Consider the following 217,106-nt stretch of genomic DNA (forward strand, 5'->3'; position numbering starts at 1 on the left):
TGGTGGATGGCCTGAAGTCAATTCCGGCCAGACCCTGCGTCTCGGCGTCAACGATCCGGCCGTGCAGCAGTTGCGCCAACGCCTGATGATCTCCGGCGACCTTTCGCGTCAGGCTGGTGTCTCTCCGGCATTCGACAGCTATGTCGATGGTGCGGTGAAGCGTTTCCAGTCCCGCCACGGTCTGCCGGCTGACGGCGTTCTCGGCGAATTTTCCGTCAAGGCGCTGAACGTTCCTGCCCAGACCCGCCTGATGCAGCTCGAAACCAATCTGGTTCGCCTGCAGGCGATGTCGGGTGATCTCGGCCCGCGCTACATGATGGTCAACATTCCCGGCGCTTATGTCGAAGCCGTCGAGAACGACCGCGTGGCGCTGCGCAACACCGCCGTCGTCGGCCGTATCGACCGCCCGACCCATGTCATCAATTCCAAGGTCTATGAGGTCATCCTCAATCCGTACTGGACCGCGCCGCGCTCGATCATCGTCAAGGATATCGTGCCGTTGATGCGTAAGGACCCGACCTACCTGACGCGCAACCAGATCCGTCTGTTCGATGGCCGCGGTCAGGAAGTTTCGCCGGAAACGGTCGACTGGCACGCGGAAAAGGCACCGAACCTGATGTTCCGTCAGGATCCGGGCAAGATCAACGCCATGGCGTCCACCAAGATCAACTTCCACAACCCGAACAACGAATACATGCACGACACGCCCCAGCAGGGCCTGTTCAACAAGCTCATTCGTTTCGAATCCTCGGGCTGCATGCGTATCCAGAACGTGCGCGACCTGAATGCCTGGCTGTTGCGCGACACTCCCGGCTGGTCGCGGCAGGAAATGGAACGCGTCATCGCTACCCGCCAGAACACCCCGATCAAGCTGGCGCAGGAAGTGCCGGTCTATATCGTCTATATCACCGCATGGTCCGCCAAGGATCGCGTCGTGCAGTTCCGCGACGATATCTACCAGCAGGACGGCAGCCAGGAACTGGCTCTGCAGACCACGACCGGTGTCGAACAGCGCCAGGGCGCACTCACCGAAAGCGACATGCTGCCGCAATAATCGGTCTCCGAGACTTTTCGGATATCATGCGCCCTTCCGCTTTCGCGGGAGGGCGTTTTGCTTTTTGCGTTACGCGTCGGCCTGGATATGGCTACCCTGCGCGTCTTCAGGCCTGCAAATGTCGTTCACCGTATTGCCCTGACCCCGTCAGCCCGCTAAGACGCCAGACATCGCTTGCCCACCCATTCGAGGAGCTTCGCATATGTCGACGACTGACGTTTTCTTCTCCCGCCCGCTGGCCGAAACCGACCCGGAAATCTTTGGCGCGATCGGCAAGGAGCTTGGTCGTCAGCGTCATGAGATCGAGCTGATCGCTTCGGAAAACATCGTCTCGCGCGCCGTGCTCGAAGCCCAGGGCTCGATCATGACCAACAAATACGCAGAAGGTTATCCGGGCAAGCGCTATTACGGCGGCTGCCAGTTCGTCGATATCGCCGAAGAACTCGCCATCGAGCGCGCCAAGAAGCTGTTCGGCGTCAATTTCGCCAACGTCCAGCCCAATTCCGGCAGCCAGATGAACCAGGCCGTGTTCCTGGCGCTCCTGCAGCCGGGCGACACGTTCATGGGCCTCGATCTCAACTCGGGCGGTCACCTGACCCACGGTTCCCCGGTCAACATGTCCGGCAAGTGGTTCAACGTCGTTTCCTACGGCGTTCGCGAAGGCGACAACCTGCTCGACATGGATGAAGTCGCCCGCAAGGCCGAAGAAACCAAGCCAAAACTGATCATCGCCGGCGGCACCGCCTATTCCCGTATCTGGGACTGGAAGCGTTTCCGCGAGATCGCCGATTCCGTCGGCGCCTACCTGATGGTTGACATGGCGCACATTGCGGGTCTCGTTGCCGGTGGCCAGCATCCGTCGCCGTTCCCGCATTGCCACGTTGCCACCACCACGACCCACAAGTCGCTGCGCGGCCCGCGCGGTGGCGTGATCCTGACGAACGACGAGGATCTGGCGAAGAAGTTCAATTCGGCCGTATTCCCCGGTCTGCAGGGCGGCCCGCTCATGCACATCATCGCCGCCAAGGCCGTTGCCTTTGGTGAGGCGCTGCAGCCTGATTTCAAGGATTACGCAGCCCAGATCGTCAAGAACGCCAAGACGCTTTCGGAAACGCTGGTTGCCGGCGGCCTCGATATCGTTTCGGGCGGCACGGACAACCACCTGATGCTGGTCGACCTGCGCAAGAAGAACGCCACCGGCAAGCGCGCCGAGGCAGCTCTCGGCCGTGGTTACATCACCTGCAACAAGAACGGCATCCCGTTCGATCCTGAAAAGCCCTTCGTCACTTCGGGTGTCCGTCTCGGCACGCCGGCCGGCACGACGCGCGGTTTCAAGGAAGCCGAATTCAAGGAAATCGGCAATCTCATCGTCGAGCTTCTGGATGGCCTGAAGGCCGCCAATTCCGACGAGGGCAATGCCGCTGTCGAAGCATCGGTACGCGAAAAGGTCATGAAGCTGACCGATCGCTTCCCCATGTACCCCTACATGTAATCTTGAGGACTGATCGCGAATGCGCTGCCCCTATTGCGGATCCGAAGACACGCAGGTGAAGGATAGCCGCCCGGCGGAGGATGCAACATCCATCCGCCGGCGTCGCATCTGCCCGGATTGCGGCGGACGTTTCACCACGTTCGAACGCGTGCAGCTGCGTGAGCTGATGGTCGTCAAGAAAACCGGCCGCAAGGCTCCCTTCGACCGCAACAAACTGGTGCGGTCGTTCCAGATTGCGCTTCGCAAGCGCCCCGTCGATCCCGATCGCATCGAACGCGCGGTTTCCGGCATCGTCCGGCGTCTGGAAAGCTCCGGTGAGGCGGAAATTTCGTCCGAAGAAATCGGCCTGCAGGTTCTCGAAGCGTTGAAAAGCCTGGATGACGTCGCTTTCGTGCGTTACGCCTCGGTCTATCGCGATTTCTCCCATGCGGAGGACTTCGAAAAAGTCATCGCCGAGATCAACGCAAAGATCGGCCGCGACAGCATCGTGGAACCCTGATCCGTGGCGCCGGGCATGAGCACACCCGAAGATGACCGCCGCTTCATGGCGGAGGCCATCCGGGTGTCGCGAACGCATACCGGCCTGACCGACACCAATCCCTCCGTTGGCTGCGTCATCGTCAAGGATGGGCAGATCGTCGGCTCGGCCGTCACCGCTATCGGCGGGCGGCCGCATGCCGAAACGCAGGCTATCGCGATTGCCGGTGACATGGCTCGTGGTGCAACCGCTTACGTTACGCTTGAGCCCTGCGCGCATTGGGGCCGCACACCCCCTTGCGCAAACGCACTGGTCGATGCCGGTGTGGCCCGCGTCGTTGTCGCTGTCTTCGATCCCGATCCACGTGTGGCGGGGCAGGGGCTGAAAATCCTGTCCGATGCCGGTATCACCGTCGAAACAGGTCTGATGGAGGAAGAGGGCAGGCGCGCGCTTGCGGGCTATCTCATGCGCCAGACGCGTGGCCGACCATTCGTGACACTGAAACTTGCTGTTTCAGCGGATGGCATGCTCGGCCGCCGTGGCGAGGAGGTGGCCATCACCGGCGCGCAGGTTCGCACCGAGGTTCATCACCTGCGCGCGCAAAGCGATGCAATTCTGGTCGGTATCGGCACGGTCCTGTCGGATGATCCCGAACTGACGGTGCGCATTCCGGGGCTTGAACATCGTTCACCGCTGCGCATCGTGCTGGATCGAGATGCACGCTTTCCTCAAACCTCGCGGCTTGCGCGGACGGCCGACAATGTGCCGGTGATCGTCGCAGCTATCGGCGCCGGGGTTGCGGAGACCGACAGTGTGCCTACCGGTGATGCGCCCTGTCGCTGCGGTCAGCATGATCACGCTGAGGAAGCGCGGCAGACCGCAATCACTCACATCAATTCCCCAACGCTTGAAGCGCTCCTCAAAAGACTTGCCACGCGCGGCATCTCCACCCTGCTGGTGGAAGGCGGCGCCACGGTCGCAAGCGCTTTCCTCGCGCAGGATCTCGTTGATCGCATCATTCTTTACGTAAGCGACAAGGTCGTCGGTGAGGGTGGCCTTGAATCGCCGCTGACGCCATCCGATATCCCGCCCAGCTTTACTCTTCTCGGCAGCGCCCCAGTCGGGCCTGATCGCGTTTATGAATACGAAAGGTCCGCCTGATGTTCACTGGTATTGTTACCGATGTCGGCACGGTTTCCGCTGTCACCCCGTTGGACGAAGGTGTGAAACTGCGCATCGATACCGCCTATGATCCGAATACGATCGACATGGGCGCCTCCATTTCCCACGCGGGTGTCTGTCTCACCGTCACCGGTTTGCCGGGTGACGGCTCCAATGAGCGCTGGTTCGAGGTCGAGGCATGGGAAGAGGCGCTGCGCCTAACCACTGTGTCCAGCTGGGTGGAGGGCAGCCGAGTTAATCTCGAACGCGCCCTGAAGATTGGCGATGAGCTCGGCGGACATATCGTGTCCGGCCATGTCGATGGCACGGCGGAAATCCTGTCGGTGGAGCCGGAGGGCGAAGCCGTTCGCATCCGTCTGCGCGCGCCCGAACATCTCGCCCGTTTCGTTGCCCCCAAGGGCTCGGTCGCGCTAGATGGCACATCGCTCACCGTCAATGCTGTCGATGGCGCCGATTTCGATATCCTGCTGATCCGTCACACGCTCGGTGTTACCAGCTGGGGGGAGCGCAAGGTCGGTGACCGCGTCAATTTCGAGGTGGATACCATGGCCCGTTACGCGGCCCGGCTGGCCGAATTCCCGCAGCCGCAGGCGCAATCGTAAGGGCGCTGTCCCGCTCTCCGGGAACCAATCGTGTCACCCGTCGTTACGGGTGACTTCGTGTCGGAGGAGCAAAGCATGAAGCTGGTGCTGATTTCCACATCCATAGGCGTGGTGCTGCTGGCGATGGCCGTCACCTATGTCCTGCCATCCATGCATGGCGCGGCCAAATCACGCGAATACGCGCAGTCGAATTTCAATTTCCATGTAGAAAACTGAGTATCGTTCCGGTTGCTGCGTCTGTTGCAACCGTTAAGCGGCAAGGCTTGCGCCGTTGTTTCCACAGATGATTGCATTGTTGCGACAATATCTCGGAAATGACTATTAAGTGACTCTATGTGTTGATAAAAATACTGCTGAAAAAATAGCATTTAATCAAATTTAAACCACGGCAAGTCTAGGTATATTGTCGGCAGTAAGGGGTGTCTTTGTCGCGATGTTTGCGATGTCGGCTGCCATGCAAGAAATTTTCATCAACAGATCTTCCTGAATTCGATCGCCTGCCGGCGCTCGGGCGCGGTCGTCTGTGCGCCATTCGGAACCCGCCATGTTGCAATATCTCGATAATGCAAAAATCCGCACCAAGATCGTCGTTCTCGTCGCCCTTATGGGCATCATTTCCTTTGCCGGTCTTGTTTATGTCAGCGCCCAGTTCAAGGATGCCGACAAGCGGTATACCGATTTTATCGGCCATGAGAGCCTGGCGGCAACTCTGAATGCCCGTGCTACAGGCGGCCTCCTGCAAATGGGGCTTCAGCTTGGGCTGACGCTGGTCAACGATCCTGCCTCTCCGGAATTTTCTGCCGCCGTGAAGAAATATCAGGGCGATCTGGTGCTGATGAAAGAGCGTGTCGCCAAGACTGCGGAACTTGTACCGTCGCGCGGTCCTGCCACCGCTGCCATGCTGAAAGCAGTCGATGAATTCGACCTGATCGGCAAGCGCGTCATCGAATTGGCGCAGACCGGTCAGACCATACAGGCACGTACTGCCATGCGCGAAGCCGGTGCCAAGGTCATGGCCACGCTGCCGCTGTTTGCCACTGGCAATGATGAACTGATGAAGGCCGCTGACGAAGGCGCCGCAAAGCTGACTGCGGAAAACGGTTTCACCATCATGGCTGGCCCGATCGTGCTGGGTATCGCCATCGTCGTCATGGCATTTCTGGCACTTTATATCGCCACCGTCAGCATCGTCGGCCCGATCAACCGCCTGAACGCTCGTATGGTGTCGTTGGCGGACGGTGATACCGAAGCCGAAATCCCCGGTCTGGTTCGCAAGGACGCCGTCGGACAGATGGCCAAGGCCGTTTCGATTTTCCGTGACCAGGCCCTTGAAAGCACCCGCCTGTCCCGCGAGGCCGATGCCGGCCGCAGCCAGTCGGAACAGGAAGCCCGCACCCGTGACGCCGCCAAGGCCAGAGACGCTGCCGACATCAAGACTGCGGTCGATGCGTTGGCACTCGGCCTGCAGCGCCTGTCGGATGGAGATGTCGCCTACCGCATCGCTCAACCTTTCGTCGATCATCTCGACCAGTTGCGCGGCAATTTCAACGCCTCGCTGGAAAAGCTGCAGGCAACACTGAAAACGGTCGGCGGCAATGCCACGGCCATCTCCTCGGGTGCCGACGAAATCCGTTCGGCCGCTGACGATCTGGCCAAGCGCACCGAAAAGCAGGCCGCTTCGCTGGAAGAAACCGCCGCTGCCCTCGATGAGATGACAACCACCGTTCGCGACAGTGCCAAGCGCGCCGAAGAAGCTGGCGTCTTGGTCGAAAAGGCCCGCACGGAAGCCGAGCGTTCCGGCGACGTCGTCCGCAAGGCCGTCTCCGCCATGGAAGAGATCGAGAGTTCGTCCGGCGAAATTTCCAATATCATCGGTGTCATCGATGACATCGCTTTCCAGACCAATCTTCTCGCCCTGAACGCGGGCGTCGAGGCAGCGCGTGCAGGTGAGGCCGGAAAGGGTTTTGCTGTCGTTGCCCAGGAAGTCCGTGAACTCGCACAGCGTTCCGCCAACGCCGCCCGCGAAATCAAGGTCCTGATCGGCAAGTCGGGCAACCATGTCCGCACCGGTGTCGATCTTGTCGGCGAAACCGGCGAGGCGCTGCAGGCCATCGAGCACGAGGTCAAGGAAATCTCCACGCTGGTGCGTGCCATCATCGAAGCCTCGCGTGAACAGGCCAACGGCATTCAGGAGATCAACACCTCCATCAATGCCATGGACCAGAGCACCCAGCAGAACGCGGCTATGGTTGAAGAATCAAATGCTGCCAGTCACGGCCTTGCAAGCGAAGCCGCCGCGCTCACGCATTTGCTTGGCCAGTTCAACCTCGGCAATGGCGGGTCGCACGGCAGTGCCTCGGGTCATGCCTTCGGTGCCGGTTCCAATGCTGGCGCCCGGTCGAGTGCTGCGCCGCAGGCCGTAACGCATTCCTCGCGTCCCGTGGCGTCTCCGGCTCGACAGATGGTCAACAATCTGGTCCGTCGCGTCTCCGGCGGCGGTGCGGCCGCCGCCGTTGCTCCCTCCGGCGACGCCTGGGAAGAATTTTGACAAGGACTTTTAGAAAGCACTTTTAAGAAGCACTTTTCGAGAATGCAGGAAGGGCCGGACGAGCGATTGTCCGGCCCTTCCTGTGGTTTGATAATCGGCATCGCCATCGGCTGGTTGTCACTAGAGAAAAACGCGTGCAGGCGCGACCTGCGCCTGGTTCACCATAAGGGAACGGTCACCTATCTCTTAATCGGGATCAAAAGGCTGCGAGGGTGAACCCTGCTTTCTCCCTTCTATCCGGAATTTCTGGCCCGCAAGCCGTGTGCGCCCCGCATCGTCGCGGCGCTGCCGTGTCGTGTGCAGGGTCGCCAGTGCCATCATGCCGCTGATGATGACGGTCGCCATTACCGTGCTGGAGTTTTATGGCCTGTATCCAACCATCCCTGCCATTGGTGCGCACATAAAAAGGCCCCGACAATCGGGGCCTTTCATTCGCTCCGGCATCTGCCGCCAGAAGCGGTCGCGTTCAGCGCGCGCCGTTGATGATGTTGCAAAGGCCTTCATTGACGATCTTCTTGTCGGTCAGCTGGCCGGCCTGAATGTCGAAAATGGCATCCACGCGCACATTGGCGCCCTGCTGGCGGGCAACCACGCGCAGGGTCTGGATACGGCCCGAACCGGTGGTTTCCTGGAAGGCATTGATGGAGGACAGCCCCTTGTCGATCCTGACGCCGTCAAAACCCTCGGCAGACACGGCCTGTGCCAGCTTCTGCAGCATGGCCGGCGCCTTCGCCTTCGGGAATACTTCAAAAGTGCGATAGCTCATGGCTGACAGCATCGGCACGCCGCTGACCTTGAAATTTGCATTGCACGGTGCTGCGTTGGCTGCACCGGCAATCAAACCCGCCGCTGCCAGCGAAAGGCAAAATAGTCTCATTTCCCAACCCCTTGATCAAATCATGATACAACGGAGCGGGAAACTAGGAGACCGTGTCGGTTTCGCAAGCTGAATTGTTTGCGCTTCGATAAATAGGGGAAGAATACCCTGTCGGCCGCCATCGTTTCCCGGCGCCGTCGCTCGGGTTCACGTCAGGCTTCTTCGGTCTCTTCCGTGCGCAGAACACGGATGATTTTGGCGCAATCTGCATTTTCCGGCGAAAGCAGCGTGACCGGATCGACCATGCCGACCCCGACGCCGATGGCATTGGCGGCTGCCCAGCCCCAGTTCTGTTCCGCCATTTCCAGAAGCCGAGGTCCTTCGCTGGTCACGCAGTTTCTGGCCGCATCCATCAGTTCTGCCGAGGGCAGACGGTCGTTCAGTTCCGCCTGCAGCGGGGTCACGACGAAGATGGCGAAGAGATAGCTGAAGAAATCGGACAATCGGGTCTCCTGAATGTTTTCAGCTATCTGGGTATCCGATTATCGCTGCGCAAGTGTGACGAGCCCGCTGTTGTGCGGGATATCGTGTGGGCTCTTGTTTACATCGTCGGGCGGCCGCCTAGAAAGGTCGGTTCACTCGACAGGCTTAAAACCGCTTTCATCAAGATCAGGATGGACGCCGGTGAAAAACCACTCGGACAAATCATCCAGTCGTGCATAGGCGCGTTCGTAATATTCCGGTTCGTAAACGCGCGGAAAATCACCATGCCGCGTCCAATCTGGAACGAATCTTTGTAGATACCAGAAGCCTTCCGCGATCCACCGCTGCGTTCCTTCTTCAGCGGCTTGTGCATGGCAGGCGTCATGCATTGCGTGGCACAATCGAGAAAACGCGGACTGGTCCCAGATCAAATCGTTGCGCAAGGCGAGGAGAAACGAACCTTCCGCTGCGGCAAACTCACCTCTCAGCTTTTCAAGGTATTCGGTCACTCGACGGCCCCTTCTGTCTGTTGCCGCGCCTCTGGTTGACGTCAGTCGCAGCATAAGCTTTTGGAAAGCCGAATGGAGGTCGGCCGCGAGATCGTTTCGCAGCTTTCTTCCACGACCTTCCGCCCCATCAAATCCGCTTGCAGGCTTTTCGCAACCGGAGTATCAGCCGCGATCATCATACAGCGTCGAAACGGCTGACAGACCGCGAAACGTATCTGTCCGAAACCCCGTCTCGCAACCGGCGTCCTGGAGCGCCTTTCCATCATGAATACTAAAGCGGCTTATGCCGTCGGCGGCAACGCTATTTTGGCCGGCATCAGCCTGATGCTCGTCGGCATTCTCATGTTCGCCCTCAACGATGCCATGGGCAAATGGCTGGTGGCCAGCTTCTCCGTTGGACAGGTCTTGCTGATCCGCTCGTTTGGAGCCTTCATCGTGCTCGGCCCCATGCTCGCCAAACGTCCCGCCAAGGCGCTCATCACGGTGGAAAAACCGCATCTCCAGCTTGCCCGCGTCATCATGGCGACGGCCGATACCGGCCTGTTCTATGCGGCGGTCATCTATCTGCCGCTCGCTGACGTCATGACCTTCTACATGGCCGGCCCGATCTACGTCGCTGCCATATCGCATTTCCTGTTGGGCGAGCGTATCGGCTGGCGTCGCTGGCTTGCCGTCGCCATCGGCTTTGTCGGCGTTCTCGTCGCACTGCGCCCTTCCGAAGCCATGTTGTCATGGCCGTCCATCTTCGGCCTTATCGGCAGTCTGTCCTTTGCGTTGTCCATGGTGCTCGGCCGCGTGCTGCGTACCACGTCCGATACCACGCTCGTCACCTGGCAGACGCTCGGTTGCCTCGCGACCGGTGCCGTTCTCAGCATCGGCGCGTGGAACACGTTCGATCTGCAACAGCTGCTGGCCATGCTCCTGCTCGGTGTCGTCTCCTGCTCGGCGCATCTGATGATCACCCGTTCGCTGAAACTGGCGCCCGCCTCGGTTCTGGCGCCGCTGCAATATACGCTGCTGTTATGGGCCATCGTGTTCGGCTGGATGTTCTTCGCGGATTTCCCCGATAACCAGACTCTGATCGGCGCTGCCATCATCGTGATGTCCGGCCTGTTCATCTTCCATCGCGCCAAGGTGAAGGATCAGGAACCGGTCGTGCCGAACAATTCCAGCCACGGCTAGAAGCGGCAATCCTCCATGGCCGGCCGCAATTTCCTGTGGTTTTTGCGGCCGCCATCTTCCGAATGTCATCGCGGCGGATCAAAACAGCCGCATGGCAAAACTGTATTTCCACTACGCGACGATGAATGCCGGCAAGTCGACCATGCTCTTGCAGGCCTCCTACAATTACCGGGAACGCGGCATGCGTACGGTGATCTTTATTGCCGCGCTGGATGACCGCGCCGGCAAAGGCAAGGTGGCGTCGCGTATCGGTCTCTCCTCGGATGCCATTCCCTTCAGCTCTGCCGATGATCTGCTGGCGCAGATCGAAGCGATGCACGTCGAAGAACCGATCACCTGCGTGTTCATTGATGAGGCGCAGTTCCTTTCTGCTGAACAGGTCTGGCAGCTGGCGCGGGTCTCGGACCGTATCGGCATTCCGGTCATGGCCTATGGCCTGCGCACCGATTTTCAGGGAAAGCTGTTTCCCGGTTCGCATGAACTTCTGGCCATCGCCGACGAGTTGCGCGAGGTGCGCACCATCTGCCATTGCGGCCGCAAGGCGACCATGGTGGTGCGTGTCGGTGCCGATGGCGCGGTGATGCGCGAAGGCGCGCAGGTGGAAGTCGGCGGCAATGATCGTTACGTCTCGCTCTGCCGCCGCCACTGGGAAGACAAGATGAGCGGCGCGTGAGCAGGATTACCGATATCTGGTTCGCATTCGATCCGGATAGGGATCTGCAAGATCTCGCAGAAAGCCTCTCTGTAGAGAATGTCGAACACGACAGCGAGAATGTCTTCGAATGGGTGATAGGCACATTCGACGGTCTGACGATAGACATTTTACGCGTACATGATGGCAATCTTTCTGACGCTTCAGGTTCTACTGTCTCGATCTTCATCATCGATCATCAACGCACCGGTAAGCCCGAATTCCCTGTTCTTTCGGTGAAGCGCCTGTTGTCGCGTCTGCGCGAGCTCGGCGTCTCGCCAATCAACCTGGGTGAAACGGCTATTGGCAGAAATAACGAACTGGTCATTCTCAGCCGGTGCGTCGAACCGGGGTGATATTGCAGCCGCCTGTGAATATGGCCGCACAGCAGCAGAATGACGGCCGTCAAGGGCGCGGCGAGAACCAGGAATTCCAGAAAAATCATGGGCTGTCATGGCTTCGATCGTGAAGCACAAGATGTAGGCGTCTCTGCGATCATGACAACGACGATCACCTTCCCCGCCGCAAGAATGGGTAAAAATCCGCGACGGATTGTTATAAAATGCCCTGGCATTGCCATTTGCGAAAGCCATCTTTGTCCGCAATGAAGTCAGACAATTCCGGAAAACCAAGTGAAAAAGCTTCTGCTCGCCGTCTTGTTGTTGCTCCCGGCATCCTTTGCCTCGGCCGATGACCTTTACGACAAGTGCATGGATGGGGCGGTTACCAATCCTGACTTTGCCAAATGTGGTGGCGAATGGGTGGCGCGTGCCGATGTGAAGCTGAATGAGGCTTGGAAGACATTGAATGCTCGGTTTGGCGATCGCGACGAAGCGAAACAATATTTACTGACAGAGCAGCGCCTTTGGAATGCCTACAAGGAAGGCTCCTGCCTGTTTTACAATGCCGATTTTGGCAGGGAAGGGCAGATTATCCATTATTCGGCTTGTCGGGCCGGGGTTATCGAGCGGCGGGTGGAGGAACTGGAAAGTCTTGGCGCCGACCTGAACTGATCTCCCTTTTTCCGTGTCCAGTGGACCTTTTGCCATAGTGTCGCCCATGATCTCCACTCTCCGAATTACCGCTCTGATCGGGCTTGTCATCTTCGGCTTCTCCTTCGCTCTCACCTTTCTGTCGCCGATCCATTATGAAAAAGCCGCCCGTGGTTTTCTCGAATGGAAGATCGAGGAACAGGTGCGCACCCGGTTGGATGTGATGCCGGACGAAATGCGTAATGGGCGCATCGCCCGTTTCGCAAGATCGATGGCCGAGCGTCACGACACGGAAATCGCGGGCTTGCGCGAACAGTTGCGTGCCGGCCTGAAGGATAAGGTTGCCACCATTGTCGGGCGCATGCAGGATGTTTCCTGCGAGTGTCGCCAGGTCATGACGCGAGCGCTCAACATCGTGACGAGGTTGCAGATTTCATCGCTGGAAAGGGCGGAACCGCAATTGCGCCGGATGATCGAGGGACAGTACGGTGAAATCGTCGCCGATCTCCTGCGTGAGCTGCGCATTTTCACGGCTACGAATCTTGGTGCCTTTGCTTTGCTGCTTGGCATTTCCTTCGCCAGGCCCGCCCATGCGAAGCCACTGCTTGTCCCGGCGACTCTTCTGGTCGGCGCGACGGTTGTCGCCAGCGCCTTTTATATCTTCGGCCAAAACTGGTTCTTCGCGCTTCTTTATAACGACTATGTCGGCTTTGGTTATACCGCCTGGCTGGTAATCATCTATGCGTTCCTGCTGGATATCGCGTTGTTTCAAGCGCGTATCACCTCTTTTGTGCTGGATGCGATGACGCAGGTTATGGGCAAGGTTTTCTCGACAATTCCTTGCTGATCACGAGACGGTTTCAGCTGCCAACCATGTCAGTTGCGGATCGCTTTGTTCCGCGGCCTCGGGCCTGATCCGGGGACGATGGGGCAAGCCCGCAAAACGCCGGTATTCTTTAAATTCTCAAGATCACCAAGGCACGGCTCTGCCTTCATCTCACTCGACTGTGGAAATGAACCCGTTCGCGGCAATACGCCGCATAATTGCCAACCGGATCGCGGGCAGACCGGCTTGTCGTGGCGAAAAAGAGATCGCATGATTGATCGGTTAAAGATTCATTTCAGCCGCGGGCAACGGTTTCTTTGCGCGATGTGGCTGGTCGGCCGGGAGCCGCGCTTGCGGCGTCAATAAAATGGCGGCAACGTCGAACCGGCAAGGAAACGGGGAAGGGAAGACAGGGACAATGAAGATTGGAGCGTTGAAGGAACGCGCGGAGAACGAGGCGCGTGTCGCGATGACGCCGGACTCTGCGCTGGCATTGCAGAAACTCGGTTACGATTGTTTGATCGAAGCGGGTGCGGGCAAGGCCGCCGGTTTTTCGGACGATGCTTATCGCACCGCCGGCGTGACAGTTGCCGAGAGTGCTGCAGCGTTGTCGTCGCAGGCTGACGTGATCGCAAAAGTTCGTCCGCCGGAAAGTGCCGAGCTTGCCGAGCTTGGCCCGGGCAAGACGCTGATCTCGTTCTTCTATCCTGCACAGAATTCGGCGCTTCTGGAAGAAGCCAAGGCCCGCGGCGTCAACGTCATCGCCATGGACATGGTGCCGCGCATTTCGCGTGCCCAGAAAATGGACGCGCTGTCGTCGATGGCCAACATCGCCGGTTACCGCGCCGTCATCGAGGCCGGCAACAATTTTGGCCGCTTCTTCACCGGTCAGGTCACCGCCGCCGGCAAGGTGCCGCCCGCAAAGGTTCTGGTTATCGGCGCAGGGGTCGCCGGTCTTGCGGCCATTGGCACCGCCACCTCGCTCGGCGCCATCACTTATGCCTTCGACGTTCGCCCGGAAGTGGCCGAACAGATCGAATCCATGGGTGCGGAATTCGTCTTCCTCGATTTCAAGGAAAACCAGCAGGATGGCGCCGCGACCGGCGGTTATGCCGCGCCTTCTTCGCCGGAATTCCGGGAAAAGCAGCTGGAAAAGTTCCGCGAACTTGCGCCGCAGATCGACATCGTCATCACCACAGCGCTGATCCCCGGCCGCGATGCGCCGAAATTGTGGACTGCCGACATGGTGGCGATGATGAAGCCGGGTTCGGTCATCATCGACCTTGCCGCCGAACGCGGCGGCAATTGTGATCTCACCGTCGCCGACCAGAAGATCGTGTCGGAAAACGGCGTCACCGTCATCGGTTACACCGATTTCCCCAGCCGCATGGCCGCCCAGTCGTCGACGCTCTATTCGACCAATATCCGCCACATGATGACGGATCTGACGCCGGCCAAGGATGGTGTCGTTGTTCACAACATGGAAGACGACGTCATCCGTGGCGCAACGGTCACCAAGGAAGGCGAGATCACCTTCCCGCCGCCACCGCCCAAGATCAAGGCGATCGCTGCGCAAAAACCGAAGGAAAAGGTCAAGGAACTGACCGCTGAGGAGAAGCGCGCCAAGGAAAGTGCCGCCTTCAAGGCGCAGGCCAAGAACCAGGCCATTCTGCTGGCTGCCGGCACCGCTCTGCTTCTGCTTGTCGGTGCTTATGCGCCCGCCAGCTTCATGAGCCATTTCGTGGTTTTTGTGCTCGCCTGCTTCATCGGTTTCCAGGTCATCTGGAACGTGTCGCATTCGCTGCACACGCCTTTGATGGCTGTCACCAACGCCATCTCCGGCATCGTCATCCTCGGCGCCCTGTTGCAGGTCGGCTCCGGCAACTGGCTCGTGGTCATTCTGGCCGCGCTCTCGGTTCTGGTCGCCACCATCAATATCGTCGGCGGGTTCCTCGTCACACGGCGCATGCTCGCCATGTTCCAGAAGTCGTGATCGGGTAGGGGTATAAACATATGACGATCGGTATCGTTTCCGCCGCCTATATTTCCGCGGCTGTTCTCTTCATTCTTTCGCTCGGCGGTCTTTCGGGTCAGGAAAGCGCTAAGCGCGCCGTCTGGTACGGCATTGTCGGCATGGCGCTCGCCGTGGTCGCCACCATCCTCGGCCCGCAGGTTCCCGGCGGTTTCGGCAACTGGCTGATCATTCTTCTGATGATCGCCGGTGGCTCGATCATGGGTTACACCGTCGCTGCCCGCGTGCAGATGACGGAAATGCCGCAGCTTGTCGCAGCACTTCACTCCTTCGTCGGCCTTGCCGCCGTATTCATCGGCTACAATGCCCATATCGAAGCATGGCGTGTCGGCGGCATGGATGAAGCCACCCGCGCAACGCTCGAAGGCTTTTCCGCCATTCTGGCCCATAAAACCCCGGTCGAACTCGCCATCATGAATGTCGAAGTTTTTCTCGGCGTCTTCATCGGTGCGGTCACCTTCACCGGGTCCGTCGTTGCTTTCGGCAAGCTGGCCGGCAAGGTTGACGGCAAGGCGAAAAAGCTTCCGGGCGGCCATATCCTCAATGCCAGTGCTGCCATCCTGTCGCTCATCCTGCTGGTCATGTACGCCAATGGTTCGGGCGTCTGGATCTTGATCCTGATGACGCTGCTGGCCTTCTTCATCGGCTATCACCTGATCATGGGCATCGGCGGCGCCGATATGCCGGTCGTGGTGTCGATGCTGAACAGCTATTCCGGCTGGGCGGCCGCTGCCATCGGCTTCACGCTCGGCAACGATCTGCTGATCGTCACCGGTGCGCTGGTCGGCTCCTCCGGTGCGATCCTGTCCTACATCATGTGCAAGGCGATGAACCGCTCCTTCGTCTCGGTCATCTTGGGCGGCTTCGGTGGCACGACGGGACCTGCCATGGAAATCGAAGGCGAACAGATCGCCATTGATGCCGAAGGCGTTGCCAATGCGCTGAACGACGCCGACAGCGTTGTCATCGTTCCGGGTTACGGCATGGCTGTCGCGCAGGCACAGCAGGCCGTGTCCGAACTCACCCGCAAACTGCGCGCGGCCGGTAAGGAAGTGCGTTTCGCCATCCATCCGGTCGCCGGCCGTCTGCCGGGCCATATGAACGTGCTGCTCGCCGAAGCCAAGGTTCCCTACGACATCGTTCTCGAAATGGACGAGATCAACGACGATTTCCCGAACACGGATGTCGTCATCGTCATCGGCTCCAACGACATCGTCAATCCGGCAGCCGAAGAAGATCCGAATTCGCCAATCGCCGGCATGCCTGTTCTGCAAGTGTGGAAGGCCAAGCAGGTGTTCGTGTCGAAGCGCGGTCAGGGCACCGGTTATTCCGGCATCGAGAACCCGCTCTTCTACAAGGAGAACACGCGGATGTTCTATGGCGACGCCAAGAAGTCGGTCTCCGAACTTCTGCCGATGATCAAGTAATCGCGAAATAATCGAGCAAAAACAGAGGGCCGGAGCAGCTATGCTCCGGCCCTTTTTGCTTCGGTGATGATCGCCGCCTCAGGCAGCCGCTTCGGAATAAAACCGCCGCAGCTGCGGATCGACACGGTGATGCCGCTCGGACGATTCAGAAGACGCGTATTCGACAATCACACGCCGTCCGGCCCGCGTCTCGCGCTGCACCCATTCGCTGATCGTCTCGGCGCAGGTATGGTCGAGATAATGCAGGTCCGGCGCGGTCAGCCGCACCGGCTGGCTCGCCGGCAGCTTTTCGAGCAGGTTCAGGAGCGCCGGAATGCTTTTGGCGGTCGCCGCACCCGTGAGGTTGAGATAGATCTCGTCCTCAGTTTCCGCCGTTTCGATATGCAGGCGACGGCGCAGGTAAGGCACGATTTCCGCAATCGACAGCGCCAGACCGACACCAACACCGATCAGCAAATCTTGCGTTACGACCAGCGATACGGTGGCAAACCAGATGCCGACCGGCACCCAACCGTGTTGGTCGAACAGGTGGCGCACATGGTGCAGGCTGACGAGACGCCAGCCGGTCACCAGCAGAACGGCCGCCAGAGCCGTCAACGGCACCACGCCGAGAAGCTGCGGCAGCAATGCCACCAGAGCCAGAACCCATGCGCCATGCATGACCGCCGAAAGACGGGTTTTTGCGCCGGCCTGAATATTGGCCGAGGAACGCACGATCACACCGGTGATCGGCAGCGCGCCGAGCATGCCGCAGATACCGTTGCCGATCCCTTGCGCAAACAGCTCCTTGTTGTACTTGGTGCGCTCGCCATCATGCATGCGGTCGACAGCTGCGGCCGACAGCAGCGTTTCGGCACTGGCGATAATGGCGATCACCAGCACGGTGACGAATATGCCAGGCTCCGTCAGTCGCATGAAATCGCTGGCGCCGGGAATGGAAATGCCATCCAGCAGCGAAGCCGGAAGATTGACACGGGCGATCGGCAAGGCGAAGCCAACGGCCAGCAGTGTCCCGAAGGCAACGCCGATCAGCGCGCCCGGTACGAGCTTCAGCTTGGCTGGACGAAACTTTTCCCAGCCGATCATGGCCAGCAGCGAGGCAACGCCCACCATCAGGGCAAGCGTCTGCGTGGTGATGCCGTCATGCCAAAGCTTTTCGACACTGCCTTCGATGGCGACGACATTCTGGATGCCGCCCGCTGCCGGTTTGGAATCCATCAGGACGTGGATCTGGCCGAGAATGATGAGAATGCCGATACCCGCCAGCATGCCGTGAACGACAGCCGGAGAAATGGCGCGGAACCACGAGCCGATCCGCAGGAAGCCGGCAAGGATCTGGATCGCACCGGCCGCCACCAGAACCGGACCCAGCGCTGCCACGCCATACTGCTCGACAAAACCGAAAACGATGACGGCAAGACCCGCCGCGGGTCCGGAAACCTGCAGCGGCGAGCCAGCAATGGCGCCGACTACAAGGCCGCCGACAATGCCGGAGATCAGGCCCATGGCCACCGGCACGCCGGAGGCCACAGCAATGCCGAGGCAGAGCGGAATGGCGACAAGGAAGACCACTACCGAGGATGCGAAATCAGCCGCGAATGTAGAAGAAGATCGTCCCCCAGAAGAGGCCGGTACGTGCTGGATGAGGTTGTCACTCGCCATCTGTCTTACTCCGCGGCAATTTGCGCAGTAGCCGGGATCACATGCGGCACACCGCGGCCCTTCACGGCAACCGGCAGGTTCTGATGATCACCGATTTCGGTAAACCGTGCGGCGGCACCGTCGTAAACCAAAACATCACCGGTCTCGATGTCGAAGAACCAGCCGTGCAGTGTCACCTCGCTTTTGGCGAGTTTTGCCGCAACGGAAGGATGGGTGCGCAGATGGTCGAGCTGGACCACGACGTTTTCCATGGCGACAGCACGGATCTTTTCCTTTTCATTCATGTTCGGCGGATAGGCCTCACAGACGATGGAATGCGCCGCATGGCTATGTTTCAGCCATGCGGCCACATTCGGCATCTTGCCGAGCAGGTCGGGGTGGCAGAGCCCCTTCATGGCGCCACAGTCCGAGTGGCCACAAATGATGATGTCGCGTACGCCCAAGGCGACGACTGCATATTCGATGGCCGAGGAAACGCCGCCGTTCATGGTCTGGAACGGCGGGACGATATTGCCGGCATTGCGGCAGACGAAAAGTTCGCCGGGGCCGGACTGCGTGATCGTTTCCGGCATGACGCGGCTGTCGGCGCAGGAAATCATCAGCGCCTGCGGCGATTGTCCCTCGTGCGCAAGCCTGCGGTATAGCGCCGAGTGATCCGGGAAAACGGCGCCGCGAAAACTGGAGATGCCCTTCAGAAGGTCGCCCATGGTCGTATCCTCTTTGGCCGGCGAGCACGTCAGGAGGCCTGCACTCGATCCGGTAGTTTGAATGAAGCGATCATTTCGCACTGCAAAATTAGCAACGTGAAAATGACAACTGACTGACATGAAGGAAGTCGGAATGTGAGGAGTAATCGCTATAAATCGATTTTACGGTAAAAATACCTTGTTCTGACGCTCGCAAAAAACTGTTGTTTGTCAATTGACTAGCGGCGAGTCGTGGACAAACCGCTAAAAAGGCGTCAAAAATCTGTGATGATCAAAGTATTTTTGGCTTTTGCGCAAGTTATACGTTGCGACGCACAAATACACGCCTTTAGGTGGCGCGTTTGTGACTGGTGATCAACATGCGCGAACCGTCTCAAGGCTGATTTAATCTGATAAGAAGACGCCAGAAATCAAAATGAGGCGCGATAGGTGCGCAAATAAACTCGCCCTTGCTTAGGCGGCCAAAGCAAGGGCGAGTTTGTCGTTCGATACTGTGAGGCGTGTGATTACGCCGAAGGTGCATCCGACTGCAGCAACTGCCAGGATTCGTAGGCAGAAATCACCGTTTCCATCTGCGCCGTGTGGCCGGCGATGAAATCGTCGCCGTAGATCGTTTCATCCGGATATTCAGTGATCAGCGTCAAAGGCACCGTATGACGGTCGTCGATCGACGAAAGGCAGGGGAAACCGTTGATGATACGGAAACCTGTTTCGCCGGCATGGCTCTCGTAGAGCGCGATCTGGCGATTATTGTATTCGAGAATGCCCGGAATGGCGCCGAGATGACGGGTGACGTGGTCGAGCATGGCTTCCGCCTGCTGCGTCCAGCCGGCGTGGTGGCGCATGACGAGAAAAAAGCCTTTTGGCAGTGTCCACATGGCAAAGTTGCGTGGCACGTAACCGGAAAGCGGGCGCGTCCATTCATGCGACGGATAGCCGTGAAGGTTCACATGCAGCTTTGCGCCGCTGAGTTCCTGTGCCGTGAAGCGGATAGCCTTTTCGTTCAGGTGCTCGCCCGAATTTTCGCGGGTGCGGTATTCAAGGTCGTCACCCAGCGCGGTGTAACGTGCGGCATGGTGCATGTGGCGCGGGTTGTCGACACGCAGGCGCTGGTGAAGTGCATAGCCATCCGGGTTTTCCAGCGGCGAGATGGTGAAATGCGCATTGGCGCGCTGCTTCAGGGCACGGGCGGCGCGGATAGCGCCGACGATGCCGGTCGTCTCATTGGGATGCTGACCGCCGCTGATCATCACGGCCGCTTCAGAGCCCTTGATGTATCGGGCCGACAGTACGCGCCCTGAGCGGGATTTGGTGTTAAATTCCTCGCCTCCGATTTCGGCCAGTAGCTTGGCCATCTGGCTGGCTGCCGGCGGTTCTTTTGCGGTGTCGATTGCCTGTTCCTTGCCGTCGAGGAAACCGGTCGTCAGCGGCCGGGTTTCGACACGAATGCCGATTTCGCCGGCGCTTTTCACGATCTCGGGCACGATCTGGCCGGGCTTCAGGCCACGGTCGCCGAGCGGACGGCCGGACTTCTTCTGGAAAAACTCGAGCAACGAGAAGTAGAAATCCTCGTGCAGCGCTTCGCAAAGGCTCACCACCTCGTCGCCGACCGGCAGGTCCATGTCTTCGGCCGGATGCGAGACGCGGATGTTCAGCTCTTCGAAATAGGGTTCGGTCGAGCCCCAGTCATGACCGGCAATTGCATCGATGGCGCTGTGGAACAGTTTTTCGTAATCGGTTTCCAGACGCTCGCCCGTCGCATCGCCTTCGGCACGGTACCAGCCGGTTGGCGAGACATTGGTTTCGCCGACGACATCCTGATGCACGCGGTTCGGCACGAGAATTTTCAGCGTTTCGCTCTGACCGTTGCGGGTGAGCGTTACGTCATAAAGGAACTCGCCGTCTTCACGGGCAACGAATTCGATCCTGGCGTCACCGACAAGCGCTGCCAGCGGGTAGGCTTCCAGTCGAAACCGGTTGGCAGGCGCATTGGTATGCACCGGGTACCGCACCTCGATATCCGTCACGCCGGCTAGGTCGATCTCTTCGAGAAAGGTGAAGAGAAGCGGCTTGTAGGCGCTGCGGATGCGGGCAGTGACGCCCTTGTCCTTCAGCGCTTGCTCAGTGGCACGGCGGCTTTTTGTATCGTCAAAAGTCCAGGCTTCGAATGACAGGCCGGGCTTGGCTCCCATGACCAGAGTTTCAAGAGTACGCTCAATGGAAGTCTCGAAGATCGTGGTCATGGGTGTCATGCCTTGCTGTGTATCGAAGTGTTTATCTGGAGGTGCGGCCGGTCGGGTCGAGGCTGTCGCGCAGCCAGTCGCCAAGCAGGTTGAGGCCGAGCACGGTGAGCAGGATGGCGAGGCCCGGGAAGACGCTGACCCACCATGCCGTCTGCAGATAGGTACGGCCATCGGCCAGCATGCCGCCCCAGCTCGGAATGGTCGGATCGACGCCGAGGCCGAGGAAGGTCAGGCTGCTTTCAAGCAAGATGTTGTTGGCGACGTTGAGCGTCATCAGCACGATCACCGGGCCGACTAGGTTCGGCAGCAGGTGCTGGAAGATGATGCGCCAGTCCTTCACACCGATGGCGCGGGCCGAAAGGATGAATTCGCGCTCGCGCAGCGTCAGCACCGAACCGCGCACCAGACGGGCATATTGCACCCATTGCGACACGATCAGCAGGATGATCGTGTTGGTCAGGCTGCCGCCGACGATGGCGATGAAGGTGATGGCGAGCAGGATGAACGGCATAGCAAGTTGCAGGTCGGCGAAACGCATGACCAGCATGTCCCAAAAACCGCGGTAATAGCCGGCGATCAGGCCCATCAGCACGCCAAAAATCACGGCGCCGATGACGGAGGTGAAGCCGACCAGAAGCGAAATCTTGCCACCGGCGACAACGCGGGCCAGCACGTCACGACCGAGCGGATCGGTGCCGAACGGGAAGGCGGGATTGGTGAACGGCTTTACCAGACGCGACAGCAGGTTGATCTTTTCGGCACCGCCGGGAAACAGCAGATCGGAAAAGAGAACGGCGAGGCAGATGATGACGGTCAGCGAAATGCCGAGAATGAATTCGAGGCTCGCGAAGCGCGACAGGCGGGAGGTTTTGGTAGCCATGGTCGGTTACTCCGTGCGGATGCGCGGATCGACGAGGCCATAGGCGATGTCGACCAGAAGGTTGATGCCGACGATCATCAGCGAAAGAACGGTGATGACAGCCTGAAGCACGGGAAAATCGCGTGCGCCGACGGCATCGAAGGCAAGTGTGCCCATGCCCGGCCAATTGAAGACACGTTCGATGACGACGATGCCGCCGAGCAGGCCGCCGAACTGCAGGCCAAAATAGGTGATCAGCGGAATGGCGCAGTTACGCAGCGCGTGCTTGTAGAGAACCTTGCTTTCGGAAAGGCCCTTGGCGCGCGCCACCATGATGTATTGCGACTGCAGGGTCTCCAGCATCGAGGTGCGCACGAGGCGAACGTTGGTCGCCGTCAGGATGACGCCCATGGTGATGGCCGGCATTACATAACTTGCCCAGCCGGACATGCCGCTTGGTGGCAACCAGCCGAGCGTGATGGCAAACAGCAGCACCAGCATGGTCGCCAGCCAGAAATTCGGGAAGGACAGGCCGATCAGCGAAAAAATGCGGATCGCCTGATCGGCGGCCTTGCCGCGCGAGGTGGCTGCCTTGATGCCGAGCGGAATGGACAGCACGATCGACACGAACATCGAGATGAAGGCCAAAAGCAGCGTGGCCGGAAGGGCATGACCGATCAGCAGCGAGACAGACGTGCCACCGGAAAAGCTGCGTCCGAAATCAAGCGTGACCAGGCCCTTGAGGAAGTTGAAATATTGCACGAAGAACGGCTGGTCGGTGCCTAAAGCGGCACGAATGCGCGCAAGGTCGTCCTCCGTCATGCTGCCGCCGCCCTGAAACATCGTCACGGCCGGATCACCGGTGAGGCGAATGGCAAACGAGACGACGAGTGTGATGGCGATAACGACGAAAATCGCCTGTAGCAATCGCTTAATGAGGAATCCGGCCAAGTTCTCGTTCCTAAAAGAGAAGTCCAGCCTCGCCCGCGGGGATGCGGGCGAGGTATTGTTTCCTGTGAAGTGACGTCGATTAGTCGACGGTGACTTCGTTCAGCTTCATGCGGTTGTCAGGCGGTGCAATGAAGCCCTTGACCCGCTTGTTGATGCCGAAGATGGCGTTGGTGTTGTAGAGCGGCACTTCCAGCGCGCGTTCGGCGGCGTAGGCGCCGACTTCCTTGAGGATCTTTTCGCGCTCGGCACGGTCAGTCAGCGGGCGCTGCGATTCCAGCAGCTTGTCCAGCTTTTCGTCCTTGTCGTAGGGGTTCCACTTTTCGCCAGAGTGGTACATCGAATACGCCGTGTTGTCGTAATCGAAGGTCCAGCCGCCCCATTTCTGCTGGAACATCGCGCCGGTCTTGCCCTGCGGGATTATGTCGTTCAGCAGAACGTTGGTTTCGTAAGGCTTGATCGTGGCGGTGATGCCGACCATCGACAGATAGCTGGAAATTACCTGCGCGACTTCGTTCATCGTCGCGTCATTGCCGCGGATGTCGATCTGCAGCGTGGCACCAGCCTTTACGCCGGCTTCCGCCAGCAGCTTCTTGGCGCCTTCCGCATCGTAGGGGATCGCCTTCAGGTCAGGATCGAAACCGAAGGAAAGGGCGCTCTGGAAGCTGGTGATCTCGGATGCCTGGCCGGCAAGGATCGACTGCACGATCGTGGCGCGATCGATCGCCATGATGATCGCCTTGCGAACCTTCGGATCGGCAGTGATGCCGTCGCGGGTGTTGAAGCGCAGGGCATCCACGGTCGGGCCGGGGACGGACAGGATTTCGAGCTTGCTGTCACCCTGGATGACCGGCAGCATGCCGATCGGGATGGTCGGCGGGATGACAAGATCGACGCGGCCTGCCTGCAGTTCGGCAACGGCGGTCGCCGGCTCGGCAATGAAGCGGTATTCCAGTTCAGACAGTTTTGGCGCGCCGCCAAAATAGTTCGGGTTGGCTTCCAGCTTGATATTGACCTTCGGCTGGTAGGATACGAACTTGAATGCGCCCGTGCCGACCGGGTTGAGGTTGAAATTGTCCTCACCCTTTTCCTGAATGTACTTTGGCGGAACGATCATGCCGCCGTAACCTGCAAGCTTGGTCAGAAGAACCGGATCCGGCGCCTTCAGCTTGAGGTCGACCGTATAGTCGTCGATGACATCGATGCTGTCGATGGCGATGTAGTTAGAACGCTGCGGGCCCTTGGCACCCTGTTCGCCGAGAAGGCGCTCGAAGGTGAACTTGACTGCTGCGGCGTTAAAATCTTCGCCATTGTGGAATTTGACGCCCTGGCGCAGCTTGAAGCGAATGCGCTTGCCTTCGTCCAGTTCTTCCCAGCTTTCGGCAAGGCCCGGTACCAGCTTGAGGTCCGGACCGCGATAGGTCAGGCCGTCAAAGATGTTGGTGGCAACGGCTGCCCACTGAACGAGAAAGGTGTCGATCGGGTCCCAGCTGCCCGGATCCTGCGGCGACGAGATGGTCATCTTGCCGGCGGCAAGCGCCGGGGCTGCTGCAAAGGCCACGCTCGAAAGCGCAATGGCCATGAAGCCCGCTTTCATTCCCAGTTTGAACATTGTCATTCCCTGTTCCTCTTCAGATGCTTGCGATTGTTTCGCGGTTTATGACGCAGGTGTCTCAGGCGCTCTTCGCAACGAAGTGGCCCGGATTGATTTCCTCATGGACGAGGATAGGTGGCTCGTCGCCGACGCGACGGACGGGGTTCGGAATTTCGCCCTCGATCAGCGCCGTGTTGCGTGGTGCTGTCGGATCAGCGACCGGTACAGCGGACAGAAGACGGCGCGTGTAATCATGGCTTGGCGTTTCGAAGACTTGGGCGCGCGAGCCCATTTCCATGATCTGCCCGAGATAAAGTACGGCGACGCGGTGGCTCATCTTCTCGACCACTGCCATATCGTGGCTGATGAACAGATAGGCGAGACCACGTTCGGCCTGCAGGTCCATGAACAGATTGATGATCTGCGCCTGGATCGACACGTCGAGTGCCGACAGCGCCTCGTCGGCAATGATAAGCTTCGGGTCGGAAGCAAGTGCGCGCGCAATGCAGACGCGCTGACGCTGGCCACCGGAGAACTCGTGCGGGTAACGTGACGCAACATCCGAAGAAAGACCGACACGCTCCAGCAGTTCATCGACGCGGCGCTGGACGGCCTTGCGGTCGTTGATCAGCGAGTGGGTGTTGATCGGCTCGGCGATGGAAAACCCGACCGTTTTGCGCGGATCGAGCGAGGCAAACGGGTCCTGAAAGATATACTGCACTTCCTGGCGCATGCGAAAACGCTCGGCGGCAGACATGGATGAATAGCTGCGGCCGTTGAAGGCGATTTCGCCACCCATGGAGGATTGCAGTTGCTGGATCGTGCGGCCGATGGTGGATTTGCCCGAACCGCTCTCGCCCACCAGCGCCAGCGTTTCGCCGGGGTGAATGTCAAAGCTGACGTTCTGGACGGCGCTAAGCCGATGTGTGGTCGTGCCGAAAAGCGTTTTCTTGATATCGAAGCGGACCAGCAGGTCCTTGACCGACAGAAGCGGTTTTTCGTCGTATTTCGCGGTATCCTGCACGCGCTCCTCGCCGACCACAGTCGGTTCGCCATCCTGAAGAACGGTCAGCGGCATGCGCTTCGGAAACTCTTCGCCGGTCATGCTGCCAAGTTTCGGCACAGCCGAGAGCAGGGTGCGGGTATAGGGATGCTGCGGGTTGGCAAAAATTTCGCCCACCGGACCTTCCTCGACCTTTTTGCCCTTCCACATGACGACGACATGGTCGGCCATTTCGGCAACCACGCCCATGTCATGCGTGATGAACACCATGCCCATGCCGAGCGTCTTCTGCAGGTCGCGCATGATGTTGAGGATCTGCGCCTGAATGGTCACGTCGAGCGCCGTGGTCGGCTCGTCTGCGATCAGCAGTTTCGGGCGGCAGGCAAGTGCCATGGCGATCATCACGCGCTGGCGCATGCCACCGGAAAGCTGGTGCGGAAAGCGGTGCAGAAGCTCCGCTGAATCCGGCAGACGCACCATGTCGAGCAACCGACCGGCTTCCGTCATTGCTGCGGACTTGCCGAGCTTTTCGTGCAGCATCAGAACTTCGCAGATCTGGTCGCCGATGGTGAAGACCGGGTTGAGCGAGGTCATCGGCTCCTGGAAGATCATGGCGATCTCCTTGCCGCGGATCGACCGCATCTCTTTTTGGGATGTCTTCAGCAGGTCCTTGTCGTTGAACATGATGCGGCCGGTCGCGTATTTCGCGCCCATCATGTCGGCAAGCCGCATGGTGGACAGCGAGGTGACCGACTTGCCGGAACCGGATTCGCCGACGACGGCCACCGTCTTGCCGGCCTCTACCGTGAAGGACAGGTCATCGACCACACGGCTCGAACCGAATTCGACGCTCAGATTTTCGACCGACAGAAGCGGCTTGATGGTTTCGCTCATGTGCGTGTCTCCGGCTTGGCCTGTTCGGTCGTTGAGTCTTTGCCGCTATCGATGCGGGCGATGACGGCGCCTGCCGTCAGTGAGGAACCGGCTTCCGCAAGGATGGTGATGGTGCCGGAAACCGGTGCTGTAACCGCCGTTTCCATCTTCATCACATCCATCATTGCCAGAACTTCACCTTTTTCTACAATAGCGCCATCGGAAACATTCCAGTGAACGAGAAGACCGGGCACGGGTGCTGTCACCGCACCGGCATCCTTCTCTTCGCTCTTCGCGTCGCTGTTCGAGGCTGCTGAAAGCGGCCCCAGCAAACGCAGGAATGCATCGGGAATGCCGATTTCCACACGCTTGCCGTCGATTTCGATCTGGCCGCGCAGAAGGTCGGCGGTAGCTGTAGGAGCGGGACGGCTGGCGGCGTCTAGCGTCTCGGCAAAATCGGTTTCGATCCAGCGCGTGTGAACGCGGAAATCCGTGGCGAAATCATCATGCGCGACGACGGCACGATGGAAGGGCAGGACGGACGGCACGCCCTCGATCACAAACTCATCCAGTGCACGGCGGGCGCGGGCAATCGCCTGTTCGCGGGTGGCGCCCCAGACGATCAGCTTGGCCGACAAAGAGTCGAACATCGGCGGAATGGTGGAGCCGGTGACGACGCCGGAATCCAGACGTACACCGGGGCCAGATGGCGCGGTAAACGCAGAAATCTGGCCGGCGGACGGCAGGAAGCCTCGGCCGGGATCTTCCATGTTGATGCGGAACTCGATCGCATGGCCGCGCGGTTCCGGCATCTCCGTCACGCTGATGGGCAGGCCTTCAGCGATACGGAACTGTTCGATGACGAGGTCGAGTCCCGTGGTCTCTTCCGTCACCGGGTGTTCCACCTGCAAGCGGGTGTTGACCTCGAGGAAGGAGATCACGCCATCGGCGCTGAGCAGAAACTCCACCGTCCCGGCGCCGGTGTAACCGGCTTCAGCGCAGATATCGCGAGCGGCAGAATGAATCTTTTCGCGCTGTTCATCGGAGAGAAAAGGCGCAGGTGCTTCCTCGACAAGTTTCTGGTTGCGACGCTGCAAAGAGCAATCACGGGTCCCCACCACCAGAACATTGCCGAGACGGTCCGCCAGCACCTGCGCCTCGATATGCCGCGGGCGGTCGAGAAACTGCTCGACATAACATTCGCCGCGACCAAAGGCGGCCACCGCTTCACGCGTGGCCGATGAAAACAGTTCTTCGACTTCGCCGAGTTCGCGCGCGATCTTCAGGCCGCGTCCGCCGCCGCCATGCGCCGCCTTGATAGCGATCGGCAGGCCGAATTTTTTGGCGAAAGCCAGCGCCTCGGCGGGCGAGGAAATCGCGCCATCGGAACCGGCAACCAGAGGTGCGCCAACCTTCTGGGCAATTGCGCGCGCCTTCAGCTTGTCGCCGAGCGCTTCGATAACCTGCGGATCGGGACCGATCCAGATGAGGCCGGCATCGATGACGGCCTGCGCAAATTCACTGCGTTCCGACAGAAAACCGTAGCCGGGATGCACGGCATCGGCACCGGAACGCTTGGCAATGGCAATCAGCTTGTCGATATCGAGATAGCTGTCCTTGGCCGTCACGCCGTGCAGCGCATAGGCTTCGTCGGCCAGCGTGACGAACAGCGCGTCGGCATCGGCATCGGCGTAAACGGCGACCGAGGTCGGGCCGTAATCCTTGCAGGCCCGGATGATCCGCACCGCGATCTCGCCGCGGTTTGCTATCAGAACCTTTTTCATGGGCATTTTCCTGGAATGAAACGGGGCGCGAAGCTGGTGATCGCGTTGAAACGGATTTTTGCGCCGACCGGTATCTGGCCGGCGAGATCAAGATGATGACCGGCGACATTGGCGATGACCGGATAACCGCCGGTCAGCGGATGGTCGGCGAGGAACAGCACGGGCTGGCCACTGGCCGGAACCTGCAGCGCACCGCGAACGGTGGCCTCGCTTGGCAATTCCCCGTGGTTGGAACGTTCCAGCGCATCACCCGACAGGCGGATGCCGACGCGGTTGGATTGCGGTGTGACCGACCATTCCTGGGCGAAAAAGCTTTCGACGGCGGCCTCGGTGAACCAGTCGGTGCGCGGCCCCATGACCACGTCGAGCACGACGGTTTCGGTGGCAGCCGGCATGGCAAAGGCGGGTTCTTCCCATGAAACCAGTGCATTAGCCGGTGCGGGCAGAATGGCAACGACATCGCCGGCAACAAGTGCTGCGGGGCCGATCTGCGCAAGCGTATCCGTCGCAACGCTTCCGAGGACCGGCGCGATATCGAAACAGCCACGCAGTGCCAGATAAGAGCGCATGCCGGCTGCTGCCGCGTCGAGAGACACCACATCGCCGTCATCGAGTGCGATCGCGCTGTGATGCGCAGCGGAAATTTTCGTGCCGTTGGCGCCGGTAATGGTAATCGGAGTTGTGGCGCCCGTCACTGCCATCACACCTTGTCCGCGCATGCGAAAGCTGAGGCCGCCAAGAGAGATCTCGAGTCCTGGGATGTTGACCGGATTACCGACAAGACGGTTGGCGGCCTTGAAACTTGCGCGGTCGGCAGCGCCGGAAACACTGATACCCTGGCTGGCCTGTCCGGCGCGACCCAAATCCTGAAAGACGACCGGGAGGCCGACGGAGATGATCTCGATTGCCGAAGCGGCATCTTCTACGCTGGCTATCAAAGGCTTTTCAGCGACCTTGCCAGACGGCAGAATCTCATACGCCGCATCCTTCGCCATATCGCGGAATTTGATGCGGCTGCCCGGCTGCAGCAGCGAAGCGGGCGTGCGGTCGATATCGAACATGGCGAGCGGCGTCGTGCCGATCAGCTGCCAGCCACCGGGGCTGGTTTTCGGATAGATGCCGCTGAATTCGCCGGCAAGCCCCACGGCACCGGCCGGAACTTTTGTGCGCGGTGATTTGCGGCGCGGCACGGTGAGGCGCGGATCGCCGCCCGAGAGATAGGCAAAGCCCGGCGCAAAACCCGTAAAGGCGGCGACATAATCGCTTTCGCCATGTAGGTGGATCACGTCATCGATGCTCATGCCGAGAATGCCGGCAACCTCGGCCAGATCCTCGCCATCGTAACGAACCGGAATTTCCACCAGTGCGCCGGATGCCGCCTTGCGTTCGCCACCGGCAAAAGCCGAGACGGCTGCGACAAGCGCCTCATCGGAAATCGTGTATGGATCGAAGGAGACGAGCAGCGTGCGCGCCGCCGGGATGATTTCGGTGATGCCCTCGACCGGGTTGTTTTCCAGCGCCTCGAACAAAGCCAGCGCCTCGCCGAGATCGGCGAGTTCCACGAGAATGCAGTCACCGCGCACCGGCAGGATACGCATCGACGTGTCTCGGGAGGAGGTGAGGGCGACGGACTGCATGATGGTTCAGGCCGTCGCGGTAAAGGAGCGGATGGTCAGGCCGGACTGCTCGAATTTTTCACGCAGACGCTTGGCCATGGCGACGGCCCCTTCGCTGTCGCCATGCACGCAGATCGACTGCGCATCGACCTTGGTGAGCGTGCCGTCGATTGCCTCGATCACGCCTTCCTTGACCATGCGCACCATGCGTTCGGCAATCAGCTCGGGATCGTGCAGGACGGAACCCTTTTCGCGACGGGAAACGAGATTGCCTTCCGGTGTATAGGCGCGGTCGGCAAAAGCCTCGGTGACGACGGTGAGGCTGGCGGCTCGGGCCTGTTCGACAAGTTGCGAGCCGGCAAGCGCCATCAGTACCAGCGACGGGTCGATGGCGAGAATAGCGTCGATGACATCCTTGCCCTGGCGCTTGTCGATGGCAATCGTGTTGTAGAGCGCGCCATGCGGCTTCACATAGGTGACGCGGGTGCCGGCGGCCTTTGCAAGACCCTGCAGAGCGCCGATCTGGTAGATCACGTCGCCGATCAGTTCTTCGCTTGTCGGGTCCATGTTGCGGCGGCCGAAACCGGCAAGGTCGCGATAACCGACATGGGCGCCGATGGCGACGCCGCGCTCGGCTGCGGCCTTCAATGTCTTGAGAATGCCGGCAGGATCACCCGCATGAAAACCGCAGGCCACATTGGCGCTGCTGACGATATCGAGCATGGCGGAATCATCGCCCATCTTCCACGCACCAAAACTTTCGCCTAGGTCGCTGTTGATGTCGATGTTCATCATGAACGCTCTTCCCTCGCCTTATTCTGAACAAAAGCTAACAAAGGAGAACAATGCTGTCCATAGTGTTGAACAATTTTTATGTATTGCCCTACAAAGCGTCAAATGCTCATAAAGTGAGCGTGATTAATTTTTTGCACGGTTTTATTCGTGTGGCAGCACACCTTCCGCGTCATTCCTCTTGTGAAGGCGGTCTTGGCGTTCTACCGGGATGATGGAATCTGGTTCGCAGACAAAGGGGAACGGCTTGGCTGCACGCAAACCACAGGTAGAGGGCGCGAAAGCCTCCGCCTCGACCGATGGCCGGATGCAGGCCGGCTCGCGTGCGACCGAACAGGTGCAGACGCTGGCCGAAACCGTCGCGGCGCGTATCCGTGAACAGGTGATTTCAGGGCGGCTGACACCCGGCAGCCATCTCTCCGAACAGACGCTGAGCGAAGAATTGCAGGTTTCGCGCAATACGCTGCGCGAAGTGTTTCGCATGCTCACCAAGGAAGGTCTGCTGCGTTACGAAGCCAATCGCGGCGTGTTCGTTTCCACGCCGAGCATGACGACGATCATCGACATCTATCGGGTGCGGCGTTTTATCGAATGTCCGGCACTCGCCCATGCGCATCCGCGTCATCCCGGCGTGACCCGCATGCGCGATGCCGTGGAAGAGGCGCGCCGTTGCCGTGAAGCCAAGGATTGGCTTGGCGTCGGCAGTGCCGATATCGCTTTTCACGCCGCCATCGTCGAATTGTCCGACAGTCCGCGCATGGCCAGCTTTTACGCGCAGATTGCTCTGGAGCTGCGCCTCGTTTTCGGCCTGCTGAAAGACCCCGAATTTCTGCATGGTCCCTTCATCGACGAAAATCTCGAAATCGTGACGGCGCTTGAGGCCGGCAACGCAACGGGTGCCGCCGAAATGCTGGAAGCCTATCTTCTGAGAGCGGAACGTTTCATTCTTGGCGCCTATGCGCGGGTAACGTCCGAGACCTGAATATCCTTTGTCCGGCTGACGTGCTCTTGCCAATGCGCTAATGGCAGAAGACATCATGTCGACAAGGAGATTCCCTCATGGCCGATTCCGACCCAGAACAGACGTTGGAGCGCAAGCGAGGTTCCGGCGTAAAACTGGTCTACGACCTTTTGCGCGATGAAATCCTCGATCTCAAACTGGCGCCGGGAAGCGCCATCGACGAGGTTGCGCTCGCCGCACGTTTCGGCATGTCGCGCACGCCGATCCGCGAGGCGCTTGTGCGGCTGGTCAGTGAGGGGTTGATCGAGACCCTGCCCAATCGCTCGACCATGGTGTCGAATATCGATTTCCTCGGCATGCACGCCTATTTCGACGCGCTGGTGCTGATGTATCGTGTCACCACCCGGCTGGCGGCCCAACATCACCGGCCGGAAGATCTCGAAAACATCCGTGCTCATCAGGCCGAGTTCAGCGATGCCGTCCGCTCGCAGGATGCACTGGCGATGATCGCCACAAATGCCGCCTTTCATTCGGCAATCGCTGCGGCCGGTCGCAACGCCTATTATGCCGGTTTTTTCGATCGTCTTCTCGGCGAAGGGCGGCGCATGTTGCGGCTTTATTATCAATCCTATGAGGACCGGTTGCCGAACCGTTTTGTCGATGAACACGAGGAAATCATCGCTGCCATTGCGGCGCGGGATGTCGACGCTGCCGACAGGCTTGGCAAGGCGCATGGCGAGCAGATCGTCGAGCAGATCGGCCGGCTTCTGACGCGCCACGAACGGCAGGATATCGAACTCTAAAAATATTGTATTTTTCTTGTCGACAAGAAAATCAGAAAGAGTATTCTCCGTTTTCAGAAGCGCGGGAGGCTTTCTGCCCGCCTGAAAAGATCGAGGAGTTCTGGAATGGCCGCAAACATTTTTTCCGGCGTCGTGCCGGCGCTGATGACCCCCTGCAAGGCGGACCGCACGCCGGATTTCGATGCGCTGGTTTCCAAAGCCAAGCAGCTGATCGAAGCCGGCATGTCGGCGGTCGTTTATTGCGGATCGATGGGTGATTGGCCGCTGCTGACAGATGCGCAGCGCATGGAAGGTGTCGAGCGTCTGGTAAAGGCCGGCATTCCGGTCATCGTCGGCACCGGCGCCATCAATTCCGCGTCTGCCGTGGCACTTGCTGCGCATGCCCAGAAGGTGGGCGCGCAAGGTCTGATGGTCATTCCGCGCGTTCTGTCGCGTGGCTCGGTCATTTCGGCCCAGAAGGCGCATTTCAAGGCGATCCTGTCGGCGGCTCCGGACCTTCCGGCCGTTATCTACAACAGCCCCTATTACGGTTTCGCCACGCGCGCCGACCTGTTTTTTGCTCTGCGCGCCGAACATCCGAACCTTGTTGGTTTCAAGGAATTCGGCGGCCCGAACGATATGCGTTATGCCGCGGAAAACATCACCAGCCGTGATGACAATGTCACGCTGATGATCGGTGTCGATACCGCTGTCTACCACGGTTATGTCAATTGCGGCGCGACCGGCGCAATCACCGGCATCGGCAATGTGCTGCCGAAGGAAGTGCTGCATCTGTGCAATCTCGCCATCGCAGCCGCCAAGGGCGATGCGGATGCCCGCGTCCGCGCCAAGGAACTGGAAGAGGCACTCGGTGTGCTCTCCTCCTTCGATGAAGGTCCGGATCTGGTTCTCTATTTCAAGCACATGATGGTGCTGAAGGGTGATGCAGAATACGCGCTCAACTTCATCGAGACCGACGTCCTTTCCGACAGCCAGCGCGGTTATGTCGAGACGCAGCTTGCGCTCTTCGACAACTGGTATGCCGACTGGAGCAAGCTGCCGGGTGCAGTTCAGAGTGCCAAGGCATCCTGATTTTGATATGAAAAGCCCTCCGTGCGGAGGGCTTTTCTTTTGGGGACGGGGATCAAGAGCGAGCCACAAAGGCCGCCGGAAAGTTTTGGGAACATGAGCAGGTCGGATGTTGTCGTCATCGGCGCAGGCGTGGTCGGACTGTCGATTGCCATCGCCGCGAAGATGCGGGGTTTGGAAGTTACCGTCATCGATCGCGAAGGCCCGGCCGCCGGCGCTTCCGCCGGCAATGCGGGTGCCTTTGCCTTTACCGATATCCTGCCGCTCGCCTCTCCAGGCATTCTGAAAAAGGCACCAAAGTGGCTGCTTGATCCGCTCGGGCCGCTCAGCATTCCGCCGGCTTATGCCCTGCAGATCGCGCCGTGGATGCTAAAATTCTGGCGCGCCTGCCAGCCATCGCGTGTGGCCCATTCCACCAGCGCCCAGACATCGCTGATGGATCTTTCAAAGGCCGAGCTGGAAGTCTTTCTGTCGGCAACCGGCACGCTGCCGATGTTGCGCAAGGACGGCAATCTGCAGGTTTATGAAAGCGATGCCGAGTTTCAGGCATCGCTGCCGGGTTGGGACGCGCGCAAAAAACACGGCATCGAGTTCCGCCATGTGGATGCCGCCGAAATGGCAAGCCTTCAGCCGGGGCTGGCGCCGCGTTTCATTCGCGGCACGTTCACGCCGGGCTGGTATTCGATTGCCGATCCAAAGCTCTACACGCTGGCGCTTGCCGAGCATTTTTCCGCGCTCGGTGGCTCAATCGAGATAACCGAGGTCAAGGCACTGCGGCCAGTCAGCGATGGCGTCGACATCCTGACAACGGATGGCGGCAAGAGGAGTGCCGCAAAAGTCGTCCTGTCCGCCGGTGCCTTTTCACACCGTATCGCGAAGACGCTGGGTGAAAACATTCCGCTGGAAACGGAGCGTGGTTACAACACCACCTTGCCCGCCGATGCCTTCGATCTGCGCATGCAGGTCACATTCGGCGGCCATGGTTTTGTCGTCACGCGTCTGACCAGTGGCATCCGTGTTGGCGGCGCCGTTGAGCTCGGAGGACTGGACCTGCCGCCGAATTTCAAGCGCTCGGAAGCCATGCTGAAAAAGGCGCAAACCTTTCTGCCTGGCCTCAAGGCCGATGGCGGCACCCAGTGGATGGGCTTTCGCCCGTCACTGCCGGACAGCCTGCCGGCGATCGGCCGTGCGAAGGCCACGCCCAATGTGGTTTATGCTTTTGGCCACGGCCATCTCGGGCTGACCCAGTCAGCGGGTACGGCGCGGATCGTGGCCGATATGCTGACGGGACAGAAAACGGTGATCGATGTCGCCGCCTTCTCGCCACAACGCTTCGGCTGAGTTTCTGGGTGGCGGCAGTCGCTCAGGAAAGAAAACGGAATCCGTGCCTGGCGGTTACCCCTCACCAAGCGCGTCCAGCGCTCGGCTTCGCCTCACGCGGACTTGCTATCCTCTCCCGCAAGGGGAGAGGGAGGGCGTCGAGGGTTCAGCACCGTTATCTCTCCCCTTGAGGGAGAGAAAGCGATTTCAACATCTTAGCCAAAGGCTAAGTGTTAGAAATCGCAAGTGAGGGGCTTGTTTTTCTGGGCCGCACACTCTTCTTCTTCGTCATGCCGGCACAAGGCCGGATGACGAAATACAAGGCGAACCAAAGGTTTTAGCCAAACGGCTTTTCAATCGAATGGGCCGGTTCAGTGAAGAACACCGGGCCGGTATCCGACATGTAGATGATGTCTTCCAGACGCACGCCGCATTCGCCGTAAACGCAGAGCATCGGTTCGTCGGAAAACACCATGCCGGGTTCGAGTTTGGTGGTGTTGCCACGCACGATATATGGGTCTTCGTGCAGATCCATGCCCAGACCGTGACCGGTGCGGTGCGGCAGGCCGGGGACTTGGTAATCCGGGCCGTAACCGGCTTCGGTCAGCACTTTGCGCGCGGCGGCATCGACGTCTTCGCAGGGGGTGCCGATTTGTGCTGCCTCGAAACCGGCGCGGTGGGCCTTTTTCTCCAGTGCCCACAATTCGCGCTGCCGTTCGGTCGGCGTGCCAAAAATGTAGGTGCGGGTGATATCCGAATTGTAGCGATGGATATGGCCTCCGAGGTCGATCAGCACCATGTCGTCTTTTTTCAGCGTCTGGGCGTAAGGCACGCCGTGCGGATAGGCGGTCGCCTCGCCGAACTGGGCGGCGGCGAATACGTGGCGCATGCCGAGTTTGGCATGGGCGGCCTGGATGAAATCGGTGATTTCCGTGGTTGAGATGCCCTCGTAAAGACCTTCCCACACCGCCTTGTGGACGCGCAGGCTGGCGGTCATGGCGGTCTGGATGATGGCGATCTCGGTGGCCGACTTGATCTGGCGGCAGGCAGCGATCAGGTTTTTGGCGCCGATGGTTTTCAGGCGTGCGCCGATATGGGCCGCGATCGGGGTGAAGAAGGTGAAGGGTGTTGCCGGATCGAAGGCCAGTGTATCGCCCTCGGCTTCAAGGCCGCAGATCAGGTCGGCGACGAGAAGGGCCGGGTCTTCGTGTTCTTCCCAGCAGGCAATCGTGCCTTCGATGCGGATCAGCGTGACGGTCTTCGGTTCCTCGAAGGCCGGGCTGATATAGATCGGCGTACCGGAAGAGGGGATGATGGCGCCGTGCAGGCGTTCGCTGGCACCGAGCGTGATACCGGTGAAATAGGTGAGGCTGGTCGAGGTATCGAGATAGACAGCCTTCACATTGGCCTCAAGCATCAGGCCCTGCAGTTTTGCGATGCGCGCGGCGAGTTCCGGCGTGGAAATGGGGGCAACGGCTGCTGCGATGTTTTCGAATTCGGACAGCGATTGTTCGAAGGATTTGTAGACGGGGGCGCTCATGCGGGGCTCTGCCTGATCATGGGATTTCACTATGGCGCGAACGGTTTTGTGTGCATTCGCGATTGTGTTTCACCTAACACGATCGAGCCGTTGCGTCGCAAGTTTTGTGCTAGGATGATCGCCGATTTCCGCTGCTTGACGATGGCCGTGAGTCTCAATGTTTCGTCCTCCTCGGGCCTAACCCGAGGCTCCGAAGCTCGGCGCTCAGTGGGTGCGGCATGGATCCTCGGCTCAAGGCCGAGGATGACGACGGAGAGGTAGGGGGCATGGTGACCACGGAGAGGCGCGCGGCTTTGGCCTGCAACCGAAACGCCCGCGATATCGCGGGCGTCTGGTAGGGTCGAGACAAGTTCTCTTATTTGGCCAGCCGTTTTGGTCGCCGGTAGATCAGCCAGTAGATGCCGCCCACCAGCAGCGATCCGCCCACCCAGTTGCCGAGCGTGACGACGAAAAGGTTCATGGCTATTCCACTGAGCGGGATCGGTGCGGTATGACCGGCGACAATCGCCTGAAAGCTCTCCGCCCCGCCATAGTGGATCAGCAGGCCGATGGTGAAATAATACATGTTGGCGACGCAGTGTTCGAACCCGGCGGCAACGAAGGCCGTCACCGGAAACACGATCGCCAGAATGCGGTCGGTGGCGCTGCGGCCCGCGAGTGTCAGCCAGACGGCGAGGCAGACGAGAATGTTACAAAGAATGCCGAGAGAAAAGGCTTCCAGCGGCGGCAGTGCGGATTTCGCCTCGGCATAATGCAATGCTGCGATGCCGATTGCGCCGCCGCCGAACTTGTAATGGCCGGACAGGAAGACGAGCACGGCCACACCGGCGGCGCCGATGAAATTGCCGATCCAGACAAGGATCCAGACTTTTATCATCTTGATGGTGCTGATGCGTTTACTGGCCCAGGCCATCACCATCAGCATATCGCCGGTGAAAAGCTGGGCGCCGCCGATCAGCACCAGAACCAGACCGAGCGAAAAGCTGAAACCGGCGAGCAGACGGGTAACGCCATAGGGCAGAATGCCATCGGCGCCCGATGCGACCGTGGTCGCGAACATCGCGCCGAGGCCGATGAAGGCACCGGCGAGGATCGCCAGTGCCAGAAGCGTGATGGTGTCGCTTTTGCTTTTCTTGACACCCATTTCCTCGGCCTCGACCGCAATTTCATGCGGTGCGAGGATAAGGCCTGCATCAAGCCCGCGAATGGCGGATTTGGTTTCCTTCAGGCTTTCGTCCTGATGATCGAGCGCGCTCATGCGTTGACTGCACTCTTTAGCGGTTTCTCATCGATCATTTTCGGGGCATCCGCCTGGATGGCGGTCAGCGCGATCGTGAAGACGATGTCATCGACAAGAGCGCCGCGCGACAGATCGTTGACCGGCTTGCGCAGGCCCTGCAACATCGGGCCGACCGAGACGACATCGGCGGAGCGCTGCACGGCCTTATAGGTCGTGTTGCCGGTGTTGAGATCCGGGAAGACAAAAACATTGGCGCGGCCCGCGACCGGGCTTTCCGGTGCCTTGGAGCGGCCGACGCTTTCGACGCTTGCCGCATCATACTGGATCGGGCCGTCGATCAGCAGATCGGGGTTCTTGGCGCGGGCGATCTGGGTTGCTTCACGCACCTTGTCGACATCGCCGCCGGTACCGGAAGCGCCGGTCGAATAGGAGATCATCGCGACGCGCGGATCGATGCCGAAGGCGCGGGCGGTGTCGGACGATTGCAGCGCGATTTCGGCTAGTTGTTCGGCTGTGGGGTTCGGATTGATGGCGCAGTCGCCGTAAACGAGAACCTGGTCGGGCATCAGCATGAAGAAGACGGACGAGACGATGCTCTGGCCCGGTTCGGTCTTGATCAGCTGCAAGGCAGGGCGAACGGTGCTTGCCGTGGTGTGGACGGCGCCGGAAACGAGGCCGTCGACTTCACCGATCGCCAGCATCATCGTGCCGAGCACGACCGTATCTTCCAGCTGCGCCATCGCCTGCGGAGGTGTCATGCCTTTCGACTTGCGCAACTCGACCATGGCATCGACGTAATTTGCGCGAACGCTCTGCGGATCGACGATTTCGAGATCGGCGGGCAGATCGAGTTTCTGGGCACGGGCCATGGCGTGGATGGTTTCCGGATTGCCGAGCAGCACGCAGCGTGCGATGCGCTTGCGGTGGCAGATGACGGCGGCCTGCAATGTGCGCGGCTCTTCACCTTCCGGCAGCACGATGCGCTTGTTGGCGCGGCGGGAGAACTCAATCAATTGGTTGCGGAAACGTGGCGGCGACAGGCGTGCCTCATGCGGCTTGCCGATCTTCTGGCGCAGCGAACGGGTGTCGATATGTTCGGCGATGAACTCGATCACCTGTTCCATATGGCCACCATCGTCGCGGCTGACATGGTAGCTCAGATGCGACAGGCGCGAGGCGGTGGCATAGGTATCGTCCTGCGTCGACAGGATCGGCAGGGTGTTGTGGCCGGCGGAGGTGATCAGATCGGCGATCGACGGGGCAAGCTGGGCGCCGCAGGTCAACAGAATGCCGGCGATCGGGATGCCGCGTTCATGCGCAAGGGCGGTGGCAAGCGCGACGTCGCTGCGATCGCCGGGCATGACGACGAGTGTCATCGGTAGCAGGCGGTCGATCATGTTTTCGACGGAACGTGCGACAACGACGATTTCGCGGACACGCACGGCATCGAGATCGCCGCCCTGTTCCACCTGAAGGTCGAGCGAGGAAACGAGATCGGAAAGGCGCGGCGCATTGAGGCTGGGGCGGTAGGGGATGGCGCCGATGATTTCGCTGTCACCCATTTCCGCCGCCGTCAGCGCGTCGGTCAGGGCCTGGCGATTGGCCTTTTCCGGCAGTTTGTTGACCAGAAGGCCGGCAAACTGGCGGTTTGCCTCGCGCATGTACTGGCGGCGTGCGAGTGCCACGGCATCGGTCAGTCGCTTGCCGTCATTGTCGGTGCCGTTGATGACGGGCACCACTTCGGCGCCGAGGCTGCGGGCGATCTCGACATTCAGCCGCTGTGCAATCTGCAGATCGGCAAACGGAATGAGGCCTTCAACGACAACCACGTCATGATCGGCGCGCACGGCCTCGGTCATGGTGGCGACCTCTTCCAGCAGCAGATCGAGCTCTCCCTTGCGCAGCAGATCTTCCGCATAGGTGAAGGCAATCGGATCGGGGGCCTCGGTCAGGCACAAGGTGCGGGCAAAATGGCTGGAGGTTTCCGTCGCTCTCATGGAGGAACCCGGATGTTCGCCCGCCGTCGGTTGCGCGATCGGCTTGACGAAGCCGACCTTCAGGCCGTCACGCTGGAGTGCGCGAACAAAACCGAGTGCGACCGAGGTGAGGCCGACGTCTTGCGCCAGTGGCGCCAGGAAAATGACACGTGCCGTCATGAATTTTGGCCTTTCAATATGTCTCTTCGTTCCGGCATGGCCGGGAAATTGTTGGGCTGCAGACGCCCTCGCATCATAAGTTGCGGGCGCTGCGACTGTGTGAAACGCGGGGTTCAGCCAGCCTTGCGGATGTCCTGGCCAATGTAGGGGCGGGCCTCGTTGGCGATGGCCCATTCCTCATTTGTGGCGATCACGGCGGCTGCCGGGCCGGCGGCCGTAGCGCTGATGACGCCGCAACGGCCGCCGAACATGCCGCCATTGGCGTTTTCGTCCAGCTTGATGCCGAGGGCTGCCAGCCGCGCGATGGTTTTGGCACGGACGAAAGAGGAGTTTTCGCCGATGCCGCCGGTGAAGACCACCGCATCGAGACGCGGCAGCGAGGTGGCAAGACCGCCGATATACCGGGCGAGGCGATGAACCATGACTTCCATGGCAAGGATCGCGCCTTCATGACCTTCGGCGGCTGCACTTTCGAGCGTGCGGCAATCGTTGGACAGGCCGGAGAGGCCGAGAAGTCCACTCTTGCGGTTCAAAAGCGTGTCGAGATCGTCGATCGACTGCTTGTCCTGACGGGCGATATGGAAAATCGCGCCGGGATCGATATCACCGGAGCGGGTGCCCATGACGAGGCCTTCAAGCGGTGTCAGGCCCATCGAGGTGTCGACGCTTTCGCCGTTGAGAACGGCCGTGGCGGACGAGCCGTTGCCGAGATGGGCGATGACGAGGCCGTGGTCCTTCGGGTCAAGACCGAGCAGGTCGACCGCTTCCTTCGCAACAAAACCGTGGCTGGTGCCGTGAAAGCCGTAACGGCGAACGCCAGCGTCACGGTATTCCTGCGGGATCGCGTATGTGTGGGCCGATTGCGGAATAGTCATGTGGAAGGATGTGTCGAACACGGCGACATGCGGCACCCAGCCCAGCACTTCCATGGCAACCTTGACGCCGAGCACATTGGCCGGATTGTGCAGCGGCGCGAGGTAAGACAGCGCATCGATTTCGGCGAGAACCTCGGCATCGAGGCGGGTGGCTTTCACGAACCGGTCGCCGCCATGGACGATCCGGTGGCCGACGGCGCCGATGGCATCGAGCAGGCCACGTTCCTGCAGGTCCGCCATCAACCGACGCAGTGCCGTATCATGGCTGCCGCCGTCGAGCGCAATGGTTACCTTGGCATCGTTCTCCTTGAGGATCAGCCGGCTTTCCGGCTGGCCGAGATTTTCCGCCAGGCCCGACAGAATGGCGGCCCGATCAGTGCCGGCAAACAGGCTGAACTTCAGCGACGAACTGCCGCAATTGATAACCAGTACATGCGTACGAGCTTCGGCCATGCAAAATTTCCTTGTCAAATAATCTCTTGGTCTGTGGAAACGACGAGGCGGCCTCGATGGATGTGAGATGTTGGCCGCCGGGCTTTTTTCAAGCGTCTGTCAGGCTGCAGCGACGGTGAGCGCCGCACCGAAGGCGGCGTCGGCCATCTGTTGGTCGATCAGAAAGCCATCCAGTTCGACAAAACCCACACTGTCTTCGACATCCAGCGCGGCGATGGCATGCATCGCATCGAACGCGGGCTGCTCCGCTGCATTCAAGGGAGGGGAGGCCGACAACGCGGTCATGGGCATGGCCCATCGCCAGTCCAGAAAAGCTTCGGGAACTGTTTCACTTGCGGCGCTGTCTTCGAAAACGTCGCAGTCGTCTGTCGGTTGGCAATATGCGGCGCCCGGAAGGCAGGGGTCGGTCAAAAAAGGCCGGTCGGAAGAAGGGATGCCCATCTGTCTGTCTCTTTCAAAGGCACGTGGTCAAGGCTCCTCCCCACCACAGCTTGACGCCGAAACGTCCTGCCGTGTGCTTCGTTCGTGACGTTAGCGTCGTGGCCGGCACGGGCATTGATCACGATCAACGGCTCCCTCCCGCCGTCAGGCCGAATGGTATCACGTTCCCCGTAATCAACAAATTAATATGAGTATAAAAATCATGTTTATTCGTTCGCGCATGATCGGCACACCGCATTGCTGATGCCGCAGAACGGTCTTGTCGGTCTGCCGGTACGGCTGTTGCAAAGCCGGTATGAAACTATTCCGTTTTTGTTGTGCCCGTCGGGGTTTCGCTCAAGTAGGGTTGCACCGAAATCGAGACTGGAACCCACCCGATGAGCAGCGAAAATCGCGTGCGCCTGCGTGCGCTCGGCATTTCTGTCGGCCATTATGACACCGGTGCGCTGAACGCGATCACCGATGTCGCAGGCGTTGCTGTAGGCCATGTGACCTGCGTCGAGGGTGAGCGGACACGCACCGGCGCTACGGCTATTTTGCCGCATGGGGGCAACGTCTTTCAGGACAAGGTTCCGGCAGCGCTTGCCGTTTTCAATGGCTTTGGAAAGTTTGCCGGCTCGACGCAGATCGTTGAACTCGGTGAAATCGAGACACCGGTTCTGCTGACCAACACGCTGGGCGTTGGTCGTGCCATCGAGGCGATCAACCGCCATACGCTGGCGCAGACCGGTAACGAGCGCGTTGTTTCGCTCAACGCCGTTGTTGGGGAAACCAACGATTCTCGTCTGAACGATATCCGCGCCGGGCGGCCTACCGTAGATGAAATGTCGCAGGCATTGGCTGCCGCCAAGACCGGCGCGGTCGAAGAAGGCGCAGTTGGCGCCGGTACCGGGACTGTGGCGTTTGGCCTCAAGGGCGGGATCGGCACGAGTTCTCGTGTCGTGTCGGTTGCCGGTGTGCCCTATTCGGTCGGTGTATTGGTGCAGTCGAACTATGGCGGTAAGCTCACTGTAGCCGGCAAGCCCTACGAAGCGGAAGGCGCGCATGACAAGGATGGCTCGATCGTGATGATCGTCGCGACCGATGCGCCGCTATGCTCGCGCAATCTGAAACGCCTTGCCGAGCGCTGTTTTGGCGGTTTGGCGCGCACGGGTGCCGCACTCAGCAATGGTTCGGGCGATTACGCGCTGGCCTTTTCCACGGCCGAGGACGTGCGTCGCACGACGGAGCGCCGCAAGGCGGTCGCTGCCTATCCGGTTCTTTCCAACGATGTCGTTTCGCCGCTGTTCGAAGCTGTGATCGAAGCCAGCGAAGAGGCCATCATCAACTCGATGACGATGGCGACGACCACGCACGGTTATAACGCCGGCACCGACAAACCCTCGACCATCAATGCCATTTCGCTCGACGCCTTGAAGCGCCGCTGATTCTTTAAGACTGGAGTTCTTTATGCCTGCCGCAACGCCCCGCATCGTTTATCTGAACGGTGCCTTCCTGCCCGAAAACGAAGCGCATATCTCGATCTTCGATCGCGGGTTCCTGTTCGGCGACGGTATCTATGAAGTGACGGCGGTGCTGGATGGCAAGCTGATCGACAGCCCGCTGCACATGACGCGCCTGGAGCGCAGCGTGCGCGAAATCGGTGGCCATCTGCCGATCTCGACCGACGAAATCGTTGCCATAGAAAAGCGTCTCGTCGAGGAAAACAAACTCACCGAAGGCGTGATCTACCTGCAATATACGCGCGGTGCCGAGGATCGTAATTTCCTCTATTCGGAGAACCTTGAGCCGACGCTGCTTCTGTTCACGCAGGAAAAGACGCTGGAACATGTCGCGGCCGTCGAAAAAGGCCTCAAGGTCAAGGTTGTGCCGGACCAGCGCTGGGAACGCCGCGACATCAAGACCGTGTGTCTGCTGCCGCAGGTTCTGGCCAAGCGCATCGCCAAGGCCGAAGGTTGCGACGAAGCGTGGATGGTGGAAGACGGTTTCGTTACCGAAGGCGCATCGTCGACGGCTTATATCATTACCCATGACGACAAGATCGTCACCCGTGGCAATGGCACGGCCATCCTGCCGGGCTGCACGCGTCTCGCCGTTCTGGATCTCGCCCGCGAACAGGGACTGACCATCGAGGAGCGCCCGTTCACGGTGGAAGAAGCGATGGCAGCGCGCGAAGCCTGCCTGACCAGCGCCTCCAACTTCATCGTGCCGATCACCTTTATCGACGGCAAGCCGGTCGGTGATGGCAAGCCGGGTGGGATGTTTACGCGCCTGCGCACGCTTTACATGGACAATGCCCGCCGCACCGCGGTCTGATTTTAACAGTTACCGGATCGCTCCTTAAAACAATCCCCGTTTGGAGCGGGACGGAACTAGCCGGCGGCCACCAAAACGTCCCAGATTTTTCTGACGATGGGCCGCCGGTTTTCTCTTGAACGATAGAGGCGGATTTCGACCTCGATATCCCATTCACGATCGGCGGCGCGCACCAGTCGGCCATCTCCAAGTTCGGCCTTAACGAGGCTTTCCGGGATCCACGACAGCCCCCAGCCCGATGACACCATGGCTTTCAGCCCGACCGAATGGCTGCCGACATGGACCCGGTTGTCTGCGGGCAGGCGCGTCGCCAGCGTGCCGGCCATCAGCTGGCCGAAAAACGACGTTTTTTGATAGCTGACATGCGCGAAACCCGGCTCAACCCTGTGTTTCGGCTGGCCATTTTCATCCGGCGCACTGACGGGAACGATCGTTTCAGCCCCCAGCCTGTGGTATTCGAACTGCGGATCGAGCAGCATTGGCACATGCAGGTTCTGGTAGGTCAGCAGAAAATCGGAATCGCCGTCGATCAGCGAGTTGAGGTTTTCCTCCATGCTGCCGGAATCCGGTCGCATGTGGGAAACGAGCGGGCCAAGCTTTTCGCGCAGATCGGTCAGCCAGTCCGGGAAAAAGGTGAAGGATAGCGTGTGTAGCGCCGTCAGCGTCACGGTGCGGGCGTCATTGCCCTCTTCATGCTGGAGATTGCGGCGTGCCTGATAAAGACCTTGCAGTGTCTGTTCGGCAATCGGCACGAAACGTTTGCCGGCCTCCGTCAGCCGTGACGGGTAGGTGGCGCGGTCGATCAGGCTGGTGCCGACCCAGGCTTCCAGCTGCCGGATACGGCGGCTGAAGGCGGATTGGGTAACGTTGCGCTCGTCCGCCGCCTTGGAAAAATTCAGCGTCTGGGCCAGCGCCAGAAAATCCTCAAGCCATTTGACTTCCACCGAACACTCCAAAACAAAACCGGCTGCGGTTTGTCATTGGTCCGGTTGGCGGCAAAATGCAATCACGCGTCTCTGCTATATTCGATCATTCTTGCGCGAGACAGCACCAGTTCGAGACGGTTTTCGGCCAGAACATGCAGGCAGACACGCTTGGTCCACGGGCCATCCTTGAGAGTGAAGAGGAAGCGGCCGCCACCCAGTGCGCTCAACGGCATGCGGTGACGAACCGGCCCCACGCCCATGACAACGGCATCGCCATCGATCTCGAAATACGCCCCCTCATCGGAGAACCAGCGACCGGCAAGCGCGCTCGAAACGCCGGTGTTTACGGCCGGCAGGAATTTGCGTGCCGGATGACCGACCTGGCCAATAATTGCATCACCTTCCATCTTCAGGCGCATTGGCGACGAGGCGGAGAAGGAGGAGACGTAGCCGTCCTCGTCTTCGTAAGCCGTGTCATCGGCATCGAGCCAGGTGACCGTCGAACCCTTGACTTCGATCCAGAAGGGACCGGTTTCGGTGACGTAAAGGCCATCCGTCAGGGCCGGGGAGGCGACGGGAAGTGCGAGGTCGAGCAGGGCGGCCATGGCCTCCTGCACGATCTTGTTGCCATTGGTGTCTTCGCGGTTGGAAACGATGACGAAACCGCTTTGGCTTGCTTGATCGACGAGGAAATAGGTTTTGTAGCCCGGATGCGAGCCGCCATGGCCGGTGAAGGTGCGCCCGCCGAGGACAGTGCGGCGCAGACCGAGGCCGTAACCGCTTTCGGAGCCATCGGCCAGAGCGCGGGGAGCGGCGAGACCGTCGAGGATGCCTTCGAACGAGCCTTGACCGACGGTGAGGGCGCGCGCCCAGTTGGCTAGGCTGGTGGCGCTGCCGGTCATGCTGCCGGATGCGGAAATGTGCAGGCCAGCGGCGGACAACTGCCATTTTTCGCCGTCGTGCCAGTAACCGGGCACGAGACCGGCAACGGCATCGTTCCAGACATCAGGAGCGTCGAGGGTGGCATCGGCCTTCGCGCCGGCTTCGCGGATGAAATCGCGGAAGAACAGGCCTTTGCGCTCAAGTGCCGTTTCGACGAGGCGGTAGCCGGTGTTGGAATAGGAGACTTCAGTGCCTGCCTCGTAATTCAGACGGGTCTGGCGAGCCAGAAACTCCATCAGCGGGCCGGCCTTGGTTTCGGTGTAGACCGACAGGCCGAGCAGCGACAGGCATTCGCGGGTATCCGGCAGGCCTCCGCTCATGTCGAGTGCGCGACCGATGGTGACGCTTGCCATCGGCTCCTGCAATTCCGGCAGATGCTGGCCGAGCGCGTCGTCGAGCGAGATTGCTTCCGGATGGGATATCACCATGGCGCAGAAGGCGTGTTTGGTGACGGAGGCGTAACGCACGACCGTATCGGCGGAAAAGGGTGCCATGGTCGCGAGGCTCTCGACGCCGCCCGCTTCGGCGAAACGGATCCCATCGGCATCGAAGCCGATCACTGCGCCACCGGGTTGGTCAGTGCCCCATCCGGTCGTGAATTTCTTCACGGCGTTGCGTGCGGCTTCCCAATTGGCTGTGATCGACATTTCGCTTCTCCAAAAAATGCTCTTGAAACCGGACAGGGTCCGCCAACCGCACATGCAAAGACCCGAAACCGGTTCAGGGTTTCGGGTCTTTGCATGTGTGTCAGGCCGGTTCTTCGAGCTCCACGCTCAGGCTGCGCAATTCGCGCGTATGAGCGTGATTGACATTGCCGAGCCTCAAATCCTCGGCGGTCACCTGTTCGACCATGTGGCCATCGATCATCACGCCGACTTCGGTGCACAGATGCGCAATGACGCTGAGATTGTGGCTGACCATCACATAGGTGAGGTTTCGCTCCGCACGCAGATCAGCCAGGAGGTTCAGGATTTCCGCCTGAACCGAAACATCGAGCGCCGAGGTCGGTTCGTCGAGCAGCAGCACTTCGGGTTCTGCGATCAGCGCGCGGGCAATGGCCACGCGCTGGCGCTGGCCGCCGGACAGCTGGTGCGGATAGCGGAAGCGCGCCGTCTGCGGCAGGGCAACGGCGGACAGAACCTTGGCGATGCGGCCGTCGATATCATCCATGCCGTGTACGAGCGGCAGTTCCGACAGGATGCGGTCGATCGTCTGGCGCGGATGCAGCGAACCGTACGGGTCCTGAAACACCATCTGCACCTTGCGGAAGAAGGCCGGCGGGCGAAACAGCGGGGCGCCTTGCCCGGAAAAGGCAATCCGGCCCGACCAGTCATTGTTGAGGCCGGCCATGGCGCGAAGCACTGTGGACTTGCCCGAGCCGCTTTCGCCGACGATGCCAAAACTGGCGCCGTTCGCAACGTTGAAGGACACGCCCTTGACGACTTCCTTGTCACCGAAGGAGATGCGCAGATTGTCGATCTCGATGGTCATTTCAGCCACTCCGGATCACGGGTCAAGACAGGCAGGCGCTCCTTGGGATGGATCAGCGAGGGCATGCAGTTCAAAAGGCCGCGCGTATAAGGATGTTGCGCGGACAGAAGCTCGGATGCTTTCAGCTCTTCCATGACACGGCCGGAATACATGACGGCGACGCGGTCGCAGAAATGCGAGACCAGCGGCAGGTCGTGGCTGATGAGCAGAAGGCCCATGCCGCGTTCCGACACCAGTTCCTCGATCAGCCGCAGGATTTCCGCCTGCACCGTGGCATCGAGCGCCGAGGTCGGTTCGTCGGCGATCAGCAGTTCCGGATCCGGCGCCAGCATCATGGCGATCATGACGCGCTGGCCCATGCCGCCCGAGACCTCGTGCGGATAGGAGGCAGCTACCTTCTTCGGATCGCGGATTTTCACCATTTCCAGAAGGTTGACGGCGGCTTCCAGAGCCGCACGCTTGCTGCCGCCCTTGTGGGCGCGCCAGGATTCGGCCACCTGGCTACCGATCGTCTTTACCGGGTTAAGCGAATACTTTGGGTCCTGCAGGATGAAGCCGGCCCGCTTGCCGCGGATCGTGCGCATCTGCTTTTCCGACGCCGACAAGATGTCGATGCCATCGAATTCGAGTTTATCGGCTTCGATGCGGGTCTGCTTGGGCAGAAGCTTCATCAGGGCGCGGGCGGTGAGGCTCTTGCCCGATCCGCTTTCGCCGACAATGCCGAGCTTTTCGGTGCCGAGCGTCAGCGACACGCCCTTGACGGCGGGCGCAAAGCCGGTGCGGCTTTCAAAGCCGATATGCAGGTTGTTGATTTCGACTAGCATATCAGGCCGCCTTCGGATCGAGGACGTCGCGCAGGGCGTCGCCGAGGAAGTTGAAGGCGAGCGACACCATGAAGATCGCGATGCCGGGGATGGCGGCAACCCACCACTGTTCGAAGATGAAGCGCTTTGCCGTGGCGATCATCGCGCCCCATTCCGGCGACGGGGGCTGTGCGCCCATGCCGAGGAAGCCGAGCGAGGCGGCGGTGATGATGATCGACGACATGTCGAGCGTGACACGCACGATCAGTGTCGGCACGCAGAGCGGCATGATGTGGCGGAAGATGATGCGCCACGAGGAACCACCGGTCAGGCGATAGGCTGCGATGAAATCGCTGCCGCGAACGGTTAGCGTTTCGGCGCGGGCCATGCGGGCGTATGGCGGCCAGGCGGTGAGCGCGATCGCAAGCACGGCACTTTCGACACCCGGCTGCAACGCGGCCACGAAGGCGAGTGCGAGAACCAGACGCGGGAAGGCGAGAAAGATGTCGGTGAGGCGCATCAGCACCGTATCGACGACGCCGCCGAAATACCCGGCAATGCAACCGATGGCGAGACCGACCGGTGCGACCAGCACGACGACGGCAATGACCATGCCGAGCGTGACGCGGCCACCGTAAAGCAGGCGCGAAAAGATATCGCGGCCGAGCTCGTCGGTGCCGAACCAGTTGGCAGCACTTGGCGCGGCCAGTCGGTTGCCGAGTTCCTGCGCTGCGGGATCATGGGTCGCCAGCAGCGGTGCGAAGATGGCGATGGCGATGAAGATGGCGATGATGGTGAGGCCGATCATGCCGAGCGGATTGCCGCGCAGGTTCAGCCAGATACGGTACCAGTTGCCCCAGGCGGCCTGGCGGCGCGAGGACGGATTTTCGTCCAGCGCCCAGTTTCGGAAGGTGGCGATCATTATTGTACCCGTGGATCGAGGACGCGGTAGAGAATGTCCGCGATCAGGTTGAGGCCGACATAGATCAGGCCGATCAGCAATGTGGTGCCGACGACCGGGTTCATGTCCGCATTCATAAGCGAGACGGTCAGATACTGGCCGATGCCCGGCCACGAGAAGACCGTCTCGGTGACGACGGCGCCTTCGAGAAGACCGGCATAGGTGAGTGCCACGACCGTGACGAGCTGCACGGCAACTGTCGGGAAAGCATGGCCCCAGATGACGGTTGTCAGCGACAGACCTTTTGCACGCGCGGTGATGACGTATTCGCCCTTCAGCGCGTCGATCATGAAGGCGCGCGTCATGCGGGCGATATAGGCCATCGAGAAATAGGCAAGGATGATGACCGGCTGGGCCATATGGGCCAGCGCATCGAAGAAGGCATCGAAATCGCCGGCAATCAGCGTATCGATGGTCAAAATGCCGGTGACCGTGTCGATCATGCCGTCAAAGATGATGTCCTGACGGCCGGGGCCCGGCGCGATATCGAGCCAGGAATAGAAGATCAGAAGCGAGATCAGCGACAGCATGAAGACCGGCACGGAATGTCCGGCAAGGCAGACGACGCGGATGGCCTGATCGGTGAACGAGCCCTGACGGACGGCTGCCCAGACGCCGAGCGGAACGCCGATCAGAAGGGCCAGCAGCAGGGCCGCGGTGGCAAGCTCGAACGTCGCCGGGAAAAAGCGGACGATATCCTGCGCAACCGGGTTCTTGGTCAGAACCGACATGCCGAAATCGCCGTGGAAAAGCTGGTTCAGGTAATGAAGGAACTGCACCGGAATGGGCTGATCAAGGCCCATTTCGGCGCGAGCGCGAAGAATGACATCCTCCGGTGCATTGTCGCCGACGGCGGCAATGACCGGATCGACCGGCATGACCCGGCCGATGAGGAATGTCAGGACAGTCAAACCGAACAGCGTCAGGAGGACGCTGCTCAGTGTTGCTGCAAGGCTTTTGAAACGCTTGTTCACGACTTGGAAGTCTCGAGGTAGGTGTTGCCTTCAGACAGAACGCCGAGCTGGACGCCGCTGACGTTCTTGCGGCAGGCAGCGGTCTTGGTGTTCTGGAACATGATGGCGAACGGGCTGTTGTGCATGAATTCGCGCTGCAGGGCTTCGTAAAGCTCCAGGCGCTTGGCCGGGTCCTTTTCGTCGCGGGCAGCTTCAGCCTTTGCCGTCAGGTCGTCGTTCTTGAAGCTCGAGCGCCATGCGAACGGCTTCTTCTTGGCGTCGTCCGAATTGTCCTTGTTGATGCAGAACACTTCGGCGTTGGAGTTCGGATCGAAATAGTCCGTGCCCCATGCGGACAGCGCCATTTCGTGGCCGCGGGCGCGCATCTTGGTGAGAACCTGACGGTTTTCCGCCGACTGCAGTTTTACACGGATACCGATTTCGCCGAGGTTTGCCTGGATCGCCTGGGCGAGGTCCGGGTAAGGCTGTGCGGAGTAATGGTCGAGCGTCACGTCGAAACCATCTGCGAGGCCGGCTTCGGCCATCAGCGCCTTGGCCTTCTCGACGTCCTTCTTGAACGGCGTGTCGGTGACCGTGCCCGGGAAACCGGCCGGTTCCATGCTCTGGTGAACGGCGTGCGTCAGCGGCACGATGTTCTTCTGCATGCCTTCGTAATCAAGCGCCCACTTGACCGCTTCCCAGACCTGCGGCTTGGCAAGGTTGGCATTGTTCTGGTTGAGCGAGATCAGCATCAGCGAAGCGATCTGCTTGCGAACCAGAACGACGTTCTCGTCGGACTGAAGGGCCTTCAGCTGTTCCGAAGTCAGATCGCGGGCGATATCGACGTCGCCCTTCTGCAGCATCAGCATCTGCGAAGACGGATCGACCACGTGGCGCACGATGACGCGCTTCAGGTTGCCCTTGTAAGGACCATTTTCGTTGAGCGTCAGCGCGATGCTTTCCGAAGCCTTCCAGGCCTGCAGCTTGAACGGGCCGGAACCGGCGCTGTTCTTCTGCAGCCAGGCGTTGCCGAGGTCGCCATTGGCTTCGTTTTCGAGGACGGTCTTCTTTTCGACGATGGCGCCGATGTTCGCCGACAGGCAGAACAGCAGGAAGGAGATGGCGGTCGGGGTTTCGGTCGTCAGCGTGACGGTCTTTTCGTCCTTGGCGACGATGCGGGCTTCGACGTTTTCAGCGGTGAAGCCGAACTGGTTGATGATGAAGGCCGGGCTCTTGTTCATCTTGATGGCGCGCTGCAGCGAGAACGCAACGTCCTCGGCGGTGACGGCGGCGCCGGAAGCGAACTTCTGGTCGGAAAGCTTGAAGGTGAAGACCTTGTTGTCGGCATCGGCTTCCCAGGAAGCGGCGATGACCGGGGTCACTTCATTGGGGTTGTCGCTATTGGCACGCACCAGCTTCTGGTACATGTTGCTGATCATCTCGCCGCCGACGGCCTCAAAACCCTCATGCGGGTCAAGGCTGGTCATGTTGTCGAGCTGCTGTGCAACGACCAGAATGTCCTTCGGCGTGGCCGCAAAGGCGGTTTCGGCCAATTCTAGATAGGAAAGGAACGGAACGGCTGCGCCGCCGATCAGAAAGTTGCGTCTTGATACCATTGCTTTATTCCCCTTGATGCGCCGCCCCTGGGATTTAAGGGGTGGCAAGTTTTTGCCGCAATTCGACGGCGGTCTTAACAGTGCGTTTACAGACCGACCAATTCCATTTTTCGAATGGGTTATGCGTGGATTGCATTTGCGGCTTGTGCGCCGCCTACTTAACGATAACCCAAACTTCAAGCCCCTGGCAGGACACTTCAGAAAATGTTCAACAATTTGCTCCCGATCTTCGATGGCCATAACGACGTGCTGCTGCGTCTGAGACGCGACGGCGGTGCTGACCCGGTCAAGCGTTTCCTTGAAGGCGAGGATGTCGGGCATATCGATCTGCCGCGCGCCAAGGCAGGCGGTCTGGCAGGCGGTCTCTGCGCTATCTATGTGCCGTCGCCGAGCATGACGAAGGATGCCAACGGCGATTACCCGACGCCAACGCAGCCCGATGCGATCAACGAAACGCTGGCGATGGCGCGGCTTCTGTTCGAAATCGAGGCGCGTTCTGAAGGTGGGGTGACGGTGTGCCGCACGGCCGATGACATCCGTCGCTCGATTGAAACCGGCAGTTTTGCCGCCGTTTTCCACATCGAGGGCGCGGAAGCTGTCGCCGCTGACCTCGATGCGCTTCATGTCCTGCATCAGGCGGGTCTGCGCACACTCGGTCCGGTCTGGTCCCGACCGAACGTTTTTGCCTACGGTGTGCCGTTCCGTTACCCGTCAACGCCGGATATCGGTCCGGGTCTCACCGAAGCCGGCGGTGATCTGATCCGCGCCTGCAACGAGCTAAAGATCATGGTCGACCTGTCGCACATGAACGAAGCCGGTTTCTGGGAAATCGCAAAACTTTCGAAGGCGCCGCTGGTCGCCTCGCATTCCAACGTGCATGCGCTGTGCAACCACAGCCGCAACCTGACCGACCGCCAGCTCGACGCCATTCGTGATACGGATGGGCTTGTCGGCATCAATTTCGGCGTGCTGTTTTTGCGTGACGACGGCGTCAAGGATGCCAACACAAGCCTCGACCTTCTGGTGCGCCATGTCGCCTATATTGCCGAACGCATCGGCATTGATCGTGTCGCACTTGGTTCCGATTTCGACGGCACGACCATTCCGGCGGAAATGAAGGATGCGGCCGGCCTGCCGAAGCTGGTGGAAGCGCTGCGCAAGCACGGCTTCAATGACGCGGAACTGAAGAAGATCGGCCACGAGAACTGGATTTCCGTTCTCGATCGCACTTGGGCGTGAGAAAGTTCAGTCGGCATCCGGCTTGAATGAAAGCTCGAACCGGTCCGCGAGAAAGCGTGTGCGCACGCTCTGGACCGGATTGCCTTCCATATCGATATCGACGGCATTGCTGATCAGCACGATGGCGTCGCTGGCGCATTGCAAAAGCTCGACATCGTTGGGTGATACGCGCTCGGCGGTGATGCGGGTCTCGCGCCGGCGATAGTCGCTGACGCCGGATTTTTGCAGTGCCTGGGTGATCGATCCGGTTTCCGCGTAAGCCGAAATGATGTCTGGAAAACGCTGTACCGAAAACAGTGAGGTGGAGCGCGACATCGGCATGCCGTCCACCACGGCCAGCCGCTCCAGCCGGTGCAGCGGCGCACCGACCGCCACATCCAGCAATGCCGCCTGCCGCGCATCGGCGGCCACACGTTCGGCGCCGATCAGCCGGCCTGACGGCTCGATCGACTGTTTCATCATGTTTTCGCGAAAACGCACCCGCTCGCCGATCGGATAGATGACGCGCGGCGGCTGTGCGTTCACAAACGTGCCGCGTCCGCGTTCTGCGCGCAAAAGGCCTTCGGTCGACAGAGCAGCAATCGCGCGGCGCACGGTATGGCGGTTGACGCCGTGGCGTTCGGCAAGCTCGACCTCGGGCGGAAGCTGTTTCGCGATGACGCCGGACGCGATGTCGGCGCGAATGGCGTCGGCGACGCGGCGCCAGCGGGAAATGCCGTCATCGAGGGCGTGCATGGGGAACTCCGAGAAAAATGCGAAATGTCATCAAGCTGTCACTGGTCAGGTTCTATAACCTCGATTAGATTAGTTGTCTACACAAATAGACAAATAGGTGCGACATGACAGCAGAAACAGCGAATGCGCGGAGAAAGCGGGCTCTGGATGCGATGGCGTCCATGCCAGCCAGCATGCTCCACGAACTTTACAATGAGAATACAGCGGGCGCGCCTGACGCCATTGCGGTGCGCGGCCCCGAAATCGGCGCCATCATGCTGCGCGGCCGTATCGGCGGAGGCGGTGCGCCGTTCAATCTCGGTGAGGCGAGTGTGACCCGCGCGACCGTGCGGCTGGACAGCGGCGAACTCGGTCATTCGATCGTGCTCGGTCGTGATGCCGGCAAGGCCCGCATGATCGCCCATCTCGATGCGCTGCGACAGCTGCCGGATTGGGTCGCCCGCGTCGAAAAATCGATTGTCGAGCCGGCTCTGGAGCATGCCCGCGAAGAGGCAAAACTTCAGGCCGAGGAAACGGAAGCGACACGCGTCGACTTCTTCACCATGGTGCGAGGAGAAGACTGATGAGCACTCCGAATGAGACCCGGGTTGAGCCTGCGTCCTCCGGCCATGTTTTCGAGGGCGGCTTTGCCGATCCTGTGATGGATTCTCAAGCCGTCTTCCGCCGCGTGATGAATGCGCTGGCTGAGCCAGGCACCATTGCCGATCTCGCCGGTTTCGTCTCTCCGCCGACACCCTTGTCGCAGGCGACGGCCGCAATCCTGCTAACGCTGGCGGATTACGATACGCCGGTCTGGTTTGCGAAGCCGGAAAACAATGACGACGCCATCGGCTGGATGTCGTTTCACACCGGCGCACCGCGCACGGCGGACGTTTTTCGTGCCAGTTTTGCCGTGCTGGAGAAAATGAGCCCCGTCGAGGCCTGGTCTTCCTTCCTGATCGGCACCAGCGATTACCCCGACCGTTCAACCACCCTGCTTCTGCCGGTCGAAAGCCTTGTCGGCGGTGAGCCTCTGAAGCTCACCGGTCCAGGCATCGAAACCCAAACGGTGATCGCTCCGGTCGGCCTGCCGGAGGGTTTTGTGGCCGTGATGGCGGAAAACCGCGCAGCCTATCCGCTTGGGCTGGATGTCTTGCTGGTCTGTGGCGGTGAAGCGATCGGCCTGCCGCGCACCACTCGTATCGAGGAGGCTTGAGCCATGTATGTTGCCGTCAAGGGCGGGGAAGCCGCCATCGCCAATGCCCACCGTCTTCTCGCCGATCGTCGTCGCGGTGACCGAAATGTTCCGGCGCTGACGCTTGCGCAGATCACCGGCCAGCTGGCGCTCGCTGTCGATCGTGTCATGGCCGAAGGCTCGCTTTACGATCCCGATCTCGCCGCCATGGCCGTGCGCCAGTCGCGTGGCGATATGATCGAGGCGATCTTTCTCTTGCGCGCCTACCGCACCACGCTGGCACGTTTCGGCAATTCGCGGCCGATCGATACAGCAAAAATGCGCATCGAACGCCGTGTTTCGGCCACCTACAAGGATATTCCGGGCGGCCAGCTTTTGGGCCCGACCTTCGATTACACCCACCGCCTGATCGATCCGGCGATGGCCGGTGACGAGCCGGTCGATGAACCGCTGTGCCGTGCCCGCGAGGATGAACGCCGTGCGCCTCGGGTCACCGATATTCTCAACGATGAAGGCCTGATCGAGCGCGATATCTTGTCCGACGATGAACCGGGCGACCTGACACGCGATCCGACCGCTTTTCCGGCGGATCGTGATGTTCGTTTGCAGGCGCTGGCGCGTGGCGACGAGGGTTTTCTGCTGTCGCTCGGTTATTCGACACAGCGCGGTTATGGCCGCACGCATCCGTTCGTCGGTGAAATCCGTATCGGTCTGGTCGATGTCGAGATCGATGTGCCGGAACTCGGTTTTGCCGTTTCGCTTGGGAGCGTCCGCGTCACCGAATGCCAGATGGTGTCGCAGTTCACCGGCGGCGGGCAAGAAGGGGCGAAGTTTACGCGCGGTTACGGCCTTGTTTTCGGCCAGTCCGAACGCAAGGCGATGGCGATGAGCCTTGTCGACCGCGCCCTGCGTGCCGATGAATTCGATGAACAACGGCTGGCCCCGGCGCAGGACGAGGAATTCGTGCTCGCTCATTGCGACAACGTGCAGGCCACCGGTTTCGTCGAGCATCTGAAACTGCCGCATTACGTCGATTTCCAGGCCGAACTCGATCTGTTGCGCACGCTGAACGCGGCCAAGGCCAAAAACGATGAGATGAGGGAGGCCGCAGAATGACCCTTCCAGAATACAATTTCGCCTATCTGGACGAACAGACCAAGCGGATGATCCGCCGCGCTATCCTCAAGGGTATCGCCATTCCCGGTTATCAGGTGCCTTTCGCCTCTCGCGAAATGCCGATGCCTTATGGCTGGGGTACTGGCGGCGTGCAGGTGACGGCGGCGATCCTTGGTCCCGACGATGTGTTGAAGGTCATCGACCAGGGCGCCGACGACACAACCAATGCCGTCTCCATCCGCGCCTTTTTTGCCAAGACGGCCAATGTGGCGACGACGACGAAAACAGCGGATGCGACCGTCATCCAGACGCGTCACCGCATTCCCGAAGCGCCGCTTTCTGCCGGTCAGGTCATCGTCTATCAGGTGCCGATCCCCGAGCCCTTGCGTTTCCTCGAACCGCGCGAAACCGAAACCCGCGTCATGCACGGGTTGGAGGAATACGGCCTCATCCACGTAAAACTCTACGAGGATATCGCCCAGCACGGCCATATCGCCACGACCTATGCCTATCCGGTCAAGGTCGAGGATCGTTATGTCATGGACCCGTCGCCGATCCCGAAATTCGACAACCCGAAAATGAATGGTTCGCCGGCCTTGCAGCTGTTCGGTGCCGGTCGAGAAAAGCGCATCTATGCGCTGCCGCCCTTCACCAACGTCGTCAGCCTCGATTTCGAGGATCATCCGTTCGAAGTGCAGAAATTCAAACAGCCCTGCGCGCTCTGCAACGCCACCGGCGTCTATCTCGACGAAGTGGTGACCGATGATCGCGGCGGCCGCATGTATGTCTGCTCCGATACCGACCATTGCGAAACGCGCCGCGAGGAAGGCCATCATGGGCCGGGCCTGCCAATCTCCGGGGCGCAAACCGTCAAGGAGGACGCGGCATGACCTCTCCCATCCTTTCCGTGTCCAACCTTGAGCGACGTTACGGCGATTTCATCGGCTGCACCGACATTTCCTTCGATGTCTGGCCGGGCGAAGTGGTCGCCATCGTCGGTGAATCCGGCTCCGGCAAGACGACGCTGCTCAACTGCATCTCCGGTCGTCTGGATCGTTCCAGCGGCAGCATCCGTTACAACATGCGCGATGGCCGTTTCCCTGATCTGGCCGATCTGTCGGAAGCCGAACGTCGTTTCCTGATGCGCACCGACTGGGGTTTCGTGCACCAGAACCCGGCCGATGGTCTTCGCATGCGGGTGTCTGCCGGTGCCAATGTCGGCGAACGGCTGATGGCAATCGGCGACCGTCATTATGGCGAGATCCGCAACACTGCCACCGAATGGCTCGGCCGCGTGGAAATCGCCGGTGATCGTATCGATGACAAGCCGGTCGCCTTTTCCGGCGGCATGCGCCAGCGCCTGCAGATCGCCCGAAATCTCGTCACCCGTCCGCGCCTGATCTTCATGGACGAGCCGACCGGTGGTCTCGATGTGTCGGTTCAGGCGCGCGTGCTCGATCTGTTGCGCGGTCTGGTCAGCGATCTCGGGCTTGCGGTGGTGATCGTCACCCACGATCTGGCGGTTGCCCGTCTGCTGTCGCAGCGGATGATCGTCATGAAGACCGGCCGTATCGTCGAAACCGGTCTGACGGACCGCGTGCTCGATGATCCGCATCATCCTTATACCCAGCTTCTCGTCGCCTCGATCCTGGAGTCGTGATCATGAGTGTTTCATCCAACGAGACAGGCAACGCGCTGCTTTCCGTGCGACAGGTGGCAAAATCCTTCACCATGCATCTGCGTGATGGCGTCATCCTGCCTGTCGTCAACGATGTGAATTTCGAACTGTTTGCCGGGGAATGTGTCGTGCTCGGCGGCCCGTCCGGTGTCGGCAAATCGTCCATCCTGCGCATGGTCTATGGCAATTACGCCATCGACGGCGGCGAGATACTGATCCGTCGGAACCCAACCAGTGAACCGCGCGATCTCGGCGCAGGCGATCCGCGTCTCGTGCTCGATCTGCGGCGCGATTGCATCGGTTACGTCAGCCAGTTTTTGCGCGCAGTCCCGCGTGTGTCGGCGCTTGATATCGTTGCCGAACCGCTGGTCTCGCGTGGTGTCGATCGTACCGTTGCTGCGGAAAAGGCTGCCGACCTGCTACGCCGCCTGCATCTGCCGGAAGCGCTGTTCGACCTGCCGCCCGCCACTTTTTCCGGTGGTGAAAAGCAGCGCGTCAACATCGCCCGTGGTTTCATCACCGATCACCCGATCCTGCTGCTCGACGAGCCGACGGCGTCGCTCGATGCCGCCAATCGCGAAGTCGTTATCTCGATGATCCGCGAAAAGCTGGATGCCGGTACCGCCATCCTCGGCATCTTTCACGATCAACCGGTGCGCGATGCGGTGGCGACCCGCACTATCGATGTGTCCGCCTTTTCGGCACGGAGGGCCGCGTGATGCAGAAAAACCTTTCCGCCACCGTACCTTTCGTCGATCCGACGGCTGTCGTCACCGACAGCCAGCTTGGCCGTTACACCGAAGTCGCGGAACGCTCGCGCGTTACCGAAACAGTGCTCGGCGATTATTCCTATGTGCGTGAAGATTGCATGGTCTGGTGCGTGGACATCGGCAAGTTCGTCAATATCGCCGCTGCCGTGCGTCTCAATGCCACCAATCATCCGACCGAACGCGCGACGCTGCATCACTTCACTTATCGCGCCGGCGATTATTTCGACGGTGCCGACAACGAGGCTGACTTCTTCGCTGCCCGCCGCGCCAAGCGGGTGGTCATCGGCCACGACGTCTGGATCGGCCATGGCTCCACCGTGTTGCCCGGCGTAAAAGTCGGCAATGGCGCCGTCATCGGGGCAGGGGCCGTCGTCAGCCGTGATGTGGCGCCTTACACCATCGTCGGCGGTGTGCCGGCCAAGCTGATCCGCGAGCGTTTTGCTGCAGGAATAGGCGAGCGTATGGACGCGCTTGCATGGTGGGACTGGTCCCATGACCAGTTGTTTCAAGCATTGCAGGATTTCCGCGACCTGTCCGCAGAAGACTTTCTGGGGAAATACGCTGGCTGACACAGAAGTTTCATTCAAGTGTCGCTGAAACATCATCGAAACATCGTCAGAGTTTCTTGAAACCCGTTACTTCCAGGGGAAGAAGAATGTCCGCGATTACCGTTTCCAACCTGTCGAAAACGTTCGGCAAAAACCGCGCCCTCGACAAGGTGAGCCTCACCGTCGAGCGTGGCGAGATGGTTGCCCTGATCGGTGCCTCCGGCTCCGGCAAGTCGACTTTGATCCGTCATATTGCCGGCCTTGAAACGGCCGACAACAAGGGTGGTCGTATCGATGTGCTGGGTGACCTCTGTCAGGACGGCGGTCGCCTCAATCCACGCCTGAAGCGCGGTCGCATCTCGGTGATCTTTCAGCAGTTCAATCTGGTCGGTCGCCTGTCGGTGATGACCAATGTGCTGATCGGCCATCTCGGCCGCACACCGCGCTGGCGCGGCACGCTCGGCGTCTTCAACCGCGATGAAAAGCTGAAAGCCCATGCGGCTCTGGATCGTGTCGGCATTCCGCAGGTGTTTGCGCAGCGCTCCTCGACGCTCTCGGGCGGCCAGCAGCAGCGCGCCGCTATTGCCCGCACGCTGGTGCAGGAAGCGGAAATCCTGATCGCCGACGAGCCCATCTCGGCGCTTGACCCGTCGTCGGCGCGCCGCGTCATGGACGTGTTGTCGAGCATCAATTCCGAGGACGGCATCACCGTCGTCGTCTCCCTGCATCAGGTGGAATATGCGCGCCGCTATTGCCCGCGCACCATCGCCATGCGCGACGGCGCGGTCGTTTATGACGGTCCGTCGACAGCGCTTTCCAACGAATTCCTGGCCGAGCTTTATGGCGCGGCATCGGAAGAACTGGTCCTGCCGGATGCACCGGCCGGTCAAGCTGCTCCTGCCGCTGCTGCCGCGGAGCGAGAACGTCCTCGGGCCGAGCTGGAGCTCGCCTGATCACTCTTTGAAAACTCGGAGAACCACGATGAACGCTCTACTGAAAAGCATGGCGGCGATGTCCGTCGTCTTCACCATGAGTTCGGCAGCCTTTGCGGCCGACACGATCAATTTTGGCATCATTTCGACCGAATCTCAGCAGAACCTGAAAACCAGCTGGCAGCCGCTGCTCGACGCCATGAAGGAAAAGACCGGCCTCGACGTCAAGCCGTTCTTCGCTTCGGACTATGCCGGCATCATCGAAGGCATGCGCTTCAACAAGGTGCAGATGGCCTGGTACGGCAACAAGTCGGCCATGGAAGCCGTGGACCGCGCCGACGGCGAAGTGTTCGTACAGAGCGTCGCCGCCACAGGTGAGCCGGGCTACTGGTCGGTCGTCATCGTTCCCAAGGACAGCCCGATCCAGAACATCGATCAGGTCCTGAAGTGCGACCAGTCGATGAACTTTGGTCTCGGCGACCCGAACTCGACCTCCGGTTTCCTCGTTCCGATGACCTTCGTGTTCTCCAAGAACAATATCGACCCGAAGAAGTGCTTCAAGAACGTCACCAACGCCAACCACGAAACCAATGCCATGGCTGTTGCCAACAAGCAGGTTGATGCTGCTGCCAACAACACCGAGAGCATGGCGCTGATCAAGCAGAACAACCCGAAGGCTTTCGACAACATCCGCGAAATCTGGCGTTCGCCGCTGATCCCGGCTGACCCGATCGTATGGCGCAAGGATCTGTCGGAAGAAAACAAGACCAAGATCCGCGACTTCTTCCTGACCTACGGCACAGACAAGTCGAAGGGCAATGTCGAGGAAGAAAAGAAGATCCTCGCCGGCCTGAAATGGGCACCGTTCCGCGCCTCCAGCGATGCGCAGCTGCTGCCGATCCGCGTCATGGAACTGACCAAGTCGATCAGCCAGACGCAGGGCGACGCCAAGCTGGACGCGAGCGCCAAGGAAGCCAAGATCAAGGACCTGACGGCGCAGAAGACCAAGTTCGAAGCCGAACTCGCCAAGGTCAGCACCAACTGATCTGCCGGTTGATGTGAACGATCATGGGGCAGGCCTTCGGGCCTGCCTCTCTTCCCGCACGGACCCCCTACAAGAGTGACGCGACGATGACCACCAATACCGCCACGGCCAAGCCGCTTCCCAAACAACCAGGCAGTTCGCGCAACGGTCTGATGCTGCTGGCGGTGGTCGCAGCGCTCGCCTATAGCTGGGGCCCGGCCGAGATGGGCCGCTTCACCTATCTCTTTACCGATGCCGGCAATATGGCCGAATATGCCAGCGGCTTTCTCAAACCGGATTTCAGTGAATGGCGGTTTTATCTCGAAGAAATGGTCGTCACCGTGCAGATCGCGCTGTGGGGCACATTTCTCGCCGTCGTCTTTTCCATTCCGCTCGGCATCCTGTCGGCGCATAACATGGCGCCATGGTGGGTGAACCAGCCCGTCCGGCGCCTGATGGACATGTTCCGCGCCATCCATGAGGTGGTATTCGCCGTTCTCTTCGTCGTGGCCGTCGGGCTCGGTCCGTTCGCAGGTGTGATGGCGCTCTTCATCCACACGACCGGTACGCTGTCGAAACTGTTTTCGGAGGCCGTCGAAGCCATCGATCCGCGTCCGGTCGAGGCCATCCGCACCACCGGTGCCTCGCGCGTGCAACAGGTTCTGTTCGGCGTCATCCCGCAGGTTCTGCCGCTGTGGATCTCGCTGTCGCTCTACCGCCTGGAATCCAACATCCGCTCCGCCACAGTGCTCGGCGTCATCGGTGCCGGCGGTATCGGCCAGGTCCTGTTCGAAAGCATTCGCGGTTTCTATTACCCGCAGGCCTCGGCCATGCTCATCATCGTCATCATCACCGTCAGCCTGATGGACCTTCTGTCCCAGCAGCTGCGCAAGCTGGTGATCTGACTTTTCCGCATTCTTTTCCTTGAGCGTTTCGAAAACGCTCCGTAAGCTGTGAATCACATCATGACCAACGAAACCATCTTCACCAATTGTGCCATCGTTCTAGCCGACGAAATCGTCACCGGCAGCGTTTTGGTGCGCGACGGCAAGATTGCCGACATTTCCAGCGGCCATTCGAGCAATGGCATTGACCTGAATGGCGATTATCTTCTGCCCGGCTGTGTCGAACTGCATACCGACCATCTGGAAACGCATTTCCAGCCGCGCCCGAAAGTACGCTGGAACATGGACGCGGCGCTGCAGGCGCATGATGGTCAGGTGGCAAGCTCCGGCATCACCACCGTTTTCGATGCCCTTCGCGTCGGCATCGACGACGATACCGATCTCGGTCCCGCCGACATGGCGGCCATGGCGGTAAAAATTTCGCAGGCCAATGCTGCCGGTCGTCTACGCGCGGAACACTTTATTCACCTGCGCTGCGAAGTGTCGGTTGCCGATGTGGATGAGCAATTTGCGATGATGGAAGGCAATGACCGTGTGCGCCTTGCCTCGCTGATGGACCATGCTCCCGGCCAGCGTCAGTTCGTCAGCCTGGATGCCTACCGCATCTATTATCAGGGCAAGAAGAAGCTCTCGAACGCCGAGTTCGACATTTTCTGCAAACGCCGCATTGCCGAATCCGAGGCCAATTCAGACCGTAACCGCAAGCGTATCGCCGAGCTTTGCCACGCAGCCGGTATCGCCATTGCATCCCATGACGATGCGACCGCTGCTCACGTCGCTGAGGGTGTTGAGCTTGGCATCGCGCTTGCCGAATTCCCTACCACGATCGAGGCGGCTGTCCTGTCACGCGAAGCCGGTCTGCAGGTGCTGATGGGGGCGCCAAATGTGGTGCGCGGCGGGTCGCATTCCGGCAATGTCTCGGCGCTCGATCTGCTCGAAAAGGGTGCGCTCGACATTCTCTCGTCCGATTACATTCCTTTTTCGATGATGCAGGCGGCCTTCGTTCTGACGGATCGCGGTCTTGCCGATCTGCCGCAAGCCGTGCGTCTGATCTCGGACAATCCGGCCCGCGCGGCAGGTCTCGATGATCGTGGCCGCATCGAAGTCGGTCGCCGTGCGGATCTGGTGCGGGTGCGTGCAGAACGCGACATGCCGCCCGTGGTCGCAGGTGTCTGGCGGGAGGGCAATCGTGTCTGCTGATCGACCAGGATTGTTCATCGCCGTTGTCGGCCCGAGCGGGGCCGGTAAGGACACATTGATGCGGGCGGTTGCCGCCCGCTTGCAGGATCGGCCGGATATCCGTTTCGCCCAACGCGTCATCACCCGCGATGCCGATCCCGATAATGAGGACCATGAAGTTCTGTCGCGCGCCGAATTCGCGGATGCGCGCCAGGATGGCGAATTCTGCCTCGACTGGGAGGCGCACGGTCTTTGTTATTCGCTGCGCCGTGAGGCGGCGGCGCATGTAGAAGGCGGCGGTGTTCTGATCGCCAACCTTTCGCGCGGCGTGCTATCCGAAGCGGCAACGCAGTTTTCGCGTATGGATGTGCTGGAGATTACCGCGCGGCCTGACATCCGTGTCGAGCGTTTGCTGGCACGCGGGCGCGAAACGGTAGAGGATATTCGCAGCCGTATCGCCCGTGAAATGCCGATTTCGGTGGCGAACCTGCCAGGCCGTATCGTGACCATCGACAATTCTGGTCGGCTGGATGATGCGGTGGATGTGCTTGAAGCCTATCTAGCCGGCGCGCGTTCGTCATCCTGACCGAAGGATAATTCCCTTAATTGTGATGCCACTGGTCTTCACCGGCGAGATGCGCTGTGGCAGTTTCCCCGCTGCAGGGGAGAGTGTGACGGATGAATGGAAATATCGCAGTGCGGCTGGAGAATGTCAGTCGCGCTTTTGGGAAGACGGCTGCCGTCAACGGCATTTCGCTCGACATCGCCAAAGGCGAGATCGTTTCGCTGGTCGGTCATTCCGGTTGCGGCAAGTCCACTCTGCTGCGCATCATCTCCGGCGTTGAGCCAGTCGATTCCGGGCGTGTGTTTCTCGATGGATGCGAGGTTGACGGACAGCATTTCGTTGAGCCGGAAGCGCGTGGGGTCGGGTTCGTGTTTCAGGATTATGCGCTATTTCCGCACCTGAGCGTCCGCGACAACATCCTTTTCGGGCTGAAACACAGGCTAAAGGTGGAGGCTGTCACCGCAGCCGAAAATATCATTCGCCGAATCGGTATAGAGCATCTCGCCGATCGCTTTCCGCATACACTGTCGGGCGGCGAACAGCAGCGTGTGGCGCTCGCCCGTGCATTGGCGCCCGAGCCTGCGGTCATCCTGATGGACGAACCCTTTTCCAATCTCGATCAGGGACTGCGCGACAAGGTGCGCACCGATACGCTATCTCTACTGCGATCCCTGTCCGCCACCGCCATCATGGTCACTCATGATCCGCAGGAGGCGCTATCGGTTGGCGACCGGGTGGTGCTGATGCGATCCGGTGAAATCGTGCAGGCGGGCAATCCCTACGACCTGCATGACCGGCCGGAAAACGCCTATGCTGCCGAGTTTTTCTGCGCGTTCAACAAGGTTTCCGGCCAATGGCATGACGGAAAATTCAAGACCGTTCTCGGCAGCTTTGCCGTTGCGTCGGGAGCGAAGGAGACCGGCGCGGAAACACTCTACATCCGTCCGCGTGATATCATTGTATCACTCGAGAGTGGCGACCTGCCTGCCCGTATCGGCGAGCGCGTCTTTTATGGCGACACAGAGCAGCTTGTGCTGTTCGTCGATGGACTGGAAACACCGCTGAAAGCAACCGTGTCGGAAAGGCTGCCCGATGGCACCGAAAAGATCAGAATTTCAGTCCGGCCGGAACGGCTTTCCGTATTCTGATGACAGATCAATGGTTGTAAATGCATCTAAAAAATCGATAACGTGTGCGTGATTGCTACCTATAATTGGCAAAATAAACTTGACCAATCCGATCATGAAATGGTGCAAACCCTCCGTGTTTCTCTAACGGGGGAGTTATCATGAAACCAAACGCCATTCTGGCCTCCACGCTTCTCGCCGCATCCATGCTCGTCGCTCCGTCGCTTGCATCGGCAGCAGAAATCAACGTCTATACCACTCGCGAACCGGCCCTGATCGCGCCGCTTCTCGAAGCCTACACCAAATCCACCGGCACCAAGGTCAACACCGTCTTCATGAAGGACGGCCTGGCTGAACGTGTTTCTTCGGAAGGCGCAAGCTCGCCGGCCGATATCCTGATGGCCGTCGATGCCGGCAATCTGGTCGATCTCGCCGAGAAGGGCGTGACGCAGCCGGTCGAATCGGCTGTGCTGAGTTCCGCTATCCCGGCTGAACTGCGCGACGGCAAGGGCCATTGGTTCGGCCTGTCCTATCGCGCCCGCGTTCTTTATGCCGCAAAGGATCTCGACCTCGCCTCGTTCAATTACGAGGATCTCGCCGATCCGAAGTGGAAGGGCAAGGTCTGCATCCGTTCGGGCCAGCATCCTTACAACACCGCGCTGTTTGCCGATTACATCGCCCATTACGGTGCCGAAGAAACCGAAAAATGGCTGGCTGGCGTGAAGGATAACCTTGCACGCAAGGCTGCCGGCGGCGACCGCGATGCGGCCAAGGATATTCTCGGCGGCATTTGCGATATCGGTATCGCCAATTCCTATTATGTCGGCCTGATGAAGTCGGGCAAGGGTGGCGAAGAACAGGTCAAGTGGGCCGAGGCCATCAAAGTCATCCTGCCGACCTTCAAGGACGGCGGCACACAGGTGAATATCAGCGGCGCAGCCGTTGCGAAAAATTCGCCTAACAAGGCCGAAGCTGTGAAATTCCTGGAATATCTCGTCTCCGACGAAGCCCAGAAGATCTATGCCGAAGCCAATTACGAATATCCGGTCAAGGCCGGCGCTGCGGTCGACCCGATCATTGCCTCTTTCGGCACGCTGAAGGTCGACAACAAGCCGCTGTCTGAAATCGTCAGCCATCGCAAGCAGGCGAGCGAGCTGGTCGACAAGGTCGGTTTCGACAACTAAGGCATATGCGGGGCGCCTCGAAAGGGGCGCCATCGTTTCTTTCGGGAAGGCTCTTTGCCTTCGCTTTTCGTCATCCTCGGGTTTGTGCTGAGGAACTGCCAGGATCCACTTGTCTCGGGTTCAGCAGATCTTCACGACAACCCGAGGATGACGTCGTTGAACTCGACGTCGTGTGATTGGCCGTCTCAAGTGAACATTGTGATGCACTCCAGCCAACCGGTCGCCACTCCGTTGAACGGCAGGCGCGGCCGTCGGTCCGGCCAAAACTGGCTTATGCTGGCTGTCTTCGCGGCGCTGATCGTGACGCTGCCGGTTCTGGGGTTGTTGCTGGAAGCATTGAAAGGTTCGTCCGGTATATGGGCGCATCTTTTCTCGACCGTCCTGCCTGTGGCCATGGCAGATACGGTCATCCTCCTTGCCGGTGTCGGCATCGGCACCGCCGTCATTGGTACGACGACCGCCTGGCTGGTCACTGCCTATGATTTTCCGGGAAGGCGCATGCTCGAATGGGCTCTGCTGCTGCCGCTTGCCGTGCCCACCTATATCATTGCTTATGCCTATCTCGACATTCTGCACCCGATCGGTTCGGTGCAGGGCGCAATCCGCTGGGTGCTGGGCTACGAGAGCCCGCGCCAGTTCCGTCTGCCGGATATCCGCTCGATGACCGGCTGTATCCTGCTGCTGGGTTTCGTGCTTTACCCTTACGTCTACATCCCGACGCGGGCGATGTTTTTGACCCAGTCCGGCAATCTCGTCGATGCCGCCCGCACGCTCGGTGTTTCCCGTCGCGCCGTGTTTTGGCGGGTCGCGTTGCCTTTGGCGCGTCCGGCTGTCGCCATTGGCGTGGCGTTGGCGTTGATGGAAACGTTGAACGATGTCGGTGCCGCCGAGTTTCTGGGCGTGCGCACCATGACAGTGTCGATCTACACGACATGGATTACTCGCACCGACCTGCCCGGCGCTTCGCAGATCGCATTAGCCTTACTCCTGATCGTCGTTGCTCTTGTCGGCATCGAGCGCTGGGCGCGCCGTAAACAGCGATATGCGACTGACGCACGCCGTAGCCGGGGCCTTGCGCCGCAGAGGGTCAGCACGGCCAAAGGGCTTGTTTTCCTTGTCCTGGGATTCCTTCCTATTCTTCTGGGTTTTGTCGCGCCGGCCATTTATCTCGTCACGGAAGCGTGGAAGCGATACCGTTTTGCCGGCATCTCGCCGCGCATTCTCGATGAGGCCGTGAACACGATCGCCATCGCGACGGTCGCGACTGTTGTCACCATTCTTCTCGGCCTTGTCGTTGCTTATGCGGCTCGTATACGGCCCGGCAAAACGTCCGGAGCACTGGTGCGCTTGTCGGGCATGGGCTATGCCGCGCCTGGCACCGTGGTGGCCATCGGTGTCCTGATCGTGCTCGCGGGTCTCGATCGCTTGATTGACCGCACTGCGCTCGACTGGTTCGGTGTTTCCACCGGGTTGCTGTTCATGGGCTCTGGTGCTGCGGTTGTTTATGCGTTGACGGTGCGTTTCCTCGCGATTTCGGCCGGGGGCATCGAGGCGGGGTTGTCCCGCATACCAATGTCGCTCGACCACGCGTCGCGCACGCTGGGGCAATCGGTAACCGGCACGTTACGCCATGTGCATCTGCCACTGTCGAAAACGGCGATTTCGGCAGCGGCGCTTCTGGTCTTCGTGGATTGTGTCAAGGAATTGCCGGCGACGCTTTTGCTGCGTCCGCTCAATATCGAGACCTTCGCCACCCATCTTTATGGCGAGGCCGCACGCGGCACCTATGAGGAAGCGGCCATCGCGGCCCTTGCCATTGTCGCCATTGCCATCCTGCCGGTCGTCCTGTTGTCGCGTGTCGGCAGCAACAGGTCGGTCGCCGGCTGATCGGTCAGTTTTCCATCCAACGGCGCCCCGATGCCATCAGGTGGGCATGCATGGCAGCCTGCGCGGCGAGCGGATTTTTTACTTCCAGTGCCGCAAGAATGGCCTCATGTTCACTCAAGGCAAATTTCCATGTTTCCGGGGTTTCGAAACGGCCGCGCATATGGTCCGACATCGGACTGTGCCGTTCGTCGAACAGGCTGGCAACGATTTCCGAAAGAACAGAATTGCCGGCACTTTCGGCGATCACCAGATGAAACTGGCGATCCTGCTCCAGTGGCTTGCGTCCTTCTGCTATCTCCGCGCGCATCGCCGTCAGAATATCCTGTAGCACATTAAGGGTCGCCTCGGGCATCGCGGCTGTGGCCTGCACGATCACGGCGCTTTCAATGACGGCGCGAGCCTGCATCAGTTCCGTCGGGCTTTCGCCCAGCGATCGGCCGGTAATGGACGGTTTGCTCGCGTTGAGCACATAGACCCCGGATCCCATGCGAATTTCGATCGTGCCGTCGATTTCCAGAGCGATGAGTGCCTCACGCAGGGATGGGCGAGAAACGCCCAGTTGCTGCGCCAATTCACGCTCGGCAGGAAGGCGTGAGCCGGAGTGGTACTGGCCATTGACGATGAGTTGCCGCACCTGATCTGCGATCTGTTGGTAGAGACGGCGTGCATCGGTCATCGTGGTCAGGCCAATCAATCAAATTTGCATTCTGAAATTGAGTAGATGGCCAAAATTGAGAAAATGCAAGCCGATGGGGAATAATTGGCTTGACCAATATTAAATCAGCGGCCTAGTTTGCCCGTCGAAAGCTCGGGAGGCTTTTGCGCGGGGAGGAATTCGCGATGGGAGGAATGCCGGCAACGGCAGGCGGGATCGATGTGCGGCCGGTTGTGCTGAAGCTCGATAATGTCTCGAAGGAATTTCCGGGCGTAAAGGCGCTGTCCGGCGTCAGCTTCGATTTGCGCGCCGGCGAAGTGCATGCGGTCTGCGGCGAAAACGGCGCCGGCAAATCAACGCTGATGAAGATCATCAGCGGCGTCTACCAGCCGAACGGCGGCACCGTCACCTACAAGGGTGAACCGGTGCAGTTTGCAACGACGCTACAGTCGGAAGCGGCCGGTATTGCCATCATCCATCAGGAACTCAATCTCGTTCCGCACCTGACGGTCGCGGAAAACATCTATCTTGCCCGCGAACCACGCCGCGGCTGGCTGGTCGATCGCCGCCGGCTGATCGCCGATGCAAAGCGTTGCCTCGATCGCCTCGGCGTCGATATCGATCCGAATGTGCAGGTGCGCACGCTGTCCGTCGCGCAGTGCCAGATGGTCGAGATCGCCAAGGCGCTGTCGCTGAATGCGACGGTGCTGATCATGGACGAACCGACCTCGTCGCTGACCGAGCAGGAAGCGCAGCTTCTGTTCAAGGTCATTCGAGACCTGAAGGCCGAGGGCACCGGCATCATCTATATTTCCCACCGCCTCGACGAGATGGCGGAGATTGTCGACCGGGTGACCGTGTTGCGTGATGGCCGTTATATCTCCACCGACGACTTTGCCGACCTCACCATTGATGACATCGTGGCGCGCATGGTTGGGCGTTCGCTGGAAGACAAGTTCCCCGAGCCGACGCGCGTGCCGGGTGAGGATGTCATCTTTTCCGTCTCTGGCCTGACGCGGACCGGCGTGTTTTCCGATGTGAGCTTTGACATCCGCCGCGGCGAGATTCTGGGTTTTGCCGGCCTGATGGGGGCAGGACGTACGGAAGTGGCGCGCGCGATTTTCGGCGCCGATCCGCTTGATGCCGGCACTATCACCCTCGACGGCGACGCGCTAAAAATCACCGATCCCCGCAGCGCCATCGAAGCCGGCATTGCCTATCTGTCGGAAGACCGAAAGGCACAGGGGCTGGCGGTGAAAATGCCGGTGGATGCCAATCTGGTGATGGCGCGCATGCAGGCGGTCAGCAATTCTGTCGGCGTCATCGATCGCAAGCAACATCGCGATGCGAGCCAGCGTTACGTCGATCTTTTGAACATCCGCACGCCCAGCCTCAGCCAGCCGGTTCGGCTTCTGTCGGGCGGCAACCAGCAGAAGATCATCATCGGCAAATGGCTGTTTCGCGAGCCGCGCATCATGTTTTTCGATGAACCGACACGCGGCATCGATGTCGGCGCGAAATTCGCGATCTATCAGATCATGGATGAGCTTGCGGCAAATGGCATCGGCATCGTGCTGATCAGTTCGGAACTGCCGGAAGTGCTGGGCATGTCCGACCGCGTTGCGGTGTTCCATGGCGGCCGCATCATGGCGACGCTGAACACGCGCGACACCAATCAGGAAGAAATCATGCATTACGCATCCGGCAGCGGCCGGCATGCGGGACAGGGATAATATCATGGCCGACATTACGGATGAGAAATCGCAGCCGCCCGCCCAGCCGCCACAGCAGGGCCGCCGCCTCAGCGACCGCCAGAAGGACATCATCCAGAAGTTTGCGGCGCTCGGCAGCCTAGTGGTTCTGGCCGTGATCTTTTCCGCCACCAGCAGCGCCTTCATGACGGTCGGCAATGGCATGACCATCGCCCTGCAGGTGACCTCGATTGCACTTCTCGGCATCGGCGCGACCTATGTCATCATCACCGGCGGTATCGATCTGTCGGTTGGATCGGTGCTGGCCCTGGCGGGTGTCGTTGCGGCGCTGGTGGTGAAGGAGCTTCAGATGCCGATCTGGATCGGCATGCTGTGCGGCATCCTCACCGGGTCCGCCTGCGGTTTGATCAATGGCCTGATCGTCACGCAGCTGAAACTGCCGCCCTTCATCGCCACTCTTGGCATGATGCTGATTGCCCGTGGTGTCGCCTTGCAGATCACCGGCGCACGCGCGGTTTCCGGCCTTGGTGAGAGCTTTGGCGAGCTTGGTAACGGCTCGCTGTTTCGCATCGAAAGCATCGATGACATGGGTTTTCCGGTCGTCAGCTTTCCCGGCATCCCCTATCCGGTCGTGCTGATGATCGTCATCGGCGTGATCGCCGCCTTTGTGCTGAACCGCACGGTGCTCGGTCGCTACATCTATGCAATCGGCTCGAATGCCGATGCGGCGCGTCTTTCCGGCGTCAACGTGTCCCGCGTCACCGCCTTTACCTATGTGGTGTCCGGCACGCTTGCGGGCCTCACCGGTTGCGTGCTGATGTCGCGCCTCGTCACCGCCCAGCCGAACGAAGGCGTGGCGTATGAACTCGACGCCATTGCCAGCGCCGTCATCGGCGGCACGTCGCTGATCGGCGGTGTCGGTACGATTTCCGGCACGATCATCGGTGCCTTCGTGATCGGCATCCTGCGCAACGGCCTCAATATGAACGGCGTTTCCGCCTTCACCCAGCAGATCATCATCGGCCTCGTCATTCTGGTCACCGTCTGGATCGACCAGTTGCGCAACCGCCGTTGAAGAAGACGGAGCGGTTTGCCGCTCTCGGAAATGCCGCACGGGAAGGAGGGAGCCTTCCCCCGCAACGGCCCCGGCAGGGTCGAGACACAAGAGGAGGATGAACCATGCGTAAACTGACTATTGCCCTGATGGCCTCGGCCATCGCCCTTGCCGGTGCCACCGGCGCATCGGCTGCCGAAATCGCCGTCATCGTGAAGACCGTCAATTCCACCTTCTGGCAGAATGTCCAGAAGGGCGCAGATGCGGCGATTGCCACCGCAAAGGGCAAACACACTATGACCTTCCAGGGCCCGGCGGCTGAATCCGCCATCGCCGACGAGGTCAATATGGTGGAAAACGCCGTCAACCGTAAGGTCGGCGCGATCCTGCTTGCCCCGTCCGATCCGGATGCGCTGGTGCCTGCCGTCAAGAAGGCTTGGGAAGCCCGCATTCCGGTCGTGATCATCGACAGCCAGCTGGCTGATGGTGCGGACAAATATTACCAGTCCTTCCTTGCCACCGATAACCGCAAGGCCGGTGAACTGGCGGCACAGGCGATGATCGACAAGGTCGGCACGACCGGTAAGATCGCCGTCATGTCTTACGTGGCCGGTGCCGGTTCGGAAATCGGTCGCGTCGGCGGCTTTACCGATTACATCAAGAAGAACTCCAAGCTCGAAATCGTCGGGCCGTATTATTCGCAGTCGCAGATGGCGACCGCGCTCAACCAGACCACCGACGTGCTGGCCGCCAACAGCGACCTCAAGGGTATTTTTGGCGCCAATGAGCCGACCGCGATCGGCATGGGCCGTGCCATCAAACAGGCTGGCAAGGCGGGCAAGCTCGTCGCCATCGGCTTCGACGGCAATCAGGATCTTCAGGAATTCGTCAAGGACGGCACGCTGCATGCGACCGTCGTGCAGGGCTCCTTCCAGATGGGCGACAAGGGTGTCGAAGCCCTGCTGAAACTGCTCGACAAGCAGAAGGTTGAAAAGACCATCGATACCGGCGTCGTTGTCGTCACCAAGGACAATATCGACAAGCCGGAAGCCAAGAACGTTCTTTACTGAGCCAAGCTTTTGACGCGCGGGCTTTTTGTCCGCGCGTCTTATTCCACCGTGATCGGGCATAGCGAGCAGGATTTGAGAGTATGAAGGTTTCCGACAGGCGCAAACTGCGCAACCGCGATGTCTCGTTTACGCTGATGGGACTGGGCTGCGCCCAGATGGGCAATCTTTACCGTTTGACCAGCTACGCGGAATCGCTCTCCGCTTTCGATGCCGCCTGGGAAGCCGGTATGCGTTATTTCGATACGGCACCGTTTTACGGCTACACCCGCTCGGAGCGTAGGCTCGGCACGATGGTGACCGATCATCCGCGAGAAGATTATCTGCTCAGCACCAAGGTCGGCCGCATCATGGTGCCGGATGAAACGGTGGGGCCGGAGGAGGATGCCTATGTGGCGCCGCTGCCGTTCCGCCCGACCTATGATTACAGCTATGATGCCATCATGCGTTCGTTCGAGACGAGCCGTCAGCGGCTTGGCGTGTTCGCACCGGATATTCTTTATGTCCACGATATCGGCCGCGCCACCCATGGCGACCGCCACCAGCATTATTGGGATCAACTGACCAAGGGCGGTGGTTTCAAGGCGCTTGGCGAGTTGCGCTCGAGCGGTCTCGTCAAGGCTGTCGGTCTCGGCGTCAACGAGTGGCAGGCCGTCTCCGAAGCCATGGATGAATTCGATGTCGACGTCTCCATGCTCGCCGGTCGCTACACGCTGCTGGAACATGAGAGCCTCGATTTGCTCAACCGTTGCCAGCGCGAAGGTGTTGGCATCGTTGTCGCCGGTGCCTTCAATTCCGGTCTGCTGGCGGGCAACAAGAAGTTCAATTATGCCGAGGCTCCCGCCGACATTCTCGCCCGTGTGAACGAGATCGAAGCCGCCTGCGAAGCCGAAGGTGTTTCCATGCAGGCGGCGGCGCTGGCATTCCCCACGTTGCATCCGGCCGTCGTCACCGTTGTTTCCGGCGCCCGCAATGGCGAGCAGATGAAGGCCAATGTCGGCTGGTTCGAGCAGGATATTCCGGCATCCTTCTGGATGCGTCTCAAAGAAAAGGGCGTGATTTCCGCCGAAGCACCGATTGCGGGAGCGTGATGCCATGATCATCGATGCACACCAGCATTTCTGGCTGCTGAAGGATCGCGGTGGCGGCTGGCCGCCGCCGGATCTGGAAGCGATCTACCGCGATTTTTTGCCCGCCGATCTCGTGCCGGAAATCAAGAAGGTGGGCGTGACCGGTACGGTTCTGGTGCAATCGCTGCCGAGTGTGGAAGACACGCGTTTCATGCTCGGGCTGGCGGAAGAGAATGATTTTATTCTCGGCGTTGTTGGCTGGGCGGATATGAAAGCGGCCGATGCGCCCGCCGTGATTGCCGAGCTTGCGAAGGCGAAAAAGCTCAAGGGCCTGCGGCCGATGCTGCAGGATATTTCTGACGATAACTGGATCGATGATGCGAAGCTCGAACCGGCGGTGGAAGCGATGATCGCGCATCAGCTGGTATTCGATGCGCTGGTTCTGGAGCCGCATCTGTCGGCACTGCATGCGTTCGCCCGTCGTCATCCGAGCCTGCCTGTTGTCATCGATCACGGTGCCAAGCCGCGCATCGCCAGCGGGCATTTTATCGATTGGCGTCATGCGATGCTGCGGCTGGCGGAACTGGACAATGTGGCCTGCAAACTCTCCGGCCTGCTGACAGAAGCCGGCGATCAGGATCCGCGTGCGCTGCGCCCGTATATCGAGACCATTCTCGAATTGTTCGGATCGGAGCGGGTGATCTGGGGCAGCGACTGGCCGGTTCTTCTTCTGGCTGGCTGTTATGGCAGTTGGCTGACGCAATGTCGCGAGATCGTGCCCGCTGCCGATCACGATGCCGTCTTCGGCGGCAATGCCCGCCGTTTCTACCGCCTTTAAGGAATATCTGAATGCAAAGAATGGGAATGGTTATCGGCGTGCAGCCGGGCAAGGTGGAGACGTACAAGGAATTGCACGCCGCCGTCTGGCCAGAAATTCTGGCGCTGATTTCGAGCTGCAACATCAGGAACTACACGATTTTTCTGAAAGAGCCGGAAAACCTGCTGTTCGGTTACTGGGAGTATCACGGCACGGATTTTGAGGCCGACATGGCCAAAATGGCAGCGAGTGAAAAGAACCAGGAATGGTGGTCGTTCTGCATTCCCTGTCAGAAACCGTTCGAAACCCGCAAGGAGGGCGAATGGTGGGCCATGATGGAAAACGTTTTTCACCTCGATTGATAAGGATGACGAAATGACTGGAAACATTCACGGCAAGACTGTTGTCGTCACCGCCGCGGGGCAGGGCATCGGCCGCGCCAGCGCGCTGGCTTTTGCCGCTGCGGGCGCAAAAGTCTGGGCGACGGATATCAACGACGCCGCGCTTTCGACGCTCGATGGTGAAGCCAATGTTCAGACCGCGCATCTCGACGTGCTCAACGCTGCCGCGGTGACGGCGTTCTTCGAAAAGATCGGCGCCGTCGATGTTCTGTTCAATTGCGCCGGTTTCGTCCATGCCGGTTCGGTTCTGGACATGCCGGACAGCGATCTCGATTTTGCCTTCGATCTCAATGTCCGCGCCATGGTGCGCACCATCAAGGCGGTGCTGCCCGGCATGCTGGAGCGCGGCGATGGCACTATCATCAACATGGCGTCGATCGCTTCCAGCACCAAGGGCGTGCCGAACCGCGCCGCCTATGGCATCACCAAGGCGGCCGTGATCGGGCTCACCAAATCCGTCGCTGCCGATTACGTGGCGCAGGGCATTCGCTGCAACGCCATTTGCCCCGGCACGGTGGAAAGCCCGTCGCTGGAAAGCCGCATGCGCGCACAGGGCAATTACGAGGAAGCCCGCGCCGCCTTTATCGCCCGCCAGCCGATGGGCCGCCTCGGCACCCCGGAAGAGATTGCCGACCTCGCCGTCTATCTGGCCGGCGCTACCTACACGACCGGTCAGGCCGTCGGTATCGACGGCGGCTGGGGTATCTGATCTTCTGGCACCTGCCGACTTTGAATATGCACTGAAAGGACACTGACATGAAGTTTCTCCGTTACGGCGCACCCGGCGCCGAAAAGCCCGCCATTCTCGATGCCGATGGCAAGATCCGCGATCTTTCCGCCCATGTTTCCGATCTTTCGGGTGCAGCGCTTGCACCCGATGCGCTGGCCAAGCTCGGCGCCATCGATGCAAAAAGCCTGCCTCTGGTGGAAGGTGATCCGCGTCTCGGCCCCTGCGTTGCCGGCACGGGAAAATTCATCTGCATCGGCCTCAACTATTCCGACCATGCCGCCGAAACCGGTGCCACCGTGCCGCCGGAGCCGATCATCTTCATGAAGGCCTCGTCCGCCATCGTCGGCCCCAACGACAACGTTCTGATCCCGCGCGGTTCGGAAAAGACCGACTGGGAAGTCGAACTCGCCGTCGTCATCGGCAAGACCGCAAAATATGTGACCGAAGCCGAGGCTCTGGATTACGTCGCCGGTTATTGCGTCACCAATGACGTGTCCGAGCGGGCCTTCCAGACAGAGCGTTCCGGCCAGTGGACCAAGGGCAAATCCTGCGACACGTTCGGGCCGATGGGCCCGTGGCTGGTCACCAAGGATGAGGTGCCGGATCCGCAAAACCTTGCCATGTGGCTGAAGGTGAACGGCGAGCAGCAGCAAGACGGTTCGTCAAAGACGATGGTGTATGGCGTCGCGTTCCTGGTGTCCTACCTGTCGCAGTTCATGTCGCTGCATCCGGGCGATGTCATCTCCACCGGCACGCCTCCCGGCGTCGGCATGGGCCTGAAGCCGCCGCGTTACCTGAAGGACGGTGACGTCGTCGAACTCGGCATCGAAGGTCTCGGTACCCAGAAACAGACCTTTGTCGCCGACCGCTAAGCCAGCACCAAACCTATCATTCTGACAGACGAGGCCGCCTCATGACCCGCATCACCAATCTTCGCGTTTTCGACCTGCGTTTCCCGACTTCCCAAAGTCTGGACGGATCGGACGCCATGAACCCGGATCCGGATTATTCGGCGGCCTATGTCATTCTCGAAACCGATCGCGAGGGCATTTCGGGCCATGGCCTGACCTTCACCATCGGTCGCGGCAACGACATCTGCTGCATGGCAATCGAAGCCATGCGGCACCTCGTTGTCGGCAAGGATCTTTCCGAAATGCGCGCCGCCCCCGGCAAATTCTGGCGGCACCTGACGGGTGACAGCCAGCTGCGCTGGATCGGCCCGGACAAGGGCGCGATGCATCTCGCCACCGGCGCCGTCGTCAACGCGCTTTGGGATGCTCTCGCCAAGGAAGCGGGCATGCCGGTGTGGAAATTCGTCTCCACCATGTCGCCGGAGGAAATCGCCGACATCGTCGATTACCGTTACCTCACCGATGCGCTGACCCGCGACGAGGCGATCGACATCCTGCGCAAGGCCGAGGCCGGCAAGGCGGAACGGATCGCGACGCTGGAGAAGGAGGGGTACGCCTGCTACACGACCTCGGCCGGCTGGCTGGGTTACCCGGATGACAAGCTGCGCCGTCTTGCGCAGGAAGCGGTCGATGCCGGTTTCAACCATGTGAAGATGAAGGTGGGCCGCGACCTCGAAGACGATATCCGCCGGCTGACCATTTGCCGAGAGGTCATCGGTCCTGACCGTTACATGATGATCGATGCCAATCAGGTCTGGGATGTCGATCAGGCCATCGACTGGGTCAACGCACTGGCGTTTGCCAAACCCTTCTTCATCGAGGAACCGACCAGCCCGGATGACGTGGCCGGCCACAAGAAGATCCGCGAGGCGATTGCGCCGGTGAAGGTGGCGACCGGCGAAATGTGCCAGAACCGCATCATGTTCAAGCAGTTCATCGCCGAAGGCGCGATCGATATCGTGCAGATCGATGCTTGCCGCATGGGTGGGCTGAACGAGGTTTTGGCTGTGCTTTTGATCGCCGCCAAATTCGGCAAGGCGGTGTGGCCGCATGCCGGTGGCGTGGGCCTTTGCGAATATGTGCAGCACCTGTCGATGATCGATTACATTGCCGTCTCCGGCACCAAGGAGGGCAGGGTGATCGAATATGTCGACCACCTGCACGAACATTTCGTCGATCCCTGCGTCATCAAGGATGCGGCCTACATGCCGCCATCGAAGGCTGGTTTCTCGATCGAGATGAAACCGCAATCGATTGCCGATTATACATTTGGCCAACCGAAGGCTGCCTGAGGGGATTTGACAATGACGGACAACATTCTGGCTCTGACACTATCCCCCGAAACCATTCTGCCGGGCGATGCCGACAAGGCGGTCCTGATCGGCCGTGTCTGGTCAAACGCCGCCGATGGCCCGCTGCCTGTTATTTATCGAGACGGCCAGTTGCACGATATATCTGCAATTGCGTCGACCTCCAGCGCGCTTCTGGAAATCGACGGCATCGCTTCTCGACTGGCGACCGAAAGCGGCCCGGCCATCGGCGCGCTCGAAAACTTTCTCGACGGCAGTCTTGGCGCTCTTCTGGCGCCGGTCGATCTGCAGGCTGTCAAAGCGGCGGGCGTTACCTTTGCCGGTTCGATGCTGGAACGGGTGATCGAAGAGTTTACACGCGGCAATCCGGCAGAAGCCGCCAATGTTCGCGAGCGTCTCGCGCCGGTTCTGGGTGAAAAACTCACCGGTCTGGTGCCGGGATCAGAAAAGGCTGCCGAGGTGAAGGCGCTGCTCACCGAGATGACGCTGTGGTCGCAATATCTCGAAGTCGGCATCGGCCCGGATGCGGAAATCTTTACCAAGGCGCAGCCGATGTCATCGGTCGGTTCAGGCGCTCTCGCCGGTCTTCACCCGAAATCGGAATGGAATAACCCGGAACCGGAGGTGGTGCTGGCGATCCGCTCCGATGGCCAGATCGTCGGCGCCACACTCGGCAATGACGTCAATCTGCGTGATATCGAAGGTCGTTCGGCTCTGCTGCTTGGCAAGGCCAAGGACAACAACGCCTCCTGCTCGATCGGCCCGTTCATTCGGCTGTTCGATGAGACCTTCACGCTCGATACCGTGCGCAATCTCGAGGTGTCCCTGAAAGTCACCGGCGAGGATGGTTTTGTCATGGATGGTGTCAGCCGCATGAATGCCATCAGCCGTGATCCCGCCGATCTGGCCGGTCAGTTGCTCAATCCCAATCACCAATATCCCGATGGCGCGGTACTGTTCCTCGGCACGATGTTTGCTCCGGTCAAGGATCGCCGTGGTCCCGGTCAGGGCTTTACCCACGAAGTCGGAGACCGGGTGGAAATTAGCGCGCCGGAACTGGGGCGTCTGGTCAACCGCATGGCCCGTTGCGCCGATTGCGCGCCCTGGACGTTTGGCGTTGGTGCGTTGATGCGCAATCTGGCGGGTAGGGGGCTTCTGTAGGCGGCAATTGCGAATTTGGACCGCAGGATCTAAATTAATCCTTTAGTCCATTTCCATGGAGGCGGTTTTGCCGATCAACGCCAACAAAAGCGAAGCAGATGCATTGACCCGCGAGTTTGCAAAAATGGCGGATGTAAGTATCTCCGAGGCCATCGTGATCGCGATGAGAGAGGCGATCGAACGGCGTCGCAAGGCAGAAACGCCGATTGAAACTGCTACGCGACTGCGTGAAAAATTCGGTATCCAGCTTTCCGAGCAGGCTATGAAGCCTTTGCCGAAGTCCGCTTTCGATAGCATGTGGGATGAAAGCTGATGTATGTCGATGCCTGCGCGATTATCGCCCTGGCATCAAATGAGCCGGAGGCCCAACGCATTTCGGAAGCATTGATCGCGGCGAAGGCGCCGATCACTTCGGCCGCCGCTGTGTTGGAAGCTGCCTTGGGATTGGCGCGACCTGACAAATTCAACCAGCCCGTTTCCCAAATAGAACCGTTCTTGATGGCTTTTCTCAAGGAGCAGGGCATTGACCTGTGTGATCTACCGCCAGCGAGAACGGCATCGAGCCTTGTGCTGATGGCCGCAGATAAATTCGGACGCGGACCGAACAGGCTTAATCTTGGTGATTGTCTATCAGGTGCCGATACTCGCTACGCATGACGAATTTCGGCAGACAGACCTAGAAACAGTACCTTGACGTCTGGCGGAGGGCCGCCGTCAAGCGACGGCCCGTCGGCAATCACATCACCGCGCCGATCTGCCACGGCACGAATTCGTGGCGTCCATAGCCTAGCAGTTCCGATTTGGACTTCTTGCCCGAAGCGACGTCGAGGATGACGTTAAAAATCTCGCGGCCCTTGTCTTCGAGGCTGACACCATCGATGACATCGCCGCAGTTGATGTCCATGTCCTCGGTCATGCGGGCGTAAAGCTCGTTATTGGTGGCGAGCTTGATCGACGGTACCGGTTTGCCGCCATAGGCGGAGCCACGGCCGGTGGTGAAACAGAGGATGTTGGCGCCGCCGGCGACCTGTCCGGTTGCCGCAACCGGGTCATAACCGGGTGTGTCCATGTAGACAAAACCCTTGCGATCTATGCGCTCGGCGTAACGATAGACGCCTCTGAGCGTGGAGTTGCCGCCCTTGGCGACGGCGCCCAGCGATTTTTCCAGAATGGTGGTGAGACCGCCGGCCTTGTTGCCGGGGGAGGGGTTGTTGTTCATCTCGCCGCCATTGCGGGTCGTGTATTCGTCCCACCATGCGATCAGGTCGACGATTTTCTGGCCGACCTCGACGCTTTCGGCGCGGCGTGTCAGGAGATGCTCGGCGCCGTAGATTTCAGGCGTTTCGGAGAGGATCGCAGTGCCTCCCTGGCGCACCAGCATGTCGGCGGCGACGCCGAGTGCCGGGTTGGCGGTGAGGCCGGAATACCCGTCAGAGCCACCGCATTGCAGCGCCAGCGAGAGTTCTGAGGCGGAAATCGGTTCGCGGCGGGAGCGTGCGACGAAGGGCAGCATTTCCTTGATCTTTGCCACGCCGGCCTCGACCGCCTTGCGGGTGCCGCCGGTTTCCTGAATGGTCAGCGATTGAAAGTGTTCGCCCTCGGCAATCTGATAGGTCTCTTTCATCCGGGGGATCTGAAAGACCTCGCAGCCGAGGCCGACCAGCAGTGTCGCGGCAAAATTGGGATGGCTGGCATAGCCCCACTGGGTACGCGACAGCACGTCAAAGGCCTCGCCCTTGCCGGCCATGCCGCAGCCCTGGCTGTGCGGCAGTGCCACGATGCCGTCGATATCCGGGTAGTCGTCGAGAATGCCGGAACGGTTGATCTCTTCGGCGATGTAATCCACCGCCGTGGCGGAACAGTTTACCGACGACAGGATGCCGATAAAATTACGGGTGCCGGAGCGGCCGTCGGCGCGGCGAAAGCCTTCGAAAAAGGCTGGCGTTTCGCCCGGCAGCAAAATTTCCTTCGGGCGGGCTTCGGCAGCGAATGCGTAATCGCGCTCAAAATCCTCGCCCATGGTGACGTTCTTTTCGTGCACCCATTCGCCGGGAATGATGTCGGTCGAGGCAAAGCCGATGATCTGGCCGAATTTGCGGATCGGTTCGCCCTTGGTGATCGGCCGTGTCGCCACCTTGTGGCTGCGCGGTACGCGGGCCACTGCCACCACATCGCCTTCGATCGGCGTGCCGGTCGGCAGATCGGCGGTCGCGACCACCACATTGTCCTGCGGGTTGAGGCGCAGCGTCTTTTTTACAGTCATGTCAAACCTCCAGGATCGCCTTGATCACGCCGGCTTCCGGCTTTGACCATTCAGCGAAAAGCGAGACGCCGTCTTCAAGGCGACCACGATGGGTATTCAGCGCGCGCGTCGGCACCTTGCCGGCCTCGATCTGCCGAACCACTTCGGCAAAATCGTCAGGCTGGGCATTGCGGCTGGCAATGAGCGTCGCCTCGCGCTTGTGGAATTCCGGGTCGGAAAAGGTGATGTCCTGCCGCACGACGGACAGAAACACGTAACGGGCGCCGTGGGCGAGGAAACCAAAACCGCGCTGCATCGGCACCGCATTGCCGGTGGCGTCGATGACGACGTCATACCATTCGCCGGAAGTCTGGCGTTCAGCCTCTGATTCCGCGTTCTCGTCAGCAAAGATCGTGGCGTCCGCGCCAAGCTGGTCGACGGCGAATTTCAGGCGGTCCTCGCGCGTGTCCATCACCGTCACATGCGCGCCGCGCGCCTTGGCAAAAATGATCGCCGACATGCCGATCGGGCCGGAGCCGGTGACAAGCACACGATCTTCCGAGGTGATCATGCCGCGTTTGACGCCGTGGGCGCCGATTGCCAGAAACTCGATCATCGCCGCATCAGCGAGCGGAATTTTGCCGGTCGGGACAACGTTCTGCTCGGGCACGCAGAGATATTCGGCCATGCCGCCATCCTTGTGCACACCCAGAACCTGAATGTTGCAGCAGGCATTGGACAGGCCCTTGCGGCAGGCCTTGCAGGTGTCGCAGGAGAGATAGGGCACGATATAGACCGGATCGCCTGCCTTCAGTCTGCTATCTGCCGGTGCCTCTTCGACCGTCCCCGACAGTTCATGTCCCATGACGCGGGGATATTCGAGAAAGGGATGTTTGCCGGCAAAGATATGAAAATCCGTGCCGCAAATGCCGATATGGCGGATGCGGACCTTCACCTCTTTCTCCCCGCGCACCGGTTCAGGGCGCGAGACGATGGAGAGGCGGCCGGGTTCATCGCAGACCAGAGCTTTCATGCGGTTTTCCTGTCGGAGGCTTGGATGATGGCTTCAAGAGTTGGTGCGGGCGTGCCAGCCCAATCGAGAAAAGCTTTGATGCGGCGCTCGATCTTCAGGGCGTGATTGCCGGCAATGTCGGCGATACGGTGTTCTAGGTAGGGGTTGAGGAAACGGCCCATCGTCGTTTCGACATAGGCCTTGGCGTCGTCACCCATGCCGTGCGCCGCAAAGCCGGGAACGACTTCATCGCGATAGACGGCATCCAGCCGCTGACGGATGGCCGGGTCGGTCAGAATTTCCTTCACCGTCTCGCCCTTCGGTCGGCCTTCCTTCAGCCAGATATCGGCGAGAGTGGTGTGGCCGAGATTGAGGATGTGCAGTTTCAGGCGCTCGAACGGTTCGAGCTTGTCTGTCAGCACGATCGCCGGATGTGTGCAGGGCATGGTGAGGCCGGGCGTACGTTCGACTGCCCACAGCGCATAGGGTTCCGCGACCGCGCCGACCGGCTCGATCGGTTCGGAAACGATGCGGTCCACCAGCGTGTTGGCGAAAATCACCTTTTCTTCCAGCCATGCCAGGAATGCGGCGTCCGCTCCGCTCTTCTGTGCAAGGTCGCGGATGATGCCCTTCAGCACCGGTCCATTGCCGTTGATGAGTTCGCAAGGGAGGATCGTGAGCGGCTTGGCTGTTCTCTGGAAACGGGCCAGCAGGAGCTGTGCGAGCTTGCCGGGGAAGGACGGGCGCGGCGACAGGACGTCCAACTCGGCGCCCTCCAATTCGGACGAGATGTCGTACCCGGAATCGCCGGTATTGGAGAGCACGTATTCGGCCTGCTCGCAGAACAGGTTAACGACTTCTGCCCAGTTTCCCGCAACCGAAAGGCCGCGCTCGACACTTTTCACCGCAACGGTGCGCTCGACGGGACTGCCATCTTCCAGTCCGCGAATGATGACCGGGAAACCGGCCGGATCGGCGAAGGCTGCCAGCCGCCCTGCGCGTTCAGCCGAGCCCGATGTCTGCACGATAACGACGGGCAGAACATTCTGCCCTTGCTGCTTTGCCTCATGCAGGAAAAAATCCGCATGTGCCTGGAGAAAACGGCTGGTGCCGAACTGTAAAATGATGCCCGTCATGGACGCTCCGCCCTGATCTGATACCTGTTTGAAATAATGGCCGGTCGAGGCGTGGCAGGCCGACAGAAGCGCAATTGGCGTCGCATGCTTCCTCTCCCGTAACATGCAGTAAAACTGTTCTTTTGGGATAAAAGACAATCGCCTTGCAGGCAATTTGTTTTTTATATAAAAAGAGCATTCATAAAAAACAGCTTCTGCCAAGTGTCATTTCAGCAGCCGTCATTTCAAGGCGCTCTTCCAATCATGAAAACCAACGCTCTTTTCAAGCGCAGCTACAATCAGGCTCTCGATATGCTGGCCGGAGCAGGAGAGGGCGTGCCTTTGCCATCAGAGCCGGCCATGGCTGCGACACTCGGTGTCAGCCGCACCACCGTTCGCGCCGTGCTGACGGCGCTGGCCATGCGCGAGATCATCACCATCGACGGTCGCGCCAAGACCCAACTGCGCCTGCCGAAGCGCAACGACTATCTTGCTGATGCCGATCTGGAGCCGCTGGCCGATATGGTGGAGCGAAAATTCATGGCGTGGCTGGTGGGGCCGGATTGCAGCCCCGGCCATGTGATCAACGGGCTGGATCTCGCCCGCCAGTTTGGGGTCTCGACCTCGGCCATTCGCGATTGCCTCAACAAGTTTAGCCATTTTGGCTTGCTGGAACGGCAAAGCAATGGCCGCTGGCGCACGCTCGGCCTGACCGTCGAATTCGTCGCGGAGCTTTTCGACATGCGTGAACTGATCGAGTTTCGCGCCGTCGATCGTTTTGTGGCGCTTTCGAAAGACGACCCGCTGTGGAGCGAACTGTCATTGATCGAGAAAGAGCATCACGCATTTCTTGACGATTTCGATCGCCGCAACCGTGATTTTTCCGATCTCGACCACCGGTTTCACAAGCTCGTTGATAGCGCCGTCCCGAATCGGTTTCTTGGCAATATCCAGGGCGTGATGTCGGTGATTTTTCACTATCACTACCAATGGAACAAAAAGGACGAGGTTGATCGCAATCACCGTGCGCTCTGCGAGCATCTGGCCTATATCGACGGGCTGAAAAGCGGTGATCCTTCCAGGGCGCGAGAGGCCTGCCGGTTGCATCTCCACACGGCACGATCGACCATGCTGACATCCATCAATGTCATTTGAGGGAACATTTTGTGAAATATTTCAACTTGACAGGTAATGATATTACATAACATACACTATTCGCATTGACGGCAGGCCCCTTTGGCAGCTAAGTCAGCGTCGACGGTTTCCAACGCCAAAAGCAATGGAATTAATAGGGAACACGGTGCGGACCTCAACAGGACCAATGCCGTGGCTGCCCCCGCAACTGTAAGCGGATCACCGTCCATCCTCGAGATACCCGATGGGTGTCTGGCCACTGTGTCGTGATCGGCATGGGAAGGCAGGTGGACGACATGTTCGTGAGCCAGGAGACCTGCCGTCGGGACAGAACTATCGTTACGGGCGGGGATGCCCGGAAGAGGATCACGTTATGACGCTTCCATGCGCTGATGCGCACTCCATGGTCTTTATCCCTTTTTCGTCGATGTCGGCTGTCCGGGGCCAAGCGTTCTGACGCGCGCTGTCGCCCTCCATCGATCACACATTTCCAGGAGAGACCATGTTTCATTTTTCACGCCTGTCGGTTTGCGCAGGTCTGTTGGCATCTGCCGTCGCCGCCATTCCATTTTCGACCTCGGCACAGGCTGCCGAAACTCAGTATCCGTTGACGATCAAGAATTGCGGCCTTGAGCTGACCTTCAAGCAGGCGCCGTCGCGCACCGTGTCCGTCGGCCAGAGCGTGACTGAAGTGCTTTATCTGCTTGGGCTTTCGGACAAGGTGGTCGGCACGGCACTTTGGGTCAGCCCCGTGCTGAAAGGGTTTGAGGAAACCAATGCCAAGGTCGAGCGTCTGGCCGATAACGATCCGAGCTTCGAAGCGGTCATCGGTAAGAAGCCGGATCTCGTGACGACACAGTTCCAGTGGCAGATCGGCCCGGAAGGCGTGGTTGGAACGCCTGCCCAGTTCGCCGAGCTTGGTGTGCCGGTCTACACGTCGCCGGCAGATTGTGTCGGCAAGGACAATTCCGGCGGCGGCGATGGCGTGCGCACCGGTGTCTTTTCGATGGAGTTGATCTACGAGGAAATCCGCGATCTGGCCAAAATCTACAACGTACAGGATCGCGGTGAGGAGGTCGTTGCCGACCTGAAGACGCGTGAAGACGCAGCCCGCAAGAAGATTGCCTCTGCGGAAGGCAAGCTCTCCGCCGTGTTCTGGTTCTCCAGCGCGGAAATGGATATCGATCCTTATGTCGCGGGTCGTCACGGCGCGCCGGGTTACATCATGTCGGCACTGGGCATCAAGAATGTCATCGAAAGCGATGAGGAATGGCCGACGGTTGGCTGGGAAACCATTGCCAAGGCCAATCCGACCATGATCGTCACCGGCAAGATGGATCGCCGCCGCTTCCAGGCCGATGATGTTGCCGTCAAGCACAAATTCCTCAAGGATGACCCGGTTGCCAGCCTGATGTCGGCTGTCAAGGAAGGCCATGTCTTCGATATGGATGCGCAGGCGATGAACCCGACCATCCGCACGATTGAAGGACTGGAAGTTCTGGCGGATGCGATTGCTTCCGCTGGCCTTGCCAAATAAGCAACGACAGCAGTGGCACGCGTTTCATCAAAATTGGGAGTGACAGGCGCCGTGATTGCGGCGCTTGTTCTCCTCCTGTGTGCATTGATTGCCGGCGCGGCGATCGGCGAAACCTCCATTCCTTTTGTCGTGGTTGTGAAGACGATCGCCAACCGGATGTTCGGTGCGGGCTATCCGCTGGAAGCACTCGATGAAGGCATCGTCTGGAGTTACCGCCTCAGCCGTGCCGTCATTGCGGCCTGCTGCGGGGCGTCTCTTGCGCTAGCGGGTGCGGTCCTGCAGTCACTGCTGCGCAATCCTCTAGCTGATCCCTATATCCTCGGCATTTCGGCCGGGGCTTCCACCGGTGCCGTGGCAGTGGCACTTCTTGGTTTCGGCGCAGGTCTCCTGACCATGCCGATGGGTGCGCTGGTGGGAGCGCTCGCCGCCTTCGTACTCGTCAGTCTTCTGGCCATGCGCGCTGGCAGCGGCAGCAATGCCATCATTCTGGCCGGTGTTGCCGGCTCGCAGATGTTCAATGCCATCACCTCCTTCATCGTCACCAAATCGGCGACGGCGGAACAGGCGCGCGGTATCATGTTCTGGCTGCTCGGAAATCTCTCCGGCGTGCGCTGGCCGGATGTCGGTCTGGCGCTACCGGTCACGATCATCGGTCTTCTCATATGTCTCTGGCATGTGCGTGCGCTCGATGCCTTTGCCTTCGGTAATCAGGCAGCTGCCTCGCTCGGCATTCGCGTGCGCCGTGTACAAATTATCCTGATCTGCACGGCGGCGGCCATGACGGCGGCCATGGTGTCACTGGTCGGTTCCATCGGATTCATCGGTCTTGTCATTCCACATGCCGCGCGGCTGATCGTCGGTGTGCGGCATGGTCGGTTGCTGCCGGTTACAGCTCTTGTCGGCGCCGTCTTCATGATTCTTGCCGATATTCTGTCGCGGACCATCATTACAGGTCAGGTTCTGCCGATCGGCGTCATCACCGCGCTTGTCGGTGCGCCGGCCTTTGCCTTCATTCTTGGGCAGAAGAGGGCGCGGCCGTGAAACTGTCTGCGCAAAATCTTTGCTGGTCGGCCGGCAATCTCGAAATCGTGCGTGACGTGTCCCTGGATGTCTCGCCTGGCGAGTTTTTCGGTATCATCGGTCCCAACGGCTCGGGCAAAAGCACGCTTCTGTCCATGCTGGCCGGTATTCGCAAGCCGCTTTCCGGACAGGTGTTTTTGGGTGACCAGCCCATACGCTCCATCGGCAGCCGCGATGTTGCGCGAAAGCTGGCTTTCGTCGAGCAGCAGGCGGAAACGGCTGAGCGCATCACCGCGCGTCAGGCCGTTGAACTGGGGCGAACGCCCTATCTCGGACCGTTGTCAGGATGGTCGGCCGAGGACGACGGGATTGTCGATGCCGCTCTCGACAATGTCGATATGGCCGACAAGGCCGAGCGTCAGTGGCACCATCTTTCCGGTGGCGAACGGCAGCGTCTGCATATCGGTCGTGCACTGGCGCAGCAACCGAGAGTGCTTCTGCTGGATGAACCGACCAATCACCTCGATATAGGTCACCAGATCGATCTTCTCGATCTGGTGCGCAGGCAAGGTCTGACCGTGGTGGCAGCACTTCATGATCTGAACCACGCTGCCATGTTTTGCGACCGCATCGCCGTCATGGATGAGGGCAAGCTTACCGCCATCGGTTCGCCATCGCAGGTGCTGACATCGGCGACGATAAGCGCTGTCTTCGGCGTCGACGCAATTGTGTCTGCCGATGAAGACGGCATCTGTCATGTGCGCTTCCGCTCAGGTGAGCGCAAACGTGAATCCCGAAGAAAGGACGATTTGAGATGATCAAAGCTCTTGCCCCTATTGCGGCGCTCATGGCGGCACTGGCTTTCGCCGGCAGCGCACTGGCCGAGACGTTCGAGGTCAAGATGCTGAACCGGGGCGAAAAAGGTCCGATGGTGTTTGAACCGGATTATCTGGAAATCCAGCCGGGCGACAAGGTCGTGTTCGTTCCCAGCCACAAAAGCCATAATGCGGCGACGATCGACGAAATGATCCCGGAAGGTGTCGAAGGCTTCAAAAGCAGGATCAACGATCAGTTCGAAACCACGTTCGACAAGGCCGGTTTTTATGGCATCAAATGCTCACCGCATATCGGCATGGGCATGATCATGCTTATCAAGGTTGGCGAAGCGACGGTGCCGGACAGCTACAAGGCAGTCAATTTGCCTGCCCGGGCGAAGTCACGCATGGATGCGCTGATCGCGCAGGCGCAGTAACCTTCCGCGCTGAGAATTCTGTCGCGGACCTCCGCGATATAACCTGCACAGTCTGTAAACGAAAAGAAAGGCGGCGCTTTTTCGAGCGCCGCCTTTGCAATTTTGAACCCGATGGCTGCAGCGAACTGCAGCCATCGTCACGCAAGCGTCAAGCTGCCTGATAGGCGGCGATGATGGCTTCCACCTGCTTGTCGTTCATGGCCGTAAGCTGCTTATCGGTCAGTTCGCCAAGACGGTCCTTGCCAAGGCTTGCGATATCTTCGGTCGATAGGCCGGCAAGTGCCTTGACGTTGATCGCTGCGATGTCTTCGGCCGAGAACTGCTTGATGAAGTCAGTTGCCAGTCCCGCAATCTGGGCGGCGGTCATGACGCCGACCTGGCTGGTCGTCAGTTCCGCAACCTGGGTAAGCGACATGTTGCTGATCTGGTCGGCAGTCAGACCGACCACAGCCTTGTTGCTCAGCTTGGCGATGTCACCAGTGTCGAACTCCTTGATCTGGTCCGTGCTCAGAGCGCCAACTTGGCTGGCGGTCAGTGCGCCGAGCTGGGTGTCGCCCAGTGCCTTGATCCCGGCCGTGCTCAGGTTTTTGATCTGGCTGGTGCTCAGTGAAGCGACCTGGGTATCCGACAGCTTTTCGACCTGGGCAGCGACCAGGCCGCCGATAACCGTGTCGGAAAGGCCCGTAATCGCCTTGGCGTTGATTGCGCCAAGCTGGTCTGCCGACAGGTCCGAGGCGGCCTGGAAGCCGGCAAGCTGCTTGGCTGTCAGGGTGCCCATCTGCGTGGCGCTGATGGTTGCCGTCTTGGTCGTGCCCAGATCTTTGATCTGATCGGCAGTCAGGCCGGTGAAGCCTTTCGCGCTGAGCTTGTCCAGCTTGACCTCTGCGAGCTGTTCATTCGACAGGCCGGTGACCTGCGAAGCCGAAAGAGCGGCAAACTGCTCGTCTCCGAACTCTTTGATCTGGGCAGGGCTCAGCACGTCGATCTGAGCATTGCTGAGACCGCTGATCTGTGCGGCCGTCAGGGCTTCCTTGATATCGCCCGCTGCGATGTCTTCCAGGATGGCGGTCGACAGGCCGGAGATCGCCTTGGTGCTGATAGCGGCAGTCTGTTCCTTGGTCAGGCCGCCTTCGCCGAGCCCTGCCACCTGCTTGGCGGTAAGGTTCTTGACCTGATCGGTCGTCAGCGTTTTCGTCTGGGTTGCCGTCAGGTCGTTCTGGATCTGATCGGCGGTCAGGCCGGAGATCGCCTTGACGGAGATCTTGGTGAGGTCGATCTTCGCGAACTGCTCTTCGCTCAACGCGGAGACCTGCGTTGCCGTGAGAGAGCCGATCTGCTCGGCCATGTCCTCGATCTGGTCAGGCGTCAGCTTGGCGATCTGGGCATTGCTGAAACCGGCGACCTGCGGTGCCTTCAGGGCCTTGATCTGCGCCTCACCAAAACCTTCCAGCGCTGCATCGGTCAGGCTGCCGATCGCCTTGGCGTTGATGGCACCTACCTGATCATCGCTGAGGCCGGTGATCTGGGTTTTTGTCAGAGCGGCGACCTGCTTGTTGGTCATGGCTGCGAAATGGGCCGGCTGCAGCTTGTCGATCTGCGCGTCGGAAAGGGCGCCAACCGCGTCCGCAGACAGACCGGCAAATGCCTTGGTGTTGATCGCACCGATCTCGTCGTCCGAGAACAGCGCGATATCGGCAGCGTCGAGAGCGCCGAGCTGTGTTGCGGTCATGGCTGCGACCTGTTCCTGCGAGATTGCAGTAACCTGTGTCGTGCCGAGGCCGCCGATCTGGCCTGCGGTCAGTCCGGCCACGCCCTTGGCGCTGATCTTGCTGACGTCGATTTCAGCCAGCTGTTCGTTGCTGAGTGCTGCCACCTGGGTGGAGGTCAGGGCTGCGATCTGATCGGCGGAGAATTCCTTGATCTGTGCCGGTTCGAACGCCTTGATCTGCTTTGCGCTGAGAGCCGCGACCTGTGTCGTCGAGAAGGCATCCTTGAGGTCTGCTGCGGCGATCTTCTTGATGAATTCGTCGGACAGGCCGGAGACCGACTTGACGTTGATGGCGGCGATCTGGGTCTTGGTCAGGCTTTCCGGTGCGAAGCCTGCGACCTGTTTTGCGGTCAGCGAACCCATGTGGGTGGTGGTCAGGTCTGCGAGCTGGTCAGTAGACAGCTTTTCGATCTGGCCCGCTGTCAGTCCGGTGACGCCCTTGGCGCTGAGCTTTTCGATGTTGAGGTTGGTAATGTTGTCGGTGCTGACGGCGGCAACCTGCGTTGCGGTCAGGGCTGCGAACTGGTCATCGCTGAAACCGGCCAGCTGTTCGCCGGAGAATGCCTGGATCTGCTTGGTGGAAAGTGCGGCAACCTGGGCGCCGGAGAAGACGTCCTTGACGGTGGCAGCGGTGATGCCGCTGATGACGCCTTCGGCCAGACCGGAGATCGACTTGGCGCTGATGGCCTTGATCTGGTCGTTGGTGAGGTCGCCGGCTCCGAAGGCTGCGATCTGCTTGGCGTTCATCGCCGGGATCTGGGTCGCGGTGTCGAACGTCTTGGTCTTGGTGTCGGAAAGACCCTCGATCTGGCCTGCGGTCAGTCCGGCCACGCCCTTGGCGCTGATCTTAGTCAGGTCGATCTTGTCGAGCTGTTCGCTTGTGAGAACGGAAACCTGCGACGAGGTCAGGGCTGCAACCTGGCCATCACCGGTCAGCTTTTCGAACTGCGCTGGCGTCAGAGCCTTGATCTGGTTGAGGCTGAATGCAGAGATCTGCGCAGGCTTGAGCGCGGCCAGGTCGGTATCGCCGAGTGCGGCAACAGCATCGGTCGCCATGCCGGAGATTGCCTTGGCACTGATGGCTCCGATTTCGGCATCGCTGAAGCGGCCGATGTCGTCAGCGGTGAGACCGCTGATCTGTGCCGCACTGAGCGAGGCAATCTGGGTTTCGTCGAGTGCTGTAACCTGAGCGTCCGTCAGGGCGCTCATCTGCGTGGAAGACAGTGCCGCGATCTGCGCGGTCGAAAACAGCGCGATCTTGCTGTCGGCGATGGCGGCGATCTGTTCTGCCTTGAGGCCGACCATGGACTTGGCGGAAATCGCCTTCAGCTGGTCGTCGGTCAAAACGTCAACGTGATCGGCGTTGATTGCGCCAAGCTGCGCGGAGCTCAGGACTTTGACCTGGTCTGCCGAGAGGGCCTTCACATCGTCTTCGTTAAGGGTTGCGATCGTTGCCGTGGACAGCTTCTGGATCTGAGCTGTCGAAAAAGAAGAGATAATCGATGTCATTTTGCGGGCCTATGATTGTTTCTTTGCAGTTGAACTATCCCAGACAAGAAACATCGAACCATCCGACAGTGACACGAAGCAAATCTCGTACGAAAAATCGTAAAACTTTGCGGCGGGTCTCGAACAAGCCTTATGTTTCTGAAGTTTCTGGTGAATGGAAGTAGACCGAAACATGGCTCGCCCGAGCCGCAGCGCTGGAAGGACATCATGTTCAAGTGCCGAAAGCACCTGCTCCAGTCGCGTGTACTCAAAAACCGGACCGCAAAGAGCGACTTGGTCTTCTACCCAGACGTAACTTGATTGATGAGATTCGTCTGGCTGCAGCCAAGATAAATTTGCCGAATTAATTTTGGATTAAAGTAAAGCATGAGTTGTAGTTACGTGATGCGGGAAAAATCTGCTCGAAAGCCAGCAAAATCAATGGCGTTGCAAATGATGCCAAAAAAAGTTTTTCTTTGACGGTTCAAGACGGCTTGCTTTCCAAGCATTGATGGCGGTTGTCGTGGAAATCGATTCGTCATTAACGAATTTCATGGCGTTCTATAAAGTAAAAGCCGGAAAAATAATTTTTCGAAGTCAAAGGATGTCGATATCTACAGCGATGCTTTCGAAGTATATGTTTTTGCTAATAAGCCTCACGGTGTCCCATAAGCGGAGTTCATCTCCGTAATGGTGTATGATTCAATCGCGGTGCTAAGAGGTTTCCATACACCGTCAGGAATTGAGCGGCGAGGAATGGGCGGTCTTCGCGCCTCTGCTTCCGAGCAAGAGCCCGGTGTTGAGCTAGTTGACGAACGCCGAGTGATCAGCAGCATCCTTTGGCGGCTTCGAACTGGTTCATCGTGGCGGGATGTGCCCGAACGATATGGGCCACGCACCACGCTCTACAATAGGTTTACCCCTGGCGCAAACTAGGTGTCTGGCATCGACGTTCTAGCGCTGTTTGAGAGCGTTACGATGGAGACAGCGGCATGATCGACAAGGGCATATGATACCGACGCTATTCGCGGCTTCGCCGAGCAACGCAAATGCTGGGCGCGAAAGCCAACCGCAAACTGGCCTTCAGCTTCAGCCGATGGGTCTATCGTCATCGTAATCTCTGGAGCGGTTCTTCGATAGCATCGAGTAGATGCGCGGCTTGGACACACGATATGATCGCCGCGCGCTCAGCATTGAGGAGGCGAAGCGCGTGTCGTCGCAAAGCACCACGGCGGCGTTTCAGCGCTCTGGCGCAAGTTTCTCGATTACTTCGGAGCTGAACTGGTATGGAACTCGGTGTCATCCGATTGGAGGCGTCCGGGGAGCGCCTCCATTGCCAACATTCGCGAGCTTTCAAAACTGAACTGAGCATGCCAAAGCGATCAGAAGGGTGTCTTTTTACCAATCTTTATCGCTCGCGCAGCGCTTCGCCCGCTTTGTTGAATGGCTTGATGAGATAGTCGAGCACGGTCTTTTCGCCCGTATCGATATCGACGGTGGCAATCATGCCGGGCGCGATCGGGTTGCGCTGGCCGGCCTTGCCGATCAGGGCGTCGCTGTCGGTCTGGACGAAGACGCGGTAATAATACACTTCCGGATCCACCTCATCCTGGATCGTGTCCGGCGAAATGGCGATAACCTTGCCTTCAAGAGCCCCGTAAATCGAATAGTCGTAGGCGGTTATCTTGACGGTCGCCCTCTGATCCGGATGGATGAAAGCAATGTCGCGCGGCGAGATCCTTGCTTCCACCAGCAACTGGTCGCCCAATGGGATGATGTCCATGAGCTTGCCATTGGGTGGCACGACGCCACCGATCGTCGACACCTCGATATTCTTGACAATGCCGCGGACCGGCGATCGGACGGTCAACCTTGAAAGGCTGTCCCGACGACCGGCAACGACCGAACGCAACGAATTGACTTCGGCATTGGCCTTCGACAATTCTTCACGGGCCTGCACAATATATTGTGCACTCGTCTCCACCTTTTTGAGTTCAAGTTGCGCAAGTTGCTGCTCCAGCCTCAGGATCTCGACAGTGCTGGCCGCGCCTATTCCCGACAGTTCCTGATTGACGGCAAGTTCTTTTTTTGCAAGGGCGACGGATTTGTCGATCCAGCTGAGCGTTTCCTGCAAGTTGCGTTGACGCGCCTCGTATAATTGTGTTTCGCTGGCGATGAGGGCGGGCTCGTCCTGCAACTCATCGGGAAAAGACAGGGGCTGATCGTTTACCTCCGCGATCAGCCGTGCAGCGCTTGCGAGTGCTGCGCGGTATTTCGCCGACGCTTCTCCGACGCCGGACTGTGTTATGGCCGGGTCGAACTGGGCAATCATCTGCCCGGCTTCAACAATCTGGTTTTCGCGCACTTCGAGTTTTGACACAATGCCGCCTTCGAGAGACTGCACGACCTGTTCCTTGCTGATTGGAACGACCCTGCCGGTGCCCGTCGAAACCTCGTCGAGAACAGCATAGTTCGCCCATATTAAGCCGGTCGAGAGCAGCAGGGTCAGCACCAGTACGACGCGTTTGGCGCGCGTCAGCTTGACACTGTCATCACCACCATGCTGCCAGCTTTCAAGCTCTGGCTGTTGAAAAAACGCCGCCATCAGATATCCGCCTCCACACTGCGCATCTGGTTCTTGCCCCGGGCTCGAGGCTTGGCCGATGCGGCTTTTGCCCGTTTTTCCGGCCTGCCCTCCGGCTCTTTGGTGGCGGGGGATGCCGCGCCCTTCTCGATTGCCGGTGGCGGAGCAGCCGCAGGTGTACCGCGAAGCCTTGTGAGAACATCGGATTTCGGCGCATCCAGAACAATCCGACCGTTCTCAAGCATCACGGCGCGCTCGACAACGTCAAGCATCCGCATGCGATGGGTGGCGACGATAACGGTCTTGCCTTTGCTCCAGGTCTTGAACCGCGTGATGAAATCACGTTCCGCGGCCTCGTCGAGCGAGGCGGTCGGTTCATCGAGCAGGATGATGTTCGGATCCCTGATGATCAGCCGTGACAACAACAAGGCCTGCTGCTGTCCGCCGGACAGGCCGCGACCGCCTTCATCGATGATGTGGTCGAGGCCATCGGGAAGTTGCCGGATGAACTGGTCGGCACCACTGACTGCGAGCGCATTGAGCAATGCAGTCTGCGGCGCATCGGGAGCGCCGAGCATGGCGTTTTCCCGTATCGTTCCATGAAACAGCCGCGCGTTCTGAGACATGATGCCGATATCACGCCTCAAATCATGCGGATCGATGTGAGACATCATAAGATTGTCGACAAGCGCTTCACCCGAACTCGGCTCGATCATGCCGGATAAAGCCATGAGAAGTGTCGATTTGCCGGCACCGTTTTTGCCGAGCAATCCGACGGTCTGGCCGGCAGCCACGGAAAAACTGCCCAGCGTCAGCGCCGGTTTTCCTTCCGGCAGGCCGTAATGGAATGTTGCGGACCTGAACTGGTAATGGCCAGCCAGGCCAGTGACGCTTATCCGCCGTTCGGCCTGCGGATGATCGGTGGGAAGTTCCATGATGGAATTCAGACCTTGCATCCCGATTTTCGCGTGCTGATAGCGGCTGAGAACGCCGGTAACCTGTCCCATTGGCCCCATCATTCGAGAGCCCAGGATTGAGCAGGCTACCAGCGCACCTGTCGTCATGTCGCCTGCCATCACCATGGGCGCGCCGCAAAAGACGATCACCGCGAACACTGCCGTCTGGATGGCATGCGACCAGCTTGAAAGCGTGCCGGTCAGCGCGCGTAGTCGCATGTTGGCCTCGGCGGTGGCGGAATTATAGCTGTTCCATCGTTGACGGAATATTTTCTCCGCCTGCAGCGCCTTGATATCCTCGCCTCCCTGGACGGATTCGACCAGCATTGCGTTTCGAAGCGAGGATTCGCGCATAGCCAGATTGGCCATGCTTTTCAGTTTTGGCTGTGCCAGCAGGCCGGGCAAAACCATCAGGAAAAGCGCGATGGCAGGTATGATGGCCAGTGCGCCGCCAATATACCAGAACACTACCAGAAAGATCAGAAAGAAGGGAATATCGGCGACCGCCGCGACGGTCGTGGATGTGAACAGTTCGCGCACCTGCTCAAGTTCGCGCAGCTGCGATATGAAGGTCCCGGTCGCTTTCGGTCGGGCCTGGCTTTTCACCTCGAGCGCATGTCCGAACACGCGATCGGATACCTTGATGTCGGCGCGCTTGCCCAGCACATCGATGATCCCCGTGCGGACCTGCCTCATGATGAAATCGAAGACAATGGCGAGAATAACGCCACTGAACAGAACGGTGAGCGTTGAATAGGACTGGGCAGGCACGGCACGATCATAGACCTGCATCGAGAATATGACACCCGCGAGAGACAAGCTGTTGGCGACGAGAGTGGCAAGCAGGACATACCAATAGGGTCTGATGTCAGGCAATACGGCAGTGCGAAACCAACTCTTCTGGTTGCGGGCGGTGAAGGGATCGACGCGGGCATCCTTGCCGTCACGGGCATCGCGGGCAATCAGGAGATAGGCAATGCTGTCCTTGAGATCAGCGATCGGGATTGTCGTCCATTGGCCATTGTCGCCGCCATATATCAAGGTGGTCCGGTGGCCATTCACCGCCGTCACCAAGGCGACAGCACCATCCCGGAACTGGATAAGCATCGGCAATCGCCGGGTGTTGATGCCCGTTGCGGTCGGCTCGACCGCCCGGATTTCGATGCCGAACCGGCGAGCGAGCCGTTCTATGCGCTGGATGGGGGCAACGTTTTCCTCGGTGATCGCGTAATAGCTTGCCGCGAATTTCGAGTGAGGAATACCCAGCCTCTGGGCAAGATGTCCGAGGACTTCAACCCACGCATCCGCCGGGACCTCGGCTCCCCCGATTTTGGCAGTGATCACCGACTGAACCATATCGTTTTCCTCCTCGATGGACGGATCAGGACAGAAAATCCTGATCCGTTTCAGTGTGTCGGTTCATTTGTCAGACAACGGGCAACTGGTTCAGTTCGTCATGATTATGGATCGGTTCGAACGGATCAAGCGGTGGTGGGGTCTCGCTTGTTTCGGCAAATGTGACGGGTGCCGGTTCCGCACCCGTGGATTGTGCTGGGTCGGTGTCGAGCGGTCCGTCCACAGGCTCGCCGCCCTGCTGCGTCAATGCCGCCAGGTCTATCTCTTGCCCGCCATCATCGATCGTCAGATCATCCGCGTTGATATCCGCCGACGCGATTTGCTGATCTCCGCCAGTGCCCAGGTCGACATTCAGTTCGACATTCAGGTCGATATTCGACGGATCGCCGTCATGGACGGTCAGGTCATCCCCAGTGTTGATGTCTGCCGACAGGATCTGCTGATCTTCACCGAGGTTGAGGCCGAGGCCGAGGTCCAGATCCACACCGGTATGTGCCGGATCGCCGTGGTCGGCGGTCGGGTCGGCCAATAGCGACAGCGCAATGAGGTCGTCGCCGGCAAACCCCTGATCCTCCGCCAGGGCGAAGGTTGCCTGCGGACCGCCGGGGTAACCCAGCGTGACCGTCAAGGTGGCAGTGTCGGTCGAACCATCCGGGGAGGCGATCGTGTATGTGAACACGTCCTGAGCGCCGTTGCTACCCGTAAATACCCGGTCGGGAACATAGGTATAGCTGCCGTTCCGGTTGATGGTCAGGGTGCCGTAATCGCCATCGATCACCGTGCTCGTCGCCAAAATCGGCGTCTGATCGACACTGGCGACAACGGTCCCGGCAACGGTGATGTCGCCGGTCAGAACATTACCGGTCAAGGACCCGCTCACATCACGATAGTCAGTGATCGTGTTCGATGTCGTCTGGACAGTGATGTTGGCCAGGGCCGACAGGTTCAGCACGGCGCCGGAATTTCCGAGCACGACGTAATAGGTGCCACCGCCCTGAAACTGAGGAAGTGCCACCGACGGGCCCGACCAGCTGGAAAGAAGGCCGAGAAGACCAGGGCTGTAGTCGAGCCAATTGGGCAGTTGATACACAAGCTGGGCCTGAGTCGATCCCGTGTCGGCCCGGTAGACATAAAGATCGTAGTCGTTGTCGCCGATCAGCGACAGCGAAAGAAGTGCATTGCCGCCGCCGCTCAGGCTGACCTGCTGCGTGGTGTTTTGCGCGACATTGAACTGCAAGGCGGTCTGGCCCGCCAACAGCGAGACATCGACAGCTCCTGCCAGAACACCCAGGCTCAGGACGGAGGTCGCCTGGCCTGTCTGTTGTGGCTGGGCAGCCGTGACCGGCGTCACGGTGAGGTTCAATGTGGCCGCGTCATTGATAGCGTCGAGGTTGAATATGCGCACGGGACCGAGGTTGCGTGTGGCGGTGTTGCCGGCTGCGTCCGTTTGCCGGACCTGGACGTTGAATGTGCCAACCCCCAGTTCGAAACCGGCGCCACTCCCATTGGTCCAGCTCAACCCGCCATTCGTGCTGTATTGCCAGGTCGCACCAGGCTCGATGCCGCTGACCAGGATAGTACCATCTGTGCTGATGCCATCGCCGATCGTGCCCGTATCGTTTTCGAAGGCAACGACCGGGACCATCGGCACGATGGTATCGACGACGGCGGTTACGGTTGTCGGAGTTGCGGTATTTCCGGCGATATCTGTGATTGCTGCTGTGACGGAGAGGGTTAATCCGCTTGCCGGTGTTGGCACGGTGGTTGCGACGACACCGGCTGCGATCTGTGCGGCGGTGAGGACGATGGCGGTGCCGTTGACGGTCAGCGTGTCGCCGGCGGCAGCACCTGTGCCGGCAAGGCTGACGGAGACTGGTACGGTGCCGCCGGCCCCTTCGGCGGCGTTGATGAAGCCATCGCCGTTGCCGAGGGTGACGGTGACCTGTCCGGGTGCGGTGAGGTCGACGACGGCTGTGGTGGTGGCGGTGGGCGAGGCGTTGCCGGCGGCATCGGTGAGCGATGCCGTGACGGTCAGGGTTGCACCATTGCCGAGGGCGGGAACGGTTGTCGTCGCAACACCGGCTGTGATCTGTGCCTGAGTGAGGGTGATGACGGTACCATTGACGGTCAGCGTGTCGCCGGCCACGGCATTGGTTCCGGCAAGGCTGACCGAGACGGGCACGGTGTTGCCGACAACTTCACTCGGTCCGAGCACGCCATCGCCATTGCCGAGCGTTACCACCGGCAGGCCGGGGGCGCTGATGTCGACGATCGCCGAAGCGTTAGCGATCGGTGAGCTGTTGCCGGCAATGTCGGCGAGAGATGCGGTGACCGACAGTGCCTGGCCGTTGACCGGTGCCGACAATGCCGTCGTCACCACGCCGGCTGTGATCTGTGCCTGAGTGAGGACGATGTCGGTGCCGTTGACGGTCAGCGTGTCGCCGGCGACAGCACCGGTGCCGACAAGGCTGAGCGAAACGGTGACCTGGCCGTTGGTTATCTCGCCGGCCACGATATAGGCATTGCCATCGCCGATGCTGATGGCGGGGGCGGTTGGGGCGATAAAGTCTGCCACGGCTGTGGCTGTGACGACCGGCGAGCTTATATTGGCGCTGTCGGTCAGTGATGCGGTCACCGTCAAGGTTGCGCCATTGAGCGGAGCCGGCACCGTCGTCACCACCACGCCGGCGTCTATCTGTGCCTGGGTGAGGGTGCTCGTCGCACCGTTGATGGTCAACGTATCACCGGCAACGGCGCCGGTTCCGGCAAGCGAGATCGAGACAGGAACGGTGTTTCCGGTTGCTTCGGCCGCATTGATGAAGCCGTCGCCATCGCCGAGCGTGATTGTCGGAGCGCCGAGAAGGTCGGTATCGACCACCGCCGAGACCGTTGTCGGAGCCGAGATGTTGCCCGCCAGGTCGGTCAGTGTTGCCGTGACGATGAGGGTTTGCCCGTCGGCAGGTGTCGGCAACGTCGTTGTCACCACGCCGGCCGTGATCTGGGCGGCAGTGAGCACGATGGCCGTGCCGTTGATGGTCAGCGTGTCGCCGGCTACGGCGCCGGTGCCGGTGATGCTGACCGAGATGGGCACGGCACCGCCGACCAGTTCGCCGACGACGATCGTGTTATTGCCGTCACCAATGGTGACGCCCGGCGCGGTCGGAGCGGTGGTATCGACCGGCACGGTGACCGTGATCGGGGTCGAGATATTGCCGGCGACATCGGTGAGCGTCACGGTCACGTCGAGGGGGGCGCCGCCTGCCGGCAGCGGTACCGTGACCGTCGCCGTACCCGCTGCAACCTGCGCGGCTGTCAGGATTGTCGGGGTGCCGTTGACGATGAGCGTATCGCCGGCCAGCGCACCGGTTCCGGCGAGGTTGACGGTGACCGGGACGGTGTTGCCGGTGATCTCGCCGGGACCGATCGGGCCGATGCCGTCGCCGACCGTAACCGTCGGCACACCGGGTGCTGTGGCATCGACGAGCGCGTTGACTGTTGCCGGCGGCGAGGTATTGCCGGCGGCGTCGGTCAGGGTTGTGGTCACCGTCAGGGTGGCGCCGTCGGCCGGGGCCGGAACGGTGGTGGTGGCAATGCCTGCGGTGATCTGTGCTGCGGTCAGCACGATCGGCGTGCCGTTGACAGTCAGCGTATCGCCAGCCACGGCGCCGGTACCGGTCAGTCTGACCGAAACGTTGACCGTTCCGCCTGCGACTTCGCTAGCATTCAGTGGGCCGACGCCATCACCGAGGGTGACGGTCGGCAGGCCGGGCGCGGTGGTGTCGACGACCGCGGTTGCGGTTGCAACAGGCGAGGTATTGCCGGCCGGATCCGTCAGGCTTGCGGTCACCGTCAGAGTGAGGCCGTTGGCGGGTGCCGGAACGGTGGTGGTGGCAACGCCGGCTGTGATCTGGGCAGCGGTGAGGACGATGGCAGTGCCGTTGACGGTCAGCGTGTCGCCGGCAGCAGCGCCGGTGCCGGCCAGGCTGACAGAGACATTGACCGTGCCACCGGCCACTTCGACGGTATTGAGAAGCCCGTCACCATTGCCAAGGCTCAAACCCGGAAGACCGGGAACGATGGTATCGACGACTGCGGTTGCTGTTACGGTCGGCGAGCTGATGCCACCGCTATTGGCCAGCGAAACCGTCACGGTCAACGTTGCGCCGTCAGGTGGCGTTGGAACGGTTGTCGCGACGGTACCCGCGGCGATCTGTGCTGCGGTGAGCACGATGGCGGTGCCGTTGACGGTCAGCGTGTCACCGGCGACAGCACCCGTGCCGGTCAGTCTGACGGAGACCGCTACGGTCCCGCCGCCACCTTCGGCGGCATTGATGAAGCCATCGCCATCCCCGAGCGTGATGACAGGAGCGCCAAGAAGGTCGGTATCAACGAGCGCGCTCAGAGTAGCCGTTGGCGAGGAGTTGCCGGCCGCGTCCGTTAGCGTTGCGGTGACCGTCAATGTTGCACCGTCTGCAGGAACCGGGACGGCGGCCTGGACAACGCCTGCCGCGATCTGTGCAGCCGTCAGCACGACGGCCGTACCATTGACCGTCAGGGTGTCGCCGGCCACGGCGCCCGTACCGGCGAGGCTGACCGAGACGGGAACCGAACCGCCATTAAGTTCGCCGGCAGTGATGGTGCCGTCTCCGTCGCCCACCACGATACCGGGTAGGCCAGGCGCGGTTGTATCCACCAGTGCGGAAGCATTCGAAATCGGTGATGCGTTGCCTGCGGCATCGGTAATCGATGCCGTGACAGTCAATGTTCCGCCATCTGCTGGCGCGGGCAGGGTGGTTGTGGCCACGCCCGCGGCAATCTGGGCGGCGGTCAGCACGATCGGCGTACCGTTGACCGTCAGCGTATCGCCTGCAACAGCACCGGTTCCTGCAAGATTGATGGAGACGGCAACGCCTCCTACGACGTCAGCAGCGCCGAGCAAGCCGTCGCCATTGCCGATCGTGATGGTTGCGGCACCCGGCGCGCTCGTGTCCACCGACGATGTCACGGTGGTGACCGGCGATGCGTTTCCAGCCGCATCGGTCAGCGAGGCGGTGACAGTGAGCGTGCCGCCATCGACCGGTGCGGGAAGGGATATATCTACCGATCCTGCGGCGATCTGGGCGTCGGTTAGGGTGATCGTTGTTCCGTTGACGGTGAGCGTGTCGCCGGCCAGTGCACCCGTGCCGGTAAGGTTGACAGTGACGGTAACAAGGCCGTCGCGGACTTCCTGCGCGTTGATGACATTATCGCCATTGCCTATGACAAGTGTCGGTGCACCTGGTGCTTCAGTGTCCGCATCTGCATCCGCATCTGCATCCGCATCTGCATCCGCATCTGCATCCGCATCTGCATCCGCATCCGCATCTGCATCCGCATCTGCATCCGCATCCGCATCTGCATCTGCATCTGCATCTGCATCCGCATCCGCGTCGGAGTCCGCATCGGCATCGGAATCATCATCATCGCTGCCACCGCCACCGCCACCGCCGGCTCCCAGCGCCAGCGCTCCTCCAGCCAGTGCCAAAGGCAGGGCAATGCCAAGACCGGACAGGCCACCACCAGCGGCGCCGCCAACAAGCTGGTCGACTGCGGCGCCTTCTTCGAACTGAAAGTCGGCGAGCGCATCGGTATAATCACCGGTCCAGAGTTTTCCGTTCGAATCTTCGAGGACGAGATCGCTGCGATTCTCGCCGCCGCCGGTATAAAAGCCCTGAATACGAATCTGGCTGCCGTTTTCGAGACTGATCACAAGGTCGCTGCCCGTGCGTCGCATCGAGGCAATGTCGTCGGGAGACAATTCCAAGGTTACTGTGCTGGGGCGGGAAACAACGATGTTCGAATCTGCAACTCGCGTGGTTTGGCCGGTTGCCTTGTCAGAAATAATCGCCACCATCGTTCTCTGCTCCCTTAAATAACGACTTTATGTTTTGGACTTCCAGTTCGTCATGGGGAGCGGGGGAAAGGCAGCAGAATTTCCGCGAGCGGCAGATGTCTGTTCCAATCCCTTTTCACCATCAATTATGAAATCCCGTTTTTGAGCATGTGCTTCAAAGCGAGAAAGGATCAAGGATGAGAATATTATTATATGCTAAAAAGCATGCCATTGGTTAACAGCTGGTTGCAAGGGCAAAATGTTGCTCGTCGATTTTCAGAAAAAGGCCAGTCAAAACGGCTCTGGCGATAGTGTCGACGGACGCATGGACGACCAGCTGGGTGACAAGCGCCTCTTCGTTGGGCTCCATCTTGGCCGCAGCGTTGCGGCGTTGGCCCACGGCTACAACGATTTCTGGCCCCACTTATCGCTCGCTATCAGGCCCCTGCGACTGTGCCTGGATCGTCGTTTCCGCGGCTGTTGCCAGCCCGGATTTTCGTGCGAAAATTTCTATCGAGAGCAGTCCCGCTATGGGGATCAGAGCAGTTTGCCGATCGTCATTGCTCAGGTGTATCGACTGAATATATTGGCCATATGGAAGGTCGCAGGGACGTTGACCCTGCGCACCATTGCGTTGCCAGGCGTAAGTCTGAGCGTATTCAGACTGAGATTCTGCTCAACGATGCGAAGCTCAAATGCCGCCAAGGGCCGCCAAGATATTCCCAAAGGTCAAGATCGGTTATGTCAATCAGTTGAGGCCGGAAGCTGTCGCTCAGATGTTGGTACAGCAGATCGGCTTTCGCTTTAGAAACTTTGTTCTGGATCGTTATGTGCGGTTGCCATTTTTGTATGTCCTGAGGCCCCAGCCATGAACTGAATTTTGTCTTCAATGCTGCGCGAATGTCCTGCAGTTCGGGACTGGCGATCGAAAAGGCAACGCCGGCACCGAGATGGCGGACACCGCTGACCTCAGCTCTGATCCTTGGGCTGCCCGCGGCGATTTCGGCGAGATCATCGACAATCCTTTGGGTATTTTCACCTGGCAATCGGTGAAACATCGTCAGGTGCGCGCGGATAAAATTTCGATCAGACGGGAAGTGCTTCGTCCGCAGATCGTCGAACATGGCAAGGTCCACATCTGCTATCCGGGCGGTGAGAATGAGAGGCCGGCGTGTCTTCATCGAAAATCCCGGTTCGTGCATGTATCTGGATACTGCCTTGCCCTGTCGATCACGCTCTATAGCTTCGTGCCTGTCAACATCGTCCAAATGCTGCGGAGCCACCTGATGGCCAGCGGCCCGACCAGCGTGCTCGCGAAGCTGCAACCGATGTCGCTGGTGTCTTTGCTCGCTACCCTCATGCTTCTGTCGCCTTCCGGGGCGGACAGATCATTGCCTTGCTGGCCGCGCCAATCCAGATCACGAGCTTCTCCAACAGATATCTTTTCACACGGCGAACCAGACTGTGCAAATCTTACGCCTGTCCGCACCATCTGGAAATTTCGCACTCGCTGATCCAGGTGTTTGGTCCCGCCATTTCGAAGCGTCTGCTCATCCGGCATATGTCGAGTTGCCATGCGCCCGGACAATCGTCAAATTACACGCTGCTAACGGTCAGTCCTCGATGGATGTATCAGAGGACGGGCCGGCATAGGGGAGGCGAAGCCGTATGGGATCAGATCATCATCCTGACGAAAATCATTGGAAACACAATGGGGTGCGCATCATCAAGGGCGATCAACTGGATGATAACACCGCGCAAACGCCCGGTATGTATCGGCAGGCAGCGATAAACCATGCGCGCGTCGGCGCTCAGAAAATCTGGGCGGGAACCGTCGCGATAGAGCCGAACGCCAAAACCGGCGTTCATCACCATGGCGCGCTGGAAAGTGTGATCTTCGTCGTGCGAGGCAAGGCGCGGATGCGTTGGGGCGACCGACTTGAATATGTGGCGGAAGCAGGACCAGGCGACTTCATTTTCGTGCCGCCCTTTGTGCCGCATCAGGAAATCAATGCGGATCCGGACAATGTGCTGGAATGCGTTCTAGTACGATCCGACAACGAGGCGGTTGTCGTCAACATCACCGATGTCGATCCCGTCGAACAACCGGAATCGGTTTATTGGGTTGACCCCATTCACAAACATCCGGGTGGAGCCGGCTGAGTTCAGCTACTTGAGCGACGACAATCCGGTGGCGTGTCGGCCAGAAAATTCCGGCCGACACAGGCTATATCTTACCACTCTGCAACACTGCCATCTTCGTGGCGCCAGATTGGGTTGCGCCAGCGATGGCCTTCCTTGGCGCGCTCGATGACATATTGCTCGTCCACCTCGACACCAAGGCCGGGGCCTTGCGGGATCGAGACAAAGCCATCGGCGTAATGGAACACCTCCTTGTTGGAGATATAATCGAGAATGTCGTTGCCCTTGTTGTAATGGATGCCGAGGCTTTGTTCCTGAATGAAGGCGTTGTGGCTGACTGCATCGACCTGTAGGCAGGCGGCAAGCGCGATAGGGCCGAGCGGGCAATGCGGCGCCAGCGCCACATCATAAGCTTCGGCCATGGCCGCGATCTTGCGGCATTCGGTAATGCCGCCGGCATGCGAAAGGTCTGGCTGGATGATGTCGACATAGCCATCCGACAGGACCTGCTTGAAATCCCAGCGGGAGAAGAGGCGTTCGCCCAATGCAATCGGCGTCGAGCAATGATTGGCGATTTCCTTCAGTGCCTCGCGGTTTTCAGAGAGCACCGGCTCCTCGATGAACATCAGCTTGTAGGGTTCGAGTTCCTTGGCGAGCACCTTGGCCATCGGCCTGTGAACGCGACCATGGAAATCGACACCGATGCCGATATGCGGGCCGACCGCCTCGCGGATGATGGCGATGGTTTCCACCGCCTTCTCGACCTTTTCATAGGTGTCAACGATCTGCATTTCCTCGCAGCCGTTGAGTTTGATCGCCTTGAAACCACGGGCGACCACATCCTTGGCATTGTTCGCAACGTCCGACGGGCGGTCGCCACCGATCCATGAATAGACTTTTATCCGGTCGCGCACCTGGCCGCCGAGCAGCGAATGGATCGGCTGGCCAAGCGCCTTGCCCTTGATGTCCCACAGCGCCTGATCGATGCCGGCGATTGCCGACATGTGAACCGCGCCGCCGCGATAAAAACCGCCGCGATACATGACCTGCCAGTGGTCCTCGATCAGGAACGGGTCCTTGCCGATCAGATAGTCTTCCAGTTCGTGCACGGCGGCCTGAACCGTAAGCGCCCGGCCTTCGACGACCGGTTCACCCCAGCCGAAAATGCCTTCATCGGTTTCGATTTTCAGGAAAAGCCAGCGCGGCGGAACGATGTAGGTGGTGAGCTTGGTGATTTTCATGCGTCTATACCCGTTGCCCGGCGAGAGCCGGGATTGCTGCACGCGTCAGCGGGTATGTTCTGCAATGCGGACACGCAGAACCCTTCGCGCCAATCGCATGGGATCGGCACGCAACCTGCAACGCGACAGGATTTCGATATCTTTATTTGCGGCGACATCCTCCGATGCCACCCGAAGCGAAGCTAAATAAATCATACTTATTGTCAAACGATCTTTTGCCGCATCGGCGTGTCGCGGCATTTGTGGCCATAAAAAATCCGCGCCCCTTGCAGGGCGCAGATGCTGATCTCAACCACAGTAGTAATATCAGAGCTTGTAGGCCGTCTTGGCGAGATTATACGCAAGTTCCCAGGCCAGTTCGTGGGCATCGTCGATTTCCAGACGATGCTCTGCCACAAGCCGTGCCAGGAAACCGCAATCGATGCGGCGGGCGACGTCATGACGGGCAGGGATCGACAGGAAGGCGCGGGTATCGTCGTTGAAGCCGACCGTGTTGTAGAAACCGGCAGTTTCCGTCACCTGCTCGCGATAACGGCGGATGCCTTCCGGGCTGTCGTGGAACCACCATGCCGGGCCAAGGCGCAGAGCCGGATAGTGGCCGGCAAGCGGCGCCAGTTCGCGCGAATAACTGGTTTCATCCAGCGTGAACAGGATGACGGTGAGGCGCGGATCATTGCCGAAACGATCAAGCAGCGGCTTGAGGTTGTTGACATAGTCGGTCGCCTTGGGGATGTCGGCACCCTTGTCCTTGCCGTAACGCGCAAAGATCTGCTGGTTGTGATCGCGGAATGCGCCGGGATGGATCTGCATGACCAAGCCATCGACAACGCTCATCTTGGCCATTTCCGTCAGCATCTGGCCACGGAATGTCTCGGCATCGGCCGGAGAAACCGCACCGCTGATGACGCGCTGGTAAAGTGCCGCCGCATCTTCATCGGACAGGTTTTCCGTGCGGGCAGTGGCGTGGCCATGATCCGTCGAGGTGGCACCGGCAACATCCTTGAAATACTGTCGGCGGTTTTTGAGTGCTGCAAGATATCCGGCAAAACTCGAGACATCGCTGCCGGCTATACGGCCGAGTTCCGCGACGTTTTTCGAAAAATTGGGAAATTCCGGATCGACCACGGCATCCGGGCGGAAGGCTGAGACGACACGGCCCTTCCAGCCGCTTTCCGACAGTTTTCGGTGATGGCGCAGATCATCCAGCGCGCTTTCGGTGGTGGCGATCACCTCGATGTTGAAGCGTTCGTAAAGGGCGCGCGGCAGAAATTCGGGGCGTTGCAGAGCCTCGGAAATATGGTCGTAATAACGGTCGGCGCTTTCCGCTGTCAGGCGTTCCTTGATGCCAAAAACTTCAGTGAAGGCATGCGCCAGCCAGAGCCAGGACGGCGTTCCTCGGAACAGGTGAAAGTTCTCGGCAAAAATACGCCAGATCTTGCGCTTGTCAGTCTCGACCTCGGTGCCGTCAATGGTCGGAATGCCAAGACTTTCGAGCCGGATGCCCTGGCTGTAGAGCATGCGGTGAACATAATGGTCCGGAACGATGAAGAGGCTGGACGGATCACCGAATGGCGCATTGTCGGCGAACCAGGACGGCTCGGTATGGCCATGCGGGCTGATGATCGGCAGATCGGCGACCTTGGCGTAAAGGCTGCGGGCGATCTCCTTTGTCGCAGGCGCATCGGGAAAAAGCCGATCCGGATGAAGTGAAAACTGTTTGGTCATTCGATACCCTTTCTAGACATGCCCGCCTCCCATGGCTGTGCATACCGTGATGCTGTCCTCGGTGAGCGACCTGTCATTGCGTGACAGGAAATCATTCACCGGCAAGGCTCAGTTGACATCATGCTCCGTGCGAGCCTTCGAGGCGCGGAGCACGAGTTTTCCGAAACGATCCCGTTGGCTGGATCGCCGCGCTAGTTAGAGGCCAAGTGGCGCGTCGGCGCAACCCGATCATGCATGGCTGCGACAGCTTGCGCATAGGCCATCATGAAGGGCCCGACACCTTTCGCATCGTCTGCCACAACGTCCTCGACCAGGTAGTAGGCGGGCGAGCCGTCACGATACCGGCCGTTGAAGGGGCCGAGACCCGCAACCTGGCAAATGCCGGTGAGACGTGTTTCTCCGGCTTCTGTCACAAGCCGGGTGCCGACCAGCGCGTCGACAGCCTTTTGACCGGCCGCGGCAAGTGCCTGCGTCGCAGACGGGGCAAGATGCAGGCCTTCGGGGTGCAGCAGTGCATAAGCGAACATGGCCGAGGCAGACGTTTCTTCGTAATTCCCTTCAAGGTCCGGAGCATCCAGCACCTGTGTCCAGAGACCGGAGGCTTGCTGCCGCTGCGCAATCGCCTGCAGTGCTAGGCCGGTCTGGTTTCGAAGTGCCGCAGTGGCATGGTCGTCGGCCACGACTGCGAGAATATCGACCAGCGCCATCGCCTGCCAGCCCATGGCGCGTGCCCAGACCGCCGGGGATTTGCCGGTGACGGGATCAGCCCATTTTTCTACACGGCTGTCATCGTAGCCGTGCACATGCATGCCGCCGCCGATGGCGGTCAGGGCAAGGGCGGTTGCCAGTTGCTGTAGCGCATCGCTGATCCGCGACGTTTCTCCGGTCGCCAGCGCATATTCCACCTGGAAGGGCAGGCCCATGTAGAGGCCATCCAGCCAGACCTGCGAGTGGTAGCGCTTTTTGTGCCAGTAGTTGCCGGCGGGAATGCGCGGATGGGCGTCCAGCTGGTCGATCAGGCGTTTTGCGGCAGTCATGTAACGCGGGTCTCCGGTCTCCCGGCCGAGAAACAGCAAGGCACGGCCGGGCAGGATATTGTCAATGTTGAACTCGTCGGGTGTGTAACCGACAAGGCTGCCATCCACGCCGACCTGTGGCGTGATCAGGCGCAGGAGATGGTCAAGCCAGCGCTGTTCGCCGGTTGCTTTGTAGAGCAGTTCCAGGCCGCGATAGATGCAGCCGTCTTCATAACACCAGGAGCCGTTCTTGTAGGCTTCATAGCGGCTGCAATATTGGTCAAAATAGTCGATGGGTTTCATGAGGCGGCCAATAGGTTCGGGAGGGAAATCGGGTCGGGTGAGAGAAGTTTTTGGTCGTCGCAATCGACCTCAGCGTGTTCGCAGAGAATGCCTTGGTGACGCATGTCGCGAACACCATCCGCCATGATCGGCGGTGCGGTGGTCGCGTTCGGATCGTTGGAGTGAATGCGAAGGCGGCGGATGCGGATGTTGCGGATCGGCATTTCCGGCAGTCCCAGAAAAACACCGGCCGCCAGCGCCAGATCGTACACATCGACATCTTCGACGAGGATGCCGTCGATCTGCGGCGTGCCTTCCGCGACGGGCGCCGGTTGGCGGGATTGCACCCAATCGGCGTGGCCGTCGGCATCGCAGAAATAATGGGCATTGGCGGATAGCGGCACCAGCACGCCATCCATCATGACCCGGCGCATGGTGATATTGGTGATGGCACCGCCGCGACCGCGTCGCGTTTTCAGACGCAGGCCGCGATCCGTGCCGATCATGTCGCAATCCTCAACCGTCACGTCATGCACGCCGCCGGACATTTCCGAGCCGATGACGACGCCGCCATGGCCGCGTTCCATCAGGCAATGGCGAATTTGGACATTGCGGGTTTCGGCCAGATGATCGGCCTCGCCGCCTGATCCACGCTTGCCGGCCTTGATGGCGATGCAATCGTCACCGACCGAAAAACGCACGCCCTCTACCAGCACATCGGTGCAACCCTCGGGGTCGAAACCATCTGTGTTCGGGCTGTCATGCGGCGCCTGAATGTGCAGCCCCACCGCCTTCAGCCTGTCACACCCCTGCGGATGTACGGTCCATGACGGCGCATTGCGGATGGTGAAGCCCAGAAGCGTGACATCCTTGCAGCCAGCGAGGTGCAGGCCGCGCGGACGCCGCGCGCCATCCCGGGTCTCCTTAGGCCATGTCCACCAGTCGCCGGCGTTGCCGGAGCCATCGAGAATACCCATGCCTTCGATCGTCAGGTTTTGTGCGCCGATGGCATGTACGGGCGCGGCAAAGCAGGCTTCCGGCAAGCCTTCCCAGCTGCCGAGCATGTTTCCGGCATCATCACGGGCTGGCAGGATCGGCCAACCGTCGCGCAGGCTTGGCGCGCGCAGCACGGCGCCTTCGGCCAGATGCAGTGTCATGTCGCTTCGAAGTGCCAGCGGCAGCGTTGTCCAAAGGCCCGGACCAAGATAGAGGGTGCCGCCGCTTGGAACGTACGCCAAAGCGGCTTTGAACTTGTCTGCATTGTCTTTGGCCTTCGCCAAATCGTTCAGGTCAGCACCGGCAACAAGCCCAAAATATGTGGCATTGACCATGCCGGCGCAGGTGCGCGTGTGAAAATGAAAGTCGGAAAACCCTTCGATGGTCAGCCGATAACGCGTGTCGGTGTCCAGCCCGTCGATCAGCGTCACGACCTTTTCGGTCGTTCCCTGCTGCGCGCTCTCGTTTTCGCCGGCCTTGAACAGCCGCCAGGCAAGAGGTTGTGGCAACGTGTAGCGTGCGCCGGGCACAGGCAGTCTTATCGCCGCGATCCGGGCGGAGATCGCAACTGCAATGGCTTCATTCATGTTGGCTCTCTCGGGTCAGTGGCCACCCGGCAAAATGCCGGGTGGCTTGCGTCATTGACGATCAGTCGAACTTCTTGAGTGCGTCGTTGACGCCCTCGATGATCTGTTCGGCCGCTTCCATTTCGTCGATCTGCTCGTAGGCATATTCTTCAAGCGTATCGATGATGATGCCACGAATGACGGGGTTTTCGTTGAAGGGCGAAATCGTCGGGCCGCTGGCCTTCATGACGATGTCGTTGGCAGCGCGGACTTCCGGTTCGCCGGTATTGGCCAGACGCGCCATGGCCGCCTTTGAAGCCGGAATGCCGCGCGAGGTGCCGAGAATGTCGATGCCCTCGGGCTCGTTCAGCAGGCAGTTGGTGATCTGCGCCGCCGCTTCCGGGTTTTTCGAATTCTTGGAAATGGAGAATACCATGGACGGTTTGCGGAACACGCCTTCGGTGACGCCATTGGCCATGGTCAGCATCGGCACCGGCTTCAGCACCTGGCCTTCCTTCAGCGGGTCGGCATATTTCGAATAGGTGGAATCCCATTCGTAGGAACCGGCGATCTTGCCTTCGGCCCAGGCGGGCTTTTCGAACAGGTTGACGTTGCCGTCGGCCGCTTCCTGTTTCTGCGAGCGGATCGCGCCGGTTTCCACCAGCTTGCCGAGGAAACCGATGCCGGTGGCCAGCTCCTCAGGCGTCCAGGCGACACGGTTGGTCTTCGGATCGACCATGTCCTTGCCTGTTGCCTGCGTGATGACCAGCACCATCAAAAGATGCGCGGTCTCCTTGACGGCGTTGAGCGTGTAATAATCCGGCCCCAGCTTCTCCTTGACCGTCTTGGTCATCTGGAAGAACTCGTCCCAGGTCTTCGGAACGGCGACACCGGCCTTTTCGAGCGTTGTCGTGTTGAAGAAGAACACGCGGCCGCTGGTGGAAACCGACAAGCCCTGCAGCACGCCATTGGTCGAGCCTGAATTCAAATCCGCTTCCGTCCAGTTCGACAGGTCAATACCCTTCAATGTCCGTAGATCGGCAAAACCGGTGCCGTCCTTCGAGAACAATGGCAGCCATGGCCAGTTCACCTGAACGATATCGGCCTCCGTCTTGCCGGCCATTTGAGTGGTCAGCTTTTCGAGATAACCGTCAAAGCCGGTGAATTCGCCTTTGATCGTGTGGCCGTATTTCGCGCCACATGCGGCGATCGCCTTCTGTGTCGCCACATGCCGGCTTTCACCGCCCCACCATGACATGCGCAATTCCGCAGCACCTGCCGATGGTGTCATGGCAATGAGACCGAGTGCCGTGCCGGCCATGATGACCGATGTTTTCAGTATGCCCTTCATAAGTGCCTCCTCTTTGAAATTAAGCCGCGATGCTGCTGCCTCCATGCAGCGAAACGTTGCGGCCGTCTGATTTATCGAAAATGTGAATTGTCTTCGGGTCCGGGCGCAGGCGCACGACATCCGATTCCGCCCGTGCCTCGAATTCCGCCGCGCCGACGACGCTGATCAGGCGATGCCCCTCGCAGTCGGTGTGCATGTAGACTTCGTGGCCCATGAATTCCGCATTGACCAGTTTGGCCCGCAGTGCCGGACCTTCGGACACCAGCGAAAACTGCTGGGGACGAATGCCGAGCACCGCCTGATTGGGCTGGTTCGAAAGACGGCCGTGCAGCTCGCCGCCAAGCGCCAGGCGCTGGCCGCCCATGACGAATTCGCCACCTTCCATGGCACCGTCGATAAGGTTCATCTCCGGTGTGCCGATAAAGCCGGCGACGAACAGGTTTGCCGGTGCGTTGTAGAGTTCCTTCGGGGTGGCGACCTGCATGATATGGCCGGCCTGCATGACGCAGATGCGGTCTCCCATCGTCATCGCTTCCGTCTGGTCGTGCGTGACATAAACAACGGTCGGCGAACTGCCGTCGGCCTTCAACTGGCGATGCAGGTCAGTGATGCGAACGCGCATCGAAGCACGCAGCTTGGCATCGAGGTTCGACAGCGGTTCATCGAACAGGAAGACGCCGGGGTTCTTGATCAGCGCGCGGCCGAGCGCGACACGTTGTGCCTGCCCGCCCGAAAGCTGTTTTGGCAGGCGATCGAGCAGCGGTTCGATTTCAAGAATGGCCGCGACGTTATCGACCGCCGCCGCGATTTCCGCCTTGGGGCGACCGGCGATGCGCAGGCCGAAGGAAAGATTACCGCGCACCTTCATGTGCGGATAGAGCGCATAGTTCTGGAACACCATGGCGATCTGCCGTTTGCTCGGCGACAGGTCGTTGACGCGCTGGCCTCCGATGATGATGTCGCCGGCGGTGATCTCCTCGAGGCCGGCGATCATGCGCAGCGTCGTCGATTTGGCGCAGCCGGATGGGCCGACCAGAACCATGAACTCGCCGTCATGGACGTCGAGGTTGAGGCCGTGAACGACCTTGTTGGTATTGTTGTAGGTTTTTTCGAGGTTTTTCAGTTGTACCTGTGCCATGTCAGCCCTTCCTGCCTCCCGCAGAAATCCCTTCGATGAAATACCGCTGCGCCGCAAAGAACACGACAAGCGCAGGCGTGATGGTGAGCACCGACATCGCCAGGATGCGGTTCCATTCGAAGGCTTCGGTTGTATCGATTGAGAGTTTGAGCGCGAGGCTCACCGGATATTTGTCGACGGACGAGATGTAGATCAGCGGTCCGAGAAAATCGTTCATCGTCCACATGAACTGGAACAGGCAGACCGAGACCAGCGCCGGGCCAAGCATGGGAACGACGATGAAAACCAGCGTCTGCAAGCTGTTGGCCCCATCGACACGGGCCGCTTCCTCCATATCCGTTGGCAGCGAGCGCAAAAACTGCACCAACATGAAGACGAAGAACGCATCACCGGCGAGTGCCGAGGGCACCCAGAGCGGCAGAAAACTGTCCAGCCAGCCGAGATCCCGGAAGAGAATATATTGCGGGATGCGGGTGACGACATTGGGCAGAAGCAGGACGGCGATGACCGATCCGAACAGGATCTTTTTGAACGGAAAATCGAAGCGCGCGAAGGCATAGGCCACCATCGTGCAGGAGATCGCCGTGCCGATGACCTTTGGCAGGATGATCAGGAACGAGTTCCAGAAGAAACGGCCGAATGTATAGGGCGTCGAAGTTTGCCAGCCCTGGACATAACCTTCCACAGTCGGGCTTTGCGGCAGGAATCCGGCGCCGGAAAAGATCTCCGAATTGGTCTTGAAGCTGGCGCCAACCAGCCAGATCAGCGGGTAGAGCATCAGGAAGCCGACGCCGAACAGAAGCGCGTAACGGACGACCGATGAGATCAGGTCCATGCGGGCCCGCTTTGCGGCTGCTGCCTCGTCGGTGATGCGGATTGATGTGGTGGGCAAATGGATATCTGTCATGGCTCAGCTCCTCTTGTCGCCGGCGTAATAGACCCACTTTTTCGAGGACCAGAAGGCGACGAGCGTGAGGACCATGATGATGGCGAAGAGCACCCAGGCGATTGCCGAGGCATAGCCCATGTTGAACTTCTTGAAGGCCTCCTCGTAGATGTAAAGGGGCAGCAGATAGGTGGATTTCAACGGGCCGCCCTGGGTGATGATGTAGGGTCCGTTGAACTCCTGAAATGCCTGAACCATCTGCATGACGAGGTTGAAGAAGATGACCGGCGTCAGAAGCGGCAGTGTGACGAAGAAGAAGGTCGTGACCTTGCCGGCACCATCGATGGAAGCTGCTTCGTAAAGCGACTTGTCGATCGACTGCAGGGCGGCAAGGAAGATGACCATGGCCGAGCCGAACTGCCAGCAGCGCAACAGCGTGATGGTGAATAGCGCGTTGGTCGGATCGCCGAACCAGTCCACCGGGCCGAAACCCAGCGTGGCGATCGCCATGTTGACGAGGCCTTCGGTCGAAAACAGGTAACGCCACAGGACGGCGATGGCGATCGATCCGCCCAGGATTGACGGCACATAGAAGGCCGTGCGGAAAAAGTTGATGAACTTCAGTTTGTAATTGAGGATTGCCGCGATGAAGAGCGCAAACGCCAGCTTCAGCGGCACGGTGCTGAACACGTAAATGAGCGTGACGCTCAGCGATTTTTCAAATGTGCGGTCGCGGGTGAAAAGTTTTTGGTAATTGGAAAGCCCGGTCCATCGCGGGCTGCTCATCAGGTCGTAGCTCGTGAAGCTGAGATAGAGCGACGACAGAAACGGTATGGCCGTGAAGATCACGAGGCCGATCAGGTACGGCGCCAGATAGGCGTATCCCAGAAAACGCTGCGACCTCATGTCATGCCTCCGGTCGGCCAAAAGCGGCCTTTCAAGGCAAATTCATTTTTGTGCAAATCCAATTCCTCCTCCAGCCGGAAAGTGCAAGGCTGTTATGCGTCAGGCACTTAGCTATCAATCTAAACAAAGATCAATTTGCTCGTTTGAGCTGTAATACACGTGACATAATGGGATTTTCGCACCAGAATGAATAAACAAAGGCGGGGAAAAAGATGGACGAAATCGAAGGTGGAATTCTCTCCAGTATTGCGCCATCCGCACTGGCGCTGAACCTGACGCGGGCAACGATCAAGATGGAGCATTCACGCACCTGGAGGATCGACAAAACCAATCCGGTGGAAGATCTGGTGATCTGCCTGGAAGGCAGCGGGCAATATGTGATCGAGGGAGAACGCCGGGTCATGCAGCCGGGTGACGCGATGCTGGTGCGGCGTGGCCAGCGGTTTCGCGGATGGAATCAGGGGCAGGTGAATTACACCGGCATCGCCCAGCATTTCACGCTCGACATTTACGGCAAGCACGACCTGATCGCCCAGATGCAGTTGCAGCCAGTGGTGCGCCTGAAGAAATGGGCGCTTCTGGAGCCACTGGTGCGACAATATCGCCAGACGGCACCGCCGTCATCGATCACGCTCAGCCAGCATCATCTCTTCATGTGCCTGCTGATCGCTTATATCGAGGACGCATTTATCGGCTGGCACGACAGCGCCACCTATCAGGCGGAGGGAGCGGACGCGCTCGATCTGGCGGTGATGAAGGCTGTGGCGATGATATCCGCCAACCCGCTCGATCAGGATATCGCCGAACGGGCGGTAGAAGCCTCGCCATTCAACGACGACTATTTTTTGCGCGAGTTCAAGAAGCGGGTTGGGCAGACGCCGCGCAAATACCAGGAGCTCAAGCGCATGGAGCGTGCGATGCATCTTCTGGAAGCTGGAATGCCCGTCGCTGCGGCTGCCGCGGAAGTCGGTTATGCCGACCCCTATTATTTCTCACGGATGTTTCGCAGAACCACCGGGCTCAGTCCTCGCGACCACGTCAAACGCGTTCAGCGGAACCGCAATGGCGGCTTGCTTCGTTTCGACGAGGCGGAGCAGGAGCGTCTGATGAATGTGAAGCTCTGACGGTCGCGGCCCTCGGTCGCCGATGGCTTTCGTTATCGGTGGCGTGGTTTTGCACCCAGCCGTGCCAGAACCTGAGGCGGGATGTCGTAATCCTTGATGACTTCATCATCATTGCGCAGGCCGCAGGTTTCCCGATGTACGAACAATCCCCATACCGCTTCCGATGCGTCATCCAGCAGCCGTTCACGCTCTATGGTATCAAGCGGCTTGCTTTGCGCATTCTTGAGCGCGGCAATCGCCTTTTCGACGGCTGTTCCATGGCGCCCGAGCGCGTAAGCACGCTCGGCCATCAGTTCGTATTCGAGCGTGGCCATGCCACTCATCACCGGGCCGGATTGTCCGAAATTTCCGGGTGGGCGAACCGTCATGTCGATCTCCTTTGCTGGCACACCTGTTTTGGGCTGAACCGTTCACCCAATATGGCTGTTGGTGAACCTGGCTTCGACGGGCGATATTGACGCATGCGTTTTCGGGGTACGGGTCCATCGCTGTCGTCTTCATTCCCTCAGTGTGCGACGAACAATCGCAGGATGTATTTTTCTGGATGTTCGCGGTTGTTTGTCGGTGCTTTGAGTGCAGTGGTTCTGATCAGTGTGATTGTGATGCGTCTGGCTTTCAGTTTTTGAAAGTGTAGATGATGTATTAAGCAATCAGTTATTTAAAATTATTGAATTAAATCGTCTATCTGTATTGCATTCATGAATGGATGAATTGTTTCTGTCCGATTTTTTCATGTGAGTTATGCAGTAATATTTTTAAATCGATTTATTTTGATCTATGTCAGTGACAAATTACAACATTGACTCGTATTTTTATGTTGCTTAGCCTCAACCCGGGCCGATGAGGATCGACACCTCCAAGGGTGGTTGGAACGGCCCTCTAGGAGGATAATTCATGAACGTTGCACCAACGCATATTTCCGCCGCCTCGCTCGATGATCGTGAGATTTCCCTGATCGATCGCTACTGGCGTGCCGCCAATTACCTTTCCGTCGGCCAGATCTATCTTCTGGCCAACGCTCTGTTGAAAGAGCCATTAAAACCCGAAGACGTGAAACCGCGTCTCCTTGGCCATTGGGGCACAACGCCCGGTCTGAATTTCATCTACGCCCACCTCAATCGCATCATCAAGGCGCGCGACGCCAACATCATCTATATCTGCGGCCCCGGACACGGTGGCCCGGGCATGGTCGCCAATACCTATCTCGAAGGTTCCTATTCGGAGATCTATCCGGAAATAGGCGAGGACGAGACCGGCATGCTAAAGCTGTTCCGGCAGTTTTCGTTCCCCGGCGGGGTCCCGAGCCATGTTGCGCCGGAAACGCCCGGTTCCATCCATGAAGGTGGTGAACTGGGTTACGCGCTGGTGCATGCCTTTGGCGCCGCTTTCGACAATCCGGATCTCGTCGTTGCCTGCGTTGTCGGCGATGGAGAGGCCGAAACCGGGCCGCTTGCCACCGCATGGCATTCCAACAAGTTCCTTAATCCGCATACGGATGGTGTCGTTCTGCCCATCCTGCATTTGAACGGCTACAAGATCGCCAATCCGACAGTGCTTGCCCGCCTTTCCGACGAGGAGCTGGAAAACCTGTTCAAAGGGTATGGCTACGAGCCTTTCTTTGTCGAAGGATCCGATCCGCAGCTCATGCATGCGCTGATGGCGAGTGTACTGAACACGGTGTTTGATCGTATTGCCGCAATCAAGGAACACGCCAGGGTCGATGCATCGCAGCGACCGCGCTGGCCAATGATCATATTGCGCAGCCCCAAGGGCTGGACGGGTCCGAAGGTCGTCGACGGCAAGGTGGTCGAAGGTCATTGGCGGGCGCATCAGGTGCCGGTTGCGGCTTGCCGGGAAGACGGCGAGCATCGGCGCATTCTGGAAGACTGGATGCGCAGCTACGACCCCGAAGACCTGTTCGAGGACGGCAAGCTGAAAGCCGAACTGAAGGCACTTGCACCGCGCGGCGAGCGTCGCATGGGCGCCAATCCGCATGCCAATGGCGGTCTGTTGCGTCGCGAGTTGAAAACGCCGGACTTTCGCGATTATGCGGTTGCTGTGCCGTCACCGGGCAGTGTCGAAACCGGTTCGACCAAAATCCTCGGCGACTATCTGCGCGACGTCATTCGCTACAATGCCGAGGAAAGGAACTTTCGCATTTTTGGACCGGATGAAACCGCATCCAATCGTCTCGGCAGCGTTTTCGAAGCGACCGACAAGGTCTGGATGGCCGATACGGTCGAGACCGACGATCATCTGGCGCCCGAAGGCCGGGTGATGGAAGTGCTGAGCGAGCACATGTGCCAGGGCTGGCTGGAGGGTTATCTGCTCACCGGCCGCCACGGCTTCTTCTCCTGCTACGAAGCCTTCATCCACATCATCGACTCGATGTTCAACCAGCATGCCAAGTGGATCAAGGTTTCCAGCCATCTGCCGTGGCGCAAGCCGATCTCGTCGCTGAACTATCTTCTGACATCCCATGTCTGGCGGCAGGACCACAACGGCTTTTCGCATCAGGATCCGGGATTTATCGATCTTGTCGCCAACAAGAGCTCCGATATAGTCCGCGTCTATCTGCCGCCGGATGCCAACACCCTGCTGGTCATCGGTGATCATTGCCTGAAAACCTGGGACCGGGTGAACGTCATCGTCGCCGGAAAGCAGCCGGAGCCGCAATGGCTGACGATCGAGGAAGCCGAAGTTCATTGCAAGGCGGGCATCGGCATCTGGGAATGGGCCGGTACGGAAGAAGGGCTGGACCCGGATATCGTTTTGGCCTGCGCCGGTGACGTGCCGACGATGGAGACATTGGCCGCTGTCGATTATCTCCGCCAGATTCTGCCGCATCTGCGCATCCGCGTCGTCAATGTCGTCAACCTGATGGCGCTGCAATCGCCGCAGCATCATCCGCACGGCATTTCCGACGAGATGTTCGACGACATCTTCACCAGAGACCGCCCGGTGGTCTTCGCTTATCACGGCTATCCGTATCTCATCCACCGGCTGGTCTATAAGCGCACCAATCACCGCAATTTCCATGTCCGTGGTTTTGTGGAGGAGGGCACGACGACGACACCGTTCGACATGGCCGTCATGAACGAACTCGACCGCTTCCATTTGGCGATCGAGGCAATCGAACGTCTGCCGGCATTGAAGGACAAGGCGGCGGGCCTGATCGCCACGCTCAGGCAAAAGCTGGCGGCGCACAAGGCCTATGTCCACGAATACGGCGATGACATGCCGGAAATCCGTGACTGGAAATGGCCCTACGCCAAGCCTGAGGTGCCTGCTGCGGAGTAAGACATTCGCTCCGCCGCTCGATCATTCGGGCGGCGGAGTTTTTTGCGCTCAGGCTGCGCGCCCGGCAGCCCTGCCGGAAAAGATGCAGCCGCCAAGAAACGTGCCTTCCAGCGCTCGATAGCCATGATAACCGCCGCCGCCGAAGCCGGCGGCCTCGCCGCAGGCATAGAGCCCGATCAACGGCTTGCCATCCCTGCCGAACACCTGCCCGTCGAGATCTGTTTCCAGTCCGCCCAATGTCTTCCGTGTCAGGATGTGCAGGCGCACGGCAATCAGCGGCCCAGCCTTTGGATCGAGGATTTTGTGCGGTTTTGCCGTGCGCATTAATTTATCGCCGATATAGGCACGCGCCTGCCGCATGGCGACGATCTGCAGGTCCTTGGCGAATTTGTTCTGCAATTCACGGTCACGCGCCTCGATCTGGGTTCGCAGGTGATCGAACGAGATCGGGCATTCGCCGATCCGGTTCATGCCCTCTACCAGCGTTTCCAGCGTATCGGCCACAACAAAGTCCTCGCCATGCTGTTTGAACACTTCCAGAGGCGGCGTTGCCGACCGGCCCAGCCGGCTTTTCAGCAGCAGCGGAATGTCCTTGCCTGTCAGGTCCGGGTTCTGTTCCGACCCGGACAGCGCAAATTCCTTCTTGATGATCTGTTGTGTGGTGACGAACCAGGAATGGGAATAACCGCGCTTGCACAGTTCCTTCAGTGTTCCGAGTGAATCAAAACCGGGAAGGGCGGGCAGCGGAAGCCGGTTGCCGGCGGCGTCGAACCACAGGGAGGAAGGGCCGGGCAGAATGCGGATGCCATGGTTTGGCCAGATCGGATCCCAATTCTTCACGCCCTCGGTGTAATGCCACATGCGATCGGCATTGATGATGTTTGCGCCGGCCACAGCCGCATGTTCGAGCATCAACCCATCGACATGTTGCGGCACACCGCAAATCATCGTTTTTGGCGGTTCACCCAGCCGGTCCCTTGGCCAACTCTGGCGCACAAGCGCCTCGTTGCCGCCAATGCCGCCGCTGGCGACGATCACCGAAGCGGCGGCAATTTCAAAGCTCTGCAATACCTCCCGGTTTGACGGCTTTCCGCGCTCGGCATCGCTGTGCGCCAGCACTTCGCCATTCACACCTATGACGGACCCGGCGGTTACCTGCAGGCTGGTCACGCGATGCCTATGGCGGATATCGACTAGGCCATCGGCTTGCGCGGCCAGAACCCGTTCGACGAACGGTGCCAATGTACCGGGACCGGTGCCCCAAGTGATATGAAAGCGCGGAACCGAATTGCCGTGGTCGCCGGCCAATCCGCCGCCGCGTTCCGCCCAACCCACGACTGGGAACCAGCGCATGCCGAGCCCATGCAGCCACGGCCGCATCTCGCCGGCCGCAAATTGCAGATAGGCTTCGGCCCAGCGTGTCGGCCAGAAATCTTCCGCGCGGTCGAAACCGGCTGACCCGAGCCAGTCCTGTCGCGCCAGATCAAGACTGTCGCGAATGCCGAGCCGTCTCTGTTCCGGCGTATCCACCATGAAAAGACCACCGAGCGACCAGAAGGCCTGTCCACCAAAACTGCTCTCCGGCTCCTGATCGAGAAGAATGACCTTGCGGCCACGCCGGACCAGCTCACATACCGCAACCAGTCCCGCAAGGCCGGCGCCGACAACCACCACGTCCGTCTGCACGTCAACCAATTCGAGCTCCTCCCAGCAGATCAATCGGCAAAACCATTTATTGTCGCTCGCAGGGCGTTGCGCAACTCTGGGTTTTTGAGAGGTTTTGGCGAATGTCCGATTTGCAACGGGCTGCCGGGCGGGTTAGATCAGGCATTCGATCCGTGGCGCCTGAGTCCTGCTCAGGCCGCCAGCCGGTCCCTGTTGGAGCGGCACCGCCGTTGACGTTTCCGAAACGAGAGTTCCATGCAACGCCCTTTTTCCGATCCCACGCAAGCGCTTGAAACCGTCTGGGGTTACAAGTCCTTTCGCGGGCAGCAGGAAGATGTCATCCGCACCGTGTTGCAGGGGCGTGACGCACTTGTGCTTTTCCCGACAGGCAAGGGAAAATCGCTCTGCTTCCAGATCCCGGCGCTCTGCCTCGACGGCCTGACCATCGTCGTTTCGCCACTGGTGGCGTTGATGCATGATCAGGTGGAAGACCTGAAGGCGCTGGGTGTGGCCGCAGCCTGCCTCTCATCCGCCCAGAGCGACGAGCAGAATTCGGAAGTGCGGCGGCGATTGCATGCAGGCGATCTGAAACTGCTTTATGTGACGCCGGAGCGCATCGTGCTGCCGTCCTTCCAGAACATGCTTGGCCGCACCAAAGTATCGCTGATCTGCGTGGACGAATGTCACTGCGTCAGCACCTGGGGCAATAATTTCCGCAAGGATTATCTGGCGCTCGGCACCTTGAAGACGCTTTTCCCGGGCGTACCGCGCATTGCCCTGACGGCGACCGCCGATCCGCATACTCGGGAGGATATCATCCGGCTGCTTGACCTTGGTGATGCCGAGGTCTTCGTGGACAGTTTCGACCGCCCCAACATCTACTATGAAATTGTCGAGCGCTCGAACGGCCGCCAGCAACTGCTGGAGTTTCTCGGCAAGTTTGAGGGCGAAAGCGGCATCGTCTACTGCCTCTCCCGCAACAAGGTGGAAGAGACTTGCAACTGGCTGAACGAGCAGGGTTTTCGGGCACGCTACTACCATGCCCGTATGGAGCCGGGGCTGAAGGCAGAGGTGCAGGAGGCGTTTCGCATGGAGGAGGGGCTCTGCCTTGTCGCCACTGTCGCCTTCGGCATGGGCATCAACAAGCCGAATGTTCGCTATGTCGCGCATCTCGACCTGCCGTCTTCGGTTGAAGGTTATTATCAGGAGACCGGTCGAGCCGGCCGCGACGGTCTGCCATCCTCAACTTTCATGACCTACAGCATGCAGGACATCGTCCAGCGTCACCGGATGATCGAGGAAAATGTCGAATCCTCCGACGAAACCAAAAGAATAGAGCGCGGCAAGCTGAATGCATTGCTGGCGATTTGCGAAACCGTCGGCTGCCGTCGCACGGCCATTCTTTCGCATTTCGGTGAACGTTACGCCCAACCCTGCGGCAATTGCGATACGTGCCGGAACCCTGTGGAACAGTGGGACGGTACGGATGCGGCGATCAAGGCTCTGGCCGCCGTCTACCGGACGGGCGAGCGATTTGGGACCGGACACCTGATCGATGTTCTGGTCGGCAAGGTGACCGAGAAGACCGAGAAATTCGGGCACACGGAGTTTCCGGTTTTCGGGGTAGGGCGTGAACATTCCGTGCAGACATGGCAGTCGGTGTTCCGGCAATTGCTGGCCTTTGACCATATCGGCATCGACCACGGCAATTTCGGTGCGGTGATCCTGCGCGAAAGCGCTGCGGATGTTTTCAAAAAGCGTTGCCAAGTTGTTTTTCGCAAAGACAAGACGCGTGCCGACAGGCGTTCCTCAAAAGCTTCGAATACTGCGGCCAACAGCCGTGCGGGCCTTTCTGACGCGGATGCGGTGCTGTTCGAACGTCTTCGCAAGTTGCGGCTGGAGATTTCCAAGGATGCCGGAATTGCGCCTTACATGGTGTTTCCGGACACCACGCTGGTCGCCTTCGTACGTGAACGTCCGTCAAACGAACGAGAGATGCTGAATATTGCCGGTGTCGGCGAGACAAAATTCAAACGTTACGGCGATCATTTTCTCGAAGCGATCGCGGACTAGGCAGGCTGTTTGCGGCAGAAACATGCCTGTGATGCCGCCGTCACATATCCTCTCCGAGTAGCCGTATGACGCTTTGTTTCATATGGAAGTTCATGGCTTCACGGGCCGCAGCCGGATTGCCCTCCCTTATCGCTGCAATGATGCGGTCATGCTCGCCTACCACACGCGGCACGACCATGTCCTGAGGCAGGTCCTGCAGCTTTCGGGTGAATTCCACCGTCAGCTTGATCTGGTTGTGCATGGTGCCGAGCGCGAAGGTAAAGTAGGGATTCTGCGCTGCCTCGGCCACAGCCATGTGGAAGGCAAAATCGGCTTCGAACACGTGGTCGCCGGGCAGAAGCTCATCCATTTTTCTTTGTGCCAGCTCAATTTTTGAAATGCTGTTTGCGTCGCGAATACGGGCGGCATCTTCGGCGGCGGCGCATTCAACGATTTGCCGAAAGCGCATACATCTTTTCATGTCGAAAACGGTGTTGATCGCCAGGCTTTGTACGCCCGAGCCGAACTGCATGGCATCCGTGTGAGGTTGAACGAAATTTGCCGAGCCCCGCTTGGAAATTATGCGGCCCGCATCTCGCAGAGCGATCAGCGCCGTTCGCAACACGGGTCGCGAGACGCCGAAATGACGCGCCAGTTCGGCCTCGGGAGGCAGGCGGCCACCATTGTGCCACTGCGGATGCGACAACATGGCCTCAAGCTGCTGAAGTGTATGCGACGACAGGTTCGTCATCGTAGTTGTCTGTCGAGTCGGCTCGTTCATATCAACACTCTACCCGGCGCCCATGTGGTTTCCAAGTCCGGTCGATATACTAATATTTACTTATATTGACAAATTTGTCCGCATGAGTGAGTGTTTTAAACGTCGCGTCAGACACACTTTCGAACTCCCGTTGAAAATGGCAGGCTGCAAATGGATCATCACATCAATCCCGCTCCGGTCGATCGTCACCTTGTCCGTCACACGCCGCGTATTGTGTCGGTTCGCGCGGTTCCCGTTGCCGGCGAGGATAGTATGCTCATGAATCTGAGCGGCGCCCATGGGCCGTTTTTCACCCGGAACCTGGCCATCATAGAAGACGATTCCGGCCATACCGGCATTGGTGAAGTGCCAGGTGGTGAAGCGATCCGGACAACTATCGATGAACCGGTGCCGACGAATGGCTGCGGCTACGAGATGAGGAAGCGCTTACGCCGGATGCGATCGTACGTTTGGCAGAAGCAGCGCAGCAGCGTTACGGCTTCCGGGATTTCAAATTGAAAGGTGGTGTTCTTCCCGGGGAACAGGAAATCGAGGCCGTTACCGCGATCGCGAGACGGTTTCCTGAGGCGCGCGTTACCCTCGATCCGAATGGCGCATGGTCACTGGAGGAGGCGATCAGCCTGTGCAAAGGCCGGGGCGATGTGCTTGCTTACGCGGAAGATCCTTGCGGCGCGGAGCAGGGGTATTCCGGGCGCGAGATTTTGGCGGAGTTTCGCAAAGCGACAGGCCTGCCTACCGCAACCAATATGGTGGCGACCGATTGGCGGCAGCTGTCCCATGCGATCCAGTTGCAGTCGGTCGATATTCCGCTTGCGGACCCGCATTTTTGGACCATGCAGGGTTCTGTTCGTGTCGCTCAGCTCTGCAAAACATTCGGCATGACCTGGGGATCGCATTCCAACAATCATTTTGACGTATCTTTGGCCATGTTCACACATGTGGGAGCTGCAGCACCGGGACGTGTAACCGCATTGGACACGCATTGGATCTGGCAGGATGGTCAACGACTGACGCGCGATCCACTTGTGATCGAGGACGGTCATGTGGCGGTTCCGCAGCGGCCGGGTCTCGGTGTCGAGCTGGATATGGAGCGAGTGGAACAGGCACACCAACTTTATCTGAAGCATGGACTGGGCGCGCGTAATGATGCTGCGGCCATGCAGTATCTTGTCAAAGACTGGCATTTTGACAACAAAAGGCCTTGTCTTGTCCGCTGAGGGAATTGCGCAGATTTTTGATGCCGGCAAGAGCGTCGAGGCGGTGTTTCAGTCCCGGACGATCTTGCCGTGGTCGGTTTCGGAGATCCTGAATTTTCCGCCTACCTCTGTCCGGGGCTGACGACGGTTCGGATTGACCGGCGCGCCATCGGCCGCTTGGCGGCAGAAGCCATACTTGCGCGCATAGATGGCAGGGAGATCGCGACGATCGTGGATGTCGGGTTCCAACTGATAGAGCGGGAAAGCACTTGAACAGGTATCTGGCGGTGGCTCGCAATGTCATCCGCTGTGGTGCCACTACGTTACCTGTTTCGCGTTCTGATAGGTGGTCAATTTACGACGTGTCCAATAGTTTCGGGCCGTTCGAGTCAGATAAATAGGAATGTCTTTGAAGCTTGCAGTTTCCCTCGTGGCCGCCGTTGTCGCCACCAGCGCCATCGCAGCAGCTCCTGCCCATGCCATCGACAGCAACATCGCCCGGCAGTTGAATAAGCTCGATCCGCAGGAACGGCGTGAACAGCGATGCGATATCGAAGCCATGTCGCAGATTGCCAAAGCCGATGGAGGCTTCCAGCCGGATAAGGTTATTGCCTATAGTCGCGCCGATATCGTCGAGCAGGGCAACGACATTCGCGCGCCCGGCGCGGTCTTCCGCAGCGCCGGTGACTGGTACAAGCTCAAATTCAAATGCAGAACCGGTTCAGAAGGCCTCGACATCGTTTCGTTTGACTACAAGATCGGTGACAAGATCCCACGCAGTGAATGGGATCGTCTGTACCTCTATGACTGATCGCGCGCTCAGTCGGGAAGGCGGGGAACGGTCTTGCGTTCCGGGAAAAGTTCGGAAATTATCGTTACCAGTATAAGGGAGAGCGGCAAGGCAAGCATTGCTCCGACTGCTCCCCACATCCATGTCCAGAACAGGATGGCCACGAAGACAACGAAGGGATTGATTTCCCACTGGCGACCCATGACGGCGGGGAAAACCAGATTTTCCACCACGAGATGAATTGCAAAAAATACCGCTGCCGGCGCTAACGCTAGGACCAGCGAATCGTGGGTTATGATGCCTGCCACGGCCACTGCAAACGTCATCAGTGTAATGCCGAGAAACGGCACGAAACTGGATACGAAGGCAAATACGCCCCAAAGCACGGGCGCCGCCAGTCCGCCGGCATAGGCAATCAACGTCATGGAAACACCGAGCCCGGCATAGATCATCGTTGCAGTGGCAAAATAATAACCCAGCACCTCTTCGATCGAATTGATGACACGGATCGCAACGAGCCTCTGCCGACGACGAGGGAACGCCAGGATGATGGTTCGGCGCAGGCGCAGGCGGCCGAGCAGGAACAGCAGGAGGGCGGCGAAGAAGATCAATCCCTGAACAATGGCTGGTGTCAGGTTAGAGGTAACGATGCCCAGAATATTACCGCTATTATCGATCAGCGACTGCATCGACATCGGGCCGGACTCGAAACTGGCAGGGCTGATCTTGAGCCAGTGCTGACTTTCCAGAAACGGCATCAGCCGGTCGACCGTTCGTTCGACGAAATTTGGTCCTTCATTGACCAGTGTTGCGATCGGCTCGGCAAGCGCATTTGCCAGCAGGAACAGCACCGCAGCAACCGACGAGGAGAGGATCAGTGCGATGCCGAAACGCGGCACGCCGGCCCGCCCTAGCCGTTCCGCGGCAAGGCCCAGGATCATGCCAACCACCACGGCAAGCGTCAACGGAATCAGGATGAGCGACATGTGATTGACGATGGCAAAGCCGATGATCATAAATATCCCGATGATGGCCCAGGAGGTAGCCACGTCGAGTGCCTCACGCCCAAGGGGCGCAGTCGGATCCGTCCCATCTTCCGGCAGGTTGTCGGCGCGCAGGATTGCAGGTTCTGATTTCAGCTTTTTGTATTTGTTGTTGCGTATGTTGAGCGCGACCATGTTCCACCGTTTCCCTTGACGCCCGTCAACGCGGAAACGGCCCTCCGGTTCCTTGAATGTGAGGAACAGACAGGTAGTCTAGGCTGTCAATTTCAGGCCGATGCCCCACGGATCCTTGAACGCAATTCCGCTTGCCGTTCTCGTGGTGGAAATTTCTTGTCTCTCCAGCGCGGTAACAGCCTGATCCAATGCCGCCTTGTCGTTGAAATGCAGTGAATAATCGGCGAGGCCGGTCATGGCGTCACCGCGAATGCCGGCCCCCCGGCTGTTCCAGATGTTGGCAGCGATATGATGGTGGTAGCCACCGGTGGCAAAGAAGCTTGCTCCGGGATAACGCGCCATGACCTTCAGGCCAAGAACGTCACGATAGAAGGCGTCCGCCTGCGGCACGTCGCCGACCTGAAGGTGTATATGTCCGATCGCCGTTCCGTCCTGCATGCCTTCCCAGGAACCCTTGGCCGCACTGTCGTAGAGCGATTGAAGGTCGAGCCCTTCCGTCGCCATCTGAACCGTCCCATCCGGAAACATCGTCCATTCGTCGGGTTGACGATCACGATAAATCTCGATGCCATTCCCTTCCGGATCAGACAGATAGATGGCTTCACTGACAAGATGGTCAGATGCGCCGTCGAGCCGCACTCCGGCATGAGCGGCATGTGCGAGCCAGGCCGCAAGGGCGGCGCGATCAGGCACCAGAAAGGCGGTGTGGAATAGGCCGGCCGCCGTACGCGGTGCGCGTGTCACATCGCCACGGGTTGTGATCGTCACAAGCGGGACATCGTTGACGCCCAGAATCTCGCCACTTGCCGAGTGCTCGAGCGACTTGAGGCCGATGATGCTGCGATAGAAGGCGGATACCGTTTCCAGATCGGCCACCACGAGATGGGCCTGATTGACATGGGCCGGTCGGGTCAACGCAAAGGGCGAAGCTGCATTGCTCATGGTAGATCCTCTCTCTGTGGCGTTCTGCCACGTCGTCTGCATGGCTTATGTTTGTTTTCCGGCATTCACGATAGGTAAGTTATTGGCGATTAAACGTTCGCTGATTGTTGACAATCGCCGCGGACATTTAGCTTTCGAAGCCAGCCCGGCGTTTCGGGGAAGGCCATGTACGAGAAGATTATCGTCGCCATCGACACCGTTCAAATGGACAAGGGCGAGCGCATCCTGCGCCGAGCGATGCGTATGGTTGCCCCGGGCGGCGCGCTCATTCTGGTTAATGCGGTCGAGGACGTACCGGCCTATATTGCAGTTTCCGAACCGATCGATCTGGCTGTTGCTGCACGAAAGGCGGCCGATGAAACACTGACGGCTCTGTGCGAGCGCCTTGGTGTCAACGCGCATGTCGAGATCCGACAGGGTGCGGCTGCGCGTGAAATCCTCGCATCTGCAGAGCAGAACCAAGCCGATCTGATCCTGATTGCTTCGCACGTTCCGGATGTTTCCAACTATTTCATCGGTGCGACGGCCGACCGTATCGTGCGACACGCGCGCTGTTCCGTGTTGATAGACCGCTGAAGGTGCCGCTTGTCTTTCAGTGCGCAACGCAATGTGATGCCTAAGGCTGGCTGATGCCATTGCCCTGCGGCGCGGGCTTGTTCATTCTTATGTGCAAATACTCGGAGCGACCATGATCAGGCATTTGGAGAAGGCTGAAACCGGACAGATCGGCGGCGCGTTTGCGAGACCGATGAGCGATCTTTTCGACTTTGGCCGTGCGCACGACTTCGCTGAAATTGTCGCCGACGGTATCGTTCACGGTGTCGGTCTGGTTTTCGCGCTGATCGGCGTAACCGCGCTGATCTTTTACGCTACGCTCTGGTCGAGTTATGGTGAGCTTGCAGCCGCATGGATTTACGGACTTGGCCTTGTGTTGTGCATCGCCGTTTCGTTCACCTACAATATCTGGCCGACATCACGGACCAAATGGATATTAAGGCGTTTCGATCATTCGGCGATCTTTGTGCTGATCGCAGCCACCTACACACCTTTCCTCGAGCGCGGCGCGCATGAGCCGATGATTGCCGTCATGCTGGGCGCCATCTGGCTTGTGGCGATCGGCGGCATTGTATTGAAATGTCTGTTTCCCGGCCGTTATGACCGATTGGCGATATTGCTTTATCTCGCCATGGGCTGGAGCGGCGTCATGGTCGCCGGGCCGATCTCGGAGTACCTGCCGTCGGTCACCGTCTGGCTGATCGTGGTGGGCGGGCTGATCTATTCTCTCGGGGTGATCTTTCACGTCTGGGAACGGCTGCGTTTTCAGCGCGCCATCTGGCATGCCTTCGTCATTGCCGCGGCCGCCGTGCATTATTCCGCGGTGATGACCTGTTTCAGCCTTTCCGGCGCGTGACAACCCAAGCGTATCTCGCTGGACAGACGCGCACCACCTCTCTTACATGGCGGCATACTCTTTTGACGGATGCCAGCCATGCCCAATGCCCAGTCCGCGACCACCGTTCGCGACGCCACCGAAGCCGATCTTGCCGACATCATGGATATCTATAACGACGCCGTATTAAACACGACGGCGATCTGGAACGACAATGTGGTTGATCTCGCCAATCGGCAAGACTGGTTTGCCGCCCGCATGGCGCGGGGTTTCCCCATTCTCGTCGCCGAGGTCGATGGCAGGCTTTCAGGTTACGCGTCCTATGGAGACTGGCGCGCCTTCGAAGGGTTTCGCCACACGGTTGAGCATTCCGTCTATGTTCACAAGAATGCACGTGGGCACGGTCTCGGCGGGCTTTTGATGCAAGCGCTGATCGAACGGGCAGAGGCAGGCCCTATCCATGTCATGGTCGCCTGTATCGAAGCGAAGAACGAAGCATCCATCCGGCTTCATGAAAAGCTCGGCTTCCGCACCACCGGCACATTTCTTGAGGTCGGCACCAAGTTCGGCCGTTGGCTGGATCTCACCTGCATGGAACTGCGTGTAGGCGAGAACGGTTGACCCCTCGTCTCTAGAGCTTTCAGGCCGCCAAAGGAGCATTTGATGAAGATCACTCATAGCGAAGCACGCGCTTCGGTCACGCCGTCCTCCGATTATTTCACGGGTCACGTTCGGCAAGATCCCTTGAACGCCGCTGAGGTGCCGGGGCGGAGCCGGATCATCAGTGTCACCTTCGAGCCGGGCGCGCGGACCGCCTGGCACACGCATCCGCTCGGGCAGACGCTCGTCATCACCTCGGGCGCCGGTCTGGTGCAGACATGGGACGGGCCGATCCGACGTGTGCGTTCCGGCGATGTTGTGTGGTTTCCGGCAGGCGAAAAGCATTGGCATGGCGCGGGGCCGGATACCGCAATGACGCATATTGCCATTCAGGAAGAGTTGGATGGTCGTACTGCCGACTGGATGGAAAAGGTCTCACACGAGCAATATGGCGGCGAAATCAAAAACGATTGATACCGTCAGGTCCCGATACCCAAGCAAAAAGGCCGGCATCGCTGCCGGCCTTTGTTGTTTCGGGTGTCGAATGAAGGTTATTCGGCCGCCTGCAGTTTTGGCGCGGCATTGCGGTAAGGCTCGCACAGCTCTTCCATCATCTTCACTTCTTCGGCTGTCAGATCGGTCAGCGGTGCGCGAACCGGGCCCACATCAAAGCCCATCAGGCGCACGCCGGCCTTGATGGCGGAAACCGCATAACCCTTCTGGCGGTTGCGGATCTCCATGAACGGATAGAAGAAGTCGATCAGGATCTTGTTGGTGGTGGCGGTGTCGCCGGCGCGCAGCGCCCTGTAGAAATCCTGGGCAAGGCCGGGCACGAAGTTGAAGACGGCCGAAGAATAGGTCGTCACGCCGGCGCCGAGATAGGCATCGGCAAACAGTTCGGCTGTCGGCATGCCGCCGAGATAGGTCAGGCGATCGCCCATCTTGGCGGTGATCTTGCGCACAAGGCCGATATCGCCGGAGCCATCCTTGAAGCCGACAAGGTTCGGGCAGGCGTCGCAGAGGCGCGCCAGCGTTTCCGCCGTCAGAATGGAATTGTCGCGGTTATAGACCATGACGCCGATGCCGACGGACTGGCAAACCGTCTTGATGTGCTGGTAAAGACCTTCTTGGCTGGCATCCATCAGGTAATGCGGCAGCAGGAGAATGCCGTCTGCACCAGCCTTTTCGGCGGCCTTGGCGATGGAAACGGCGATGCGCGTGCCGTAACCGCAGCCCGCAACGATCGGCGTCGAGCCGGCGGATGCCTTGGCAGCCTCGATGATTTCCGGGATTTCCGAAGGCTCAAGATTGAAGAATTCACCGGTGCCGCCGGCCGCAAACAGAACGGTGGCGTCAAAACCGGCCAACCAGCCTACGTGTTTTTCATAGGCTGCGCGGTTGAACAGGCCGTCCTGTCCGAACGGCGTGACAGGGAAGGAGAGAAGGCCGGCGCCGAGCGCCTTCTTCAGTTCTTGCGGATCCATCGACATTGCGCACCTCTATTGCTTGCGATTGCGCAGAAGCTAACAAGAGATATTATGACTGTCAATTGAGATAATATATTTCCGGTGGTCATAGACGGCGGATCAGCGACCTGTAACGCTGCTGGCTGCCTTTGAGGTGGGTGCGCATCGCATCCCGCGCCGCCGAATCATCGCCGCCGGCAATGGCGCGGGCAATGGCGGCATGTTCTTTCTGGATCTGTGCCATGTAGTCTGCGGGCGAGGGTGAGGTGTCGCTGTCGCTCAGCAGTGAGCGCGGAATCATCTGCTTGCCGATTGCCTCCAGCAATTCCCGAAAACGCGGATTGTTGGTGGAATCGGCAATGGCAAAGTGGAAGGCGCGATCGCTTTCGACCGTCGGATTTCCTGCCGTTATCTGCTTCTCGATGGCTTCGAGACATTCGAAGATGGTTTCCTGCTGCGCCGGGGACGAGCGCAGCGCAGCCAGTCCGGCGGATTCGATCTCGATCGCGGCGCGAACCTCAAGCATTTCAATGATGGAGGACACGCGGCCGGCATCGACATTGCGCAGTCCGTTCTGCAGCAGCCCTTCCTGCGCGGGAAGGACGAAAACGCCCACGCCATGGCGCACTTCGACGAGGCCGTCAGCGCGCAGGGAGGCAATTGCTTCGCGGATGACCGTTCGGCTGACCTGGTGCTGTTCCGTCATCCCGCTTTCGGTCGGCAACTTGTCGCCGGGCTTCAATTCGCCGCCGGTGATAGCATCACGTATGCGCCGGCCAACCGTCTCAACGAGGTTACGACCCTTGCGGGCAGGGGCTTTCCCCGTGGTGTCATCGGATGTCGACAAGGTTCACCGCTTTCCGGTTGCCATCATTTCAGTGACTTAATGACCGAATGCCTCTGCTTGTTGTCAAGGATGAAAAGAGAAATCCGTTGACCTTGTTGATGATAACTATACTATGACACGACGTCTGATGTATGATGACATTAGGCCCAATCGCCGGAGTGAGCGCATTTCTGACCCAATGGTGCGGAAATGCGAGGCGAAAGACAGCAAGAGCGTGGCGTATCGGCTGACGCTGAAGAGGAGGAAATCGTGAAGATTGTAGACGTCAATGTGCGAGTGTTTTCCCATACGACGCAGCGCCATCAGGATACGGCCGGCCACGCCCATCCCGGCCCGCCGCACAAGGTCAACCTGGCGATCCTGACCATCGTCGCCGATGACGGCACGGAGGGGTATTGTTTTGCGGCGCCGGAAGTCGTGCGTCCGCATGTGATCGAAAAATTCGTCAAGAAAGTGCTGATCGGCGAAGATCCGTTTGCGCGTGAACGTCTGTGGCAGGATCTGGCGCATTGGCAGCGCGGCAGCGCCATGCAGTTGACCGACCGCACACTGGCGATTGTCGATTGCGCGCTTTGGGATCTGGCTGGCCGCAAGCTCAACATGCCGGTTCACAAGCTGATCGGAAGCTACCGCGAAAAAATGCCGGCCTATGGCTCGATCATGTGCGGTGACGAGCTGGAAAACGGTCTGGCGACGCCGGAGGATTACGGCCGTTTTGCCGAAAAACTGGTCAAGCGCGGCTACAAGGGCATCAAGCTGCACACATGGATGCCGCCGGTTTCCTGGGCGCCTGATGTCAAGATGGACCTGAAGGCCTGCGCCGCGGTGCGCGAGGCTGTCGGTCCGGATATCCATCTGATGATCGATGCTTTCCACTGGTACACCCGCACGGAAGCGCTTGAACTTGGCCGCGGCCTTGAAAAGCTCGATTTTGCTTGGATCGAAGAGCCGATGGACGAGCAGAGCTCAGCCTCCTATGCCTGGCTTGCGGAAAATCTCGATATCCCGGTCGTCGGGCCGGAAAGCGCGCATGGCAAACATTTCAACCGTGCCGAATGGATCACCTCCAAGGCCTGCGACATTCTTCGCACCGGCGTCCACGATGTCGGCGGCATCAGTCCGGCGATGAAGTGCATGCATCTGGCCGAATCTTTTGGCATGAACTGCGAAATCCACGGCAATGGTGCGCCGAACCTGATCGTCGCCGCCTGCGTGAAGAACGCCAAATGGTACGAGCGCGGCCTGCTGCATCCCTTCCTCGAATATGATGACGGTTTCGAGTACCTGAACGAACTTGTCGACCCGATGGATGAGGACGGTTTCGTTCACATCTCCGACAAGCCGGGTCTGGGCGAAGACATCAATTTCGACTTCATCAACGCGAATATCGTCGGCTGATCTGCTCTAAGCAAATACCCGGCCTGTGAGGGCCGGGTATTTTCAGAGATTGCGGTCGAGCCAGTCGAAGGCGTGATCCTGCTGTTTTTGCGAAAAATTGTGGCCGCCCGGGCAGATGCAGGTTTCAAGTTGCTCCGGTGCCTCGGCCGCACCCCAGATGCCGTGAAGCTGCTGAAAGGCCTCTTCGGCGACAGGCTGGGGAAAATGCCGATCTTCCGATCCGGTAAAGATCAACGCCGGTTTCGGTGCCGCAAGGCCGGCGAAATGCGGATAATCCAGCTTCCCCGCGATCTGCGGGTGCAGCATCGTAAATGCGGATTGGCCGCGCAACTGGTTGTTGCCTGGCTGCATCAAACCTTGCAGCGTTCCCATCCAGCCGCCGGAGACGCAGGCCGCGATGTCATCGGACAGCGCTGCTAGTTGCCAGGCGCGTAAGCCACCCATCGAATAACCGAGGCTGGCGATCCGGGTTTTGTCCACGCCCGGCAGATTTCTCAGAAATGCCAGTGCTTCCAGATCTTCCGAAAGAATGACCGAGGCGTAGGAAACGCCGAACTGCATCAGGTTGGCGGCCAGCGCCTGTTGCGTTTCGTAACCATTGCCCCTGCGGCTGCCCCAGCCGAGCGCGTCGGCGCAGAGCACGGTATAGCCACGTCGAACGAGTTCGTTGCCGATAAACCGACCGCCATAGAGCTTGTTAACCCACAGGTCGATATCAGCTCGCAGTTCTGGATTCTCGTCCGATCGGTTGCTAAGCTTTTCCTTGCCTATCGAAAAGAACGAGCCGTGGTCGTGTAGAAGAAGGACAGCTGGCGCAGGGGCCGCGGTCTTCGGGCGCAGCAGATAGGCAAGGGTGGTTTCGCCATTCGAAAAGCCCAAGCGCAACTCTTGGCCAAGGATGTCGTCGTCTGACCATTCCGAAACGATGGCGGAGATTGGCGGCGGCACCTCATCGACACCCAGTGCCAGACGGACCTTCTCGCGGGTTTTCGATCTCCAGGCCTGAAAATCCTGCGCTTCGGGATCAAAATTCCAGACGAAATGATTGCGATCGCGAAGACGTCGGCTGATGCCGCACATGTTCTCCGCATCAATCATCAGTCCTGCCGCATCTTTGCGAGCGTTCTGTCCTTGCTGGCGATCAGATGCGCGCGCATCGCTGCTCTCGCGCCATCGGCATCACCTGCCTCGATGGCCGTAAGAATAGCCAGATGCTCCTTGTTCACGCGAGCAAGCAGAGTGGACAGTGTCTTGTCGTCGACCGCATGGGTGGTGCGGCGCATGCGCGGCATCAGGGTTTCGCCCAAATAGTTGAAGATGCCGGAAAAATGCTCGTTATGGCTGGCCGCTGCCACCGCACAGTGAAACTCGAAATCCGCCAGTGTGTTGCGTGTCGCGTGCTGAACTGCGTCTTCCATCGTGTCGCAGGCGGCTTTCATGGCCTTCAGGTCTGCAGCGTTGCGGCGCTCGGCAGCCAGCGCCGCCGCCTCGGATTCTATGCCGATGCGCAGTTCCAGCCCCTTGATCATGTTGCCGGCCTGCATCAGGTCGGCATCACCAAGCCGGAATGGCGTAACGCCTGCATCGTCACGAACAAAAACGCCGATACCGTGCTGGATGGAGACAAGGCCGCTGGCGCGCAGATTGGCGACGGCCTCTCGCACGACGGTGCGGCTGACGCCGAGTTCTTCCATCAGCGCCTTTTCGGTCGGCAGCTTGGAGCCGCGTGGATATTCATCCTGCTTGATGCGCTCTGAAAGAACGCGCACGACCTGAGTGCTCAGGCTTTCCCGGCGGGCAAACATGGTTGGCGAAACATCAGCACTCATCGCAAGAGCCTCCGATTGAATGGTCAAACCGCCTGATCGTATTCGAGGCTGGCCTGAATGAGTTCGCGGGCATAAGGGTCTTTTGCCGCGCCGGTTGCCAGCACGTCCCGGCTCATCACCTCGACGATCCGGCCGTGCTGCATGACTGCCAGCCGCTCGCACATATGATCGATAACCGCAAGATCATGGCTGACGAACAGATAGGTGAGGTTACGCTTTGCCCGCAGATCGGCAAGCAGGTTCAGCACTTCCGCCTGCACCGAAACGTCAAGCGCCGATGTCGGCTCGTCGAGCAGCAGGATGCGCGGCTCGAGGATGAGGGCGCGGGCGATCGCCACACGCTGGCGCTGGCCGCCCGAAAGTTCGTGCGGGTAGCGCGACAGGAAGTCCGGGTTCAGGCCGACATCGATTAGCGCCTTTTCCATCCGCTCCACCTGCCTGTCCATGCGGTGAATGCGCAGCGGTTCCTGAAGCGCCGTGCGGATGGACTGGCGCGGATGCAGCGAACCATAGGGGTCCTGAAACACCATCTGCACGGCGCGGCAATAATCGGCAAATGGCATGTCGTTGACGGAAGTGCCTTCCAGCTTAACATCGCCTTCCCAGGAATTCAGCAGGCGGGCGATACAGCGCAGGATGGTGGATTTGCCCGAGCCGGATTCGCCGACGAGCCCAAAGGATTCGCCGGGCGCGACCGAAAAACAGACGTCGCCGAGAATGCGTCGCTTGGCGGGGCCATGGCCGAGACTGATGGAGACCTGGTTGACTTCAATCGCGGTCATACGCTCGTCTCCTGCGGTGAGAGTGCCTGCGGCTGGCGGTTGAGAACGGGCAGGGGCTGGCGGCTGCCACCAATATGCGGCTGCGCCGCCAGCAGGCCCTTTGTATAGGGATGGGTGCAATTCTTCATGTCGCGGGCGGCGCGTTCCTCCACCACTTCGCCATGGCGCATGACGAGCACGCGATCACAGAAATTGCGCACCAGATTGAGATCGTGGCTGATCATGATCAGGCCGATCCCCTTGTTTGTGACAAGTTCGTTCAAAATGTTGAGCACCTGCATGCGCACGGTCACATCGAGCGCCGAAGTCGGCTCGTCGGCGATGATAATCTGCGGCTCGGGGATCAGCATCATGGCGATCATGATGCGCTGGCCCATGCCGCCGGAAACCTCGTGCGGATAAAGGCCGTAAACCCGTTCGGGATCGCGGATCTGCACCGCTTCCAGCATGTCGAGCGTCTTCTGCTTCGCGACCTGAGCCGAGGCGCTGTAGTGAACGCGATACGCCTCGGCGATCTGGGCGCCGACCGGATGGACCGGGTTGAGCGAAAATTTCGGGTCCTGCAGGATCATCGAAATGCGCCGGCCGCGAATGTCCAGCATCTGCCTTTCGCTGGCAGCGAGAAGATCGGTGCCGCTGAAATCCATGCGGTCAGCTTCGATCTTTGCCGTCGGCAACAGTTTCAGCAGAGCGCGGCCGATTGTGGATTTGCCGGAGCCGGACTCGCCGACAATACCCAGCCGTTCTCGGCCGAGATCGAAGGACACGCCCTTGACCACATTGTTGTAGCTTTTTTTGCCGCTGCGATAGCTGACCTGCAGGTTTTCGACTTTCAGGAGAGGCTGGTTGTTGTCCATCGCTGTCGCTCCTTTAGTGTTGTTTCGGGTCGAGCGCGTCGCGCAGGCCGTCGCCCAAAAGGTTGAAGGCAAGGCTGACGATGAGGATGGCGCCGCCGGGGAAGGCGACAAGCCACCAGTTGTCGAGCATGTAACGGCGGCCGGTGGCGATCATCGCGCCCCATTCCGGCAGGGGCGGCTGGGCGCCGAGGCCGAGGAAACCAAGGCCGGCAGCCGTGAGGATGACCGTTGCCATGGAAAGCGTGATGCGCACCAGAACCGACGGCATGCACATCGGCACGATCGACTTGATGATGATGCGCAAGGAGGAAGCGCCCTGCATGCGCGACGCGGAGATGTAATCCGCATTGCGGAAAGTCAGGGTTTCGGCGCGTGCCAGGCGGGCGATCGGAGGCCAGGCGGTGAGGCCAATCGCGATGATGGCGTTTTCCAGACCCGCGCCGAGCGCCGCAACAAAGGCCAGCGACAGGATCAGGCTCGGGAAGGAGAGAAAAATGTCGGTGATGCGCATCATCACCGTATCATACCAGCCGCCGAAATAACCGGCGGTGGTGCCGACCAGCAGGCCGACGGGACCAACGATGACCGAAACGATAGTGATGATCGTCAGGCTGATGCGGGTGCCGTAGATTATGCGGCTCATGATGTCGCGGCCAAGTTCGTCCGTGCCGAACCAGTGAGCGGCGTTCGGCGGCTGCAGAACATTGCCGAGGTTGACGACATTCGGATCGTAAGGCGCGATAAGCGGCGCGACGAGTGCCGTCAGGAGCAGGATCGAGATGACGATCAGGCCAAAGCCGGAGGACGGATTGCCGAGCAGTTCGCGGATGACCGCAAGCAGACGCCGCAAGACTGAGTTCGGGTTCGAAAGCAAAGTCGGCATCGCGTGATCCTGAGCATTGAGCGTTTCGGTGGCCATTAGCGCGTCCTCGGATCAAAAATCTTGTAGAGCGCGTCGGAGAGAAGGTTCAACGCGATGAAGATGATGCCGACGAGCAGCACGCAGGTCATGACCGCGTTCATGTCGCCGATCAGCATGTTGTTGGTGATATACTGGCCAAAACCCGGCCAGGAGAAGACGGTCTCGATCAGCACCGCGCCTTCGAGAAGGCTGCCATAGGCAAGCGCCACGATGGTCACCAGCTGCACGCGGATATTGGCGAACGCGTGGTGCCAGATGGTGCGGTTCTTCGACAGGCCCTTTACCCGAGCCGTCGTGATATATTCCTGGTTCAGCTGGTCGAGCATGAAACTGCGGGTCATGCGGGTGATGTAGGCCATCGACGAATAACCGAGGATGCTGGCAGGAAGCAGCAGGTGGTTCACCGCATCCCAAAAAACTTCCCAGTCGCCGGCGATCAGGCTGTCGATCAAAAGGAAACCGGTCGTTTCGGGCACGAGGCCGATATAGAAGTCGGACATGCGGCCGCCACCGCCGACCAGATCCAGCACGGCATAAAAGATGATCAGGCCGATCATGCCAGTCCAGAAGATCGGCATGGAATGGCCGATCAGCGTCAGGAAACGGATGACATGGTCGATCGGTTTGTTGCGCTTGACGGCCGCCAGAATGCCGAGCGGAATGCCGAGACCTGCACCGAACAGGATGGCGAATGTGGCCAGCTCAATCGTCGCCGGCATCACATGCAGGATGTCGTTGATGACAGGTTGGCCCGTGCGGATCGAAGTGCCGAAATCGCCATGCAGAAGATCCGATACATAACGGAAAAACTGCTGGTAGATCGGCAGGTTGGCGCCGATGCGCTCAGCCACCATTTGATAGGTCGCCTGATCCGCTTCCTCGCCGATGATGGCGCGAACGGGGTCGACCGGCATCATGCGCCCGATACAGAATGTCAGGATCAGCAGGCCGACAAGGGTGACGAATATCGTTCCGGCCTGCCGCCCAAAGGCGGTGAAACTCTCGGACTTCATGGAGCCTCCTCATATGGTGTCGGAGGCCGCGGCGCTGAGAAACATGACGATCTTGCCGCGCCGCGGCGTGGGCGGAATTACCGCTCTTTGGTGACCGTGCGCAGCTGTGTGGACCACGACGGGTTCAGCTGCAGGCCCTTGATGTCGGCGCGGAAGCCAACGCTGTCGACGACTTCGGAGAATGGCTGCAAGGCAGGGACCATGTCGGCGTAATAGGTCTGGATCGCCTCGTAATCCGTAATCTGCTTGTCCTTGTTGCCCTCGATGAGGGCATCGTCGATCATCTTGTTGATCTTCTCGTCATAGAAGGACGTGCGCCAGCCCTGGAAATTGGTCAGCTTAGCCGCATCGGCATTGTCAGGATTGTAGACCGTCGCGCGCAGGTTGCTATCGGGATGCGGCAGCTGACCGCCGCCGCCGCGACCGACCAGCAGTTCATACTTGCGCTCGCGCATCGCGCCATAAATCTGGTCGCCCGTGCCGGTGATGATTTCGGCCTTGATGCCGCCCTGAGCAAGCGTTGCCTGGATTGCCGTGGCAGCGCTCATGAACGGCACATCGGAAATGGCGCGAAGCGTGGTCGAAAAGCCGTTCGGGAAACCGCCCTCAGCCAGCAGTTTTTTTGCCTTTTCCACATCCAGCTTGTAGCCGGCATTGGGCAGCGAGCCAAAGATGCCGCTGGCGATCGGTCGGTCGCGCAGTCTGCCGAAATAGGGCAGCACGCTATCGTTCAGGCCCTGATAGTCGATGAGGTAACGCAGCGCCTCACGAACCTTAGGGTTCTGGAATTTTTCGTCCTTCATCGAGACGGCGAGATAATAGAAGCCGCTACCACCATTGGTCTGGATCTCGACGTTTTCGTCTTTTTCCAAAGCCTTCAGGTCGGCTGCCGACATGGAGAAGGCGATGTCGATATCGCCCTTTTCCAGCATCAGGCGCTGGCTCTGGGATTCTGCCAGATGTCGCATCATGATGCGCTTCATCGCCGGCTTTTCGCCCCAGTATTCCGGGTTCTGATCAAGGATGACGCGCTCGTTCGAGGCCCACTGGCCGAGCGTGAACGGGCCGGAGCCGGCGGACTTGTTGGTAAGCCATGCGGCGCCCTGATCGCCGTTCTTGTCGTGCTCCATCACGGTCTTCATGTCGAGAATGGAGCCGGGGCCGACAATGCCGAGCGTCTGCACGATGATCTGCGGATCGAGTTTTTTCGGCAGGGTGACGACAATCGTCTGTGCATCGGGAGCCGTAAAGCTGGCATCCGCGTTTGCCGCAGTAAAACCGTGTGTTTTCAGGAACGAAGCCTGCGCAAGGTTCAGCTTCATCAGCCGCTTCAACGACCAGACGACATCTTCCGACGTCACCGGGTTGCCGGAGGCGAACTTGGCGCCCTCGCGCAGCTTGAAGGTGATCGAGCCGTTATCGTCGGCGATCGTCCAGCTTTCGGCAAGCTGCGGATCGACCTTGGCACGGTCGACCGGGTTCAGCGAAACGAGGTTGTCATATATGTTGGCGAGAACCTGCACGGTCTCCTTGCCGGTAATCGCGGCCGGGTCCAGTGTCAGGATGTTGTTCATCGAAAAGCCGACGACCAGCATGGTCGGTGGGGTTTCGGCGTAAACGGGCTGAGAAAGCAGGGTCGAGGCAAAAAGAGCGGCGCCGAGCAATTTTGCGGATGGTTTCATCGTCATAGATCCTCCCAATCACGACTGCCTCCTCCAAGGCAGTAAAACCGGATTAAGAGATATGATGTCCTACGACAGATGTCAACGACAATTGAAAATACATCATGATGTTTCAATTGTCGGGTAGCGCGTTACCGGGCGATTTCGGCGCAAATGCCGGAGCCAGAAGGTGTGCGGAAAGCCGTAGCCGCTCTGGACGGCCGCGGATCATGCTCCGTTCATGCATTCCAAAGCCCTAAATCGGTCGTCAGCCCGAAATCTTCGGCCATGTGTCGGACAGGCGGTACCCACCCGGCCAAGGGTCGGACGGATCAAGCATCAATTGATGCGTGCCGGTAATCCATGCCCGGCCGGAAATCAGCGGATAGATGGCGTCGCGTTCGCCAACCCTTGTCGTTGCATCGATGCTGCAGCGAAATTCCGAACCGATGATAGAACGGCCAATATAGGTCTCACCCAGCGCCATTTCGCCCCGTGCATGCATCACCGCCATTCGGGCGGAACATCCGGTGCCTGTCGGTGAGCGGTCGATTTTGCCCGGCTGGATGACGACGGCGTTGACGCCGGTCAGGACGCCGTCTTCGCGGGTCAGGGGAGCGGCGATCTGGCAGAAGGAGATATGGTCCCAGCCGGCGTTTTCAGGATGAGTGAAGCCCAGCTGTTCGTTCGCGGCATTGGTGATCCTGACGCCGGCTTCGGCGATTTCACGCGCTTCGTCGGGCTTGACGTCAAAGCCGAGCGCCTTGGCGTCCACGATAACGAAACTGTCGCCGCCATAGGCCGTATCGACGGTCAGGGTTCCGAACCCGGCAACTTCCAGTGACACGCCGAGCTTGTCGGCAAAGGACGGTACGTTGCGCACCGTGATCCGCTCAGCCTTGCCGTTGCGGCATTCGGCGGTCACATCCACCAGGCCGCCCGGCGCTTCCAGCGTCATTTTCGTGACCGGCTCGCTCATTGGAATGATGCCGCTGTCGAGCAAAACGGTTGACACACAGATGGAATTGGAGCCCGACATGGGCGGCGTATCAGCCGGCTCCATGATGATCCAGCCCATTTGCGCCTTCGGATTCTTGGGTGGCACCAGCAGGTTGACGTGGCGAAAAACGCCACCGCGCGGCTCGTTCAGCACGAAATTGCGCAGTGTCTCGTCCTTGGCGATGAAACGCGACTGTTCCCAGAGCGTATCTCCGGGCGGTGGCAGAACGCCACCGACGATGACGTCACCCACTTCGCCTTCCGCGTGGCAACTGACGACATGGATGATTTTGGATGTTCGCATGCCGGTTCCTCCCGCGAAAATCAGCCTGCAGCCAGCGCCTTCAGTTTTCCGTAGCTTTCGGCAGAAAGAGGAATACCATCCTTCTCCGCCTTCGCACGGATCACATGCCTGCGATCGCCTGGCAGACGTTCCTGTCCCGCCTCCAGCACAAGGTCGCAAATACCGGCGACACGTTCGGCAAACACGTCGTTTCCGCCACGAGCCGGATCGATGACGATGAAAAACTGGCCGGTAAACGGCGTCTGCGCACCCTTGTGGCCACTCCAGTCGAACTCGCCGGAGAAATAGCCGCCGGTCAGCGCGGCGCTGAGAATTTCCACCATCAGCGCGATGGAGTTGCCCTTGTGCCCGCCAAACGGCAGAAGCGCGCCACCATCCAGAATTTCCTTCGGATCATTGGTTGGCTGACCATCGCGATCGACACCCATGCCGGGTTTAAGATCATGCCCCGCGCGTGCGGCGATCTGCACGTCGCCATGCGCGATGGCAGACGATGCCTGATCGAATACGAAGGGTGCTGCACCGGCACGCGGTGAGGCGAAGGCGACCGGATTGGTGCCGAACACCGCTTTTTTGCCGCCATGCGGCACGACGCAGGCCATGCTGTTGACGACGCTGAGCGCAACAAAACCGTCTTCGGCAAAAGGTTCGACATCTGGCCACAGCGCGCTGAAATGGTGGGAACGACGGATGGCGAGAACCGCGACACCGTTCGCCTTGACCTTTTCGATCAACAGCGGACGTGCGGCGAAAAAAGCCGGTTGCGTAAAACCGCCCTTGGCATCGACACGCACAAAGGCCGGACCGACATCTTCCACTTCCGGAACAGCCTTGCCATCGACCCAGCCGCTGTCGAGCGACGAAACATAACCCGCCATGCGAAAAATGCCGTGGCTGAGGGAGCCGTCGCGTTCGCACCCTGCACAGTTTTTCGCGAGGATTTTTGCGTTGTGGTCCGATACGCCATGGCGAACAAAGATCCGCTCAAGCAATGAAACCAGATCGGCATAGGCAAGGTGAACGGCGGCGGCGTCGGTCATGCGAACTCCAAAATCTCTATGCTGATACCACCTGCCTGAGCGGGGAACGATCCGGATCGGGATCCGGCATCGCGTCGAGCAGCATGCGCGTGTATTCATTTGTCGGTCGCTCGAAGATATCTTCAACCGGGCCGCTTTCAACCAGCTTTCCGCGATAGATCACAGCGACTTCATCGCAAATGTAGCGAATGACGCCGAGATCGTGGCTGATGAAGAAATAGGTGAGGCCGAGTTCTTCCTGAAGCCTGTGCAGAAGGTTGAGAACATCGGCCTGAACCGAAACGTCGAGCGCCGATGTCGGTTCGTCGAGGATGAGAAATTCGGGCTTGGCAGCAAGCGCACGCGCAATGCCGATACGCTGGCGCTGGCCGCCGGAAAACTCGTGCGGATAGCGGAATAGGTGCTCTTCCCGCAGGCCGACCTGCAGCAGCAGTTCCAAGACACGCTCGGTGCGCTGGCGCGCAGTCATGGGGACGATATCGCGATGGATGACCAGCGGTTCGGCGATGATGTCGTGGATCGTCATGCGCGGATCGAGCGAGGCGTAAGGGTCCTGAAAGACGATCTGCAGGCGGGCGCGCAGGCGGCGCATCTCGGTCGATGTCAGTTTGCCGATGTCGGCGCCTTCATAAAGGATATTGCCGGATGTCAGTGTTTCCAGCCGCAGGATGCAGCGTGTCAGCGTCGTCTTGCCGGAGCCGCTCTCGCCGCCAAGGCCAAAACTCTTGCCCTTGGCGACCCGCAGGCTGACATCGTCGAGCGCTCGAAAACCTTCGGTATCGCCGAACAGGCCCTTGCGCTGGCCCGGGAAAATTTTCGAAACGTTGTTGATCTCAAGCATTATTGCACCTCCGGCATGACGCCGCCAAGGCCGCGCAATTCGCCGCGTTTGGTATGGGCTGTCGGAATGGAATTGAGGAGCGCCTGCGTATAGACGTGGCTTGGTGTCTTCAGCACGTCCGTGACCGGTCCGCTTTCCAGAATGCGGCCGCGATACATGACCGCGACATGGGAGCAGATCTGCGCCACGACGCCGAGATTGTGGGTGATCATCAGCACGCCGATGTTTCGCTCAGCCACCAGTTCGTGGATGAGTTTCAGGATCTGCGCCTGAACCGAAACGTCGAGCGCCGTGGTCGGCTCATCGGCGATCAGCAGGTCCGGTTTGCCGATCATCGCCATGGCAATCAGCACGCGTTGTTTCATGCCGCCGGAAAACTGGTGCGGGTAATCATTGATGCGCTCCGCTGCCTTCGCGATGCCGACCTTGTCGAGCATTTCGACCGAAACGCGCCTTGCCGCCTTTTTCAGGTCGCGCGAGGATGCGCCGGGTTCGAGGCCCAGCACGGTCGGGTCGGCATGGCCGGCATGCAGCGCCACATCGACCAGCTGCGTGCCGATGCGGAAGACCGGGTTGAGGTTGGTTGTCGGGTCCTGAAAGATCATGCCGATCTTGCGGCCACGCAGCGTGCGCATTTCCTTCTAATTGGCTTTCAGAACGTCGCGGCCTTGGAACGCGATCGAGCCCGCAAGGTAGCGCCCGGTTGCCGGTGGGATAAGCCGCGAAACGGAAAGGCCGGTCAGCGATTTGCCGGAGCCGGTTTCGCAGACCATGCCCCAGATCTCGCCGCGTTCGACCTTGAGGTCGATGCCGTGCAGGATCTGCGTTTCGCCCTCAAAGCTGCGCATGGAGAGGTTGAGGTTCTTGATGTCGAGCAATGTCATGTCTTCACCTCACCGCCGCGCCTTGGGGTCCATGACGTCGCGCAGACCGTCGCCAAGGAGGTTGAAGGCAAGCACCGCCAGGAAGATGGCGCATCCCGGAAAGACCGCCGTCCACCAGTAATCCGGCATGTCGGCACGGGCGACGGACAGCAGCGTGCCCCATTCCGGCGTCGGTGCCTTGACGCCGATGCCGACGAAACCGAGCGAGGCGACGGTCAGGACGGCAAAACCCATGTCGAGCGAAGCCTTGACGATGATCGGTGACATGATGTTGGGCAGGATGTGGCGGCCGAGGATACGCGGCCAGCCGGCACCGAGTGCTTTTGCGGCGGTGATGAACTGCTCTTCCTTCTTGCCGATCACCTCGCCGCGCACAAGGCGGGCATAGGCGGGCCACCATGTTATGGCGATGGCGATGATCATGTTGGTGACGCCGGTGCCAAGCGCTGCCGCGACCGGCATAAAATCCTGGGAAAGGATCGCCTGCGTGGCAGAAAGGCCGAGGCCCGGCCAGTCGAACACCGTCTCGACCAGAACCGTGCCGCCGAGCAGCCAGGAAACGTAGAGGCCAATCACCGTCAGGGTCGAGGTCACGGCGTTTTTCAGCACGTATTTGAACAGGATTTTTGTGTTGGAAATGCCGAGCGCCCGTTCGGTCATGACAAAATCCTGTTGCAGCACTTCGATCGTCGAAGCACGCATCATGCGCATGATGGTCGCCAAGGGGGAAAGTGACATGGCAAAGGCGGGCAGAGCGAGGTGCTGCAAGGCGATCGTCAGGGAATACCAGTCACCGGCGAGAATGGAGTCGATTGTATAAAAGCCTGTCGGGCCTTCCGGCGGGATTTCGATCAGCGGAAACCGGCCGGAAAGCGGCAGAATGTCGAGCCAGGAGACGAACATCAGCTGCAGCAACAGGCCGAGAAAAAAACGCGGCATGGCGATGCCGCCAAGCGCCACGGTGCGGGTCAGGTAATCGACAAGACCATTGCGATAGACGGCGGCAGCAAGCCCGAGCGGAATGCCGAGCACGATGGCGATCAGCATGGCTGATGCCACCAGTTCCAGCGTTGCCGGCAGAAATGTCATGATGTCTTCGAACACCGAGCGGCGGGTGAAGATGGACACGCCCCAGTCACCCTGAACCAGTCCCGTCACGTAATCCCAGTATTGCAGGGGCAGCGATTTATCGAGGCCGAATTCTTGGCGCACGCTCTCGATCACGTCGGGTGTGGCATTGGGACCGGCGGCAAGCGCCTCCGGATCACCGGGAAGAAGGCGGGCGATGGTGAAAACGATCATCGTCAGCCCGATCAGCATCAGGATCAAAAGGACGAGGCGTCGCAAGGTGTAAAGGATCATGGGCGCTTCCGGTGGTCAGTAATTTTGGGCGATCGCATAGAAAAAGTCCCCCTCTGGCTGCCGCCATCTACCCCACAAGGGGCGAGAAAACCTGCGGTATCCGCTTCGCCTCAATTGTGACTCGGCGGGGCGGCTGGGTTAAGCCCTCCCCCTTGTGGGGAGGGTTGGGAGGGGACTTGTCTCCCTGCGATCGTCCCTATCAATCGAGCGACAGCGGCAACAACTCGATGGCGTTGGCAGCAACCGGGGTGAAGACAAAGTTCTTCACGTTTGCACCGAAACCGAGCTTACGTTTTTCGAGCACGCCAAAGATATCCGGTGCATCATCGATAACAAGCTCCTGGAACTTCTTGTAAAGCTCGGCGCGCTTGGTCTCGTCGGTTTCGACGCGAGCCGCCTCGATCAGCTTGTCGACTTCCTCGTTCTTGTAGACCGGGTTCTGCCACTGGCCGTTGCGCGACGAGTGATAGGCCGCGAAGGCAACGTTATCCGGATCGGCGTAGATCATGCGGAGTTGAAGGAACGCATCGGCAAGGTGCGTGCCACCGGTCGTTCCTATGCATCCAACGAGATTGTCGAGGGAGTGTCCTCGCAAGGGGTCGCCATGCGCGACCCTGAAACGCTGGAAATTTTTGGCGTGGCGATTTCTTATCCGGCGAGCCTGGGCACCCCGGAACTGAAGGAAAAAATTGCAGTTTTGCTCGACCAGATGCGCACGGGTCTCAGCATCAAGCTGGATTGACCGCCGCTCGGTACGCTGGAGACGGTTGCCCACACGTGTGGGAACGCTATTTTATCCCGACAGCAATCGGGTCGGGCACATGTCGGAAAAAGCTGCTTCTGCAGAGGATTGGCGAGAGGAGCGCAACCGGTTTCTAGCTGGCCTGCTGCGCGGCGGGGCCGGGGCCCTGATTTTTGGGCTCCCGATGATGATGACCATGGAATTATGGGCGCTCGGTTTCACCATCGCACCGATCCGTCTGCTGATTTCTGCAATCGCGACAATACCGCTGCTGTTCGTGTTGGCGCAGCGCATGGGCTTCGAGCGTACCTTCACATGGCGTGAAGCGCTGCGCGATGCGATTATCGCCTATGCCATCGGTATTCTGGCGAGCGCTGCGCTTCTCGTTCTGCTTGGCATTCTCAAGCTTGCCATGCCGGCGGATGAATGGGTCGGCAAAATCGCCATACAGGCCATACCCGCCTCGATCGGCGCGATGCTCGGACGCAGTCAGCTTGGCGCTGAAAAGGGCAGTGAAGAAGATGAGCCGGATGATGACGGGGAAAATGCCGGAGACCAAGTGACGACCAGTTATCCGACCGAACTTTTCATGATGGCGGTCGGTGCGCTTTTTCTAAGTCTGAACGTGGCGCCGACCGAGGAGATCATTCTGATTTCCTACAAGATGACGCAGTGGCACACGCTGATCACCATCTTTGTGTCGATTACGCTCATGCACGGGTTTGTCTATGCCCTGGCATTTCGCGGCGGCCATGAGCTTTCGCCGGACACGCCGCAATGGCACGCTTTCGTTCGCTTCACCATGCCCGGTTATGTGGTCGCAATTCTGATCAGTCTTTATGTCCTGTGGGTGTTCGGTCGGCTGGATGATACGGCGTGGACGCAGATCCTCATGACCACCATCGTCTTGGCATTGCCGGCATCCATCGGTGCAGCAGCGGCCCGGCTTATTCTGTGAAACGGAGTGCAGGGATGTCCGCATCAAAAGCGCGCCATACCGAAAGCAGCGATCCTCACTGGATCGAATGGATCAGCGGCATATCATCATGCGCCCTGGTTGGAGCCATGATCGGCTGGATTGCCTGGCAGGCGATCACCGCCAATGACGAGCCGCCTCAGCTATCTACGACAATCACGCAGGTTCGAAAGAGCGGCAGCACATTTCGCGTGGAGTTCGACATCGTCAATTCGGCTCCGGTTACGGCAGCAGGCGTGACTGTCATGGGCGAAATCATCGACGCAACCGCTGCCGTCGAAACGGCGGAGGTGACGTTCGATTATGTTCCCGCCCAGTCGAAGTCGCGAGGCGCCTTGCTGTTCAGCACTGATCCGGCAGGCCGCGATCTGCGTGTCAGGCCGTCGGGATATACCGAACCATAGTCCCTAATCCACACATAGCGATAAACATGCGCGGCTTTCTGGAGCCGCAGAATGCAAAAACAGGCGGCGCAGCCATTCCGGGCTGCGCCGCCTGATCAATCAATTGCCGAGGGCTTGGCGTCAGTTTACAGAAGCCAGAGTCATGGACGTGCCCGTTGCCGCGATGTTCAGGCCGAGCTGGCCTGTGAAGCTGACGGTCTGAAGGTGGATCGAGCCGGTTGTGCCGCCGACCAGAATGTTGGCGCCGACACCGGCACCGGCCGTCACTTCAGCGGTAGCACCCTGATAGATGCCGCCGAGCGAGCCGTGGTGATAACCCGCGGTCGGGGCAAGAACGGCCCAGATCAGGCGGCTGCGTGTCGTAAAGCCGATATCAACGCCCAGCTTGCGGATCGCACCGGAATAATGATCAAGCGGTTCGCCGTCGATGGTCGACTTGAACACGCAATCCACTTCCTTGGCAGAGCCGAGAATGTAACCGGCGCCGCCGCCGATATTGCAATCGAGATAGCCGATCTTCACGCCATTGCGCGCGCCTTCTTGCATGACGACCGGACGCTCGGCGCGTGCCACGTCGGCGGCGTAAACAGCGCCAGCGCTCGTCAGGACCGGTGTGGCGGCCAGTGCCAAGGCAATAATCTTCTTCATGTCAGTCTCCTTAATAATCCCTGTTACCGCCACCTTCATTCCGGTCATGAGGTGAACTGGCGATCGGTTAACGAATCCGATGCCAATTCGATCCATGGCGATGGCATTTTCGGGGCGACGGGAGAAAAAAGGTTAACAATCTATGCGATTATCACAGTTCGTTAGTCGCCTGCATCCGCTGATTTTTGCGATAGTCGCGGGGAGACATGCCGGTATGCTGACGAAAACAACGCGAAAAATACGTCGCATCCGAAAAGCCGAGGTTTTCGGAAATGTGCTGAATGCTGGCGCCGGTCAGGGCGAGGGCCCGTTTGGCCTCGTCGATCGTGCGGCCGATGATCAGTTCGTGCGCCGTCATGCCGGTTACCTTGCGGACGGTGCGATTGAGATGCGTTGGCGAAAGGCTGAGGCTTGCGGCATATTCGGTCACAGTCATCTGCTGGCGAAAATGGCGGCCGATTAATTCGTTCAACGCCATGACGTGGCGTTCGGCGTCATCGATGACGGTTGAATTCTTCGTCACGGCATCGGACCGATGAATGAGCGCTGTAACAATGGAAAGATAGGCGTCGAGAATGTCCGTTCGTCCCGGGCGTGCGGCGTCATATTCGTCCGCTATCCGGTGAAAGGTCTGGTGCAGATAGTCGGCGTCCGATGAACCCGTCTCGAGCGGGATGACGCGCGCATCACGCCCGGCCGTGTCGGGGCGCTGCGCTGTTGTGGCGGTGATCACGAGGCCGGCGATGTCACGTGAAAAGCGGAACCCGTGGACAGGGCCGGGCGGCACGAAGATCACGCAGGGCGTCGCAAGTGTGGTGGTTCTGCCATCCAGAATGGCGTCTCCCGACCCGTGCCATATGTAGAGAAACTGCATGAAATGCTCGTGTCGATGCAGGTCGATTTCCCAATGGTAGGCGCTGCTACGTGAGGCGATCGTTTCGCAGTGGAGCCTGAAATCAGGCTCGTGTGCACGATCTTCACCATATAGATCGAATGTCGGGATGACGCGCGACATCGATGTCCTCCTGAAGCAATGTTCGATTTGTGCAGGAACGTGTCTCAAATGTCCATTGTGGATCGAACTGTCATTCGTCAATCTCAGCCTTGCACCATACTGGGAGGATATCGTGCGCACTCAAGTCGCCATCATCGGCTCAGGACCATCTGGCTTGCTTCTTGGTCAGTTGCTCACCAATGCCGGCATCGACAATGTCATCCTTGACCGTGTCGGCAAGGATTACATTCTGGGGCGGGTGCGTGCCGGCGTGCTCGAAGAAGGCACGGTCGGCCTGCTGCAGGAAGCCGGCGCCGACGCCAGAATGCATGCAGAGGGGCTTTCGCACGATGGCTTTTCTCTTGCCTTCGATGGTCGTGATCATCGTATCGATCTGTTCGCCCTCACCGGCAAACGCGTGATGGTCTATGGCCAGACGGAACTGACCCGCGATCTGATGGAGCGTCGCGAGAAAACCAATGGCGTCACGATCTATGACGCGCGGAATGTTGAGCCGCATGATTTCGGTGGTGAATTGCCGTTCGTGACCTACGAGAAGGACGGTCTGTCCCATCGCATCGATTGCGATTTTATTGCCGGTTGTGACGGTTATCACGGCATCAGCCGAAAATCGGTGCCGGAAAAATCCATCGCCACTTATGAGCGTATCTATCCGTTCGGTTGGCTTGGCATTCTCGCCGATGTTTCGCCGGTCAGCCACGAACTTGTCTATGCAAACCATCCGCGTGGCTTTGCGCTCTGTTCAATGCGCTCCACCAGCCGTAGCCGCTATTACATCCAGTGCCCGCTCGACGAAAAGATCGAGGACTGGAGCGACGACCGTTTTTACGAGGAACTGCGCCGGCGTCTTCCTGATGTCCATGCGGAAGCGCTGGTGACGGGGCCATCATTCGAGAAATCCATAGCGCCGCTTCGTTCCTTCGTTGCCGAGCCCATGCGTTTCGGATCGCTGTTTCTGGTCGGCGATGCCGCTCACATCGTTCCACCCACCGGTGCAAAGGGTCTGAACCTTGCCGCCAGCGACGTGCATTATCTGTTCGAAGGGCTGCGTGACCACTATCTCGACCATTCAAACTCGGCCCTTGCCGCCTATTCGGGACGGGCGCTGAAACGCGTGTGGAAATCGGTCCGCTTTTCCTGGTCTATGACAATGCTGATGCACCGATTTCCGGAGGGCGGAGAATTCGGACAGAAAATCCAGGAGGCGGAGCTGGACTATCTCACCCATTCAACCGCCGCCGCCGCGTCGCTTGCCGAAAATTATGTCGGCCTTCCATATTGAAGGAACCTGCGGGTCGCCGGAGGATCGTGCAATCATCCCGTTGGAATGAACTGGCTCGATCCTGTTTGTGGCCCTATGTTTCGCGCGTCGGCCCTTGCTGAGGGCTGCGTTTAATCAAGTTCAAATCGGAAGGTTCTCATCATGGCTATTGCAAGAGGCTATGCCGCGACGGATGCATCGAAACCCCTCGCTCCCTTCACCTTCGAACGCCGCGAACCCAATGACGACGATGTCGTCATCGACATCAAGTTTGCCGGCGTCTGCCACTCCGATATCCACACCGTCCGCAACGAATGGGGTGGCGCTGTTTACCCGATCGTTCCGGGCCATGAAATTGCCGGTGTCGTGACGGCTGTTGGCTCCAAGGTCAGCAAGTTCAAGGTCGGCGACCATGTCGGCGTCGGCTGCTTCGTCGACAGTTGCGTTGGCTGCGCCACGCGCGATGTCGATCTCGAACAGTACATGCCGGGCCTCGTGCAGACCTATAACAGCGTCGAAGCCGACGGCAAGACGCCGACGCAGGGCGGTTATTCCGACAGCATCGTTGTCAAGGAGGGCTACGTCATGTCCATTCCGGACAACCTTCCGCTCGATGCGGCTGCCCCGCTTCTGTGCGCCGGCATCACGCTCTATTCGCCGCTGCATCACTGGAAGGCCGGTCCGGGCAAGAAAGTCGCCATCGTCGGCATGGGCGGCCTCGGCCATATGGGCGTCAAGATCGCCCACGCCATGGGCGCCGAAGTGACGGTGCTCAGCCAGTCGCTGTCGAAGAAGGACGACGGTCTGCGTCTCGGTGCTGATCACTATTACGCGACCAACGACAAGGAGACCTTCTCCAAGCTCGCCGGCACGTTCGACCTGATCATCTGCACGGTTTCGGCCGAGATCGACTGGAATGCCTATATGGGCCTGCTCAAGGTCGAAGGTTCGTTCGTGGTCGTCGGCGCGCCGGAAAACGCGATCCCGGTTCACGCCTTCTCGCTGATCCCGGGCCGCAAGAGCATCTCCGGTTCGATGATTGGCTCGATCAAGGAAACCCAGGAAATGCTGGATTTCTGCGGCCAGCACAACATCGTCAGCGAAATCGAACTGATCGATATCAAGGATATCAACGAAGCTTATGAACGCGTCATCAAGAGCGACGTGCGCTACCGCTTCGTGATCGACATGGCGACGCTGAAGGCTGCCTGATCACCACTGATCCGATCAATGCATGGAACGGGCCGGTCGCAAGATCGGCCCGTTTCGTTTGTCATACTCAGTAAAGTCATGAAGCCAGTTGCCAGCTTAGTTCCGCGACCATGTGATGCCTGAGGCAGCGCATTGTGACTGGATATGCGCGCGGAACTTCACCATGTGACGGCGGGCGACAACGCCTTCCGCCCGAATGCCGATGATGCCCGAGCATGCAAGAGAGACGCCATGAAGCGGATTCACGAGTTTCCCATTCGATTTCTCGGCTCGATGTCGGCGGTGGGGACGCTGTCTGCCTTTCTTTTCTTCGCCGCGTCTCTCACGCCAAGCCTGATGCCGAGAACCTGGATTGTTCAGGGCGTTCTCTCTGGCACCTGCGCCGCCACCGGTTATGCGATCGGCGTCTTCATCGGCTGGCTCTGGCGATATCTCGAACTGCCGTGGCTGAAAAAATACGTGCTGGCCGAAAGAGCCGTGACACTCGCGGTCGCGATCATCGTATCCGTTGTGTTCTTGTGGCAGGCCGTCGGGTGGCAGAATTCTATTCGGGAACTCTGGCATCTGGAACTGCTCGACACCGCCACGCCTATTCGAATGGCATTCGTTGGCGCCGCGACGTTCTTCCTGTGGTTCGTTCTCGGGCGACTTTTCAGTCTGGCCGCCAGCCGCGTTTCGGATTGGCTGGATCGCTACGTGCCAAGGCGTATTTCAAACGTCATGGGCGTTGTCGCTGCCATATCGATATTTTGGCTGTTGGGGCAGGGTGTCATCCTCCGATACGCGCTTGATGCGGCAGATGCGTCTTTCCAGAAAGCTGACCTGTTGATGGAGACAGAGACCGTTCGCCCGCTCGGTGCCATGGTCACCGGTAGCGAACAATCTTTTGTGTCATGGGATGGGCTCGGACGGCAGGGGCGCTTTTACGTGACATCAGGTCCGCGTTCAGCTGCGATCAGCGATTTCTGGAAGCGCGAAGCGCTCGATCCGATCCGGGTTTATGTCGGCCTCAACAATGCCGAGACCGTGGAGGAGAGGGCATCACTTGCGCTTGAGGAACTGAAGCGGCAGGGCGGTTTTGAACGATCCGTGCTCGTGGTTGTCGCACCGACTGGAACCGGCTGGATCGATCCTGCGGCAATGGACACGCTCGAATACCTTCACAAGGGTGATGTGGCGAGCGTCGCCTTGCAATATTCCTATCTCACCAGTTGGCTATCGCTGCTGGTTGAGCCGGAAAATGGTCTCGATGCGGCAAGGGCGCTTTTCCATGAGGTCTATTCCCACTGGAAAACGCTTCCCGCCGACCAGAGGCCACGTCTTTATCTGCACGGGCTCAGCCTTGGTGCTTTGAACTCGCAGATGGCAACGGATATCTATGATGTTGTGGGCCAGCCGTTTCAGGGCGCGCTGTGGAGTGGTCCACCGTTTCGAAGCGAACGCTGGAATTCCGTCACGCGCATGCGCAATCCGGATTCTCCGGCCTGGCTACCCAGTTTTCGCGATGGCTCAGTCATTCGTTTCTCCAATCAAGTCACGCCGCCTGATGGCGATTTCTCGCCTTGGGGCACAATCCGTTTCATCTATTTGCAATATGCCAGCGACCCGGTCGTTTTCTTCGATCCGGCGTCGTTCTATCGTGAGCCTCAATGGCTGCGAGGGCAGCGCGGGCCGGATGTCTCGCCTCGCTTCCGATGGATCCCGGTTATAACCGGACTTCAACTGGTCTTCGACATGGCGATCGCAACCTCATCGCCCATCGGGTTCGGACATGTTTATGCGCCTGCGGACTATATTGACGCGTGGATTTCACTGACCGATCCTGCGCAAGTGGACGCGGCTACGACTGCTCGACTGAAAAAGGCATTGCCGGCTTCACGTTATCAATAGGGGCCAGGTGATCCGTCATCGTCTCAAGTGAAAGGGGCGATCTCGGCGCCGTGCGTCTCCGTTACTGTGTCAACGATAGATAATTTCTATCAACCTATGGAATTGATCCGCTTGAACATTTTTGCGTTTCGTCAGAAATGCGGCAAATGGACACAGGATTTATCGGTAAGAAATCGTCCGCCGCAGGCGGATGGGGTGCATTGAAAAGCTGCGGCAAGCAGCTTTTGAAAAGTGGTACGCCGCTGTCTGGCGCACGCACGCTGTTAAAGGCCAATCAGCCGGACGGGTTTGATTGTCCCGGCTGTGCGTGGGGCGATCCGGCGCACGGGTCTTCGTTCGAATTCTGCGAAAACGGCGTGAAGGCCGTCGCATGGGAATCGACCGAGAAACGCGCCACGCCGGAACTGTTCGCGGCCAATACCGTCACTGAGCTGCGCAAGCTGACCGATTATGAACTCGAGCGCCACGGACGCCTGACGCATCCCATGCGTTACGATGCAGCGACCGACAAATACGTGGCCGTCGACTGGGCCGACGCCTTTGCCGAAATCGGCAGCATCCTCAAGGGTCTCGACAGCCCGGACCGCGCCGAATTCTACACATCCGGCCGCGCCAGCAATGAAGCCGCCTATCTCTACCAGCTTTTTGTCCGTCTTTACGGCACCAACAATTTCCCCGACTGTTCCAACATGTGCCACGAGGCGAGCGGCGTCGGTCTTCGCCAGTCGATCGGCGTTGGCAAGGGTACCGTTCTGCTCGAGGATTTCGAAGAGGCTGATGCGATCTTCGTGATCGGCCAGAACCCGGGCACCAACCATCCGCGCATGCTGGGCGACCTTCGCCGTGCGGCCATCCGTGGCGCCAAGATCGTTGTGTTCAATCCGATCCGCGAACGCGGTCTGGAGCGGTTCACCGATCCGCAGGACAAGCTCGAAATGCTGCGCGGCGGTGCGACCGATATCGCCAGCGATTACCTGCAGCCGCGCCTGGGTGGTGACATGGCGGCCGTGCGCGGCATGGCCAAGGTCGTGTTCGCGGCGGAAGACGCGGCAATTGCCGCCGGCCTGCCGTCCGTGCTCGACCACGCATTCCTTGCCGAGCACAGTTTTGGTCTGGCCGAATACCGCGCCGCCGTTGACGCAACCGATTGGGCACAGATCGAGGATCAGTCCGGTCTTTCGCGTCAACAGATCGAATCTGCCGCACAGATCTACATGAGGGCTGACCGGGTGATCTGCACCTGGGCCATGGGCGTCACACAGCACGTGCATTCGGTCGTGACCATCCGCGAAATCTCCAACTTCATGTTGCTGCGCGGTAATATCGGCAAGCCGGGCGCAGGTCTCTGCCCCGTGCGCGGCCATTCCAACGTTCAGGGTGACCGTACGGTCGGCATCAACGAAAAGCCGCCGGTGGCCTTCCTCGATGCGCTGGAGAAACATTTTGGTGTGGCCATGCCGCGCCACGAGGGCCACAACGTGCTCGCCGCCATCGGCGCCATGCTGGATGGCTCGTCCGAGGTCTTTATCGGTCTCGGCGGCAATTTTGCCCGCGCGACGCCGGATAGCCCGATCGTCGAGCAGGCCATGCGCCGCATGAAGCTGACGGTCAACATCGCCACCAAGCCCAACCATTCGCATCTGATGCCGGGTGCCGTCTCCTATGTTCTGCCATGTCTCGGCCGTACCGAGATGGACATCAATGCCGCTGGTGTTTCGCAGCTGATCAGCGTCGAAGATTCCATGAGCATGGTGCATGGATCGGCAGGCATCAATCGCCCTGCATCGCCGCTTCTGATGTCTGAAGTGGCCATCGTTGCGGGTATCGCGGAGGCGACGGTCGGTAACGGTGTCGTCAACTGGTCGGACCTTGCGCAGGACAATGATCGCATTCGCGACCATATCGAAGCGACCATTCCCGGTTTCGAAAACTACAACGTGCGTCTGCGCAAGGCGCGTGGTTTTCATCTGCGCAATGCGGCAGCGCATCGCGAATGGAACACGACGAACGGGAAAGCGACGTTCTCGACCGTGGCGCTGCCGGCGGAAACCGTTCATCAGCGGGCGAGCAAGGGTGGCGGCAATTTCGCGCTGCAGACGTTCCGTTCGCACGACCAGTACAACACCACGGTTTATGGTCTTGATGACCGTTATCGCGGCGTTTACGGCGAACGTCAGGTGATCTTCATCCATCCGGCCGATCTGGAAGCGATGAATGCTGCGGCCGGTGACCGGATAGACGTGGTCACTGAAAGCACTGATGGTATCGACCGTGTGGCGGAAAATTTCCGCTTCGTGCCTTACGATATCCCGCGCGGCAGCATTGCCGGTTATTATCCGGAACTGAACGTGCTGGTTCCGCTCGGCAGCGCCGGTGACGAAAGCGATACGCCGACCTCGAAATCGGTCATGGTATCCTTCCGCAAGCGGCAGGCCGCGTGACGGAAGAAGCGCCGGAGGCCGAGCGCTTTCTGGCGCTGGTTGCGGCAGCGCAGGAGGGGGACCCTGCGCTGTCGCCAATTCAGGCGGCAATCATGGTCGCCGCCGATCTCGGCATCGCGCGCGACAGCCGCACATTTGCACGCGTTCTGGGCATCGAGCATGCGCTTGCTCTGCGCGAACTCAACGATCTGGCCGAAATGGCGGGTTATCTGACCATCTCGAAGCGCGATCCACGTACGCTGCGCACCTTTTATCAGCCCGTTGAAGACGGTTCCTGAGAAAAGACACACTTACCAAAAGGTGCCTACTTACCAAAAGATACTATTGGGTCTAGCTTTGTCTTCAGAACAATCTGGAGACTGGAACCATGGACTTTTCGAAGGCAACAATTCTCATCACCGGCGGCAATTCCGGTATCGGCAAGGGGCTTGCCAAAGCCCTGATGTCACGTGGCGCAAAGGTCATCATTACCGGCCGCGACGACAAGCGCCTCAAGGAAACGCTTTATGCCAATCCCGGCATGCTCGGTTACGAACTGGATGTGACCGATCCTGAGGCCATCACGCGGTTTGCTGCCGACATCACCGAACATCACCCCGATCTCAATGCCGTCATCCACAATGCCGGCATCATGATCACCGAACAGGTTCTGGTCGACGCCTATGATCTCGATATCGTCGAGAAGACGATCGCCACCAACCTGTTGGCGCCGATCCGGTTGACCGCGGCGCTGCTTCCGCATCTGCGCACAAAGGGCGATGCGGCAATCGTAACCGTGTCTTCCGGCCTGGCTTTTGTGCCGCGTGCGGACACGCTGACCTATAGCGCCACCAAGGCGGCCATCCATTCCTGGACAACCTGCCTGCGACACGAATTGCGCAGCACCAATATCTCGGTCGTGGAACTGGCGCCGCCACTGGTCGCAACCGACCTGACGCCGGGCCAATCGCAGAACCCGCGCGCCATGCCGTTGGCGGATTTCGTGTCTGAGTCTGTTGAACTGCTTTGCGCTCAGCCGACCCCGTCGGAAGTTCTGGTCGGTCGTGTGATGCCGCAGCGTACGGCGGAAGCGACCGGCAATTTCGACAAGGTCTTTGGCCTGATCAATCCGGCCTGACGCCGAGGCTTACAGCTGAGTGCGGCCAGCGGTTGCGCTCAGCTCTTTCAAGACATGGAGAACGGATATGACGACTGCGCCCGCATACAGACGCCGGGTCCTGCTGTTGCTTGCTCTTCTAACGGTTGTGATGCCGTCATCACTTGCCTTCGGGCATCACGGGTTTCATGGACGTTATGATCTCAGCAAGCCTGTCTGGGTCGAAGGCGTGGTTTTACGCTCTTATTTCGGCAATCCCCATTCGGTGTTGACGGTGCAGGTCCCAGCTGACCTCGAAATGCCCGAAGCGCCCCCGACGCTCGGTCCGGCGGCGTCCTTTCTCAGCACAGCAGCGCTTCATGTCCCTACCGATTTGCCCGGGCAAACCGTGCAACTGGAACTGCCGCCGACGCCGCAATATTCAACGCTCGGCGGACGCGTTTCCGCTGGTGATCGCATTGCTGCCGTTGCCATCCGCAATTGTGAACCGCCGCATCAGTTGAACGTGCAATGGCTGCATCTGGCCGATGGCAGTGTCGAAAGCCGACGTGCGACGATGAGCTATATGGTTCGGAAATGCTGAGCGAAAGCCTGCTCGCGTTCGAGAATACCGCGCTTGCGGCCTCCATCCGCTCTTCGGTCTCGCTCTACGCGACCATAAACGCCCTTCATATTCTCGGTCTTGCAGTTTTGGTTGGCGCGGTGCTGACCTTTGACCTTCGCGCCAGCGGAGTTTGGAAGGTTCAGCGATGGCGGGACGGGTTTGAGGTCGCCATTCCTGTCGCGGGTTTTGGGCTCGCGCTTGCCATCCTCACGGGAGTGCTGCTTTTCGCGGTGCGCGGAACGCATTACGTGACGTTGCCGGTCTTCCTCATGAAAATGGCCATCCTGCCGATAGGCTTTCTGAACATCGTCATCTGCCATTGGCTTGTGCGGCGTTCGACCAAGGGATTGCCGTCGCCCGCTATCCGTCTATGCGCCTTTCTCTCGGCTGCCATATGGATATCTGCCCTGCTCATGGGGCGCTGGATCGCTTTTTCGACCTGAAGCTTGTCTTATTCGTCACCATCGAACGTTGTCCGGGCAGCCGCGACGGCGTCGTGGTTTTCAATCGCCCATATCCAGACATTGCAAAACGCCGCGCCAAGCGTCAGACCGAGCGGTGAAAGGCTGTATTCCACCTTGGGCGGTACGCAGGCGTAGGTCTTGCGCACCACCAGTCCGTCTCGTTCCATCCGGCGCAAAGTCTGGGTCAGCATCTTCTGGCTGATGCCGGTGACATGGCGCGCGAGGTCGGAAAAACGCAGCGTGCCTTCGTCCCAAAGCGTGTCGAGAATGACCACGGTCCACTTGTCGGCAAAACCGGAAATCATCTCGCGCACCAGGCTCTCGATGCGAGGATCGACATTGCTCGGATAGTCGCGAGCCTTGTAGGTCTGTGCGCGTGCCACTTCCTCGGTGGTGAAGGCTGGCCGGTTTTGAATGGTCATACTGATCGTCTCATATAGTCGTTTCAGTGCGTTTCTATAGAAAAGAGAGTTTTGGCGCAAGCCGGAGGGTGAGGGTGCCCGGATCGTGTCTCTGCAAGATATGAGAAAGTAAAGGCAAGACACCGGCCCGCTCACGTGTTGCTCTCGCAATCTTGAGGACGATGTTAACTCGGGAAACGCCGGTTATTCCAATTCTTCCCGGCCGGTAATTATCGAACGGCCGGGTGCCTTCTTCTCATTAGCTTTCCCATCCAGATATTTCGTCAGCAGCAGCGCCACATGCATTTCAGCATTTCTCGGGGCTGCCGACACAGAAAGGGATCACCATGACTGAAGGATCGAACACCAACGGCGTATCCCGCCGCAATATTCTCACTGCTGCGGCTGTCGGCTCGGCGGCAACGGCCGCGGCGGCTTTCGGAACGGCCGCCAGCGCCCAGGCGTCCGGCGCGCAGCCAGCAGCCGGTGCCGGCCGTGTGGCGGTCGTGACCGGATCATCGCGTGGCATCGGTGCGGCAACCGCCAAACGTCTCGCGAAGGAGGGTTTCAAGATTGCGGTCAATTGCCGTGTCAACCGCGATCTGGCGGCCGCCGTCGTCAAGGAAATCGAAGGGGCAGGCGGTGAGGCGATCTGGGAGCAGGCGGATGTACGTGACCCGGTACAGGTCCGCCGTCTTTTCGAAGCCACTGAACGCGCTTTCGGCGGTGTCGATGTGGCTGTCGCCAATGCCGGCGTGATGTCGCTGGCGCCTTTCTCGACGATGTCCGATGAGGATTTCGACACGATGATCGACACCAACGTCAAGGGCAGCTTCAACACTCTGCGCGAAGCCGCAAACAAGGTGCGTGATGGCGGCCGTATCATCGCCATCTCTTCCAGCATTGTGCAGCTTCGCTCGCCCACTTACGGACCTTATGCTGCATCGAAGGCGTCGATGGAAATCTATGCCAGCATCCTCGCCAAGGAGTTGGCAGGTCGAAAAATATCGGTCAACGCCATCGCTCCTGGCCTCGTCGCGACCTCGCTTTTCCTGGATGGCAAGACGAATGAACAGGTCGCCGGGTTCGCGCAGCGCACGCCGCATGGCCGTATCGGCGAGCCGGCGGATATTGCCGCAACGATCGCCTTCCTGTGCAGTCAGGACGGATGGTGGGTCAACGGCCAGACCATCTATTCGAACGGCGGCGTGATCTGACTTTTGCTTGGAGAGCCGGGGCAGTTTTGCGTGCCCCGGTTTTGCTGTTCAGCGTGCCGCCCAGTTGGCGCCGCGACGAAAGATCGTCTTCATCTGTGGCACGTCGAACTCCTTGGCTTGGTGGCCAAGCGCGGAGTAGAAGACCCGCCCTTTGCCGTATTTCCGCTTCCACACGACGGGCATGACGACGCCATCGATCCAGTAGGCATGGTCGCCGTTGAATGTCGTGGTCGCCAGCACCTCGTTCGAGGGGTCGACATGCATGTAATATTGCTCGGATGTGTAAGGGAAATCGTAAAGGCCTTCCATCAGCGGGTCGTCCGGCCGGGTGACGTTGACGGTATAGTCGATGATATTGCCGGGATGCGCCACCCACTGGCCGCCTATGATGAACTGGTAATCGACGGAATCGCGAAATGCGTCGCCGGCACCGCCATGATAGCCGGCAATGCCGACACCGCTCTCGATCGCGGCTGCAAGGTTTTTCACCTCTTCCTTTTCGATCTTAGACATCGTCATGATCGGCACGATGAGGCTGAGATCGTGAATGGACGGATCGGCGAATGCTTCGGTCGAGCGTTCGACATAGACCTTGAAGCCGTCTTCCTCCAGCATGTCCTTGATGACTGCAGCGCATTCTTCCGGCTCATGGCCGCTCCAGCCGCCCCAAACGATAAGTGCTTCGCGCATTTCTAATCTCCTCCAGATATTTTTTAGTTCGCAAGCTTTCCGTCCATCAAGGACGCCGACAGCGGCGCAGGCCGCTCCGTCGCCGTGGTGATGTCGATGGTGCGCCCCTCGGTCGAGGCGGTATGAAAGGCTTCCATCACTTCCAGCACATGCAGTGCCAGGTCACCGTTGGCGCGGTGCGGCCGGTTGTTGCGGATCGCATAGGCCATGTCGGCTATCCCGATCGAGCGATAATTCCCATCGGCATAGGGCTGGGTCAGAGGCTGCTCTTCGAATTGGCCGCCTTTCTTCAGATAGGATACGTCGCCGCCGAAATGATTGGGATCGGGCACGATCAGCGTGCCTTCGGTGCCATAAACTTCCAGCGGCACATGCTTGTGGCCGGCAATATCAAAGCTCATGCCGATCTGCACGACCGCGCCATTGGCAAAGGCCATGACGCCGGCGACATGGGTCGGCACATGTACCGGGATGCGCTCCCCATTACGCGGTTCACTGGTGATGAGGCGCTCAGAGCGTGGCGTTGTCGCGAAGCCGGCAACCTTGGAAACCGGGCCAAGCAGGTTGACGAGATCGGTAATGTAATAGGGGCCCATGTCGAGCATTGGTCCGCCGCCGACTTCGTAATAGAAACCGGGATTGGGATGCCAGCGCTCATGGCCCGGGCACATGAAGGTGGCGGTACCGCCGACCGGAATGCCGATCACGCCCTGATCGATCAAGGTCCGTGCCGTCTGGTGTCCGCCGCCGAGAAACGTGTCGGGCGCAGCCCCGATGCGCAGCCCCTTTGCCCGTGCTGTGTCGGCCAGTTTTTTGCCTTCGGCAAAATTGATGCCGAGCGGTTTTTCCGAATAGGTATTCTTGCCGGCATCTAGCGCCTGCAGGGCAACGGCCACATGCGCCTTGGGAACCGTCAGGTTGACGATGATCTCGACCTTTGGGTCTGCCAAAAGTTCATCGATTTTTTTGACGGGCAGGTTGAATTCGGCCGCCTTGGCCTCTGCGATTTCCCGGTTAAGGTCCGCCAATCCTCTGATGTCGAGGATCGGGAAAGCGCTGGTCATGGCCTTGAGATAGGCGCCCGAAATATTGCCGCATCCGATGATGCCGATACCAACCTTATCCATCTTGTCTCCTCCCGATGGTATTTTTCGTTTGTGCGCGTCAGTGCGCCGGTCCGGTGGTGCTCCATGGCGATTCATAGAGTTCGTAGAGCGCCACGGCAGCAGCACCCCGCGCCCAGAATTCATCGTTGGAATCGTCGAAAACCAATTCGCTGACGCCCTGAAGCGACGGCGGGATGGCCAGCGCATAGGCCTGTCCTAGGCTTTTGAGGAAAGGCGCGCCAAGCGCCAGTGAGGTGCCGACGAGAATAACGCGCGGTGGCGCAAACAGCGTGACGATATTGGCGATGCTGAGGCCGATTGCTTCACCGGCCCGGATCGCCGCTGTCAGCAGCTGGCTGTCTTCCGCCTTGATCAGCGCCTGCGCATGCGCCATGCCGCGCCCGAGTTTTACCGCTTCGGCAAAGGCGCCGTCGCCGCGTTGGTCGGCCAGAATGGCCTGTTCGCCGGCCTGCGAGGAAAGGCGCACCACGCCATCCGGCCCCATGCCGAGCACGAGATCGCCTAGATTGTGGCTGAGCCCGCCGGCGCCGCGAAACAGTCGGCCTTCATGCAGGACGCCAAGCCCGAGCGTCTGTTCGAGCGAGATCAGCACCATGTCTTCAAGGTCGCGGGCTTTGCCGAACCAGTGGTGAGCGAGCGTGATGGCCGTCGCGTCACTTTCGATGATCGTCGGTGTGTCGAGTCGCGCCGACATTTCGGTGGCGAAATCGACATTCGTATCCTTGAGGATAGGGCTGAAACGGATGCGACCTGTGCGATGTTCGATGACGCCGGGCAGGCCGAGGCAGACACTATGCACATCTTTCAGCGACAGTTCGGCATCGACCACGCAGCGTCGCACGCCATCTTCGATCAGGTCGGCGATCACGCTGATCGGTTGGCGATCGATGCGGATCGGCAGGGTGAGGGTGGACAGCACGTCTCCGCAAAAATCCGTGACGACGAAGACCATGCGGCTGGCGGTGATTTTTGCGCCGACGACGCGGGCGGCGGCCGGATTAAGCTCCAGCATCACCCTTGGCCTGCCGCGCGCGGCGGCGTTGCGGATGTCGCCTTCGTGCCGGGTCAGGATCAGGCCATCGTCCAACAGCGATCCAGTGATGGCGGATACGGTGGTGGTCGAAAGCTCTGTGCGCTCGGAAATCTCGACGCGGGAAATCGGTCCGTGCCGCCGGATTGCGTCCAGCACGCTCAGGCGGTTCATCGCGCGCATCAGTTCGGGGTCGGCAGTTTTCATATCGTTTGCGCAAGCCTCTTGCGTCGAACGCGATTTAATACGCAATCCAAATTAATGTTGCTTTTTTGTAAGGTGAGTTTCGGCGGTTACGCAAGAGAGTTTTTGCGAAATCGGCCGCAAGACCGTCAAAATCGCCAGATTTCCATTCTGGCTATTGACAGGCTGGACATGGTCCTCAATTATTTAATTCGGATACGGGATTAAAAGAGCTTTGGGAGGAGCGCCTTTTATGTCGAACACTATTTTCCATTTCCGCATGCTATCTACTGCAGCCGCTGCGGCCGTCTTGAGCCTTGTCGGAGCAGGTTCCGCTAACGCCGAAAGTGTCATCCGATGGATGCATGTCGAGCAGTTGCCGGCGGCAGTCAGCCTTTGGACAGAGGTCGCCAGGGAGTTTGAAGCAAAACATCCCGGCGTCAAGATCGAGATGCAGTTCCTGGAAAACCAGGCTTTCAAGGCAAAGATGCCGACATTGCTGCAGTCCAAGGATGCCCCGAGCATGTTTTACACCTGGGGCGGCGGAGTCCTGAAGGCGCAGGCCGAAACCGGAGCTTTGCGCCCGATCGATACGGCGCTCGATGCCGATGGCGGCAAATGGCGCAATGCCATCAACCCCAATGCGATCGACGGCTTGAGCTTTGATGGAAAGGTCTGGGCGTCACCTGCCAAAAGCGGGCTTGTCTCGTTCTATTACAACAAGGAAATGTTCCAGAAGGCCGGCGTCGATGCCTCCAAGATCGTCACCTGGACTGATTTTCTGGGCGCGGTGAAAACGCTGAAGGATGCCGGTGTTACGCCGATTGCCGGCGGCGGTCTCGATAAATGGCCTCTGCATTTTTACTGGAGTTATCTGGCCATGCGCGAGGCGGGCCAGAAAGGTTTTGCCGATGCCAAGGCTGGCGAAAATGAAGGCTTTATTGCCGAGCCCTTCGTCAAGGCAGGCCAGCATCTCGCTGAACTCGGCAAGCTCGAGCCTTTCCAAAACGGTTATCTCGGCGCCACCTGGAACGATGCGCTGGCCACATTCGGCGATGGCCGTGCAGCCATTCTCCTCGGCTTTGAAAGTACGCCGGGCACGCAGGCTTCGAATTCGACCAGCCGCAAGGGTTTGTCGGAAGACAATATCGGCCGCTTCCAGTTTCCGACGATCGAAGGTGCCCCCGGCCTGGTCACCGACAGTTTCGGTGGCCTGAACGGCTGGGCAGTGACGAAAAACGCGCCGCCGGAAACCGAGGAATTTTTGCGCTACATGGCAAGCGTCGATGTCCAGAAGCGTCTGGCCAAGGATACGCAGATCATGCCGGTCGCAAAGGGTGCCAGCGAAGCGATCGAAAAGCCGCTCCTGAAGGATGTCGCCGAAACGCTGGCCAAGGAAACTTGGCACCAGAACTTTCTGGATCAGGATCTCGGGCCGAATGTCGGTGCCGTGGTCAACGATGTTAGTGTCGAGATCGTCTCGGGCGGGCTGGAACCGGCCGATGCTGCCCAGCAGATCGAGGATGCGTTTTCCCTCGAGCGCCAGTAGAGCGCTTCGCCTGCGCTCCCGCTCCATGAGGTCAAAAGCCTCCGGAGCGCAGGCAACCTTTTCCAAGACCATACCGCCCCGTCCGTGCGAGATGAGGAATGCGAATGAGCATGAGCGATACAACCATGCCCGGCAGGACCTTTGCTGCCGCCAAACCACGTGCAGCGCCGCAGCGGCGGAAACGCTCGCTGAAGCACAGCAAATGGCCGGTGCTGCTGCTGTTCCTGCCGCCTGCGCTCATGCTATTCACGGTTCTCGTCATCCTGCCGATGGGCGAGGCGGCCTGGTATTCCTTCTATAACTGGAACGGGTACGGCGTGCCGGAGCAATGGGTCGGCTGGCGCAATTACCAGCTGATCTTCCGCAACGGCGCGTTCAGCCAGGCACTGATCAACAACGGCATGATCGTGGTCGCCTCGATCCTCATCCAGGTTCCGCTGGCGCTCTGGCTGGCGACGATGATTTCCAGCCGCATCCATGGCGCGCTGTTTTTCCGGCTGATCTTCTTCCTGCCCTATGTGCTGGCGGATGTCGCCGCCGGCATGATCTGGCGTTTCGTTTATGATGGCGATTTCGGCCTTGTCGGCGGCATCGCCCATCTGTTCGGTGCAGAGCCGCCCTATTGGCTGGCCGATCGCGATACCGCCATGTACGCCATCCTCGGCGTCGTCATCTGGAAATATTTTGGCTTTCACATGATGCTGTTCATCGCCGGCCTGCAGTCGATCGACAAAAGTGTGCTGGAAGCCGCCGATATAGATGGCGCCACCGGTTTCCAGAAATTCCGTCTGGTCACTCTGCCGCTGCTCGGCTCCACCGTGCGCCTGTCCGTCTTTTTCGCGGTCGTCGGTTCGCTGCAGCTGTTCGACATGATCATGCCGCTCACCGGCGGCGGTCCGTCCAACTCGACGCAAACCATGGTGACCTTCCTCTACAATTTCGGGGTGACTCGCATGCAGGTCGGGTTCGGCAGCGCCGTCGGCGTCGTGCTGTTCGTCATCTGCGTCACGCTCGCCTTCAGCTACAAGCGGATTTTTATGCGCCATGACTGATATAGCCTCATCCCCACCCATCGATGCCGCAACGGCTCCCGGTTCCGGCCAGCGCCTGCGCACTACCACGCAAATCTACATGTATGTGGCGCTCATTCTGGTCGCGATCATTGTCGTAGTGCCACTGATCAGCACCGCGCTCGGCGGCTTCAAGACGCTGAGCGACCTGCGCGGCAATCCCTTCGGCATGCCCACGGAATGGCAGTGGTCCAATTATGGCGATATCATCGTTAGCCAGCGCTACTGGCTGCAGATGGGCAATTCGCTGGTGATCGCGGTATTGACCGTGTTCCTGACGCTGGCTTTTGGCGCCATGGCCGCCTTCTGTTTTGCCCATATCCGCTTTTTCGGCTCGGATTACCTGCTCAACTATTTTCTGATCGGGCTGATGTTTCCGGCCGCAACCGCCATTCTGCCGCTCTATATCCGCATCCGCGATCTCGGTCTCGTCGATACATATTGGGGAGTTGTGCTGCCGCAGGTCGCCTTCGGCACCGGCATGAGCATCATGCTGTTCCGCAATTATTTCCGCAATCTGCCCTCGGAACTGTTCGATGCGGCCTTTGTCGATGGCTGCGGTTACATGCGGTTTTTCTGGCACATCACCCTGCCACTGTCGCGGCCGATCATCGCCACGGTCGGCATCATCTCCTTCGTCGGCAGCTGGAACAGCTACATTCTGCCTTTGATTATGCTGAATTCCGAAAGCCGTTATCCCTGGCCGCTCGGCATCATGATCTACCGCGGTGAGTTCAACACCGAATGGCAGCTTGTTCTGGCTTTCATCACGCTCACCATCCTGCCCACCATCATCGTCTTTTTCCTTGCCCAGAAACACATCATCGCCGGCCTCACTGCCGGTGCTGTGAAATCCTGACAGCCGGACCGGAGGATCACATATGGCATCCGTAGAACTTCACGAAGTCCGCAAGGCTTTTGGCGCACTTGAAGTCATTCATGGTGTCTCTCTTGCCATCGAGGATGGCGAGTTCGTCGCTCTGGTCGGCCCATCCGGTTGCGGTAAATCCACACTGTTGCGCATGATCGCCGGGCTGGAGGATATTTCCGGCGGTGACATCATCATCGACAATGCCGTCGTCAACGACCTGACGCCGCGCGAGCGCAACATCGCCATGGTGTTCCAGTCCTATGCGCTTTACCCGCATATGACAGTCGCTGAAAACATGGGCTTCAATCTGCGGCTTTCCGGCACTCCCAAGGCGGCGATTGCAGAACGTGTCAACGAGGCCGCGCGTATGCTCGATCTGGTGCCGCTTATGGAGCGCAAGCCTGCCCAGCTTTCCGGTGGCCAGCGCCAGCGTGTTGCCATGGGGCGTGCCATCGTGCGCAACCCCGCTGTTTTCCTCTTCGACGAGCCGCTTTCGAACCTCGATGCCAAGCTGCGCGTGCAGATGCGTTCCGAGATCAAGACCTTGCACCAGAAAGTCAAGACGACCTCCATCTACGTAACCCACGATCAGATTGAAGCGATGACGCTGGCTGACCGGATTGTCGTCCTCAATCAGGGAAGGGTGGAACAGCAGGGCACGCCGATGGAACTCTACAAGAACCCGGCCAATCTTTTCGTGGCGGCATTCATCGGTTCGCCGGCCATGAACCTGCTCGACGGCACGATCGATGCCGAAGGCGGAGAGGCGGCCGTCCGCCTGTCCGATGGTACGGCGATCCGCATTGCGCAGGATCGCAAGGTCACACGTGGCCAGTCGATCAAGATCGGCCTTAGGCCGGAACATTTGGGGCCGGGCAAGGTCGGCACATCGCTTGCCGGGCAAACGCTTCTCGTTGAACCGACCGGTGCCCAGACGCATGTGATTTTCGATCTCGCCGGCCAGCCGGTGACGGCGATTGTCGATGGCGAGTATCCGCAGCGTTACGGCTCACTTTTTCAGGCAAGCATCGCGGCGGATCAGGTCCATGTTTTTGATCGCGAGACCGGCATAGCGTTGTAACTGAGCGGTCCACGGCACGGACCGTCTGCGGCAGGCCGAAAAAGCGTGAATGGTTTTCTCGGTGTTTTCGCACTCTTTGCCTGGGCGATGCGTTTGGCGAATGAAGACGCTTGGCTTCGTCCGTAGCGGAAGCCTGCTGGTAGGCATGGCCGCAATGAGCCCCCCAAATCCCACTTTCTCGAGCGGTGTAACCTCGCTGTTTGTCGACCTGCTGGCATGGCGGGGCGTTGTTCGCAGCCTCACGGTTATTTCTTTTCTCCCCCGTCACCCGCCGAGTCTGGTCTGCAGCTGGGCAGCCATTGATCGACTGAAAATGTGCTTGTTGGCCTGCAATGGCCGACGAGCGTCCTCCGCGCGCAGAATTTTTACGGAATAATCATTGTGTACTTTGTGTGCACAATTGTTGACGGGGATTTTCAGACGTGCAAGCTTGCAATCGTCAAGCAGACTGGATCTCTGGGGAGGAGGGCCAATGGCAAAGGCCGACAAGAGCAACCTGTATGAGGAGCTCAAGCGTCAGATCCTGACGATGGAGCTGGATCCGGACGCAATTCTGGACGAAGTCAGCCTGAGTGAGCGTTCCGGCCTTTCGCGGACGCCGGTTCGCGACATTCTTCGTCGGCTGGCGGGTGAGGGCTATATCGATATCCGCGAAAATCGCGGTGCTCGCGTCATCCCAATGAACCATTCGACTTTGCGGCACTTCTTCCTTGTGGCGCCCATGGTTTACGCCGCGATCGGGCGTTTGGCCGTCCAGAACTTCAAGCCGGTGCAACTCAATGATCTGAAGGCCACGCAGGAGCGGTTTCGGGCTGCCAGCCAAAACCTCGATACGCTTGGCATGGTGCTCGAAAATAACAGGTTCCATGAGATCTTTGGCGAGATGTCCGACAATGTCTACCTGCAGCCGAGCCTTGGCCGTCTGCTGATCGACCATGCCCGTATCGGCCATACGTTTTTCCGTCCTCGCAACGACGATATGAAAAGGCGGCTGCACCTGGCCGTCGATCATCACGACGCATTTATCGAGGCATTGTCGGCCCATAACGAAGATGCCGTCGTCGAGCTTGTTTTCGAACATTGGGAGTTGTCCCGGGTGAACATGGAACTGTTCATCGCGCCGCAAGGCATGAAGTCGGATGCTCGGATCGGGGCGCCCGCCACCCAATCACTGGAGAAATCATCGTGAAATTCGAGGGTATCTATACGCCGGCGATTACACCATTGGACCATAAAGGGGAGATTGATCGGGCCGCCTTTTCCAATGTGCTGGAAACCCTGATTGAGGCCGGAGTACACGGCATTATCATCGGCGGCTCGACCGGCGAATATTACGCGCAATCGACGCAGGAGCGTTTCGAACTGGCCGCCTATGCCAAAGAAGTCATCGGGACACGATTGCCTCTTGTCATCGGCACCGGTGCTACGCGCACCGAAGATTCCGTCGATTATGCCAAAGCGGCCAGAGAGATTGGCGCGGATGCCATTCTGGTTTCCAGTCCACCTTATGCACTTCCGACCGAGCGTGAAAATGCCGTCCATGCGCTGACCATCGATCGCGCGGCGAACCTGCCGATCATGCTTTACAATTATCCGGCTCGCATGGGCGTCGTGATGGGCGAGGAATATTTCTCGCGCGTCGGGAAGTCCAAAAATGTCGTGGCCATTAAGGAAAGCTCCGGCGATATGGGTAACCTTCATCTGCTGGCGCGCAAGTTCCCGCATATCGCCCTGTCCTGCGGTTGGGACGATCAGGCGCTGGAGTTCTTCGCCTGGGGTGCGCGAAGCTGGGTCTGTGCCGGTTCCAATTTCCTGCCGCGCGAACATGTCGCCCTCTATGAGGCGTGCGTCGTGGAGAAGAATTTCGATAAGGGACGCGCCATCATGACGGCGATGCTGCCGCTGATGGATTTCCTCGAATGCGGCAAGTTCGTTCAGTCGATCAAACATGGCTGCGAACTGATCGGCCTGACAGCCGGGGCCGTTCGCGCCCCATTGCGCGCGCTCAACTCGGAAGAAAAGCGCGGCCTCGAAACAGTCGTCACCACACTGAAGCGTACAGTTGCCCAGATTACTTCGGGAGCCAATCATGCATGATCCATTGACCGCTGGCGAATACAAGGCGATCGCCGCTTCTTTGCAGTTTCCCGCCAACGCATTCATCGATGGGGCATTTCGCCCTGCCGGCTCGGGCAAGACGTTTGCATCGACCAATCCGGCGACCGGTGATCTTCTTGCCGATATTGCTGCTTGTGATGCCTCGGATGTCGACTATGCCGTGACAAAGGCACGCGCTGCATTCGACGATGGACGGTGGCGCCTGCGCTCTCCCGGCGAACGCAAGGAAGTGCTGCTGAGGCTCGCCAAGCTGATCGAAGAAAACCGCCATGAATTGGCAGTGATGGAGAGCCTCGACAGCGGCAAGCCGGTCCGCGAATGCCAGACCGTCGATATTCCCGACACCATCCATACGATCCGCTGGCATGCGGAACTGATCGACAAACTTTACGATAACACCGCACCGGTAGGCGCCAATGCGTTGACGATGATCATCCGTGAGCCGGTCGGTGTCGTCGGCTGCGTGTTGCCATGGAATTTCCCGCTGTTGATGCTGGCATGGAAGATCGGTCCGGCGCTCGCCGCCGGTTGCTCGGTCATCGTCAAGCCGGCAGAGGAAACCACGCTGACGACATTGCGTGTGGCTGAGCTTGCCCATGAAGCGGGCATTCCTGCCGGCGTCTTTAACATCGTCACCGGTGGCGGCAAGGAAGTGGGTGAGCCGCTCGGCATGCACATGGATGTCGATATGGTCGCATTCACCGGATCGACACCGACCGGCCGTCGTTTCCTACGGTACGCGGCCGACTCCAATCTCAAGCGGGTGGTGCTCGAATGCGGCGGTAAAAATCCCGCTGTTGTCTTGCCCGATGCGGAAGACCTCGACCTCGTGGCCGAGCAGGTCGTCAACGGCGCTTTCTGGAATATGGGTGAGAATTGCTCGGCAACGTCGCGCCTGATCGTTCATTCCGGCATCAAGGACGCGTTGCTGGAGCGGATCGGCGCTTACATGCGCGAGTGGCGCACTGGAGATCCGCTCGATCCGGAAAATCGTGTGGGCGCGCTGGTCAGCAAGACGCATTTCTCAAAGGTCAATGCCTTCCTCGAAGAAGCCAGGAAGGAACAGTTGACGGTCGCTCATGGGGGCGACACCCGCGACGGTGTGTTTATCGAGCCGACCGTGGTGGATGGCGTGTCGCCCAACAGCAAGCTGTTCCGTGACGAGATCTTCGGGCCGATCCTGTCTGTCACCACGTTCGAGACGCTTGCCGAAGCCGTCGCACTGGCCAATGACACCAATTACGGGCTGGCGGCATCGGTATATACCGGAAACCTGCGCAATGCGATCAGGCTGGCGCGAGAAATCCGTGCCGGCACTGTCACCGTCAACTGCTTCGGTGAGGGTGATGCCACGACACCGTTCGGCGGCTACAAGGAATCCGGTTTCGGCGGTCGCGACAAATCGATCTTCGCGCACGACAACTATTGTGAGCTCAAGACTGTCTGGATCGATATTTCCGATCGCTCTGTCGACGAGATGATCAGATGACACGCCATGTGGTCAGCCGGCTTCCCTGTGATACCGGGACATCCGGTTGGGAGGCGATTGGCGAACGAAGTTTTACCCTCAAGCCGTTGGAAGGCGATATCACGGCCGACTGGCTGATCATTGGTGCAGGGTTCGCCGGCCTGTCGGCGGCGCGCCGGCTTTCGAGCCTGAGACCGGCGGACCGGATCGTCATTCTGGAAGCGCGCGAAGTGGCCAAGGGGCCTGCAGGGCGCAATTCAGGCTTTATGATCGATGTGCCGCACAACCTGTCTGCCGGCGAATACTCGGTCGCGGATGAAACGGTGACGGCTGCCGAAATCCGCCAGAACCGGCTGGCGATCAACTTTGCCAGAAACATCGCCGAGGAGTTCGGCATGTCACGCGAGGTTTTCGATCCATCTGGCAAGGTGAATGCCGCGGCGTCCGCGCGCGGCATGGAGTTGAACGACAAATACGCCCGATCGCTGGGACGCATCGGTGAGGCGCACACGCTGCTGGACGCCGAGCAGATGCGCGAGATGACCGGCTCACACTATTATCGTGGAGGGTTGCATACACCCGGGGCGGTGATGATCCAGCCGGCGCGCTACATCCGTACTTTGGCGGCGGGCCTCCAGCCAAAAGTCTGCGTCCATGAACATTCGCCGGTGCTGGAACTGTCTAAGGCGGGGCGCGACTGGATCGCGAAATCCAGTCGAGGTTCGGTTACCGCCCCGAAGGTCATTCTCGGCGTGAATGGCCATATCGAAAGCTTTGGTCATTTTGCCGGACGGTTGCTGCACATCTTCACTTATGCGTCGATGACCAAAGCCTTTTCAAAGGATGAGTTCGGCCCCGGTGTGAGCGGTAACGATCGCTGGGCCTTGCTGCCCGCTGATCCGATGGGGGCGACGGTCCGAAAAGTCACGTCCGAAGGCCGTTCGCGGATCGTGATCCGCACCCGGTTCACATACGATCCTGCATTGAAGGTTTCGGAGCAACGCGTCGCGCACATCGCTGCCGAACAGCGAAAATCCTTTGATGGGCGGTTCCCGGAAATGGCCGGCCTGCCGATGGATTACAGCTGGGCGGGGGCGCTCTGCCTCAGCAAGAACCACGTGCCTGCCTTCGGCGAGATCGAGGACGGGCTCTATTCGGCCTGCTGCGAGAATGGTCTTGGCACAGTCAAGAGCACACTCGCCGGCATGATGGCCGCGGATCTGGCGACAGGGTCCGGCTGTGCGGAGCTGGAACAATACAGAAATCAGCCGGAGCCGAGCAGGCTGCCGCCACAGCCGTTTGCCTGGCTGGGCGTCAACTCGGTCATCCGCTTTCAGGAATTGCGTGCCGGCCGCGAGGGTTGATCTGGCCGCGCCACGCGATGTGAAGTGCATGCAACGAAAAATGAAAATGGGAACCGAAACTAGGAGTGATGGAAATGAAAAGTATGTGGAAGGCGCTTTGCGCCGCTGCCATGATCGGCATGAGCATGCTTCCTGCTCGCGCGGAAGAGAAGACCATCAGCATGGGCACCCTGTCCTGGGAGGACCTGACGCCGATCACCGGCATCACCAAGAAGGTGCTTGAGGACGCCGGTTATACCGTCAAGGTTACGGAGTTCTCCGAATGGGGCATCGCCTATGCCGCGCTTGCCAAGGGCGATATCCAGGTTCTGGCCTCGCAAACCGATTACGTCGCTCACGATTACTGGAACAAGAACAAGAACCGGCTGGAAAAGATTTCGCCTGTCTCGCACGGTCTCTATCAGGGCATCGCCGTCCCAAAATACGTCCCGATCGACTCCCTCGAACAGCTTAACGAAAACAGTGACAAGTTTTCCGGCAAGATCATCGGCATCGAGCCGGGGTCCGGCCTGATGCGTGATGCGTCGAATGCGGTCAAGGATTACGGCATCAAGCTGCAACTCGTCGAAGGCAGCACCGCGGCGATGACCGCCGCACTGAAATCCGCTTATGATCGCCAGGAATGGATTGCTGTCACGATATGGGAACCGTCGTGGATGGTTCAGAAATACGAAGTAAAATATCTCAAGGATCCAAAGAACGTCTTCCCCCCGCCACAGGGGTATTACTGGATCGGCCAGAAAGGCTTTTCCGAAAAGAACCCGCATGCCCGTGAAGTCATGGCGAGCGTCTACGTGCCGATTGCTGAAATCACTGGCATCAACGGGGCGGTGAAGGACGGCAAGACCATGGACCAGGCGGTTCAGGATTGGGTCGGTGCCCACGCGGATCTGATCAAGCGCTGGGAAAACATCAAGAAGGATTGATGGCATTCGACGGTCGCCCGGCGACGGGCGACCGCTCCCGACACAAGAAAGAAGCCAACCCGATTGGCTCAAGGGGTCCGCTATGAGTGTTGCAAATGCCGGTACCGATGAAGTCCTGATCGACTGCCAGTCGCTCTTCAAGGTTTTTGGAGACAAGTCCGAAGCCGCGATGAAGGCCATAACCGAACGCGGTCTGGGCAAAAAGGACGTGCTTCGCGATTTCAGCTGCGTTCTGGGTGTAAGCAACGCCAGCCTCAAGGTCCGACGTGGCGAAATCTTCTGTATCATGGGGCTGTCGGGCAGCGGAAAATCGACGCTTATCCGGCTGCTCAACAAGCTGATAACGCCCAGTTCTGGAAAGGTGATCGTTAAGGGGCGGGATCTTTCGGCCCTGTCTGCAGTCGAGTTACGGCAGATGCGCGCCAAAAACATCGGCATGGTGTTTCAGAACGTCGCGCTCCTGCCGCATCGAACCGTTCTCGAAAACGCAGCCTTCGGGCTGGAAGTTCAGGGCGTGGCAAAAACCGAACGAAATCGCACGGCCACTGAGGCGCTCGAAAAGGTCGGACTGGGAGACTGGTTGACCCGTTATCCGCGCGAACTGTCGGGAGGCATGCAGCAACGCGTCGGTCTGGCGCGCGCACTTGCCTCAGATCCCGAAATCATTCTCATGGACGAACCTTTCAGCGCGTTGGATCCCTTGATCCGCAGACAGTTGCAGGACGAGTTCCGTGAGCTGACCAAATCACTTGGAAAGTCCGCGGTTTTCATCACGCACGATCTCGACGAGGCAATCCGTATTGGCGATCGGATCGCCATCATGAAGGATGGAGCGATCATCCAAACGGGAACGGCCGAGCATATCATCCTCAATCCTGCCGACGATTATGTCGCCGAATTCGTCGCCGGCATCTCGCGGCTGCACCTCATCAAGGCACATTCGGTGATGGTGAGCCTGGCCGACTATGAAAAAATCAGGCCGGGAGCAGATCTCGGCACGCTGATACACACCTCACCCAGTGCGGATATCGATGAACTGATCACCTTGATGATCCGCTCCGATCAGGACGCGCTGGCTGTCCGGGAAAACGATCGTCTTCTCGGAGTGGTGACGCCACGCAGCCTGCTGCTGGGGGTTAAGGGTGAAAGCCCGAACCACCCTGCGCATGCGTAAGGAGGGCTCGTGTCATGGACATGTCCGCCTTTACCGATGCCTTCGATGCATGGACGGATTCAGCGCTTGAATGGTTGAGCGAGAATGGGGAATTCCTGTTCGAATATATCCGCTGGCTGCTCGAGGGGCTTTATGACGCCATCCTTTGGCTGCTCGAGATGCCGCCGTTCTACGTGGTGGTTTTGATAACGATGCTGATCGGCTGGCGTCTGGTCGGTCTCTGGTTTGCGCTCATCGGCGGGGTCGCTCTGTCGCTCTGCTTCTCCATGGGGTTGTGGAGCGAGACGATGAGTACCCTTGCTCTGGTGCTGACAGCCACGAGCTTTGCACTCGTAATCGGAATTCCGGTGGGTGTCGCGGCAGGCTTTTTCACGCGCCTCGATCGGTTCATGGAGCCGGCGCTCGACCTCATCCAGACCTTGCCGCCCTACATCTATCTTCTGCCCGCCATTGCATTGCTTGGCTACGGTCCCGCAACGGCGCTTGTTGCCACGGTCATTGTCGCAATGCCACCCGTGATCAGGCTGACATCCCTCGGCATTCGCATGACGCCCAACGAGTTTCTGGAATTGGGGCAGGCCAGCGGCATGACGCCGATCCAGATGTTCTTCAAGATCCGTCTTCCATTTGCCTTGCCCAGCATCATGGCCGGCATCAATCAGAGCCTGATGATGGCATTCGGCATGGTGGTCATTGCCGGTATCGTTGGCTCCGGCGGGCTTGGTGAGACCATTTACGGATCAATCCGAACGCTCGATATCGCCACCTCGATCAACGCCGCCATCGCAATTGTCGTGCTGACGATGATACTTGACCGGATTACCCAGAGCGCCGGCCGCATGCGTAACGGGAGGAAAGCATGAACCCTTCGGAGCTGCAGTTTTCTCCGGGCGCATTTCTGGCCCCGGTCGTGGATTGGCTCAATGCCAACCTTCATCCTGTGTTTGCCGCGATCACCGTGGTGATCGAAGCTGTTCTGGGTGCGATAGAGGCGGGGCTTCTGTTCCTGCCGCCTTTCGCGGTGATAGTCATCGTCGCGGCGCTTGCATTTTTCTGCGTCAACTGGCGTGTGGCGCTGCTCTCTGCTTTTTGCCTGGGCTTCTGCCTTGTCGTCGGCTTCTGGACGGCGTCCATGCAGACAATCGCTCTGGTCGCCGTCGCGGTCCTCATCTCCGTGGCGGTGGCGTTTCCTCTCGGCGTCCTTTGCTCACGTCACAAGATGCTTGAGATGTTCGTGCGTCCTGTTCTCGACGTCATGCAGACCGTTCCGCCATGGGTCTATCTCATTCCCGCGGTGATGATCTTCAGCCTTGGTCGCGTGCCGGCTATCATCGCCACGATCGTTTACGGCATTCCGCCGATGCTGCGCCTGACCACGCTTGCGTTCAACCAGATACGGCATGAATTCCGGGAACTCGGCAGCGCCATCGGAGCGCCTCCGCGTGCCATCTTGTTCAAGATCGAACTGCCGCTTGCCACGCGTACGCTTCTTGTCGGCCTCAACCAATGCATTCTTCTGTCGCTGGCCATGGTCGTTCTCGCCGGCCTTGTTGGTGCCGGCGGGCTTGGTGCCGAGGTGACCCGCGGACTGACGCGTATGGAGATGGGCCTCGGGCTGAGGGCCGGCCTTGCAATCGTTGCCGTCGCCATCTTGCTCGACCGTCTGTCACGCGGTCTGCTCGATCGCGGCCCTATGCCTTCGGCCCCCTAGAACGGAGAATGACGATGAGGCGGAGCTTCTTCTGTATCGACAGTCACGCCTGCGGCAACCCGGTTCGGCTGGTCGCCGGTGGTGGTCCCTTGCTCCCCCATTTGCCGATGGCGGAACGCCGAGAAATTTTTGTTCGCGATCACGACTGGATTCGCAAGGCATTGATGTTTGAACCGCGCGGTCACGACGTCATGTCGGGCTCAATCATCTATCCGGCTTATCGTGAGGATTGCGATTTTGCGGTGTTGTTCATCGAAGTGAGCGGTTGCCTGCCGATGTGCGGGGCCGGGACGATCGGCACCGTGACTGCCGCCATAGAGGAGGGACTTGTCACGCCGCGTCAGCCGGGAAGAGTGGCGGTAGAGACGCCGGCCGGCCGCGTTGATGTCGCTTACGAGATTGCGGATGGCCGCGTGGCGTCGGTTCGTCTTCATAATGTCCCGAGTTATCTACATAAAGCGGATGTCGAAGTCGAAGTTGCCGGCATGGGGCTGCTGCAAGTCGATATTGCCTATGGCGGCAATTTTTATGCGGTCATAGAGCCCCAGAAAAACTGGCCCGGACTTGCCGGAATGACAGCGGCGCAGATCATTGCCGCCAGCAAACATCTGCGGAATGCTCTGGCTGAGATCTGTCATCCGGTTCATCCAGAGGATTCTCGTATCAGCGGTGTTCATCATGCCATCTGGTGCGATAGGCCCACCGACCAGGAAAGCGACGGCCGCGGTGCCGTGTTTTATGGAGAACAGGCGATAGACCGGTCGCCCGGCGGTACGGGGACGTCCGCACGAATGGCGCAGCTTCACGGAAAGAACCGTCTCAAGACCGGCCAGTCATTCCGCAACAAGAGCCTTATCGGCACCGTTTTCGAAGGGCGGGTCGAGGCCGAAACTCAGGTCGGTCCCTTCCGCGGCATCTTGCCGAGCATAGGTGGCTGGGCCCGGGTTATCGGGCACAATACAATTTTCGTGGACGATCGCGACCCTCTCGCCCATGGCTTTCAGATCAAGTAGAATTCCCTATGCCGAAGGCAGTCGGGCGGAGGAAAAGACAATGCGATCTGACGAGAGCAAGCCGGGGAATGTGACAAAAGCCGCCGAGCGCTTGAAGGTCGGTTTTGTTCTGGCGCGCTCCTTTACCCTGTCTGCCTTTGCGATGTTCGTCGATACATTGCGTCTTGCCAGCGACGAGGACGATCGCTCCGGCAGGATACATGCCGACTGGCAGGTTTTGGGAAGCACACGCCATCTGATCACGTCGAGCTGTGGTATCCAGGTGGCACCGACTTCCGATTTCGTTGATCCGAGCCGATACGACTACATCGTCGTGGTCGGAGGCCTTCTTTCGGTTAAGGAACCCGTCGACCGGGAAACAGTGAATTTTCTCAAAAAGGCAGCCTTACAGAAGGTTCCGCTTATTGGCCTGTGCACGGGTACATTCATCCTTGCGGAAGCCGGCTTGATGAAGGGGCACGTTACCTGTGTCAGCTGGCTGCATGCGCGTGCGTTTCAGGAAAGGTTTCCCGATTTGCCCGTTCGTTCCGATCGCATCTTCAATCTGGACCGGCGGCGCGGGTCTTGCGCCGGCGGTAGCAGTGCGGCGGACATTGCGGCGGCACTCGTGCGCCGACATATCAGCCCGCATGCGGAGAAAAAGGCATTGGAAGTCCTGCAGATCGTCAAGGCGCGATCGTCCGCGGATGTCCAGCCTCGCCGCGCCCTTGAGGAAAAATACGAGGATCCGCGCATCCGTGCGGTGATGATCAGGATGGAGCAGCATCTCGACGAAGAACTCGATATGGGAGACCTCGGCAGTGCTGTCGGTCTTTCTCAACGTCAGTTGGAAAGGCTGTTCCAGAAGTCGATAGGCACGTCTCCCGCCAGGGCTTTTGGCAAGATCCGCATGGAGCGCGCAAGGCTCCTTCTGGCGCAATCCAGTGCCTCGCTCATCGAAATTGCACTTGATGTCGGATATCGCAACTCCGCGCATTTCTCACGTGCCTTCAAGCGCGAATTCGGGCACACGCCTTCAAGTTTGCGCTCACGCAAGGCGGTCGTGAACTGATCCGTTTCGGGCAGTCCCTATCGTTCCACCACGAGGTCGCTGAGCGGCTTTGAACAGCAGGGCAAGAACAGGCCGGCATCGATTTCCCGCTGCCGAATGCCACCACTGTGCTTCATGTCGACGGCGCCGGATAGCAGTCGTGACTTGCAGGTTCCACACACACCATTGGCGCAGGAGGATGGGATGCGTATTCCGGCTTTTTTGGCGCAGGACAGAACCGTCTGATCAGCTGAAACATCAATCATGCGCGCCTGCTTTGAAAACGCCACCTGAAAGAATTGCGCCTGGTGCCCATCCGGTGCGACCGTTTCCGCGTCTTCCATCGGGGCGGCGTCAAAACTCTCTTCATGGTAGTTTTCACTGATCACGCCGAGCCCCGACACGATGGCGCGTGCTGCGACCATGAAGGGAGCCGGACCACAACACATCACCCGTCGTTCGCTGACATCGGGTACGGCAAGACGCATGTAGTCGGCTGAAATGCGTCCGGTCAGTCCGCACCATGACGGATCGTCACCGGTGGTCTCCGGCAGAAGATGCAGCCTCACTCCTTTCAGTCGCCGGCTGATCAGCTTCAATTCGTCATGAAAGACGAGGTCTGCAGGCGTTCGTGCCGCATGCATGAACACCACGTCGGTCTTGCCGCCACGATCGGATAAGGCACGCAGCATGGACATGACCGGGGTTATGCCCGAACCGCCTGACAGGAGAAGCAGTTTCCGGTCATCGCCGGCGGGGCGCCGGAAATGACCAAGCGGCCCTCGTGCCTTGATTTTTGCACCGGGTGCCATCGTGTCGTGCAGCCAATTGGATACTCGGCCGCCGGGAACACGTTTCACGGTCATGGCAAACACACCTGTGCGCGTTGGCGAGGACGATATGCTATAGCAGCGGCTTTCCGTCTGCCCTTCGAGCTCCGGCTCGAACAGGAAATACTGGCCGGCCTCGAAAGCGAAATGTTTTCCTGATGCCGAGGCGAATGTGAATGTCTTCACGTCATGCGTTTCCGGGTGGACGTCAATGCAGATCAGACTGTCATCATCGTCCAAGTTCCAGAACTGGAGAGCGTCTGTAGCGGCCGAAGGGCGGTGCAAGCTGTCAATAGCCATGGGCGCGCATCCGATCGATGTACCAGGTTGCGAATTTATCGAGATTGGTTTCGGAAAACCGTGAATAAGGTCCGGGCCTGTATGCCGGGTCGAGCACGCCGGCATGGGAACGCGCGACAAGATCTGCGTCCTGATCCGTCGTTGCGATCCAGACGTCGGTCAGCTTGTCGAGGTTGTAATCGACGCCTTCCATCGCATCCTTGTGGACCAGCCACTTGGTGCGAACCAGTGTTTTTCCTGCCGCCAGCGGAATGACGATCGCCACCACGGCATGATCTCCCATGAAATGGTTCCAGCTGTTGTGCCCCCATAGATGGGTGTCGCCCAGATCCTTGCGGGTCATCTGTCCCATCAGTTTGGAAGACGCCGCGGTCGCGTCATACGTCTGTGATTCTCCCGCGCCGGAGATAATCAGGCGTTGCGTGCGGAAATTGGTGGCGCACTCACTGAGTTGCTCAACTGCCGCCGAGGGATATCCATCAGCCTCCCATGCCCGGGTGCGTTTCTCATAGAGCCTGAAATGCTCTTCGGCCTGCAGGCGATCCTCCTCACCGAGACTTTCGGGATCGAACCCGAAATCGAGATCGACAAAGGAGACGCAGAGTTCGGGATGATTGGCCGAACAGTGATAGCATTCACGGTTGTTTTCGAGCGTCAGCTTCCAGTTTCCGTCTTCGATCACGTCGGTCTGGTGTGCGATGCGGGCATTGCGGATATCGTATGGTGCAAGGCGTTCCGTCATCGTGCGCTCAAGCAGGTCGATATCCTGCGGCGGGTCATCGGACAGACAGACGTAGATCAGCCCCTCTATCGACTTGAAATTGACCGATTTGAGATTGTGACAGCTCTTGTCGAAATCCTTTCCCATATGGGGAGCGAAACCAAGCTCGCCCGTCAGTTCATATGTCCAGGTATGATAGGGGCATACCAGTTTCGAGACGATCGTCGTTCCGGCATCCAGAAGGCGTGAGCCGCGATGACGGCAGACATTGTGAAAAACGCGAAGTTGGCCCTCGTCGTCTCTCAGCAGGATGAGGCTGGTTCGACCGATATCAACGACAGTGGCGTCACCGGGTTCGGCAACGTCGCAGTCGAGCCCGACGCATATCCAGTGTTTATGGAAGAATACGTCGAGATCCGCCTCGAACACGTCTTCGCGTGTGTAAAGACCGGCGGGAAGAGAATGTCCGTTTGTGCGGGCATCCAGCAACGCTGAAATGGAGGAGGGCAGTTTGTTGAGCATGAGAACTCCTGTGCGATGTGAGTTCAGCTTGCTCTTGCCGATCATGGGCTTCAACGGCATTTAAATTCGCGGTCACATAATAAAAAGTAATGTCACGGGGAACGAGGATGCAGTTCAGACGGAGATTGCCGTCAATGACGGCGCTGCTGACGCTTGAGGCCGTGCTTCGACGCAGAAGTTTTACGGCAGCAGCCGGCGAACTGTGCGTTACTCAAGCGGCTGTCAGTCGGCAGATCGCGGCTCTGGAAGAAGAACTCGGCCAGCCGTTATTCGTGCGCAAGCACAGAGCGATCGAGCCGACGCCCGCCTGTCTTTCGCTTGGCGCCACACTGTTGCAATGCTTCGGAAACATTGCGGAAACGATTGAAGGCATCAAGGCAGGCAATGATGAGGTGGTGACGCTGGGCGCAACGGTGGCGTTCTCGTCGTTTTGGCTTCTGCCCCGACTTGTCGCATTTCGCCGGCAGCATCCATCGATACAGGTCCGCGTCGTCTCACAGGATGCGAGGTTAGATCTTGCCGAGGGTGGGATTGATGTTGCCGTGCGTTACGGCACGCCGCCCTTCAATGATGCCGTGGTGATTGCGTCGCGAGGCGATGTCATCTTCCCGGTCTGTTCACCGGACTATCTGGCGAGCAGGAGCGATATTGCCCTCACGTCCTCGGATGATTTCATCGAAGCCGAGGTGATCGATCGGACCTGGTATTCCTGGTCGCAGTGGCTTTCCGGTTCAGGAGGTGAATTTATCGTCAGGCCGTCGTTGCGTTTCAATCATTATACCGAAGCGATCGCTGCCGCACGGTCGGGCCAAGGTATCGCGTTGGGGTGGGGGCTTTTGGTTCAGACCTTCCTTGATGATAGCACGCTGGTCAAGCTGGGCGATCAAGCGATGTCGGCGCCGAATACATACAATATAGTCATTCCCAAAAAATCGCGAACATTCCGGGCGCGCGATCAGGCCGTCGAGTGGCTGGCGACGTCGTTGAGTGCCTGACCCGCCATCAGGTCTGCCCAAGGAAACATGTCGGTGATGCGCGGCACTATGGTGTTCGCGATCGATCTTCGAAATATGTCGATGACATCGGGCATGACCGATACCAGTTCATTTCGGCGATGGATCAGATAGATGCGACGGTAGGTCCGGCTGGTTGGCAAAGGCAACGCGACCAGATCCATCGTAGACGAGTGAGCATGCAGCAGACACAGGGGCGTCGCAATCGTCCATCCCAGGCCATTCGAGATCATTCGCAGAACCGCCTCGCTGGCGTCGAATTCCATAGTTCTGCGAGGAGCCAATCTGCGTTGCTCCAGAAAATACTCCACCTTTTGTCCCAGATCGGAGCGGGCACTGAAACGAACGAGAGGAAGTGCTTCGCACATTTCACTCATCGTCATCGACTTGAAAATATCAGCCTGAGACTTTGGGACGACTGCAATCAACGGTTCCTGCAGCAGACATTCACGGGTGAGTTCCGGCTCGGCGGTCATCGCGTCGCCTGAAACGATGATGTCGACCTTGCGGCTCAGCAGGTCGGCCGACAGCGTCGGTGTAATGCCCGACCACATTTGCAGGTGTTCTATGCGGCCACCTAAAAATTTCATGATGTCAGGCCCGATGGTCGTCGCGAAAGTATCGATCAGCCCCAGCCGCAGAATGGGAAGATCAACCGTTTCGGCCGCTCGAACTTCGTCGATCATCCGTCGAACATTCTGCAAAACGCCGTTCCCGCCTTTCTTCAGGATTTCTCCGGCTTGTGTGAGGCGCAACGGCCGGCAGGATCGGTCTATCAGCGCCACGCCGAACAGACGTTCCAACCGGGCGATTGATTGCGAGACGGCAGATTGCGTGACGCCAAGCTGGGAGGACGAAACCGTGAGGTTGCTGTTGTCGGCAAAGGTCCGAAAAACATGCAGATCCCAGAGGTTGATGTTCAACGATGTATCGATCTTCTGCTTCATGCTGCCGGTTTGCCCGTGAGTATGTCCCGCATCATTAGCATGGCTAATGTTGAATCCAATATTGCTTAATATGAGAAGTGTCGATGCCCGGTTCTTTGCAAGAGGTTGTAAGAAGCTGACACCAGAAGACGGCCAACAAGGGGTTCGATATGACTGAAATTCGAGTGGAAGCTGACGGTTTGGGGGCGGTAGAATTGCCTGCAGACGCTTTGTACGGGGTAAATACCTGGCGTGCGTTACAGAACTTTCCGCTCTCGGGTCGTCCGATCTCTTCCTATCCCGACTTTGTCTGGGCACTCGCGACTGTGAAGCAAGCGGCGGGCAAGGCAAACGCTGATATCGGAGTTCTGTCGGCCGATCGTGCCGCCGCAATCGTTGCTGCGTGTGAGGAGTTGAAGAAGGGAAAGCATGACCGACATCTCCTCGTCGACATGCTCGAAGGCTCGGGGGGAACCTCGACGAACATGAATGTCAACGAAGTCATTGCAAACGTGGTCGCGTCCAGACGCGGTGACGCACTTGGCGCATACGTATTCGTTCACCCCAATGATCACGTCAATCTTGGGCAATCGACAAACGATGTCATCCCAACCGCGATGAAGCTGGCGGTGCATCGTGCCCTGGCTGGCATGTTGTCCAGCATCGACAAACTTGCTGCGGCGCTTTCAGAAAAGGAGCGCGCTTATGCAAGCGTTCTTCGCCTTGGCCGTACATGTCTGCAGGATGCCCAGCCTATGACCTTGGGGCAGGCGATCGGTGGATATGCCGCCGTCACAAGAAGGCATGTGGAACAGTTGGGCATTTTGCGGAATCAGTTTCTGCATCTGCCTCTTGGGGGGACGGCGATCGGAACTGGGTTCGGGTCGTCCCCCGGGTATCGCAATGCCGCAATGCAGCATCTTCGCACCATGACCGGCGAAGAGTTTATCGCGGTTGCCAATGCCTTCGACGGTATGCAGAACATGGATACTTGCGCAAGGCTGTCGGCCGAGTTACGCAATACGGCCAATTCCTTATGGAAGATTGCCAACGATCTGGTCGTGCTGTCGTCCGGGCCGGCCGGGGGAATTCAGGAAGTTGTGTTGCCCTCCGTGCAGCAAGGATCGTCGATCATGCCGGGCAAGGTCAATCCCGTCATTCCCATGGCTGTTTGCCAGGTTGCCTTCGCCATAACCGGGAACGATGCCGCGATCGCTATGGCATGCCAGCAGGGCCTTCTGGAAATCAATCACTACGAATTGCTGGTGTGCGACCGGTTGCTGGACAGCATCGAATTGTTGTCGCGGGCGGCCGACATGTTCGCTTCCCGTTGTATCGACGGGCTTGTCGCAAACGAGGCATCGTCGTTCGATCATCTTTTGGCATCCAGCGCGTTGGCGACGGCTCTGGTGCCGGACCTCGGCTATGCGATCGTCTCCGGCATCGTAAGAGATGCCATCGCACAAAAACGAACATTCGTGGATGTTGCAACGGAGCGGGGTTTGCTGGGCGAGGGCGAAATCGTTTCGGTTCTTGCCAAGGCAGCGGATTGCCGGGTTTGAGCCATGCTCCAGGGGGGGGCGTCGGGAGGGGTAACAGGTGGATGCTCTAGGCCCCGGCACGGGTATCAATGTATAGACCGGCGCAGGTGATGCCCTATCAGAAAATACCGTCGGTCAGGCTTTTTTCCTCTGGCCGAAAAATGCAAAAAAATGTCCTGAAAAGACAAGATTAAATCCTGTTGTTTGTCAAATTCAACGACAGCTAAACAAAAAAGGGGACGGACATGACAAGATTGATTGCTTTGACGATGGGCCTGCTGACCGCGACCACTTCTGTCAACGCCGCCGAGTGCAGCAACGCTACTCTCAAACGGATCACCGAGCGTGGAGAAATTGCCGTCGGTGTAAAGGCAGACTACAAGCCCTTCGGCTTTCGCGATCCCAATGGCGAGGTCGTCGGACTGGAAATCGACCTCGCCAAAGAGGTCGCAGCAACGCTGGGCGTCAAGCTTCGTCTCGTTCCCGTGGTGGCATCGAACCGCATGCAATTCGTGGAGCAGGGTCAGACGGACCTCATGATTGCGACGATGACCGATACGAAGGAGCGTCGTAACATTGTCGGTATTCCTGGCCCGAATTACTATGCGTCCGGAACCAATATTCTTTCCCCCAAAGCTCTCGCTTTCAAGGACTGGAAAGATCTGAACGGTAAACCGGTCTGCGGCATTCAGGGCGCTTTCTATAACCAGTCGGTCTCCGATAAATACGGCGCCAAGATTTCGGCCTTTACCAATGCCGCAGAGGCAAAGCAGGCCTTGCGTGACCGCAAATGCGTCGCGTTCCTCTTCGATGACGCATCCATCGCGTCCGATCTTGCTTCCGGTTCCTGGGGTGAATTCGAGATGCCGCTGCAGTCTGAAGATCAGGCTCCGTGGGGACTCGCCGTCGCAAAATCCGAAGAGGCTTGCGCATTCGGAACGCTGATTTCCGGTCTCGAATACAATTGGCATCGCAGCGGCAAGCTGCTCGAACTTGAGAAAAAGTGGGAGATCAAGTCGACAGGCTATCTGCAATCCATGCACGACAAAATGGCGGATCCCATCAAGTAAGGACGGCAGATGAACGTCCTTTCCGATTATTTTCGTGATCTTGCCGAGAGGTCGCCTCGCTGGGACTTCGTTTGGTTGTACGATGGCAGCGCCACAGACCGGATTCTTTCCGGTCTGTGGGTAACCATTCAGCTCAGCGTCATTTGTGTCATAGCATCGCTGGTCATCGGCTTCGCCGGGTCCATGCTTCAGACGTCTCGCTACAGGATCGCGAGATTGTTCGTTAGCGGTTACCTGCAAATCTTCCGTAATACCCCGCCGCTGGTGCAGTTGCTGTTTTTCTATTTTGCGCTGGGGCAGTTCACGCCAAGCTACAGCCCTGATGGCTGGACCCAGATACCGCTCATCTCGAATGTCGGCTGGGCGGCGATATCGCTGTCGCTTTTCGGTGCGGCCTTCAACGTGGAAATCTTTCGATCCGGGCTTGAGGCAGTGCCGAATTCGACGACCGAGGCCGCAGATGCGCTTGGCATGAGCCGTTGGCTGATCTTTTCGGAAATCCAGTTTCCGCTTGCGCTCAGGGTCTGTCTGCCTGCGTTGAGCAGCAACCTGATCAACCTGGTCAAGACCACCTCCCAGGCCTTCGCGATCGCCGTGCCGGAGCTTCTCTATCAATCCGCGTCGCTGTGGAACGATCATCCGGCCACGCAGAACCCGACAATGTTGCTGCTTCTGGTCGTTTACGTGGGCCTTGTCGGTATTCTTTCGCTCGGCCTCAGGCTTTTGGAAAGACGAATGAGAGTGCCCGGCTATGGCGGCTGACATCTATAAAAACGCTGATGACGAAAAATCATCCGGAAGCGACATGGCTGTGCTGCTGCCACTTCGCGCGGCGCCGCAAATGGACGGCTTTTCGCTGACATCCTGGCTCGCAAATATCAAATGGTGGCAGATCGGTCTGCTTTTGCTGATATGGCCGGTGCATGCCTTTGCGCAGGGAGCGGTCACGGTCAATGACGCGCTTGCCGTCCTTTACAAGTGGGCACCGTTTCTTGTGTTGAACGGCTTTCTCTTCAATGTTCTGATCTCCGTCCTTTCGATGGCGCTCGGCACTGGCTTGGGCGTGCTGGTTGGCCTGACCTTGATTTCGAAATGGTATGCGCTGCGCCTGATCGGAAACACAGGCACTGCCTTCTTCCGCAATGCTCCCTGGTTGGTATTGCTGTTCGTGGTTCTGCTGGCATTTCCGTTCGAGTTTACGATCTTTGGAATGCGCGTACCCTTTCCCGGCTGGATAAAGGCGGTTATCGGCCTTTCCCTGCCAGTTGCAGCCAATATCGCCATCGTTGTTCGTGGTGCGATACAATCTGTGCCTTCTGCACAGTGGGAGGCTGCAGAAAGTCTCAGCTTCACCCGCATACAGACGCTCTGGCAGATCATTATTCCCCAGTGCATCAAGCGAATGATCCCGCCCTGGATGAACTGGTACGCCATTTTGACCATGGCCACTCCGCTGTGCTCGATCCTTGGCACCGAGGAAATGGTAACGCTTACTCGCCAGGCGATGGAAGCGGAAGGTAACAAGCCGGAATTCCTGATGCCGTTCTATGGCTTCGTCCTGGTTCTGTTCTTCCTCTATTGCTACCCGATTGCAAAACTCACGGTGCGCCTTGAGCGCAAGTTCGCCGTCAAGCTCTAGGTTTAAGAATATGTGGTCTCCCACTCAGCCAATCGTGGCCATGAAAGACGTCAAGAAATCCTATGGCGATTTTGACGTGCTCAAAGGGATCAGTATGGACATCATGAAGGGCGAGGTGGTCTGCATCATCGGCCCTTCCGGTTCCGGAAAATCGACACTGATCCGATGCATCAACGCGCTTAACGATATCCAGCATGGCTCGATCACCGTCGAGGGGCAGGAGGTTCATGACCCCGGTCTCGACAAGCGGATACTGAGACGCAAAGTCGGTATGGTTTTCCAGCAATACAATCTTTTTCCGCACAAGACCGCTTTGCAGAACATCATGATGGCGCCGGTAAAGGTGCTGAAGGAACCGCGCGCGGAAGTCGAGGAGCGGGCGCGCGCCTTGCTCAAGAAAGTTCGCCTCGAAGGCAAGGAGAACAGCTATCCCGGTGAGCTTTCAGGCGGTCAGCAGCAACGTGTTGCCATCGCTCGCTCGCTTGCCATGCGCCCTGATATCATGCTGTTCGACGAGGTGACCGCCGCACTCGATCCGGAGACGGTCAAGGAAGTGCTGGTCACGATCAAGGAACTGGCTGCGGATGGGATGACCTGCATCCTTGTCACCCATGAGATGGGATTTGCCAAAGAAGTGGCCGATAAGGTCTATTTCACGGATCGCGGCCTCATCGTTGAGGAGGGGCATCCGAGCGAGATTTTCACCAATCCCAAGGATCCACGTACAAAAGCGTTTCTCAGTCAGATTCTTTAGACAGCACTCAGGCACGCTCGTTATTGAACGGCACCGATCTGGCGGCGACGCGCATGGCCTTCGGTGTCGTTTCGAAACGCGACTGGAAAATTCGCGTGAAATGACTGGCGTTTGAAAAACCTGTCGCCAATGCAACTTCGGAGATCGGCAATACGGTCTGTTGCAACAGCTGGACGGCACGATCAAGGCTGATGTCGCGATAGAATTCCATGACGCTCATGCCGAGAGTTTCGGCAAAGATGCGGTTCAGCTGTCGTGCGCTGATATGTGCCCGATCGGCTATTTCTGCGAGCGTGAGCCTGTCGGCAAGATTGTTATGCATCAGTTCAACCGCCGCCAGCGCTGCGGGATGGTGAATGTTGTATTTCTGCTCAAGCCCCGCCTTTTGCGGTGCCTCCGACAACCTCGTTTCCGTATGCATGAACCAGTCGCTGACCTGCAAGGCCAGAACACGGCCATGGTTTTTCGAAATGATGTTGATCAGCAGGTCGAGCGTACCTGTGCCGCCGGCGGACGTATATCGATCCCGGTCGATGACATAGAGCGATTTTTCCAGATTGAAGTCCTGTGACATTTCCCTGAGCGACTCGAAATGCTCCCAGTGGATCGTGAAGCGGCGATGCCGCATCAATCCGTATCGTGCCAGAATGGCGGGGGCTCCGGAAATTCCACCCAGAGGGACGTTCTGGCGCGCCAACCGCTTCAGATAACGCCCAAGCTCGACATTTTCGTACAGGATCGGATTGCCGCCAGCCACCAGGAAAACCATGTCGAAATCGACGGGTGCGCTTCGCATCTCAATGACATCGAAGGCTATGCCAATTGAGGACTGTGCGCGGTCACCTTCGGCGGCGATGAAGGTGAAGTCATACAGCTTGGTCTTTGACAGAATGTTGGCCGCACGAAGCGGTTCTACCGTCGCGGCCAGGGATATCAGGGCGTAGCCGTCGACCAGAATGACGCCGATCCTGCGGATGCCGTGCTCTGAAAACAGTGTGCTTTGGTGATAGAGCTGTGTGCTCATTGCTGATTTCCGGTTGTCCGATCAGTCGACGTCGCGGCATAGCTTATCAACTGATGCTTGACAAATTCATGGTATCCAACTTGTATACGGAAAGGATTGATGAGATCGGGATGTGATGGCATGTATGATTTTAGCGGCAAGATCGTCGTGGTGACCGGCGGTGCCGGTGGTATCGGTGAATCAACAGCCAATGCCTTCGCACGCTCCGGGGCAAAGGTCATCATAATGGACCGCTCGCAAGAGGTTCTGGAGCAGGCGATGGCGCGGCTGTCGGACGTCGGTGATGTCACAAGCATGGCCGTTGACGTGGCAGACCGCGACGCTGTCGAGGCCGCTTTCAACCAGATTGCCGCGCTCGGTGGCACGGACGTTTTGGTCACCAGCGCCGCGATCGTCAAGACTGGACTGATCCTCGATTTCGACCCGCGGGACTGGGAGCGCATTCTGTCGGTCAACCTCACGGGTACCTTTAACTGCTGCCAGTTTGCCGGAAGGCAGATGGTGGCGAAAGGGGCAGGGCGCATCATTACGGTCAGCTCGGTCAATGGCCAGATCGCCAACACGGGCCGTGGGGCATATTCCTGCAGCAAGGGTGCGGTCGACATGCTGACGCGTCTTTTGGCTGCGGAACTGGGTGACAAGGGCGTGACCGCCAATGCAGTGGCGCCGACCCCGGTCGATACACCTATGATCCTGCAGGTGCATGGCCCGAAGGACCGTGCGATATGGGATGCGCAAATCCCGGCCAAGCGCTACGCCAAGCCGGAAGAGGTCGCGGCGGCAATTCAGTTTCTGGCGACGCCTGAAGCGGCCTATATCAACGGGCACATTCTCAATATCGACGGCGGGTTCATGGCCTCGGGTGTCTTGATCCGCTGACGATCCCGCCGGATCGTGGCTGTGACCGGATCCCTTGCCGTGGGGCCGGTTGCTTGCCTTGCAAAATTCTTTGTACTACCACTTTTGCGATAAGGTATTGCTTTGCCAGTTTATTTAAAGGCGGAAACATGAGCGAAAGAGATGCATGGAAAGTGGCGCGGGAGCTGCGTGAGGCCATATTGCGACTGGAATTGCGTCCCGGTCGTAGCCTTGACGAAGCCGCTCTGGCGGAATCCCTTTCCGTATCTCGAACGCCCGTCCGCGAGGCGATCATCCAACTCATCGCCGATGGTCTGGTCGTGCGCGAGGGACGCTCTGCCAAGGTGGCGCCGCTGGATTTCGACGATCTTCCGAAACTCTACGATGCGCTGCTCGTTTCCAGCCGCGTCATCCACCGGCTGGCTGCGCAAAACAGAACGGACGAGCATCTGGCGAATATCTCGAGCCAGATGAGCCTGTTCAAGAAAGAAGTCGCATCGGGAGAAGGAGTCGGTCGTTCGGAAACCAATTTTGCTTTCCACATGGCGATCGCGAATGCGGCGGACAACAGGCATTTCGCCGCTTTCTACGAGCAGAACCTGATCGGCTCCATCCGCATCGCCAGAGCCTGTTTTGCCGGCAATACGCTGGATGACGAAAACGACATCAGAACACATCTGGAAGAAACTGTTCGTCAGCATGACCTTATCTTCGACGCCATTGTTGCGCGTGATGCCGACCGGGCGGATGAATATGCCACGCTTCACCACCGGCTGACCAAACAAAGGATAAAGCGCATCCTGTTTGCCGGGTCACCGGTGCTTGGTGATGATCTAGATCTCACCAGCGAATGGAACCTGCCCTGAAAGCCACTCGATAAAGGTTGCTGCGGCGCGCGTGAGGCGCCGTTGCTGATTGGGTACGACATGCAGGGCGACCGGTAGAATGTCGCCTGCACCGAATGGTGCAACGAGCCGGCCGGATGCCAGATATGCAGTGGTGTACGACGACATCGCAGCCGTGATGCCACCTCCGCTGGCGCAGATTTCCAAAGCTGTCGCGGCGTTGTCGACCTTTATCGGCGCTTGCAGCGGCGCAAGCATGATTTTTTTCTTCTGCGCCCACAAATCCAGCAATTGCATGCGGCCTTGGACGTGGATAAGGCGCGCCGTGTTCGCCCAGCTTGCTGTTGGTTCCCTACCGGCGTTTTCCGCGGTCTTTGGGTCGCACAGAAGCATAAGCCTTTCGCTGCCCAACCGAACAGAGCCAGTTGGCGGGTTCGCGACGCTGAGCGCCAATATGCTCAAATCTGCAAGCTCCACGTTCGGATCCGTCCAGATCGTGCTGTTGAGGCGAACCTCAAGCTGGGGGTGTGCGGCTGAGAACCCGTGTAGATTGCGGGCCAGCCAAAGAGCAACGAAACTCAATGGTGCCGAAACGGTCAGGCTGGTGTGAGCCCGGGTGCCTAACAGGCCCTGAGTAGCCATTTCTGCCCTGTCCAGAGCTTCTGCCACGCCCGGCAGATAGGCCGCGCCGACCTCCGTCAGTTCCAGTCCGTTGCTGCGCCGGTGGAAAAGCGGGCGTGCAAAAAAGCGCTCGAGCGCGCGAACCCGCTGGCTGATGGCTGCCTGGGTACAGTTCAACTCCTCCGCTGCACGGGTAAAACTCAGATGTCGTGCGGCGGCCTCAAAAGCCTGAAGGTAATCCAGATGGGGCAGATTGCGCATGGGTGATCCCGTTTGGGTTTCGCATCCATTACAAAAACGGGGTCACTGGGTAAAGAACCATTTCTTGTTTCTGTGCGGGCAGAGGGCATTGTGTGACATGTCAAAGCCACATCAAGGCTCAGGAAAACAATGCCCTTCTCTCTGTTGAAATATGGTCTCCGCTCGCGACATGTTCCGTATGGTGACATTCCCAAAACGCCGGATTTGAAGCGCGCCTACGACGTCGTCATCATCGGCGGTGGCGGACATGGTCTTGCGGCCGCCTACTACCTTTCCAATGTCCACGGCATCACCAATGTCGCCGTGTTGGAAAAGGGGTACCTCGCCGGCGGAAACACGGCCCGCAACACAACGACCATCCGCTCCAACTACATGACGCCGGAATCGGTCGCCTTCTACAAGGAAGGTGTCGAGCTTTACGAAACCATGTCGCAGGATCTCGGTTTCAACATCATGTTTTCGCAGCGCGGCCAGCTGACGCTTGCCCATTCCGAAGCGACGCTGCGCAGCTTTCATCTTCGTGCCGAGATGGGCAAGTACATGGGCACGAAGATCGAAGTCGTCAACGTCCAGACGGTGCGTGAACTATGCCCCGATCTCAATCTCGATATCGGCGGACAGCACGAAGTCCTTGGCGGCCTGTGGCATGCCGATGGCGCGACGGCACGTCATGACGCGGTTGCCTGGGGATATGCCAAGCACGCGGCGGCACGGGGCGTGGAGATCCACCAGCGCACGGAAGTTCTCGGCTTCGAAAAGTCCGGCGACCGCGTGACCGAGATTCGCACCAACCGCGGCACGATCTCCGCCGGTCAGGTGCTGCAGGCAGTCGGCGGTCTCAATGGTCAGGTTGCCGAAATGGCTGGCATCAAGCTGGCGATCCGGTGTTTTCCGCTGCAGGCCATGGTCACGCAACCGCTGAAGCCGTTCCTCAACACGCTGGTTTCCTCCGCCAATCTGCATACCTATCTGGTGCAGTCGTCGCGCGGCGAAATCGTCATCGGTGGCGGTTCCGATCCGTACCAGCTTGCCTCGACCCGCTCGACGCTCGACCAGAAGGAGCATCTTGCCGAAGGCGCCCTGCATCTCTTCCCGTTCCTGCATAAGGTCAAGCTGCTGCGCCAGTGGGCCGGCATTACCGACATGACTCCAGATTATAGCCCGATCATGGGTGCGTCTCCGCTGACCAATTACTGGCTCGATTGCGGCTGGGGGACCTGGGGTTTCAAGGCGACGCCGGTGGCCGGCAAGCGAATGGCCGAAACTATCGCCACCGGGCGGGTGCCGGATATCCTCAAGCCTTTCGACATGCGCCGTTTCGACAATTTTGCCCTTCTCAACGAGATGGGCGCGACAGCCGCCAGCCATTGACGAGGCCCTCATGAAAATCCTGACCTGCCCGGTAAACGGGCCTCGCAACATCACCGAATTCCAGTATCTGGGGCCTGTTCGGGGCGCCGATGCCGAAAATCCCGATCAGCTGATCGAGTCGCTTTTCTACGCGGAAAATCCGCTCGGTATCCTCAAGGAATGGTGGCGGCACACGCCGTCCAACACGATCCTGATCGCAGAACGCCACACGGTGACAGACCAGATCATCGCCACCTATCTTCCCAATCGAAAGCCTGCCTGACATGACCGAACGGCTTCCATCTCCCTGGGGTTCGCGCATCGATCGCACCCGCAAGATCAGTTTCAGTTTCGATGGCCGCACCGTCGAGGGTTTCTCCGGCGACAGCATCGCATCCGCCATGGCGGGCGCCGGCCGCTGGATCCTCTCGCGTTCGTTCAAGTATCACCGCCCGCGCGGCGTGCTGACCATGGCCGGTCAGGATGCAAACACGCTGGTTCAGTTGCCGGATGAGCCGAATGTGCGCGCCGACCTGCGCGCGATTTCCGCCAACCTTGCTGTGACAGCACAGAATGTCAGCGGCACGGCCGAAAATGATCGAAACGCCATCCTCGACAAGTTCGGCCGCTTCATGCCGGTCGGTTTTTATTACCGCACCTTTTTCGGTCCGGGACAGAAAAGCTGGCTGAAATTCTGGGAGCCGATCATCCGCAAGTCAGCGGGTCTCGGCAAGGTCGACATCAAGGCCGAGCACGGCCATTACATTCGCGAAAACCTGCATGTTGACGTGCTGGTCGTTGGTGCGGGGCCGGCGGGGCTGTCCGCGGCCATCAAGGCGGCAGAAGCGGGTGCCGGCGTGCTGGTCGTCGATCTCAATCCCGAGACGGGCGGCGCGCTCACCTATGCGCGCTTCGATGTGGAGACGAGCGAAGCCGAAACGGCTCTCCAGTCGCTTCGCATGCAGGCGGCGGACCTCCCCAACATCCAGATCATGACCGGTGCGACATGCAACGGCTGGTTTGCCGACAACTTGATTCCCGTGCTTCAGGACAACCGCCTCTACCGCGTCCGTGCCAAACAGGTGGTCGTCGCATCCGGCTCGCACGAGCAGCCGCTGGTGTTCCGCAACAACGATCTGCCCGGCATCATGCTTTCCTCGGCGTCGCAGCGTCTCCTGCGCCATTACGGCGTCCGTCCGGGCAAACAGGCCGTGGTGTTCGCCGGCAACCGCGATGGTTTCCTGACCGCGCTGGATCTGTTGGAGGCCGGGATCAATGTTGCTGCCGTGCTGTCACCGACCGGCGGTGCGGCCTGCGAGCCGCTCGTTCAGTTGCTTGCGCAAAAGGGTGTTTCCGTCGTTCGGGATGCGACCGTTCTAACGGCGCTCGGCACCAGCGGCAAGCGCCGCATTCGCGCCGTCACCTACAGCACTCCGCAACACGGCGAAAAGACGATCGATTGCGATCACATGGTGATGGCGACAGGATACACGCCGGGCTACCAGTTGCCGCTCAATTCCGGGGCAAAGCTTGGTTATGACGATGCGAGCCGCCAGTTCACGCTCAGCAATCTGCGCGACGATTTTCATCTTGCGGGTTCTGTCGCGGGTGTTTTCTCGCTGAATTCCGTCTTGCGCAGCGGTGAAATCGCCGGTGCTGCAGCTGCCAAGGCACTTGGTCATGACGTGATTGTCCCTGATGCGGTCGAAGATGCCGTAGCCGCCACGATGAACTATGCGCAGGATCTGTCCGCGCATCCGAAAGGCCGTGATTTCATCGACTTCGATGAAGATCTTCAGGTCAAGGATATCAAGAACGCGGTTGCCGATGGCTATAGCGAGCTTGAACTGGTCAAGCGGTATTCGACGGTCGGCATGGGTCCGTCACAGGGCCGGCATTCGGCGCTGGCAACAGCTCGTATCGTTGCCGGTTCGACAGCCCGCAGTGTCGCCCAGGTCGGCATCACCACCTCACGCCCGCCATTCGGTCCGGAAAAGCTCGGCCTGCTTGCCGGTCCCAATCATGTCCTTTACCGCCACACGGCCATGCATGATGAACATGTGGCTGGCGGTGCGAAACTGACGCCGGTGGGTGCGTGGTGGCGTCCGTTCCATTACGCCGGCAAGGGTGATGTCGCCAAGGCGATCACCGATGAAGTAGCGCTGGTGCGCAACAAGGTCGGCATGCTCGATGTCTCGACACTCGGCAAGCTGGCCGTTCGCGGGCCGGATGCGGCAGCCTTTCTCGATCGCATCTACACGATGGCACATGCCAAGCAGCCTGTTGGCCGCGTACGCTATTGCCTGATGTTGAACGACATGGGGTCGGTCATTGATGACGGTGTCGCCTTCCGCATCTCGGAAACCGAATTCTATGTGACCGCGACCACCGGTGCCGTCGCCAGGGTTTTCAGCGAAATGATGTTCCTGAATGCCAAATGGGGCATGCAGGTTGATATTCAGAACATTACCGCGGCCTTCGCAGCGATCAACGTCACCGGCCCCGCGGCACGAAAGGTTCTGGAAGCTCTGGAAGGCGATATCGACCTTTCGCCGGAAGGGTTTCCATATCTCAACGGGCGTGTCGGGACGATCGGTGGCTGCCCGGTGCGCATCATGCGTATCGGCTTCACCGGTGAACTCAGCTACGAACTGCATGTGCCGCAGTCCTATGGCGCAGCCTTGTGGCGCAAGCTTCTTGAGGTTGGCGCCCCGCACGGCCTGCGTCCCTATGGTCTGGAAGCTTCCCGTATCCTTCGCCTGGAAAAGGGCCACATCATCATCGGGCAGGATACCGACGCGCTGTCGACGCCGGAAGAACTGTCGATGGAATGGGCGATCTCCAAGACCAAGGCCCGTTATGTCGGCAAGACCGGGGTCGAGGCCCGCGCCAAACTCGAAACCAAGCGCAAGCTTTGCGGCTTCGAAATCACTGGCGACGAGGGCAAGCATCTCGGCGAATCCAATCTGGTTTTCCGCGATGGACGCCCGGCAGGTTTCATCACCTCGGCGTGTTATTCGCCGACGCTCGGAAAATGGGTGGGGCTTGCCTATGTCGATCCGCGCGATACCGCGCCGGGCTCGACCATCGATATCAAGAGCTTCGGTGGACGGGATATCCAAGCGAGGACGGTGAAGGTTCCGTTCTACGATCCTGAAAGCAAGCGGCAGGAGATGTGACATGAGTACCAGCGAACACACCAACACCACCGCCAATCCTGTGCCTGCCGATCTTTCGCCGCGTAGCGATCTTCTGGGCCATCGGCTTCCCCTGCGGCAGGATCTTCCCGGTGCAAAGGAAAACGTGGTTATCGAATGCACGCCGGGCGAACGTTTCGGCCTTCGTGGTCCCGGAACGATCGACTGGGTCGCGGCTCAGGGGCTCGCCGTTCCGGCTGCGGTCAACACCTCGGAACTCTCGCCATGCGGCACGATGGTGCTGCGTCTCGGACAGCAGGAGGTTCTACTGACCGCTCCGGTGGGTGATGGCGGCCAGAGGCTGCGTGACCTGCGGCAGGCATGGCACGACAGCACGATGGCAGTGAAAGGTTACGACGCCTATCGAGACGAGGGATGGGCATGGTTCGTTGTTTCCGGCCCCGACGCCCCGGCACTGATGCGCCGCATCTCGATGGCCGATCTCGGGCCCAAAAACCTGGCCTTCAAGGACGTCGCGCAGACAAGGGGGCTTCATATGGACGTCGTGGTTGCCCGGCTGGATCGTTTCGGCGCGGTCTCCTACGACATCTTCCTTGATATCGCTTCGGCCAAGTTTGCGCTGGACGTGCTGGAGGAAACGGCTCGCAAGCTTGATGCCGGTTTCGGGATTTCGGCACTGCGCGCTGCGGCCTGAAGGCCGCGCCAGTTCCACATGCCATGCGGGTTTCTCATCGGCCCGGGTCAGCAGACCCGGGCACGGTTTCCTGCGATCCAGTGAAGGATGAAAAGCAGATGGTTGCTGTAAAAATCGACGGAAAAGCCTTTGCAGAAGCGGTGCGGCGTGATGTGGCCGCGCATGTTGAAAGGCTGCAATCCGATCACAGCATCACGCCCGGCCTTGCCGTGGTTCTGGTCGGTGAGGATCCGGCTTCCGAAGTCTATGTCCGCAACAAGGGCAAGCAGACGCGTGAATGCGGCATGGCAAGTTTCGAACACAAGCTGGAGGCAACGACATCCGAGGCCCAACTGCTTGACCTGGTCACCTCGCTGAATGCCGATCCCGATGTTCACGGCATTCTTGTCCAGCTTCCATTGCCCGCGCATATCGACAGCGACAAAGTCCTCAATGCCATCGATCCCGCAAAGGATGTCGACGGGTTCCATGTTTCCAATGTCGGCCTGCTGGCAACGGGACAGAAGGCGATGGTGCCATGCACGCCGCTTGGCTGCCTTATGCTGCTTCGCCATCATCACGGCAAGCTTGATGGCCTGAATGCCGTCGTGCTCGGCCGCTCCAATATCGTCGGAAAACCGATGGCGCAGCTCCTTCTGCGTGACAATTGTACAGTGACGATTGCCCATAGTCGCAGTCGTGATCTGGAAAATATCGTGCGCTCGGCGGATATCGTCATCGCGGCCGTTGGACGGCCGGAAATTGTCACCGGTGCGTGGATCAAGTCGGGGGCGACCGTCATCGATGTCGGCATCAATCGTGTCGAGCGGGATGGCAGGAAAAGGCTTGTCGGAGACGTACATTTCGACACTGCGGCAGAGGTCGCCGCCGCCATTACCCCGGTGCCCGGCGGTGTCGGGCCGATGACGATTGCCTGCCTTCTTGCCAATACGTTGATGGCCTGCTGCCGGGCGCTCGGCCTTCCCGAACCTTCCGGCCTGACCGCCTGAGCCCAGACAACGCGCCGCCGGATGCTGTGGGCGCGCGATCATTCTCCAGGAGTTCCGATGACACAGTTTTTCCTGACCGTTACCTGCCCTTCGACACGGGGCATCGTTGCGGCGATCACCACCTATCTCGCCGAAAGCGGCTGTAACATCACCGACAGTTCGCAGTTCGATGACGGCGAAACCGGCAAGTTCTTCATGCGCATCGGTTTCAAGTCGGAAACCGGCGCGGATCTTGCCGCCTTGCGGGAAAATTTTGGAGAGCGGGCAAAGGCCTTCGGCATGACCTATGCCTTCCATGACGACACCGAAAAGATGAAGGTGGTCATCATGGTCTCACGCTTCGGCCATTGCCTCAACGATCTGCTCTATCGGTGGCGGATCGGCGCTCTGCCGATCGACATCGTTGCCGTCATCTCCAATCACATGGAATATCAGAAGGTCGTCGTGAACCACGACATTCCCTTCCACTACATCAAGGTGACGAAGGCCAACAAAGCGGAGGCCGAGGCCCGCCAGATGGCGATCATCGAGGAGACAGATGCCGATCTGGTCGTGCTTGCCCGTTACATGCAGGTCCTGTCGGATGAAATGTGCCGGAAAATGTCGGGCCGTATCATCAACATCCATCATTCCTTCCTGCCGAGCTTCAAGGGCGCGAACCCCTACAAGCAGGCCTATGATCGTGGGGTGAAGCTGATTGGTGCGACCTCGCATTATGTGACGGCGGATCTCGATGAAGGGCCGATCATCGAACAGGACACGATCCGCGTCACCCATGCGCAGAGCCCTGACGATTACGTATCGCTTGGGCGCGATGTGGAAAGCCAGGTTCTGGCGCGCGCAATCCACGCGCATATTCACCGTCGTGTCTTCCTCAACGGCAATCGCACGATCGTTTTTCCGGCATCGCCCGGCTCCTTTGCATCCGAGCGCATGGGCTGATAGCCGCCTGCAAGCAATGGTCCTGCCATCGTCTCGAATGAGGCGGTTGGCAGGGCTTTTTATTGTCTTTTTTATACGGCGGCGATGAGCTGGATTTCGACCGGTGCATTGCCGGGCAGCGTCGCAACGCCGATTGCCGCGCGCGTTCCGATCGCGGCGTCGCCGAGGCGGTCTTTCAGGAATTGAGAGGCGTAATCCGCCAGCTTCGAATGCGCCGTGAAACCGGGCTCAGCCGCGATATAGACCGTCAGGCTGAGGATTGCAGCGATTGTTTCATCGGCCAGCAAATGTGCTTCGGCCGCTGACAGGGCGTTGCTGCAGGCGAGAATAACTGCGTCGGCATGGTTTGCCGGATTGGCGGAGGCCGCAATAATTCCGTCGAACTGAAGCACACCGTCAATACGGGGTGTCATCCCGGCCGTGAAGATCATGTCTCCGCGGCGAACCGCAGGGACATAAAGCCCCTGCGGGATCGGCAGGCCATTTCTGGCCCCGTCCGTTTTCATGCACGATATCGGTCGACGAGAGCGACGAGACGCTCCGCTGCGGCTACTGCCGCTGCATGATCCTGCGAAAAATTCAACCGGACACTGCTGTCGCTGAAGGGGGCGAATTCGGTGCCCGGCGTGACGATGACGCTCGCCTGCAGGCGAAGAATGCGTACGAAATCCTTGCCGCTGACAGCGAGCTTCGGCAATTGCGGGAAGATGTAGCTTCCGGCCTCAGTGGTGCGTACCTTGAAACCTTCGCTGGCGCGGAACGCCTTGAGAAGGTCGTCACGGATGGCTTCATGCTCGCGAACACGTTGATCCATCCATCCTGCAGGCTCATTGAACCATGTACGGAAAACGGCCTGGCTGTAACCGCCGGCACGTAGAGAAACGATTGCCTGCAGCTTTTCCATCCGGGTGATGATCGCCTTCGAACCGAAGGCGACACCAAGGCGATAGCCGCTCAGCGATTCGGTCTTGGACGGGCCCATGATGGTGATGACATTTTCCGCATCGATCGCTTCCGCCCGCAGATGCGCATAATCGACGCCGGAATAGAGCAGGCGTGAATACAGCTGATCGACGATGACGGTGGCGCCATAATGGCTCGCCAGCGTCGCGATCGATTTGATTTCATCGCGGGAATAGACAACGCCCGCTGGATTGTTAGGGTTGGAGAACAGGAAAACCTTGGCGCCCGATTTGAACGCGTCCTCCAGCTGCCCCAGATCGAGGCCGGCCTGGCCCTCGACATTCAGGTAATCCATCTGGATGGGCATCATCTGCCCTTCGCAGAATTCCACCAGCTTGCGATTGGCGAAATAGTCCGGCTGCACCACGGCGACCTTGTCGCCATGCGCGACGGTCGACGCGACGGCTAGGAACAGGGCGCCCTGCGTGCCGGGTGTCAGGATCATGCCGTCGGCGGCATCGACCGGTGCGCCGGTAAATTCCGCGATCGCAGGTGCAAGCTGCTCACGGATCGAGATGTCACCGCGATATTCCGTATAGGCCTGCTTGCCGCCCGCTTCGACGCCGGCGGTAAATACCTCGAACGATCCCGGTGTCGGGGTGAAGGCATCGACGTCGCCATGGGAAAAATCGACCTGGCGTCCCTCAAGCTTTGCGCCGCGCAGCAGGGTCTCGATATCGCCAACCTGTTGGCGCACTTCCTGGCCCGGCGCGGCATCGGTGCCCATGCGCTCGAACTTGGCTTGAATAGTCATAAAAACTCCTTTCATCGGCACAAAGGCCGCAAAACTGAAGGCTACGGTAACCGGGTTTTAAAACAATAAAATATGCTTGCCTGTTTCTTCAAAAGATAGAAAATATATCTTATGGACACGAAATTCCTCGAAAGCTTCCTCATCGTTGCCGAATGCGGATCCGTTGCAGAGGCCGCGCGGCGCCTGAACATGACTTCGGCCGCGGTTGCCCAGCGAATAAGAGCGCTTGAGGCCGAGCTTGGGCAGGAACTGGTCTCTCGGGTTGGGCGTACGGTCCGGCCGACCGCTGCGGGACTTGCCGTACAGCGTCATGGGCCGGCGCTGGTGCGTGGCGCCAGAGACCTGCAGGCGATTGCGGCCGGAGACATTCCGAGCGGGCAGCTCCGGCTGGGCGCAACTGCGACGGCGATGACCGGACTCATCCCGCATATCACGGCCAGCCTCAGCGAGCGGTTCCGGCAGATCGATTATTTTCTGCAGCCGGGCTCATCGGTTAATCTCTATCACGCCGTCCTGTCGGGGGAGCTCGACGCGGCTTTGATCATCGAACCGCATTTCCCCATTCCCAAGGCATTCGGCTGGACGACCATTCGCCGGGAGCCTCTTCTGTTGCTGGCTCCAAAAGGGCTGCCGGTCGATGATCCGCATCAGGCGCTGACGTCGCAGCCGTTCATCCGGTATGACCGCAATCAATGGGGTGGCCAGATCGTCGATCGTTATCTGCGGCGCTATTCCATCACGGTACGCGAATGGGCGGAACTGGATGCCCTCGACGCCATCGCGACTCTGGTCGATCGCGGGCTCGGCGTTGCGCTCGTGCCGGATTGGGCGCCGCCATGGCCGGAAGGGCTGCAACTGCAGAAACATCGGATTGCGGATGGCGATCTTCGCAATATGGGCGTCCTATGGGCGAATTCAGGCCCGAGGATTGCCGCCATCCGTGCATTCGTGGAGGCCTGTGGCGAAATTTCGCAAATGTCGGCGCCTGACAGCGGCTCGATGGATAATCCGGAAAATTCATCAAATAATTGAAATTATTGGAGAAACGCTGTTTTAATCTCTCTGATTCAGGCTTTGTATAACTATGAGTGGCTGCGAATTGCCAAATAGAAATTGCTTAAAGAAGGCCATTGACAGATGTTTCGGTATACGTAAAGTATTCTGAATGGCGATCAAGGGAGGTGCTTTTTGGCACTGGTCGCACCGAAATACGATTGCCGCGTCACATGAAGCCGCGGCGGACATTCAAAGAGAATTCCGACCACTGAACCGGGTCGGCCATGAAGCTTAGAGACGGCACCGCAAACGCAGTGCCGTGGATGCAATGATGCGCGCCTCCGCGAGGCGTTCTCCGTCATGAAAGGGCTCAAGGCGCATCAGCGCATGCATGTGAATGCCACAATAGCTGCAAACAGCGAATGCATCCAACGATAGAGAAAAAGGGGAACACAATGACTCATCGTCGCATGAAACTGCCCATGATCAATCGTCGTAATTTTCTTGCAAAGGCCGGCCTCGCGACCGCCGGTGTGTTAGCTGCCCCTTACGTCAGCACCAGTTACGCAGCAACGAAGGAACTCGTTCTCGTGACCTGGGGCGGGAATTACCGTCAGGGCATGGAGGACGGTCTCGTCAAGCCGTTCATGAAAGAGACCGGCATCAACGTCACGGTTCTCGATACGCCCGACATGGCCAAGGTCAAGGCGCAGGTCATGACCGGTAATGTTCAGTGGGATGTGTTCGATGCGCCCGGCTCCATGGGGGCAAGCGGCGCGACAAACGGCTATTGGGAAAAATTGCCGTCCGGCCTTTTCGATGAAGAAGATCTGACGCTCAAGTCCAAGGAATTCCTCGTTCCCTTCTTCACCTTCGCCGGCGGCATTGCCTTCGATCCGGCCCGTTTCCCGGATGGCAAACACCCGAAGACCTTTGCCGACTATTTCAATGCCGAGGCATTCCCGGGCCGCCGGACGCTCAGAACCCGTGCTATGGAAACGCTGGAGATCGCGCTCCTCGGTGATGGCGTCGCGCCGGCAGAGCTTTATCCGCTCGATATCGACCGCGCCTTCAAGGTGCTGGAAAAGATCAAGCCGCATGTCGCCAAATGGGTCGAGGCCACGCCGCAGACCGTTACGCTTCTGCAGACCAAGGAAGCGGATTTCAGCTTCACCTATGCCAACCGCATCCAGGCCAGCAACCGCGACCAAGGCGTCAAGCTCGGTTTCTCTTTCGACCAGAACCTCAACGGCGTGGAGTATCTGGCCGTCCTAAAGGGCGCGCCGAACAAGGAAAATGCCTTCAAGTTCCTTTCCTTCGCGATGAAGCCGGAATACCAGGCATCGTGCATGGAGGCGAAGGGCGGCGCACCGATCAGCCGCAAGGCCTATTCGCTGCTCAAGCCGGAATCGCTCGAGTGGCTGCCCAAGCTGGACGCCACCAACAACGCCTACATCAACGATGAATGGTGGGCGACCAAGCTCGAAGCAACGGAGCGTCGCTTCAAGGAATGGCTTCTCGGTTAATCCCAGTCCCGATTTCAAATCGCTGGTTTAAGCCTAGAGGACATTTCAGTGACCGTTATCGCCTCCAAAGGTGCCGGACCCTTCATTGCGCCGGCAGCGATCCTTTCGCTGCTGGTAGCCCTGGTTCCCGTCATCTTCATCTTCTACAACAGCACGGCCGGTGGGACGTCCACGGAAGCTTTCACCAGCATTCTTGAAAGCAACCTGTTCCTGCGCGCGATGAGGACGACGGTTGAGGTGTCACTCCTCGCCAGCCTCCTCAGCGTCGTGCTGGGTTATGTCGTGGCCCTTCATCTGGCGCGGCAGTCGGCGCGGCGCCGTGCCGCGTTGATGGTTCTGGTTCTCCTGCCGTTCTGGACCAGCATTCTCGTGAAAAGTTATGCCTTCACGATCATTCTGGGCCGCGAAGGCATCATCAATAGCTTCCTCTCCTGGGCCTTGGGCGCGGAAGTCGTCCTTCCGCTGATCTTCAACCGTGTCGGCGTCATGGTCGGCATGACCAATTATCTGACGCCGCTCGTGGTCTTTCCGGTTCTCGCCAGTCTGCTGGCGATTGATCCCGCGCTTTACCGCGCCGCCGAGATCATGGGGGCAAAACCCGCCCGCATCTTCCTGACGGTGACGCTGCCTCTCAGTGCTCCCGGTGTGCTTGCCGGTGCGCTCAGCGCCGCGGTGATGTCGCTCGGTTTCTTCATCGTGCCGGCCCTGATGGGCGGCAAGCAGGACATCATGCTGGCCAATCTGGTCGACTTCTACACCCGCGAGGTTCTCGATTGGAATGTCGCGTCGGCGGTGGGCGTAATTCTGTTCGCTCTCGTTGCCATATTCGCAGTGCCGGCAATGCTCCTGCGCGGCAAACAACAGGGGGCACGCTGATGACCGCTCATATCAGGGATGGCCGCAAGGTCGCCTATCGCTGGATCGGCACGGTGCTGGCCATCGGCGTCTACATATTCCTGCTGGCCCCCAGCGTCATCGTCATTCCCGTCTCGTTCGGCTCGCAATACGAACTGAGCTTTCCGCCCCGGCAATATTCACTTGATCTCTATCGCATCTTCTTCTCGAGCGATTCCTGGATGCAGCCGCTGTTCCTCAGCTTGCGGGTCGCATTGATGACGACCTTCATCTCGACGGTGATTGCCGTGCCGGCGGCCTATGCCATCGTGCGTTTCAGCTTCATCGGCAAGAAACTGCTGATGGCCCTGATCATGAGCCCGCTGGTCATTCCCTCGGTGGTTTTTGCGCTCGGCGTCTATCTCTATTTTTCCTATCTGAGATTGACCGGCACCACGACCGGCCTGGTCATCGCACATACGATGTTCGTTCTTCCCTATGCGCTGGTGATCATCAGCGCCGGGATCCAGAAGCTCGATCCGAACCTGGAATTCGGCGCAATGCTGATGGGGGCGGGGCGTTTCCGGATGATGATGACGGTTGTCCTGCCGCAGCTTTATCCGTCGATCGGGGCAGGGGCGCTCTTTGCCTTCCTCATCTCTTTCGACGAGGTCGTGATTTCCTGGTTCCTCGCCGGCCCCACCACCACAACGCTGTCGGTCAAGATGTTCAGCGCGATCCAGTGGGAAATCTCGCCGGTGATCGCCGCCGTATCGACAATTCTCACGGCGATCTCGCTTGTCGTCTGCCTGGTCAACGTCATGCTTCAGAAAAAGACCGACACGCCGGCCTGATGAGGTGACTGATCGCCTGCAAAAACAGATCCGCGCCAGAGCCTGTGTTCTTCATGCGCCAAGGAAGATTTTATGACTGTTACCGAACCGAACATGATTGAATTGCAGGGAGTGTCGAAGGAATTCGGGAATTTCCTTGCGCTTCGCCCCACCGACCTGAACGTGCGAAAAGGCGAATTTTTGACACTGCTCGGGCCCTCCGGCTCCGGCAAGAGCACGCTTCTCAACATGATTTCCGGCGCGTTTGCGGCCAGTTCCGGCAGGATCATGCTCAATGGTACGGATATCACCAACGCACCGCCGCGCAAACGCGGTATCGGCATGGTGTTCCAGAACTACGCCCTGATGCCACATATGACGGCGTTTGAAAACGTCGCCTATCCTCTCAAGGTGCGTGGAGTCTCCAAGGCGGACATCAGAGAAAAGGTCACGGATGCCCTGAAACGCGTCGGCCTTGCCGGTTTTGAACATCGCAAGCCGAAACAACTCTCCGGCGGCCAGCAGCAGCGCGTCGGTATTGCCCGCTGCATCGTCTATTCGCCGTCGATCATCATGATGGACGAGCCGCTTGGCGCACTCGACAAGAACCTGCGCGAGCAGATGCAGGACGAGATCAAGACCCTGCACCGCGAGATCGGCACCACCTTCATCTACGTCACGCATGACCAGGAAGAAGCCCTGAACATGTCCGATCGCATCTGCCTGATGAACAATGGCAGCATCGTACAGCTCGGCACGCCGGATGATCTCTATTTCCGCCCGGTCAACAAGTTCGCGGCCCAGTTCATCGGCGAGTCCAACCTGTTCTCCGGCAAGTTTGAGGCGGATGGACGTCTGAAACTGTCCAGTGGTGATGGGCTCGCGCTTCCCGCAAATGCCGGGATTGCTGTCGGACAGTCCTGTCAGGTCATGCTCCGGCCGGAACGGGTCAAGGCCGTGGTGGCCGGTGATGCGCCGGTATCGGCCAGCACGCAATCGGCGTCCGGGCGTGTGGCCAATGTTTCCTTCATCGGCAGCATGACCTCTCTTGCCGTCGAACTCACTGACGGCACGCTTATCAAACTCAAGCTCACCTCCTTGCCGCTGCAGAGCCGCTACAAGGTCGGTGACGCCATCGAACTGCGCTGGGATGCCGAGGATCTCGTCGTCCTGCGGGAAGAAGCCTGACCGGCACCACGGCTCAACACCGATACGCATAAGGCTCCTTGGATGGGAGCCGGACATTTGGAGACTTGATATGGATATCCGCAATCTTTCCGGCATCGTCACGGCGACGCCGACCCCCATCAAGGACGGAAACGTCGACGTCGCTTCCGTCAAGGAACTGGCCCGCTATCTTGTCACCAATGGCGCGACGGGCCTGGCGCCGATCGGCGGCACAGGTGAATATATCTCGCTGAGCGAACAGCAGAAGGTCGACATGGTTCGCGCGACCGTGGAAGCCGTCGATGGCGCCATTCCGACGATCGCCGGCCTGATCGCTCCGGGACTGGGTGAAGTGTTCGATAGCGGCAAGCGCATCCTCGATGCCGGTGCCGACGGCCTTCTGGTCACCACGCCCTTTTATGTGCGTCCGACGCAGCAGGGGATCATCGATTATTTCAAGGCGATCTCCGACACGCTCGATACCGATCTTGTGCTCTACGAATTCCCCTACCGAACCGGTGTTTCTTTGACGGCCGAAACGGTTCAGGCTCTGGGCGAGACGACCCGTATCGTGGCGATGAAGGCATGTAATGCCGATGCCGGCCTGCAGATGCGCGTGCTTGAGGCAGCCGGTGACAGGATCGCCATCCTGTCCGGCGACGAGGATGTCTATCCGCTGCATCTGGCAGCCGGCGCCAAGGGCGGCTTGTTCGCATCGTCCTGCATCATCCCGAAGGTCTGGAACAGGATCACCCAACTCGGACAGGCCAACAGGACTGCCGAGGCGCTGGCCCTGCATGCCAGGATCAGGCCATTCCTGAAACTGCTGTTTAGCGAGCACAATCCGATCCCGCTCAAGGCCGCTCTGCGCATTCTCGGAAAGCCGTGTGGCGAAGCGATCCTGCCGCTTTTGAGCGCGAGTTCCGAGACTGAGGCCCAACTCGTCAAGATGCTGCCGGACATACAGGCGCTCGAAGCCTCGATGTAAGGGCTAAGGTGACGATCAACCGCCGCCAACTCGCTCAGCCCGGAATTATTTCGACCATATGCGTGTACGGCACATCTGCCGAATGGAAGTGAAACATGGATATCGACAAGCAGATCGTTGCCGAGATCGAGGCGCGGATCGGGGCAAAAAACGTCAGGACCGGCGCGGATGCCGAAGGTTTCCTCGAAGACTTCTGGGGACGCGCACGCGGCAAGACCCTATGCGTTGCTCTGCCCGCCAGCACGCAGGAAGTCTCCGAAATCCTCTCCATCTGCTTTGAGCACCGGATTGCGGTCTTTCCGCAGGGCGGGAATACCAGCACCTGCCTTGGTGCCGTGCCGGATGGGTCCGGCCGCTCGATCGTGCTGTCGCTGTCGCGCATGAACCGCATCCTGTCGATCGATCCTCTCGATGCTTCCATTACCGCAGAAGCCGGCTGTATTTTGGCCGACATCCAGAACGCGGCAGCCGGCGTCGACAAATTCTTCCCGCTCAGCCTCGGTGCCGAAGGCAGTTGCCAGATCGGTGGCAACGTGTCTACGAATGCGGGCGGTACGAGCGTGCTGCGTTACGGCAATACCCGTGATCTGGTCCTCGGCATGGAAGTCGTGCTTCCCGATGGCCGGATCTGGGACGGCATGCGCACGCTGCGCAAGAACAATACCGGTTACGACCTGAAACACCTCTTTGTCGGCGCAGAAGGTTCGCTCGGCATCATCACCAAGGTAGCGTTGAAAATTTTCCCGAGCCTCGGTCACCTGACATCGGCATTGATCTCGTTCGAGGATATTGCCCATCTGACTGCTTTCACCGAGCCGTTGCGGCGGGCTTTCGATACGTCGATCATCGCCATGGAGCTGATTTCCGGCAGCGAAGTTCGCATCGTCAAGACGATGATGCCGGACCTGAACATTCCCTACGACCAGAATGTCGGCTGGTTCCTGCTGGTCGACTTGGTGTCGGACGGTCAGGGTGACATCGCCGATCGTCTTCAGGAGGTTCTCGGCGACGCGATGGAAGGCGGACAGATCACCGACGTGCTGGTTTCCGCCAACGAGGCGCAGCGGGCGGCCATCTGGAAGCTCCGGCATTCTGTCACCGAATCCCACAAGAAATACGGCATGGGCATGTCGCATGACGTTGCCGTGCCGATCGGTGATATACCGCGCTTCATCCAGGCCGCGAAAACCAAGGTCGATGAGGCCTTTCCGCAAGCTGACATCGCCATTGTCGGCCATGTCGGGGACGGCAATCTCCATTACAACGTGATCTTCGAGCAATCCCGCTGGGATGCCATTTCCGACCAGCCGCAGATACGAAAGAACGTCTACAAGGCGGTCTACGACATCGCAGCGGACATGAACGGCACATTCAGCGCCGAACATGGGATCGGTGCCCTGCATGTGGCCGAGATGAAAACCTACAAATCCGATATCGAACTGGAAATGATGAAGGGGATCAAGGCACTGTTTGATCCACATAACATCATGAACCCGGGCCGGGTACTGCCGGGCTGATACGCAGCCTGTCTAGAAACAGGCGCCTGATGTACCCAGCGGTTCATCTCGCTGGGGCCATCTGACCGATCATATACCTGTCTTTTTACCTCTTCGCCCGGCTGGGGCGGAGCCGGGTCTGGCTGACTGCGCTTAGCCGAACCGCCATCCAACCATCAGACACAGAGAGGAATCCATTCAGCAAGACCGCAGGCAGCCGATTAGAATTTTTCCAAGTATCCATTTGGGATGCGGAAATAACAAAGAGGGTAATGCCATGAAAGTCGTCAATGCAATTGCCATATCAATGCTCCTGAGCGTTTCCATGTCGGGAGCGGCTTACGCACAGGAAGCACCGAAAAATCTCAGAATAGGCACGTCGCTGACCCAGATGCCCTGGGGCTTTTTCGACGAAAACCAGAAGCCGACCGGCGTCGATGTGGCGCTGTGCGGCGCGATCGCCAACAAGCTCGGTTCGACTGCCGAATTCATCAGTCTGGATTTCAAGGGGCTTATTCCCGCCCTACAGGCAGACCGTTTCGATATGGTCTGCGCCGCCATGTATATCACGCCGGAGCGTGAGCAGGCGATTGCAATGGTGCCCTATATCCAGGCAAGCCAGACCGTCGTCACCAAGAAGACAGCCGATATCGAAGGCCTTGAAGGCCTGTGCGGTCATTCGGTCAGCGTGCTGCAAGGCTCGGGCTCGCTAAAAGTTCTTCAGGAAGCCAGCGGCAAATGCGAGGCAGCTGGCAAACCTGCCGTGACCATCCAGGCATTCGACACGCAACCTGTCGCCATTCGAGCGCTGGAAAACGACAGCGTCGAAGGCTTCATCGCGACGGACTCGCTGATCTCCTACTACATGACCAAAAACGACAGCCTGAAGAAGGTCGCAACCGGCATCAGCCCGACCAAACTCGGCATCGGTTTCCAGACCAGTAACTCGGCATTGGCCAAGCTTGTCACCGACGCGCTTGCAGCCATGAAGACGGATGGATCCTACGACGCCGTCCTGAAGCAATGGGGCATAGAGAGCGCCGCTCTCAAATAATCCGAATTAGACCATCTGGCCGACGACGGCTGGTCGTCGGCCCATCCGTTTCAAAAAAGAAGGGTAGAGGCATGAAAAGCGAACTCAAGGGTATTATCAGCGCAATTCTTACACCATTCACCAAGGATGGCGCATCCATCGACGAGGCGGCTTATGCCCGTCTCGTCCGCTCACAGCGCGATGCCGGCATCCATGCCGTCGTGGCAAGCGGCTCGACAGGTGAACATCCGGCTCTATCCGTTGCGGAACGCAAGCGCCTTTACGAGATCGCGGTCGAAAACGCCGGCGAGCGGATGGATGTCGTTGCCCATGTCGGCTCCAGCAACCTGCGCGATGCGCTGGATCTTGCCCAGCACGCCCGCAATGTCGGGGTCGATCAGATGCTGGTTCTGACGCCTTATTTCGACAACCTGAAATTCCCCGACGTCCAGCGGTTCCTCGACAAGATCGTCAAGATCGCCGGCGGTCCGATCATCTATTACGACACGCCCGCGAACACGCGTCTGGACATTACGGAAGACCAGATGGTGACGCTCAAGCGTGATGGTCTCGTATCGTATATCAAGGACAGCCCGCAGAACTTCACCCGCACCATGCGCATGCTTTCCAATCCGGATGCGCCGACGGTTCTGGCCGGCTGCGATCCGGCTCTGCTGGCCGTGCTCGCTCATGGCGCTCCCGGTTCGATCATCGGCGCCTCGACCTTCATCCCGGAACTGTGTGTCGAATTGTATGACCGCATTTCCGTCGACAAGGACTGGAATGCGGCCCTGAAGGTCTGGGACCGCCTGTGGCCGGTTCTCAACTTCATGCTGCTCAACGGTTACGTGCCGCTTGCCAAGGCCGGATCGGATATTCGCGGCCTGCCGCTCGGCAATCCGCGCGAACCGATGGCGCCGTCGTCGCCCGAGCTGCGCGAGCGCCTGAAGGCCGTGCTTGAAGCCTCCGGCGTTAAATCTCTTCCGCTGGCAGCATAAGGAAAGAGGCCATGAACGTCTGGGACTGGTCCGTATTTTTCCATAATCTGGTTCATCCGACCATCCTGACGGGATTGTGGACGACGATCTGGCTGACATTGCTGACACTGTTCCTGGCAATTGTGCTTGGAACGGTCGTTGCCCTGATCGGCCGGATCGACAGCTTTCTGACACGCGGCTTCTATCAGGGGTATGTCGCCTTTTTCCGGGCGACGCCCCTCTTGGTGCAACTGGTATTCCTCTACAGCGCCTTGCCGCAAATGGGCATCCGGTTGTCCGTGGTGGAGGCCGCGATCATCGGCCTGATGTTGTCGGAAAGCCCTTATGTGGCGGAAATCGTCCGTTCCTCGCTTTCCGCCGTTCCGACGGCGCAATGGGAGGCATCGAGAGCAATCGGCATGCGGCCGCTTACCATCATGCGCTTTATCGTCTTTCCGCAGGCGCTGCGCATCGCGGTGCCGCCGCTTGGCAACGAGTTCGTCAGGCAGTTGAAAAACACCTCGCTTGTTTCCGTGATTTCGATGACCGAACTGTTCCGTGCGACCGACAATCTCACGCAGGCAAACTTCCGTGTGCTCGAGGCCCTGTCCGTCGCAACGCTCTACTATCTCGGCGCGACCGCGATCTGGACCCTGCTTCAGAATGCCTTCGAAAAGCGCAATTCCCGCTGGTTCGCCGATACCGGCGTCCAGAAGACGGAAAACCTCAAGACAACGGCGGTGTGATCATGACGATGGCAACAGACAGCCCCGGCGCGTTTCTGCAGCTTCGTGACGTGGTGAAGGCCTATGGTCACTATGTCGCCCTCAAGGGTGTTTCCGTCTCGGTCGAAAAAGGGCAGGCGATTGCACTGATCGGGCCGAGCGGATCGGGCAAGAGCACGCTTCTGCGCTGCATCAATACGCTCGAGACCATTTCCTCGGGCACGATCATGGTTGGCGACGAGGAAATCGGGGCGAACACGACGTCATCCGGCCGCAAAAAACTCAGCGAAAAGGTTCTGGCCCGGCAACGGGAAGAGATCGGCATGGTCTTCCAGAGCTTCAATCTGTTCCCGCACATGACGGCGCTCGATAATGTCACGTCTGGCCCCCGATTGGTGCGCGAGCAGGATGCCGGGAAGGCCCGCAAACAGGGGATGGAACTGCTTGCCCGTGTCGGCCTGGCCGACAAGGCGGAAAATTTCCCCAGACAGCTTTCCGGCGGGCAGCAGCAGCGGGTCGCCATCGCAAGGGCGCTCGCGATGCAGCCGAGGATCATGCTGTTCGACGAGCCGACCTCAGCACTCGACCCGGAAACGGTGCAGGAGGTGCTGAACGTCATTCGTGAGGTAAGGGATTCGGGGATGACGATGCTGATCGCCACCCATGAAATGGATTTCGCCCGTCACGCATCGGATCGGACCATCTTCATGGAGGCCGGCCAGATCGTCGAGCAGGGCGCATCGAGCAAGGTTTTGTTCGATCCGGAAACGGAGCGTTGCCGTCAGTTTCTGGCAGGGCTGACGGGCGTCGAGGCGACCACACACTAAAGGCCGAAGAGGGCGGGCGGGCAGTCCGGAAACGGATTGTCACATGAAATTCGAAAACCCCTCTTCTTTTGTTTGCATTTCAGTATGCAATATGGATACTGAAATTCGATAGCCCCGAGGGGCTTACAAAATCGGAAGCGAGAAAACAGCATGGCTGACTGGATCGTCGGTGTGGACGTCGGTGGAACGTTCACGGATTTTTCTGCGCGTGATCTGCGGACGGGTGCAGCGCATATTCACAAGCGTCCTTCCACGCCGGATGATCCGTCCAGGGCCATCCTTGAGGGCCTGAAGGAGCTTCAGCAAAAGACGGGCATTCCAGGTGCCGACATCGTTCGGTTCGCGCACGGTACGACCGTTGCCACCAACGCACTTCTGCAGCGCCGTGGCGCCGCTATCCGGCTGATCACCACAAAAGGATTTCGCGATCTGGTCGAAATCGGCCGGCAGGTGCGTCCGCTCATCTACGATCTCCAGGAGGATGCGCCGGCGCCGCTGGTCTCGCGCGTCAACCGGCTGGAGGTGACCGAGCGTATCGGTTCGCGCGGCGAAATCGTCGTTGAACTGACAGATGCCGAAATCGACCGGCTGGTTGCAGAGCTGAAGGCGGCGCCGCAGGTGGAAAGCATCGCCGTCTGCCTGCTGTTCTCCTTCCTCAACCCCGTCCACGAACAGCGGATCGCGGCGGCCATCCGCGCTGCTCTGCCGGAAGTCTATGTCTCGATTTCGAGCGAGGTTCAGCCTGAGTTCCGCGAGTTCGAACGTTTCTCGACGACACTGATCAACGCCTTCCTGCAGCCCGAAGTCGGCCGCTACATGGAGCGCCTGAAGAGTGCGATCAGCGAAGTTGCGCCGAATGCCAAATTCGGCATCTTCCAGTCGAGCGGCGGCCTCATGTCGGTCGACAAGGCGCTGGAGTTTCCGGTGCGCACTGCCCTTTCTGGTCCGGCGGCGGGCGCGGTCGGCGCTGCGGCGGCCGGCGGAAAGTCGTCGATCGGTGACATCATCACGCTCGATATCGGCGGCACCAGTACCGATGTCTGCCTGATCCGTGACGGCGAGACCGAAATCGCACATGTGCGCGATATCGCGGGCTTCCGCATCCGCCTGCCCATGGTGGATATCCATACAGTCGGAGCGGGCGGCGGTTCCATCGCCCATATCGGCCCGGACGGATTGATGAAGGTTGGTCCGGAAAGCGCTGGCGCCGTGCCGGGGCCTGCCTGCTATTGCAAGGGCGGCACCAGGCCCACCGTATCCGATGCGAATGTCGTGCTCGGGCGCCTTCCGGCGTCACTTGCCGGCGGCGGCCTGATGATCGACCGGGACAAGGCGGTCGAGGCGATCAGGACGATCGCGGAGCCGCTGGGTATCCCGGTCGTCAAGGCGGCACTGGGTATCTGCGGCATCGTTTCCTCCAACATGACCCGGGCGATCCGCGCCGTCTCCACCCAGAAGGGGCATGACCCGCGCGATTTCGCACTGATGCCGTTCGGCGGTGCCGGCGGTCTTCATGCCACCGATGTGGCGAAATCACTTGGCATCAAACGCATCATCGTCCCGGCTGCGCCGGGCATCCTGTGTGCCGAAGGCCTGATCGAGGCGGATCTGCAGGAGAATTTCGTTTTTACCTGCCGCACGCCGCTTGATGGTTCTCTGGCGCCGATTGAAACGGCGGTGCAGCAGCTCGACGAACAGGCGAGGGCTTGGATTGCGCTTGAGGCCGACGGGGCCGAGGGCGCCTACCGTCTGTTGACCCTCGACATGCGTTATGTCGGACAGAATTACGAGTTGCCGGTCACCCTCGGTCAGCCTGGCGACGAGCCCCGCCTGCCGGATATCGACGCGCTGAAGGAGGCATTCTTCGAGGCGCATCAGCGCAGCTACGGCCATGTCGATCGGGAGGCGCCGATCGAGATCATGAACGTCCGCATGAAGGCTGTTGCGCGCCTCAGCCAGATTACCCCGCTTGCCGAAAAGCCTGTCGGGCCTGCCAAGGCTTCCGAATATCATGATGTCTGGTTCGACGAGCATGCGCCGGTTTCGACCCCGATCTATCCGCGCAGTACGCTGGAAGCCGGCGTGCGTCTGCAGGGTCCGGCCATCATCACGCAATTCGACACGACAACCGTTGTGCCGCCATGGGCAAGCCTGACGGTTGACCCGGCGCTCAGCCTCATTCTGGAGATCGACGATGCTCAATAAAATCGGCCTTGACCCCATCGCGCTCGAAATCAGCTGGAATGGCCTGAAGTCGATCACCGACGAATGTTTCCTGACGATCATGCGCAGCGCGTTCTCGACCAATATCAAGGAACGCCACGACCACTCCACGGCCATCGCCGATGCTCAAGGCCGGCTGGTCGTCCAGGCAGAACACGCGTTGCCGATCCATCTGGCCTCCATGGCCGGACTGATGACGCATATCCTCGATCAGTACGGCGACACGATTGCGCCCGGCGACGTTTTCATCGGCAATGACCCGCATGTTGCAGGCGGCACGCACCTGCCGGACATCAATCTCGCGATGCCGGTGTTCGGTGATGGGCGCCTTGTCGGCTTCGTCGCCAATATCGTTCATCACGCCGATGTTGGCGGCGCGGCCGTGGGTTCGATGTCGGGTGGTCTCGACGAGATCTACAAGGAAGGCCTGCGCATTCCGATCGTGCGTCTGTTCAACAAGGGCGTGCTGCAGGATGACATGATGCGCATTCTGCTTCTCAACATGCGCCTTCCGGAAGAGCGCAAGGGCGATCTCAACGCGCAGATTGCCGCTGCGCGCTTGGGCGAGCGCCGTCTTCAGGAGTTTATCACTCGTCACACCGCTTCGTATATGGAAGCGGTGTTCGACGACATCATTCGGCGGACCAATCTGCGCATGCGCGCTGCCATCACCAAGCTGCCGGATGGGACCTATGCCTTTTCCGACGTCATGGATGATGACGGTGCCGGCACCGAGGACATCAGGATCAATCTGGTGATCACAAAGTCGGGCGAAAAAATCCTCTTCGATTTCGAAGGTACGGACAAACAGGTCCCCGGCAATTTCAACCTGACGTTCAATGCGACGCAATCGGCGGTGTGCTTTTCGCTGAAGGCGCTTCTTGATCCGGAAGTGCCCAACAATCACGGCATTTTCGACGCGATCGAAATCCGTGCGCCGCTCGGATCGTTCATGAACTGCGTAGCGCCGGCTTCGGTGGCGCTGCGCGCCAATACCTGCCAGCGCGTCGTCGACATCGTCATCGGCGCATTGGCGCAGGCATTGCCCGATCAGGCGATCGGGGCGGCCAATGGCGCCAATACCAGTGCCGTGTTTGCCGGCATCGATCCACGCAACGGCAAACAGTATATCTATCTGGAAACGCTGGGCGGCGGCATGGGCGCGCGTGCGACCAAGGACGGCAAGGACGGCGTTCAGGTCAACATCACCAACACCTCCAACCTGCCTGTCGAAGCGATCGAGATCGAATATCCCTTGCGCGTCGAGGAATATGCGCTGGTGGAAGATTCAGGGGGCGCCGGGCGGTTCCGCGGTGGCCTCGGCATCCGTCGCACCATTCGTCCCGTTGATCACGAATGCGAATTCAACGGTGTCGGCGAGCGTTTCCGCAATCGACCATGGGGCATTTTTGGCGGCACGGCTGGTTCGCCGGGGCGCTTTCTGAAACTGGACGGTGAGGGCGGAGAAGAAAGCTTGCCTTCCAAGGCGAACCGCATCCGCCTGACACCGGCGATGGCGGCCGTCATCGAAACGCCTGGTGCTGGCGGCTACGGCAAGCCGCAGGAACGCGGTCAGAACATGCTGGAGGAAGACATGGAAAGCGGCAAGTTCACGCCGGAATTTGTGGCCTTCAATTACCGGAAATAAGGGCCAAGGGAGCGGTAAGGAATGAACAGGTTGCTGAATTCAGCCGATTTCAGGAAGGCGGCGCGCCGCCGTCTTCCGCGCTCCCTGTTCGAATATATAGATCGCGGTGCCGAAGATGAGCGCGCCTTGTCGGATCTGCGCCGCAGCCTTGATGACATCAATTTGATGCCGCGCATGCTGACCGGGCATGCCGAGCGGGACCTTTCCACCACGGTCCTGGGCCAGCAGGCAAAGCTGCCGATCATGGTCGCACCGACGGCGCTGGCTGGCCTCGTCGCCCACAATGGCGAGATCAGGATGGCGAAGGCGGCATCTGCAGCCGGTATTCCCATTTGCATTTCCACCCAATCCATTACGACGATCGAGGAGATCAGGGCCGGCGCACCGGAGGCAATGCTCTGGTTTCAACTTTATGTCTGGAAGGACCGAAGCCTGACCCGGCGATTGCTGGAACGGGTGGCGGCTGCCGGTGTGACAACGCTGGTTCTGACGGTGGACACGCCTGTGGTGCCAAACCGCGAATACAATATGCGCAACGGCTTTTCGATCCCGATGAAAATGACGCCGCGCGCCACCGCCGATGTGTTGTTGCATCCGCGCTGGCTGTTCGGGGTTTTGCTCCGGTACATGATGACGACGGGAATGCCGGTCTATGGCCATTATCCGCAGGAGTTTCGCTCCGCCATCACGCGACCATCGGTATCCGACGCAGTCAAGCCCGAAAGTCTTCTCAACTGGGAAGACCTGCGTGAATTGCGGCAATGGTGGAAAGGTCAGCTCGTCGTCAAGGGCATATTCTCCGTCGACGATGCGCGCAAATGCCGGGAGATTGGTGCGGATGGCATCGTCGTCTCGTCGCATGGTGGGCGCAATATAGACAGCGCACCGGCGACGGCAAGGGTCTTGCCTGTCATCGCGGATGCCGTCGGCGATCATATTGAGGTCATGGCGGACAGCGGCGTGCAGCGTGGCAGCGATATCCTCAAATATCTGTCTCTCGGTGCGAAGTCCGTCATGCTCGGTCGCCTGCCTTTGTGGGGGCTGGCCTGCGGTGGAGAAACAGGGGCGGGTGCAATGTTCTCGATGCTCAGAAACGAAATGGACACGACCCTGGCTCTGCTTGGCGCGCGCACGCCTGATGACGTTGAGTTGCTGCCGCCGGAAGGTTAGGTTCGAACCGGCGAGGTTTGCCGCACTTTCAGGCGGCAGCCCGAGAATAGAAAAAATGCAGGTGGAATGATGAAATACAGGTCTATCGGAATTATCGGCGCCGGCGTGATCGGCAAGAGCCTGTTCGACTATGTCAGCGGTCTTGAAGGCGTGAAGGTCGCCTATGTTCTCGTCTCCGACAAGGCCAAATATGCGCAGAACGCCGATCTGGCCGACGTTCTGATCGACGACGCTGCGCAGGCGCTGGAGCGGAAGGCCGATCTTGTTCTTGAAGCCGCAACGCCCGCTCTTCTGAGTGCGCTCGGTCCAGATATTCTTGCCCATTCGGATCTCTGCGGTTTCAGCTGCTCGGCGCTGGCGGATAGCGCCGTGGAATCGGCGCTGCATGAGGCGGCAAGCAAGAGCGGGCATAGACTGTTCGTGCCGCACGGTGCTGTTCTGGGACTGGACGGCTTGCGTGACGGTCGCGAGCAGATCGAACAGGTCGTCATCACCACCACGAAGAGCGGCGCCAGCCTGGGGCAGGCAGCCGATGCCTCCGGAATCCTGTTCGAAGGTTCTACCCGTGACGCCTGCATTCGCTTCCCGCGCAACGTCAATGTCCATGCCGCAGTTGCGTTCGCGGGCATCGGTTTCGATCGTACCCGCAGCATTGTCATCGCTGATCCGAATACCAAGGCCATGCGCCACCATATCGCGGTGTCTGGAAGAGGGCTGGAATGGGAAATCTCAATCAGTTCGCAGTCTCTCGGCGGTGTAACCGGTTCCTATACGCCGGCATCGGCCATCGGTTCGCTGAAAAGAATTCTCGGCGACGAGTTGTTCGCGAACGCCTGATAACCGATGGCTATCCGTTGGCAGGCGGGTAATACGCGTGGCGAGCCAAACACGGCCGAGATGACTATAACCGGCTCGACCAGATCTTCGTCAAAGAAGCGCTGATTTTGCAGGTCGGCGATTATGGACCTGACGGCGGATTTTTCGAGATCTCGCCGCAATTGGAAAAGGTGCTCTGAGACATGACCGATGCGACCGAGCTTCCCGAACGGGAGATGATGGAATTCGACGTTGTCATCGTCGGTGCCGGTCCGT

The 217,106-nt window shown here is 59.2% G+C and carries 196 protein-coding genes, 5 pseudogenes and 1 riboswitch; of the genes and pseudogenes, 121 read left to right on the top strand and 80 right to left on the bottom strand.

What is annotated here, in order from left to right; all coding sequences use genetic code 11:
• The 7 genes from GAO09_RS09205 to GAO09_RS09235 all read left to right on the top strand — a co-directional run.
• The coding region (locus GAO09_RS09205) for a L,D-transpeptidase family protein (RefSeq protein WP_153353724.1) at positions 1–1,054 on the top strand (1,054 nt) is incomplete at its 5' end.
• A 202-nt stretch (positions 1,055–1,256) separates the two neighbouring features.
• On the top strand, positions 1,257–2,546 hold the full coding sequence (glyA, locus tag GAO09_RS09210) for a serine hydroxymethyltransferase (protein ID WP_153353725.1): 1,290 nt from the start codon (positions 1,257–1,259) through the stop codon (positions 2,544–2,546).
• Between the two features lie 19 nt (positions 2,547–2,565).
• Positions 2,566–3,045 (top strand): transcriptional regulator NrdR, encoded by a 480-nt coding sequence (gene nrdR / locus GAO09_RS09215; protein WP_153353726.1) that lies wholly within the window; start codon positions 2,566–2,568, stop codon positions 3,043–3,045.
• 15 nt (positions 3,046–3,060) lie between these two features.
• Positions 3,061–4,185: a bifunctional diaminohydroxyphosphoribosylaminopyrimidine deaminase/5-amino-6-(5-phosphoribosylamino)uracil reductase RibD gene (gene ribD / locus GAO09_RS09220; protein WP_153353727.1), complete on the top strand. Its 1,125-nt coding sequence runs from the start codon at positions 3,061–3,063 to the stop codon at positions 4,183–4,185.
• Positions 4,185–4,808, top strand: a complete 624-nt coding sequence (locus GAO09_RS09225; RefSeq protein WP_153353728.1) for a riboflavin synthase — start codon at positions 4,185–4,187, stop codon at positions 4,806–4,808. Before ribD ends, GAO09_RS09225 begins: the two co-directional genes overlap by 1 nt.
• Before the next feature lie 30 nt (positions 4,809–4,838).
• Positions 4,839–5,024: a hypothetical protein gene (locus tag GAO09_RS09230; protein WP_153353729.1), complete on the top strand. Its 186-nt coding sequence runs from the start codon at positions 4,839–4,841 to the stop codon at positions 5,022–5,024.
• 328 nt (positions 5,025–5,352) lie between these two features.
• A complete protein-coding gene (locus GAO09_RS09235; RefSeq protein WP_153353730.1) occupies positions 5,353–7,356 on the top strand; it encodes a methyl-accepting chemotaxis protein in 2,004 nt (667 codons plus the stop codon).
• A 186-nt stretch (positions 7,357–7,542) separates the two neighbouring features.
• Here the strand turns inward: GAO09_RS09235 and GAO09_RS09240 are convergent, their stop codons facing one another.
• The 4 genes from GAO09_RS09240 to GAO09_RS09255 form a co-directional block, all read right to left on the bottom strand.
• Complete coding sequence (locus GAO09_RS09240) at positions 7,543–7,701, bottom strand: hypothetical protein (RefSeq protein WP_153353731.1); 159 nt, start codon at positions 7,699–7,701, stop codon at positions 7,543–7,545.
• A 121-nt stretch (positions 7,702–7,822) separates the two neighbouring features.
• Positions 7,823–8,233, bottom strand: a complete 411-nt coding sequence (locus GAO09_RS09245) for a hypothetical protein (protein WP_153353732.1) — start codon at positions 8,231–8,233, stop codon at positions 7,823–7,825.
• A gap of 152 nt (positions 8,234–8,385) precedes the next feature.
• Positions 8,386–8,676 carry a hypothetical protein gene (locus GAO09_RS09250; RefSeq protein WP_153353733.1) on the bottom strand — a complete coding sequence of 97 codons (291 nt, stop codon included), beginning with the start codon at positions 8,674–8,676 and terminating at the stop codon, positions 8,386–8,388.
• A 132-nt stretch (positions 8,677–8,808) separates the two neighbouring features.
• On the bottom strand, positions 8,809–9,165 hold the full coding sequence (locus tag GAO09_RS09255) for a hypothetical protein (RefSeq protein ID WP_209018667.1): 357 nt from the start codon (positions 9,163–9,165) through the stop codon (positions 8,809–8,811).
• A 264-nt stretch (positions 9,166–9,429) separates the two neighbouring features.
• Here GAO09_RS09255 and GAO09_RS09260 point away from each other — a divergent pair, with 264 nt between their 5' ends.
• The 7 genes from GAO09_RS09260 (at position 9,430) to GAO09_RS09290 (ending at position 16,315) form a co-directional block, all read left to right on the top strand.
• Entirely contained in the window at positions 9,430–10,347 is a 918-nt protein-coding gene (locus GAO09_RS09260; protein WP_153353734.1) for a DMT family transporter, read from the top strand.
• Between the two features lie 91 nt (positions 10,348–10,438).
• The gene (locus GAO09_RS09265; RefSeq protein WP_153353735.1) at positions 10,439–11,020 is read left to right on the top strand and encodes a thymidine kinase; all 582 of its coding nucleotides are present in this window, start codon (positions 10,439–10,441) and stop codon (positions 11,018–11,020) included.
• Positions 11,017–11,394 carry a hypothetical protein gene (locus GAO09_RS09270; protein ID WP_153353736.1) on the top strand — a complete coding sequence of 126 codons (378 nt, stop codon included), beginning with the start codon at positions 11,017–11,019 and terminating at the stop codon, positions 11,392–11,394. Before GAO09_RS09265 ends, GAO09_RS09270 begins: the two co-directional genes overlap by 4 nt.
• A gap of 276 nt (positions 11,395–11,670) precedes the next feature.
• Entirely contained in the window at positions 11,671–12,051 is a 381-nt protein-coding gene (locus GAO09_RS09275) for a lysozyme inhibitor LprI family protein (protein ID WP_324184832.1), read from the top strand.
• Between the two features lie 46 nt (positions 12,052–12,097).
• Positions 12,098–12,877, top strand: a complete 780-nt coding sequence (locus GAO09_RS09280; protein ID WP_153353737.1) for a hypothetical protein — start codon at positions 12,098–12,100, stop codon at positions 12,875–12,877.
• Between the two features lie 397 nt (positions 12,878–13,274).
• The gene (locus tag GAO09_RS09285; RefSeq protein ID WP_153353738.1) at positions 13,275–14,849 is read left to right on the top strand and encodes a Re/Si-specific NAD(P)(+) transhydrogenase subunit alpha; all 1,575 of its coding nucleotides are present in this window, start codon (positions 13,275–13,277) and stop codon (positions 14,847–14,849) included.
• A gap of 20 nt (positions 14,850–14,869) precedes the next feature.
• Complete coding sequence (locus GAO09_RS09290) at positions 14,870–16,315, top strand: NAD(P)(+) transhydrogenase (Re/Si-specific) subunit beta (protein WP_153353739.1); 1,446 nt, start codon at positions 14,870–14,872, stop codon at positions 16,313–16,315.
• 78 nt (positions 16,316–16,393) lie between these two features.
• On the opposite strand, the gene GAO09_RS09295 is transcribed toward GAO09_RS09290, so the two are convergent.
• The 10 genes from GAO09_RS09295 to GAO09_RS09340 form a co-directional block, all read right to left on the bottom strand.
• The gene (locus GAO09_RS09295; RefSeq protein ID WP_153353740.1) at positions 16,394–17,977 is read right to left on the bottom strand and encodes a SulP family inorganic anion transporter; all 1,584 of its coding nucleotides are present in this window, start codon (positions 17,975–17,977) and stop codon (positions 16,394–16,396) included.
• A gap of 5 nt (positions 17,978–17,982) precedes the next feature.
• Positions 17,983–18,684, bottom strand: coding sequence for a carbonic anhydrase (locus GAO09_RS09300; RefSeq protein WP_153353741.1), 702 nt, complete (start codon positions 18,682–18,684; stop codon positions 17,983–17,985).
• Positions 18,685–19,190: 506 nt separating this feature from the next.
• Positions 19,191–20,936 carry a M14 family metallopeptidase gene (locus GAO09_RS09305; protein ID WP_410767691.1) on the bottom strand — a complete coding sequence of 582 codons (1,746 nt, stop codon included), beginning with the start codon at positions 20,934–20,936 and terminating at the stop codon, positions 19,191–19,193.
• Between the two features lie 22 nt (positions 20,937–20,958).
• The gene (locus GAO09_RS09310; protein WP_153353743.1) at positions 20,959–21,807 is read right to left on the bottom strand and encodes an ABC transporter permease; all 849 of its coding nucleotides are present in this window, start codon (positions 21,805–21,807) and stop codon (positions 20,959–20,961) included.
• Positions 21,808–21,813: 6 nt separating this feature from the next.
• The gene (locus GAO09_RS09315; protein WP_153353744.1) at positions 21,814–22,737 is read right to left on the bottom strand and encodes an ABC transporter permease; all 924 of its coding nucleotides are present in this window, start codon (positions 22,735–22,737) and stop codon (positions 21,814–21,816) included.
• Between the two features lie 79 nt (positions 22,738–22,816).
• Entirely contained in the window at positions 22,817–24,352 is a 1,536-nt protein-coding gene (locus tag GAO09_RS09320; RefSeq protein ID WP_153353745.1) for an ABC transporter substrate-binding protein, read from the bottom strand.
• 55 nt (positions 24,353–24,407) lie between these two features.
• Positions 24,408–26,225, bottom strand: coding sequence for an ABC transporter ATP-binding protein (locus GAO09_RS09325; RefSeq protein WP_153353746.1), 1,818 nt, complete (start codon positions 26,223–26,225; stop codon positions 24,408–24,410).
• On the bottom strand, positions 26,222–27,988 hold the full coding sequence (locus GAO09_RS09330; protein WP_153353747.1) for an acetyl/propionyl/methylcrotonyl-CoA carboxylase subunit alpha: 1,767 nt from the start codon (positions 27,986–27,988) through the stop codon (positions 26,222–26,224). The genes GAO09_RS09325 and GAO09_RS09330 overlap by 4 nt, the downstream gene beginning before the upstream one ends.
• The gene (gene pxpB, locus GAO09_RS09335) at positions 27,985–29,625 is read right to left on the bottom strand and encodes a 5-oxoprolinase subunit PxpB (protein WP_235938012.1); all 1,641 of its coding nucleotides are present in this window, start codon (positions 29,623–29,625) and stop codon (positions 27,985–27,987) included. Before pxpB ends, GAO09_RS09330 begins: the two co-directional genes overlap by 4 nt.
• Before the next feature lie 6 nt (positions 29,626–29,631).
• Complete coding sequence (locus GAO09_RS09340; protein ID WP_209018668.1) at positions 29,632–30,399, bottom strand: LamB/YcsF family protein; 768 nt, start codon at positions 30,397–30,399, stop codon at positions 29,632–29,634.
• A gap of 304 nt (positions 30,400–30,703) precedes the next feature.
• Between GAO09_RS09340 and GAO09_RS09345 the strand changes: the two genes are divergently transcribed.
• The 4 genes from GAO09_RS09345 (at position 30,704) to GAO09_RS09360 (ending at position 34,569) form a co-directional block, all read left to right on the top strand.
• On the top strand, positions 30,704–31,378 hold the full coding sequence (locus tag GAO09_RS09345; protein ID WP_153353898.1) for a GntR family transcriptional regulator: 675 nt from the start codon (positions 30,704–30,706) through the stop codon (positions 31,376–31,378).
• Positions 31,379–31,455: 77 nt separating this feature from the next.
• Positions 31,456–32,160, top strand: coding sequence for a GntR family transcriptional regulator (locus tag GAO09_RS09350; RefSeq protein ID WP_153353748.1), 705 nt, complete (start codon positions 31,456–31,458; stop codon positions 32,158–32,160).
• A gap of 105 nt (positions 32,161–32,265) precedes the next feature.
• Positions 32,266–33,231 (top strand): dihydrodipicolinate synthase family protein, encoded by a 966-nt coding sequence (locus GAO09_RS09355; RefSeq protein WP_153353749.1) that lies wholly within the window; start codon positions 32,266–32,268, stop codon positions 33,229–33,231.
• Between the two features lie 93 nt (positions 33,232–33,324).
• Positions 33,325–34,569 (top strand): NAD(P)/FAD-dependent oxidoreductase, encoded by a 1,245-nt coding sequence (locus GAO09_RS09360; RefSeq protein WP_153353750.1) that lies wholly within the window; start codon positions 33,325–33,327, stop codon positions 34,567–34,569.
• Between the two features lie 316 nt (positions 34,570–34,885).
• On the opposite strand, the gene GAO09_RS09365 is transcribed toward GAO09_RS09360, so the two are convergent.
• The 5 genes from GAO09_RS09365 to GAO09_RS29630 form a co-directional block, all read right to left on the bottom strand.
• Complete coding sequence (locus tag GAO09_RS09365) at positions 34,886–36,088, bottom strand: M24 family metallopeptidase (RefSeq protein WP_153353751.1); 1,203 nt, start codon at positions 36,086–36,088, stop codon at positions 34,886–34,888.
• Between the two features lie 355 nt (positions 36,089–36,443).
• On the bottom strand, positions 36,444–37,346 hold the full coding sequence (locus tag GAO09_RS09370; RefSeq protein WP_153353752.1) for a formate/nitrite transporter family protein: 903 nt from the start codon (positions 37,344–37,346) through the stop codon (positions 36,444–36,446).
• Complete coding sequence (gene pta / locus GAO09_RS09375; RefSeq protein WP_153353753.1) at positions 37,343–39,484, bottom strand: phosphate acetyltransferase; 2,142 nt, start codon at positions 39,482–39,484, stop codon at positions 37,343–37,345. Before pta ends, GAO09_RS09370 begins: the two co-directional genes overlap by 4 nt.
• Before the next feature lie 113 nt (positions 39,485–39,597).
• Complete coding sequence (locus GAO09_RS09380; protein ID WP_153353754.1) at positions 39,598–40,812, bottom strand: acetate/propionate family kinase; 1,215 nt, start codon at positions 40,810–40,812, stop codon at positions 39,598–39,600.
• A 99-nt stretch (positions 40,813–40,911) separates the two neighbouring features.
• Complete coding sequence (locus GAO09_RS29630; protein ID WP_209018669.1) at positions 40,912–41,253, bottom strand: hypothetical protein; 342 nt, start codon at positions 41,251–41,253, stop codon at positions 40,912–40,914.
• 377 nt (positions 41,254–41,630) lie between these two features.
• On the opposite strand from GAO09_RS29630, the gene GAO09_RS09390 reads away from it, so the two are divergent.
• Positions 41,631–42,680: a DmpA family aminopeptidase gene (locus GAO09_RS09390; RefSeq protein ID WP_153353756.1), complete on the top strand. Its 1,050-nt coding sequence runs from the start codon at positions 41,631–41,633 to the stop codon at positions 42,678–42,680.
• Positions 42,681–42,702: 22 nt separating this feature from the next.
• Positions 42,703–43,569, top strand: coding sequence for a D-amino-acid transaminase (locus GAO09_RS09395; protein ID WP_153353757.1), 867 nt, complete (start codon positions 42,703–42,705; stop codon positions 43,567–43,569).
• Between the two features lie 56 nt (positions 43,570–43,625).
• Here GAO09_RS09395 and GAO09_RS09400 read toward each other — a convergent pair whose 3' ends face one another.
• The 7 genes from GAO09_RS09400 to GAO09_RS09430 all read right to left on the bottom strand — a co-directional run bounded on the left by GAO09_RS09400 (position 43,626) and on the right by GAO09_RS09430 (position 51,261).
• A complete protein-coding gene (locus GAO09_RS09400) occupies positions 43,626–44,513 on the bottom strand; it encodes a LysR family transcriptional regulator (RefSeq protein ID WP_324184831.1) in 888 nt (295 codons plus the stop codon).
• 62 nt (positions 44,514–44,575) lie between these two features.
• Positions 44,576–46,084 (bottom strand): serine hydrolase domain-containing protein, encoded by a 1,509-nt coding sequence (locus GAO09_RS09405; protein WP_153353759.1) that lies wholly within the window; start codon positions 46,082–46,084, stop codon positions 44,576–44,578.
• Positions 46,085–46,184: 100 nt separating this feature from the next.
• Positions 46,185–46,928, bottom strand: a complete 744-nt coding sequence (locus GAO09_RS09410) for an ABC transporter ATP-binding protein (RefSeq protein ID WP_153353760.1) — start codon at positions 46,926–46,928, stop codon at positions 46,185–46,187.
• Positions 46,925–47,752 (bottom strand): ABC transporter ATP-binding protein, encoded by an 828-nt coding sequence (locus GAO09_RS09415; protein ID WP_153353761.1) that lies wholly within the window; start codon positions 47,750–47,752, stop codon positions 46,925–46,927. The genes GAO09_RS09410 and GAO09_RS09415 overlap by 4 nt, the downstream gene beginning before the upstream one ends.
• A 1-nt stretch (position 47,753) precedes the next feature.
• Positions 47,754–48,656 (bottom strand): ABC transporter permease, encoded by a 903-nt coding sequence (locus GAO09_RS09420; RefSeq protein WP_324184924.1) that lies wholly within the window; start codon positions 48,654–48,656, stop codon positions 47,754–47,756.
• Complete coding sequence (locus GAO09_RS09425; RefSeq protein WP_324184830.1) at positions 48,653–49,666, bottom strand: ABC transporter permease; 1,014 nt, start codon at positions 49,664–49,666, stop codon at positions 48,653–48,655. The genes GAO09_RS09420 and GAO09_RS09425 overlap by 4 nt, the downstream gene beginning before the upstream one ends.
• Positions 49,663–51,261: an ABC transporter substrate-binding protein gene (locus tag GAO09_RS09430; protein ID WP_153353763.1), complete on the bottom strand. Its 1,599-nt coding sequence runs from the start codon at positions 51,259–51,261 to the stop codon at positions 49,663–49,665. Before GAO09_RS09430 ends, GAO09_RS09425 begins: the two co-directional genes overlap by 4 nt.
• Positions 51,262–51,465: 204 nt before the next feature.
• On the opposite strand from GAO09_RS09430, the gene GAO09_RS09435 reads away from it, so the two are divergent.
• Positions 51,466–52,500, top strand: coding sequence for a dipeptidase (locus GAO09_RS09435; RefSeq protein ID WP_153353764.1), 1,035 nt, complete (start codon positions 51,466–51,468; stop codon positions 52,498–52,500).
• A 6-nt stretch (positions 52,501–52,506) separates the two neighbouring features.
• Here the strand turns inward: GAO09_RS09435 and phnF are convergent, their stop codons facing one another.
• Positions 52,507–53,235: a phosphonate metabolism transcriptional regulator PhnF gene (gene phnF / locus GAO09_RS09440; RefSeq protein WP_153353765.1), complete on the bottom strand. Its 729-nt coding sequence runs from the start codon at positions 53,233–53,235 to the stop codon at positions 52,507–52,509.
• A 152-nt stretch (positions 53,236–53,387) separates the two neighbouring features.
• Between phnF and phnG the strand changes: the two genes are divergently transcribed.
• The 15 genes from phnG (at position 53,388) to GAO09_RS09515 (ending at position 67,324) form a co-directional block, all read left to right on the top strand.
• A complete protein-coding gene (gene phnG / locus GAO09_RS09445; protein ID WP_410767888.1) occupies positions 53,388–53,798 on the top strand; it encodes a phosphonate C-P lyase system protein PhnG in 411 nt (136 codons plus the stop codon).
• The gene (gene phnH / locus GAO09_RS09450; RefSeq protein WP_153353767.1) at positions 53,798–54,430 is read left to right on the top strand and encodes a phosphonate C-P lyase system protein PhnH; all 633 of its coding nucleotides are present in this window, start codon (positions 53,798–53,800) and stop codon (positions 54,428–54,430) included. Before phnG ends, phnH begins: the two co-directional genes overlap by 1 nt.
• A gap of 3 nt (positions 54,431–54,433) precedes the next feature.
• Complete coding sequence (locus GAO09_RS09455) at positions 54,434–55,525, top strand: carbon-phosphorus lyase complex subunit (RefSeq protein ID WP_153353768.1); 1,092 nt, start codon at positions 54,434–54,436, stop codon at positions 55,523–55,525.
• The gene (locus GAO09_RS09460; RefSeq protein WP_153353769.1) at positions 55,522–56,415 is read left to right on the top strand and encodes an alpha-D-ribose 1-methylphosphonate 5-phosphate C-P-lyase PhnJ; all 894 of its coding nucleotides are present in this window, start codon (positions 55,522–55,524) and stop codon (positions 56,413–56,415) included. Before GAO09_RS09455 ends, GAO09_RS09460 begins: the two co-directional genes overlap by 4 nt.
• A complete protein-coding gene (gene phnK, locus GAO09_RS09465) occupies positions 56,412–57,185 on the top strand; it encodes a phosphonate C-P lyase system protein PhnK (protein WP_153353770.1) in 774 nt (257 codons plus the stop codon). The genes GAO09_RS09460 and phnK overlap by 4 nt, the downstream gene beginning before the upstream one ends.
• A gap of 2 nt (positions 57,186–57,187) precedes the next feature.
• Positions 57,188–57,922: a phosphonate C-P lyase system protein PhnL gene (gene phnL / locus GAO09_RS09470; protein WP_153353771.1), complete on the top strand. Its 735-nt coding sequence runs from the start codon at positions 57,188–57,190 to the stop codon at positions 57,920–57,922.
• The gene (locus GAO09_RS09475) at positions 57,922–58,542 is read left to right on the top strand and encodes a DapH/DapD/GlmU-related protein (RefSeq protein ID WP_153353900.1); all 621 of its coding nucleotides are present in this window, start codon (positions 57,922–57,924) and stop codon (positions 58,540–58,542) included. The genes phnL and GAO09_RS09475 overlap by 1 nt, the downstream gene beginning before the upstream one ends.
• Before the next feature lie 86 nt (positions 58,543–58,628).
• Positions 58,629–59,474: a phosphonate ABC transporter ATP-binding protein gene (gene phnC / locus GAO09_RS09480; RefSeq protein WP_153353772.1), complete on the top strand. Its 846-nt coding sequence runs from the start codon at positions 58,629–58,631 to the stop codon at positions 59,472–59,474.
• A 28-nt stretch (positions 59,475–59,502) separates the two neighbouring features.
• A complete protein-coding gene (phnD, locus tag GAO09_RS09485) occupies positions 59,503–60,498 on the top strand; it encodes a phosphonate ABC transporter substrate-binding protein (RefSeq protein WP_153353773.1) in 996 nt (331 codons plus the stop codon).
• Positions 60,499–60,584: 86 nt separating this feature from the next.
• Positions 60,585–61,382, top strand: coding sequence for a phosphonate ABC transporter, permease protein PhnE (gene phnE / locus GAO09_RS09490; protein WP_153353774.1), 798 nt, complete (start codon positions 60,585–60,587; stop codon positions 61,380–61,382).
• Positions 61,383–61,442: 60 nt separating this feature from the next.
• Positions 61,443–62,582 carry an alpha-D-ribose 1-methylphosphonate 5-triphosphate diphosphatase gene (locus GAO09_RS09495; protein WP_153353775.1) on the top strand — a complete coding sequence of 380 codons (1,140 nt, stop codon included), beginning with the start codon at positions 61,443–61,445 and terminating at the stop codon, positions 62,580–62,582.
• Positions 62,572–63,147: a phosphonate metabolism protein/1,5-bisphosphokinase (PRPP-forming) PhnN gene (gene phnN / locus GAO09_RS09500; protein ID WP_209018670.1), complete on the top strand. Its 576-nt coding sequence runs from the start codon at positions 62,572–62,574 to the stop codon at positions 63,145–63,147. Before GAO09_RS09495 ends, phnN begins: the two co-directional genes overlap by 11 nt.
• A gap of 92 nt (positions 63,148–63,239) precedes the next feature.
• The gene (locus tag GAO09_RS09505; RefSeq protein WP_153353777.1) at positions 63,240–64,274 is read left to right on the top strand and encodes an ABC transporter ATP-binding protein; all 1,035 of its coding nucleotides are present in this window, start codon (positions 63,240–63,242) and stop codon (positions 64,272–64,274) included.
• Positions 64,275–64,459: 185 nt separating this feature from the next.
• Complete coding sequence (locus GAO09_RS09510; protein ID WP_235938027.1) at positions 64,460–65,437, top strand: Fe(3+) ABC transporter substrate-binding protein; 978 nt, start codon at positions 64,460–64,462, stop codon at positions 65,435–65,437.
• Positions 65,438–65,638: 201 nt separating this feature from the next.
• Positions 65,639–67,324, top strand: a complete 1,686-nt coding sequence (locus GAO09_RS09515; protein WP_235938014.1) for an ABC transporter permease — start codon at positions 65,639–65,641, stop codon at positions 67,322–67,324.
• 4 nt (positions 67,325–67,328) lie between these two features.
• Here the strand turns inward: GAO09_RS09515 and GAO09_RS09520 are convergent, their stop codons facing one another.
• Complete coding sequence (locus GAO09_RS09520; RefSeq protein WP_410767690.1) at positions 67,329–68,018, bottom strand: FadR/GntR family transcriptional regulator; 690 nt, start codon at positions 68,016–68,018, stop codon at positions 67,329–67,331.
• A 146-nt stretch (positions 68,019–68,164) separates the two neighbouring features.
• Here GAO09_RS09520 and GAO09_RS09525 point away from each other — a divergent pair, with 146 nt between their 5' ends.
• The 12 genes from GAO09_RS09525 (at position 68,165) to GAO09_RS09580 (ending at position 78,869) form a co-directional block, all read left to right on the top strand.
• Positions 68,165–69,712 carry a sugar ABC transporter ATP-binding protein gene (locus GAO09_RS09525; protein WP_209018671.1) on the top strand — a complete coding sequence of 516 codons (1,548 nt, stop codon included), beginning with the start codon at positions 68,165–68,167 and terminating at the stop codon, positions 69,710–69,712.
• A 4-nt stretch (positions 69,713–69,716) separates the two neighbouring features.
• Positions 69,717–70,766, top strand: coding sequence for an ABC transporter permease (locus tag GAO09_RS09530; protein WP_153353779.1), 1,050 nt, complete (start codon positions 69,717–69,719; stop codon positions 70,764–70,766).
• A gap of 104 nt (positions 70,767–70,870) precedes the next feature.
• Positions 70,871–71,815: an ABC transporter substrate-binding protein gene (locus GAO09_RS09535; protein WP_153353780.1), complete on the top strand. Its 945-nt coding sequence runs from the start codon at positions 70,871–70,873 to the stop codon at positions 71,813–71,815.
• Between the two features lie 80 nt (positions 71,816–71,895).
• Positions 71,896–72,903, top strand: a complete 1,008-nt coding sequence (locus GAO09_RS09540; RefSeq protein ID WP_153353781.1) for an aldo/keto reductase — start codon at positions 71,896–71,898, stop codon at positions 72,901–72,903.
• 4 nt (positions 72,904–72,907) lie between these two features.
• A complete protein-coding gene (locus GAO09_RS09545) occupies positions 72,908–73,720 on the top strand; it encodes an amidohydrolase family protein (RefSeq protein WP_153353782.1) in 813 nt (270 codons plus the stop codon).
• 11 nt (positions 73,721–73,731) lie between these two features.
• Positions 73,732–74,061, top strand: coding sequence for an L-rhamnose mutarotase (locus tag GAO09_RS09550; RefSeq protein WP_153353783.1), 330 nt, complete (start codon positions 73,732–73,734; stop codon positions 74,059–74,061).
• A gap of 13 nt (positions 74,062–74,074) precedes the next feature.
• Entirely contained in the window at positions 74,075–74,809 is a 735-nt protein-coding gene (locus GAO09_RS09555; protein ID WP_153353784.1) for an SDR family oxidoreductase, read from the top strand.
• A gap of 47 nt (positions 74,810–74,856) precedes the next feature.
• The gene (locus tag GAO09_RS09560; RefSeq protein ID WP_153353785.1) at positions 74,857–75,702 is read left to right on the top strand and encodes a fumarylacetoacetate hydrolase family protein; all 846 of its coding nucleotides are present in this window, start codon (positions 74,857–74,859) and stop codon (positions 75,700–75,702) included.
• A gap of 41 nt (positions 75,703–75,743) precedes the next feature.
• Entirely contained in the window at positions 75,744–77,033 is a 1,290-nt protein-coding gene (locus tag GAO09_RS09565; protein WP_153353786.1) for an L-fuconate dehydratase, read from the top strand.
• A gap of 12 nt (positions 77,034–77,045) precedes the next feature.
• Entirely contained in the window at positions 77,046–78,212 is a 1,167-nt protein-coding gene (locus GAO09_RS09570) for a fumarylacetoacetate hydrolase family protein (RefSeq protein ID WP_153353787.1), read from the top strand.
• 67 nt (positions 78,213–78,279) lie between these two features.
• Positions 78,280–78,525 (top strand): type II toxin-antitoxin system VapB family antitoxin, encoded by a 246-nt coding sequence (locus tag GAO09_RS09575; RefSeq protein ID WP_209018672.1) that lies wholly within the window; start codon positions 78,280–78,282, stop codon positions 78,523–78,525.
• Complete coding sequence (locus GAO09_RS09580; protein WP_235938015.1) at positions 78,525–78,869, top strand: type II toxin-antitoxin system VapC family toxin; 345 nt, start codon at positions 78,525–78,527, stop codon at positions 78,867–78,869. The genes GAO09_RS09575 and GAO09_RS09580 overlap by 1 nt, the downstream gene beginning before the upstream one ends.
• A 79-nt stretch (positions 78,870–78,948) precedes the next feature.
• Here the strand turns inward: GAO09_RS09580 and GAO09_RS09585 are convergent, their stop codons facing one another.
• From GAO09_RS09585 to GAO09_RS09595, 3 genes are read right to left on the bottom strand one after another with little or no spacing between them, the layout of a single operon-like run.
• Entirely contained in the window at positions 78,949–80,475 is a 1,527-nt protein-coding gene (locus GAO09_RS09585) for a UxaA family hydrolase (protein WP_153353789.1), read from the bottom strand.
• A gap of 1 nt (position 80,476) precedes the next feature.
• On the bottom strand, positions 80,477–81,487 hold the full coding sequence (locus tag GAO09_RS09590) for a zinc-binding alcohol dehydrogenase family protein (protein ID WP_153353790.1): 1,011 nt from the start codon (positions 81,485–81,487) through the stop codon (positions 80,477–80,479).
• Positions 81,484–82,602, bottom strand: a complete 1,119-nt coding sequence (locus tag GAO09_RS09595) for a mannitol dehydrogenase family protein (protein ID WP_153353791.1) — start codon at positions 82,600–82,602, stop codon at positions 81,484–81,486. The genes GAO09_RS09590 and GAO09_RS09595 overlap by 4 nt, the downstream gene beginning before the upstream one ends.
• A gap of 243 nt (positions 82,603–82,845) precedes the next feature.
• On the opposite strand from GAO09_RS09595, the gene GAO09_RS09600 reads away from it, so the two are divergent.
• From GAO09_RS09600 to GAO09_RS09620, 5 genes are all read left to right on the top strand, one after another.
• The gene (locus GAO09_RS09600; RefSeq protein WP_153353792.1) at positions 82,846–83,736 is read left to right on the top strand and encodes a GntR family transcriptional regulator; all 891 of its coding nucleotides are present in this window, start codon (positions 82,846–82,848) and stop codon (positions 83,734–83,736) included.
• Between the two features lie 86 nt (positions 83,737–83,822).
• Positions 83,823–84,053, top strand: a riboswitch (cobalamin riboswitch).
• A gap of 164 nt (positions 84,054–84,217) precedes the next feature.
• Entirely contained in the window at positions 84,218–85,252 is a 1,035-nt protein-coding gene (locus tag GAO09_RS09605) for an ABC transporter substrate-binding protein (RefSeq protein ID WP_153353793.1), read from the top strand.
• 12 nt (positions 85,253–85,264) lie between these two features.
• Positions 85,265–86,293: a FecCD family ABC transporter permease gene (locus GAO09_RS09610; protein ID WP_324184826.1), complete on the top strand. Its 1,029-nt coding sequence runs from the start codon at positions 85,265–85,267 to the stop codon at positions 86,291–86,293.
• Entirely contained in the window at positions 86,290–87,090 is an 801-nt protein-coding gene (locus tag GAO09_RS09615; RefSeq protein ID WP_324184825.1) for an ABC transporter ATP-binding protein, read from the top strand. The genes GAO09_RS09610 and GAO09_RS09615 overlap by 4 nt, the downstream gene beginning before the upstream one ends.
• A complete protein-coding gene (locus GAO09_RS09620; RefSeq protein WP_153353794.1) occupies positions 87,087–87,524 on the top strand; it encodes a pseudoazurin in 438 nt (145 codons plus the stop codon). Before GAO09_RS09615 ends, GAO09_RS09620 begins: the two co-directional genes overlap by 4 nt.
• A 148-nt stretch (positions 87,525–87,672) precedes the next feature.
• Here the strand turns inward: GAO09_RS09620 and GAO09_RS09625 are convergent, their stop codons facing one another.
• A complete protein-coding gene (locus GAO09_RS09625; protein WP_153353795.1) occupies positions 87,673–90,801 on the bottom strand; it encodes a hypothetical protein in 3,129 nt (1,042 codons plus the stop codon).
• Positions 90,802–91,507: 706 nt separating this feature from the next.
• Between GAO09_RS09625 and GAO09_RS30335 the strand changes: the two are divergent.
• Positions 91,508–91,745, top strand: a pseudogene (locus GAO09_RS30335) (transposase); the annotation flags it as partial.
• A 443-nt stretch (positions 91,746–92,188) separates the two neighbouring features.
• Here the strand turns inward: GAO09_RS30335 and GAO09_RS09635 are convergent.
• The 4 genes from GAO09_RS09635 to GAO09_RS09650 all read right to left on the bottom strand — a co-directional run bounded on the left by GAO09_RS09635 (position 92,189) and on the right by GAO09_RS09650 (position 102,672).
• A complete protein-coding gene (locus GAO09_RS09635; protein ID WP_153353796.1) occupies positions 92,189–93,385 on the bottom strand; it encodes a beta-barrel domain-containing protein in 1,197 nt (398 codons plus the stop codon).
• Positions 93,385–95,676 carry a type I secretion system permease/ATPase gene (locus GAO09_RS09640; RefSeq protein WP_153353797.1) on the bottom strand — a complete coding sequence of 764 codons (2,292 nt, stop codon included), beginning with the start codon at positions 95,674–95,676 and terminating at the stop codon, positions 93,385–93,387. The genes GAO09_RS09635 and GAO09_RS09640 overlap by 1 nt, the downstream gene beginning before the upstream one ends.
• A 70-nt stretch (positions 95,677–95,746) precedes the next feature.
• A complete protein-coding gene (locus GAO09_RS09645) occupies positions 95,747–101,569 on the bottom strand; it encodes a BapA/Bap/LapF family prefix-like domain-containing protein (RefSeq protein ID WP_153353798.1) in 5,823 nt (1,940 codons plus the stop codon).
• Between the two features lie 638 nt (positions 101,570–102,207).
• On the bottom strand, positions 102,208–102,672 hold the full coding sequence (locus GAO09_RS09650; protein WP_235938016.1) for a 2'-5' RNA ligase family protein: 465 nt from the start codon (positions 102,670–102,672) through the stop codon (positions 102,208–102,210).
• 544 nt (positions 102,673–103,216) lie between these two features.
• Here GAO09_RS09650 and GAO09_RS09655 point away from each other — a divergent pair.
• Positions 103,217–103,711, top strand: coding sequence for a cupin domain-containing protein (locus tag GAO09_RS09655; RefSeq protein ID WP_153353800.1), 495 nt, complete (start codon positions 103,217–103,219; stop codon positions 103,709–103,711).
• A gap of 71 nt (positions 103,712–103,782) precedes the next feature.
• Here the strand turns inward: GAO09_RS09655 and dgoD are convergent, their stop codons facing one another.
• The 8 genes from dgoD to GAO09_RS09695 all read right to left on the bottom strand — a co-directional run bounded on the left by dgoD (position 103,783) and on the right by GAO09_RS09695 (position 113,797).
• Entirely contained in the window at positions 103,783–104,931 is a 1,149-nt protein-coding gene (dgoD, locus tag GAO09_RS09660; RefSeq protein ID WP_153353801.1) for a galactonate dehydratase, read from the bottom strand.
• A gap of 306 nt (positions 104,932–105,237) precedes the next feature.
• Positions 105,238–106,656 (bottom strand): glucuronate isomerase, encoded by a 1,419-nt coding sequence (gene uxaC, locus GAO09_RS09665; protein ID WP_153353802.1) that lies wholly within the window; start codon positions 106,654–106,656, stop codon positions 105,238–105,240.
• 191 nt (positions 106,657–106,847) lie between these two features.
• Complete coding sequence (locus GAO09_RS09670; protein ID WP_153353803.1) at positions 106,848–107,975, bottom strand: glycoside hydrolase family 88/105 protein; 1,128 nt, start codon at positions 107,973–107,975, stop codon at positions 106,848–106,850.
• The gene (gene pglA / locus GAO09_RS09675; protein ID WP_153353804.1) at positions 107,972–109,537 is read right to left on the bottom strand and encodes a polygalacturonase PglA; all 1,566 of its coding nucleotides are present in this window, start codon (positions 109,535–109,537) and stop codon (positions 107,972–107,974) included. The genes GAO09_RS09670 and pglA overlap by 4 nt, the downstream gene beginning before the upstream one ends.
• Before the next feature lie 61 nt (positions 109,538–109,598).
• Positions 109,599–110,837 carry an ABC transporter substrate-binding protein gene (locus GAO09_RS09680; protein ID WP_235938028.1) on the bottom strand — a complete coding sequence of 413 codons (1,239 nt, stop codon included), beginning with the start codon at positions 110,835–110,837 and terminating at the stop codon, positions 109,599–109,601.
• A gap of 49 nt (positions 110,838–110,886) precedes the next feature.
• A complete protein-coding gene (locus GAO09_RS09685) occupies positions 110,887–112,005 on the bottom strand; it encodes an ABC transporter ATP-binding protein (protein WP_153353806.1) in 1,119 nt (372 codons plus the stop codon).
• Position 112,006: 1 nt separating this feature from the next.
• Positions 112,007–112,912, bottom strand: a complete 906-nt coding sequence (locus GAO09_RS09690; protein ID WP_153353807.1) for a carbohydrate ABC transporter permease — start codon at positions 112,910–112,912, stop codon at positions 112,007–112,009.
• A 3-nt stretch (positions 112,913–112,915) separates the two neighbouring features.
• Positions 112,916–113,797, bottom strand: a complete 882-nt coding sequence (locus GAO09_RS09695; RefSeq protein WP_153353808.1) for a carbohydrate ABC transporter permease — start codon at positions 113,795–113,797, stop codon at positions 112,916–112,918.
• 212 nt (positions 113,798–114,009) lie between these two features.
• Between GAO09_RS09695 and GAO09_RS09700 the strand changes: the two genes are divergently transcribed.
• A complete protein-coding gene (locus GAO09_RS09700; protein WP_153353809.1) occupies positions 114,010–114,921 on the top strand; it encodes an AraC family transcriptional regulator in 912 nt (303 codons plus the stop codon).
• A gap of 32 nt (positions 114,922–114,953) precedes the next feature.
• Here GAO09_RS09700 and GAO09_RS09705 read toward each other — a convergent pair whose 3' ends face one another.
• Positions 114,954–115,289: a DUF6665 family protein gene (locus GAO09_RS09705; protein ID WP_153353810.1), complete on the bottom strand. Its 336-nt coding sequence runs from the start codon at positions 115,287–115,289 to the stop codon at positions 114,954–114,956.
• 526 nt (positions 115,290–115,815) lie between these two features.
• Between GAO09_RS09705 and GAO09_RS09710 the strand changes: the two genes are divergently transcribed.
• Positions 115,816–118,221, top strand: coding sequence for a phosphoketolase family protein (locus GAO09_RS09710; protein ID WP_153353811.1), 2,406 nt, complete (start codon positions 115,816–115,818; stop codon positions 118,219–118,221).
• A 48-nt stretch (positions 118,222–118,269) separates the two neighbouring features.
• On the opposite strand, the gene GAO09_RS09715 is transcribed toward GAO09_RS09710, so the two are convergent.
• On the bottom strand, positions 118,270–119,907 hold the full coding sequence (locus GAO09_RS09715; RefSeq protein WP_324185256.1) for an FAD-binding dehydrogenase: 1,638 nt from the start codon (positions 119,905–119,907) through the stop codon (positions 118,270–118,272).
• Between the two features lie 234 nt (positions 119,908–120,141).
• Between GAO09_RS09715 and recQ the strand changes: the two genes are divergently transcribed.
• Complete coding sequence (gene recQ / locus GAO09_RS09720; RefSeq protein WP_153353813.1) at positions 120,142–121,959, top strand: DNA helicase RecQ; 1,818 nt, start codon at positions 120,142–120,144, stop codon at positions 121,957–121,959.
• Positions 121,960–121,999: 40 nt separating this feature from the next.
• Here recQ and GAO09_RS09725 read toward each other — a convergent pair whose 3' ends face one another.
• Both GAO09_RS09725 and GAO09_RS30495 read right to left on the bottom strand, forming a co-directional pair.
• Positions 122,000–122,470: a FadR/GntR family transcriptional regulator gene (locus tag GAO09_RS09725; RefSeq protein WP_235938017.1), complete on the bottom strand. Its 471-nt coding sequence runs from the start codon at positions 122,468–122,470 to the stop codon at positions 122,000–122,002.
• A gap of 30 nt (positions 122,471–122,500) precedes the next feature.
• Positions 122,501–122,719: pseudogene (locus GAO09_RS30495) on the bottom strand (FadR/GntR family transcriptional regulator); the annotation flags it as partial.
• Between the two features lie 150 nt (positions 122,720–122,869).
• Between GAO09_RS30495 and GAO09_RS09730 the strand changes: the two are divergent.
• The 3 genes and pseudogenes from GAO09_RS09730 to GAO09_RS09740 all read left to right on the top strand — a co-directional run bounded on the left by GAO09_RS09730 (position 122,870) and on the right by GAO09_RS09740 (position 124,726).
• Positions 122,870–123,936 (top strand): annotated as a pseudogene (locus tag GAO09_RS09730) (enolase C-terminal domain-like protein).
• Between the two features lie 45 nt (positions 123,937–123,981).
• Positions 123,982–124,188 (top strand): annotated as a pseudogene (locus tag GAO09_RS30500) (substrate-binding domain-containing protein); the annotation flags it as partial.
• A 136-nt stretch (positions 124,189–124,324) separates the two neighbouring features.
• On the top strand, positions 124,325–124,726 hold the full coding sequence (locus GAO09_RS09740) for a DUF930 domain-containing protein (RefSeq protein WP_235938018.1): 402 nt from the start codon (positions 124,325–124,327) through the stop codon (positions 124,724–124,726).
• A gap of 8 nt (positions 124,727–124,734) precedes the next feature.
• Here GAO09_RS09740 and GAO09_RS09745 read toward each other — a convergent pair whose 3' ends face one another.
• Together GAO09_RS09745 and GAO09_RS09750 are read right to left on the bottom strand one after the other, a co-directional pair.
• Positions 124,735–125,883 (bottom strand): AI-2E family transporter, encoded by a 1,149-nt coding sequence (locus GAO09_RS09745; protein ID WP_153353816.1) that lies wholly within the window; start codon positions 125,881–125,883, stop codon positions 124,735–124,737.
• A gap of 78 nt (positions 125,884–125,961) precedes the next feature.
• Complete coding sequence (locus tag GAO09_RS09750; RefSeq protein ID WP_153353817.1) at positions 125,962–126,825, bottom strand: VOC family protein; 864 nt, start codon at positions 126,823–126,825, stop codon at positions 125,962–125,964.
• 165 nt (positions 126,826–126,990) lie between these two features.
• Here GAO09_RS09750 and GAO09_RS09755 point away from each other — a divergent pair, with 165 nt between their 5' ends.
• The 4 genes from GAO09_RS09755 (at position 126,991) to GAO09_RS09770 (ending at position 129,289) form a co-directional block, all read left to right on the top strand.
• Positions 126,991–127,401, top strand: coding sequence for a universal stress protein (locus tag GAO09_RS09755; RefSeq protein ID WP_153353818.1), 411 nt, complete (start codon positions 126,991–126,993; stop codon positions 127,399–127,401).
• A 172-nt stretch (positions 127,402–127,573) separates the two neighbouring features.
• Positions 127,574–128,236, top strand: coding sequence for a PAQR family membrane homeostasis protein TrhA (gene trhA / locus GAO09_RS09760; protein ID WP_153353906.1), 663 nt, complete (start codon positions 127,574–127,576; stop codon positions 128,234–128,236).
• Positions 128,237–128,314: 78 nt separating this feature from the next.
• The gene (locus GAO09_RS09765; RefSeq protein ID WP_153353819.1) at positions 128,315–128,836 is read left to right on the top strand and encodes a GNAT family N-acetyltransferase; all 522 of its coding nucleotides are present in this window, start codon (positions 128,315–128,317) and stop codon (positions 128,834–128,836) included.
• Between the two features lie 42 nt (positions 128,837–128,878).
• Positions 128,879–129,289, top strand: coding sequence for a (R)-mandelonitrile lyase (locus GAO09_RS09770; RefSeq protein WP_153353820.1), 411 nt, complete (start codon positions 128,879–128,881; stop codon positions 129,287–129,289).
• A 77-nt stretch (positions 129,290–129,366) separates the two neighbouring features.
• Here the strand turns inward: GAO09_RS09770 and kdgD are convergent, their stop codons facing one another.
• Both kdgD and GAO09_RS09780 read right to left on the bottom strand, forming a co-directional pair.
• Entirely contained in the window at positions 129,367–130,299 is a 933-nt protein-coding gene (gene kdgD, locus GAO09_RS09775; RefSeq protein ID WP_153353907.1) for a 5-dehydro-4-deoxyglucarate dehydratase, read from the bottom strand.
• 88 nt (positions 130,300–130,387) lie between these two features.
• On the bottom strand, positions 130,388–131,128 hold the full coding sequence (locus GAO09_RS09780; RefSeq protein ID WP_153353821.1) for a FadR/GntR family transcriptional regulator: 741 nt from the start codon (positions 131,126–131,128) through the stop codon (positions 130,388–130,390).
• Between the two features lie 249 nt (positions 131,129–131,377).
• Here GAO09_RS09780 and GAO09_RS09785 point away from each other — a divergent pair, with 249 nt between their 5' ends.
• A complete protein-coding gene (locus GAO09_RS09785; RefSeq protein ID WP_324185250.1) occupies positions 131,378–132,526 on the top strand; it encodes a mandelate racemase family protein in 1,149 nt (382 codons plus the stop codon).
• Between the two features lie 42 nt (positions 132,527–132,568).
• Here the strand turns inward: GAO09_RS09785 and GAO09_RS09790 are convergent, their stop codons facing one another.
• The 14 genes and pseudogenes from GAO09_RS09790 to GAO09_RS09850 all read right to left on the bottom strand — a co-directional run bounded on the left by GAO09_RS09790 (position 132,569) and on the right by GAO09_RS09850 (position 145,615).
• Complete coding sequence (locus GAO09_RS09790; protein ID WP_153353823.1) at positions 132,569–133,624, bottom strand: dienelactone hydrolase family protein; 1,056 nt, start codon at positions 133,622–133,624, stop codon at positions 132,569–132,571.
• Positions 133,624–134,355 carry a FadR/GntR family transcriptional regulator gene (locus GAO09_RS09795; protein ID WP_153353824.1) on the bottom strand — a complete coding sequence of 244 codons (732 nt, stop codon included), beginning with the start codon at positions 134,353–134,355 and terminating at the stop codon, positions 133,624–133,626. The genes GAO09_RS09790 and GAO09_RS09795 overlap by 1 nt, the downstream gene beginning before the upstream one ends.
• 23 nt (positions 134,356–134,378) lie before the next feature.
• Complete coding sequence (locus tag GAO09_RS09800; RefSeq protein WP_153353825.1) at positions 134,379–135,137, bottom strand: ABC transporter ATP-binding protein; 759 nt, start codon at positions 135,135–135,137, stop codon at positions 134,379–134,381.
• Positions 135,134–135,994, bottom strand: a complete 861-nt coding sequence (locus GAO09_RS09805) for an ABC transporter ATP-binding protein (RefSeq protein ID WP_153353826.1) — start codon at positions 135,992–135,994, stop codon at positions 135,134–135,136. Before GAO09_RS09805 ends, GAO09_RS09800 begins: the two co-directional genes overlap by 4 nt.
• Before the next feature lie 13 nt (positions 135,995–136,007).
• Positions 136,008–136,877 carry an ABC transporter permease gene (locus tag GAO09_RS09810; protein WP_153353908.1) on the bottom strand — a complete coding sequence of 290 codons (870 nt, stop codon included), beginning with the start codon at positions 136,875–136,877 and terminating at the stop codon, positions 136,008–136,010.
• A 35-nt stretch (positions 136,878–136,912) separates the two neighbouring features.
• Positions 136,913–137,929, bottom strand: coding sequence for an ABC transporter permease (locus GAO09_RS09815; RefSeq protein WP_153353827.1), 1,017 nt, complete (start codon positions 137,927–137,929; stop codon positions 136,913–136,915).
• A 77-nt stretch (positions 137,930–138,006) separates the two neighbouring features.
• Positions 138,007–139,611 (bottom strand): ABC transporter substrate-binding protein, encoded by a 1,605-nt coding sequence (locus tag GAO09_RS09820; protein ID WP_235938019.1) that lies wholly within the window; start codon positions 139,609–139,611, stop codon positions 138,007–138,009.
• A gap of 247 nt (positions 139,612–139,858) precedes the next feature.
• On the bottom strand, positions 139,859–140,893 hold the full coding sequence (locus GAO09_RS09825; protein ID WP_153353828.1) for a trans-3-hydroxy-L-proline dehydratase: 1,035 nt from the start codon (positions 140,891–140,893) through the stop codon (positions 139,859–139,861).
• A 20-nt stretch (positions 140,894–140,913) separates the two neighbouring features.
• Positions 140,914–141,933 (bottom strand): Ldh family oxidoreductase, encoded by a 1,020-nt coding sequence (locus GAO09_RS09830; protein ID WP_153353829.1) that lies wholly within the window; start codon positions 141,931–141,933, stop codon positions 140,914–140,916.
• 16 nt (positions 141,934–141,949) lie between these two features.
• On the bottom strand, positions 141,950–142,774 hold the full coding sequence (locus tag GAO09_RS09835) for an ABC transporter ATP-binding protein (protein WP_153353830.1): 825 nt from the start codon (positions 142,772–142,774) through the stop codon (positions 141,950–141,952).
• A complete protein-coding gene (locus GAO09_RS30340; protein ID WP_338015060.1) occupies positions 142,774–142,986 on the bottom strand; it encodes an ABC transporter ATP-binding protein in 213 nt (70 codons plus the stop codon). The genes GAO09_RS09835 and GAO09_RS30340 overlap by 1 nt, the downstream gene beginning before the upstream one ends.
• Before the next feature lie 90 nt (positions 142,987–143,076).
• Positions 143,077–143,658, bottom strand: a pseudogene (locus tag GAO09_RS30345) (ATP-binding cassette domain-containing protein); the annotation flags it as partial.
• 9 nt (positions 143,659–143,667) lie between these two features.
• Positions 143,668–145,020, bottom strand: a complete 1,353-nt coding sequence (locus GAO09_RS09845; protein WP_209018674.1) for an ABC transporter permease subunit — start codon at positions 145,018–145,020, stop codon at positions 143,668–143,670.
• Between the two features lie 199 nt (positions 145,021–145,219).
• Positions 145,220–145,615 (bottom strand): hypothetical protein, encoded by a 396-nt coding sequence (locus tag GAO09_RS09850; protein ID WP_235938022.1) that lies wholly within the window; start codon positions 145,613–145,615, stop codon positions 145,220–145,222.
• A 9-nt stretch (positions 145,616–145,624) separates the two neighbouring features.
• Between GAO09_RS09850 and GAO09_RS30000 the strand changes: the two genes are divergently transcribed.
• From GAO09_RS30000 to GAO09_RS09865, 3 genes are all read left to right on the top strand, one after another.
• Positions 145,625–145,762 carry a hypothetical protein gene (locus GAO09_RS30000; protein WP_235938023.1) on the top strand — a complete coding sequence of 46 codons (138 nt, stop codon included), beginning with the start codon at positions 145,625–145,627 and terminating at the stop codon, positions 145,760–145,762.
• A 79-nt stretch (positions 145,763–145,841) separates the two neighbouring features.
• Positions 145,842–146,720 carry a TIGR02587 family membrane protein gene (locus GAO09_RS09860; RefSeq protein ID WP_153353831.1) on the top strand — a complete coding sequence of 293 codons (879 nt, stop codon included), beginning with the start codon at positions 145,842–145,844 and terminating at the stop codon, positions 146,718–146,720.
• A 14-nt stretch (positions 146,721–146,734) separates the two neighbouring features.
• On the top strand, positions 146,735–147,142 hold the full coding sequence (locus tag GAO09_RS09865) for a TIGR02588 family protein (protein ID WP_153353832.1): 408 nt from the start codon (positions 146,735–146,737) through the stop codon (positions 147,140–147,142).
• A gap of 120 nt (positions 147,143–147,262) precedes the next feature.
• Here the strand turns inward: GAO09_RS09865 and GAO09_RS09870 are convergent, their stop codons facing one another.
• Both GAO09_RS09870 and GAO09_RS09875 read right to left on the bottom strand, forming a co-directional pair.
• Complete coding sequence (locus tag GAO09_RS09870; protein WP_153353833.1) at positions 147,263–147,790, bottom strand: DUF992 domain-containing protein; 528 nt, start codon at positions 147,788–147,790, stop codon at positions 147,263–147,265.
• 151 nt (positions 147,791–147,941) lie between these two features.
• On the bottom strand, positions 147,942–148,805 hold the full coding sequence (locus tag GAO09_RS09875) for a helix-turn-helix domain-containing protein (protein WP_153353834.1): 864 nt from the start codon (positions 148,803–148,805) through the stop codon (positions 147,942–147,944).
• Positions 148,806–148,917: 112 nt separating this feature from the next.
• On the opposite strand from GAO09_RS09875, the gene pobA reads away from it, so the two are divergent.
• The 8 genes from pobA to GAO09_RS09915 all read left to right on the top strand — a co-directional run bounded on the left by pobA (position 148,918) and on the right by GAO09_RS09915 (position 157,752).
• Positions 148,918–150,087, top strand: coding sequence for a 4-hydroxybenzoate 3-monooxygenase (gene pobA / locus GAO09_RS09880; RefSeq protein ID WP_324185247.1), 1,170 nt, complete (start codon positions 148,918–148,920; stop codon positions 150,085–150,087).
• A gap of 141 nt (positions 150,088–150,228) precedes the next feature.
• The gene (locus GAO09_RS09885; protein WP_153353836.1) at positions 150,229–151,278 is read left to right on the top strand and encodes an NAD(P)-dependent alcohol dehydrogenase; all 1,050 of its coding nucleotides are present in this window, start codon (positions 150,229–150,231) and stop codon (positions 151,276–151,278) included.
• 231 nt (positions 151,279–151,509) lie between these two features.
• Positions 151,510–153,168, top strand: coding sequence for an alpha/beta hydrolase (locus GAO09_RS09890; protein ID WP_153353837.1), 1,659 nt, complete (start codon positions 151,510–151,512; stop codon positions 153,166–153,168).
• Positions 153,169–153,314: 146 nt separating this feature from the next.
• Positions 153,315–155,609: an FdhF/YdeP family oxidoreductase gene (locus GAO09_RS09895; protein WP_153353838.1), complete on the top strand. Its 2,295-nt coding sequence runs from the start codon at positions 153,315–153,317 to the stop codon at positions 155,607–155,609.
• The gene (locus GAO09_RS09900; protein ID WP_324185246.1) at positions 155,606–155,887 is read left to right on the top strand and encodes a hypothetical protein; all 282 of its coding nucleotides are present in this window, start codon (positions 155,606–155,608) and stop codon (positions 155,885–155,887) included. Before GAO09_RS09895 ends, GAO09_RS09900 begins: the two co-directional genes overlap by 4 nt.
• Positions 155,888–155,976: 89 nt before the next feature.
• Positions 155,977–156,726: an SDR family oxidoreductase gene (locus GAO09_RS09905; protein ID WP_153353839.1), complete on the top strand. Its 750-nt coding sequence runs from the start codon at positions 155,977–155,979 to the stop codon at positions 156,724–156,726.
• 67 nt (positions 156,727–156,793) lie between these two features.
• A complete protein-coding gene (locus GAO09_RS09910; protein WP_153353840.1) occupies positions 156,794–157,288 on the top strand; it encodes a DUF6152 family protein in 495 nt (164 codons plus the stop codon).
• Complete coding sequence (locus tag GAO09_RS09915) at positions 157,282–157,752, top strand: DUF6644 family protein (protein ID WP_153353841.1); 471 nt, start codon at positions 157,282–157,284, stop codon at positions 157,750–157,752. Before GAO09_RS09910 ends, GAO09_RS09915 begins: the two co-directional genes overlap by 7 nt.
• An 8-nt stretch (positions 157,753–157,760) precedes the next feature.
• Here GAO09_RS09915 and GAO09_RS09920 read toward each other — a convergent pair whose 3' ends face one another.
• On the bottom strand, positions 157,761–158,195 hold the full coding sequence (locus GAO09_RS09920) for a winged helix-turn-helix transcriptional regulator (RefSeq protein ID WP_153353842.1): 435 nt from the start codon (positions 158,193–158,195) through the stop codon (positions 157,761–157,763).
• 326 nt (positions 158,196–158,521) lie between these two features.
• Between GAO09_RS09920 and GAO09_RS09925 the strand changes: the two genes are divergently transcribed.
• Positions 158,522–159,391, top strand: coding sequence for an SDR family oxidoreductase (locus GAO09_RS09925; protein ID WP_153353843.1), 870 nt, complete (start codon positions 158,522–158,524; stop codon positions 159,389–159,391).
• Between the two features lie 48 nt (positions 159,392–159,439).
• Here the strand turns inward: GAO09_RS09925 and GAO09_RS09930 are convergent, their stop codons facing one another.
• The 3 genes from GAO09_RS09930 to GAO09_RS09940 are packed head-to-tail and all read right to left on the bottom strand — an operon-like array spanning position 159,440 to position 162,445.
• Entirely contained in the window at positions 159,440–160,081 is a 642-nt protein-coding gene (locus GAO09_RS09930) for a ThuA domain-containing protein (RefSeq protein ID WP_153353844.1), read from the bottom strand.
• Positions 160,082–160,104: 23 nt separating this feature from the next.
• A complete protein-coding gene (locus GAO09_RS09935; protein ID WP_153353845.1) occupies positions 160,105–161,208 on the bottom strand; it encodes a Gfo/Idh/MocA family protein in 1,104 nt (367 codons plus the stop codon).
• Between the two features lie 37 nt (positions 161,209–161,245).
• Positions 161,246–162,445, bottom strand: a complete 1,200-nt coding sequence (locus GAO09_RS09940) for an ROK family transcriptional regulator (protein ID WP_153353846.1) — start codon at positions 162,443–162,445, stop codon at positions 161,246–161,248.
• 229 nt (positions 162,446–162,674) lie between these two features.
• On the opposite strand from GAO09_RS09940, the gene GAO09_RS09945 reads away from it, so the two are divergent.
• From GAO09_RS09945 to GAO09_RS10010, 14 genes are all read left to right on the top strand, one after another.
• Entirely contained in the window at positions 162,675–163,970 is a 1,296-nt protein-coding gene (locus GAO09_RS09945; RefSeq protein ID WP_153353847.1) for an extracellular solute-binding protein, read from the top strand.
• Positions 163,971–164,080: 110 nt separating this feature from the next.
• A complete protein-coding gene (locus tag GAO09_RS09950) occupies positions 164,081–165,022 on the top strand; it encodes a carbohydrate ABC transporter permease (protein WP_153353848.1) in 942 nt (313 codons plus the stop codon).
• A 79-nt stretch (positions 165,023–165,101) separates the two neighbouring features.
• Positions 165,102–165,899 carry a carbohydrate ABC transporter permease gene (locus tag GAO09_RS09955; RefSeq protein WP_235938030.1) on the top strand — a complete coding sequence of 266 codons (798 nt, stop codon included), beginning with the start codon at positions 165,102–165,104 and terminating at the stop codon, positions 165,897–165,899.
• 22 nt (positions 165,900–165,921) lie between these two features.
• Positions 165,922–166,992 carry an ABC transporter ATP-binding protein gene (locus GAO09_RS09960; protein ID WP_153353850.1) on the top strand — a complete coding sequence of 357 codons (1,071 nt, stop codon included), beginning with the start codon at positions 165,922–165,924 and terminating at the stop codon, positions 166,990–166,992.
• Between the two features lie 472 nt (positions 166,993–167,464).
• Positions 167,465–168,181: a GntR family transcriptional regulator gene (locus GAO09_RS09965; protein ID WP_153353851.1), complete on the top strand. Its 717-nt coding sequence runs from the start codon at positions 167,465–167,467 to the stop codon at positions 168,179–168,181.
• A complete protein-coding gene (locus GAO09_RS09970; protein ID WP_324185245.1) occupies positions 168,178–169,089 on the top strand; it encodes a dihydrodipicolinate synthase family protein in 912 nt (303 codons plus the stop codon). Before GAO09_RS09965 ends, GAO09_RS09970 begins: the two co-directional genes overlap by 4 nt.
• Positions 169,082–170,599, top strand: coding sequence for an aldehyde dehydrogenase (locus tag GAO09_RS09975; RefSeq protein WP_153353852.1), 1,518 nt, complete (start codon positions 169,082–169,084; stop codon positions 170,597–170,599). The genes GAO09_RS09970 and GAO09_RS09975 overlap by 8 nt, the downstream gene beginning before the upstream one ends.
• Positions 170,596–171,942 carry an NAD(P)/FAD-dependent oxidoreductase gene (locus GAO09_RS09980; RefSeq protein WP_153353853.1) on the top strand — a complete coding sequence of 449 codons (1,347 nt, stop codon included), beginning with the start codon at positions 170,596–170,598 and terminating at the stop codon, positions 171,940–171,942. The genes GAO09_RS09975 and GAO09_RS09980 overlap by 4 nt, the downstream gene beginning before the upstream one ends.
• 74 nt (positions 171,943–172,016) lie before the next feature.
• On the top strand, positions 172,017–172,868 hold the full coding sequence (locus tag GAO09_RS09985) for a glycine betaine ABC transporter substrate-binding protein (protein ID WP_153353854.1): 852 nt from the start codon (positions 172,017–172,019) through the stop codon (positions 172,866–172,868).
• 82 nt (positions 172,869–172,950) lie between these two features.
• A complete protein-coding gene (locus tag GAO09_RS09990) occupies positions 172,951–174,042 on the top strand; it encodes a quaternary amine ABC transporter ATP-binding protein (RefSeq protein WP_153353855.1) in 1,092 nt (363 codons plus the stop codon).
• Between the two features lie 14 nt (positions 174,043–174,056).
• Positions 174,057–174,905 (top strand): ABC transporter permease, encoded by an 849-nt coding sequence (locus tag GAO09_RS09995; RefSeq protein ID WP_153353856.1) that lies wholly within the window; start codon positions 174,057–174,059, stop codon positions 174,903–174,905.
• Complete coding sequence (locus GAO09_RS10000) at positions 174,902–175,753, top strand: ABC transporter permease (RefSeq protein WP_153353857.1); 852 nt, start codon at positions 174,902–174,904, stop codon at positions 175,751–175,753. The genes GAO09_RS09995 and GAO09_RS10000 overlap by 4 nt, the downstream gene beginning before the upstream one ends.
• Before the next feature lie 14 nt (positions 175,754–175,767).
• Entirely contained in the window at positions 175,768–176,766 is a 999-nt protein-coding gene (locus GAO09_RS10005) for a 4-hydroxyproline epimerase (RefSeq protein ID WP_153353858.1), read from the top strand.
• Positions 176,767–176,806: 40 nt separating this feature from the next.
• Positions 176,807–177,817: a GlxA family transcriptional regulator gene (locus GAO09_RS10010; RefSeq protein ID WP_153353859.1), complete on the top strand. Its 1,011-nt coding sequence runs from the start codon at positions 176,807–176,809 to the stop codon at positions 177,815–177,817.
• A gap of 17 nt (positions 177,818–177,834) precedes the next feature.
• Here GAO09_RS10010 and GAO09_RS10015 read toward each other — a convergent pair whose 3' ends face one another.
• Both GAO09_RS10015 and GAO09_RS10020 read right to left on the bottom strand, forming a co-directional pair.
• Positions 177,835–178,926 (bottom strand): FAD-binding oxidoreductase, encoded by a 1,092-nt coding sequence (locus GAO09_RS10015; RefSeq protein WP_153353860.1) that lies wholly within the window; start codon positions 178,924–178,926, stop codon positions 177,835–177,837.
• Positions 178,916–180,169: an aromatic ring-hydroxylating oxygenase subunit alpha gene (locus tag GAO09_RS10020; protein ID WP_153353861.1), complete on the bottom strand. Its 1,254-nt coding sequence runs from the start codon at positions 180,167–180,169 to the stop codon at positions 178,916–178,918. The genes GAO09_RS10015 and GAO09_RS10020 overlap by 11 nt, the downstream gene beginning before the upstream one ends.
• 107 nt (positions 180,170–180,276) lie before the next feature.
• On the opposite strand from GAO09_RS10020, the gene GAO09_RS10025 reads away from it, so the two are divergent.
• On the top strand, positions 180,277–181,164 hold the full coding sequence (locus GAO09_RS10025; RefSeq protein WP_153353862.1) for a LysR substrate-binding domain-containing protein: 888 nt from the start codon (positions 180,277–180,279) through the stop codon (positions 181,162–181,164).
• Here the strand turns inward: GAO09_RS10025 and GAO09_RS10030 are convergent.
• The gene (locus GAO09_RS10030) at positions 181,125–182,129 is read right to left on the bottom strand and encodes a LysR family transcriptional regulator (protein ID WP_153353863.1); all 1,005 of its coding nucleotides are present in this window, start codon (positions 182,127–182,129) and stop codon (positions 181,125–181,127) included. The genes GAO09_RS10025 and GAO09_RS10030 overlap by 40 nt on opposite strands.
• A gap of 149 nt (positions 182,130–182,278) precedes the next feature.
• Here GAO09_RS10030 and GAO09_RS10035 point away from each other — a divergent pair, with 149 nt between their 5' ends.
• The 5 genes from GAO09_RS10035 to GAO09_RS10055 all read left to right on the top strand — a co-directional run bounded on the left by GAO09_RS10035 (position 182,279) and on the right by GAO09_RS10055 (position 187,112).
• Positions 182,279–183,670, top strand: a complete 1,392-nt coding sequence (locus GAO09_RS10035; protein WP_153353864.1) for an aspartate ammonia-lyase — start codon at positions 182,279–182,281, stop codon at positions 183,668–183,670.
• A gap of 224 nt (positions 183,671–183,894) precedes the next feature.
• On the top strand, positions 183,895–184,719 hold the full coding sequence (locus GAO09_RS10040) for a transporter substrate-binding domain-containing protein (protein WP_153353865.1): 825 nt from the start codon (positions 183,895–183,897) through the stop codon (positions 184,717–184,719).
• A gap of 9 nt (positions 184,720–184,728) precedes the next feature.
• On the top strand, positions 184,729–185,481 hold the full coding sequence (locus GAO09_RS10045; protein WP_153353866.1) for an amino acid ABC transporter permease: 753 nt from the start codon (positions 184,729–184,731) through the stop codon (positions 185,479–185,481).
• 43 nt (positions 185,482–185,524) lie between these two features.
• On the top strand, positions 185,525–186,358 hold the full coding sequence (locus tag GAO09_RS10050) for an amino acid ABC transporter permease (RefSeq protein WP_209018675.1): 834 nt from the start codon (positions 185,525–185,527) through the stop codon (positions 186,356–186,358).
• Positions 186,359–186,368: 10 nt separating this feature from the next.
• Positions 186,369–187,112: an amino acid ABC transporter ATP-binding protein gene (locus GAO09_RS10055; RefSeq protein ID WP_153353867.1), complete on the top strand. Its 744-nt coding sequence runs from the start codon at positions 186,369–186,371 to the stop codon at positions 187,110–187,112.
• 7 nt (positions 187,113–187,119) lie between these two features.
• On the opposite strand, the gene GAO09_RS10060 is transcribed toward GAO09_RS10055, so the two are convergent.
• Positions 187,120–188,136: a GlxA family transcriptional regulator gene (locus GAO09_RS10060; RefSeq protein ID WP_153353868.1), complete on the bottom strand. Its 1,017-nt coding sequence runs from the start codon at positions 188,134–188,136 to the stop codon at positions 187,120–187,122.
• Between the two features lie 120 nt (positions 188,137–188,256).
• Here GAO09_RS10060 and GAO09_RS10065 point away from each other — a divergent pair, with 120 nt between their 5' ends.
• Positions 188,257–189,015, top strand: coding sequence for an SDR family NAD(P)-dependent oxidoreductase (locus tag GAO09_RS10065; RefSeq protein WP_209018676.1), 759 nt, complete (start codon positions 188,257–188,259; stop codon positions 189,013–189,015).
• Between the two features lie 128 nt (positions 189,016–189,143).
• Positions 189,144–189,860, top strand: coding sequence for a GntR family transcriptional regulator (locus GAO09_RS10070; RefSeq protein WP_153353870.1), 717 nt, complete (start codon positions 189,144–189,146; stop codon positions 189,858–189,860).
• Here GAO09_RS10070 and GAO09_RS10075 read toward each other — a convergent pair.
• The gene (locus tag GAO09_RS10075) at positions 189,828–190,721 is read right to left on the bottom strand and encodes a LysR substrate-binding domain-containing protein (protein WP_153353871.1); all 894 of its coding nucleotides are present in this window, start codon (positions 190,719–190,721) and stop codon (positions 189,828–189,830) included. The genes GAO09_RS10070 and GAO09_RS10075 overlap by 33 nt on opposite strands.
• Positions 190,722–190,850: 129 nt before the next feature.
• Here GAO09_RS10075 and GAO09_RS10080 point away from each other — a divergent pair, with 129 nt between their 5' ends.
• The 6 genes from GAO09_RS10080 (at position 190,851) to purU (ending at position 197,854) form a co-directional block, all read left to right on the top strand.
• Positions 190,851–192,092 carry an FAD-dependent oxidoreductase gene (locus GAO09_RS10080; RefSeq protein ID WP_153353872.1) on the top strand — a complete coding sequence of 414 codons (1,242 nt, stop codon included), beginning with the start codon at positions 190,851–190,853 and terminating at the stop codon, positions 192,090–192,092.
• A 10-nt stretch (positions 192,093–192,102) separates the two neighbouring features.
• Positions 192,103–192,354, top strand: coding sequence for a sarcosine oxidase subunit delta (locus GAO09_RS10085; RefSeq protein WP_153353873.1), 252 nt, complete (start codon positions 192,103–192,105; stop codon positions 192,352–192,354).
• 1 nt (position 192,355) lies between these two features.
• A complete protein-coding gene (locus GAO09_RS10090; RefSeq protein ID WP_153353874.1) occupies positions 192,356–195,250 on the top strand; it encodes a glycine cleavage T C-terminal barrel domain-containing protein in 2,895 nt (964 codons plus the stop codon).
• Position 195,251: 1 nt separating this feature from the next.
• Positions 195,252–195,923 carry a hypothetical protein gene (locus tag GAO09_RS10095; protein ID WP_153353875.1) on the top strand — a complete coding sequence of 224 codons (672 nt, stop codon included), beginning with the start codon at positions 195,252–195,254 and terminating at the stop codon, positions 195,921–195,923.
• Between the two features lie 98 nt (positions 195,924–196,021).
• On the top strand, positions 196,022–196,912 hold the full coding sequence (folD, locus tag GAO09_RS10100) for a bifunctional methylenetetrahydrofolate dehydrogenase/methenyltetrahydrofolate cyclohydrolase FolD (protein ID WP_153353876.1): 891 nt from the start codon (positions 196,022–196,024) through the stop codon (positions 196,910–196,912).
• Positions 196,913–196,969: 57 nt separating this feature from the next.
• Entirely contained in the window at positions 196,970–197,854 is an 885-nt protein-coding gene (gene purU / locus GAO09_RS10105; RefSeq protein WP_153353877.1) for a formyltetrahydrofolate deformylase, read from the top strand.
• Positions 197,855–197,925: 71 nt separating this feature from the next.
• Here the strand turns inward: purU and GAO09_RS10110 are convergent, their stop codons facing one another.
• A complete protein-coding gene (locus GAO09_RS10110; RefSeq protein WP_153353878.1) occupies positions 197,926–198,360 on the bottom strand; it encodes a RidA family protein in 435 nt (144 codons plus the stop codon).
• Complete coding sequence (locus GAO09_RS10115; protein WP_153353879.1) at positions 198,357–199,571, bottom strand: pyridoxal phosphate-dependent aminotransferase; 1,215 nt, start codon at positions 199,569–199,571, stop codon at positions 198,357–198,359. The genes GAO09_RS10110 and GAO09_RS10115 overlap by 4 nt, the downstream gene beginning before the upstream one ends.
• A 111-nt stretch (positions 199,572–199,682) precedes the next feature.
• Between GAO09_RS10115 and GAO09_RS10120 the strand changes: the two genes are divergently transcribed.
• From GAO09_RS10120 to GAO09_RS10190, 15 genes are all read left to right on the top strand, one after another.
• The gene (locus GAO09_RS10120; RefSeq protein ID WP_153353880.1) at positions 199,683–200,603 is read left to right on the top strand and encodes a LysR family transcriptional regulator; all 921 of its coding nucleotides are present in this window, start codon (positions 199,683–199,685) and stop codon (positions 200,601–200,603) included.
• 419 nt (positions 200,604–201,022) lie between these two features.
• Positions 201,023–202,093 (top strand): ABC transporter substrate-binding protein, encoded by a 1,071-nt coding sequence (locus GAO09_RS10125; RefSeq protein WP_209018677.1) that lies wholly within the window; start codon positions 201,023–201,025, stop codon positions 202,091–202,093.
• Between the two features lie 48 nt (positions 202,094–202,141).
• Positions 202,142–202,969 carry an ABC transporter permease gene (locus tag GAO09_RS10130; protein WP_209018678.1) on the top strand — a complete coding sequence of 276 codons (828 nt, stop codon included), beginning with the start codon at positions 202,142–202,144 and terminating at the stop codon, positions 202,967–202,969.
• On the top strand, positions 202,969–203,781 hold the full coding sequence (locus tag GAO09_RS10135; protein ID WP_153353882.1) for an ABC transporter permease: 813 nt from the start codon (positions 202,969–202,971) through the stop codon (positions 203,779–203,781). The genes GAO09_RS10130 and GAO09_RS10135 overlap by 1 nt, the downstream gene beginning before the upstream one ends.
• A gap of 72 nt (positions 203,782–203,853) precedes the next feature.
• Complete coding sequence (locus tag GAO09_RS10140) at positions 203,854–204,948, top strand: ABC transporter ATP-binding protein (RefSeq protein WP_153353883.1); 1,095 nt, start codon at positions 203,854–203,856, stop codon at positions 204,946–204,948.
• Positions 204,949–205,018: 70 nt separating this feature from the next.
• Positions 205,019–205,915 carry a dihydrodipicolinate synthase family protein gene (locus tag GAO09_RS10145; RefSeq protein WP_209018679.1) on the top strand — a complete coding sequence of 299 codons (897 nt, stop codon included), beginning with the start codon at positions 205,019–205,021 and terminating at the stop codon, positions 205,913–205,915.
• Between the two features lie 95 nt (positions 205,916–206,010).
• Entirely contained in the window at positions 206,011–207,432 is a 1,422-nt protein-coding gene (locus GAO09_RS10150; protein WP_153353885.1) for an FAD-binding oxidoreductase, read from the top strand.
• A gap of 256 nt (positions 207,433–207,688) precedes the next feature.
• Positions 207,689–208,465 (top strand): ABC transporter substrate-binding protein, encoded by a 777-nt coding sequence (locus GAO09_RS10155; RefSeq protein ID WP_153353886.1) that lies wholly within the window; start codon positions 207,689–207,691, stop codon positions 208,463–208,465.
• Between the two features lie 71 nt (positions 208,466–208,536).
• Positions 208,537–209,442: a dihydrodipicolinate synthase family protein gene (locus GAO09_RS10160; protein WP_209018680.1), complete on the top strand. Its 906-nt coding sequence runs from the start codon at positions 208,537–208,539 to the stop codon at positions 209,440–209,442.
• A gap of 11 nt (positions 209,443–209,453) precedes the next feature.
• Complete coding sequence (locus GAO09_RS10165; RefSeq protein WP_153353888.1) at positions 209,454–210,167, top strand: amino acid ABC transporter permease; 714 nt, start codon at positions 209,454–209,456, stop codon at positions 210,165–210,167.
• Positions 210,168–210,169: 2 nt separating this feature from the next.
• Positions 210,170–210,973, top strand: coding sequence for an amino acid ABC transporter ATP-binding protein (locus GAO09_RS10170; protein WP_153353889.1), 804 nt, complete (start codon positions 210,170–210,172; stop codon positions 210,971–210,973).
• Positions 210,974–211,123: 150 nt separating this feature from the next.
• Complete coding sequence (locus GAO09_RS10175) at positions 211,124–213,178, top strand: hydantoinase/oxoprolinase family protein (protein ID WP_153353890.1); 2,055 nt, start codon at positions 211,124–211,126, stop codon at positions 213,176–213,178.
• Positions 213,168–214,844: a hydantoinase B/oxoprolinase family protein gene (locus GAO09_RS10180; RefSeq protein ID WP_153353891.1), complete on the top strand. Its 1,677-nt coding sequence runs from the start codon at positions 213,168–213,170 to the stop codon at positions 214,842–214,844. The genes GAO09_RS10175 and GAO09_RS10180 overlap by 11 nt, the downstream gene beginning before the upstream one ends.
• Before the next feature lie 21 nt (positions 214,845–214,865).
• Positions 214,866–216,014: an alpha-hydroxy acid oxidase gene (locus tag GAO09_RS10185; protein WP_153353892.1), complete on the top strand. Its 1,149-nt coding sequence runs from the start codon at positions 214,866–214,868 to the stop codon at positions 216,012–216,014.
• Between the two features lie 66 nt (positions 216,015–216,080).
• Entirely contained in the window at positions 216,081–216,851 is a 771-nt protein-coding gene (locus GAO09_RS10190; protein ID WP_153353893.1) for an aspartate dehydrogenase domain-containing protein, read from the top strand.
• Here the strand turns inward: GAO09_RS10190 and GAO09_RS29635 are convergent.
• Positions 216,782–217,106, bottom strand: a 325-nt coding sequence (locus GAO09_RS29635; protein WP_209018681.1) for a hypothetical protein, incomplete at its 5' end; no start/stop codon positions are given. The two genes, GAO09_RS10190 and GAO09_RS29635, sit on opposite strands and share 70 nt — an antisense overlap.

The sequence above is a fragment of the Endobacterium cereale genome (assembly GCF_009617585.1).
GTDB classification, from domain to species: Bacteria; Pseudomonadota; Alphaproteobacteria; order Rhizobiales; family Rhizobiaceae; genus Neorhizobium; species Neorhizobium cereale.

Excerpts from the sequence above, each read along its gene's own strand:
- GAO09_RS10015 (WP_153353860.1), bottom strand. The coding sequence starts at position 178,926 with ATGGCTATTGACAGCTTGCACCGCCCTTCGGCCGCTACAGACGCTCTC.
- GAO09_RS09890 (WP_153353837.1), top strand. The coding sequence starts at position 151,510 with ATGAAGCGGATTCACGAGTTTCCCATTCGATTTCTCGGCTCGATGTCG.
- GAO09_RS10025 (WP_153353862.1), top strand. The coding sequence starts at position 180,277 with ATGCAGTTCAGACGGAGATTGCCGTCAATGACGGCGCTGCTGACGCTT.
- nrdR (WP_153353726.1), top strand. The coding sequence starts at position 2,566 with ATGCGCTGCCCCTATTGCGGATCCGAAGACACGCAGGTGAAGGATAGC.
- GAO09_RS10020 (WP_153353861.1), bottom strand. The coding sequence starts at position 180,169 with ATGCTCAACAAACTGCCCTCCTCCATTTCAGCGTTGCTGGATGCCCGC.
- GAO09_RS09320 (WP_153353745.1), bottom strand. The coding sequence starts at position 24,352 with ATGACAATGTTCAAACTGGGAATGAAAGCGGGCTTCATGGCCATTGCG.
- GAO09_RS09650 (WP_235938016.1), bottom strand. The coding sequence starts at position 102,672 with ATGTTCGACGATCTGCGGACGAAGCACTTCCCGTCTGATCGAAATTTT.
- GAO09_RS09930 (WP_153353844.1), bottom strand. The coding sequence starts at position 160,081 with ATGCGCGAAGCACTTATCGTTTGGGGCGGCTGGAGCGGCCATGAGCCG.
- GAO09_RS09805 (WP_153353826.1), bottom strand. The coding sequence starts at position 135,994 with ATGGACAACAACCAGCCTCTCCTGAAAGTCGAAAACCTGCAGGTCAGC.
- GAO09_RS10160 (WP_209018680.1), top strand. The coding sequence starts at position 208,537 with ATGAAAAGCGAACTCAAGGGTATTATCAGCGCAATTCTTACACCATTC.
- GAO09_RS09475 (WP_153353900.1), top strand. The coding sequence starts at position 57,922 with ATGCAGAAAAACCTTTCCGCCACCGTACCTTTCGTCGATCCGACGGCT.
- GAO09_RS10110 (WP_153353878.1), bottom strand. The coding sequence starts at position 198,360 with ATGAAAACGGACGGGGCCAGAAATGGCCTGCCGATCCCGCAGGGGCTT.
- GAO09_RS10040 (WP_153353865.1), top strand. The coding sequence starts at position 183,895 with ATGACAAGATTGATTGCTTTGACGATGGGCCTGCTGACCGCGACCACT.
- phnG (WP_410767888.1), top strand. The coding sequence starts at position 53,388 with ATGGCGTCCATGCCAGCCAGCATGCTCCACGAACTTTACAATGAGAAT.
- GAO09_RS10010 (WP_153353859.1), top strand. The coding sequence starts at position 176,807 with ATGCGATCTGACGAGAGCAAGCCGGGGAATGTGACAAAAGCCGCCGAG.
- GAO09_RS09580 (WP_235938015.1), top strand. The coding sequence starts at position 78,525 with ATGTATGTCGATGCCTGCGCGATTATCGCCCTGGCATCAAATGAGCCG.
- GAO09_RS09325 (WP_153353746.1), bottom strand. The coding sequence starts at position 26,225 with ATGAGCGAAACCATCAAGCCGCTTCTGTCGGTCGAAAATCTGAGCGTC.
- GAO09_RS09455 (WP_153353768.1), top strand. The coding sequence starts at position 54,434 with ATGTATGTTGCCGTCAAGGGCGGGGAAGCCGCCATCGCCAATGCCCAC.
- GAO09_RS09595 (WP_153353791.1), bottom strand. The coding sequence starts at position 82,602 with ATGACGGGCATCATTTTACAGTTCGGCACCAGCCGTTTTCTCCAGGCA.
- GAO09_RS30340 (WP_338015060.1), bottom strand. The coding sequence starts at position 142,986 with ATGATCACCCACAATCTCGGCGTCGTGGCGCAGATCTGCTCCCATGTC.
- GAO09_RS09345 (WP_153353898.1), top strand. The coding sequence starts at position 30,704 with ATGCAGGCCGGCTCGCGTGCGACCGAACAGGTGCAGACGCTGGCCGAA.
- GAO09_RS09370 (WP_153353752.1), bottom strand. The coding sequence starts at position 37,346 with ATGAGCGCGCTCGATCATCAGGACGAAAGCCTGAAGGAAACCAAATCC.
- GAO09_RS09395 (WP_153353757.1), top strand. The coding sequence starts at position 42,703 with ATGCCTGCCGCAACGCCCCGCATCGTTTATCTGAACGGTGCCTTCCTG.
- GAO09_RS09415 (WP_153353761.1), bottom strand. The coding sequence starts at position 47,752 with ATGCTAGTCGAAATCAACAACCTGCATATCGGCTTTGAAAGCCGCACC.
- GAO09_RS10150 (WP_153353885.1), top strand. The coding sequence starts at position 206,011 with ATGGATATCGACAAGCAGATCGTTGCCGAGATCGAGGCGCGGATCGGG.
- GAO09_RS09380 (WP_153353754.1), bottom strand. The coding sequence starts at position 40,812 with ATGGCCGAAGCTCGTACGCATGTACTGGTTATCAATTGCGGCAGTTCG.
- GAO09_RS09305 (WP_410767691.1), bottom strand. The coding sequence starts at position 20,936 with ATGACACCCATGACCACGATCTTCGAGACTTCCATTGAGCGTACTCTT.
- GAO09_RS09285 (WP_153353738.1), top strand. The coding sequence starts at position 13,275 with ATGAAGATTGGAGCGTTGAAGGAACGCGCGGAGAACGAGGCGCGTGTC.
- ribD (WP_153353727.1), top strand. The coding sequence starts at position 3,061 with ATGAGCACACCCGAAGATGACCGCCGCTTCATGGCGGAGGCCATCCGG.
- GAO09_RS09670 (WP_153353803.1), bottom strand. The coding sequence starts at position 107,975 with ATGAAACCCATCGACTATTTTGACCAATATTGCAGCCGCTATGAAGCC.
- dgoD (WP_153353801.1), bottom strand. The coding sequence starts at position 104,931 with ATGAAAATCACCAAGCTCACCACCTACATCGTTCCGCCGCGCTGGCTT.
- GAO09_RS09495 (WP_153353775.1), top strand. The coding sequence starts at position 61,443 with ATGACCAACGAAACCATCTTCACCAATTGTGCCATCGTTCTAGCCGAC.
- GAO09_RS09530 (WP_153353779.1), top strand. The coding sequence starts at position 69,717 with ATGGCCGACATTACGGATGAGAAATCGCAGCCGCCCGCCCAGCCGCCA.
- GAO09_RS10060 (WP_153353868.1), bottom strand. The coding sequence starts at position 188,136 with ATGAGCACACAGCTCTATCACCAAAGCACACTGTTTTCAGAGCACGGC.
- GAO09_RS09350 (WP_153353748.1), top strand. The coding sequence starts at position 31,456 with ATGGCCGATTCCGACCCAGAACAGACGTTGGAGCGCAAGCGAGGTTCC.
- GAO09_RS09640 (WP_153353797.1), bottom strand. The coding sequence starts at position 95,676 with ATGGTTCAGTCGGTGATCACTGCCAAAATCGGGGGAGCCGAGGTCCCG.
- GAO09_RS09940 (WP_153353846.1), bottom strand. The coding sequence starts at position 162,445 with ATGAAAACTGCCGACCCCGAACTGATGCGCGCGATGAACCGCCTGAGC.
- GAO09_RS10055 (WP_153353867.1), top strand. The coding sequence starts at position 186,369 with ATGTGGTCTCCCACTCAGCCAATCGTGGCCATGAAAGACGTCAAGAAA.
- GAO09_RS10005 (WP_153353858.1), top strand. The coding sequence starts at position 175,768 with ATGAGGCGGAGCTTCTTCTGTATCGACAGTCACGCCTGCGGCAACCCG.
- GAO09_RS09410 (WP_153353760.1), bottom strand. The coding sequence starts at position 46,928 with ATGACCATCGAGATCGACAATCTGCGCATCTCCTTCGGTGACAAGGAA.
- GAO09_RS09430 (WP_153353763.1), bottom strand. The coding sequence starts at position 51,261 with ATGGTATCAAGACGCAACTTTCTGATCGGCGGCGCAGCCGTTCCGTTC.
- GAO09_RS09260 (WP_153353734.1), top strand. The coding sequence starts at position 9,430 with ATGAATACTAAAGCGGCTTATGCCGTCGGCGGCAACGCTATTTTGGCC.
- GAO09_RS09390 (WP_153353756.1), top strand. The coding sequence starts at position 41,631 with ATGAGCAGCGAAAATCGCGTGCGCCTGCGTGCGCTCGGCATTTCTGTC.
- GAO09_RS09995 (WP_153353856.1), top strand. The coding sequence starts at position 174,057 with ATGGACATGTCCGCCTTTACCGATGCCTTCGATGCATGGACGGATTCA.
- GAO09_RS09635 (WP_153353796.1), bottom strand. The coding sequence starts at position 93,385 with ATGGCGGCGTTTTTTCAACAGCCAGAGCTTGAAAGCTGGCAGCATGGT.
- GAO09_RS09700 (WP_153353809.1), top strand. The coding sequence starts at position 114,010 with ATGGACGAAATCGAAGGTGGAATTCTCTCCAGTATTGCGCCATCCGCA.
- phnK (WP_153353770.1), top strand. The coding sequence starts at position 56,412 with ATGACCTCTCCCATCCTTTCCGTGTCCAACCTTGAGCGACGTTACGGC.
- GAO09_RS09685 (WP_153353806.1), bottom strand. The coding sequence starts at position 112,005 with ATGGCACAGGTACAACTGAAAAACCTCGAAAAAACCTACAACAATACC.
- GAO09_RS09945 (WP_153353847.1), top strand. The coding sequence starts at position 162,675 with ATGTCGAACACTATTTTCCATTTCCGCATGCTATCTACTGCAGCCGCT.
- GAO09_RS09800 (WP_153353825.1), bottom strand. The coding sequence starts at position 135,137 with ATGACCGCGATTGAAGTCAACCAGGTCTCCATCAGTCTCGGCCATGGC.
- GAO09_RS10175 (WP_153353890.1), top strand. The coding sequence starts at position 211,124 with ATGGCTGACTGGATCGTCGGTGTGGACGTCGGTGGAACGTTCACGGAT.
- GAO09_RS10180 (WP_153353891.1), top strand. The coding sequence starts at position 213,168 with ATGCTCAATAAAATCGGCCTTGACCCCATCGCGCTCGAAATCAGCTGG.
- GAO09_RS09965 (WP_153353851.1), top strand. The coding sequence starts at position 167,465 with ATGGCAAAGGCCGACAAGAGCAACCTGTATGAGGAGCTCAAGCGTCAG.
- GAO09_RS10140 (WP_153353883.1), top strand. The coding sequence starts at position 203,854 with ATGACTGTTACCGAACCGAACATGATTGAATTGCAGGGAGTGTCGAAG.
- GAO09_RS09585 (WP_153353789.1), bottom strand. The coding sequence starts at position 80,475 with ATGACTGTAAAAAAGACGCTGCGCCTCAACCCGCAGGACAATGTGGTG.
- GAO09_RS09540 (WP_153353781.1), top strand. The coding sequence starts at position 71,896 with ATGAAGGTTTCCGACAGGCGCAAACTGCGCAACCGCGATGTCTCGTTT.
- GAO09_RS09330 (WP_153353747.1), bottom strand. The coding sequence starts at position 27,988 with ATGAAAAAGGTTCTGATAGCAAACCGCGGCGAGATCGCGGTGCGGATC.
- GAO09_RS09915 (WP_153353841.1), top strand. The coding sequence starts at position 157,282 with ATGCTGAGCGAAAGCCTGCTCGCGTTCGAGAATACCGCGCTTGCGGCC.
- GAO09_RS09295 (WP_153353740.1), bottom strand. The coding sequence starts at position 17,977 with ATGGCGAGTGACAACCTCATCCAGCACGTACCGGCCTCTTCTGGGGGA.
- glyA (WP_153353725.1), top strand. The coding sequence starts at position 1,257 with ATGTCGACGACTGACGTTTTCTTCTCCCGCCCGCTGGCCGAAACCGAC.
- GAO09_RS09690 (WP_153353807.1), bottom strand. The coding sequence starts at position 112,912 with ATGACAGATATCCATTTGCCCACCACATCAATCCGCATCACCGACGAG.
- GAO09_RS10065 (WP_209018676.1), top strand. The coding sequence starts at position 188,257 with ATGTATGATTTTAGCGGCAAGATCGTCGTGGTGACCGGCGGTGCCGGT.
- GAO09_RS10090 (WP_153353874.1), top strand. The coding sequence starts at position 192,356 with ATGACCGAACGGCTTCCATCTCCCTGGGGTTCGCGCATCGATCGCACC.
- GAO09_RS09515 (WP_235938014.1), top strand. The coding sequence starts at position 65,639 with ATGCACTCCAGCCAACCGGTCGCCACTCCGTTGAACGGCAGGCGCGGC.
- GAO09_RS09300 (WP_153353741.1), bottom strand. The coding sequence starts at position 18,684 with ATGGGCGACCTTCTGAAGGGCATCTCCAGTTTTCGCGGCGCCGTTTTC.
- GAO09_RS09875 (WP_153353834.1), bottom strand. The coding sequence starts at position 148,805 with ATGTCGCGCGTCATCCCGACATTCGATCTATATGGTGAAGATCGTGCA.
- kdgD (WP_153353907.1), bottom strand. The coding sequence starts at position 130,299 with ATGGATCCGCAAGAACTGAAGAAGGCGCTCGGCGCCGGCCTTCTCTCC.
- GAO09_RS09925 (WP_153353843.1), top strand. The coding sequence starts at position 158,522 with ATGACTGAAGGATCGAACACCAACGGCGTATCCCGCCGCAATATTCTC.
- GAO09_RS09960 (WP_153353850.1), top strand. The coding sequence starts at position 165,922 with ATGGCATCCGTAGAACTTCACGAAGTCCGCAAGGCTTTTGGCGCACTT.
- GAO09_RS09955 (WP_235938030.1), top strand. The coding sequence starts at position 165,102 with ATGTATGTGGCGCTCATTCTGGTCGCGATCATTGTCGTAGTGCCACTG.
- GAO09_RS09555 (WP_153353784.1), top strand. The coding sequence starts at position 74,075 with ATGACTGGAAACATTCACGGCAAGACTGTTGTCGTCACCGCCGCGGGG.
- GAO09_RS09770 (WP_153353820.1), top strand. The coding sequence starts at position 128,879 with ATGAAGATCACTCATAGCGAAGCACGCGCTTCGGTCACGCCGTCCTCC.
- GAO09_RS09845 (WP_209018674.1), bottom strand. The coding sequence starts at position 145,020 with ATGATCCTTTACACCTTGCGACGCCTCGTCCTTTTGATCCTGATGCTG.
- GAO09_RS09235 (WP_153353730.1), top strand. The coding sequence starts at position 5,353 with ATGTTGCAATATCTCGATAATGCAAAAATCCGCACCAAGATCGTCGTT.
- GAO09_RS29630 (WP_209018669.1), bottom strand. The coding sequence starts at position 41,253 with ATGGGCATCCCTTCTTCCGACCGGCCTTTTTTGACCGACCCCTGCCTT.
- phnC (WP_153353772.1), top strand. The coding sequence starts at position 58,629 with ATGTCCGCGATTACCGTTTCCAACCTGTCGAAAACGTTCGGCAAAAAC.
- GAO09_RS09830 (WP_153353829.1), bottom strand. The coding sequence starts at position 141,933 with ATGACCGACGCCGCCGCCGTTCACCTTGCCTATGCCGATCTGGTTTCA.
- GAO09_RS10120 (WP_153353880.1), top strand. The coding sequence starts at position 199,683 with ATGGACACGAAATTCCTCGAAAGCTTCCTCATCGTTGCCGAATGCGGA.
- GAO09_RS09725 (WP_235938017.1), bottom strand. The coding sequence starts at position 122,470 with ATGCAGTTCGGCTCGGGCGTACAAAGCCTGGCGATCAACACCGTTTTC.
- GAO09_RS09360 (WP_153353750.1), top strand. The coding sequence starts at position 33,325 with ATGAGCAGGTCGGATGTTGTCGTCATCGGCGCAGGCGTGGTCGGACTG.
- GAO09_RS09435 (WP_153353764.1), top strand. The coding sequence starts at position 51,466 with ATGTTCAACAATTTGCTCCCGATCTTCGATGGCCATAACGACGTGCTG.
- GAO09_RS10155 (WP_153353886.1), top strand. The coding sequence starts at position 207,689 with ATGAAAGTCGTCAATGCAATTGCCATATCAATGCTCCTGAGCGTTTCC.
- GAO09_RS09625 (WP_153353795.1), bottom strand. The coding sequence starts at position 90,801 with ATGACATCGATTATCTCTTCTTTTTCGACAGCTCAGATCCAGAAGCTG.
- GAO09_RS09525 (WP_209018671.1), top strand. The coding sequence starts at position 68,165 with ATGGGAGGAATGCCGGCAACGGCAGGCGGGATCGATGTGCGGCCGGTT.
- GAO09_RS09565 (WP_153353786.1), top strand. The coding sequence starts at position 75,744 with ATGACCCGCATCACCAATCTTCGCGTTTTCGACCTGCGTTTCCCGACT.
- GAO09_RS09560 (WP_153353785.1), top strand. The coding sequence starts at position 74,857 with ATGAAGTTTCTCCGTTACGGCGCACCCGGCGCCGAAAAGCCCGCCATT.
- GAO09_RS09825 (WP_153353828.1), bottom strand. The coding sequence starts at position 140,893 with ATGCGAACATCCAAAATCATCCATGTCGTCAGTTGCCACGCGGAAGGC.
- GAO09_RS09750 (WP_153353817.1), bottom strand. The coding sequence starts at position 126,825 with ATGAGCAATGCAGCTTCGCCCTTTGCGTTGACCCGACCGGCCCATGTC.
- GAO09_RS09815 (WP_153353827.1), bottom strand. The coding sequence starts at position 137,929 with ATGAAGTCCGAGAGTTTCACCGCCTTTGGGCGGCAGGCCGGAACGATA.
- GAO09_RS09355 (WP_153353749.1), top strand. The coding sequence starts at position 32,266 with ATGGCCGCAAACATTTTTTCCGGCGTCGTGCCGGCGCTGATGACCCCC.
- phnL (WP_153353771.1), top strand. The coding sequence starts at position 57,188 with ATGAGTGTTTCATCCAACGAGACAGGCAACGCGCTGCTTTCCGTGCGA.
- GAO09_RS10050 (WP_209018675.1), top strand. The coding sequence starts at position 185,525 with ATGGCTGTGCTGCTGCCACTTCGCGCGGCGCCGCAAATGGACGGCTTT.
- GAO09_RS10030 (WP_153353863.1), bottom strand. The coding sequence starts at position 182,129 with ATGAAGCAGAAGATCGATACATCGTTGAACATCAACCTCTGGGATCTG.
- uxaC (WP_153353802.1), bottom strand. The coding sequence starts at position 106,656 with ATGACCAAACAGTTTTCACTTCATCCGGATCGGCTTTTTCCCGATGCG.
- GAO09_RS09705 (WP_153353810.1), bottom strand. The coding sequence starts at position 115,289 with ATGACGGTTCGCCCACCCGGAAATTTCGGACAATCCGGCCCGGTGATG.
- GAO09_RS10165 (WP_153353888.1), top strand. The coding sequence starts at position 209,454 with ATGAACGTCTGGGACTGGTCCGTATTTTTCCATAATCTGGTTCATCCG.
- GAO09_RS09570 (WP_153353787.1), top strand. The coding sequence starts at position 77,046 with ATGACGGACAACATTCTGGCTCTGACACTATCCCCCGAAACCATTCTG.
- GAO09_RS09535 (WP_153353780.1), top strand. The coding sequence starts at position 70,871 with ATGCGTAAACTGACTATTGCCCTGATGGCCTCGGCCATCGCCCTTGCC.
- GAO09_RS09765 (WP_153353819.1), top strand. The coding sequence starts at position 128,315 with ATGCCCAATGCCCAGTCCGCGACCACCGTTCGCGACGCCACCGAAGCC.
- GAO09_RS09280 (WP_153353737.1), top strand. The coding sequence starts at position 12,098 with ATGATCTCCACTCTCCGAATTACCGCTCTGATCGGGCTTGTCATCTTC.
- GAO09_RS09885 (WP_153353836.1), top strand. The coding sequence starts at position 150,229 with ATGGCTATTGCAAGAGGCTATGCCGCGACGGATGCATCGAAACCCCTC.
- GAO09_RS09545 (WP_153353782.1), top strand. The coding sequence starts at position 72,908 with ATGATCATCGATGCACACCAGCATTTCTGGCTGCTGAAGGATCGCGGT.
- GAO09_RS10080 (WP_153353872.1), top strand. The coding sequence starts at position 190,851 with ATGCCCTTCTCTCTGTTGAAATATGGTCTCCGCTCGCGACATGTTCCG.
- GAO09_RS09860 (WP_153353831.1), top strand. The coding sequence starts at position 145,842 with ATGTCGGAAAAAGCTGCTTCTGCAGAGGATTGGCGAGAGGAGCGCAAC.
- pglA (WP_153353804.1), bottom strand. The coding sequence starts at position 109,537 with ATGAATGAAGCCATTGCAGTTGCGATCTCCGCCCGGATCGCGGCGATA.
- GAO09_RS09265 (WP_153353735.1), top strand. The coding sequence starts at position 10,439 with ATGGCAAAACTGTATTTCCACTACGCGACGATGAATGCCGGCAAGTCG.
- recQ (WP_153353813.1), top strand. The coding sequence starts at position 120,142 with ATGCAACGCCCTTTTTCCGATCCCACGCAAGCGCTTGAAACCGTCTGG.
- GAO09_RS09835 (WP_153353830.1), bottom strand. The coding sequence starts at position 142,774 with ATGCTTGAGATCAACAACGTTTCGAAAATTTTCCCGGGCCAGCGCAAG.
- GAO09_RS09405 (WP_153353759.1), bottom strand. The coding sequence starts at position 46,084 with ATGTCGATCACAGCCAATTGGGAAGCCGCACGCAACGCCGTGAAGAAA.
- GAO09_RS09980 (WP_153353853.1), top strand. The coding sequence starts at position 170,596 with ATGACACGCCATGTGGTCAGCCGGCTTCCCTGTGATACCGGGACATCC.
- GAO09_RS10095 (WP_153353875.1), top strand. The coding sequence starts at position 195,252 with ATGAGTACCAGCGAACACACCAACACCACCGCCAATCCTGTGCCTGCC.
- GAO09_RS09550 (WP_153353783.1), top strand. The coding sequence starts at position 73,732 with ATGCAAAGAATGGGAATGGTTATCGGCGTGCAGCCGGGCAAGGTGGAG.
- GAO09_RS09755 (WP_153353818.1), top strand. The coding sequence starts at position 126,991 with ATGTACGAGAAGATTATCGTCGCCATCGACACCGTTCAAATGGACAAG.
- GAO09_RS09695 (WP_153353808.1), bottom strand. The coding sequence starts at position 113,797 with ATGAGGTCGCAGCGTTTTCTGGGATACGCCTATCTGGCGCCGTACCTG.
- GAO09_RS09910 (WP_153353840.1), top strand. The coding sequence starts at position 156,794 with ATGACGACTGCGCCCGCATACAGACGCCGGGTCCTGCTGTTGCTTGCT.
- GAO09_RS09460 (WP_153353769.1), top strand. The coding sequence starts at position 55,522 with ATGACCCTTCCAGAATACAATTTCGCCTATCTGGACGAACAGACCAAG.
- phnF (WP_153353765.1), bottom strand. The coding sequence starts at position 53,235 with ATGCACGCCCTCGATGACGGCATTTCCCGCTGGCGCCGCGTCGCCGAC.
- GAO09_RS09365 (WP_153353751.1), bottom strand. The coding sequence starts at position 36,088 with ATGAGCGCCCCCGTCTACAAATCCTTCGAACAATCGCTGTCCGAATTC.
- GAO09_RS09975 (WP_153353852.1), top strand. The coding sequence starts at position 169,082 with ATGCATGATCCATTGACCGCTGGCGAATACAAGGCGATCGCCGCTTCT.
- GAO09_RS10190 (WP_153353893.1), top strand. The coding sequence starts at position 216,081 with ATGATGAAATACAGGTCTATCGGAATTATCGGCGCCGGCGTGATCGGC.
- GAO09_RS09340 (WP_209018668.1), bottom strand. The coding sequence starts at position 30,399 with ATGATGAACATCGACATCAACAGCGACCTAGGCGAAAGTTTTGGTGCG.
- GAO09_RS09950 (WP_153353848.1), top strand. The coding sequence starts at position 164,081 with ATGAGCGATACAACCATGCCCGGCAGGACCTTTGCTGCCGCCAAACCA.
- trhA (WP_153353906.1), top strand. The coding sequence starts at position 127,574 with ATGAGCGATCTTTTCGACTTTGGCCGTGCGCACGACTTCGCTGAAATT.
- GAO09_RS09245 (WP_153353732.1), bottom strand. The coding sequence starts at position 8,233 with ATGAGACTATTTTGCCTTTCGCTGGCAGCGGCGGGTTTGATTGCCGGT.
- GAO09_RS09905 (WP_153353839.1), top strand. The coding sequence starts at position 155,977 with ATGGACTTTTCGAAGGCAACAATTCTCATCACCGGCGGCAATTCCGGT.
- GAO09_RS09870 (WP_153353833.1), bottom strand. The coding sequence starts at position 147,790 with ATGAAGAAGATTATTGCCTTGGCACTGGCCGCCACACCGGTCCTGACG.
- GAO09_RS09710 (WP_153353811.1), top strand. The coding sequence starts at position 115,816 with ATGAACGTTGCACCAACGCATATTTCCGCCGCCTCGCTCGATGATCGT.
- GAO09_RS09810 (WP_153353908.1), bottom strand. The coding sequence starts at position 136,877 with ATGCCGACTTTGCTTTCGAACCCGAACTCAGTCTTGCGGCGTCTGCTT.
- GAO09_RS10070 (WP_153353870.1), top strand. The coding sequence starts at position 189,144 with ATGAGCGAAAGAGATGCATGGAAAGTGGCGCGGGAGCTGCGTGAGGCC.
- GAO09_RS10115 (WP_153353879.1), bottom strand. The coding sequence starts at position 199,571 with ATGACTATTCAAGCCAAGTTCGAGCGCATGGGCACCGATGCCGCGCCG.
- GAO09_RS10125 (WP_209018677.1), top strand. The coding sequence starts at position 201,023 with ATGACTCATCGTCGCATGAAACTGCCCATGATCAATCGTCGTAATTTT.
- GAO09_RS09310 (WP_153353743.1), bottom strand. The coding sequence starts at position 21,807 with ATGGCTACCAAAACCTCCCGCCTGTCGCGCTTCGCGAGCCTCGAATTC.
- GAO09_RS09985 (WP_153353854.1), top strand. The coding sequence starts at position 172,017 with ATGAAAAGTATGTGGAAGGCGCTTTGCGCCGCTGCCATGATCGGCATG.
- GAO09_RS09605 (WP_153353793.1), top strand. The coding sequence starts at position 84,218 with ATGTTTCATTTTTCACGCCTGTCGGTTTGCGCAGGTCTGTTGGCATCT.
- GAO09_RS09290 (WP_153353739.1), top strand. The coding sequence starts at position 14,870 with ATGACGATCGGTATCGTTTCCGCCGCCTATATTTCCGCGGCTGTTCTC.
- GAO09_RS09895 (WP_153353838.1), top strand. The coding sequence starts at position 153,315 with ATGGACACAGGATTTATCGGTAAGAAATCGTCCGCCGCAGGCGGATGG.
- GAO09_RS09745 (WP_153353816.1), bottom strand. The coding sequence starts at position 125,883 with ATGGTCGCGCTCAACATACGCAACAACAAATACAAAAAGCTGAAATCA.
- GAO09_RS09820 (WP_235938019.1), bottom strand. The coding sequence starts at position 139,611 with ATGAAACCATCCGCAAAATTGCTCGGCGCCGCTCTTTTTGCCTCGACC.
- GAO09_RS10075 (WP_153353871.1), bottom strand. The coding sequence starts at position 190,721 with ATGCGCAATCTGCCCCATCTGGATTACCTTCAGGCTTTTGAGGCCGCC.
- purU (WP_153353877.1), top strand. The coding sequence starts at position 196,970 with ATGACACAGTTTTTCCTGACCGTTACCTGCCCTTCGACACGGGGCATC.
- pta (WP_153353753.1), bottom strand. The coding sequence starts at position 39,484 with ATGACGGCACGTGTCATTTTCCTGGCGCCACTGGCGCAAGACGTCGGC.
- GAO09_RS10085 (WP_153353873.1), top strand. The coding sequence starts at position 192,103 with ATGAAAATCCTGACCTGCCCGGTAAACGGGCCTCGCAACATCACCGAA.
- GAO09_RS09505 (WP_153353777.1), top strand. The coding sequence starts at position 63,240 with ATGAATGGAAATATCGCAGTGCGGCTGGAGAATGTCAGTCGCGCTTTT.
- GAO09_RS10170 (WP_153353889.1), top strand. The coding sequence starts at position 210,170 with ATGACGATGGCAACAGACAGCCCCGGCGCGTTTCTGCAGCTTCGTGAC.
- folD (WP_153353876.1), top strand. The coding sequence starts at position 196,022 with ATGGTTGCTGTAAAAATCGACGGAAAAGCCTTTGCAGAAGCGGTGCGG.
- GAO09_RS10045 (WP_153353866.1), top strand. The coding sequence starts at position 184,729 with ATGAACGTCCTTTCCGATTATTTTCGTGATCTTGCCGAGAGGTCGCCT.
- GAO09_RS10185 (WP_153353892.1), top strand. The coding sequence starts at position 214,866 with ATGAACAGGTTGCTGAATTCAGCCGATTTCAGGAAGGCGGCGCGCCGC.
- GAO09_RS09620 (WP_153353794.1), top strand. The coding sequence starts at position 87,087 with ATGATCAAAGCTCTTGCCCCTATTGCGGCGCTCATGGCGGCACTGGCT.
- GAO09_RS30000 (WP_235938023.1), top strand. The coding sequence starts at position 145,625 with ATGCGCGACCCTGAAACGCTGGAAATTTTTGGCGTGGCGATTTCTTAT.
- phnE (WP_153353774.1), top strand. The coding sequence starts at position 60,585 with ATGACCACCAATACCGCCACGGCCAAGCCGCTTCCCAAACAACCAGGC.
- GAO09_RS09795 (WP_153353824.1), bottom strand. The coding sequence starts at position 134,355 with ATGAGTGCTGATGTTTCGCCAACCATGTTTGCCCGCCGGGAAAGCCTG.
- GAO09_RS10000 (WP_153353857.1), top strand. The coding sequence starts at position 174,902 with ATGAACCCTTCGGAGCTGCAGTTTTCTCCGGGCGCATTTCTGGCCCCG.
- GAO09_RS09225 (WP_153353728.1), top strand. The coding sequence starts at position 4,185 with ATGTTCACTGGTATTGTTACCGATGTCGGCACGGTTTCCGCTGTCACC.
- GAO09_RS09240 (WP_153353731.1), bottom strand. The coding sequence starts at position 7,701 with ATGGCGACCGTCATCATCAGCGGCATGATGGCACTGGCGACCCTGCAC.
- GAO09_RS09645 (WP_153353798.1), bottom strand. The coding sequence starts at position 101,569 with ATGGTGGCGATTATTTCTGACAAGGCAACCGGCCAAACCACGCGAGTT.
- GAO09_RS09920 (WP_153353842.1), bottom strand. The coding sequence starts at position 158,195 with ATGACCATTCAAAACCGGCCAGCCTTCACCACCGAGGAAGTGGCACGC.
- pxpB (WP_235938012.1), bottom strand. The coding sequence starts at position 29,625 with ATGCAGTCCGTCGCCCTCACCTCCTCCCGAGACACGTCGATGCGTATC.
- GAO09_RS09990 (WP_153353855.1), top strand. The coding sequence starts at position 172,951 with ATGAGTGTTGCAAATGCCGGTACCGATGAAGTCCTGATCGACTGCCAG.
- phnH (WP_153353767.1), top strand. The coding sequence starts at position 53,798 with ATGAGCACTCCGAATGAGACCCGGGTTGAGCCTGCGTCCTCCGGCCAT.
- GAO09_RS10135 (WP_153353882.1), top strand. The coding sequence starts at position 202,969 with ATGACCGCTCATATCAGGGATGGCCGCAAGGTCGCCTATCGCTGGATC.
- GAO09_RS09865 (WP_153353832.1), top strand. The coding sequence starts at position 146,735 with ATGTCCGCATCAAAAGCGCGCCATACCGAAAGCAGCGATCCTCACTGG.
- GAO09_RS09590 (WP_153353790.1), bottom strand. The coding sequence starts at position 81,487 with ATGAAAGCTCTGGTCTGCGATGAACCCGGCCGCCTCTCCATCGTCTCG.
- GAO09_RS09680 (WP_235938028.1), bottom strand. The coding sequence starts at position 110,837 with ATGGCCGGCACGGCACTCGGTCTCATTGCCATGACACCATCGGCAGGT.
- GAO09_RS10035 (WP_153353864.1), top strand. The coding sequence starts at position 182,279 with ATGACTGAAATTCGAGTGGAAGCTGACGGTTTGGGGGCGGTAGAATTG.
- GAO09_RS09655 (WP_153353800.1), top strand. The coding sequence starts at position 103,217 with ATGGGATCAGATCATCATCCTGACGAAAATCATTGGAAACACAATGGG.
- phnD (WP_153353773.1), top strand. The coding sequence starts at position 59,503 with ATGAACGCTCTACTGAAAAGCATGGCGGCGATGTCCGTCGTCTTCACC.
- GAO09_RS10145 (WP_209018679.1), top strand. The coding sequence starts at position 205,019 with ATGGATATCCGCAATCTTTCCGGCATCGTCACGGCGACGCCGACCCCC.
- GAO09_RS09600 (WP_153353792.1), top strand. The coding sequence starts at position 82,846 with ATGAAAACCAACGCTCTTTTCAAGCGCAGCTACAATCAGGCTCTCGAT.
- GAO09_RS09935 (WP_153353845.1), bottom strand. The coding sequence starts at position 161,208 with ATGGATAAGGTTGGTATCGGCATCATCGGATGCGGCAATATTTCGGGC.
- GAO09_RS09510 (WP_235938027.1), top strand. The coding sequence starts at position 64,460 with ATGCTCGTCGCTCCGTCGCTTGCATCGGCAGCAGAAATCAACGTCTAT.
- GAO09_RS09790 (WP_153353823.1), bottom strand. The coding sequence starts at position 133,624 with ATGATTGATGCGGAGAACATGTGCGGCATCAGCCGACGTCTTCGCGAT.